The sequence below is a fragment of the Streptomyces sp. GbtcB6 genome, from assembly GCF_019091475.1.
GTDB lineage: Bacteria > Actinomycetota > Actinomycetes > Streptomycetales > Streptomycetaceae > Streptomyces > Streptomyces hyaluromycini.
This window is the reverse complement of the sequence record NZ_JAGXJL010000002.1, coordinates 229356-460041: the sequence shown is the minus strand read 5'-3', so window position 1 is coordinate 460041 and position 230686 is coordinate 229356. Positions and strand designations below refer to the sequence as shown.

General features: G+C 71.8%; 189 protein-coding genes and 6 pseudogenes (2 of these 195 only partly in view). 97 read left to right on the top strand and 98 right to left on the bottom strand.

Translation table 11 applies throughout. The annotated features are described in order from the left end of the window. Together KVT45_RS04895 and KVT45_RS04890 are read right to left on the bottom strand one after the other, a co-directional pair. Positions 1-239, bottom strand: partial view of a metal-dependent hydrolase gene (locus KVT45_RS04895; protein ID WP_217545213.1) — the beginning only. The gene continues 472 nt to the left of window position 1, outside the view; 239 of the gene's 711 nt are visible here — the first part of the coding sequence; it begins with the start codon at positions 237-239; its stop codon lies beyond the left edge, outside the window. Positions 240-382: 143 nt separating this feature from the next. Further along, positions 383-1315: a threonine/serine dehydratase gene (locus KVT45_RS04890; protein ID WP_217545212.1), complete on the bottom strand. Its 933-nt coding sequence runs from the start codon at positions 1313-1315 to the stop codon at positions 383-385. Positions 1316-1414: 99 nt separating this feature from the next. Between KVT45_RS04890 and KVT45_RS04885 the strand changes: the two genes are divergently transcribed. Further along, positions 1415-1813, top strand: a complete 399-nt coding sequence (locus KVT45_RS04885; RefSeq protein WP_217545211.1) for a RidA family protein — start codon at positions 1415-1417, stop codon at positions 1811-1813. A gap of 214 nt (positions 1814-2027) precedes the next feature. Further along, positions 2028-2774: an IclR family transcriptional regulator gene (locus tag KVT45_RS04880; protein ID WP_254646290.1), complete on the top strand. Its 747-nt coding sequence runs from the start codon at positions 2028-2030 to the stop codon at positions 2772-2774. A 122-nt stretch (positions 2775-2896) separates the two neighbouring features. Here KVT45_RS04880 and KVT45_RS04875 read toward each other — a convergent pair whose 3' ends face one another. Beyond that, positions 2897-3796 carry a hypothetical protein gene (locus KVT45_RS04875; protein WP_254646289.1) on the bottom strand — a complete coding sequence of 300 codons (900 nt, stop codon included), beginning with the start codon at positions 3794-3796 and terminating at the stop codon, positions 2897-2899. Between the two features lie 693 nt (positions 3797-4489). Here KVT45_RS04875 and KVT45_RS57610 point away from each other — a divergent pair. Together KVT45_RS57610 and KVT45_RS04870 are read left to right on the top strand one after the other, a co-directional pair. Then, positions 4490-4621: a hypothetical protein gene (locus tag KVT45_RS57610; RefSeq protein ID WP_302832473.1), complete on the top strand. Its 132-nt coding sequence runs from the start codon at positions 4490-4492 to the stop codon at positions 4619-4621. A gap of 75 nt (positions 4622-4696) precedes the next feature. Next, positions 4697-5218 (top strand): hypothetical protein, encoded by a 522-nt coding sequence (locus tag KVT45_RS04870; RefSeq protein ID WP_217545209.1) that lies wholly within the window; start codon positions 4697-4699, stop codon positions 5216-5218. A gap of 599 nt (positions 5219-5817) precedes the next feature. Here the strand turns inward: KVT45_RS04870 and KVT45_RS04865 are convergent. Next, a pseudogene (locus tag KVT45_RS04865) lies at positions 5818-5967 on the bottom strand (IS5/IS1182 family transposase); the annotation flags it as partial. Between the two features lie 61 nt (positions 5968-6028). Continuing rightward, on the bottom strand, positions 6029-6613 hold the full coding sequence (locus tag KVT45_RS04860) for a DinB family protein (RefSeq protein WP_217545207.1): 585 nt from the start codon (positions 6611-6613) through the stop codon (positions 6029-6031). A gap of 357 nt (positions 6614-6970) precedes the next feature. Here KVT45_RS04860 and KVT45_RS04855 point away from each other — a divergent pair, with 357 nt between their 5' ends. Continuing rightward, positions 6971-7423, top strand: coding sequence for a peptidoglycan-binding protein (locus KVT45_RS04855; protein ID WP_217545206.1), 453 nt, complete (start codon positions 6971-6973; stop codon positions 7421-7423). A gap of 136 nt (positions 7424-7559) precedes the next feature. Then, positions 7560-8368, top strand: a pseudogene (locus tag KVT45_RS04850) (IS5 family transposase). Between the two features lie 167 nt (positions 8369-8535). On the opposite strand, the gene KVT45_RS04845 reads toward KVT45_RS04850, so the two are convergent. The 3 genes and pseudogenes from KVT45_RS04845 to KVT45_RS04835 all read right to left on the bottom strand — a co-directional run bounded on the left by KVT45_RS04845 (position 8536) and on the right by KVT45_RS04835 (position 10857). After that, positions 8536-9417: a pentapeptide repeat-containing protein gene (locus KVT45_RS04845; protein WP_217545205.1), complete on the bottom strand. Its 882-nt coding sequence runs from the start codon at positions 9415-9417 to the stop codon at positions 8536-8538. A 76-nt stretch (positions 9418-9493) separates the two neighbouring features. Beyond that, positions 9494-9736, bottom strand: a pseudogene (locus tag KVT45_RS04840) (transposase); the annotation flags it as partial. Positions 9737-9999: 263 nt separating this feature from the next. Continuing rightward, a complete protein-coding gene (locus KVT45_RS04835) occupies positions 10000-10857 on the bottom strand; it encodes an inositol monophosphatase family protein (protein WP_217545204.1) in 858 nt (285 codons plus the stop codon). A 75-nt stretch (positions 10858-10932) separates the two neighbouring features. On the opposite strand from KVT45_RS04835, the gene KVT45_RS04830 reads away from it, so the two are divergent. After that, positions 10933-11700 carry a transposase gene (locus KVT45_RS04830; RefSeq protein ID WP_217545203.1) on the top strand — a complete coding sequence of 256 codons (768 nt, stop codon included), beginning with the start codon at positions 10933-10935 and terminating at the stop codon, positions 11698-11700. Positions 11701-12041: 341 nt separating this feature from the next. Further along, a complete protein-coding gene (locus KVT45_RS04825) occupies positions 12042-13517 on the top strand; it encodes an MFS transporter (protein ID WP_217545202.1) in 1476 nt (491 codons plus the stop codon). A gap of 183 nt (positions 13518-13700) precedes the next feature. Here the strand turns inward: KVT45_RS04825 and KVT45_RS04820 are convergent, their stop codons facing one another. Beyond that, entirely contained in the window at positions 13701-14627 is a 927-nt protein-coding gene (locus tag KVT45_RS04820) for a helix-turn-helix transcriptional regulator (RefSeq protein WP_217545201.1), read from the bottom strand. A 135-nt stretch (positions 14628-14762) separates the two neighbouring features. Here KVT45_RS04820 and KVT45_RS04815 point away from each other — a divergent pair, with 135 nt between their 5' ends. Further along, a complete protein-coding gene (locus tag KVT45_RS04815) occupies positions 14763-15458 on the top strand; it encodes an SDR family oxidoreductase (protein ID WP_217545200.1) in 696 nt (231 codons plus the stop codon). Positions 15459-16034: 576 nt separating this feature from the next. Beyond that, a pseudogene (locus KVT45_RS04810) lies at positions 16035-16599 on the top strand (IS5 family transposase); the annotation flags it as partial. Here KVT45_RS04810 and KVT45_RS04805 read toward each other — a convergent pair. Both KVT45_RS04805 and KVT45_RS04800 read right to left on the bottom strand, forming a co-directional pair. Next, positions 16558-17664 (bottom strand): hypothetical protein, encoded by a 1107-nt coding sequence (locus KVT45_RS04805; protein ID WP_217545199.1) that lies wholly within the window; start codon positions 17662-17664, stop codon positions 16558-16560. The pseudogene KVT45_RS04810 and the gene KVT45_RS04805 sit on opposite strands and share 42 nt — an antisense overlap. Before the next feature lie 234 nt (positions 17665-17898). Then, positions 17899-19068 (bottom strand): acyl-CoA dehydrogenase family protein, encoded by a 1170-nt coding sequence (locus tag KVT45_RS04800; protein WP_217545198.1) that lies wholly within the window; start codon positions 19066-19068, stop codon positions 17899-17901. 1704 nt (positions 19069-20772) lie between these two features. On the opposite strand from KVT45_RS04800, the gene KVT45_RS04795 reads away from it, so the two are divergent. From KVT45_RS04795 to KVT45_RS57605, 5 genes are all read left to right on the top strand, one after another. Next, positions 20773-21006 carry a hypothetical protein gene (locus KVT45_RS04795; RefSeq protein ID WP_217545197.1) on the top strand — a complete coding sequence of 78 codons (234 nt, stop codon included), beginning with the start codon at positions 20773-20775 and terminating at the stop codon, positions 21004-21006. A 434-nt stretch (positions 21007-21440) separates the two neighbouring features. Next, positions 21441-22640: a type III PLP-dependent enzyme gene (locus tag KVT45_RS04790; protein WP_308310650.1), complete on the top strand. Its 1200-nt coding sequence runs from the start codon at positions 21441-21443 to the stop codon at positions 22638-22640. Continuing rightward, entirely contained in the window at positions 22637-23194 is a 558-nt protein-coding gene (locus KVT45_RS04785; protein ID WP_217545196.1) for a GNAT family N-acetyltransferase, read from the top strand. Before KVT45_RS04790 ends, KVT45_RS04785 begins: the two co-directional genes overlap by 4 nt. 5 nt (positions 23195-23199) lie before the next feature. After that, positions 23200-23361, top strand: coding sequence for a hypothetical protein (locus tag KVT45_RS04780; RefSeq protein ID WP_217545195.1), 162 nt, complete (start codon positions 23200-23202; stop codon positions 23359-23361). A gap of 13 nt (positions 23362-23374) precedes the next feature. Further along, positions 23375-23509 (top strand): hypothetical protein, encoded by a 135-nt coding sequence (locus KVT45_RS57605; protein ID WP_302832472.1) that lies wholly within the window; start codon positions 23375-23377, stop codon positions 23507-23509. Positions 23510-23754: 245 nt separating this feature from the next. Here KVT45_RS57605 and KVT45_RS04775 read toward each other — a convergent pair whose 3' ends face one another. After that, the gene (locus KVT45_RS04775; RefSeq protein ID WP_217545194.1) at positions 23755-25095 is read right to left on the bottom strand and encodes a glutamine synthetase family protein; all 1341 of its coding nucleotides are present in this window, start codon (positions 25093-25095) and stop codon (positions 23755-23757) included. Between the two features lie 580 nt (positions 25096-25675). Between KVT45_RS04775 and KVT45_RS04770 the strand changes: the two genes are divergently transcribed. The 7 genes from KVT45_RS04770 to KVT45_RS04740 all read left to right on the top strand — a co-directional run bounded on the left by KVT45_RS04770 (position 25676) and on the right by KVT45_RS04740 (position 55053). Then, the gene (locus KVT45_RS04770) at positions 25676-25987 is read left to right on the top strand and encodes a DUF5132 domain-containing protein (protein WP_217545193.1); all 312 of its coding nucleotides are present in this window, start codon (positions 25676-25678) and stop codon (positions 25985-25987) included. A 210-nt stretch (positions 25988-26197) separates the two neighbouring features. Beyond that, a complete protein-coding gene (locus KVT45_RS04765; RefSeq protein WP_217545192.1) occupies positions 26198-28495 on the top strand; it encodes an ABC transporter ATP-binding protein/permease in 2298 nt (765 codons plus the stop codon). Between the two features lie 107 nt (positions 28496-28602). Then, entirely contained in the window at positions 28603-52581 is a 23979-nt protein-coding gene (locus tag KVT45_RS04760; RefSeq protein ID WP_217545191.1) for a non-ribosomal peptide synthase/polyketide synthase, read from the top strand. A gap of 3 nt (positions 52582-52584) precedes the next feature. Continuing rightward, positions 52585-52800 (top strand): MbtH family protein, encoded by a 216-nt coding sequence (locus KVT45_RS04755; RefSeq protein ID WP_217545190.1) that lies wholly within the window; start codon positions 52585-52587, stop codon positions 52798-52800. 11 nt (positions 52801-52811) lie between these two features. Beyond that, entirely contained in the window at positions 52812-54059 is a 1248-nt protein-coding gene (locus tag KVT45_RS04750) for a cytochrome P450 (RefSeq protein WP_217545189.1), read from the top strand. Between the two features lie 30 nt (positions 54060-54089). Continuing rightward, the gene (locus tag KVT45_RS04745) at positions 54090-54833 is read left to right on the top strand and encodes an SRPBCC family protein (RefSeq protein ID WP_217545188.1); all 744 of its coding nucleotides are present in this window, start codon (positions 54090-54092) and stop codon (positions 54831-54833) included. A gap of 31 nt (positions 54834-54864) precedes the next feature. Continuing rightward, positions 54865-55053, top strand: a complete 189-nt coding sequence (locus tag KVT45_RS04740) for a hypothetical protein (protein ID WP_308310646.1) — start codon at positions 54865-54867, stop codon at positions 55051-55053. An 89-nt stretch (positions 55054-55142) separates the two neighbouring features. Here the strand turns inward: KVT45_RS04740 and KVT45_RS04735 are convergent, their stop codons facing one another. The 5 genes from KVT45_RS04735 to KVT45_RS04715 all read right to left on the bottom strand — a co-directional run bounded on the left by KVT45_RS04735 (position 55143) and on the right by KVT45_RS04715 (position 62140). Further along, positions 55143-56501, bottom strand: coding sequence for an FAD-binding oxidoreductase (locus KVT45_RS04735; protein WP_217545187.1), 1359 nt, complete (start codon positions 56499-56501; stop codon positions 55143-55145). Then, positions 56498-57562, bottom strand: a complete 1065-nt coding sequence (locus KVT45_RS04730) for an ABC transporter ATP-binding protein (RefSeq protein ID WP_308310645.1) — start codon at positions 57560-57562, stop codon at positions 56498-56500. Before KVT45_RS04730 ends, KVT45_RS04735 begins: the two co-directional genes overlap by 4 nt. Continuing rightward, positions 57559-59418, bottom strand: coding sequence for a dipeptide/oligopeptide/nickel ABC transporter permease/ATP-binding protein (locus tag KVT45_RS04725; protein ID WP_217545316.1), 1860 nt, complete (start codon positions 59416-59418; stop codon positions 57559-57561). The genes KVT45_RS04730 and KVT45_RS04725 overlap by 4 nt, the downstream gene beginning before the upstream one ends. An 88-nt stretch (positions 59419-59506) precedes the next feature. Further along, positions 59507-60493: an ABC transporter permease gene (locus KVT45_RS04720; protein ID WP_217545186.1), complete on the bottom strand. Its 987-nt coding sequence runs from the start codon at positions 60491-60493 to the stop codon at positions 59507-59509. Between the two features lie 48 nt (positions 60494-60541). Continuing rightward, positions 60542-62140, bottom strand: coding sequence for an ABC transporter substrate-binding protein (locus tag KVT45_RS04715; RefSeq protein ID WP_217545185.1), 1599 nt, complete (start codon positions 62138-62140; stop codon positions 60542-60544). A gap of 159 nt (positions 62141-62299) precedes the next feature. Here KVT45_RS04715 and KVT45_RS04710 point away from each other — a divergent pair, with 159 nt between their 5' ends. The 5 genes from KVT45_RS04710 (at position 62300) to KVT45_RS56115 (ending at position 67203) form a co-directional block, all read left to right on the top strand. Continuing rightward, a complete protein-coding gene (locus KVT45_RS04710) occupies positions 62300-64060 on the top strand; it encodes a DUF885 family protein (RefSeq protein WP_217545184.1) in 1761 nt (586 codons plus the stop codon). A 129-nt stretch (positions 64061-64189) separates the two neighbouring features. Further along, positions 64190-64567 (top strand): DUF5132 domain-containing protein, encoded by a 378-nt coding sequence (locus KVT45_RS04705; RefSeq protein ID WP_217545183.1) that lies wholly within the window; start codon positions 64190-64192, stop codon positions 64565-64567. A gap of 245 nt (positions 64568-64812) precedes the next feature. Further along, complete coding sequence (locus tag KVT45_RS04700; protein ID WP_308310644.1) at positions 64813-65493, top strand: alpha/beta fold hydrolase; 681 nt, start codon at positions 64813-64815, stop codon at positions 65491-65493. 138 nt (positions 65494-65631) lie between these two features. Further along, positions 65632-66774 (top strand): alpha/beta hydrolase, encoded by a 1143-nt coding sequence (locus KVT45_RS04695; protein WP_217545181.1) that lies wholly within the window; start codon positions 65632-65634, stop codon positions 66772-66774. Positions 66775-66822: 48 nt separating this feature from the next. Further along, positions 66823-67203: a DUF5132 domain-containing protein gene (locus KVT45_RS56115; RefSeq protein ID WP_254646288.1), complete on the top strand. Its 381-nt coding sequence runs from the start codon at positions 66823-66825 to the stop codon at positions 67201-67203. A 698-nt stretch (positions 67204-67901) separates the two neighbouring features. Here KVT45_RS56115 and KVT45_RS04685 read toward each other — a convergent pair. From KVT45_RS04685 to KVT45_RS04655, 7 genes are all read right to left on the bottom strand, one after another. Then, the gene (locus KVT45_RS04685; protein ID WP_217545180.1) at positions 67902-68867 is read right to left on the bottom strand and encodes a pirin family protein; all 966 of its coding nucleotides are present in this window, start codon (positions 68865-68867) and stop codon (positions 67902-67904) included. Between the two features lie 41 nt (positions 68868-68908). Continuing rightward, positions 68909-70510 carry a serine/threonine-protein kinase gene (locus tag KVT45_RS04680; RefSeq protein WP_217545179.1) on the bottom strand — a complete coding sequence of 534 codons (1602 nt, stop codon included), beginning with the start codon at positions 70508-70510 and terminating at the stop codon, positions 68909-68911. A 222-nt stretch (positions 70511-70732) separates the two neighbouring features. Continuing rightward, on the bottom strand, positions 70733-72463 hold the full coding sequence (locus tag KVT45_RS04675) for an RICIN domain-containing protein (protein ID WP_217545178.1): 1731 nt from the start codon (positions 72461-72463) through the stop codon (positions 70733-70735). Between the two features lie 37 nt (positions 72464-72500). Continuing rightward, positions 72501-73310 (bottom strand): carbohydrate ABC transporter permease, encoded by an 810-nt coding sequence (locus KVT45_RS04670; RefSeq protein WP_217545177.1) that lies wholly within the window; start codon positions 73308-73310, stop codon positions 72501-72503. Beyond that, on the bottom strand, positions 73307-74266 hold the full coding sequence (locus KVT45_RS04665) for a carbohydrate ABC transporter permease (RefSeq protein WP_217545176.1): 960 nt from the start codon (positions 74264-74266) through the stop codon (positions 73307-73309). The genes KVT45_RS04670 and KVT45_RS04665 overlap by 4 nt, the downstream gene beginning before the upstream one ends. Positions 74267-74273: 7 nt before the next feature. Further along, positions 74274-75512, bottom strand: a complete 1239-nt coding sequence (locus tag KVT45_RS04660) for an extracellular solute-binding protein (protein WP_308310643.1) — start codon at positions 75510-75512, stop codon at positions 74274-74276. Positions 75513-75544: 32 nt separating this feature from the next. Next, a complete protein-coding gene (locus KVT45_RS04655) occupies positions 75545-77488 on the bottom strand; it encodes a glycoside hydrolase family 127 protein (RefSeq protein ID WP_217545175.1) in 1944 nt (647 codons plus the stop codon). 286 nt (positions 77489-77774) lie between these two features. Here KVT45_RS04655 and KVT45_RS04650 point away from each other — a divergent pair, with 286 nt between their 5' ends. After that, the gene (locus KVT45_RS04650; protein WP_217545174.1) at positions 77775-78797 is read left to right on the top strand and encodes a LacI family DNA-binding transcriptional regulator; all 1023 of its coding nucleotides are present in this window, start codon (positions 77775-77777) and stop codon (positions 78795-78797) included. A gap of 114 nt (positions 78798-78911) precedes the next feature. On the opposite strand, the gene KVT45_RS04645 is transcribed toward KVT45_RS04650, so the two are convergent. From KVT45_RS04645 to KVT45_RS04620, 6 genes are all read right to left on the bottom strand, one after another. Next, positions 78912-79619, bottom strand: a complete 708-nt coding sequence (locus KVT45_RS04645) for a GntR family transcriptional regulator (RefSeq protein ID WP_217545173.1) — start codon at positions 79617-79619, stop codon at positions 78912-78914. A gap of 30 nt (positions 79620-79649) precedes the next feature. After that, positions 79650-80651, bottom strand: coding sequence for a proline racemase family protein (locus KVT45_RS04640; protein WP_217545172.1), 1002 nt, complete (start codon positions 80649-80651; stop codon positions 79650-79652). A gap of 74 nt (positions 80652-80725) precedes the next feature. Continuing rightward, entirely contained in the window at positions 80726-81634 is a 909-nt protein-coding gene (locus KVT45_RS04635) for a dihydrodipicolinate synthase family protein (RefSeq protein WP_217545171.1), read from the bottom strand. Positions 81635-81690: 56 nt separating this feature from the next. Further along, positions 81691-83112 carry an NAD(P)/FAD-dependent oxidoreductase gene (locus tag KVT45_RS04630; RefSeq protein ID WP_217545170.1) on the bottom strand — a complete coding sequence of 474 codons (1422 nt, stop codon included), beginning with the start codon at positions 83110-83112 and terminating at the stop codon, positions 81691-81693. Then, positions 83105-83404: a (2Fe-2S)-binding protein gene (locus KVT45_RS04625; protein ID WP_217545169.1), complete on the bottom strand. Its 300-nt coding sequence runs from the start codon at positions 83402-83404 to the stop codon at positions 83105-83107. Before KVT45_RS04625 ends, KVT45_RS04630 begins: the two co-directional genes overlap by 8 nt. Then, entirely contained in the window at positions 83401-84552 is a 1152-nt protein-coding gene (locus KVT45_RS04620; RefSeq protein WP_217545168.1) for an FAD-binding oxidoreductase, read from the bottom strand. The genes KVT45_RS04625 and KVT45_RS04620 overlap by 4 nt, the downstream gene beginning before the upstream one ends. Before the next feature lie 311 nt (positions 84553-84863). Here KVT45_RS04620 and KVT45_RS04615 point away from each other — a divergent pair, with 311 nt between their 5' ends. Further along, on the top strand, positions 84864-85229 hold the full coding sequence (locus KVT45_RS04615; protein ID WP_217545167.1) for a cupin domain-containing protein: 366 nt from the start codon (positions 84864-84866) through the stop codon (positions 85227-85229). Between the two features lie 68 nt (positions 85230-85297). Here the strand turns inward: KVT45_RS04615 and KVT45_RS04610 are convergent, their stop codons facing one another. Then, on the bottom strand, positions 85298-86704 hold the full coding sequence (locus KVT45_RS04610; protein ID WP_217545166.1) for a VWA domain-containing protein: 1407 nt from the start codon (positions 86702-86704) through the stop codon (positions 85298-85300). After that, positions 86701-87558 carry a MoxR family ATPase gene (locus tag KVT45_RS04605; RefSeq protein WP_217545165.1) on the bottom strand — a complete coding sequence of 286 codons (858 nt, stop codon included), beginning with the start codon at positions 87556-87558 and terminating at the stop codon, positions 86701-86703. Before KVT45_RS04605 ends, KVT45_RS04610 begins: the two co-directional genes overlap by 4 nt. Positions 87559-87712: 154 nt before the next feature. Here KVT45_RS04605 and KVT45_RS04600 point away from each other — a divergent pair, with 154 nt between their 5' ends. Genes KVT45_RS04600 through KVT45_RS04580 form a run of 5 tightly spaced genes read left to right on the top strand, consistent with a single transcriptional unit; the run spans position 87713 to position 91290 of the window. Then, complete coding sequence (locus tag KVT45_RS04600) at positions 87713-88285, top strand: TetR/AcrR family transcriptional regulator (RefSeq protein ID WP_217545164.1); 573 nt, start codon at positions 87713-87715, stop codon at positions 88283-88285. Between the two features lie 59 nt (positions 88286-88344). Next, a complete protein-coding gene (locus KVT45_RS04595; protein ID WP_217545163.1) occupies positions 88345-89025 on the top strand; it encodes an ABC transporter permease in 681 nt (226 codons plus the stop codon). After that, entirely contained in the window at positions 89022-89693 is a 672-nt protein-coding gene (locus KVT45_RS04590) for an ABC transporter permease (protein WP_217545162.1), read from the top strand. Before KVT45_RS04595 ends, KVT45_RS04590 begins: the two co-directional genes overlap by 4 nt. After that, positions 89690-90628 carry an ABC transporter substrate-binding protein gene (locus KVT45_RS04585; protein ID WP_217545161.1) on the top strand — a complete coding sequence of 313 codons (939 nt, stop codon included), beginning with the start codon at positions 89690-89692 and terminating at the stop codon, positions 90626-90628. Before KVT45_RS04590 ends, KVT45_RS04585 begins: the two co-directional genes overlap by 4 nt. Before the next feature lie 56 nt (positions 90629-90684). Next, positions 90685-91290, top strand: a complete 606-nt coding sequence (locus tag KVT45_RS04580) for a hypothetical protein (RefSeq protein ID WP_217545160.1) — start codon at positions 90685-90687, stop codon at positions 91288-91290. Between the two features lie 20 nt (positions 91291-91310). On the opposite strand, the gene KVT45_RS04575 is transcribed toward KVT45_RS04580, so the two are convergent. The 7 genes from KVT45_RS04575 to KVT45_RS04545 form a co-directional block, all read right to left on the bottom strand. After that, positions 91311-92465: a betaine/proline/choline family ABC transporter ATP-binding protein gene (locus tag KVT45_RS04575; protein WP_217545159.1), complete on the bottom strand. Its 1155-nt coding sequence runs from the start codon at positions 92463-92465 to the stop codon at positions 91311-91313. 9 nt (positions 92466-92474) lie between these two features. Continuing rightward, positions 92475-93158: a lactate utilization protein C gene (locus KVT45_RS04570; RefSeq protein ID WP_217545158.1), complete on the bottom strand. Its 684-nt coding sequence runs from the start codon at positions 93156-93158 to the stop codon at positions 92475-92477. Further along, entirely contained in the window at positions 93155-94633 is a 1479-nt protein-coding gene (locus KVT45_RS04565; protein ID WP_217545157.1) for a LutB/LldF family L-lactate oxidation iron-sulfur protein, read from the bottom strand. Before KVT45_RS04565 ends, KVT45_RS04570 begins: the two co-directional genes overlap by 4 nt. Then, positions 94630-95385, bottom strand: a complete 756-nt coding sequence (locus KVT45_RS04560) for a (Fe-S)-binding protein (RefSeq protein ID WP_217545156.1) — start codon at positions 95383-95385, stop codon at positions 94630-94632. Before KVT45_RS04560 ends, KVT45_RS04565 begins: the two co-directional genes overlap by 4 nt. A 120-nt stretch (positions 95386-95505) precedes the next feature. Then, the gene (locus KVT45_RS04555) at positions 95506-96951 is read right to left on the bottom strand and encodes a rhamnulokinase family protein (RefSeq protein WP_217545155.1); all 1446 of its coding nucleotides are present in this window, start codon (positions 96949-96951) and stop codon (positions 95506-95508) included. Beyond that, positions 96948-98987: a bifunctional aldolase/short-chain dehydrogenase gene (locus KVT45_RS04550; RefSeq protein ID WP_217545154.1), complete on the bottom strand. Its 2040-nt coding sequence runs from the start codon at positions 98985-98987 to the stop codon at positions 96948-96950. Before KVT45_RS04550 ends, KVT45_RS04555 begins: the two co-directional genes overlap by 4 nt. A 547-nt stretch (positions 98988-99534) precedes the next feature. Next, a complete protein-coding gene (locus KVT45_RS04545; RefSeq protein ID WP_217545153.1) occupies positions 99535-100164 on the bottom strand; it encodes a TetR/AcrR family transcriptional regulator in 630 nt (209 codons plus the stop codon). 344 nt (positions 100165-100508) lie between these two features. Here KVT45_RS04545 and KVT45_RS04540 point away from each other — a divergent pair, with 344 nt between their 5' ends. Continuing rightward, positions 100509-102152, top strand: coding sequence for a GMC oxidoreductase (locus tag KVT45_RS04540; RefSeq protein ID WP_217545152.1), 1644 nt, complete (start codon positions 100509-100511; stop codon positions 102150-102152). A 137-nt stretch (positions 102153-102289) separates the two neighbouring features. Here KVT45_RS04540 and KVT45_RS04535 read toward each other — a convergent pair whose 3' ends face one another. Genes KVT45_RS04535 through KVT45_RS04520 form a run of 4 tightly spaced genes read right to left on the bottom strand, consistent with a single transcriptional unit; the run spans position 102290 to position 105555 of the window. Continuing rightward, positions 102290-103105: an SDR family oxidoreductase gene (locus tag KVT45_RS04535; RefSeq protein ID WP_217545313.1), complete on the bottom strand. Its 816-nt coding sequence runs from the start codon at positions 103103-103105 to the stop codon at positions 102290-102292. Between the two features lie 20 nt (positions 103106-103125). Further along, positions 103126-103965: an NAD(P)-dependent oxidoreductase gene (locus tag KVT45_RS04530; RefSeq protein ID WP_217545151.1), complete on the bottom strand. Its 840-nt coding sequence runs from the start codon at positions 103963-103965 to the stop codon at positions 103126-103128. Further along, on the bottom strand, positions 103962-104474 hold the full coding sequence (locus tag KVT45_RS04525; RefSeq protein ID WP_217545150.1) for a nuclear transport factor 2 family protein: 513 nt from the start codon (positions 104472-104474) through the stop codon (positions 103962-103964). The genes KVT45_RS04530 and KVT45_RS04525 overlap by 4 nt, the downstream gene beginning before the upstream one ends. A 22-nt stretch (positions 104475-104496) precedes the next feature. Continuing rightward, positions 104497-105555 carry a zinc-binding dehydrogenase gene (locus KVT45_RS04520; RefSeq protein WP_217545149.1) on the bottom strand — a complete coding sequence of 353 codons (1059 nt, stop codon included), beginning with the start codon at positions 105553-105555 and terminating at the stop codon, positions 104497-104499. A gap of 154 nt (positions 105556-105709) precedes the next feature. Between KVT45_RS04520 and KVT45_RS04515 the strand changes: the two genes are divergently transcribed. Continuing rightward, on the top strand, positions 105710-106321 hold the full coding sequence (locus KVT45_RS04515) for a TetR/AcrR family transcriptional regulator (protein ID WP_217545148.1): 612 nt from the start codon (positions 105710-105712) through the stop codon (positions 106319-106321). Between the two features lie 372 nt (positions 106322-106693). Here KVT45_RS04515 and rhaI read toward each other — a convergent pair whose 3' ends face one another. After that, positions 106694-107863 (bottom strand): L-rhamnose isomerase, encoded by a 1170-nt coding sequence (rhaI, locus tag KVT45_RS04510; RefSeq protein WP_217545147.1) that lies wholly within the window; start codon positions 107861-107863, stop codon positions 106694-106696. A 301-nt stretch (positions 107864-108164) separates the two neighbouring features. Here rhaI and KVT45_RS04505 point away from each other — a divergent pair, with 301 nt between their 5' ends. The 9 genes from KVT45_RS04505 to sigJ (KVT45_RS04465) all read left to right on the top strand — a co-directional run bounded on the left by KVT45_RS04505 (position 108165) and on the right by sigJ (KVT45_RS04465) (position 118139). Beyond that, a complete protein-coding gene (locus KVT45_RS04505; protein WP_217545146.1) occupies positions 108165-109682 on the top strand; it encodes a sugar ABC transporter ATP-binding protein in 1518 nt (505 codons plus the stop codon). Continuing rightward, complete coding sequence (locus KVT45_RS04500) at positions 109679-110719, top strand: ABC transporter permease (RefSeq protein ID WP_217545145.1); 1041 nt, start codon at positions 109679-109681, stop codon at positions 110717-110719. Before KVT45_RS04505 ends, KVT45_RS04500 begins: the two co-directional genes overlap by 4 nt. Beyond that, complete coding sequence (locus KVT45_RS04495; protein ID WP_217545144.1) at positions 110712-111689, top strand: ABC transporter permease; 978 nt, start codon at positions 110712-110714, stop codon at positions 111687-111689. Before KVT45_RS04500 ends, KVT45_RS04495 begins: the two co-directional genes overlap by 8 nt. 90 nt (positions 111690-111779) lie before the next feature. Beyond that, a complete protein-coding gene (gene rhaS / locus KVT45_RS04490) occupies positions 111780-112862 on the top strand; it encodes a rhamnose ABC transporter substrate-binding protein (RefSeq protein ID WP_217545143.1) in 1083 nt (360 codons plus the stop codon). A gap of 17 nt (positions 112863-112879) precedes the next feature. Next, entirely contained in the window at positions 112880-113200 is a 321-nt protein-coding gene (locus tag KVT45_RS04485) for an L-rhamnose mutarotase (RefSeq protein ID WP_217545142.1), read from the top strand. Between the two features lie 24 nt (positions 113201-113224). Next, positions 113225-114649 (top strand): BNR repeat-containing protein, encoded by a 1425-nt coding sequence (locus KVT45_RS04480; RefSeq protein ID WP_217545141.1) that lies wholly within the window; start codon positions 113225-113227, stop codon positions 114647-114649. Between the two features lie 100 nt (positions 114650-114749). After that, positions 114750-115775, top strand: coding sequence for a LacI family DNA-binding transcriptional regulator (locus KVT45_RS04475; RefSeq protein WP_217545140.1), 1026 nt, complete (start codon positions 114750-114752; stop codon positions 115773-115775). Between the two features lie 97 nt (positions 115776-115872). After that, positions 115873-117174, top strand: coding sequence for an alpha/beta fold hydrolase (locus KVT45_RS04470; RefSeq protein ID WP_217545139.1), 1302 nt, complete (start codon positions 115873-115875; stop codon positions 117172-117174). A gap of 68 nt (positions 117175-117242) precedes the next feature. Continuing rightward, complete coding sequence (gene sigJ / locus KVT45_RS04465) at positions 117243-118139, top strand: RNA polymerase sigma factor SigJ (RefSeq protein WP_217545312.1); 897 nt, start codon at positions 117243-117245, stop codon at positions 118137-118139. Positions 118140-118146: 7 nt separating this feature from the next. Here the strand turns inward: sigJ (KVT45_RS04465) and KVT45_RS04460 are convergent, their stop codons facing one another. Beyond that, on the bottom strand, positions 118147-118335 hold the full coding sequence (locus KVT45_RS04460) for a DUF5999 family protein (RefSeq protein ID WP_217545138.1): 189 nt from the start codon (positions 118333-118335) through the stop codon (positions 118147-118149). A 269-nt stretch (positions 118336-118604) separates the two neighbouring features. Here KVT45_RS04460 and KVT45_RS04455 point away from each other — a divergent pair, with 269 nt between their 5' ends. The 4 genes from KVT45_RS04455 (at position 118605) to KVT45_RS04440 (ending at position 121685) form a co-directional block, all read left to right on the top strand. Continuing rightward, positions 118605-119336 carry an NAD(P)-dependent oxidoreductase gene (locus KVT45_RS04455; protein ID WP_217545137.1) on the top strand — a complete coding sequence of 244 codons (732 nt, stop codon included), beginning with the start codon at positions 118605-118607 and terminating at the stop codon, positions 119334-119336. Further along, complete coding sequence (locus KVT45_RS04450) at positions 119329-119793, top strand: cupin domain-containing protein (RefSeq protein WP_217545136.1); 465 nt, start codon at positions 119329-119331, stop codon at positions 119791-119793. The genes KVT45_RS04455 and KVT45_RS04450 overlap by 8 nt, the downstream gene beginning before the upstream one ends. After that, complete coding sequence (gene sigJ / locus KVT45_RS04445) at positions 119790-120773, top strand: RNA polymerase sigma factor SigJ (protein WP_217545135.1); 984 nt, start codon at positions 119790-119792, stop codon at positions 120771-120773. Before KVT45_RS04450 ends, sigJ (KVT45_RS04445) begins: the two co-directional genes overlap by 4 nt. Before the next feature lie 75 nt (positions 120774-120848). After that, a complete protein-coding gene (locus KVT45_RS04440) occupies positions 120849-121685 on the top strand; it encodes a pentapeptide repeat-containing protein (RefSeq protein WP_217545134.1) in 837 nt (278 codons plus the stop codon). Here the strand turns inward: KVT45_RS04440 and KVT45_RS04435 are convergent. Further along, a complete protein-coding gene (locus KVT45_RS04435) occupies positions 121641-123182 on the bottom strand; it encodes a cytochrome P450 (protein ID WP_217545133.1) in 1542 nt (513 codons plus the stop codon). The genes KVT45_RS04440 and KVT45_RS04435 overlap by 45 nt on opposite strands. A gap of 108 nt (positions 123183-123290) precedes the next feature. Between KVT45_RS04435 and KVT45_RS04430 the strand changes: the two genes are divergently transcribed. Then, positions 123291-123896 carry a TetR/AcrR family transcriptional regulator gene (locus KVT45_RS04430; RefSeq protein ID WP_217545132.1) on the top strand — a complete coding sequence of 202 codons (606 nt, stop codon included), beginning with the start codon at positions 123291-123293 and terminating at the stop codon, positions 123894-123896. Between the two features lie 111 nt (positions 123897-124007). Then, positions 124008-124739 (top strand): DUF2470 domain-containing protein, encoded by a 732-nt coding sequence (locus tag KVT45_RS04425; protein WP_217545131.1) that lies wholly within the window; start codon positions 124008-124010, stop codon positions 124737-124739. Here KVT45_RS04425 and KVT45_RS04420 read toward each other — a convergent pair. From KVT45_RS04420 to KVT45_RS04410, 3 genes are all read right to left on the bottom strand, one after another. After that, on the bottom strand, positions 124707-125909 hold the full coding sequence (locus KVT45_RS04420; protein ID WP_217545130.1) for a lactonase family protein: 1203 nt from the start codon (positions 125907-125909) through the stop codon (positions 124707-124709). The genes KVT45_RS04425 and KVT45_RS04420 overlap by 33 nt on opposite strands. Before the next feature lie 106 nt (positions 125910-126015). Next, the gene (locus KVT45_RS04415) at positions 126016-127056 is read right to left on the bottom strand and encodes a hypothetical protein (protein WP_217545129.1); all 1041 of its coding nucleotides are present in this window, start codon (positions 127054-127056) and stop codon (positions 126016-126018) included. Then, complete coding sequence (locus tag KVT45_RS04410; protein WP_217545128.1) at positions 127053-128333, bottom strand: FUSC family protein; 1281 nt, start codon at positions 128331-128333, stop codon at positions 127053-127055. Before KVT45_RS04410 ends, KVT45_RS04415 begins: the two co-directional genes overlap by 4 nt. A 213-nt stretch (positions 128334-128546) precedes the next feature. Here KVT45_RS04410 and KVT45_RS04405 point away from each other — a divergent pair, with 213 nt between their 5' ends. The 3 genes from KVT45_RS04405 (at position 128547) to KVT45_RS04395 (ending at position 129935) form a co-directional block, all read left to right on the top strand. Continuing rightward, positions 128547-128759 carry a DUF3592 domain-containing protein gene (locus tag KVT45_RS04405; RefSeq protein WP_217545127.1) on the top strand — a complete coding sequence of 71 codons (213 nt, stop codon included), beginning with the start codon at positions 128547-128549 and terminating at the stop codon, positions 128757-128759. A gap of 6 nt (positions 128760-128765) precedes the next feature. Beyond that, the gene (locus tag KVT45_RS04400) at positions 128766-128945 is read left to right on the top strand and encodes a hypothetical protein (RefSeq protein ID WP_217545126.1); all 180 of its coding nucleotides are present in this window, start codon (positions 128766-128768) and stop codon (positions 128943-128945) included. An 81-nt stretch (positions 128946-129026) separates the two neighbouring features. Beyond that, positions 129027-129935, top strand: coding sequence for a DUF3626 domain-containing protein (locus KVT45_RS04395; protein ID WP_217545125.1), 909 nt, complete (start codon positions 129027-129029; stop codon positions 129933-129935). Here the strand turns inward: KVT45_RS04395 and KVT45_RS04390 are convergent. Next, positions 129881-130510: a PAS domain-containing protein gene (locus KVT45_RS04390; RefSeq protein WP_217545311.1), complete on the bottom strand. Its 630-nt coding sequence runs from the start codon at positions 130508-130510 to the stop codon at positions 129881-129883. The two genes, KVT45_RS04395 and KVT45_RS04390, sit on opposite strands and share 55 nt — an antisense overlap. Positions 130511-130705: 195 nt before the next feature. Between KVT45_RS04390 and KVT45_RS04385 the strand changes: the two genes are divergently transcribed. The 3 genes from KVT45_RS04385 (at position 130706) to KVT45_RS04375 (ending at position 135657) form a co-directional block, all read left to right on the top strand. Then, on the top strand, positions 130706-133858 hold the full coding sequence (locus KVT45_RS04385; protein ID WP_217545124.1) for a cytochrome P450: 3153 nt from the start codon (positions 130706-130708) through the stop codon (positions 133856-133858). Positions 133859-134079: 221 nt separating this feature from the next. Next, entirely contained in the window at positions 134080-135369 is a 1290-nt protein-coding gene (locus KVT45_RS04380; RefSeq protein WP_217545123.1) for an ROK family transcriptional regulator, read from the top strand. Between the two features lie 69 nt (positions 135370-135438). Further along, entirely contained in the window at positions 135439-135657 is a 219-nt protein-coding gene (locus KVT45_RS04375) for a hypothetical protein (protein WP_089103402.1), read from the top strand. Positions 135658-135726: 69 nt separating this feature from the next. On the opposite strand, the gene KVT45_RS04370 is transcribed toward KVT45_RS04375, so the two are convergent. Beyond that, positions 135727-136689: an SDR family NAD(P)-dependent oxidoreductase gene (locus KVT45_RS04370; protein WP_217545122.1), complete on the bottom strand. Its 963-nt coding sequence runs from the start codon at positions 136687-136689 to the stop codon at positions 135727-135729. Between the two features lie 477 nt (positions 136690-137166). Between KVT45_RS04370 and KVT45_RS04365 the strand changes: the two genes are divergently transcribed. Then, positions 137167-137424 carry a hypothetical protein gene (locus tag KVT45_RS04365; RefSeq protein ID WP_217545121.1) on the top strand — a complete coding sequence of 86 codons (258 nt, stop codon included), beginning with the start codon at positions 137167-137169 and terminating at the stop codon, positions 137422-137424. A 19-nt stretch (positions 137425-137443) separates the two neighbouring features. Here KVT45_RS04365 and KVT45_RS04360 read toward each other — a convergent pair whose 3' ends face one another. The 4 genes from KVT45_RS04360 to KVT45_RS04345 all read right to left on the bottom strand — a co-directional run bounded on the left by KVT45_RS04360 (position 137444) and on the right by KVT45_RS04345 (position 141476). Then, on the bottom strand, positions 137444-138685 hold the full coding sequence (locus tag KVT45_RS04360; RefSeq protein WP_217545120.1) for a glycoside hydrolase family 16 protein: 1242 nt from the start codon (positions 138683-138685) through the stop codon (positions 137444-137446). Between the two features lie 166 nt (positions 138686-138851). Then, entirely contained in the window at positions 138852-139634 is a 783-nt protein-coding gene (locus KVT45_RS56110; RefSeq protein WP_254646284.1) for a VanZ family protein, read from the bottom strand. Positions 139635-139814: 180 nt separating this feature from the next. After that, on the bottom strand, positions 139815-140447 hold the full coding sequence (locus KVT45_RS04350) for a DUF4230 domain-containing protein (protein ID WP_254646344.1): 633 nt from the start codon (positions 140445-140447) through the stop codon (positions 139815-139817). A gap of 216 nt (positions 140448-140663) precedes the next feature. Then, complete coding sequence (locus tag KVT45_RS04345) at positions 140664-141476, bottom strand: helix-turn-helix transcriptional regulator (RefSeq protein ID WP_217545118.1); 813 nt, start codon at positions 141474-141476, stop codon at positions 140664-140666. Between the two features lie 78 nt (positions 141477-141554). Here KVT45_RS04345 and KVT45_RS04340 point away from each other — a divergent pair, with 78 nt between their 5' ends. The 3 genes from KVT45_RS04340 (at position 141555) to tuf (ending at position 144543) form a co-directional block, all read left to right on the top strand. After that, on the top strand, positions 141555-142271 hold the full coding sequence (locus tag KVT45_RS04340; RefSeq protein ID WP_217545117.1) for an SDR family oxidoreductase: 717 nt from the start codon (positions 141555-141557) through the stop codon (positions 142269-142271). 59 nt (positions 142272-142330) lie between these two features. Beyond that, the gene (locus KVT45_RS04335; RefSeq protein WP_217545116.1) at positions 142331-143284 is read left to right on the top strand and encodes a ribose-phosphate pyrophosphokinase; all 954 of its coding nucleotides are present in this window, start codon (positions 142331-142333) and stop codon (positions 143282-143284) included. 65 nt (positions 143285-143349) lie between these two features. Beyond that, positions 143350-144543 (top strand): elongation factor Tu, encoded by a 1194-nt coding sequence (tuf, locus tag KVT45_RS04330; RefSeq protein WP_217545115.1) that lies wholly within the window; start codon positions 143350-143352, stop codon positions 144541-144543. A gap of 31 nt (positions 144544-144574) precedes the next feature. Here tuf and KVT45_RS04325 read toward each other — a convergent pair whose 3' ends face one another. Next, a complete protein-coding gene (locus tag KVT45_RS04325; RefSeq protein WP_308310642.1) occupies positions 144575-144967 on the bottom strand; it encodes an anti-sigma factor antagonist in 393 nt (130 codons plus the stop codon). A 174-nt stretch (positions 144968-145141) separates the two neighbouring features. Then, positions 145142-145570: a MarR family winged helix-turn-helix transcriptional regulator gene (locus KVT45_RS04320; RefSeq protein WP_217545113.1), complete on the bottom strand. Its 429-nt coding sequence runs from the start codon at positions 145568-145570 to the stop codon at positions 145142-145144. A gap of 144 nt (positions 145571-145714) precedes the next feature. Here KVT45_RS04320 and KVT45_RS04315 point away from each other — a divergent pair, with 144 nt between their 5' ends. Then, entirely contained in the window at positions 145715-147172 is a 1458-nt protein-coding gene (locus KVT45_RS04315; protein ID WP_217545112.1) for an aldehyde dehydrogenase, read from the top strand. Between the two features lie 25 nt (positions 147173-147197). Beyond that, positions 147198-148304, top strand: coding sequence for an NAD(P)-dependent alcohol dehydrogenase (locus KVT45_RS04310; RefSeq protein ID WP_217545111.1), 1107 nt, complete (start codon positions 147198-147200; stop codon positions 148302-148304). Between the two features lie 16 nt (positions 148305-148320). Here KVT45_RS04310 and KVT45_RS04305 read toward each other — a convergent pair whose 3' ends face one another. Beyond that, entirely contained in the window at positions 148321-149271 is a 951-nt protein-coding gene (locus KVT45_RS04305; RefSeq protein WP_217545110.1) for an NADP-dependent oxidoreductase, read from the bottom strand. Positions 149272-149425: 154 nt separating this feature from the next. Between KVT45_RS04305 and KVT45_RS04300 the strand changes: the two genes are divergently transcribed. Continuing rightward, positions 149426-150274: a hypothetical protein gene (locus tag KVT45_RS04300; protein ID WP_217545109.1), complete on the top strand. Its 849-nt coding sequence runs from the start codon at positions 149426-149428 to the stop codon at positions 150272-150274. Between the two features lie 4 nt (positions 150275-150278). Here the strand turns inward: KVT45_RS04300 and KVT45_RS04295 are convergent, their stop codons facing one another. Both KVT45_RS04295 and KVT45_RS04290 read right to left on the bottom strand, forming a co-directional pair. Next, on the bottom strand, positions 150279-150845 hold the full coding sequence (locus KVT45_RS04295) for a TetR family transcriptional regulator (RefSeq protein WP_217545108.1): 567 nt from the start codon (positions 150843-150845) through the stop codon (positions 150279-150281). Next, entirely contained in the window at positions 150842-151204 is a 363-nt protein-coding gene (locus KVT45_RS04290; RefSeq protein WP_217545107.1) for a DUF1304 domain-containing protein, read from the bottom strand. The genes KVT45_RS04295 and KVT45_RS04290 overlap by 4 nt, the downstream gene beginning before the upstream one ends. A gap of 349 nt (positions 151205-151553) precedes the next feature. On the opposite strand from KVT45_RS04290, the gene KVT45_RS04285 reads away from it, so the two are divergent. From KVT45_RS04285 to KVT45_RS04265, 5 genes are read left to right on the top strand one after another with little or no spacing between them, the layout of a single operon-like run. Then, the gene (locus tag KVT45_RS04285; RefSeq protein ID WP_217545106.1) at positions 151554-153374 is read left to right on the top strand and encodes an ATP-binding protein; all 1821 of its coding nucleotides are present in this window, start codon (positions 151554-151556) and stop codon (positions 153372-153374) included. Between the two features lie 5 nt (positions 153375-153379). Beyond that, the gene (locus tag KVT45_RS04280; RefSeq protein ID WP_217545105.1) at positions 153380-153790 is read left to right on the top strand and encodes a roadblock/LC7 domain-containing protein; all 411 of its coding nucleotides are present in this window, start codon (positions 153380-153382) and stop codon (positions 153788-153790) included. Then, the gene (locus KVT45_RS04275) at positions 153787-154158 is read left to right on the top strand and encodes a DUF742 domain-containing protein (protein WP_089103419.1); all 372 of its coding nucleotides are present in this window, start codon (positions 153787-153789) and stop codon (positions 154156-154158) included. The genes KVT45_RS04280 and KVT45_RS04275 overlap by 4 nt, the downstream gene beginning before the upstream one ends. After that, on the top strand, positions 154139-154744 hold the full coding sequence (locus KVT45_RS04270; RefSeq protein ID WP_217545104.1) for an ATP/GTP-binding protein: 606 nt from the start codon (positions 154139-154141) through the stop codon (positions 154742-154744). The genes KVT45_RS04275 and KVT45_RS04270 overlap by 20 nt, the downstream gene beginning before the upstream one ends. Continuing rightward, on the top strand, positions 154741-155988 hold the full coding sequence (locus KVT45_RS04265; protein WP_217545103.1) for a cytochrome P450: 1248 nt from the start codon (positions 154741-154743) through the stop codon (positions 155986-155988). The genes KVT45_RS04270 and KVT45_RS04265 overlap by 4 nt, the downstream gene beginning before the upstream one ends. 72 nt (positions 155989-156060) lie before the next feature. On the opposite strand, the gene KVT45_RS04260 is transcribed toward KVT45_RS04265, so the two are convergent. The 4 genes from KVT45_RS04260 to KVT45_RS04245 form a co-directional block, all read right to left on the bottom strand. Then, on the bottom strand, positions 156061-157791 hold the full coding sequence (locus KVT45_RS04260; RefSeq protein WP_308310641.1) for a hypothetical protein: 1731 nt from the start codon (positions 157789-157791) through the stop codon (positions 156061-156063). A 367-nt stretch (positions 157792-158158) separates the two neighbouring features. Then, on the bottom strand, positions 158159-158386 hold the full coding sequence (locus KVT45_RS04255; protein WP_217545102.1) for a hypothetical protein: 228 nt from the start codon (positions 158384-158386) through the stop codon (positions 158159-158161). Between the two features lie 178 nt (positions 158387-158564). Beyond that, the gene (locus tag KVT45_RS04250; RefSeq protein WP_217545101.1) at positions 158565-160199 is read right to left on the bottom strand and encodes an amidohydrolase; all 1635 of its coding nucleotides are present in this window, start codon (positions 160197-160199) and stop codon (positions 158565-158567) included. A gap of 11 nt (positions 160200-160210) precedes the next feature. Then, entirely contained in the window at positions 160211-161704 is a 1494-nt protein-coding gene (locus tag KVT45_RS04245) for an APC family permease (RefSeq protein WP_217545100.1), read from the bottom strand. A 131-nt stretch (positions 161705-161835) separates the two neighbouring features. On the opposite strand from KVT45_RS04245, the gene KVT45_RS04240 reads away from it, so the two are divergent. Next, positions 161836-162555 carry a TetR/AcrR family transcriptional regulator gene (locus tag KVT45_RS04240; RefSeq protein ID WP_217545099.1) on the top strand — a complete coding sequence of 240 codons (720 nt, stop codon included), beginning with the start codon at positions 161836-161838 and terminating at the stop codon, positions 162553-162555. Positions 162556-162722: 167 nt separating this feature from the next. On the opposite strand, the gene KVT45_RS04235 is transcribed toward KVT45_RS04240, so the two are convergent. From KVT45_RS04235 to KVT45_RS04220, 4 genes are all read right to left on the bottom strand, one after another. Then, positions 162723-163064, bottom strand: coding sequence for a DUF4235 domain-containing protein (locus KVT45_RS04235; protein WP_217545098.1), 342 nt, complete (start codon positions 163062-163064; stop codon positions 162723-162725). Positions 163065-163080: 16 nt separating this feature from the next. Continuing rightward, positions 163081-164097 (bottom strand): glutathione S-transferase family protein, encoded by a 1017-nt coding sequence (locus KVT45_RS04230; protein ID WP_217545097.1) that lies wholly within the window; start codon positions 164095-164097, stop codon positions 163081-163083. A 311-nt stretch (positions 164098-164408) separates the two neighbouring features. Further along, complete coding sequence (locus tag KVT45_RS04225) at positions 164409-164849, bottom strand: nitroreductase family deazaflavin-dependent oxidoreductase (protein ID WP_217545096.1); 441 nt, start codon at positions 164847-164849, stop codon at positions 164409-164411. Between the two features lie 130 nt (positions 164850-164979). Further along, positions 164980-165612, bottom strand: coding sequence for a LysE family transporter (locus KVT45_RS04220; protein ID WP_217545095.1), 633 nt, complete (start codon positions 165610-165612; stop codon positions 164980-164982). 293 nt (positions 165613-165905) lie between these two features. Here KVT45_RS04220 and KVT45_RS04215 point away from each other — a divergent pair, with 293 nt between their 5' ends. After that, positions 165906-167147 (top strand): cytochrome P450, encoded by a 1242-nt coding sequence (locus KVT45_RS04215; RefSeq protein WP_217545094.1) that lies wholly within the window; start codon positions 165906-165908, stop codon positions 167145-167147. Between the two features lie 12 nt (positions 167148-167159). After that, positions 167160-167360, top strand: coding sequence for a ferredoxin (locus KVT45_RS04210; RefSeq protein WP_217545093.1), 201 nt, complete (start codon positions 167160-167162; stop codon positions 167358-167360). On the opposite strand, the pseudogene KVT45_RS04205 reads toward KVT45_RS04210, so the two are convergent. Then, a pseudogene (locus KVT45_RS04205) lies at positions 167341-167992 on the bottom strand (RNA polymerase subunit sigma-70); the annotation flags it as partial. The gene KVT45_RS04210 and the pseudogene KVT45_RS04205 sit on opposite strands and share 20 nt — an antisense overlap. A gap of 57 nt (positions 167993-168049) precedes the next feature. On the opposite strand from KVT45_RS04205, the gene KVT45_RS04200 reads away from it, so the two are divergent. Then, positions 168050-168298, top strand: coding sequence for a hypothetical protein (locus tag KVT45_RS04200; RefSeq protein WP_217545092.1), 249 nt, complete (start codon positions 168050-168052; stop codon positions 168296-168298). A gap of 2 nt (positions 168299-168300) precedes the next feature. On the opposite strand, the gene KVT45_RS04195 is transcribed toward KVT45_RS04200, so the two are convergent. Next, positions 168301-168852 carry a TetR/AcrR family transcriptional regulator gene (locus KVT45_RS04195; RefSeq protein ID WP_217545091.1) on the bottom strand — a complete coding sequence of 184 codons (552 nt, stop codon included), beginning with the start codon at positions 168850-168852 and terminating at the stop codon, positions 168301-168303. Positions 168853-168940: 88 nt separating this feature from the next. On the opposite strand from KVT45_RS04195, the gene KVT45_RS04190 reads away from it, so the two are divergent. The 3 genes from KVT45_RS04190 (at position 168941) to KVT45_RS04180 (ending at position 171017) form a co-directional block, all read left to right on the top strand. Then, positions 168941-169399, top strand: a complete 459-nt coding sequence (locus KVT45_RS04190; RefSeq protein WP_217545090.1) for a nuclear transport factor 2 family protein — start codon at positions 168941-168943, stop codon at positions 169397-169399. A 20-nt stretch (positions 169400-169419) separates the two neighbouring features. Further along, positions 169420-169953 carry a flavoprotein gene (locus KVT45_RS04185; protein ID WP_217545089.1) on the top strand — a complete coding sequence of 178 codons (534 nt, stop codon included), beginning with the start codon at positions 169420-169422 and terminating at the stop codon, positions 169951-169953. Positions 169954-170048: 95 nt separating this feature from the next. Next, positions 170049-171017: an aldo/keto reductase gene (locus KVT45_RS04180; protein ID WP_217545088.1), complete on the top strand. Its 969-nt coding sequence runs from the start codon at positions 170049-170051 to the stop codon at positions 171015-171017. Positions 171018-171113: 96 nt separating this feature from the next. Here the strand turns inward: KVT45_RS04180 and KVT45_RS04175 are convergent, their stop codons facing one another. Continuing rightward, a complete protein-coding gene (locus tag KVT45_RS04175; RefSeq protein ID WP_217545087.1) occupies positions 171114-171896 on the bottom strand; it encodes a phytanoyl-CoA dioxygenase family protein in 783 nt (260 codons plus the stop codon). Positions 171897-171965: 69 nt separating this feature from the next. On the opposite strand from KVT45_RS04175, the gene KVT45_RS04170 reads away from it, so the two are divergent. Then, a complete protein-coding gene (locus KVT45_RS04170) occupies positions 171966-172862 on the top strand; it encodes a helix-turn-helix domain-containing protein (protein WP_217545086.1) in 897 nt (298 codons plus the stop codon). 455 nt (positions 172863-173317) lie between these two features. After that, a complete protein-coding gene (locus KVT45_RS04165) occupies positions 173318-175147 on the top strand; it encodes an RICIN domain-containing protein (protein ID WP_308310640.1) in 1830 nt (609 codons plus the stop codon). Between the two features lie 12 nt (positions 175148-175159). Here KVT45_RS04165 and KVT45_RS04160 read toward each other — a convergent pair whose 3' ends face one another. The 5 genes from KVT45_RS04160 to KVT45_RS04140 all read right to left on the bottom strand — a co-directional run bounded on the left by KVT45_RS04160 (position 175160) and on the right by KVT45_RS04140 (position 180653). Continuing rightward, positions 175160-175648, bottom strand: coding sequence for a universal stress protein (locus tag KVT45_RS04160; RefSeq protein WP_217545085.1), 489 nt, complete (start codon positions 175646-175648; stop codon positions 175160-175162). A 16-nt stretch (positions 175649-175664) separates the two neighbouring features. Further along, on the bottom strand, positions 175665-176924 hold the full coding sequence (locus KVT45_RS04155) for an arsenic transporter (RefSeq protein WP_217545307.1): 1260 nt from the start codon (positions 176922-176924) through the stop codon (positions 175665-175667). A 58-nt stretch (positions 176925-176982) separates the two neighbouring features. After that, complete coding sequence (locus KVT45_RS04150; protein WP_217545084.1) at positions 176983-178227, bottom strand: hypothetical protein; 1245 nt, start codon at positions 178225-178227, stop codon at positions 176983-176985. A 191-nt stretch (positions 178228-178418) separates the two neighbouring features. Continuing rightward, on the bottom strand, positions 178419-179129 hold the full coding sequence (locus KVT45_RS04145) for a DUF4232 domain-containing protein (RefSeq protein ID WP_217545083.1): 711 nt from the start codon (positions 179127-179129) through the stop codon (positions 178419-178421). Between the two features lie 126 nt (positions 179130-179255). Further along, positions 179256-180653 carry a serine/threonine-protein kinase gene (locus KVT45_RS04140; protein WP_217545082.1) on the bottom strand — a complete coding sequence of 466 codons (1398 nt, stop codon included), beginning with the start codon at positions 180651-180653 and terminating at the stop codon, positions 179256-179258. 46 nt (positions 180654-180699) lie between these two features. On the opposite strand from KVT45_RS04140, the gene KVT45_RS04135 reads away from it, so the two are divergent. From KVT45_RS04135 to helR, 3 genes are all read left to right on the top strand, one after another. After that, entirely contained in the window at positions 180700-181248 is a 549-nt protein-coding gene (locus KVT45_RS04135) for an RNA polymerase sigma factor (protein WP_217545081.1), read from the top strand. 168 nt (positions 181249-181416) lie between these two features. Further along, positions 181417-182619 carry a glycosyltransferase gene (locus tag KVT45_RS04130; RefSeq protein ID WP_217545080.1) on the top strand — a complete coding sequence of 401 codons (1203 nt, stop codon included), beginning with the start codon at positions 181417-181419 and terminating at the stop codon, positions 182617-182619. A gap of 234 nt (positions 182620-182853) precedes the next feature. Continuing rightward, positions 182854-185052 (top strand): RNA polymerase recycling motor ATPase HelR, encoded by a 2199-nt coding sequence (helR, locus tag KVT45_RS04125; RefSeq protein WP_217545079.1) that lies wholly within the window; start codon positions 182854-182856, stop codon positions 185050-185052. Here helR and KVT45_RS04120 read toward each other — a convergent pair. Further along, positions 185049-187433, bottom strand: coding sequence for a SpoIIE family protein phosphatase (locus KVT45_RS04120; protein ID WP_217545078.1), 2385 nt, complete (start codon positions 187431-187433; stop codon positions 185049-185051). The genes helR and KVT45_RS04120 overlap by 4 nt on opposite strands. Before the next feature lie 272 nt (positions 187434-187705). Here KVT45_RS04120 and KVT45_RS04115 point away from each other — a divergent pair, with 272 nt between their 5' ends. From KVT45_RS04115 to KVT45_RS04100, 4 genes are all read left to right on the top strand, one after another. Continuing rightward, a complete protein-coding gene (locus KVT45_RS04115; RefSeq protein ID WP_217545077.1) occupies positions 187706-190807 on the top strand; it encodes a glycoside hydrolase family 2 TIM barrel-domain containing protein in 3102 nt (1033 codons plus the stop codon). Between the two features lie 103 nt (positions 190808-190910). Then, complete coding sequence (locus KVT45_RS04110) at positions 190911-191150, top strand: hypothetical protein (protein ID WP_089103774.1); 240 nt, start codon at positions 190911-190913, stop codon at positions 191148-191150. A gap of 3 nt (positions 191151-191153) precedes the next feature. After that, positions 191154-191531, top strand: a complete 378-nt coding sequence (locus tag KVT45_RS04105) for a toxin Doc (RefSeq protein WP_217545076.1) — start codon at positions 191154-191156, stop codon at positions 191529-191531. Between the two features lie 468 nt (positions 191532-191999). Next, positions 192000-193631, top strand: coding sequence for an RICIN domain-containing protein (locus KVT45_RS04100; protein ID WP_217545075.1), 1632 nt, complete (start codon positions 192000-192002; stop codon positions 193629-193631). Between the two features lie 104 nt (positions 193632-193735). Here KVT45_RS04100 and KVT45_RS04095 read toward each other — a convergent pair whose 3' ends face one another. After that, entirely contained in the window at positions 193736-194266 is a 531-nt protein-coding gene (locus KVT45_RS04095) for a hypothetical protein (RefSeq protein WP_217545074.1), read from the bottom strand. Positions 194267-194588: 322 nt separating this feature from the next. Here KVT45_RS04095 and KVT45_RS04090 point away from each other — a divergent pair, with 322 nt between their 5' ends. After that, positions 194589-195011, top strand: coding sequence for a subtilase-type protease inhibitor (locus tag KVT45_RS04090; protein WP_217545073.1), 423 nt, complete (start codon positions 194589-194591; stop codon positions 195009-195011). 134 nt (positions 195012-195145) lie between these two features. Here KVT45_RS04090 and KVT45_RS04085 read toward each other — a convergent pair whose 3' ends face one another. After that, positions 195146-195529, bottom strand: coding sequence for an STAS domain-containing protein (locus KVT45_RS04085; protein ID WP_217545072.1), 384 nt, complete (start codon positions 195527-195529; stop codon positions 195146-195148). 257 nt (positions 195530-195786) lie between these two features. Continuing rightward, positions 195787-197289, bottom strand: coding sequence for an MFS transporter (locus KVT45_RS04080; RefSeq protein WP_217545071.1), 1503 nt, complete (start codon positions 197287-197289; stop codon positions 195787-195789). A gap of 156 nt (positions 197290-197445) precedes the next feature. On the opposite strand from KVT45_RS04080, the gene KVT45_RS04075 reads away from it, so the two are divergent. The 3 genes from KVT45_RS04075 to KVT45_RS04065 all read left to right on the top strand — a co-directional run bounded on the left by KVT45_RS04075 (position 197446) and on the right by KVT45_RS04065 (position 199287). Beyond that, the gene (locus KVT45_RS04075) at positions 197446-198273 is read left to right on the top strand and encodes an alpha/beta hydrolase (protein ID WP_217545070.1); all 828 of its coding nucleotides are present in this window, start codon (positions 197446-197448) and stop codon (positions 198271-198273) included. Positions 198274-198409: 136 nt separating this feature from the next. Continuing rightward, positions 198410-198751: a helix-turn-helix transcriptional regulator gene (locus tag KVT45_RS04070; protein WP_217545069.1), complete on the top strand. Its 342-nt coding sequence runs from the start codon at positions 198410-198412 to the stop codon at positions 198749-198751. 5 nt (positions 198752-198756) lie between these two features. Next, positions 198757-199287: an SRPBCC family protein gene (locus tag KVT45_RS04065; RefSeq protein WP_217545068.1), complete on the top strand. Its 531-nt coding sequence runs from the start codon at positions 198757-198759 to the stop codon at positions 199285-199287. Positions 199288-199291: 4 nt separating this feature from the next. Here KVT45_RS04065 and KVT45_RS04060 read toward each other — a convergent pair whose 3' ends face one another. The 5 genes and pseudogenes from KVT45_RS04060 to KVT45_RS04040 form a co-directional block, all read right to left on the bottom strand. Further along, positions 199292-202108 carry an NHLP bacteriocin export ABC transporter permease/ATPase subunit gene (locus KVT45_RS04060; RefSeq protein ID WP_217545067.1) on the bottom strand — a complete coding sequence of 939 codons (2817 nt, stop codon included), beginning with the start codon at positions 202106-202108 and terminating at the stop codon, positions 199292-199294. 1 nt (position 202109) lies between these two features. Further along, the gene (locus KVT45_RS04055) at positions 202110-204332 is read right to left on the bottom strand and encodes an NHLP family bacteriocin export ABC transporter peptidase/permease/ATPase subunit (RefSeq protein WP_217545066.1); all 2223 of its coding nucleotides are present in this window, start codon (positions 204330-204332) and stop codon (positions 202110-202112) included. Further along, complete coding sequence (locus KVT45_RS04050; protein WP_217545065.1) at positions 204329-205135, bottom strand: HlyD family efflux transporter periplasmic adaptor subunit; 807 nt, start codon at positions 205133-205135, stop codon at positions 204329-204331. The genes KVT45_RS04055 and KVT45_RS04050 overlap by 4 nt, the downstream gene beginning before the upstream one ends. Positions 205136-205244: 109 nt before the next feature. Then, a complete protein-coding gene (locus KVT45_RS04045; RefSeq protein WP_089103454.1) occupies positions 205245-205460 on the bottom strand; it encodes a type A2 lantipeptide in 216 nt (71 codons plus the stop codon). Between the two features lie 502 nt (positions 205461-205962). Then, positions 205963-206368 (bottom strand): annotated as a pseudogene (locus KVT45_RS04040) (PaaI family thioesterase); the annotation flags it as partial. Positions 206369-206575: 207 nt separating this feature from the next. Here KVT45_RS04040 and KVT45_RS04035 point away from each other — a divergent pair. Then, complete coding sequence (locus KVT45_RS04035; RefSeq protein ID WP_217545064.1) at positions 206576-207973, top strand: S1 family peptidase; 1398 nt, start codon at positions 206576-206578, stop codon at positions 207971-207973. Between the two features lie 102 nt (positions 207974-208075). Here KVT45_RS04035 and KVT45_RS04030 read toward each other — a convergent pair whose 3' ends face one another. Then, positions 208076-210226, bottom strand: coding sequence for a PP2C family protein-serine/threonine phosphatase (locus tag KVT45_RS04030; protein WP_217545306.1), 2151 nt, complete (start codon positions 210224-210226; stop codon positions 208076-208078). Positions 210227-210599: 373 nt separating this feature from the next. Here KVT45_RS04030 and KVT45_RS04025 point away from each other — a divergent pair, with 373 nt between their 5' ends. The 6 genes from KVT45_RS04025 to KVT45_RS04000 all read left to right on the top strand — a co-directional run bounded on the left by KVT45_RS04025 (position 210600) and on the right by KVT45_RS04000 (position 217481). After that, positions 210600-213044 carry a SpoIIE family protein phosphatase gene (locus KVT45_RS04025; RefSeq protein ID WP_308310639.1) on the top strand — a complete coding sequence of 815 codons (2445 nt, stop codon included), beginning with the start codon at positions 210600-210602 and terminating at the stop codon, positions 213042-213044. A 60-nt stretch (positions 213045-213104) separates the two neighbouring features. Beyond that, positions 213105-213380 carry a hypothetical protein gene (locus KVT45_RS04020; RefSeq protein WP_217545062.1) on the top strand — a complete coding sequence of 92 codons (276 nt, stop codon included), beginning with the start codon at positions 213105-213107 and terminating at the stop codon, positions 213378-213380. Positions 213381-213519: 139 nt separating this feature from the next. Further along, positions 213520-214587: a glucose-1-phosphate thymidylyltransferase gene (locus KVT45_RS04015; protein WP_217545061.1), complete on the top strand. Its 1068-nt coding sequence runs from the start codon at positions 213520-213522 to the stop codon at positions 214585-214587. After that, a complete protein-coding gene (gene rfbB, locus KVT45_RS04010) occupies positions 214584-215582 on the top strand; it encodes a dTDP-glucose 4,6-dehydratase (RefSeq protein WP_217545060.1) in 999 nt (332 codons plus the stop codon). Before KVT45_RS04015 ends, rfbB begins: the two co-directional genes overlap by 4 nt. Further along, the gene (rfbD, locus tag KVT45_RS04005; RefSeq protein WP_217545059.1) at positions 215582-216463 is read left to right on the top strand and encodes a dTDP-4-dehydrorhamnose reductase; all 882 of its coding nucleotides are present in this window, start codon (positions 215582-215584) and stop codon (positions 216461-216463) included. The genes rfbB and rfbD overlap by 1 nt, the downstream gene beginning before the upstream one ends. 196 nt (positions 216464-216659) lie before the next feature. Continuing rightward, a complete protein-coding gene (locus KVT45_RS04000) occupies positions 216660-217481 on the top strand; it encodes a class I SAM-dependent methyltransferase (RefSeq protein ID WP_217545058.1) in 822 nt (273 codons plus the stop codon). A 51-nt stretch (positions 217482-217532) separates the two neighbouring features. Here the strand turns inward: KVT45_RS04000 and rfbC are convergent, their stop codons facing one another. The 5 genes from rfbC to KVT45_RS03975 all read right to left on the bottom strand — a co-directional run bounded on the left by rfbC (position 217533) and on the right by KVT45_RS03975 (position 222802). Beyond that, on the bottom strand, positions 217533-218126 hold the full coding sequence (rfbC, locus tag KVT45_RS03995; RefSeq protein WP_217545057.1) for a dTDP-4-dehydrorhamnose 3,5-epimerase: 594 nt from the start codon (positions 218124-218126) through the stop codon (positions 217533-217535). A 5-nt stretch (positions 218127-218131) separates the two neighbouring features. Continuing rightward, a complete protein-coding gene (locus KVT45_RS03990) occupies positions 218132-220153 on the bottom strand; it encodes a glycosyltransferase family A protein (RefSeq protein WP_217545056.1) in 2022 nt (673 codons plus the stop codon). Positions 220154-220362: 209 nt separating this feature from the next. Beyond that, the gene (locus KVT45_RS03985) at positions 220363-220947 is read right to left on the bottom strand and encodes a hydrolase (RefSeq protein ID WP_217545055.1); all 585 of its coding nucleotides are present in this window, start codon (positions 220945-220947) and stop codon (positions 220363-220365) included. A gap of 8 nt (positions 220948-220955) precedes the next feature. Then, positions 220956-222368 (bottom strand): MFS transporter, encoded by a 1413-nt coding sequence (locus tag KVT45_RS03980; protein ID WP_308310638.1) that lies wholly within the window; start codon positions 222366-222368, stop codon positions 220956-220958. Further along, positions 222365-222802, bottom strand: coding sequence for a MarR family winged helix-turn-helix transcriptional regulator (locus tag KVT45_RS03975; RefSeq protein ID WP_217545054.1), 438 nt, complete (start codon positions 222800-222802; stop codon positions 222365-222367). Before KVT45_RS03975 ends, KVT45_RS03980 begins: the two co-directional genes overlap by 4 nt. 96 nt (positions 222803-222898) lie before the next feature. Between KVT45_RS03975 and KVT45_RS03970 the strand changes: the two genes are divergently transcribed. Continuing rightward, a complete protein-coding gene (locus KVT45_RS03970; RefSeq protein ID WP_217545053.1) occupies positions 222899-223411 on the top strand; it encodes a metallophosphoesterase in 513 nt (170 codons plus the stop codon). 31 nt (positions 223412-223442) lie between these two features. Here the strand turns inward: KVT45_RS03970 and KVT45_RS03965 are convergent, their stop codons facing one another. The 7 genes from KVT45_RS03965 to KVT45_RS03935 all read right to left on the bottom strand — a co-directional run. Continuing rightward, positions 223443-224840: a hypothetical protein gene (locus tag KVT45_RS03965; RefSeq protein WP_254646332.1), complete on the bottom strand. Its 1398-nt coding sequence runs from the start codon at positions 224838-224840 to the stop codon at positions 223443-223445. Positions 224841-225021: 181 nt separating this feature from the next. Then, positions 225022-225660 (bottom strand): SRPBCC family protein, encoded by a 639-nt coding sequence (locus KVT45_RS03960; protein WP_217545051.1) that lies wholly within the window; start codon positions 225658-225660, stop codon positions 225022-225024. Between the two features lie 19 nt (positions 225661-225679). Beyond that, positions 225680-226786, bottom strand: a complete 1107-nt coding sequence (locus KVT45_RS03955) for an XdhC/CoxI family protein (RefSeq protein ID WP_217545050.1) — start codon at positions 226784-226786, stop codon at positions 225680-225682. Next, on the bottom strand, positions 226779-227951 hold the full coding sequence (locus KVT45_RS03950; RefSeq protein WP_217545049.1) for a VWA domain-containing protein: 1173 nt from the start codon (positions 227949-227951) through the stop codon (positions 226779-226781). Before KVT45_RS03950 ends, KVT45_RS03955 begins: the two co-directional genes overlap by 8 nt. Before the next feature lie 6 nt (positions 227952-227957). After that, positions 227958-228833, bottom strand: coding sequence for a MoxR family ATPase (locus KVT45_RS03945; protein WP_254646282.1), 876 nt, complete (start codon positions 228831-228833; stop codon positions 227958-227960). A 15-nt stretch (positions 228834-228848) separates the two neighbouring features. Then, positions 228849-229703 carry a xanthine dehydrogenase family protein subunit M gene (locus KVT45_RS03940; RefSeq protein WP_217545048.1) on the bottom strand — a complete coding sequence of 285 codons (855 nt, stop codon included), beginning with the start codon at positions 229701-229703 and terminating at the stop codon, positions 228849-228851. Then, positions 229700-230686, bottom strand: the final stretch of a protein-coding gene (locus KVT45_RS03935; RefSeq protein WP_217545047.1) for a xanthine dehydrogenase family protein molybdopterin-binding subunit. Its footprint extends 1386 nt past the window's final position; the window shows 987 of its 2373 coding nt (coding positions 1387-2373); its start codon lies beyond the right edge, outside the window; the stop codon is at positions 229700-229702. The genes KVT45_RS03940 and KVT45_RS03935 overlap by 4 nt, the downstream gene beginning before the upstream one ends.

Below are 230686 nucleotides of genomic sequence, written 5' to 3'. Positions count from 1 at the left end.
TCCGCGGAGCTCAGGGTGATCAGGCCGAGGTCGTGATCGCGTACGGGGAGGACCTCGTGCTCGTCGAGCCAGCCGCGGTCGGCCGGCTGGCCGCCGCCCTGCGGATGAAAGAGTGAACGCTCGACGGCCACCCAACCGGTACCGTCTCGCTCGCCTGAGGCGATGATCTTCGTCTTCACCGTCTCAGCGTAGGTGTCGGTGAGGTACTCGCTCACCTGGATACCAGAATAATGAACCATTCGTTCAGTATAGCGAATCAGGTATGCCAAATCCGGTGTGCCAAATCCGGTGTGGCGAATGCGGTGTGGCGATTGCGGTGTGCCGAATTCGGTGTCGCCCAGGAGCGATGCCTGTGGAGCGCGACCGCGGGCCGGGCGGCGGATCAGCGCCCCAGGGTCTCCAGCGGGGTGTTGGCACCGCACACGATCACCGCGATGTTCTGGCCTTCGGGCCGGTAGGCGCCCGAGGTCAGGGCGGCGTAGGCGGTTGCCGCGCCGTGCTCGGCGGCGATGCGGTAATCGCTCCACAGTGCTTCGCGGGCGGCGATGATGTCGTGGTCGTCGACCAGCAAGTTCTCCAGGTGCGGTGCGTCCTGGGCGATCTCGAAAGCGGTCTCGGCGATGACGCGTGCGCCCAGGGAGTCGGCGGCGACGCCGGAGACGGGAACGTCCACCCGGGCGCCGGCGCGCAGGGCGGCGTCGAGGGTGGGGATGTTCCTCGGCTCGACGGCGACGACGCGGGCCCGCCCGGCGGCCGAGGCGAGGGTGCCGGCCAGCATGCCACCGCCGCCGACGGCGAGGAGGATCGTGTCGATGGCGGGTTCGTCGCTCAGGATCTCCTCGGCGATCGTCCCGGCACCCGCGGAGATCTCCAGCCCGTCGTGGGCGTGGCAGAACAGGGCTCCGGACTGCTCGGCGAACGCGACGGCGGCCTCGTACGCCTCGGCGTACTCGCGGCCCACGAGGTGGACCTTCGCTCCGTAGGACTCGATCCGGGAGACCTTGACCGCCGGCGCGGTCTCGGGCACGAAGACGGAGGCCGGCACGCCCACGGCGGCTGCGGCATACGCGGTTGACAGGCCCGCGTTGCCGCCCGAGGCGGCGACGACGCCGATCGCGGGGTCGAGGTCGCCGCGATCCCGTGCGGCCAGTACCCGGTTGAAGGACCCGCGAGGCTTGAAGCAGCCGGTGTGCTGCAGGAACTCGCACTTCAGCCACAGCGGGCGGTCCGGTGTGCCGACCTGGACCAGCGGGGTGCGGCGCACGCGCCCGCGGATCCGGTTCCCGGCGGTCAGGACGTCGTCCCTGGTGATCATCTTTCGCTCCTCGCGTCGATGCGTTCAATTTACTGTACGATACGTTCGACAGAATATGTTACGTTGCGTTGCCGAACCACCGCCCACGCAAGGAGCGTCATGCCGAAGCAGGCCATCGCCGTCCCGGTCCTCTCGGAAGCCCTCAAGTTCGCCCCGCTGGAACTCGTCACCCGCGCCGGCGACTACGTCTACATCTCCGGACTCCCGCCCTACTCGCCCGAAACGGGCGAACTGGTCTCCGGTGATGTGCCCACCCAGGTGAAGACCTCCCTGGCCGCCCTGGACGCCTGCCTGGCAGCGGCGGGGGCCACGAAGGACGACATCGTCAACGTGCGCATCTACAGCACCAACTCGGGCTGGTTCGCCGCGATCAACGAGGTGTACCGCGAGTACTTCGGCGCGGACGGCCCGTTCCCGTCGCGGACGTTCGTACCGGTGGCCTCGTGGTTCACCAACTTCGACATCGAGATCGACTGCGTCGTCTACCTCGGCGACTAGGCTCCCCGCCGCCCAGGGGGCATCGGCGGGCCGCGGGGCCGGGAGGAGTGCCGGCCCCGCGACCGCCCGCTTCACTGAGGAGATCACGGTTCTCACCTCTGCGCCTCGGCGCGGGCGACGGTGCCCGCCCGGACGTAATCTGCCGAGCCACTCGGTGAGAACTCAACGGAACAGTCCCGGAGAACGGAACAGTCCCGAGGAACGGAACAGACCCATGTCCCTTGAGCCGGCCACCTCCGTGGTGCGCCGGGTGTCGGACCTGCTGGCGGCGTTCGGACCGGGCGACACCTACCTGGGCGTCAACGAGCTGACCCGCCGCACCGGGCTTCCCAAGGCCACGGTGTCCCGGCTGGTCAAAGAGATGGCCGACGCCGGACTGCTGGAGCGGTACAAGGCCAAGGTGGGCCTGGGACTCAGGCTGTTCGAACTGGGCGAACGCGTCTCCCGGCGCCGCTCGGTGCGCACGGTCGCCCTGCCCTACCTCGCCGATCTGCAGGAGGCGACCCGGCAGACCGTGCACCTCGCCGTTCTGGACGGCACCGAGGTCGTCTACCTGGAGATCCTGCCCGGCCCCGGTGCCCCATGGCTGCCGTCCGAGGTCGGCCGCCGACTGCCGGCACACGCCACCGGCGTCGGCAAGGCGCTCCTGGCCGCGTCCGAGCCCGCCGTCATCGACGCCCTCATCACATCCGGACTGCCCCGGGTGGGACCGCGCACCATCACCCTCCCCGGGCCGCTGGTACGTCAGCTCCGACGCATCGCCTCCAGCGGCATCGCCTACGAACACGAGGAGTCGGCCCCCGGCGTGGCCTGTGTCGCCGCCGTCATCCGGGCCGGAGACGGCCCGCCCGTCGCCGCCGTCTCGGCATCCGGCTGGATCGGCAAGGTCGACATCCGCCGCGTCGGGCCCGCCGTCCGCACCACCGCGCTGCGCATCTCCCGCGGCCTGCCCACCCGCTGATCCGCCCGGACAGCCTTTGGCAGGTCACGGAAAAGGGCGCCCGGCCGGGAGAAAACCCGCCGGGCGCCCTTCCGTGATCACTGTTCCGGTGTTCCGGACCACCGGGCGAGGTGCCTACCGCCTCATCGCGACGTCAGCCCGGCGATCCGCCACAAACCGTCGCCGCCGCTACCGGTGGTGTACGCGTCCCCGGACGCCGCCAGTGAGAAGCTGAAGGCGTTGATCCCGACGATATTGGTGACGTGGGACTGCACCCCGGTGGCGGCGTTCACACGCTTCACCTCGTCGCCGACCTGGAAGTAGACCAGGCCGTCGCCGCCGACCGAGATCGACGTGGGTTCGTAGGCCTCGCTTGCCAGGACTCGGGTCGCGCCGGTGGTCACGTTCGTCTGGAGGATGCGGCCCTGGCCCATGTCCGCGGTGTAGGCGAGGCCCGCCTTGTCGAAGGCGAGGCCGTAGGAGAAGCCGAGCCCTGTGGCCACCACGCGGGCGGTCCCGCCGTCCGGGACGGCGACGATCTCCCCGTTGCCGTCGGTGACATAGGTGGTGGTGCCGAATCGCGCCACGCCGAAGAGCGAGGGCAGGCCGGCGGCCAGGGTGCGGTGGCTGCCGGTGGCGAGGGAGACCTGTTGAAGCGCGCCGTCGAAGTTGGTGATGTACGCGTTGCCGCCGTCGACGGCCACTCCGCGGAGGTTGCCCAGACCGGTCGTGACCGTGCTGAGCGCTCCACTGGCCAGGTCGAGCTTGAGCAGGTCGCCGCCCGAGTACGCCAGGTACGCCGAGCCGGCGTTGTCGGGGGCGATGGCGACCGGGGAGCCGGCCGCCGGCGCGATCCGCACGCAATCCGCGGACGGGCACTTGACGTCACCCGTCGCGGCAACTGCCGGAGAAGCGAGGGCCGTTGTCGCACCCGACGCCAGCAACGCGCCGAGGGCCAGCGCCACGCCCAGGGCGCGCCCGCGTGTGGTGAACGAGCGGGCGGGACGGTCGAGCGGGAGTCGCGTCGCGGTCCTAGATCTCATCATTGAGTCCATCCGTTCCTGTCCGTCGACGATGGGTTGGCCCACGGGATCGCCGCGGGCACTGCACTGGCTACGTACGGGGGTACGGAGAGGTTCACGGGAATGGCCGTCGCACCGGAGCTTGATCGGCCGGCTCGTCCGACTCGGCGGCCTCGCCGGGGTCAACCAGGCGGCATCAGGAAAGACGCTGGCGCTGATGTTTCCCGACAGCCGGCCAACCACGAACACGACTTCACCCACAGGATGCGCGTCGTAGTGCCGGCCCCGCGGATTCCAGCAGACGACCGTCCAATCGTCCGGCTTTCTGTCAGTGAGCCAACACGCGCGGCTGTCCCGGAAGTTGCGTTCCTGGTCCAGCAGCCGCTTCGCCGGGCCGACCAGGAGGACTCGCCCGCCAAAGGGCGTGAGTCGCGGGCAACTGAGAGGTGGACCTGTCCCTGAGAGCGAAACGGGCAGGGCCCGGGGCTCGATCCCCAGCGGGAGGAGCGACGACGTGTCCGGCGTCGGGAAAGCTACGGCTGAAGACCGCCCTGATCATGGAGCGTGGTACTGGAAGCTCTACGGCGACGGGCTGCACATCACCATCGGCTCCTACAATCACGACGAGTGGGGCGACTACAACTTCCACGGCTCGTGGTACAGCAACAACGCCAAGGACCACGGCCGCGGATGGTTCAAGTGCTACGGCGGAACATGCTGGGTGGACCCTGGGGGCACTCCGGGGACACCCTCACCTTGATCGCCGGCGGAGAGGCCGTCCTCGGCGACGAGCTGGTGCTGCGGGAGGCCGGAGGGGTCTTCGGCGGAGGCGGCCACCGCAGCTGAGCCGACCGTACCCACCGTGCCGGCCGGGGCTTCGCGCCCTGGTCGGCGCTCTCGAAAGACGCTGGGAGAGCCGACATGCCGGACCACTACGACCTCGCGTTCGCACGCTGGCTGACCCGCCTGCGCGACGACATCGACGTGGACTTCGACCCCTTCGACCGGGATCCCGCGATCGGCGAGTGGCTGTACTCCCTCTTCCGGGACAACGGAGAGATGACCACCGACCACCTCGCCCCCCACGTGACGGCGCGCCGTACCTTCCTGGCGGAGTCCTCCGTCGCCGTGCTGATCCGCGACATCCGCGCCGCCGGGCATCCGGCACCCGACATCGTCATCGACGTCATGGACCCCGACTCCCAGTTCCGTCTGGGCAAGGTCGCGGTGGAGGGCACCCACATCCAGTCGGTCGACGCGCAGGGCGTCCTCGCCGAGGCCGCCGACGGCGTCCAGACCTACGTGGCCTACCCGGGCTGGACGGTATGGCCCACCTGCCCGGCCCACGGACTGGGCGTCCATCCCTCCAACACGGCTGGGGTGGCGGAATGGGTCTGCTCGGCCGGGCACGTTGTGCGGCCTATTTGCCCGGACCTGAGGTGACCCTGCGGCTTCGGGCCAGCCGACGGCCTGCCGCTGACCGCCTGTGCTGTGCGGAGGCCTGACTGAGTGGCGTGCGTCGTGAAGTCGCCGGTCGCGTGACGGGTGTGCGTGGGCTTCGTGGTGCTCGTGCTGGTTGCGGCGGATGATTCCCGTCGAGATCTTCGGTCTGCGCCGCTCAGTGGGCCGCCGCCGACCACCAGAACAGCGACGCCGAGGGATGCCGGTTGGTTCGGAAGTCTGGCAGGTCGTTACGGAAGAAGCGGATCGGGAAATGAATTTACCCGCCTGGTGCATCCATTTTTGAACCCGGAATCCGACTGATGGCCGTTGAGGCTTGTCCTGGCTGACTTCAACAAGAATCCTGCCTCTTTGAAGAAGAGATGGAGCCGTGGTTGGGCTGCCGAGTTTCTGATGGCTGAGGACGGAGCGGGATTGAGGCTTACGGCGTTCCCCGCCTGCGAGAAATAGCTGCGGGGAGAGCACATCGGCGTGTGCATGGCCCGCAAAGAGGTTGAGTCCAGCGAACGTTTCGGCCGTCGCGGATAAGAGGGTGTCTCACGTGGCAAGTTTCCCGAGCTTCTTGTAGCAGGTCAGGGCGATCGGCGCCGCCGTGGTCCCCGGCGGGACCGGACGGCGGGTATGCCGCGGATGAGCGGCTTGAGGGCGAGGCTGTCGTGCATGTTCGCGCCGGACACGGCGACGGCGAGCGGGATGCCCTGGGCATCGGACAGCACGTGCAGCTTGCTGCCCTAGATCAGCACCCACGACCGGCAGCATGCCGCACGAACGTCAAGTCACGTGAGACAACCTCTAAGCCTTGATCGGTGCGGCTGACCTGGCGGCCTGCTCGATCTTCGCGCAGTAGGCTGCACGGGCTTCCTCGTCGATCTGCATCTCGTTTTCGGCGCGCACCCCGGTCCGGCCGTCGAGGCCCTCGCGCAGGATATCGGCGTGCCCGGCATGCCGGATGGACTCGCCGAGGACATGGACCAAGATGGCGAACAGGTTCGTGTTGGGATAAGGCTCCGGCCACCACGGCACGTGGCCGGGGGCGTCGAGGGGAAGCTCGTTGATCGTAGCGTCCGAGTGTTCCCACGTGCGCCGGTAGAACCCGATGATCTGATCGCGGGTCTCGTCCTCGGCCGCCCACAGATCGCTGCCGTTGTAGTCCTGCCACCGGGGCAGCGGTTCCGGGGAAGGGCGGTCGAAGACCTCGCCGAAGTACCTGGCCTCGACGGTGGCCACGTGTTTGACCAGGCCGAGGAGGTTGGTCCCGGTCGCTGTCAAAGGTCGGCGGGCGTCGTATTCGGACAAGCCGTCGAGTTTCCAGAGCAGCGCCTTGCGGTCCCGCCGCAGTCTCCCGTGCAGGTTGTCTTTCGCGAATTCATCGATCATGCGACATGAGCCTGCCATGGGCTGCTCGCGGTCTCAAGATCCCGTACGTGGTCCGCAACGACTGGCAGCGCAAAGGCCCGGCCAGGGCCGCCGCCTCACCATGTAGGGCACGGTCTATCTGCTGGACGTCCTCTTCTCGGGGTGGCTGCTGCGCGAGTGGCGGACGGAATTCATGGGCTCTATTTCGGAATCCCCTGCCGAGCATGCCCCGAATATGGCCTGAAATATGTCATACGAGAAATTGGGTCGCATTTTCGCAAGATTTGGGCGCACGCTCCTGGCACGCTTGGGGCGGCGCAGACGGCCTGTGTGAGCGGCTGCGCCAAAGCCTTCACAGTCGATCGGAAAGAGGAAGCAATGCGATCTTCTCTGGCCAGGGTCCTCGTTGCGACGAGTGCCATCGTCGGCATTGCCGCTGGAGGTCTTGCGGGTGCGAGTGCAAGCGAGGCGGCCCCCCAGCAGGCCACCAAACCTGCGGTCAGCAGCCGGCAGGTTTCCCCTCACGCAGTGAACAACCTCGGCCTGGACACATCCCGGGCCAAGAATTGGCAGAGTTGCCTGAATGCTTGGGGCTTCAGCGCCGGGACCGAGGACGGACAGCTGGGCACCAACAGTTGGATGGCGGCACAGAGGATGCTCAACGCCTGGGGCTACAATGCCGGTACCGTCGACGGGATTGTCGGGACCAACACGATCACGGCGCTACAGAAGTTTTTGAACGCCGTCGGCGAAAACGCCGGCACTCCCGACGGGATCGCCGGACCGCAGACCAGGGCCGCGTTCTGGAATTACAACGCCACGGGCTGCTGAGCCGACCCTCCATGCCGCGCCGGGCTGGTCGAGCGGCGAGTTGGCTGCTCGACCAGCCTGAACGCCATAGCAAGATCGTGTTGCGAGCTCTTTAGACGCCATTTCAGTTGGCGTGATCTTGCGGCAGTCTGAGGTGATGACTGCTGCGCTTGTCGGACGGATGGCGCCGGAAGATCTGTGGGAGCTGTTCCAGCGGGTGGTTCCGCCGGCGCCGGAACGCCCGTAGGGCGGAGGAGCCCGTCGGAGAGGGAACCGTGAGGTGCTGGCCGCGATCATCTTCGTGGCTACCTCGGGATGCACCTGGAACCAGCTGCCACCGGGCTTCGGGCTGTCGGGAGTGACTGCCTTCCGCCGGTTCACCGAATGGACCGAGGCCAGGGTGTGGGCCAAGCTTCACTGCCTGGTTTTGGACGAACTCGGTTCCCGGGGCGAGCTGGACTGGTCACGATGTGCGATCGACTCCGTCAGCGTCCGGGCCCTAAAAGGGGGCAGCTGACGGGACCGAATCCGACCGACCGTGGCAAAGCCGGATCGAAAATCCACCTCATCGTTGACCGCTGCGGCATACCCCTCTCGATCGGCATCTCCGCCGCGAACCTCCACGACAGCCAGGCCCTCGTCCCGCTGGTCCGCGGCATCCCACCCATCCGCTCACATCGCGGCCCCCGACGCCGACGGCCCGGAAAGCTGCATGGAGACAAGGGCTACGACTATCAGCACCTACGGCGGTGGCTGTCCTCCCGCGGCATTCGGCACCGCATCGCCCGCAAGGGCATCGAATCCTCCCAACGGCTGGGCCGGCACCGCTGGGTCGTGGAACGAACCGTGTCCTGGTTATCCAGCTGCCGACGCCTCCACCGCCGCTACGAGCGCAAGCCGGAACACTTCCTCGCCTTCACTGCCATCGCCGCGACACTCATATGTCACCGCAAACTCACCGACTGAAATGAGGTCAAGGTCCATCCCAGCACTGATCCAAGCGGACACCGCTGTGTGATGCAAGTCACAATGTGCTTGGTCGGCGTCGATTGCCGACCGCGCTGTCTTGGTGCTGGGATGCAGATGCGAAAGGGCGGGGTCGTGACCAAGGGAAACGCTTGCCCTGTGCACGCTTAGCATTTGTAACCGTGTTTCTGTAGGCGAGTCCCAAACGGCAGGCGAGTTTTCGAGTCCACCTTGACATCAAAGAGGGCCACGCCGTCGAGGCTGGCCGAATCCAAATTTGCGCCCCGTAGGTCCGCCCCGAGCATCCGTGACCCACTGAGGTCGGATGATGTCAAGTCTGCACCCTGCAGGTTCACGCAAGCAAGATCGGCATTTTTGATGGAGGATCCAGTAATTTGATCCTCCGAGAGGTTCGCCTCCGACAAATTGGCCCCATCCAGGGAGGAGAGATTAATGACAGATCCATGCATGTCAGCGCCAAGCAGCCAGGCGTCAGTCATGCACGAACGACTTAAGTCCACTCCGATAAGCTTTGCATCACGCAGGTCGGCATTCACGAGGCTGACCCGCCCGATATCGATCTTTCCCTCAGATGCGTTGTAACGGCGGCCCAGGACCGATAGGGCGGCCTGCACGTCAAAGGCTAGGGGAGTCTTTTCGGTGAATTGAGAGCGAGGTGTTGGGCACGTCGCTGGTGCTGGAGCGGCGTGATCTCGCACGTAAGCCGACAAGACTTGGATGATTGTCGACTGGTCGGGTGGAGAGTCACGCATGAGGCGTTCTAGTGCGTATATTGCGCCTAGGCGAGCATCCGCATCAGAGGAGCCGAGTTGACTGGTAGCGGCAGCGTACCGATCGGTTATCTGTTTTTGCTCGGAAAGGGAAGTTTGTCTAATTGCTTGCCGCACTGATATGCCGGTGAAAATCACGGCAAAAATCGCAGTCATTGCAGTGACTGCGGCTGGCCAATCGCGCCTGGATGGCTTTTCTTTATCGCCTCCCGTGCTGTGTTTTATGCGTTTTCGGTGTCGATCGGTTAGGGTACCCATGTAATCCAGTACACCTGAAACCAGAAACAATTGCTCAGGTTCTACGGCTGAACGGGTGAATCGATCTTCGTAGCCGCTTGGCCTCGGTCCATTCGGTGAACCGGCGGAAGGCAGTCACTCCCGACAGCCCGAAGCCCGGTGGCAGCTGGTTCCAGGTACATCCCGAGGTAGCCACGAAGATGATCGCGGCCAGCACCTCACGGTTCCCTCTCCGACGGGCTCCTCCGCCCTGCGGGCGTTCCGACGCCGGCGGAACCACCCGCTGGAAGAGCTCCCACAGATCTTCCGGCGCCATCCGTCCGACAAACGCAGCAGTCATCACCTCAGACTGTCGCAAGATCACGTCAACTGAAATGGCGTCTTTTAGTAGACGACAGCCGACTACCTCGTGCTTCCGCGACGGGACAGCCTTACCAAAACACTGATTCTCAGAATTCTGGTTCTGCTCCCAGATCTGCAAGCGGACGAGGTTGACCAGGGGCTTCAGCGCGCACACCACCATGCCCGAACACCGAAATCACCTAAAGACTTGTCCCGTAACCGCTGTGCAGGGTGAGGCAACGTATCCGAGGGCGGGATCGCTCAGTTGGCGGTCACGGCGATGTCCAGGAGTTGTTGGTGGAGTCCGGGGCGGGCGAACAGCGCGGCTCCGGTGTCGGTCCGGTACTGACCGGTGAGGTCGCTGAAGGTGCCGCCGGCTTCTTGGACGATGGGAATCAGAGGGGCGATGTCCCAGGGGCCGGCTCCCAGGAGGAGGAAAGCGTCCAGCTGACCGGTCGCGACCAGGAGCGCGCCGTGGCAGGTACTGGATCCGGCGGACGGTTTGCGAGGCGCTGACACGGTGGGATCCGCTGCAGTCCAGTCGAGCAGCGGTCGGACCTGCGAGACGCCCCGGGCCAGTCTCGCGGCCACGACGCGTTCCTGGTGGTTCAGTCTGGGCGGAGGCGGCCAGATGCCGATGGCTGCGTTCTGGGCACTACCGCCTTCGGTGAGGGCCAACCGGTAGGCCGGTGCGGCTGAGTTGGAGGGACATGGCCCTGTCCAGGAGCCCGAGTCCGGCCTGGCCCACCACCGGCGGCCCAGGGCTGGGGCGGAGGCCATGCCCAGGGTGATGCGGCCGTCCTCCTCGACAGCGATCAGTGTGCTCCACTCCGGTTCGCCGGCGAGAAAGCTCGCGGTGCCGTCGATGGCGTCGATGATCCAGCGCCGTCTGCCGTGCCCATGGGCGCCGAACTCCTCACCGATGAAGGCGTCGTCGGGATACTTCTGGCGGATCAAGGAGCGGAGAACGATTTCGATCTCCCGGTCGGCGTCGGTGACCGGGCTCCCGTCGCTCTTGATGCGGGATTCGATGGTGCCGGTCGAGAAGTAGCGTCGGGCGATGGCATCCGCCTGGTCGGCGAGGCGGTGCGCCAGTTCCAGGTCTGCCGGGTCCGTCACGAGGCTGCCCTTCCCACGGTGGTCCGCTGCTGAGGCTCCGGAGGGAGCGTGCAGGCGCGGTGAGATTATCAAGGCGTGGCTGCTGTGATCACGGCGTCGGAGCCGTCTTGGATTTCCCCGTACACCGGACTGATCCCACGCTGCTTTGCCAAGTTGGTGACCGCACTACGTCGCGCGGGCGCGGACGGGGGCCGGACGGGCCGACCGTGGAGCCTGCCGCTGGACGACCGCGTCCTGCTGGTCACGGCCTACTGGCGTACGAACTTGACATTGCGCCGGCGCGCCCCGCTGTTCGGTATCTCAAAGTCCGCTGCGGACCGCATAGTCGACCACCTTGGTCCGCTGCTGGCGCTTCAGCCCCGCAAGCGGTTCCGCAAGGACACCGTGCTCATCGTGGACGGAACTCTGGTGCCCACCCGCGACCACACGGTGGCCGAGCAGTCCAAGAACTATCGGTACTCCACCAACCATCAAGTCGTCGTCGACGCCGACACCCGCATGGTCGTGATGGTCGGCCGGCCGCTGCCGGGCAACCGCAACGACTGCAAGGCATGGGCGGAATCCGGCGCGAAGGCCGCCGTCGGCCAGACGACCACGATCGCCGACGGCGGCTATCCCGGCACCGGGCTGGTGATGCCACACCGCCGACGCAAAAACGAGGAACTCCCCGCTTGGAAAGAGGAGCACAACCGCTCTCACAAACAAGTCCGGGCCCGTGTCGAGCACGTCTTCGCCCGGATGAAGACCTGGAAGATCCTCCGCGACTGCCGCCTCAAGGGCGACGGGGTACACCACGCCATGCTCGGCATCGCACGCCTGCACAACCTCGCCCTCATGGGATAGAGGTGGAGCTCATCGCCGCTGTCCGCCCGCATCGACCTCAAGATCAGTCACGGGACAATGCTTAGGCCGGTCGGCAGTTGCCCCTCAGCGATGCCTCATCACTCCGACCGGAACGGTGAGGCCAGAGCAGGCTGCGGTACGGGGGCATCGACGGCACCTGGGGGCGTGTGTTCACGGCGCTGCTCGCCCAGGCGGGGGAAGGCGGCAATGCGCCATGTGGCCCCGGCCTGTCGGCCCTGTCGGTCCTGTCGATCCGGTGCTTCCGCTCCGCGCCGGTCACTGCGACTCCTAGGATGAAGCGTTGCTGGCTGCCCGTGCGGCGGGTGCCGACCATGGGGGCCATGACCTCGTCCCCCCGTCCTGCAGCCGTCGTCCGGACCGTGGGCGATTCCGCCCAGTCGGCCGCCGGCCTGACCAGGGCCGGCCTCGCCGTGCTGATCACCGCGGTCTTCCTGCCCCAGGTCGACTTCTTCATCGTCAATGTCGCGCTTCCCACGATCCGGTCGTCGCTGGGTGCGAGTGCCGGCGCGCTCGAACTCGTCGTCGCCGGCTACGGGGCGGCCTATGCCGCGACACTGGTCCTCGGCGGGCGGCTCGGCGACATGATCGGCCGTCGGCGGATGCTGCTGACAGGGATGTCCGGCTTCGTGCTCACCTCGCTGGTCTGCGGAACGGCTCCCGGGATCGGCGTCCTGGTCGCGGCGCGGATCCTGCAGGGTGCCGCGGCGGGCCTGGTCGTCCCCCAGGTGATCGCGACGCTCCACGCGACGCTGAGCGGGGAACGGCGGCACCGGGCCCTCGGGCTGTACAGCTCGGCCGCGGGCGCGGCGATCGTGGTCGGCCAGCTCGTCGGTGGCCTGCTGGTGACCGCCGACGTCGCGGGCACCGGATGGCGGCCGATCTTCCTGGTCAACGTGCCGATCGGTGCGGTGGCCCTGATCGCGGCCCGGCGCCTCGTCCCGGCATCCCGCTCACCGCACCCGCTCGGGCTCGACCTGGTGGGGACGCTGCTGTTCGCCGGGACCCTGGTGGCCCTGCTGGTGCCGCTCGCGGAGGGACCGACGATCGGCTGGCCCCCGTGGAGCTGGGGCGCTTTGGCGCTGGCGCCGGTGCTCGCGGCGGCGACGGTCGTCGTCGAACGCCGCGCCGAGGCGGCCGGGCGGGTGCCGCTGCTGCCTCCCTCGCTGCTGCGGCTGCGGTCGATGAGGCGCGGCTTCGCGATGCACCTCCCCTTCATGCTCAGCTACGGCGCCTTCATGTTCGTGTTCGCCCTCACCGTCCAGACGGGCCTGCACAGCGGGGTGCTCGGCGGGGGTCTGGCGGTCCTCCCGCTGGCGGTCGCCTACTTCGCGGGGTCACTCGCCGCGCCGCGCGCCATCGCCCGGTTCGACGCCCGTCGCGTCGTCGCCGTCGCCGCGGTGGCCGTCGCTCTCGGCCTCCTGGTGCTCGTCCTGGTCACCGTGACCACGTGGCCGCACACCGACTACTGGGCGTTCGCACCGGGACTCGTGCTGGCGGGGGCCGGCCAGGCGCTCGTCTTCGCCTGCCTCTTCCGGCTGATCCTGCTCGACGTCCCCGAGCACCTGGTGGGGGTGGGGGGCGGTGTGGTCACCACGGTGCAACAGTCCGGTCTGGCACTCGGGGTGGCGACGCTGGGCACGTTGTTCGTCGGGCTCGAGAAGACCGGCGTCGGCACTGCCTTCGTGGTGTCGCTCGCGGTCCAGGCCGCGATCATGCTCGCGATCGCGGCCGGTTCGCTCACCCTGCCCCACCTGCATGCGCGACCGGGGGAGACCGGGGTCGCGGTCGACGTGTGACCGCCCGCGGACCGCAGGAGCGGCGTGGCCCAGAAGGGGTTGATCCGCCGCCGCGGTTACTCGTCGGGCACGCGCCGCTGACCAGGGGCGAACGGTGAGACGGTGGCCGATGCCGCACTGGCCGGTCTGTTGCGCAGCCGGGGGACTGACCCGACGACCGGGCCGGCTGAGCGCGGGGCTGGCTCAGCCGGCGTCGGCGACCAGCCTGGTCAGCCGCTCGACGGTGTCGGGGTCCGCGGGGAGCAGCACCTGCAGCCGGGTCGTCGAGCCGGGCGCGACCCAGGTGTTGGAGACAGTAAAGGTCATCCGACCGGTCGCCGGGTTGTCGATCTGGCGCGGCACACCGGCGTCGACACCGCGGACGGAGTGCCGGTCCCACAGTTCGGCGAACTCCGACGACTCCGCGCGCAGCCGCGAAACCAGCGCCTTCCATCGGCCGTCGTCGACGTGCTCGGCCATTGCGACGCGCAGGTTCGCGACCTGGCGAGCCGCGGCCTGCTCCCAGTCGACGAGGCGCTCGCGCCAGCGCGGCTCGGTGAAGGTGAGCCAGACGCAGTTGCGCTCTGCGATCGGCACCTCGTCGAGGTCGGTGATCAGCAGGCGCATCGCGCTGTTGTAGGCGAGCAGGTCGAACTTGCCGTTCTGGACGCATGCGGGGTAGGGGTCGAGCTTGTCCAGCACGGCGTGCAACTCGGCGCTCACGGCGTTGCACTCCGTGACCACGGCGTCGTCCGCGGCACCGGCGAGCCGGTAGAGGTGGTGGCGCTCGTCGTGGTCCAGGCGCAGCGTGCGGGCGAGCGCGTTGAGTACCTGCGGCGAGGGGCGTACGTCGCGGGCCTGCTCCAGGGCCGTGTACCAGGTGACGCTCATCCCGGCGTGCTGAGCGACCTCCTCCCTGCGCAGACCGGGGGTGCGCCGCCGAGTGATCGCCACGATACCGAGCTCGCTCGGCGACATGCGCTCGCGCCGGCTGCGCAGGAAGACGGCGAGCTCCCGGCGCCGGGCAGACGCGCCGTCGGAGTCGCCGCGGCGCTCGAGACCGATGGCATGACCGGAACCGGGCGACGGGTCGACCGGCTCCTCGGGCCGCGGCACGGTGTACACAACCATCAGGATCCTCCGGGGACCGGCCAGCCCCCCACTCGTCCGGAAGCTAGCATCAGGAGTGACTTGATACCACTCTTGGGACCCGAAACGATACGGCCATCGGCCTTGTGCACCCTGCCCTGAAGGAGCCTGCCTACCGTGTCCGCCGTCACGTCCCCCTCGCCGCATCCCGCCGACGCACGCCACCTGCTCGTGATCGGTGCCGGCCCCGGCATCGGCGCCGCCACCGCCCGTCGCTTCGCCCGCGACGGCTTCCGGGTGACCCTCGCCGCCCGGCATCGGGACAAGCTCGAGGAGCTCGCCGCCGACCTGCGCCCGACCGGGGCCGAGGTGGCCGTCGTGCGCGTCGACGCGGCCGACCCCGGGCAGCTGCGCGAGGCGTTGAGCTCGCTCTACGCGGCCCCGAACCCGCCCGGCGTAGTGCTGTACAACGTTGCCCAGCTGACGCCCGACGACCTTCTGTCGGCCGCGCCCGAGGACCTGCTGGGCGCCTACACCGTCGACGTCGTCGGCGGGGTGGTGGCCGCCCAGATCGCGGTGCCGGCCATGCGAGCCGCCGGCGGCGGCACGTTGCTGTTCACCGGTGGCGGTCTGGCCGACCGGCCGCACCCGAGCCTCGCCACGTTGTCCCTGGGCAAGCTGGCGCTGCGCGGGGTCGCGAACCTGCTGGGCACCCAGCTGGCCGACGACGGCATTCGGGTCCTCACCCTCACGGTCAACGGGATGGTCGAGCCGGGCACCCCGTTCGACCCCGAGCACATCGCCGAGCGGTACCGGCGGGCGATCGACGACGCCAAGCCGGGTTTCGCCGACGAGCACTTCAACGGGGCCTGAGCCGGCGCCATCCGGACGAGAGCAGCAGCACGCGTTGGACAGCTCGACGGCAAGGGCGCCTTCATCGCCGTGGTCTCCACATCACCTGCCGGTGCCGCCCGGGTTCCCGGCACGGCGAAGGCACGTGCGCTGAGTTGGTGGTGTCGAGGAAGCCGGCCGAGGCGCGTACCCCGCGGGCCGGGTGAAGGCTCTCTGAGCCTGCCCCGGCCGCCGTCGGCGGCGGATCACTCCTGGTCAGGGATGCCTTTGCTCGATTTACCGGCATCTCCTGCCGGGATCGATCGGCAAGGCGGCGCAGGTCCTGGACATGGCACTCGCGGCCTGACGAGACGGGTGGTTCCTGGCTGCGCAGGCGGCCGGGAATCCAACCTGGAGCAACTCAACCGAGCTTCTGCTGGTGAGCCCAGGCGTGTACGTCTGCGGTCTTGAACTGCAGCTTCGCGCTACGGCCGTTCCCGAACTTGTATGGGACAAGTCCCAGTTGAGGTGCGTCTCGGTACACCCAGGTGAGTGACATGTTCGGATACTCGGCGGTCTGCTTGGCGTTCATGAACCGGGTGGCCATGCAGGATACGCGTCCAGCGCCGGCGAAAACTGAGGCTGAAGACCGCCCTGCTGGGACGCTCCAGAGGTGGGCAGACCAGCAAGGTGCGCCTGGCCGCCGACCGCAAGTGCCGCCCGCCGGCATTCGTGCTGACCGCGGGGCAGGTCGCGGACAGTCCGCAGTTCATCCCCGTGCTGGGGAAGATACGGGTCCGCGGACCCGTCGGTCGCCCTCGAAGCCAGCCGGACGCGGTCGCTGGCGACAAGGCCTACTTATCCCACAGAAACCGGGCCCACCTGCGTAGACGCGGCATCAAGGCCGTGATCCCGGAGAAGAGACACCAGGCCGCCAACCGGGAGAAGAAGGGCTCCGCGGGCGGTCGGCCCGTCAGCCACGCCGCTGACCTCTACAAGGAACGGAACGCTGTCGAGCGCCTCATCAACAAGCTGAAGGCCTGGCGAGGCATCGCCCCCAGATACGACAAGACCCCGGGACAGCTACCTCGCCGGCCTCCGACCACGACCGGGTATGCGCCCCGATGACGGGCCTCATGCCTCAGCCGTCGAATCGAAACCAGCGGAACCCATGGTCAAGTAGCGGTGTCAAGGTGGCGCGGTGGAGCGCGGCGAAGGCCACGACGGCCTCGTTCTCATCGCCGCTGACCGTGGTGAGCAGTCCGGGAGCGACAAAGAACTTCTCGGCGGTGTAGGTCGGCAGGAACGGGCTCAGGGGTACGGGGCGCAGCATGCTCCGCAACGGGGCGAGACGCGCCGTCGGCATGCAGTACGTCCATGCGTGGTAGGAGGCGGCATTCATGGCCTCGTAGAGGGTGTACTGCAGGAGGAAGCGGCTCAGCGGCTCCTCTTCAAGGACCGTCCCCGGGTCCTCGAAGAAGGGGTCTTCGGTGAGCCGTACACGGGGATCGGCTTCGCCCGGTTCTTGCGGTGGCCAAGGGATGGACCAGTCCCGAACGCCCTCGCCGTCCACGGCGAAGACCATCCGGCCGCCGCGCGGCCCGGAAGTTCGCCGGGGCTGTTTCAGCACCGGGTTGCGGAACCTGTGGACAGCAGGACGGAGGCGGGCCAGGCGGTGGAAGGCGGCCAACGCCTCCGGCAGGTCCTCCGGTTCGCCCGCCGTACTCTCTTCCTCTGCCGGCTCGGTCGCCTCGGCGGGAAACCAGCCGAGGATGAACGACTCCAGGGCCCGGATCGGATCCGTCTCCACATGGTCGACCCAGTCCGTCCCCGGCACTGGCCCGGGTGCCGGGACCGGCCGGACCGCGTCCAGCAGTCGGCGGGTCAAAGGCTTGTCGAGCTCCAGGTCGGCGTGGTCGAAACCGGCGGGTGCGGACGGCCTTCCTCTGCAGAGCGCGGTGCCGAGGGGAAGGCAGCCCTGGTCGAGGCGGACGAAGACGTGGATCGGTAGCGGCCCTCGGAATTCGAACCGTGGGTGGAGCTCCGGAATCCGGTCTCCGCGCAGGAGCACCTTGGTGGAGTCCTGGACGCCGCTGACCCCATGGTCGTCCCCCGGGGCGACGATGACGACGGTTGCGTTCGCCCCTGCCCCGATGAGAGCCGGTCCCATCTCGTACCGGCGGATCCGCTCTCCGGCGACCGACAATGCTGCCGCCTCGGTGATCAGGGGCGGAAGCGTCTGCGACATGTGGTCACCCTATCCAGGCCATACAGACAGGGGGTTTGATCGTGTCTCGATACGCACCCTGGACCCCACGATCCGCGATCTCGTCCACTAACTCCAGGCCGTCAGCGACCAAGTCGCCCTCACGCCGGCATCGGCCTGACCGGCCCGTCGCACGTCATCCGGTCCGCACGCCGATCGGATGCTGCCGCCCGCCCTCCCGGACATCGGTCTTCCGATCAGCTTCAGAGCCAAGACTCAAGGGGCCAGGGTGAGGTCGCCATGGTTGGACTTGGCGAGCGACCGCCCGATGACCATGCGCTGAATCTGGTTCGTGCCTTCGAAGATCTGAGTCAACTTGGCCTCACGCATGTACCGTTCGACCGGGAACTCGCGCGTGTAGCCGACCCCGCCGAGGACCTGCACCGCATCAGTGGTGACACGCATCGCGTTGTCGGTCGCGACGAGCTTCGCGACCGACGCCTCACGGCTGAACGGCAGTCCCGCGTCCTTCAACCGGGCGGCATGGAGGGTCGCAGCACGCGCTGAAAAGACCGCGGCCTCCATGTCGGCGAGCAGAAACGCGACTCCCTGGTGGTCGATGATGCGTGATCCGAACGTCTCCCGATCGCGTGCGTAGGCGATCGCGTGGTCGAGAGCGCCCTGGGCGAGACCGACCGCGACGGCCGCGATACCGAGACGGCCGGAATCCAGGCTCGCGAGAGCGATACGCAGGCCGCCGCCCTCAGCACCGATACGCCGCTCGACCGGGACACGGACGTCCCGGAGGACCATGGTCGCCGTCGTGGACCCAGTCAGGCCCATCTTCCGTTCGGGCACATCAGCGGTGAGGCCCTCGGTGTCAGCGGGGATCATGAAGCACGAGATACCCGTGCGGTCTTCCGAGGTGCGGGCCATGACCTTGTAGTAGTCCGCGTGGCCGCCGTGGGTCGTCCAGGCTTTCGCACCGTTCAGGACGTAGTGATCGCCGTCCAGACGGGCCCGGGTCCGCAGCGCGGCCGGGTCCGAGCCGGCGTGCGGCTCCGAGAGGCAGTAGGCACCCAGCAGCTCGCCACCGAGCATCGCGGGCAGCAACTCCTGCTTCTGCTCCTCGGTGCCAATCGTCGCCAGGCCGAAGCACGACAGCACGTGCACGGAGACACCTACGCCGACTGAAGCCCACACGGACGCGATCTCTTCGACAACCTGCAGGTACACCTCGTAGGACAGGCCGCTGCCGCCGTACGCCTCGGAGTACGGCAGACCGAGCAGGCCGACGCGTCCGAGGAGCCTGAAGACGTCACGAGGGAATGCCTCGTTCGCCTCATCGGCATCCACTCGCGACGCGAGTTCATCAGCCGCCAATTTCCGGACCAGCCTGATGAGGTCAAGGGACTCATCGTTCGGTAACAGGCGACGCGCGCTCATGGCACCTTCCAGCTGTCGGGGCGAAACATCGTTCGGAGACATCTGTCGGCCAAGGCACCGCAAGGCGCTCTTCATGGACAGACATCGAAACGCTTGGGGAAGGCCGGCCGCCGCGTGGGTCTCGGTGGTGGCGCGGGTGGTGACCCTCAACCCGGACGGGATCATGTTCACACCGGTGGCGTCACAGGTGAGTACCAGCAGCTCGGCGGCGTCGATACGAGTTGCCGGGTACGTGCAGGTTCGGCGCCGACGAGCCCTACGCGACCCGAGAGATGTCCACGCGCCCGACGGTGGTGGCCGGCTGCCGCACGTGCCCGCGCTCCGAGCGCGTGCGCACCCGCCCGTCCGCGCCGGTCACATCCCGGCGGCGCGGTGGCGGCGCGGATATCGAGCTGGTCCTGCAGCACCATCACCAGCACCGCGACTGCGACGTAGTCCTCTCATACGTCCTGGGTACAGGGCATCAACACTAGGTCGGACAGACGCGCGAGTATCTCCTCCATCCGGATACGGCTCGCGGTGAAGGTATCGGCGGGGCTCGGACACATAAAATGCCACCAGGTCTTCTTTCTTGCGCGTCGGGCAGATCAACCGGCCATCGAGGAGAAGACCATCCTCTTGCCGCACGTTCACCCTCTCGCCGCGACCGTGCCACGCGTCACGGTGAACAACCCGCCCGGAGTCTGCACCGTCGGCTTCGCCGCAACGTCCTTCTCCAAACGATGCCGGATCGCTTCCATCCGGCGGGGCGCCACCTCCGGACCAAGCCCCTCCACCACCTGCCGGCAACACACTGGACCGGCATACCGGGCTGGTACCGCAAGCAGATGTTCCAGAGCCTCGGTGTCCGGCGGATGTCCACCCCGGTGCGGGGTCGGGGACCATGGCAGTGGAGCCGGTAGGGGATACCGGCACCGGCTCGATTCGCGGCAGTTCACCGACGACTTCGCACACCGTTGAGATACGGGCCGGTTCCTGCTCACACATCACCGGCCGGACCATGATCCGTTCAGCCTCGGCCCCGAGCCGTTCCGCTTCGCTGTGACAGGCGGCCTCCCGCTCCCGAAGCAGCCGCAGCACCTCATCACAGCTCATCCGACCCACCTCTCGCGCCAGCTGATCAACCTGCTTACCGCAACGAGACGGGCATCACGCCGGACACGGGCGACCCCGCTAACCTCACCCAACGGGGAAACGCACCCTAGGTGAAGAACGCCCCGGGTTGGCCCGAGACTGACGAGCTGGATGCGGTCTGGCTGGCCAAGGTGCCCAAGGTACGGAGTGGTGTCGTGGCGTGTGCACGGCCGGTGCGCGCGGCGGCTCGCTGACGCGCACGTCGAAGGAGTGCCGGCCGGGGGGCGGACTCGTGGTGCGCGGTTGAAGTGGCTCAATCCGCCGTGTCCGGCGACGGCGTTCGCCGAGCGGGTCGAGGGACCGACCAACCCGCAGCATCCGGTGGAACATGATCGTCAAGGTCGTGGATGCTCACACCGACGCCGTTCGGGTGGTTCTGTATGCCGAGCGGTGGCTCAAGGCGCGCTGCAACTGCCCGGGCGGCACCTTGCAGGAGTGTGATCGGGGGACTCCTCAAGGGTCCGCTGTCTCGCCCGTGCCAGCAAACATGTTCGTGCACTGCGCGTTCGATAGCTGGTCGGATCGGGGGCGTTCCCCACCGCTCAGTTCGAGCGCTGTACCGATGACGCGGTGGTGCACCGCGTCAGTGAGCGGCAGGCCGGACAAGGGCCGGCCGCGCTGGGAGACAGGGGGGATGAGGTCCGGCTGCGGCAGTGTCCCGACAGGGCCGAGATCGTGTGCTGCCAGGACGACGGGGACGACGGGGACGACGGGGACGACGGGGACGACGGGGACGACGGGGACGACGGGCGGCGCGGCCCATTGCCCCAGACCGGCAAGGACGCCCAGACGAAAGATCGGTGAGTCTGTTCGCAGGCGGAGGCTGCATCGCCAGATCGGCCTCTCCTTCGCGGGATTCGCACGCCGGATGAAACCCGTTCGTGGCGGGCTGGCAAGATCTCACGATCGTCGGCTTTTGCGCCGGTCGGTGCGAAGGTGGCGGGCGGCCCGCGCAGGGTGCGCAGCAGGTGCAGGTGCAGGCCCCGGAAGTGCATAGAGTGCGGCGTGGAGGGAGTCCAGGTCAGGCGTCACAGCCGACCTTTGGACTCCCTCGCTTCATCTCATGCGGGCCAGCAAGCCCTTGGCATCATTCATCCAGTCGGACCGGGAGTTCACACGTGAGGCCTCAGACCACCGACGTGCGCCAGATCGCCGAACCGCGTCGGACGGCCGACCATGGCAGAATCGGCCACCGCGCCCCGACCGCGCCGGCCACCGTGCAGGCATCCATCGCGCCCATCCCCGACCAGCACGACCGCCCCGCCCTGCGCGCCGCGCTCGCCGCTGCCATCGAGGACACCATCATCTACGACCTCGACGGCATCGGCCGCCAGTACGCCGCCCTGTGCGCCGAACTGCCCGGCGTCGCCGTCCGGTTCGCGATGAAGGCCTGCCCGGTGGACGAGGTGCTCGGCCACCTCGCCCGGCTCGGCGCCGGCTTCGACGCGGCGAGCCCGCAGGAGATCGCCCAGGCGCTGCGCACCGGGGTGGCCCCCGGGCTGATCCACTACGGCAACACCGTCAAGTCCGACCGCAACATCGCCGAGGCCTACCGGCTGGGTGTGCGTGACTTCGCCACCGACTGCCTGGAGGACGTCGGCGCGATCGCCGAACACGCCCCCGGCTCCCAGGTGTTCTGCCGGCTCGCGACCACCGGCGAGGGCGCGCTGTGGGGTCTCAGCCGCAAGTTCGGCTGCTCGCCCGAGGACGCCCCGCGGGTGCTCGGCGCCGCCCGGAGCGCCGGGCTGGTGCCCTCCGGCCTGTCGGTGCACGTCGGCTCCCAGCAGATGACCGCCGAGGCCTGGGTCGCGGCGATCGACTCGCTGGCGGCGGTCCTGGAGGCGCTCAGCCGGCGCGGCATCACCCCGGACCGGATCAACCTCGGCGGCGGACTGCCCGCCCTCGGCGTCCTCGACCGGCGCGGCCGGCCGCTGGAACCGCCGCTGGACAAGATGTTCGTGGTGATCCGCGAGGGCATGGAACGGCTGCGTGCCGTCAGCGCCGCCCCGTTGGACTTCCTGCTGGAGCCCGGTCGCCACCTGGTCGCCGACCACGGCGCGATCCGCGCCCACGTCGCCCGGCTCTCTTCCCGCCATCGGCTCGACGGCACCCGCGAGGACTGGCTCTACCTGAGCTGCGGCAAGTTCAACGGCCTCTACGAGATGGACCAGTTGCAGTACCGCCTGGAGTTCCCCACCCATTCCGGCGGGCAGTTCGTCGACGCCATGGTGGCCGGCCCGACCTGCGACAGCGACGACGCGTACGCCCAGGAGGACGGCCTGGTGCGGGTCCCGCGCGCGATCACCTCCGGCGACCCGGTGTGGGTCCACTCCTGCGGCGCTTACGCCGCCGCCTACGCCACCCGGGGGTTCAACGGCTTCGCGCCGCTGCCGTACACCTGCGTCGGAGGCCCGGCTCTGGACGGAGGAGGAGCATGACCGACACCCGGATCCGGCGGTTTCGGGAGGAGGACTGGGATGAGGTGGTCGAGTTGGAGGAACGCGCCTACGCCGCGAGCGGTCTGTCCGAGGGGCGGGAGGCGCTGCGCTCCCGGCACCGCGCCTCGCCCTCGACCTGCTTCGTGCTGGAGCACGCGGGCGGCTTCGGAGGCTACCTGCTCGCATTGCCGTACCCGCTGTTCCGCTGCCCGGACCTGAGCCTGGCCGAGGACGGCGCGGTACGGGAGAGCAACCGGGGGAGCAACCTGCACACCCACGACCTGGTGATCGCCGAGCGGGCGCGGGGCCGGGGCCTGGCCCGCCGGATGCAGCGGCATCTGGAGGAGACCGGGCGGGCGGCCCGCTACCGGACCCTCTCGCTGGTCGCCGTGCGCGGCTCCGAGGTGCTGTGGTCCCGGCTGGGCTACCGCGCCCGGCCCGAGATCGGGCTGCCCGCGAGCTACGGTTCCGAGGCGGTCTACATGGCGAAGCCGCTGGAACCCGCTGCCACCGGTTTGGCTCTCGGATCCTCTCCCAGAGCCGAAGTGGGCTGATGCAGATGTCCTCCGTACCCGACGAGCTCCACCGCTCTCAACTGGCCATCAAGGCACCGCTCTTCGTCCTCGGATTCCAGTACGCCACCTGGGACTCCGGACACTCGCTGCAAAGTCGCGAACGCGTTCGTCCTGCCCGGACAGGCCAGCCGCAGCAGCACAGCTGATCAAAATGCCGGGGTGATCGCCAGTCTCGGCAGCAGTACCGCCGACGCCACCGCGACCATCCCCGGCGCCCTCGCCACCATCGGCACCCCCCGAGGCCACGGCCGCCCTCGCCGAGGACCTGCTCGACCACCGCTGCTGGGACGGTGAGACTTCGTACCTCGAAGGAGCTGTCTCCCCTCGCGGTGGGGCCGGCACCGCTACCCACGCCGACAGTCCCGCCGAGCGCACGAGTTGTCGAGCACTGACAAGTGGGCCTCGCCTTTCGCCACGGGCGACACCGTGCCTGCGACCGCTTCGGCCACAGGCACGGGCGCGGCCAAGGATCTGCTCCGCACCTTCTGGGGCCGCATCCTGCTGAGCTCCGTGAGCCGGAGGAGCAGAGCCGATGCTCGTCAGTAGCGCCAGCGGACGGCCTCGATGACGTCCGCATCCGTGTGCATCCCGAACAGCTCCGCCTCCGCCCGCCGGACGGCCAGCACGGCCTCGTACAACTCGGGACCGAGCGCCTGCCGCAGCAGTGCGGACTTCTCGTACGCGTCGATCGCCTCCGGCAGGCTCGCCGGGAGGCGCTCGGCGGCGCCGAGGGCGGCGGGATCGCTCGGGGTCTCGGGCGGGAGGGGCAGGCCGGCGTCCAGGCCGGCGAGTCCGGCGGCCAGCACGCCGCCGATCTCCAGGTACGGGTTGGCGGCGGCGTCGAAGCACTTGAGCTCGGCGTTGGCCTGCCCGGCGGCGGGGCCGGTGATCAGGCGCAGCGCCGCCTCACGGTTCTCCAGACCCCAGCAGCGGTAGGCCCCTGCAAAGCGGGAGGGGACCAGCCGCAGGTAGGAGGCGACGCTGGGCGCGCCGAGGGCGAGCAGGGCGGGCAGCTCGGCCAGTACACCCGCGAAGAACTGCTCGGCGTCGGGGTGCAGCCCGTGGCGGCCGAGGCCGCCGTGCCCGAGGTTCTGGCCCTGTCGCCAGAGGCTGAGGTGCAGGTGGGCGCCGTTGCCGACCGAGCCTTCGGTGAAGACGGGTGCGTACGAGACCCGCAGGCCGTGCCGGGCGGAGACGGCCCGGATGGTGTGGCGCACCAGCATCGTGGTGTCGGCCGCCTCGACCGGCCCCTCGGCGGCGACCGAGACCTCGAACTGCCCGGCGGCGTACTCGGGGTGGAGCTGGAGCACGGCCAACCCCTGGGCGGTGAGGGCGCGCAGCACCTCCCGCAGGTAGTCGGAGTGCTCGACGAAGCGGGTCATCCCGTACCCGGGCCCGACCGTCGCGGGGGCCCCGGCGGCGTCGGCCACCACCCACTCGACCTCGATCCCGGCTCGCACCGAAAGCCCGCGCCGCTCGACGGCCTCGGTGACCTGGCTGGCGAATCGGCGCTGGCAGCCGGGGTGCGGGGTGCCGTCCTGGGTGTAGCGGTCGGCCGGGGCCCAGGCCCAGCCGGGCTGGGCGGCGAGCGGGGTGAGCCGGTCGAGGTCGGGGACGAGCCGCAGGTCGCCCACCGGGCCGGTACTCGAAGGCGCAACGGTGAAGGAGTCGTCCACCAGGGAGACGTCGAAGCAGGGTACGGCGCCGACGCCGTACTCGGCGGCGTGTTCGAGCTGGGCGAGCGGGACGGACTTCACCCGGGTGAGTCCGGCGTTGTCGACCCAGCCGAACACCACCCCGTCGATTCCGTCGGCGGCGAGCTGGGCTTCGGCCGCCCGGGCCTGGGCGGCCCGCTCAGCTCGGGGGTGCGTGGTGGCCATGCCGGCCATGCTGGTGTTCGCAGCAGCCGGTTCGCCAGTGGTCGGCGGGGAGTTCACTCGTCCGTGAACGGTCGGAACTGAGCGGTGGCGGTGAGGCAGCCGCCGATCAGGTGAGGCCGGAGCTGGATCTTGCGTAGCTCGCGGCGGAGTGTGCGGTCGAGGTGGTCGGGTGCGGCGGAGGCAGTGTGAGTCTTTGCTCCGCACACGAGTGACCGGACGGCGGCCTCCTCCCACCGCGATGGCAGTCACCATGCAGCCGGTCACCAGTAATAGGTAAATTAGAAAAGCACTTTGCTTGGTGGGTGCACCTACTGCAATCCGTAGCGGTCCGAACATGGATAGCACTCGCATGAGTGAAACCCGCCGAGACCGTTTGGCCTGGACGGTCATGACTGGGCTACCGTGATCGATGAGCGGACGGTTTACCCCATCGAGAAGGAATTCAACCGGGCGGGGAGTCCGGCACTGGATATCGAGAATTCCGGAAATGGGTGCTTCCGCCTTCCCCGCCGTGCGTGCTCCGGGGTGCGCAATGCCCTGGGTCCCCCGTCATACATCTGCGTAGAGAAGTTGGAGCATCATGCCGCCCGTCGTTCCGCCGTTTCTGATCGGTCTCATCGTCGCGCCACTGGCCAAGCGTGTCCTCAAGCCGCTGGTGCGCGGTGTCGTCACGACGTCCGTCGGCCTTGTCATGGAGGTGAAGAAAGCGGCCCAGGAGGCCGGAGAGAACATCCACGACCTCGCGGTCGAGGTGGCTGCCGAGATGGTGGCGGCGCAGATCGCCTCCGGTGACGACCACCGGCCCGCCGCGGGTACAGCCTCGAACGGCGAGAAGGACGAGGCCAGGAGTCCGAAGATCCGGGCGACCGCCAGCGCCGCGAAGGCGCAGTGACGCCCTGATGCCCGGCCCGCTCCGCCGCCTGGGCGCGTCTTCCTGCCGACCTCGGAAGACGGGCCCCGCGGCGGTCGGCCGTGGGCCTTTCGGCCGCGCTTCTGCCCCCTTTCGGAATTTCCACCCCGTCGCAGTGATCCGCCGTGCGCCGAAATTCGCCGCGCCCGTTGACGGATTACCCGTGACCTCCGCAAACAGGTGATCGTACGCATGTCATCGCTACTGGGTGCCGCGGCCGGATTCCGCTCCGCGGAATTGGACGTGAGCCCGCGCTCGGTCACTCCGGGCCGCCAGCGCTGGGACGTCAAGCTGGTGCTCGGACGGCCACGGACGGCCGAGATCCTCGCCGCCGCGCTGCGCCGCATTCCCGGGATCACCGAGGCCCGGGCCAACCCGGTCACCGGCGGGGTGCTCGTCCGGCACGATGCACGGCTGCGCGCCACGGACATCGGCCGGATCGTCCGCAGAGCCGTCGCCCTGGTCGCGGAGGATCCGACCGGAGCGGGACGCCCGGCACCGGCCCGCCCCGTCGCCGCAGCGGCCCCGAGGGCGGACCGCGGCCTGGTCGTGCGACCGGTGCTCGCCGTCGGCGGCGGGGTCGCGGCCGGGATCGCGCTGATCAAGGGGTCGGCGCTGAGCAGGCAACTGGTGGCAGTGGGCGGGGTGGCCGCGGTGACCGCGGCCGTTCTCCAGAAGGCCTGGCGCGGAACGGTCGACGCATCCCAGGAAACGGCCGGGCCCGGCGTCGAACGCCACCCCCTGGTGGAGATCGTCGGACCGCACCGACGCCGTCTCTACGGGGCCGTCGCCCTGTCCGTCGCCTGCCAGGCCTCGGAGATGGCGCTCGGTACCTTCCTCGGCTGGACCGGACTGGTCCTCATCAAGGGGCAGGCAGCTCCGCTGCTCCGCCTCGGCCTGACCACCGCGTCCGCCCAACTCCTCGGCCTGGCGGGGCTGATGACCGCCGCCTGTGCCGCCGTGGCGGGTCTCTCGTACGCCTCGAACGTCCAGTGGCGCCGGCTCGGCCAGGACATCGAGCACGACTGGCGCAACCGGACGTACGCCCATGTGCAGCACCTCGAACTACGGCACCTGGAAGGCGAGCGGACCACCCGGATCGCCGGCGCGCTCACCGACGACGTCCGTCAGCTGGGCACCTTCTTCGCCACCTCGGCCAACGACCTGCTGCAACTCGGCACCAGTCTGGCCCTCCTGGTGCCGCTGTTCCTGTTGCTGGCGCCACAGATCGCCTGGATCGCGTTCCTGCCCATCCCGGTCATCGCCTGGCTGTCGTTCCACTACCAGGACAAAGTCGCGGCCGACTACGCAGTCTCCGGTGAGCACCGGGCCAGGCTGCACAGCCAGTTGGTGAACACGCTGGAGGCCGGTGCCACCGTCAAGAGCTTCTGCACCGAGGACTACGAGGCCGAGCGCATCGACCGGCTGAGCGGGGAGGTCCAGGACAGCAGCCGGCGGACCGACCGGAGCACGATCCGCCACGCCGAGATCGTCCGGGTCTGCACGACCAGCTCGATGGCCGGAACCCTGCTGATCGGCGGCCGGGCGGTGCTCGACGGCAGCCTGCCGTTCGAGGTGTTCAGCCCGCTGATCGGGCTGCCCCAGATGGTCATGCTGCGGATGAACCGGCTCGGCGGCATCGTCGACCAGTACCAGCGCACGATCACCGCCTACGACCGGGTCCAGCGGCTGCGCGCCCTCCCCGTCGAGACCGACGGCACCGGCGGACCGCTCGACGCCGAGAAGACGCGCGGGGAGATCGTCCTCGACAAGGTGACCTTCGCCTACCCCGATCGGCCACCGGCGCTGGAGGACCTCTCGCTGACCATCCCCGCCGGGCAGGTCACCGCCCTCGTCGGCGCCACCGGCTCCGGCAAGACCACGATCGCCAAGCTGCTGATGCGATTCCGGAACGCGGACATCGGCAGCGTGCTGCTCGACGGGCGGGACGTGCGCGAGCTGTCGCGGCACGACCTGCGCCACGCGATCGGGTTCGTCGCCCAGGACCCCTTCCTCTTCGACGGCACCGTCGCCGACAACATCCGCTACGGCAGCTTCGGAGCCTCGGACGAGGCCGTGACCGAGGCGGCCATGAAGGCCGAGGCACACACCTTCGTCGCGACGCTGCCGGACGGCTACGACACGGTGATCGGCGAACGCGGTGCCGCGCTCTCCGGCGGCCAGCGACAGCGGATCGCGCTGGCACGCGCGATCCTCAAGGACGCGCCGGTCGTGATCCTCGACGAAGCCACGTCCGCCGTGGACAACGAGACCGAGGCCGCCATCCAGCGCGCGCTCCGCGTCTTCGCGGCCGACCGGACGGTGCTGGTCATCGCCCACCGGCTCTCCACGGTCCGCCACGCCGACCGGATCTACGTCATGGACAAGGGCGGCGTCGTCGCCGAGCAGGGCACCCACGACGAACTCCTCGCCCAGCACGGACTCTACGCATCCCTATGGCAACTCCAGGCCGGCGAACCCGCCGCCTGACCGCAGCAGCCGCCCCCCCCGGCCGACCGACCGTGTGACGACACCACGGTCGGCGCGGTCCTGCGTGCCCCGCCACCACGCCTGCCCACACCTTCGGAGGTCCCCCCATGTCCCGTCGCGATGGTGACGCCCTTCCCCTGACAGCGGCCCAGCGCGAGATCTGGCTCGCCGAGCAGCGCTCCCGGACGCCGATTCCCGGCTACCGCGTCGGCGAGTGCCTGGAGATCCACGGGCCGGTGGACCGAGAGCTGTTCGAGACCGCGCTGCGCCGGGTGGTCGACGAGGTCGACGCCCTGCACGTGACCTTCGTCGACGACGGCGAGGGCCCGCGCCAGGTCCTGCGGGAGAGCTGGGACTGGGCTCCGGCCCACCTCGACCTCAGCGGTGAGACCGACCCCCGGGCGGCGGCCGTGGCATGGATGGAGCGGGATCTGCTGCGTCCGCTGGACCTCGCCCGTGACCCGCTGTTCGGCCACGCGCTGATCAAGGCCTCGCCGACGGAGTACCTCTGGTACCTGAACTACCACCACGTGGTGCTGGACGCGATCAGCAGCTCCATGCTCCGGCAGCGGGTCGGCGATGTGTACTCGGCACTGGCCGAGGGCGGCGCTGTGCCGCCCTGCCCGTTCGGCTCGCTGCGGGACCTGGTCGACAGCGACGCCGCCTACCGCGCCTCCACGGACTTCGCCGCCGACCGCGCCTACTGGACCGAGCGCTTCGCCGACCTGCCCGCCCCGACCCGGCTCACCGACACCTCCGCGACCGACCCGCACCGCGCCCTGCGGCTGGCCGAGGAGCGGGAACTGCGCCGCCCGGACGCCCTGCGGGCAGCGGCGGGACGGTCCGGCGTCCGGTGGTCCCGGCTGGTGGTCGCGGCGACGGCGCTCTATGCCCACCGGCTGACCGGAAACCAGGACGTGGTGCTCGCCCTGCCCGTCACCGCCCGTCGGGGCGCCGACCGCGACCTGACGGCGGTGCCGGGCACGACGTCCAACGTGGTGCCGCTGCGGCTGACGGTCCGGCCGGACACGCCGTGGCGCGAACTCGTCGCCCAGGCGGCGCGGGAGGTCGAGACGGCCGTCGCGCACGAGCGCTACCGCAGCGAGGACCTGCTGCGGGACCTCGGCGCCCCCGGCAGCATCGGGACGGCGTTCCCGCTGATCGTCAACATCATGGCCTTCAACTCCAGGCCGAGCTTCGCCGGACACCCGGCCTCCGTGCACCACTTCGTGTCCGGGTCGACCACAGACCTCGCCGTCTGGGTCTTCGACTACCGGGACGGCAACCCGCCGCTGCTCCGGCTGCACGGCTCGCCGGAGGCGTACGGTCCCGACGACCTCGCCGGCCACCAGCAGCGGCTGCTCGCGCTGCTGGACACCCTCGCGGACTGCGACCAGGACGAGCCGGTGGGCCGGATCGAACTGCTCACCGCCGAGGAGCGCCGCGAGCTGGCGGAGCTCGGCTCCGGACCGGTGGCGCAGGCCCCGGCCACGAGCCTGCCGGAGCTGTTCCGGGAGCACGTCCGGGCGACTCCGGACCTGGTCGCGCTGGTGTGCGGCGACGTCTCGCTGACGTACGCGGAACTGAACGCGCGGGCCAACCGGCTGGCGCACGCCCTGATCGCGCGGGGAGCGGGCCCGGAGCGGCTGGTGGCGGTGGCCCTGCCGCGATCGGCGGAGCTGGTGGTGGCGATCCTCGCGGTGCTGAAGACCGGGGCGGCGTACGTACCGGTCGACCCCGAGTACCCGGCCGCCCGGATCGCGTACCTGCTCGACGACGCCCGGCCGGCCCTGCTGGTCACGGACTCCCGCAGCGAGGGGCGGCTGCCCGAGGCCGGGCCCGTCGACCGGCTGGTGCTCGACAACCCGGAGACGGCCGCCCTGGTGACCGACTGCCCGGCGGCCGACCCGATGGTGGCCGTCGACCCGGGCCTCCCGGCGTACGTCATCTACACCTCCGGTTCCACCGGCAGGCCCAAGGGCGTGCTGCCGACCCACGGCGGCCTGCTCGACCTGCTCACCGACCTCCGGCAGGTGCACTTCGCGCCGCTACTGAAGGAGCGGCAGCGGCTGCGGGTGGCGCTGACCACCTCGGTGTCCTTCGACGCCTCCTGGAACCAGCTGTCCGCCCTGTTCGGAGGCCACGAGCTGCACGTCCTGGAGCACGCGACCTTCACCGACCCCGACGCCCTCGTCGACTACGCGGCGCGCTGCGGACTGGACTACCTCGAAGCCACCCCATCCTACCTCCAAGTGCTCGTCTCCCACGGGTTGTTGAGCGACCCGCAGCGCCGCCCGGCACTGGTCGGGGCAGGCGGCGAGGCCGTCCCGGAGCGGCTGTGGGAGCAGCTGCGGGCGGCGGAGGACGTGTCCTGCCTCAACCTCTACGGACCGTCCGAATGCACCGTCAACTCGGTGGTCGCGCCGCTGGAGTCGAGCCCGCGCCCGGTGATCGGCCGGCCGGTCACCAACACCCGGCTGTACGTGCTCGACGGTGCCCTGCGGCCGTTGCCGACCGGTGCGGCGGGTGAGCTGTACATCGCGGGCGCGGGACTGGCCCGGGGCTACCTGAACCGGCCGGGGCTGACCGCCGGGCGGTTCGTCGCGGACCCGTTCGGTCCGAACGGGTCGCGGATGTACCGCACCGGGGACCTGGTGCGCTGGGACGCGGCCGGGAACCTGGAGTTCCTCGGCCGCACCGACGACCAGGTCAAGATCCGCGGCTTCCGGGTCGAGCTCGGCGAGATCGAGGCCGTTCTCGCCGAGCACCCACAGGTCGCCCGGGCCGCCGTGACGGTGCGCACCGAGGAGGAATCCCGGCTGGTCGCCTACGCGGTGCCCGAGCCCGGCGCCACCGTGACCGGCACCGCCCTGCGCGACCACCTGCGGGACCGGCTGCCCCGGCAGCTCGTGCCGGCCGCGTACGTGCTGCTGGACGCGCTGCCGACGACCCCGAACGGCAAGCTCGACCGGCGGGCCCTCCCGGCGCCCGAGCGACAGTCCGCCGCGCCCGGCCGCGCACCGCGCACCGCGACCGAGCACCTGCTCGTCGGGTTGTTCGCCGAGGTGCTCGGGGTGGCCGAGCCCGGCCTCGACGACAGCTTCTTCGACCTCGGCGGACACTCCCTGCTGGCCACCCGGCTGGTCGCCAAGGCCCGCTCGATCCTCGGCGTGGAGCTGCGGCTCGGCGACCTCTTCGACGCGCCGACGCCGGCGGAACTGGCGGCGGCCGTGGACGTCGCGGGCCGGGCGCGTCCGGCGCTGGGGCGGCGCGAGCGGCCGGAGACCGTCCCGCTGTCCTTCGCGCAGCGCCGGTTGTGGTTCCTGCACCGCATGGAGGGCCCGAGCGCCACCTACAACATCCCGCTGACCCTACGGCTGTCCGGGGGCCTGGACCGGCGGGCCCTGGAAGCCGCCCTGGCGGACGTCGCCGAGCGGCACGAGAGCCTGCGCACCGTCTTCCCGACGGTCGACGACGAGCCCTGCCAGCGGGTGCTGGACCCGGAGGAGGCCCGGCCGCGGCTGCGGGTGACCGAGCTCGGCGAACGAGAACTGCCGGAGCAGCTGGCGCAGGCGGCCCGGTACGGCTTCGACCTCGCCGAGGAACCGCCGCTGCACGCCGAACTCTTCCAGCTGGCGGACGAGGAGCACGTACTGCTGCTGGTGGTGCACCACATCGCCGGCGACGGCTGGTCGATGGGGCCGCTCTCGCGAGACCTCACGGCCGCCTACGCGGCCCGCGCCGAGGGCGCGAAGCCGGAGTGGTCACCGCTGCCGGTCCAGTACGCCGACTACGCCCTCTGGCAGCGGGAGCTGCTCGGCGACGGCTCGGACCAGGACAGCCTGCTGAACAGCCAACTTGCCTACTGGCGCGCACAGTTGGCTGACCTTCCGGAGCAGGTGGAGCTGCCGTTCGACCGGCCCCGGCCGGCCGCGATGTCCTACCGGGGCGCCCACCTGTCGGTGCGGATCGACGCCGAGCTGCACCAGGGCCTGCGGACGCTCGCCCGGGACGGCGCGGCGAGCCTCTTCATGGTGCTCCAGGCCGGGCTGGCCGCCCTGCTGGGCAAGCTCGGCGCGGGCACCGACGTACCCGTAGGCACGCCGATCGCCGGACGTACCGACGAGGCCGCGGACGACCTGGTCGGCTTCTTCGTCAACACCCTGGTGCTGCGCACCGACCTCTCCGGCGACCCGTCCTTCACCGAACTGCTGGGCAGGGTACGGGCCGACGCGCTGTCCGCGTACGCGCACCAGGACGTGCCTTTCGAGCACCTGGTGGAGGCGCTGAACCCGGCCCGGTCGCTGGCGCACCACCCGCTGTTCCAGACCATGCTCGCGTTGCAGAACGCGCCCCTCGGCACGTTCGACCTGCCCCGGCTGCGGGTGGCGACCGGCCTGGTCCACACCGGGACGGCCAAGTGCGACCTGACCTTCATCCTGGCCGAACAGCCAGGTGAGGACGGCCTGTCGGGCGTGGTGGAGTACAGCACCGACCTGTTCGACGAGGCCACCGTGACCGGGATCGTCGAGCGGTGGCTGCGGCTGCTGCGCGCCGTCGTCGCCGACCCCGGCCGGCGGATCGGCCAGGTGGACGTGCTGTCCGCCGACGAGCTCCGCGCGCTGCTCCCGGCGCGTACCGACCGGAGCGAGGGGCCGTCGGAGAGCAGCCTGACCGCGCTGTTCGAGCGGCAGGCACGGGCGACCCCGGCCGCCGTCGCCCTCACGGACGGCGAAGTAACCCTGACATACGGCGAGTTGAATGCCTGCGCGAACCGGCTCGCGCACGCCCTGATCGAGCGTGGGGTGGGCCCGGAGCAGCGCGTGGCGCTGGCGCTGCCGCGTTCGGCGGAGCAGGTCGTGGCGGTGCTCGCCGTGCTGAAGGCGGGCGGCGCCTACCTGCCGGTGGACCCGCAGTACCCGGCCGCCCGGATCGCCTACCTGCTCCAGGACGCCCGGCCCGCGCTCCTCGTGACCACGAGCCGGACCGGCGACCTGCCGGGCGCCGACCCGGTGGACCGGCTGCTGCTGGACACCGCCGACCTGGACGGGCTGCCGGACACGGACCCGGAGGCCCCCCTCGACCCCGGCCACGCCGCCTACGTCATCTACACCTCCGGCTCCACCGGCAACCCCAAGGGTGTGGTGGTCACGCACCGGAACGTGGTGCGGCTGTTCGGCACCACCGAGAAGCTGTTCGGCTTCTCCGCCGACGACGTCTGGACGCTCTTCCACTCCTACGCCTTCGACTTCTCGGTGTGGGAGCTGTGGGGGCCGCTGCTGCACGGCGGCCGTCTGGTGGTCGTGGACCACGAGACCAGCCGCTCGCCCGGCCGCTTCCTGGAGCTCCTCGCCCGCGAACGGGTGACCGTGCTCAACCAGACGCCGTCCGCGTTCTTCCAGCTGATGCAGGCGGACGCCGAGCACCCGCGCGAACTCGCCCTGCGGACCGTCGTGTTCGGCGGCGAGGCGCTGGAGCACGCCCGGCTGGCGAACTGGTACGAGCGGCACCCGGCCGACGCGCCGCGGCTGGTCAACATGTACGGCATCACCGAGACCACGGTGCACGTCACGTACGCGGCGCTCGACCGGGCCGGAACCGCCGCCGGCGACATCGGTGCGGCCATCCCGGACCTGCGGACGTATGTGCTGGACGCCCACCTGCGGCCGGTGGCCCCGGGCGTACCCGGTGAGCTGTACGTCGCGGGCGCCGGCCTGGCGCGCGGCTACCTGAACCGGCCCGGCCTGACCGCCGGGCGCTTCGTGGCCGACCCGTTCGGACCGCCGGGATCGCGGATGTACCGCAGCGGCGACGTGGTGCGCCGCGCGGCGGACGGAGGCCTGCGCTACGTCGGCCGGGCCGACCAGCAGGTGAAGGTGCGCGGCTTCCGGATCGAACTCGGCGAGATCGAGGCGGCGCTGGCCGCGCACCCCGGCGTCGCCCAGGTCGCCGTCCTGGCCCGGCAGGAGCGGGCCGACGACACCCGGCTGGTCGCATACCTGGTGCCGGCCGCGGATACCGCGGCGAGTTCGGCCGAACTGCGCGCGCACCTGCGGGAGCGGCTGCCGGAGTACATGGTGCCGTCGGCGTTCGTCGTGCTGGACGCGCTGCCGCTGACCGCCAACGGCAAGCTGGACCACCGGGCCCTGCCCGCCCCCGACCTCGCCCCGGCGGCCACCGCCCGCGCGCCGCGCACCCCGCAGGAGCAGGTCCTCTGCGAGCTGTTCGCCGAGGTCCTGGGCGTGGCGTCGGCCGGTGTAGAGGACGGCTTCTTCGACCTGGGCGGGCACTCGCTGCTGGCCACCCGCCTGGCCGCCCGGATCCGCGCGACGCTCGGCGTGGAAATGCCGCTGCGCACCCTGTTCGAGGCGCCGACCCCGGCCGGCCTGGCCGCCGCCCTGGTGGCGGCCGGACCGGCGCAGACGGCCCTGGCACGGCGCGAACGCACCGAGGCGATCCCGCTGTCGTTCGCGCAACGGCGGCTGTGGTTCCTGCACCAGCTGGAGGGCGCCGGCGCGAACTACCACATCTCGCTGGCCTGGCGGCTGTCCGGGGATCTGGACCGGCGGGCCCTGGAGGCCGCCGTGGCGGACGTGGTGGCCCGGCACGAGAGCCTGCGCACGGTCTTCCCGGCGGTCGACGGCGTGCCGTACCAGCAGGTGCTGGATGTCGAGGCAGCCCGCCCGCGGCTGCTCGTCAGCCGGACCACCGAGTCCGAGCTGCCGAACGCCATGGCGGAAGCGAAGGCCCGTCGGTTCGACCTGGCGGTCGATGTGCCACTGCGTGCCGGGCTGTTCGAGCTGGCGGCGGACGAGCACGTGTTCCAGGTGGTGCTCCACCACATCGCGGGCGACGGCTGGTCGTTGAGCCCGCTCGCACAGGGCCTGACCACCGCCTACGCGGCGCGCTGCCGCGGCGCGGAGCCGCAGTGGGAGGAACTGCCGGTCCAGTACGCCGACTACACCCTGTGGCAGCACGAGCTGCTCGGCGACGCGGCCGACGGGGACAGCCTGTTCGCCCGCCAGGCGGCCTACTGGACCCGGCAGCTGGCCGATCTGCCCGAGCAGCTCCAGCTGCCCGGTGACCGGCCCCGCCCGGCGGTCGCCTCGCACCGGGGCGGTTCCGTGCGTGCCGGGCTGGACGCCGAGCTGCACCGCGGGCTGCGCGAGCTCGCCCGCGTCCACGGCACCAGTCTGTTCATGGTGCTTCAGGCCGGTCTTGCGGTGCTGCTGAGCAAGCTCGGCGCGGGCGACGACATCCCGGTCGGCAGCCCGGTCGCGGGCCGGACCGACCAGGCGCAGGACGAGCTGGTCGGCTACTTCGTCAACACCCTGGTGTTCCGTACCGACACCTCGGGCGATCCGACGTTCGCCGAACTGCTGGGCCGGGTCCGGGAGACCGCGCTGGCCGGGTACGCGCACCAGGACCTGCCGTTCGAGTACCTGGTCGAGGCCCTCAACCCGGTCCGGTCGCTGGCGCACCACCCGCTGTTCCAGGTCATGCTGGTCCTGCAGAACGCACCCCGCGCCGACTTCGCGCCGCCCGGGCTGCGCGTCGGCGACATGCCGTCGACGTCGACCACCGCCAAGCTCGACCTGATCTTCACCATGTCCGAGCGGCACGCGCAGGACGGCTCCCCGGAGGGGATCGAAGGGTCCGTCGAGTACACCGGCGACCTGTACGACCCGGCCACCGTCGAGACGATGATCGAGCGGTGGGAGCGGCTGCTCCGCGCCGTGGTCGCCGACCCGCAGCGGAGGCTCAGCCGGTTCGGCCTGCTCACCGCCGAGGAGCACGGTGGGTTGACGGCGCTGGGTACCGGCCCGGCGGCCCAGGCCTGCACCGAGAGCCTGCCGGAGCTCTTCCGGGCTCAGGTGCGCGCGACTCCGGACGCCGTCGCGCTGGTGGGGCCGGAAGCATCGCTGACCTACGCGGAGTTGGACGCGCGGGCGAGCCGGCTGGCGCATGCGCTGATCGCGCGGGGCGCGGGGCCGGAGCGGCTGGTGGCAGTGGCGCTGCCGAGGTCGGCCGAGCTGGTGGTGGCCATCCTCGCGGTGCTGAAGACCGGCGCCGCGTACGTTCCGGTCGATCCGGAGTACCCGGCCGCACGGATCGAATACATGCTCGACGATGCTCGGCCGGTCCTGGCGGTGACCGACTCCCGAACCCGGGGTCGGCTGCCGGACGGTCCGGCCGGGTGGCTGGTGGTCGACGACTCGGAGACGGCCGTGCTGGTGGCGGGCTGCCCGGCGACGGACCCCGCGGTGGCCATCGATCCGGGCCACCCCGTCTACGTCATCTACACCTCCGGTTCCACCGGCAAGCCCAAGGGCGTGGTGGCGACGCACGGCGGCCTGTCCAACCTGTTCGCCAACCAGCGTCCGCTGATCTTCCGGACGGGGGAGCGGGTGCGGGTGGGGCTGACCACGTCCGTGTCGTTCGACGCCTCCTGCGACCAGATGTTCGCCCTGTACGCCGGCCACGAGCTGCACGTCCTGGACGAGGCGACCTGGACCGACCCGGACGCCTACCTCGAGTATGCGGCGCGGGCCGGGCTGGACACGCTCGGCGGCACCCCGTCCTACCTGCAAGTCCTTGTCGATCACGGGCTGTTGGACAACCCGCGGTGGCGTCCGTCGTGGGTCGGGCTGGGCGGGGAGACCGTTCCGGAGCGACTGTGGGAACGGTTGCGGGCGGCCGACGGGGTGTTCGCCCTGAACTACTACGGGCCGGCCGAGTGCACGGTGGACTCGACCTTCGCACCGCTGGAGTCGAGCCCGCGCCAAGTGATCGGCCGGCCGCTCGGGGGTGTCCGGTTGCACGTGCTCGACGCCGCGTTGCAGCCGGTGCCCGAGGGTGTGCCGGGTGAGCTGTACATCGCCGGTGCCGGGCTGGCGCGCGGTTACCTGAACCGGCCGGGCCTGACCGCGGGACGGTTCGTTGCGGACCCGTTCGGTCCCAGCGGTTCGCGGATGTACCGCACCGGTGACCTGGTGCGGTGGGGATCGGCCGAGAACCTGGAGTTCCTCGGCCGCACCGACGACCAGGTCAAGATCCGGGGCTTCCGGATCGAACTCGGCGAGATCGAGGCGGCGTTGGCGGAACACCCGCAGGTCGCGCAGGCCGCCGTGATCGTCCGGCAGGACCAGGCAGGGGACACCCGCCTGGTCGCCTACCCGGTGCCCGCCACCGGGGCGGAACTCCGACCGGAGGACCTGCGGGCGCACCTGCGCGGGCGGCTGCCCGACTACATGGTGCCGGCCGCGTTCGTCTCCCTCGACGTCCTGCCGCTGAACGCCAGCGGCAAGCTGGACCGGCGCGCCCTGCCCGAGCCCGAGTACGCGGCGTCGCGGGTCGGCCGGGCCCCGCACACTCCTCAGGAACAGGTCCTGGCCGAGCTGTTCGCCGAGGTATTGGGTCTGCCTCAGGTCGGTGTCGACGACGACTTCTTCGACCTCGGCGGGCACTCCCTGCTGGCCACCCGGTTGGTGGCCCGGGTCCGTGCGGCCCTGGGCGTGGAACTGGCGCTGCGCACCCTGTTCCAGACCCCGACGGTGGCCGGGCTGGCCTCCGGGCTCGGCGGCGCGGACCGGGCCCGGCTCGCCCTGGGGCGGGCGGAGCGGCCCGAGCTGGTGCCGCTGTCGTCCGCGCAGCGGAGGCTGTGGTTCCTGCGCCAGCTGGAGGGTGCCGACTCGGTCTACAACATGCCGCTCGCGTGGCGGCTCTCTGGACCACTGGACCTGGCGGCCCTGGAGGCGGCGCTGGGCGACGTCGTCGACCGGCACGAAACCCTGCGCACGGTCTTCCCGGCCGCGGACGGCGTGCCCTACCAGCAGGTGCTGGCCACCGGAGAGGCGCGTCCGAGGCTGTCGGTCACCAGGGCCGACGAGACGGACCTGCCGGAACTGCTGGCGGGGGCCGCAGCGCGCGGATTCGACCTCGCGGCCGAACCGCCGCTGCGCGCCGAGGTGTTCGAGGTCTCGGCGGACGAGCACGTGCTGCTCCTGGTGATGCACCACATCGCCGGTGACGGCTGGTCGCTGGGCCCGCTGGCCGCCGACCTGGCCACCGCGTACGGGGCACGCCGCCAGGGTGAGGAGCCGCAGTGGGCGCCACCGCCCGTGCAGTACGCCGACTACACCCTGTGGCAGCAGGAGCTGCTCGGTGACCCGGCCGACCAGGACAGCCTGTTCGCCCGCCAGCAGGCCTACTGGACCGAGCAGTTGGCAGACCTGCCGGAGCAGATCCGGCTTCCCGCCGACCGCCCTCGCCCCGCGACCCCCTCCTACTCCGGCGGCCACCTCGCGATCGAACTGGACGCCGAACTGCACGCCGGGCTGGTCCGGCTGGGCCGGGAGCACGGCGCCAGCGTGTACATGGTGTTGCAGGCCGCCCTGGCATCGCTGCTGGACAAGCTCGGCGCGGGAACGGACATCCCGGTCGGCAGCCTGATCGCGGGCCGGACCGACGAGGCCCTGGACGACCTCGTCGGATTCTTCGTCAACACCCTGGTGCTGCGGACCGACACCTCGGGCGACCCGACCTTCGCCGATCTCCTTGGCCGGGTCCGCGAGGGCGCGCTGGCCGCGTACGCACACCAGGACCTGCCGTTCGAGCACGTCGTCGAGGCCCTCAACCCGTCCCGGTCGCTCGCCCGTCAGCCGCTGTTCCAGGTGCTGCTCGCGCTGCAGAACGTGCCCCGCACCGAGTTCGCGCTGGACGGTCTGGCCGCCGGGATCGTCCTGGTGCGGACGCCGACGGCGATGTTCGACCTCGGCTTCCACCTGCTGGAGCGCGGCGGCACCGGCGGGCCGGCCGAGGGCATCATCGGGCGGGTCGAGTACAGCACCGACCTCTTCGACCCCGCCACGGTGGAGGCACTGGTCGCCCGGTGGCTGCGCCTGCTGGCGTCGGTGGTCGCCGAGCCGGACCGGCCGTTGAGCCGGATCGACGTCCTCACCGCCGAGGAACGGCACGAGCTGCTGGTCGCGCGCAACGACACCGCCTGCCCGGCTCCCGATGCCGGCCTGCCCGCTCTGTTCGAGGCGCAGGTCCGGGCGACCCCAGAGGCTCCGGCGGTGGTGTTCGAGGACACCGTGCTGACCTACCGGGAGCTGAACCGCAGCGCCAACCGCCTGGCGCACGCGCTGATCGCGCGCGGGGTGGGGCCGGAACAGGTCGTCGCCCTCCGACTGCCGCGCTCGGCCGAGCTGGTGGTCGCCATCCTCGCGGTGCTCAAGACGGGCGCGGCGTACCTGCCGGTCGACCCGGACTACCCGGCGGCCCGTATCGCGTACATGCTGGAGGACGCGCGGCCGGCCGTGGTGCTCGACGACCTCGCGGCCGTCACACCGGACGGGGACCTGCCGGAGCACGATCCGGCCGTCGCCGTGGACGCCCGGCATCCGGCCTACGTCATCTACACCTCTGGCTCCACCGGTCGGCCCAAGGCCGTGGTGATGCCCGCCGCCGGGCTGCTGAACCTGCTGGCGTGGCATCACCGGTCCGTCGGCGGCGAACCCGGCACGCGTACCGCGCAGTTCACCGCGATCAGCTTCGACGTCTCGGTGCAGGAGACGCTCTCCGCGCTGCTGTACGGCAAGACCCTCGTGGTGCCGACCGAGGAGCAGCGCCGCAGCGCCGAGCTGTTCGCCCGCTGGCTGGACCGGCACGGGGTCGAGGAGCTGTTCGCGCCCAACCTGGTGGTCGAGGCGCTGGCCGAGGCCGCCGAAGAGGCCGGGTTGGAACTGCCGAGCCTGCGGCTGGTCGCCCAGGCCGGTGAGGCGATGCGCCTCGGCGGTGCCGTGCGCCGATTCCAGGCCCGGCGGCCGGGCCGGGAGCTGCACAACCACTACGGCCCCGCCGAGACCCACGTGATCACCGCCTACCAACTGCCGGCCGACCCCGCCGACTGCCCGCTGCCGGTACCGATCGGCCGGCCGATCGCCAACTGCCAGGCATACGTGCTGGATTCGGCGCTGCGACCGGTCGCCCCCGGCGTGTTGGGCGAGCTGTACCTCGCCGGGGCGGGACTCGCCCGCGGCTACCTGAACCGGCCCGGGCTCACCGCCACGCGGTTCGTCGCCAACCCGTACGGTCCGGCCGGCGCGCTGATGTACCGCACCGGTGACCTGGTCCGCTGGCGCGCCTGGGGGCACCCCCGGCCGGAGGCTGGGGGAGGCGAGCTGGAGTTCGCGGGCCGGGTGGACCACCAGGTGAAGATCCGCGGGTTCCGGGTCGAGCCGGGCGAGATCGAGGCCGAGCTGGCCGCGTACCCGGGTGTCGCCCAGGTCGCGGTGCTCGCCCGGGAGGACCGACTCGTCGCGTACGTCGTCCCCGTGGCCCAGGCCGGGGCGACCGCGGCGGCGCTGGCGGCGTACCTGCGCGACCGGGTGCCGGACCACCTGGTGCCGTCGGCGTTCGTGCTGCTGGACGTGCTGCCGTTGACGCCGAACGGGAAGCTGGACCGGGCGGCGCTGCCCGCGCCCGAGCCGGTGGTCACGGCGACGGGCCGGGCGCCGCGTACGCCGCAGGAGCAGATCCTGTGCGAGTTGTTCGCCGAGGTGCTGGGCGTGCCGCGGGTCGGGGTCGACGACGGCTTCTTCGACCTGGGCGGGCACTCCCTGCTCGCCACCCGGCTGGTCTCGCGGGTCCGCGCGACCCTCGGGGTCGAGCTGGAACTGCGCAGCCTGTTCCGGGCGCCGACACCCGCCGGGCTCGCGGCCGGGCTGCACGACGCCGGCACCGCGCGGCAGGCCCTGGTTCCCCGGCCCCGCCGCGAACCGATGCCGCTGTCGTTCGCCCAGCGCCGGCTCTGGTTCCTCCAGCAGTTCGGGGCGCCGAGCGCCACCTACCACATGCCGCTCGCCCTGCGGCTGTCCGGCGACCTCGACCGGGCCGCGCTGAGCGCCGCGCTCGCGGACGTGGTGGCCCGGCACGAGACCCTGCGCACGGTCTTCCCGCACACCGCCGGAGTCCCGTACCAGCGGGTGCTGGACACCACCGAGGTCGCCGTCCCGCTGACCGTACGCGCGGCCGCCGGTGAGGCGGAGCTGCCCGCCCTGCTGCGCGAGGCGGCGGTACGGGCATTCGACCTGACCTCGGAAGTACCGCTGCGGGCTGAGCTGTTCGCGCTCGCGCCGGACGAGCACGTGCTGCTGCTGGTCATGCACCACATCGTCGGGGACGGCTGGTCCATGGGCCCGCTGGCCCGTGACCTGGCCACTGCCTACACCGCCCGGCAGGGTGGCGGGGCCCCGGCATGGCCGCCGCTGCCGGTGACGTACGGCGACTACACCCTGTGGCAGCACGAGATCCTCGGCGACGAGCGCGACGCGGACAGCGTGTTCGCCCGCCAGGTCACCTACTGGACCGAGGCCCTGACCGGGCTGCCGGAGCAGCTGCAGCTGCCTGCCGACCGGCCGCGCCCGGCCACCATGTCGTACGGCGGCGACCTGCTGGAACTCCGGATCGACGCCGAACTGCACGCGGCACTGGTGGAGTTGGCCCGAAGGTCGGGTGCCACCCTGTTCATGGTGCTGCAGGCCGCGCTCGCCGCGCTGTACACGCGGCTGGGCGCGGGCACGGACATCGCGATCGGGAGTCCGATCGCGGGGCGTACCGACGAGGCGCTGGACGATCTGGTCGGGTTCTTCATCAACACGCTGGTGCTGCGCACCGACACCAGCGGTGACCCGAGTTTCGCCGGGCTGCTGGAGCGGGTGCGGGAGACGGCGCTGTCGGCGTACGCGCACCAGGACGTGCCGTTCGAGCACCTGGTGGAGGCGCTGAACCCGTCCCGCTCGCTGTCCCACCACCCGCTCTACCAGACCGGGCTGGTCGTGCAGAACGCGCCGGGCGGTGACTTCGAACTGCCGGGCCTCCGGGTCTCCGGGGTGACCGTGCTCACCGGGACCGCGCGGCTCGACCTCACCTTCGGGTTCGCCGAGGAGCACGGGCCCGACGGCGCGCCGGCCGGGCTCAGCGGCGCGGTCGAGTACAGCACCGACCTGTTCGACCGCTCGACGGTCGAGGCCCTGGTCGCCCGGTGGGCCAGGCTGCTGGCCGCGGTCGCCGCCACGCCCGACCAGCCGATCGGCGGGATCGACCTGCTCTCCGCCGAGGAGCGCCGCGAGCTGCTGCCCGCCGTCGAGGGCGGGGCGGCCGGGGTGAGCCTGCCGGAGCTGTTCGCGGCGCAGGTGACGGCGACGCCGGACGCGGTCGCGCTCGTCTGCGGTGGTGCAGAGCTGACATACCGTCAACTCAATGCGGGGGCGAACCAGTTCGCGCACGCGCTGATCGCCCGGGGCGTCGGTCCGGAGCAGGCCGTGGCAGTGGCTTTGCCGCGGTCGGCGGAGTCGGTGGTGGCAGTCCTGGGTGTGCTGAAGGCCGGGGCCGCGTACCTGCCGGTGGATCCGGCGTACCCGGCGGCACGGATCGCGTTCATGCTGGACGACGCCCGGCCCACGGTGGTGATCGACGACCCGGCGACAGTGACCGAAGGAGACTGGCCGGACACCGACCCGCAGACCGCGCTCGACCCCCGGCACCCGGCCTACGTGATCTACACGTCGGGTTCGACCGGCCGGCCCAAGGGCGTCATGGTGAGCCACACCGGCGTGTCGGGCCTGGTGGCGGCGCAGGTCGACCGGCTCGGCGTGGCGCCGGGCAGCCGCGTTCTCCAGTTCGCCTCGCCCAGCTTCGACGCGTCCTTCTGGGACCTGTGCGGTGCCGTGCTCACCGGCGCCGCCCTCGTCCTGGCCCCGTCCGAGGCCCCGCTGGAGGCCCTGACGGACCGCCGGCTCGACGTCACCCACGTGACGCTTCCGCCCTCGGCGCTGGCCGCGCTGGAGAGCGCCGACCTCACGGCCACCACCCTGGTGGTGGCGGGTGAGGCCTGCACGCCGGAGCTGGTGGCCCGGTGGGCGCCGGGCCGGCGGATGATCAACGCGTACGGTCCGACGGAGACGACGGTGTGCGCGACCATGAGCGCCCCGCTGTCCCCTGGGCCCGGTGTACCGCCGATCGGCCGATCGGTCGCGGGCTTCCGGGTGTACGTCCTCGACGAGCGGTTGCGCATCGTGCCGCCGGGGGTGGCGGGGGAGTTGTACGTCGCCGGCTCCGGTCTGGCGCGCGGGTACCTGAACCGGCCCGCGCTGACGGCCGGGCGGTTCGTCGCCTGCCCGTTCGGCCCGGCGGGTGCGCGGATGTACCGCACCGGGGACGTGGTGCGCCGCCGGATCGACGGTGAGCTGGAGTACGTCGGCCGCGCCGACGACCAGGTGAAGGTGCGCGGCTTCCGCATCGAACTCGGCGAGGTCGAGGCGGCGCTGGCCGAGCACCCCGCGGTCGCCCGGGCCGCCGTCCTCGCCCAGGACGACCGGCTCGTCGGCTACGTGGCGGCGCGTCCCGACACGGTCGTACGTCCGGCTGAGCTGACGGCGTATCTGCGCGACCGTCTGCCCGACTATCTGGTGCCGTCGGCGTTCGTGCTGCTGGACGTGCTGCCGTTGACGCCGAACGGGAAGCTGGACCGGGCGGCGTTGCCCGCGCCGGAGCAGGTGGTCACGGCGACGGGCCGGGCGCCGCGTACGCCGCAGGAGCAGATCCTGTGCGAGTTGTTCGCCGAGGTGCTGGGCGTGCCGCGGGTCGGGGTCGACGACGGCTTCTTCGACCTGGGCGGGCACTCCCTGCTCGCGACCCGGCTGGCCGCGCGGGTGCGCTCGGTGCTCGGTGTGGAGCTGGGGCTGCGCGCGCTGTTCCTGGCGCCCACCGTGGCGGGCCTGGCCGAGGCGCTGGCCGGGGCCGGTCACGCCCGCCCGGCGCTGACCACGCGCGAGCGGCCGGAGGCGGTGCCGCTGTCCTTCGCCCAGCGCCGACTCTGGTTCCTGCACCGCATGGACGGCACCGCCGCGACCTACCACATCCCGCTGGCGCTTCGGCTGACCGGGACGCTCGACCATGCGGCGCTGGACGAGGCGCTCGCCGACGTGGTGGCCCGGCACGAGAGCCTGCGGACGGTCTTCCCGGAGGTCGACGGCGTACCCTGCCAGCTTGTCCTGGACCCGGCCGAGGCCCGGCCCCGGGCGCGGCTGACCGAGGTGTCGGAGGCCGAACTGTCCGAGCGGCTCGCCGAGTTCGCCCGACAGCCCTTCGACCTTGAGGCCGAAGCCCCCCTGCGGGCGGAGCTGTTCGCGCTCGCGCCGGACGAGCACGTGCTACTGCTGGTGATGCACCACATCGCCGGCGACGGCTGGTCCACCGGCCCGCTGGCACGTGACTTGGCCGAGGCGTACGCCGCCCGGTGCGAGGGCCGTGCGCCGCACTGGTCGGCCCTGTCGGTGCAGTACGCGGACTACACGCTGTGGCAGCGCGACCTGCTCGGCGACGCCGCCGACCCGGAGAGCCGGTTCGCCGAACAACTCGACTACTGGAAGGGTCAGTTGTCCGATCTGCCGGAGCTGCTCCAGCTGCCCGTCGACCGGCCGAGGCCGGCCGTCGCCGGCTGGCGCGGGGACCACGTCGGCCTGGAGCTGAGCCCCGAACTGCACGCGGCACTGGTGGAGTTGGCCCGAAGGTCGGGCGCGAGCCTGTTCATGGTGCTGCAGGCGGCGTTGGCGGCGCTGTACACGCGGCTCGGTGCGGGCACGGACATCGCGATCGGGAGTCCGATCGCGGGGCGTACCGACGAGGCGCTGGACGATCTGGTCGGGTTCTTCGTGAACACGCTGGTGCTGCGCACCGACACGAGCGGTGATCCGACGTTCGCCGAACTGCTGGAGCGGGTGCGGGAGACGGCGCTGTCGGCGTACGCGCACCAGGACGTGCCGTTCGAGCACCTGGTGGAGGCGCTGAACCCGTCCCGCTCGCTGTCCCACCACCCGCTGTTCCAGACCATCCTGGCCGTGCAGAACGCTCCGATGGGCCGGTTCTCCCTGCCCGGCCTGGACGTCGACACCTACGCGGTGGCCACCGGAACCGCCAAGTTCGACCTCGGTGTGAGCCTCGTCGAACAGTTGGGTCCGGACGGCAGCCCGGCGGGGATCGTCGGCGCGGTGGAGTACGCCACCGACCTGTTCGACCGCTCGACGGTCGCAGCGCTCGCCAGGCGCTGGACGCGCCTGTTGGAGGCGGTCACCGCCGACCCGGACCGGTCGATCGGACGGATCGAGCTCCTTGACCCCGACGAGCTACACCGTTTGCTGGAGCAGGGCAACGCGACCGCCCGGGAAGTGGCGGCCGTACCGGTGCCGCAGGCGTTCGCGGCGCAGGTGGCGGCGACACCGGACGCGGTCGCGCTGGTGTGTGGCGAGGCCGAGTTGACGTATCGGCAGCTGAACGCCCGGGCGAACCGGTTCGCGCATGCACTGATCGCCCGGGGCGTCGGCCCGGAGCAGACCGTGGCCGTGGCCCTGCCGCGCTCGGTGGAGTCCGTGGTGGCCGTCCTGGGCGTGCTGAAGGCCGGGGCCGCCTACCTGCCGGTGGATCCGGCGTACCCGCAGGCGCGGATCGCGTACATGCTGGCGGACGCCCGGCCGGCCCTGATGGTCGACGACCCGGCGCTGGTGACCGAGGTGTCCGCATGGCCGGAGACCGACCCCGTGGTCGCGCTCGACGTCCGGCATCCGGCCTACGTGATCTACACCTCGGGCTCGACCGGCCGCCCCAAGGGCGTCGTGGTCGGCCACGGCGGCGTCGCGAGCCTGGTCGCCGGACAGATCGAGCGCTTCGCGATCGAACCCGACAGCCGGGTGCTCCAGTTCGCCTCGCCCAGCTTCGACGCCTCGGTGTCGGAGATCTACACCGCCCTGCTGCGCGGCGCGGCCCTGGTGCTGCCCCCGACGGCGGACCCGGTCGCCGCGCTGACCGACCGGGACCTCGCGGTCACCCACGTGACCGTGCCCCCGTCCGTCCTCGCCGCCGTGCCGGAGGGCTCGGTGCAGGTGTCGACACTGGTGGTGGCGGGTGAGGCGTGCCCGCCGGAACTGGTGGACCGCTGGGCGCCGGGCCGGCGGATGATCAACGCGTACGGTCCGACGGAGACGACGGTGTGCGCGACCATGAGCGACCCGCTGTCCCCGGGAGCGGGCGTGCCGCCGATCGGCCGTCCGATCACGGGCGCCCGGGTGTACGTGCTGGACGAGCGGCTGCGGCCGGTGCCGACGGGCGTGGCGGGGGAGCTGTACGTCGCGGGCGCGGGACTGGCGCGCGGCTACCTGAACCGGCCGGGTCTGACGGCCGGACGGTTCGTCGCCTGCCCGTTCGGGGCCGGTGAGCGCATGTACCGCACCGGAGACCTGGTGCGCTGGCGCCACGACGGCGAGCTGGAGTACGTCGGCCGTGCCGACGACCAGGTGAAGGTGCGCGGCTTCCGGGTCGAGCCGGGCGAGGTCGAGGCGGCGCTGGCCGAGCACCCCGCCGTCGCCCGGGCCGCCGTCCTCGCCCAGGACGACCGGCTCGTCGGCTACGTCGTCCCGCACCAGGACGAGGCCCGGGACAGTGGCCTGGAAGCGGACCACGTGGGCGAGTGGCAGGACGTCTACGACGCCCTGCCCATCACCCCCGAGGAAACCGGCTTCGGCCAGAACTTCGTCGGCTGGAACAGCAGTTACGACGCCAGCCCGATCCCTGTCGAGCAGATGCGGGAGTGGCGGGACGCCACCGTGGCCCGCGTCCTGGCCCTGCGCCCCCGCCGGGCGCTGGAGGTCGGCGTCGGCACCGGACTGCTGCTCTCGCAGATCGCACCGCACTGCGAGACCTACTGGGCGACGGACTTCTCCGCCACGGCGGTCGACGCGCTGACCGCGCAGGTCGCCCGGCAGGACGACCTGGCCGAGCGCGTCGTGCTGCAGACCCGCCCGGCGCACGACACCGACGGTCTGCCGGCCGGGTGGTTCGACACCATCGTGATCAACTCGGTTGTGCAGTACTTCCCGTCCGCCGACTACCTCGCCGACGTGATCGGGAAGCTGATGGGGCTGCTCGCCCCCGGCGGCACGCTCTTCGTCGGCGACGTCCGCAACCTGCGGCTGCTGCGCCCGCTGGCCACCGCGGTCCAGCTGCACCGCACCGGTGCCGACGGCGACCTCGCGGCGGTGCGCCGCGCGGTGGAGCAGGCCGTCAGGGTGGAGAAGGAACTCCTGATCGACCCGGACTTCTTCACCGTCCTGCGGGAGAACGGCACGGACATCGGCGCGGTGGCCGTGGAGGTCAAACGCGGCCGCCACCACAACGAACTGACCCGCTACCGCTACGACGTGACCTTGCACAAGGCCCCGGTTGTTCCGGCGGCCCCGGGCCGGACGGTCGACCTGGAGTGGGGACGCCGGCTCGCGGGACCGGCCGAGCTGCGCGAACTCCTCGCCCAGCCGCCCGCTGACGTGCTGCGGATCACCGGAGTGCCGAACCGCCGGGTGCTGCGCGAGGCCGCCCTTTCCCGGGCGGTGCAGAACGGCGACGGCTCGCTCGCCGAGCTGCTGGAGCGGCTGCACGCACCGGAGGCGAGCGAACTCCTTGACCCGGACGCGAGCGGACTCCCCGACCCGGAGGACTTCCGGGCCATCGGGCTGGAGTTCGATCGCTGGGTGGGCGTCACCTGGTCGGCCACCGTGGCCGACGCCTTGGACGTCGTCTTCGCCGACCCGCGGGCGCATCACGCCTCCCCGGTCGAGCCGTACCGGTCGGCCCGGACCGCCGGCACGCCGCTGTCGTCACTGACCAACCGCCCGACCGGCAGCCGGGGCACCGGCGCCCTCATCGGCGAACTCCGCGAATGGCTGCGCGGGCGACTGCCCGACTACCTGATCCCGTCAGCTTTCGTGGCGCTGGAGACGTTGCCGCTGACGGCCAGCGGCAAGCTCGACCGCCGCGCGCTGCCCGCGCCCGACCTCGGCCCGGCCGGAGCCGGGCGGGCGCCGCGCACCCCGCAGGAACAGCTCCTCGCCGAGCTGTTCGCCGAGGTGCTCGGCCTGGCCCAGGTCGGCGTCGAGGACAGCTTCTTCGACCTGGGCGGACACTCACTGCTGGCGACCCGCCTGGCCTCCCGCGTCCGGGCGACCCTCGGCGCGGAGCTCGAAGTCCGGACGCTGTTCGAGACGCCGACCGTGGCCGGACTGGCGGCCCGCCTCGACGGCTCCGGCACGGCGCGGCCCACGCTGACCGCCCAGCCGCGACCCGACCGCGTGGAGCTGTCCTTCGCCCAGCGCCGCCTGTGGTTCCTGCACCGGATGGACGGGCCGAGCGCCACCTACAACATGCCGCTCGCGCTGAGCCTGACCGGCGAACTCGACCGCCCGGCCCTGCACGCCGCGCTCGCGGACGTGATCGCCCGGCACGAGAGCCTGCGGACGGTCTTCCGCGAGACGGACGGCGTGCCGTACCAGGTCGTGTTGAGCGCTGCACAGGCGCACCCGGAGCTGCCGGTGGTCGAGCTCGACGAGAGCCGGCTGGCCGAGCGGCTGGCGCGGACGGCACGGCGAGGCTTCGACCTGGCGGCGGAGCCGCCGGTCCGGGCGGAGCTGTACGCGCTCGCGCCCGACCGGCACGTGCTGCTGGTCGTGGTCCACCACATCGCCGCCGACGGCTGGTCGATGGGGCCGCTCTCCGGCGACCTCGCGGCCGCCTACACGGCGCGCTGCCGTGGCGAGGAGCCGCAGTGGGCCCCGCTGCCGGTGCAGTACGCCGACTACACCTGCTGGCAACGCGACCTGCTCGGCGACACCGCCGACCCGGACAGCCTGTTCGCCCGGCAACTGGCCTACTGGAAGGATGAGTTGGCTGGCATTCCGCAGCAGGTGCAGCTGCCCGCCGACCGGCCCCGGCCGCCGGTGGCCTCCCAGCGGGGCAGCCGGGTCGTGGTCCGGCTGGACCCCGAACTGCACCAGGCACTGCGAGACCTGGCCGCCGCACGCGGCGCCAGCATGTTCATGGTGCTCCAGGCAGGCCTCGCCGCGCTGCTCACCCGGCTCGGTGCCGGTACGGACATCCCCGTAGGCAGCCCGATCGCCGGCCGTACCGACCAGGCGCTGGACGACCTCGTCGGCTTCTTCGTCAACACGCTGGTGCTGCGCACCGACACGAGCGGCGACCCCGGCTTCGCCGAACTGCTCGACCGGGTGCGGCAGAAGGCGCTCGCCGCCTACGACCACCAGGACGTGCCGTTCGAGTACCTGGTGGAGGTGGTCAACCCGGCCCGGTCGCTGTCGCACCACCCGCTGTTCCAGATCATGCTGGCCCTGCAGAACGCGCCGGTGGGCGAGTTCACGCTGCCGGGCCTGTCGACCGGCCACCTGGAGGCGTCGACCGGGACCTCGCGGGTCGACCTGACGTTCAGCCTGGCCGAGCAGTTCAACCCGGACGGCGGCCCCGGCGGCCTGGTCGGCGCGGTGGAGTACGCCACCGACCTGTTCGAACCGGCCACCGTGGAGCTGCTGTTCGAGCGCTGGGCGCGGCTGCTGCGCGCGGCGGTCACCGACCCCGGCCGGCCGATCAGCCGGATCGACATCATGTCGGGCGAGGAACGCCGCCGACTGCTGTCCGAGTCCACCGGCGCCGTGGTCGAGCTGCCCGAGGCCGCGCTGCCGGAGCTGTTCGCGCGCCAGGTGCGCGCCACCCCGGACGCGGTGGCCGTCGTGGCGGGCGCCACCGAGCTGACCTACCGGGAACTCGACCAGCGGTCCAACCGCCTCGCGCGGGCACTGATCCGCCAGGGCGTACGACCGGAGACACCGGTCGCGGTGCTGCTGGACCGCTCGGCGGACCTCGTCGTGGCGCTTCTGGCGATCATCAAGGCGGGCGGCGCCTATGCGCCCCTCGACTCGCGCTTCCCGCAGTCCCGGATCGACCTGATCCTCCAGGAGGCCGGGGCCGCGCTGGTGCTCAACGAGGCCGTGCTGACCGCGTTGATCGATGGCGAGCCCGACTCGTCCGGCATCGAAGTACGCTGCGACCAGCGGCAGTTGGCGTACGTGATGTACACCTCCGGATCGACCGGCCGGCCGAAGGGCGTGGCCGTCACCCACCGCGATGTGGTGGGCCTCGCGCTCACCCCCGAGTACCACGGCGGCGGACACGAGCGGGTGCTGATGCACTCCCCGACCGCCTTCGACCTCTCGACCTACGAGCTGTGGGTGCCGCTCCTCAACGGTGGCCGGGTGGTGGTCGCACCGCCCGAGCGGCTCGACCTCGACCTGCTGCAGCACACGATCAGCACGCAAGGGGTGACCGGACTGTGGCTGACGGCCGGCCTGTTCCGCCTGGTCGCCGAGGAGCGGCCGGCCCTGCTCGCGGGGGTGCGCGAGGTGTGGACCGGCGGTGACGTGGTCTCCCCGGCCGCCGTCGCCCGAGTGCTGGAAGTCTGCCCCGGCATCGAGGTGGTCAACGGCTACGGGCCCACCGAGGCCACGACCCTGGCCACCTGCCACCCGGTGCACAGCCTCCCCGAGAACGCCGCGACCGTGCCGATCGGCGGGCCGATGGCGAACATGCGTGCCTACGTTCTCGACGAACGTCTGCGGCCGGTGCCCACGGGCCTGGTCGGCGAGCTGTACCTCGCGGGGACGGGCGTGGCCCGCGGCTACCTCGGCCGACCCGGCCTGACGGCGGAGCGCTTCACCGCCGACCCGTACGGGCCGCCCGGTAGCCGGATGTACCGCACCGGCGACCTGGCGTGGTGGCCGGCCGAGGGCACCCTGGAGTTCGCCGGACGGACCGACCACCAGGTCAAGCTCCGCGGCCTCAGGATCGAGCCCGGCGAGATCGAGGCGATCCTCGCGAACTGCCCGGGCGTCGCCCAGGCGGCCGTCGTCGCCCGCGAGGACCGGCCCGGCGACAAGCGCCTTGTGGCCTACCTGGTGCCCGCCCCCGAGGGCGTGCCCGAGGCGGGCGAGCTCTCCGGGCGACTCCGCCGTGAACTGCCCGACTACATGGTGCCGTCGGCGTTCGTCACCCTGGACACGCTGCCGTTGACCGCCAACGGCAAGCTGGACCGGGCCGCCCTGCCCGCCCCCGAGTACGGGGCGCAGGGCACCGGACGCGGCCCCCGGACACCGCGGGAGCAGCTGCTGTGCGGCCTCTTCGCCGAGGTCCTCGGCCGGGAACAGGTGCACATCGACGACAACTTCTTCGACCTGGGCGGGCACTCGCTGCTGGCCGCCCGCCTGGCCTCCCGCGTCCGCGAGACCCTCGGCCTGGAGCTGGGCCTGCGCATGCTGTTCGAGGCACCGACCGTGGCCGGCCTCACCGAGCGCCTGGTCATGGACAACCCCGACGACGCCTTGGACGTGGTGCTGCCGCTGCGTTCGACCGGGACCAGTACGCCGCTGTTCTGCATCCACCCCGGCGGCGGCATCAGCTGGTCGTACAGCGGACTCCTGAACCACATCGGTCCCCAGCACCCGGTCTACGCGATCCAGGCACGCGGACTCGGCCGCCCCGAACCCCTGCCGACGTCCTTCGAGGAGATGGCGGCCGACTACGCCGACCAGATCCGCAAGATCCAGCCCGAGGGCCCGTACCTGCTGCTCGGCTGGTCCGCCGGCGGGCTGATCGCCCACGCGATCGCCTGCGAGCTGCAGGCGCGCGGCGAGCGGACCGCGCTCCTTGCCATCCTCGACGCCTACCCGGTGAAGGACGTGCAGTTCGAGGAGATGCCCGTGCCCACCGAGCGGGACGTGCTCGTCGGTGTGCTCGACGTCGACCCGGACGAGCTGGGCGACCGGGAGCTGACCTACAGCGAGGTCGCCGAGGTCCTGAACCGGCGGGGCAGCGCGCTGCAGGGCCTGACGGAGCAGCAGATCGAGGTCATCGTCCACATCATGATCAACAACGCGCAGCTGGCGGTCGACTTCGTCCCCGCCGGGTTCGACGGCGACCTGCTGCTGTTCAACTCGACGATCGACCGCGACGGGGACGACGCCGGGCCCGCGACCTGGCGCCCCTACATCGCGGGCCGGATCGAATCACACGAGATCACCACCCGGCACAACCGGATGACCGAAGCCGGCTCGCTGGCCCAGATCGGACCGATCCTGGCCGCCCGCCTGGCCGAGGCCACCCGTGACACCACCCTTTCCCACCAGGAGGACTGACCCATGACCAATCCGTTCGAGGACGAGAACGGCACCTTCCTCGTGCTCACCAACGACGAGAACCAGCACTCGCTGTGGCCGCAGTTCGCGGACGTCCCCGACGGCTGGAGCGTCGCCCACGGACCCGACACCCACGCCGCCTGCCTGGAGTACGTCGAGCGGACCTGGACCGACATGCGGCCCAAGAGCCTTGCCGACGCCATGAACGCCCAGCTGTAGCGCGGCTCGCGGTGAACCTGACCGAAACCACCGACGAGGCCCGCGACAGCGCGGGCCTCGCCCGGTCCGACGACCTCGCCGCGGCCCTGCTCACGCCCGAGGCCCGCCGGGACCCGTACCCGTTCTACGCCCGCATGCGCCGCGAGGACCCGGTCCACCGCAGCGCCCAGGGCATCTGGTACCTCACCCGGTACGCCGACGTCGAGGCGGCCCTGAGCGACCTGCGGCTGTCCAACGACCGGGACCGGATGACCCGCGCCTACAGTGCGCTCGGCGGCGACCTCAAGGCCTTCAGCCGGCTCACCGACCGGCTCGGCCGGGTGATGAGCAACACCGACCCGCCGGACCACGCCCGGCTGCGCAAGCTGGCCAACCGGGCTTTCACCGCCCGGCGCGTCGAAGCCCTGCGCGACGGCATCCAGCGGATCGTCGACCGGCTCATCGACGAGGCGGTCGCGGCCGGGCCGACCATGGACCTGATCGAGGCGGTCGCCTCCCCGCTGCCGATGTCCGTCGTCTGCGAGCTCTTCGGCATCCCGCCCGAGGACCTCCCGCAGGTCAAGACCTGGTTCCAGCGCTTCGGCCGGCTGACCGAGGACATCGACAAGTCCGAGGCGGCGATCGAGCAGTACGAGGAGTACCTCGCCCGGCTCGTCCGCCGCCGCCGGGCCGACCCCGGCGACGACCTCATCAGCGCCCTGGTCGCCACCCAGGCGCAGGACGACCGGCTCACCGACTCCGAGCTGCTGTCCACCTGCTTCGTGCTGATCACCGCCGGCGACGAGACCACCACCCACCTGGTCGGCAACGGCATGCTCGCCCTGCTGCGCCACCCCGGCCAACTGGCCCGGCTGCGCGCCGACCCGGCGCTCGTCCGCACCGCCGTCGAGGAACTCGCCCGCTACGACACCCCGACCCAGGCGATCGTCCGGGTCGCCGCCGAGGACGTCGAGATCGGCGGGCGGACGCTGCGCGAGGGCGAGCTGGCCTACCTGTTCCTCGCCGCGACCAACCGTGACCCCGAGCGCTTCGAGGACCCCGACCGGCTCGACCTGACCCGCCCCGGCAACCGGCACCTCAGCTTCGGCAACGGCCCGCACTTCTGCCTCGGCGGCCCGCTGGCCAAGCTCCAGGCGGAGGTGGCCGTCGGCACGCTGGTCCGCCGGCTCCCGCACCTGCGGCCTGCCGACGACGCGGTCCTCGACTGGCGGCCCAACCCGCTGCAACGGCGGCTTACCGCGCTTCCGCTCACCTACTGACCCATGAACGACGACGAAGGAGAAGTGACCATGGCCCGAGAGCTCGAGGTCCGCCGGGAACAGGACCTGCCCGCCACGCCCGAACAGGTCTGGGACGCGGTCGCCACCGGCGCCGGCAACCTCGGCTGGCTGTACCCGATGGAGGTCGAGCCGCGCGTCGGCGGAAAGGCCACGCGCGGCGACAGCACCGTCGTGGCGTGGGAGCCGCCGCACCACTTCGCGGTTCGGGCTACCCAGGACGGCGGGTTCTCCAACACGCTCACCTACCGCATCGAGCCGGCCGACGGCGGCGCGAGCCACCTGCGGATGGGAATCCACTGGGTGCACACGGGCGTCGTGGACGACTCCTGGAACTGGGACACCAAGGCGGACGCGGCCGAGAAGCACGTCGACTTCTACCAGCACTCCCTCCCCGAGTACCTGAGGCACTTCGCCGGCCACCCCGCCGTCTACGTCAAGGCCGCCCGTACCGAGGGCACCGAAGATCCCGCCGACTTCGCCGCCCTGCGCCGGCGCCTCGGCCTCGACGACGACGCGGCCGTCGGCGACCGGTTGTCGCTCGACCTCCCGGGTACGGACGGCGGTCCGACGGAGGTGGTCGTGGACTGGTTGAGCCCCGACTTCGTCGGCCTGCGTGGCCCGGACGCGCTGTACCGGTTCTTCAACGGCAGTTCCTGGAACTGGCCGATCTGGCTGGGCCACCACCTGTTCGCCGAGGACACGGACGAAGAGCAGGCCACCAAGGCCTGGAACGCCTGGCTCAACGGCGCCTGACCCATCGCACGACACAACCGAAGGACCTCTGGTGGAAACACTGCTCTACGCCGCCGAACTCGTCCGGGAAGACGGCACCTACAAACTCGTTGTGCAGGACGTGGTGCGGGACACGGTCCAGGTCACCCCGGTTCCCGAATCCGCGGTGGCCAGGCTCCCGGCCTTCCTGTCGGTGCTGAGTTCCAAGCTCGGCTCGGCGACGGCACGCGGCCGCTGGTAGACCGCTTCTGGATTGATGAGGCCGGTGTCGTCCCGCACATCAACTGCCGGACGGCACCGGCTTCTTGCACGGGCGCTGACGGCCGGACGTCAGCCCATGACGGTTCGAGAGGCGGCACCCTCGGCCAGGGGCCGTCTGCGGGAGAAGGCACCCAGGTCGACGACGACGCCGGTGTGTTCCCCCGTGTACCGCAGCGGATCGCGGTCATGGTCGTGACCGGCCTCGACACGGTCGACCAGGGTGGCGAGGAACCGGCCCGCCAGGGGAGCGTTCTTGAACTGGTTGCCGCTCGTGCCCATGGCGACGTAGAAGCCGGCCAGATCGGTGCGGTCGTAGATGGGGGACCAGTCGTCGGCGGCGTCGTAGACACCGGCGACGCCGGTCGGCCGGTTCGGGACGCCGAGGAGCGGGAATCGGCGTGCGGCCCTGGTCACCTGGGTCTCGAACCGGGCGGGCGTCGGGTGCGGGTTGCACTCGTCGGGATCGTCCAGCCACTCCCTGGGGTCGCAGGCGGGCAGCGTACTGCCGATGAGGAGGCGTCCGCCGGAGGGGCGCAGATAGGTCCCGAGGTCGACATCGGCCACGATCGGGCCGAGCGTGGTCCCGGCGCCGCCCGGGCCCGACGAGTCGGCGTCGCCCTGGCCGACCGGTGCGGCCACCTGGTGGACTTCCTGGCGCAGTGGGCGCACTCCGACGGTGAACTCGGCCCCGACCCCGGCCAGCCGGTTGAACGCTCCCGACCAGGGCCCGGCGGCGTTGACCACCACCGGTGCGGTGATCGCGGTGCCGTCGGCGAGCCGGATGCCGGCCACCCGGTCCTCGCGACGCAGGACACCGACGACCGGGCGGTGGAAGAGGAAGCGCGCTCCGAGGCGAGCCGCCGCATCCGCGAGGTTCTGTGCCGCGAGCTGTGGATCGTCGACGAAGCCCGCGTCGGGTGTGAACAGCGCGCCGAGTTCACCTTCGGGGCCGGAGAAGAAGGCATCGTCGAGCAGGGACCTGGGAGGCCCGTAGCGTCCCGCGTCGATACCGGGGATCCGGCTGCGCAGCGTCGCGGCGTCCCAGCGCTCGTACGGCACACCGGCACGCTCGAACAGCGCGACGACCTTCGACGTCCCGGAGCCCGGTGCGTCGAGGAGTACCGCTCCGGTCCGCCGGAACGCCGCCAGACCAGGGCCGCGCACGGTGCCCAGGTGCTCCGCCCATCGTGTCCAGCAGTGCCGGGATTCCCAGGCGGTGGCGACACCGTCCCAGGTCGAGTAGTTGAAACGGATGATCGCGCTCGACGCACTGGTGGATCCGTGGCCGACGCCGCCGGACTTGTCGACGACCACGACACGCCGACCGGTGCGCGCCAGTTCCAGTGCCACCGCGGCACCGATCACACCGGCCCCCACGACGACCGCGTCCGCGCCGGACGGAGGCGTGTCAGCTTCCCAGGCCGTCATGACGGCCGGTCCTCGGGGGTGGTCCGCGGAGTCCGGTCGCCGTTGTCGTCGAGGGGAACGCGACGGGCCTGCGGCGGGCGCTCGTCGGCGCGGTACGGGAAGTGGCAGGCGGCGCGATGAGGCTGACCGGCCGCGTCCCGTTGCGGGTCCCGTGTGGCGCAGACGTCCCGTCCGGGATGCCGGTCCGGCCCGACGGGGCAGCGCGGATGGAAGCGGCATCCGGTCGGCGGCGACGCGGGGTCGGGCACCTCACCGGCAAGAAGGGCTTCCCCGGCCGGGCGTCTCCCGGCGTGCAGACTCGGCACGGCGGACAGCAGCGTTCGGGTGTAGGGATGCCGTGGGCCGCTCAGCAGGCTCTCGGCGGAGGCGATCTCCACGATCCGACCGAGGTACATCACGGCGACGACGTCCGACACATGGCGGACGGCGGCCAGGTCGTGGCTGATGAACAGCATGGCGAAGCCCATGCGCCGCTGCAGATCCCGGAGCATGGTGAGCAGCGCCGCCCGGACCGACACGTCGAGAGCCGAGGTGACCTCGTCGGCGATGAGCACCGCCGGGTCGACGGCGAGCGCGCGGGCGACGGCGACGCGTTGGCGCTGGCCGCCCGAGAGCTGCTGCGGCAGCCGGTCGGCGCAGCCGGTGTCGAGACCGACGAGTTCCAGCAGCCCGCCGACGCGCTGTTCGCGGCTGCGGCGGTCCAGCCGGACGAAGGCCCCGGCCGCTTCGGCGAGCGACTGACGGACCGTCATACGGGGGTCCAGTGACGTGTCCGGGTCCTGGAACACCAGTTGGACCTGTTGGCCCCGCCGACGCCGCTCCGCCGCCCGGCGGCCCCGGTACTCCCGTCCGCCGACCGTGATCCGCCCGGCGCACGGACTGTCCAGCCCGACGACCGCACGTGCCAGAGTGGACTTTCCCGAACCGGACTCGCCGACCAGGCCGACCGTCGTGCCCCGGGGAACCTCCAGTGACACCCCGTCCACCGCCGTGACCGGCCCGAACGGCCCGTGGTGGCGGACGGTGACGTCGCACAGCGCCAGCCCTGCCTCTTCCCTCACTGCTCCGCCTCTTCGGTCTCACGCTGTCCGCGGAACTGTGCCGGGGGCAGCGGCTGCCAGCAGGCGACCTCGTGCTCCGGGTCGAGCGGGGACAGCACGGGGCTCTCCACGGCACACCGGTCCACTCGATGCGGGCAGCGGTCGTGGAACGGGCAGCCCGGAGCCGTACCGCACGGATCGGGCGGCCCTCCCTCGATGGTGTGCAGGGGGTGGTCGCGATCCGCGGCCAGGTCCGGGACCGAGGCGACGAGCATCCGCGTGTACGGATGCCGTGCGCCGGTCGCCAGCTCACGGGCGGGAAGGTTCTCCACGATCGTTCCCCCGTACATGACCAGAACCCGGTCGCAGGCGTCGGCCACCAGGGCGATGTCGTGGCTGATGAAGAGAATCGCGGTGGCGTCGTCGCGCCGGACACGGCGGAGCAGGTCCATGATCTGCCGCTGCACGGTGACGTCCAGGGCTGTCGTCGGCTCGTCCGCGACGATGAGGTCGGGCCGCATCATCGAAGCGGCGGCGATCGCCACGCGCTGGCGCTGACCGCCGGACAGCTGGAAGGGCCGGGAGCGCAGCAACCGGCGCCCGCCGGGCAGCGCGACCCGCTGAAGCTGGACCAGGGCCTGCTCGACGGCCTCGGCACGAGAGGTGCGGTGGTGTGCGCGCACGGCCTCCGTCATCTGCGTTCCGATGCGGAGCGACGGGTTGAAGGCCGAGGCCGGGTTCTGGAAGATCATCGCCATTCCCGTCGCCAACTGCCTGCGTCGTGCTGTCCGTGACAACAACTCGGCGTCCGCGCCGAGGAACCGGTGGGTGCCCCAGGTCGCGCAGGCGCCGTCCGGCAACAGGTCGGCGATGGCGAGCGCCGTCAGCGACTTGCCGGAGCCGGACTCGCCGACCAGGCCGACCATCTCACCGCGCCGCAGGGCGAGGGTGACACCGCGGACGGGCCGGACCAGCCCCTCCGCCGTGGGAAGGACGACCCGCAGATCCTTCAGCTCCAGCACGTGGTCCGCGACTGCAGGAAGGCCGGTGCGTGCCGGGTGTGGCGCGGGTTCTGCCGGCTGCCGTGGGCGGGTGCGGCGCGCGGCGGCTCCGGCCAGCATCTCGCCGAGCAGCTGGAAGGCCACGGCGGCGTACACGATGGCGATGCCGGGGGCCACGGCGGGCAGCGGTTCGGTGTAGATGCGGTCCAGGCCCTGGCTGAGCAGGAGCCCCCAGTCGTACGAGGGGAGCTGCACCCCCAGTCCGAGGAAGCTCAGTCCCGACAGGGCCACGAGTGCCGAGCCCGCGGCGACCGTGGTGTTCAGCATCAGCGGTTCGGCGATGTGGGGCAGGACATGCCGCAGCAGGAGCCGGTGGCGGCGCAGGCCCAGCACGCGCGCCGCCGCCATGAAGTCGGTTCCGGCCACTTTGGCGGCGAGGGTCTGGGTGATTCGCGCGAAGCCCGGCGCACAGGCGACGGCGAGTGCGCACACCGCCCCGCCCGCGCCCGCGCCGAAGAGGGCTGCGAAGAACATCGCGACGAGGAGCGCGGGGAAGGCCAGCAGGAGGTTGATCAGGGCTCCCAGCAGGCGGCGGGCGCGTCCGCCGACGACGGCGGTGAGCGCCCCCAGTGTGATCCCGGCCGTGGCGCCGAGGAGCGTGGCCGCGACGGCCAGCAGCAGGGAGAGCCAGGTCGCCGAGAGCAGCCGGGCGAACAGGTCGCGCCCGAGGTGGTCCGTGCCGAGCAAATGGCTTGCAGTGGGCGCCCGCAGCACCGCCGACGGGTCCGGACGTTCGGCGGCCTGCCCCCACAGCACCGCCCCCGCGACGGCCAGCACGACGAGCGACCCGAGCATCACCAAGGTGATCACGCCCATCGGTGTGGACCAGCCCGAGCGGGTCGCACGAGACCTGCCGGCGGTGGCACGCGGCGTGAGCGGGGAAGGGGAGGACAACGCCATCGGATCACGTCTCCCGGATGACGGATCGGGGGTCGAGCAGCGCGAGGGCCAGATCGACCAGGAAGTTCACCACGAGGACGGCCGAGCCCAGCACCAGGACCGACGCCTCGACGACCGCGTAGTCCTGTGCGACCACGGACTGTGCCATCGCCGAACCGATGCCCGGCCAGGCGAACACCTTCTCGACCAGTACCGTTCCCGCGATCAGGGCCGGCAGCAGGTTCCCGGCGACCGTCAGCGACGCGGTCAGCGTGTTCGGGGCCACGTGGCGCAGGTAGAGCGGGACGGCGGACAGCCGTTTCGCCCGGGCGGCACGAACATAGTCCGTGGCGAGGACCTTGAGCGTCTCCACCCGCACGATCCGCAGCAGGACCGCGGTCGGAGCGAGCGCCAGCGCGAGGACGGGCAGCACATAGGACCGGGGACCGAGGTCGCCGGCGGCGGGAAGAATGCGCAGGGCGACCGCCAGCCCCGCGGTGAGACCCGCCGCGAGGACGAAGTCCGGCACGCCTGCCAGGACCGAGGTGGTGGCGGTGAACGCCAGTTCCGTCCGTGGGCGTCGCCCTCCGCGTGTCCACACCGCGGCGAGCAGCCCGCCTGGGAGGGCGACGACGAGTACGCAGGCGAAGGCCAGGACGGCGAGCAGCAGGGTGGCCGGCAGTCGTGCCCTGACCAGGTCGGCCACCGGCTCGCCGGTCACCAGGGAGACCCCTAGGTCGCCGTGGGCCAGCCGTGGGAGATGCTGCCAGTACTGTTCCGGCAGGCTCCGGTCCAGACCGAGTTCGTGCCGCTTCGCCGCCACCAGGTCCGGCGGGGCGTCCACACCCAGCGCGGCCCGGACCGGGTCCCCGGGGACCAGCCGGATCATCGCGAAGGAAGCGGTGACGACAATGAAGAGCGAGACGACCAGCCGTGCCGCGCGCCGGCAGCAGAACACCGCCCACGGGTGGTGGCGGGCCGGGGCACCGAGCCGCGCGGACACGGTCGTCATGGGAGACCTCCTGGACTGGCGGGCGGCCGCGCGGCGCGTCCGCCACGGCTATCTGTGCAGGCGGATGCTGGTCGGTACGATCCGGCCGCCGGGTGCGACGGCGAAGGTCGTCCGGTAGCCGTACACCGTGCTCGTGCCGTCGGCGATGGGCAGTGCGTCGGCCGAGCGGAGAAGCGCCGCGGCGGCCCTGTTCCAGTCCGCGCAGCTGGCCGAGCCCGGCGAATGCAGGGCCCGGGCGACGAATCGGTCGTAGGCGGGGTTGGTGACGTGCGCGAAGTTCAGTCCTCCTGACGACGGCGGGCCGGAGAAGTACGGGACGAGCTGCGCGGGCAGCGGCGGCCCCGGGGAGCTGCCGACCACGACGTCGAAGTCGCCGCTTCCGTACATGGCCTGGACCACCGCGTTGCGGCTCTCGCCGACGAGGTCGACGTCCACGCCCAGCGCCTGCCACGTCACGGCCATCAGTTCGGCGACCGACGGAAGGGTGGAGCCGAAGTCGGCGCTGCTGAGCAGCCGCAGACGCAGCGGCCGACCCTGCTTGACCAGCCTGCCCCGCACGTTCTTCGTCCAGCCCGCGGCGCGCAGGGCCCGCACGACGCTGCTGTGCGAGGGCAGGTTCCCCGCGGCCACGTCGGAGTAGCAGAGGGAGTTCGGGGCGGTGAGAGCGCGCGCGGGCGTACCGGCTCCACCGATCGCCACATTGGCGAGGCCCTTGCGGTCCAGGGCCCCCACCAGCGCCCGGCGCAGCACCGGATCGCTCAAGGGCCGGTCGGATCGCTCGTTGAAGAAGGTCAGCCCCACCACGGTCGGCACCTGGGCGGTCGCCAGACCGTGGCCGGTCAGCCGCGCGCGGTCCGGGCCGGTCACCATGGCGATGTTCACTCCGCCCGTGAGCAGCAAGTTCGCCACGGTGGACTCCTGCGGAACCACCGTCACCACAATCCGCTCCGGCTGCCCCGGAGTTGCGTTGCCCGCTCCGCGCGGCCCCCACGCGTAACCCCTGCGCCGTGTGAAGAGGTAGGGACCCCCCGAGGCGTAGCCGCTCAGCACGTACGGTCCGGTGCCCTCCGACCTCCTGTCCAGCGCGCCGGGATCCGCCAGCCCGGCGGGGCAGACGACGGGCAGCAGACCGATCGTCCGCACGATGAAGCTGTACGGCGATGCCGTCCGCACCGACACCGTCCGCTCCGCGTCGTCGGCCGACACCGTGAACGGCACACCCGGCAGGGCGGTTTGGGCACCGATGAGCCGGTTGCGGGGATCGCCGGCATACCGCAGCGACCGGGCCACCCCGGACGCCGTCAGGGCCGTGCCGTCGGAGCAGGTCACCCCCTTGCGCAGGGTGAAACTCGCCGCAGTGGCCCCCGCCTGCCATCTCTCGGCCAGACCGGACACCACACGCCCGTCCCGCGCCACATCGACGAGTGAGTCGTAGGCATAGGGAGCCAGTGAAAGGCCGAACTGGGAGTACGGGTTGAAGCTCGGGGTCTCGGAGGCGGTGGCGATGGTGACGGTGCCGCCCACGACCACAGGAGTGCGCGTCGACGACACGTCGCCGCCGCAACCGGCCAGCGCGGCTGACAGGACGGCGCCGACCGCCGCCACCACCGACCGAGCCCTGGGAGACGACACGGTTCGGCGGTGCATGGCGCTCATCGTGCCATCGCGATCGACGGCGTCGGCCGGGCTTTCCCTGGCCGGACGCGAACATGCCGGACTATTTCCCCCGTCCGAGTGAGGCCGCCCGACGCGCGGTCCACGGTCCTGTAGCTGACGCTGCGTCACCTCAAGGCGCACACTGACGCCATGGTCATCAATCCAGGAGGCTCCCCGGACGACTCGACGGCGCACGAGATCGACCGACTCGCGACCTCGTACTGGGACTTCCTGCTCGCACGCGAGCCGTCGCTGCGCACGCGCCGCGGGCTGCCGGTCGAGTCGCTGCCGGGGGTGTCCGCCGCGGAGGCCGACGAGCGCGCCGGGTTCGCGGCAGGGGTGCTGAGCCGGCTGAGTGCGCTGCGACCGGCGGAGCTGTCCGGTCCCGCCGCCGATACGGCGGGCTTCCTCCGGGCACTGGCCGAACAGGAAGCGGAGGCGGGGCGTTTCCACTGGCTCACCCCCACCGCCACGCCGTACCAGCTCTTCCGTCTCCAGCAGTACGGTGACACCGTCTTCCGCCCGTTCCGCTTCGAGCACCGAGCCGACGCGGACCGGTACGTGACCCTCGTACGGGACCTGGCCCGCTGCGTCGCGACGATCGGCGACAAGGTCGCCGGGCAGGCGGAGCGGGGCTTTCACATCCCCGCTCCGGCCCTGACCGGCGTCCACACCACACTCACCCGTCTGCGCGAGTCGTCGGCACGGTACGTCCGGGCGGGCGCCGAGCGGCTCACCCGACTCGACGCGGCGAGCCGGGGGCACCTGAGCGACACGGTCGAGCGGCTCGTGGCCACCGAACTGGAGCCGGCGTTCGACCGCCTCGTCGCCCTCGTGGGCGACCCGGACTACCTCCGGCGGGCACCGCAGGCCGTCGGCTGGGCCCGCTGCCCGGAAGGCGAGGCGGCATACCGGTCCTTCGTCAGGACGTACACATCCGGCGACACACCACCCGAACGCCTCCACGAACTCGGCCGTGAGCACTGCCGCGAACTCGGCGAGCGGATGCGGGAGATGCGCGACACGCTCGGTTTCGCGGGGACGGAGGCGGAGTTCCACGAACGGCTCGCGACCGAGCCGCGCCTGTACGCCGCCACCCCGGAGGAGGTCGAAGCCCGCTACCGCGGACACCTCGACCGCCTCACGCCGCTGCTGCCGCGCTGGTTCGCGGTCCTGCCCCGCGCCCCCTACGACGTGGCCCGCCTCGACCCGGCGCTGGAGGGGTCGATGACGTTCGGCTACTACGAACCGCCGACCGCCACGCAACCGGCGGGACGCTACCGCTACAACGCCTCGGACCTGGCACATCGGTCACTGCTCGGCGCAGCCGCGCTCATCTACCACGAGCTGTCGCCCGGACATCACTTCCACCTCGCCCGCCAGGCCGAGAACACCGCGCTGCCCGACCTGCGACGCGAACTGGCGGCCTTCAGCGGGTTCGAGGAAGGCTGGGCGGAGTACGCGGCAGGGCTCGCCTGGGAGATGGGGCTGTACGACGACCCATGGGACGCGTACGGACGACTGGCCCATGAACGGTTCACCGCGCAGCGCCTCGTCGTCGACACCGGCCTCAACCTCGGGACGATGACACTGGAGGAGGCGCGCACCTTCATGCGGGCCCACGCGGCAGCCGAGTCCGAACGACAGATCACAACCGAGTTGTTGCGCTACGCGACCGATCTGCCGGGGCAGGCGCTGACGTACCGGGCGGGTCATGCGGAGTTCACGGCATTGCGGGCAGCGTGCGAACGCGGCGCCGGCGCCACGTTCGACGTGCGCGCCTTTCACGAGACCGTGCTGGCCGGCGGCACACTGCCGTTTCCCGCCCTGCGCCGACGGGTGGAGAGAGAACTGCACGGGGCAGACGGCCGACCAGGCTTCCAGGGAAGGCCGCTCTACTCGAACGAGTGAAGGCCATGGGGAATTCGTAGCCGTTTGCCCGGCCTCGGATACTCTCTGTGATGGAGGGTGCGGGTCCGCTGAAGCGGAGTGCGTCCATCTAATCATCATCTCCTCGACAGAAGAGAAGGATGTTGTGCCATGCCGCCTGTAGTACCTCCTTTCCTGATCGGTCTGATCGCCGCATCCCTGGTGAAGAGGCTGGGCAAGCCCTTGGTGCGAGGGGTCGTCAAAGCGTCGGTGGGCCTGGGACTTGAGGTCAAGAGGGCCGTCCACGAGGCCGGCGAGGGAATCCATGATCTCGCTGCCGAGGCGACCGCTGGGGTGCTCGCAGCCCAGACGACACCGGCAGCCGCACACGGCGTCGGCGCCCCGGAGGACGGCACCGCGGGCCGGGCCGCTGAGGCCGCCAAGCCGGCGCCCGCAGCGGCAGAGGCCCACGAGGGACGGACCGGCGATCAGGACAAGCCCGTCGGCAAGGCCCGTAGCGCAGGTACGGCCGCCGCCAAGGCGCGCTGAGTCCGCCCGCCGACTCTCCGTGTGACCGGTCGAGAATTTCGTGGGCCGGCCTCCAGCATGTGACCGCCGCGCCACCGGCGACATGGTGGGCTGTGCCCTATCGGCCATCACGACACCCTGATGGAGGCAGGTCAGATGTCTGCGACCGCAACCCACCTGCGCGGGATTCGTCGGCGATGACGGCGACCGACGCGAAGAAGTGGTTCCGTGTTCATCGTCGGGCGGCGGACCCGAGGCTCCGACTTGTGTGTTTCCCGCACGCCGGCGGCACGGCACAGTTGTTCCACGGCTGGCCCGCGCTGCTGCCGGCGGACGTCGAGGTGCTCGCCGTGCGGTACCCCGGCCGCCAGGACCGGCTCGCGGAAGCCTGCATCGAGGACATGGCCACCCTGGCCGACACGATCGAGGACGCACTGCGGCCCTGGCTCGACCGGCCGCTGGCGCTCTTCGGGCACAGCATGGGCGCCTGCGTCGCCTACGAGGTGGCCCTGCGGCTGGAGGCCCGCGGCATCATCCCCGAGCACCTGCTGGTCTCCGCACACGAAGCCCCCCGGTGGGCCGAACGCGTCGCGCTGCACGACGCCGACGACGAAACCCTGATCACCCACGTCCGGCATCTCGGAGACCTGCACTCGGAGGCCTACGACATCCCGGAGCTGCGTGACCTGCTGCTGCCCGCCCTCCGTTCGGACTACCGGCTGATCGAGGGCTACCACCCGCCGAATCCGGCTCCGGTCAAGGCGCCGATCACCGCGTACGTCGGCCAGGACGATCCGAGTTGCGTCCTCGACGGGGTCCTCGCCTGGTCCGGCCTCGCCGCCCCGGGCTCCTTCGAGCTGTGCCCGTTCCCCGGGGATCACTTCTACCTCGCAGCCCGGGAGGCCGAAGTGGTCGCGGACGTGGCAGCACGCCTTGCGCGCGTGTGAGGCGCCGGTCAGGCCTGACGCGGATGCCGGCACCGCGCATGGCGCCCGCGGGGTTCCCAGGGGACGATGGTCGTACCGGTCGCTGAGACGTGCGGTGTCCCCGGCAGCGGCCGCGAAGGCCGGGACGGAGAAGGGACCATGCGACCGGGAACACGTGCCGCCGACGCGATACTCCGGCTGCTCAGCCGGGACTGGGCCGGGCTGGGCATCGCTCTGCTGCCGGCGGCCGCGGGTGCGCGGTGCGTCACCAAGGGGACCGGCCGGCGGATTCTCGGCGGTGCGCTGTGGGCCGTGGCCCTCGCACTCGGTCTCGGGTCGTTCCGCCATCTGGTGCATGTGGGCCGGATACGGGTGAGGTATCCGCCGCCCGGACGAATGGTCGACGTGGGCAGCTACCGCATGCATGTCCTGGCCGAGGGAGACGCCGGACACAGGCCCACTGTGGTCTGGATGCCGGGCGGCCATGCCGGCGGGTACGCCATGTACCGGTTGCACGCGCTGGCGCGGGAACAGATGCGTTCGGTCCTGGTGGACCGTCCGGGGTCCGGCTGGAGCGACCCGGGCCCGTTCCCGCGGACGACGGCGGAAGAAGCCGTCGAACTGCTCACGGCGCTGGAGCGGGCCGGTGAAAAGGGGCCCTACGTCTTCGTGGGGCATTCGTTCGGGGGGCTGCTCATGGCCAACGCCGCCAGGCGCCGCCCCGACCTGGTGGCCGGTCTTGTGCTGCTCGATCCCACCCCGCCCGATGCCGTCGCCTTCGGCCCGGCGCTTCCGGCCCTGCGACGTGCCCCGAGGGACCAGACCGCCCTCGCGCTGCGTCACCTCTTCGGTCTCCACCCTCTCGCGGGCAAGAAGGAGACACACACCTCCGATGACCCGACGCAGGTTCTCACCATGATCGAGCTCAGGACCAAGTCGAGCTGTGCCGCGGCATCGATCCTGCGAGAGCTGTCGCCGGACGGCATCACCAGAGACGGCTGGCAGACGGCCGTACACGACGGCGAGCTCGGCTCGCTGCCCCTTCTCCTCGTGGCGCCACGCGATCTGACGGGCGGTGGCGAGATCTTCGACGCGGTCGACGATCCGGAGGAGAGCGCCCGGGTACGGCACTTCTTCCTCACCGTGAGAGAGCGGTTCCTCGCGGCCTCCAGCAGGGGGCGGAGGGTTTACACCCCAGAGGGCACCGGCCACGATTTCCCGGATCGCGTACCCGACTTCGTTGTGCAGGTGGTGGGCTCGCTGCTGGATCGGTGCGGTCCGGGGGCGCCGAAGCCGTTCTGATCCCGGCGCGCAGCCACGGTCCATGCCGGCGAGCTTCCGCCCGACCGAATGAACAGCGTCGGCGTCTACGGGCGCATCGGCCGAGGTCCGACTATCGTGCTTTTGGTGGGGGCGAAATTCCTGCCCAGCCTTGTCGGCCAACCGGTGTTGGCTCGTGTGGCGTCGGCAGTCGTGCTGTGTACACGAGAAGAGGGTTCACACATGCTCCCTGCAGTTGCTCCCTTCGCCGTCGGCGTGATTACGGCCCCTCTGGCCAAAAGAGTGGCGAAACCGCTGGTGCGAGGCGTCATCAAGACATCGGTCGGCCTGGCCCTTGAAGTCAAGCGTGCAGTCATCGAGGCCGGGGAGGAGATCCAGGGCCTCACCGCCCAAGCGGCTGCCGAGAAACTGGCGAGTTCGGCTCGCACAGGTGGTGTGGAGTCGGCGTGAGGTGACGGCGCACGGTGTTGTTTCGGCCGAGGGGCACAGCTTCGTAGCGGACCGCGAGCTATGCCGGTTCTTTGGCCGGCTCCGTGGTTCCTGCAGTGTCAAGTGTTGTTCCACGGAGAGACTGTCGCGGCTGTCCCCGAGAGAACCAGCCCGCGGCGGGACTACCGGGTGAAATCCTGCTCTGGCTCGCCGACAGCGGATACGCCTGCGCCCGCCTCCTTCGAGGATCTCGCCGACCTGCCCCGCCTGGTCTCGGTCACCAGCGAGGTCGACCAGGCGGGCTTCCCTGGCATTCGGTGTTGGCCCGCGGCCAGTTCTGGACGGGGCCCTCCCCGCGGATGCGGGGAGCATGTCCTGGACACCCCGGGGGTTCTCTCGGCAGGCACGCGGACTCTTTTCGCGGACGCCTACCCCCCGCCGCGGGGATGGCCCCTTGTACTTTGCGTACGCCGACGCCAGGGCTTGCCAAGCCCTGCGTTTGCAGAGACCCCATAACCGGGCCTGCGGTCAGAAGGCGCAAGTGGAGTCGTCCCGAAGAACTGACTACCCGTCGGTAAAGTCGGCATCGGGTCAGCATCAGTCCGAGCAAAGCCGACCAGGGTGATTTGCTCTCGCGGTCTGAGTGAACCGGGCGGGGTGTTTTTCACCGCGCCCGGCGACACGGGTACCGCTTTGGAAAGTGCTTTGAAAGTCTCAGCTCAGCGCACTCGGCCCCGTGGTTTCAGCGGCACTGGCGGTAGTTCAGGGGCAGGGAGAGGCGCCCCGTCGTAACCCTTCACTTCCCCAAATCGCGACCCGCTCATCCAGTCCTCGCGAGCCTGCTTGATGTCGTCCTGGGTACGCCCGACGAAGTTCCACCACATGATCAGCTCCTCCTCGAACGGCTCGCCGCCAAGGAGCATGATCGACGCGTCCGACTCCGCGCGCAGGGGGAGCTCGGTGCGGCCGCAGCCCAGGTAGAGCATCGAGCCCGGGAGTACCGGAACGCCGTCGACGTGCACCTCGCCGGACATCGCCAGGACGCCGTACTCGAAGTCGGGCTCCAGGGGCAGACGCAGGTCGGAGCCGTGGGCGAGGGCCAGGTCAGCGCCGACGATGGGGGTGAACGTCGTACCGGGGGACGTCGCTCCGTCGACGGAGCCGAGGATGATCGTGGCGGTCAGCCCGGGGGCCGTGACCGTCGGCAGATCGGCGTGGTGTTCGAACCTCGGGTCCGTGTGGCGGTGGGAGTCCGGGAGGGCCACCCACAGCTGCGCGCCGTGCAGGTACCGGGCGTGCGACTTGGGGCTCTCCTCGGAGTGGCTGATCGCCCGGCCCGAGGTCATCAGCCCCAGCTCGCGCGGGCGGATCGTCTGGAGGCTGCCGGTCGAGTCGCGGTGCAGCACCTCGCCCTGGTGCAGCCAGCTGACTGTCTGCAGCCCCATGTGCGGATGCGGCGGGACCTGCATCCCGGGCTCGTCGGCGATGTCGTCGGGCCCGTAGTGGTCGACGAACGCCCAGGCACCGATCATGCGACGGCCGAGGTTCGGCAGCAGCCGCCGCACCTCGGTCGACTCGCCGAGTTGCACGTGGCGGGGGCTCAACAGCTCGCGGACGGGTTCGGCGACGACGAATCCGCGGCCGCCGCACACGCTCGGAACGGGCGCGCGGTCAAGGTTGCTCATGCCGGACAACTTAGCGGCCGAAGGTCCCCATTGCCGAGCGGTCAGCCGGTCGTACGGAATCCGTCCCTCAGGTTGTCGAAGACCGGCCGGTAGGTGTCCCACTTCGCGTCCGGCGCGGAGAGGTAGATGTCGTACTCGCGGCCGCCCTCCGTGCCGTAGCCCAGGTCGATGGCGCGGAAGACGCGGGCCCGGCCCCGGAAGGTGAACTCCCAGATCGCGGCCGGCTGCCCGCGGAAGGCGGTCCGCTGCATCCGCAGCCTGCGGTAGGTCGGGTAGTTGACCTTGGTGTTCGCCTCGATGTCGGCCAAATGGGTGACGGGGTTCGCGCCGGCCGGTTCCACCATGCCGATGGTGACGCCGGCCAGGCCGGTCGGGTCCTTGTAGGTGACCTCGTCGGTGGCGCGGGTGCCGGCGGTCCAACCGTCGGGGACGGGGAAGGAGACGCCGAGGGCCTTGTCGGTGACGAGGTGGTAGCCCTGGGGGAGGGGAGAGGGAGAGGGGGGCGAGCTCGCCGTCGTCGTCCTTGGCGTCGTCGCCGGGTGCTTGTCGGCGGGTGTGCGCGGGAGCACGAGGGCCGCCGTGACCGCGGCGGCCGCCGCGAGGGTGACCGCCACGGCCACCAGGACGAGCCGGCCACGCCGGGCGCGCCGCCGCCGGCTACCTGCACCGGCGGCCCCGCGCACCGGCCCGGCGTGTACCGGTTCGGCGTAAACCGGCTCGGCACGGACCGGGCCGGTCGGCTGCGGCTCGGTGGTCACCGGTCCGGTCGTCCGCGCCCCGGCCGGCACCTGCTCCGTCGGCTGTCGCCGCGTCGCCTCCGCGCTCGCTCCCGACCAGGTCGCCAGCAGCGCGCGTTCCGTCTGCTCGGCCGAGGGACGGTCCGCCGGGTCCTTGGCGAGCAGCAGCTGGACGAGCGGCTCCAGCGGGCCAGCCTGCTTCATCGGCTCGACGGGGTCGGTGACGATGGCGTACGCCGTCTCCATCGCGGTGCCGCGCCGGAACGGCGGCCGGCCCTCCACCGTCTGGTACAGCGTGGCCCCCAGCGACCACAGGTCCGAGGCCGGTCCCGGGGTCAGGCCGCGCAGCCGCTCCGGGGCCATGTAGGCGATCGAGCCGACCATCTGGCCGGTCTGGGTGAGCGTCGACGAGCCGGCGGTCAGCGCGATGCCGAAGTCGGTGAGCACGATCCGGTCGCCCGGGCCGAGCAGCACGTTGCCGGGCTTGACGTCCCGGTGCAGGACGCCGGCGGCGTGCGCGGCGCGCAGCGCGCCGATCATGCCGAGGCCGATCCGGGCGGCCTCCTCGGGCGGGAGCGTCCGGCCGCCGTCGAGGAGGTCGGCGAGGGTGGGTGCGGCGACGTACTCCATGACGACGCAGGGGCGGCCGTCGTCGTCCACCACGTCGTGCACGACGACCACGTTGGGGTGGACGACCCGGGCGGCGCTGCGGGCCTCGCGGCGGGTGCGTTCGTAGAGGGTGGCCAGTTCGTCGTCGGACAGGTGCGGGCGGGGATGCAGCTGCTTGAGCGCGACCTGTCGCCCCAGCACCTCGTCCTCGGCCCGCCATACGGTGCCCATGCCGCCGCGTCCGATCCGTTCGGTCAGCCGGTACCGCCCGGCGACCAGCCGCCCCTCGTCCGACACCGCCCGTCCTCCGCCAGCTCTGTCCGCGTTCGATGAGTCCCGTCACGATAACCGCGCGTTGCTGGTCACCTGTTCGGATCTGTCGACTGCCGGAGCTGTACTCCTGGGAAGGTGGGGTCGACCGGGTCTTTTCGGCTGTGAATCAATCGGAGAGGGCTGTGCGGGGCAACGATTGCCGATCGTCGCCGCGCACGGGTGTGCTCGGGCTCACTACGGCATACGTCAGCGTGCCGTCAGTCTCCACAGGTGGTCGGCGGTGCCGTTGTCGTCCCACTGGAGGACCTGGGCGCCGGAGGAGGTGCTCATGTTGGTCACCCCGAGCAGCAGCCCGCTGTTGTAGTTGGCGATCTTGTAGTAGCCGTCGCCGGACGGGATCAGCTGCCAGAGGTGGTCGGCGGTGCCGTTGTCACCCCAGATCAGGGCGGTGCCGCCGTCGCCGGTGCCCGCGTTGGTGATGCCGAGGAGCAGTCCGCTCGCCTGCTGCTGGATCTTGTAGAGGCCGTTGCCCGCGGCCACCAGCGTCCAGTTCTGGTCGGTGCCCGTGGTGGAGGCAGCCTGGACGACGGCGGTGCCCTGGGTGGTGCCCGCGCCGCTGGTGTCCAGGGCGAGGCCGCTGTTCTTGTTGGTGATCTGGTAGCGACCGGCCAGCGAGGTGGCGGTGCCGCTCGGGGTGATGGTCAGGTGGTAGCCGTCGGAGGCGTTCATCGTCACCGGTATGGTGATCGAGCCGCCGCTGACCGGGTAGTCGGTGTCCGAGATGGTGACCGGCCCGGAGACGGCGGTCGTACGGCCCTTGGACGGCGTGTACTCCAGCTTGACGTGCACGGTGCTGCCGAAGGCGGACAGTGACGACAGTCCGTTGACGGTGACGGCACACGAGCCGGTGCAGCCGCCGGTGACCACGCTGATCTGGTTGCCCGCGCCGTTGCGGGAGGCGAAGCCGTCGATGCCGGTCTGCGCCGGAGGCGTGGTGACCAGCATGTTCCCCGACATGTCGCCGTACCACTTGTAGAGCCAGTACGCCCCGTTGGGCGAGCCGTCGGTGTCGGTGAGGGTGTCGCCGAGGGTGCCGTAGTGGTTCCAGAAGGCCAGTTCGGCGTCGTGGACCCCGGCTCGCTCGAACTTGGCGACATAGCTCGCGAGCGGTCCGGGGACGCCGACCTCGCTTGTGGTGCCGTACTCCTCGATGGCGATCGGCCGGGCGCTGATGCCGAGGCTGGTCTCCAGGGCGCGGTAGGCGGCGACATGGGCGGCGATGTTCTGCGAGCCCTGCAGCTCGTGCCAGGAGACGATGTCGGGCACGGTGCCGCTCGCTTTGGCGTCGGTGAGGAACGTGCTCATCCAGCTCTGGTTCCACGCCGAGTAACTCGGGCCCTGGATCGGGGTGCCGGCGTCCTTCGCGCGGACCTCCTGGTACGTCGTCGCCCACCCGGAGTCGAAGCTGCCGGCCGCCGAGGTGTCCCAGGTCCAGTCGGGTTCGTTCCACAACTCGTACGCGGAGATGCTGGTGGTGCCGGAGGACTTCACCGAGGCGACCTGCTTGTCCACGGCGGACCGCCAGTCGCTCCAGCTCACCCATTTATAGGGAAAGTCGGGATACCAGTCCGGCATGCGTACGACGACCTTGGCGCCGGCCCTGGCGGCCTCGGGTGCGACGACGAGGGCGTCACCGCCGGGGCTGGGCTCGCCGTTGGGCAGCTGGCTGCCGCCGGGAGCCATCTGTACGAAGGTGTTCGGCTTCAGCGGCTCGACGAGGCTGTCCGCCGGGACGCTCGCCGTGTCCAGGCCGTACAGGCTGCCCGATGCCGCATGGGTGACCGGGCGCAAGGTCTGGTTCGCGCTCACCACGAGGGTGGTCGAGGAGGTGGGCGTTGCCTGGGCGGGGGCGGCGGTGCCGAGGGCGGCGGCGACCGCCACGGCACCGAGGGTGAGTCTGAGGGTGATGCGGCTCATGGCATGGATCTCCTCAGCGAGTAGGGGAGTTCGTGGTTCAGTCCTTCACCGCGCCCGCGGTCACGCCCGCGGCCACGTAGCGCTGGGCGAGGACCAGGAGGACGGCCGCGGGGACCGACGCGACGACGGCGGTGGCCATGATCGCGTTCCACTCCTGGTTGTTGTTGCCGATGTACTTGTAGATGCCGAGCGTGATCGGCTTCCAACTGCCGCCGCCGTCCAGGGTGTTGGCGAAGACGAAGTCGGACCAGGCCCACAGGAAGCCGAACAGCGAGACGGTGACGATCGCGTTGCGGCTCAGCGGGAGGACGACCGAGCGGAAGGTGCGCCAGGTTCCGGCGCCGTCGATCCGGGCGGCCGAGAGGAGTTCACCGGGGATGCCCGACATGAACGCGGTGAAGATCATGACGCCGAAGGGCACGGCGATGGTGGAGTCCGCGACGATCAGTCCCCACCAGGAGTTGAGCAGACCCAGGTCCAGGAAGATGCCGTAGAAGCCCATCGCCATGACGATCCCGGGGATCATCTGTGCGATGAGGAGGGCCAGTTCGAGTGCACCGCCGCCGCGTGGCCGCAACCTCGCCAGTGCGTAGCCGGCCGGGGCGGCGATCAGCAGAGTGAGGGCGACCGTGCCGATCCCGATCAGCAAGCTGGTGCCCAGGTAGGGGAGTTGGTCGTCGAGAACCGCTCGGTAGCCCTCGAAGGTCGGGTGCAGCGGGAGCAGGTCCGGCGGGTCCTTGCGCATGTCCTGCTGCGGGGTGAGGGACACGTTGAGCATCCAGTACACCGGGAACAGCATCAGCGCGGTGAGGCAGAGGCCGATCAAGGTGTAGCCGCGCGACTTCATGCTTCCTGCCTCCTCTGGACGCGGATGTAGAGGAGGCCGAAGACCAGGGCGATGAGGATCAGGATGTTGCCGACGGCGGCACCGGGACCGAACCTGGGCAGCAGCGTGCCGAAGCCCAGCTGGTACGACCAGGTGGCCAGGGTGGAGGAGGCGTCGCCCGGCCCGCCCTTGGTCATGATCCAGATCAGGTCGAACACCTTGAGCGTGTAGACGAGCCCCAGCAGCAGGGTGATCGCCGACACCGGGCGCAGCAGCGGGAAGGTGATCCGGCGGAACTGCTGCCAGCCGCCCGCCCCGTCCAGGGCCGCCGCCTCGTACAGCTCACCCGGGATGTTCTGCAGGCCGCTGTACAGGATGACCAGGTTGAAGGGGATGCCGATCCAGATGTTGGCGATGATCACCGACGCGAGCGCCCAGTCCGGTGCGGTCAGCCAGCCGACGGGTGCCACGCCGAAGAAGTGCAGGAAGTAGTTCACCACTCCCGACTCGCTGTTGAACATCCACGACCAGGTCGACGCCGACACGATCAGCGGCAGCAGCCAGGGGATCAGGAACAGCGCCCGCAGCACGCTCGACAGCCGGAAGTGCCGGTTGAAGAAGACCGCGAGAGCGAGCCCGATCACGTACTGGAAGGCGATCGACACGAAGGTGAAGACCATGGTGTGCCGCATCGCCGGTCCGAACGTCGGATCGTCCAGCACCGTGCGGAAGTTGTCCCAGCCGGAGAACGGCGCGTCGCCCGCCACGAAGGAGCGCACGGTGTAGTCGCGCAGGCTCAGATCGAGGTTGCGGTAGAGCGGATAGACGTAGAAGGCGGCGAGGTAGGCGATCAGAGGGGTCAGGAAGGCGAGCGCGGTCAGCTGCCGCCTGCGGCGCAGGGAGCGGGCGCCGGTGCCGCTCGCCCGCGCCGCGGCGGCCGGTGCTCGCCGCGGTCGGTCGACCCGGGCGACGGTCATGCCGGACCTAGCCCTTCTGCGCGCTGGACTGGGCGGCCGCCAGGGCGTCCTGCGGGCTCTTGCCACCGGAGAGCGCCGACTGGACGGCCGTCCACAGGGGCTGCGAGATGGTCGGGTACTTGGTGCCGAGACCGCCGCTGGTCCGGCCCCGCGCCGCCGCGACCGCCGCCACCCACGGCTTCAACTCCGCGTTCTTCGCGACCTGTTCGGTCTGCACCGCGGCGGTCGGCGCCACGTACATCAGCGTGGTGTCGGTGGCCAGCAGGTTGGACTGGCTGGTCAGACAGCCGACGATCTTCTTGCTGACGTCGTAGCGCGAGGTGTCCTGCTGCACGGGCACGGTGACGAACTCGCCGCCCGTCGGCACCGGCGCCGAACCGCCGTTCTGTGCGGGGATGTTGATGACGCCGTAGCCGAATCCGGCCTTGTCGGCGTTGCCGAGCTGCCAGGTGCCGTTCTCCCCGAACGCGTAGTCCCCGGTCGCGAACTCCTGCCAGCTGGTGGTCTGGGTGTTCTGCAGCACGTCCTTCGGCGCGTACCCCGCGTCCACCCACTGCTTCCACAGCGACAGCGCGGCAACTCCCTTGGCCGAGTCGAGCTTTGTCAGGTCGCCGCCCGCGCCCCAGAACCACGGCAGGAACTGGAAGCTGCCCTCCTCGGTGTTGATCGCCGAGAAGGTGATCCCCTTCTTCCCGGCCGCCTTGACCTTCTTCAGCGCGGCCGTGAGCGACGCCCAGTCCTTGACGGAGACCGGGTCGACGCCGGCCGCGGAGAGGACCTTCTTGTTGTAGTAGAGCGCGAGGGTGTTGGCGCCGATCGGGACACCGTAGGAGGCGCCGTCGATCGTGCCGGCTCCGATGATGTTCTGCTGGATCGACGAGGTGTCGAGGCCGAGGTCGCCGGTCTTGTTGAGGATCCCCGCCGCCACCAGCGTGGAGACCACCGGGTTGTCGACCAGCATCACGTCCGGTGCGTTTCCCTGCTGCGCGGCCAGCAGCGCCTTGTTGCCCAGGTCGGTGGTGTCGTACGAGGTCCGCTTGAGCTTCACCCCGGCCGCGCTGCCGCACGCGGTGACCTGCCTGCCCCAGTCCGAGGAGGCGTCGAACTGCGGGTACGGGTCCCAGAAGGTGTACGTCCCGCCGGCCGAGGACGACGATCCCGAGGAGCCGGAACCGCCACCGCAGGCGGTGAGCGGGAGAAGAGCGGCCGTGGCGACGGCCATGAGGGTACGGCGGGTGGGTATCACGGGGTGACCTCGTTGTCGTAGGACGGGGTGTCTCAGGAGGTGGGGAGCCAGACGCGCATGCTGCCGTCCTCGCGGTTGGCCCAGACGTGGTACGGGATCGCGGTCAACTCGACGGGCTCGCCGTCGGGTTCCGGAGAAACGCCGTGGGCGGGGGCGTACGGCCACCAGCCCCGGTCGGGGAGGCGGCGCCGCCGGCCCGCGGCCACCACGGTGGTGACACCGTCGAGCAGGTCCGGGCGGTGCTTCACGGCGAGCGGACGGGACGGGTCGAGGACGATGTCGTCAAGGCCGCCGCCCGGATGGTCGACCTGCTCCAGGCAGTGCACGAGCGGCCCGCGCTCGATCGCCACACAGCCGCGTACGGCGTCCACGCGTGGGTCGGCGGCGGTGAGCCGGGGTTCCATGGAGAGTTCCAGGACCACCCGGTCGCCCGGCGTCCAGGTACGCGACAGCCGCAGCCAGCCGTCGTCCACCGCGGGGTCGTACGTCTCCTCCCCGCACCGCACCCGGAACTCCCGGCACCACTGCGGGATGCGCAGCGACAGCGTCCAGGGGTCGTCGGACGGGGTCTCCTCGACGGTGAACGCGATCGTGCCGTGCCAGGGATAGTCCGTCTCGGCGCGCACCCGGACCCGCTCGGTCGTGTACGTCCCGGTGACGAACTGGTGGATCTGCAGGCCCTGTTCGTCGCTCGACGCCAGGTAGTGCTCCAGACTCGCCAGCAGCCGCATCACGTTGGGCGGGCAGCAGGCGCAGCGGAACCAGCGGGTGCGACGGGCCGACTGGTCGCCACCGGTGTCGGTGTGGCCGTCGCGGACCTGCAGCGGGTTGACGTACAGCCAGCGCTCGCCGTCCAGCGAGACCCCGGCCAGGAAGCCGTTGTAGAGGGTGCGTTCGATCAGGTCGGAGTAGCGCGCCTCGCCGGTGAGCAGGGCCATGCGCCAGCTCCACTGGACGGAGGCGATCGCGGCGCAGGTCTCGCAGTAGGCACGCTCGTTGGGGAGTTCGTAGGGGTCGCCGAAGTCCTCCTGGTCGTGGTGCGCGCCGAGACCGCCGGTGAGATGGGTCTTGGTGGTCGTCATGGCGTGCCACAACCGCTCGCAGGCTGCCCGGAGTTCGGCATCCCCGGATTCCGCCGCCAGGTCCGCGGCGGCCGCCAGCAGGTACAACTGTCGTACGGCGTGCCCCTCGACGTCCGTCGCCTCGCGCACCGGGACCCGGTCCTGGCAGTAGGCCGCGCCGCCGAGCAGGCCGTGGCCGTGCCGGTCGACGAAGTAGCCCGCCAGGTCGAGAAACCGGCGCTCGCCGGTCTCCCGGTACAGCTCCACCAGGGCCGTCTCCACCTCCGGGTGGCCGTCGATGCCGTCGACGGGCCTGCCGCTGCCGGGGAGACCGAACACCGAGTCGATGTGGTCGGCGAACTTTCTTGCCACGTCGAGGAGTTCGGTGCGACCGGTGGCCCGGTGATGGGCCACGGCGGCCTGGATCAGATGGCCGGCGCAGTACAGCTCGTGCCCCCAGCGCAGGTCCTGGTACCGCTCACCGCCCTTGACCAGCTGGAACCAGGTGTTGAGATAGCCGTCGGGCTGCTGGGCCGCGGCCACCAGGTCGATGATCCGTGCCACGTCCGCGGCCAGTGCTTCGTCGGTGCCCTGGGCGAGATGCCAGGACGCCGCCTCCAGCCACTTGTAGACGTCCGTGTCGACGAACGGGTACGCGCCCTGGAACGCGCCGTCGGCCGCTGGGTCCGACAGCGCCTCCGGCGCGGAGGCCGCCAGCCGCAGGTTGTGCAGGTTCCCGGCGGACTCCAGCAGGTCCGGGCCCTGCGGCAGGGAGACACGGGCGTTGGTCGCGCGCCGGTCGTACCAGAAGCCGCCGTCGACGGTGCCGGCCGCCGGGCGCAGCGCGGTACGGGCGTCGGGGGTGAGACGGACCGGGCCGGCGGGGGAGGGCAGGGCGGAGCGGGTGCGGGGCATGGCTCTCCGAGGTGGGGGAGGGACGGGGTGCCTGGACGCTCGCTTCGAAATATCGAACGTCGTTTGGAATGTCGAGCACGGGGCGGTGGGGAACTGTTTTGAGCAACCGTTTTCTCGCCGAGAAGTACAGGGCAGCCAAGGAAAGGGGTCAAGACGCCCGGCGCAGTTTTTTCAAGTTGCCCGGAGGGACTGGCACTCCGGGTGGGCGGCTGCGACGATGTGGGGCGGCTCTGCCGTCGGGAGGCCCGCGGCGGCACCGAGGACCCGTACAGGAAAAGGTTTGCCCGTGACCTCTGCTCCAGGCTCTCCGCCCGCCAGCCGGGCCAGGCTCGCCGATGTCGCCGCGCTCGCCGGCGTCAGCGTCGGTACGGCGTCCAAGGCGCTGAACGGCGCAGGCCGGATGCGCCCGGAGACCCGGCAGCGGGTGCTGGACGCGGTGGAGGCGCTCGGCTTCCGGCCCAACCAGCATGCGCAGAGCCTGCACAGCGGCCGCAGCTGGACGGTCGGCCTGATGACGACGGACGGCATCGGCCGCTTCAGCACCCCGGTCCTGCTCGGTGCCGAGGACGCGCTGGGCGCCGGGAAGATCTCCGTCCTGCTCTGCGACACCCGCGGCGACGCCATCCGCGAGCAGCACCATCTGCGCACCCTCACCGACCGCCGGGTCGACGGCATCATCGTCGCCGGCCGCCGCACCGACCCCCGCCCGCCGCTGACCGGCATCGACCCGGCGATCCCGGTCGTCTACGCCCTCTCCCCGTCGACCGACCCCGCCGACACCTCCGTCGTCACCGACGACCGCGGCGGCGCCCGCCTCGCCGTCGAGCACCTGCTCGCCACCGGTCGTACCCGCATCGCCCATGTCACCGGACCCGAGCACCACCAGGCCGCCCGCGACCGCGCCCGGCACGCCGTCGAGCACCTGGCCGAGGCGGACCTCCGACTCGCCGCCGGACGCGTGCACTTCGGGGAGTGGAGCGAGGCCTGGGGGCGGCGCGCCGCCGACGCGGTGCTGCGGACGGCACCCGACACGGACGCCGTCTTCTGCGGCAACGACCAGATCGCCCGAGGGGTCGCGGACGCGCTGCGCGAGCGCGGCAAGGACGTGCCGGGGGACATCGCCGTGGTCGGCTACGACAACTGGGACACGATGGCCCTCGCCTGCCGGCCGCCGCTCACCACCGTCGACATGAACCTGGCCGAGATCGGGCGGATCGCCGCGCTCCGGCTCCTCCAGGCCATCGACGCGGAGCCGGAGCCCGGGGTGCACACGGTGCCGTGCCGCCTGGTGGTGCGCGAGTCGACCTGACGGCGGACGTACGCCGATTCCTCACCCGCGACGCCGAAGTGGCCGTCTCCGGCACCGACATCCACGATCACGGCGCCGAACTCGCCCACCCCGGGACGTGGTCGGCAGGAACTCTCAGCCGTGCTCGGGCCGCCGGGCCGCCCACAGGCCGCGGACATGGCCCAGGTGGCGGGTCATGATCTCGCGCACGGCCCGCTCGTCGCGGGCCAGCAGAGCGTCGAGGAGCTCCAGGTGCTCCTCGGCGGAGGCCTTCAGACGTCCCGCCGCCACCAGCGCCGTCAGCCCGTACAACCGCGAACGGCGCCGCAAGTCCCGTACCACCTCGACGAGATGGTCGTTGCCCGCCAGCGCCAGCAGCCCCAGATGGAAGGCCAGGTCGGCCTCGACGTACGCGATGAGGTCGCCCTTCACGGCCGAGGTGACGATCTCCAGGGCCACCGGGCGCAGCGCCTCCAGGTCATCCGGGTCGGCGGTCGCCGCGAGGGCGACGGTCGTCGGAATCTCGATCAGGGACCGGACCTGCGTGTACTCGTCGAGCTGCTTCTCGGAGACGGCGGTGACCCGGAACCCCTTGTTCGGAACGATCTCGACCATGCCCTCCTTCACCAGTTCCAGCATGGCCTCGCGCACCGGGGTCGCGGAGACGCCCAGGCGAGGGGCGAGCCCCGGCGCCGAGTACACCTCGCCAGGGCGCAGCTCACCGGCGATCAGCGCGGCACGCAGGACGTCCACGACCCGCTCCCGGAAGTTCGGTTTCCGGCCGCCGAGCGACGGAATGGCGGGCTTGGCGGCGGTGGGCGTGCTGCTGGGCCGGTCGGCCATGGTGGAACTCCTGGAGGGTCGTCGAGGGAATCAGAGTACGAATCCGGCCGGGAACGGGTCGGTCGGGTCCAGCAGATACTGGCCGGTGCCGGTGATCCAGGCACGGCCGGTGAAGCTGGGCAGGACGGCGGGGAGACCCGCCACCTCGGTGGTGCCGAGGAGCCGGCCGGTGAACCGGGTGCCGATGAACGACTCGTTCACGAACTCGGTGTCCAGGGGGAGTTCGCCGCGGGCGTGCAGTTGGGCCATCCGCGCGCTGGTACCGGTACCGCAGGGGGAGCGGTCGAACCAGCCGGGGTGGATGGCCATCGCGTGCCGGGAACGGCGGGCCGTGGCGCCGGGTGCGACCAGGTGGACGTGGTGACAGCCGCGGATGGACGGATCCTCGGGGTGGACCGGCTCCGCCTCCGCGTTGATCGCCTCCATGAGGGACAGGCCCGCCCGGAGGATGTCGTCCTTTCGGGTGCGGTCGAAGGGGAGGTCGAACTCGTCCAGGGGGAGGATGGCGTAGAAGTTGCCGCCGTATGCCATGTCATATGTCACTGACCGTCCGTCAGCGAGCTCGATCTTCCGGTCCAGCGCGACGGAGAACGACGGCACGTTCCGCAGCGTGACGTTCCTCGCCGCGCCGTCCTCCACCGCCACCTCGGCGACGACCAGGCCGGCCGGGGTGTCGAGCCGGATCGTGGTGACCGGCTCGACGACCTCCACCATCCCGGTCTCCACGAGCACGGTCGCCACGCCGATCGTGCCGTGCCCGCACATCGGCAGATAGCCGGAGACCTCGATGTAGACCACGCCCCAGTCGCAGTCGGGCCGGGTCGGCGGCTGCAGGATCGCCCCGCTCATCGCGGAGTGCCCGCGCGGCTCGTTCATCAGCAACTGCTTGATGTGATCGCGGTGTTCACGGAAGTACAGCCGCCGCTCGTTCATGGTCGCGCCGGGGATGGTCCCGATCCCGCCGGTGATCACCCGGGTGGGCATGCCCTCGGTGTGCGAGTCGACGGCGTGCAGGACGAGTTTGCTGCGCATGACGCTCCTGGGGGTCGGGGGTCGGGGGTCGGGGGTCGGGGGTCGGAGGTCCGGGGCCGGTCGACGGTCGACGGTCACGCCAGTCCGGCCGCGACGGCCTTCTCGGTGGCCGCGCGGACCACGGCCTCCTGCTCGGGCAGCAGCGGCACGCGCGGCGGGCGGCAGGCGCCGCCGTGGCGGCCGACGATGTCCATGGACAGCTTGATGGCCTGGACGAACTCGACCCTGGAGTCCCAGCGCAGCAACGGATGCAACTGCTCGTACAGCCGCTTGGCGGTGTCCAGGTCCCCGCCCACCGCAGCGCGGTACAACTCGACCGTCGCGGCCGGCAGCGCGTTGGGGTATCCGGCCACCCAGCCCTTGGCGCCCGCCACCGCCAGCTCCAGCAGCACGTCGTCGGCACCGATCAACAGGTCCAGTTCCGGCGCCAGTTCGGCCAGCTGGTAGGCGCGCCGGACATCGCCCGAGAACTCCTTGACGGCCTGGACGTACCCCTCGCCGTGCAGCTTGGCGAGGAGTTCCGGGACCAGGTCGACCTTGGTGTCGATGGGGTTGTTGTACGCCACGACGGGCACCCCCGCCCTGGCGACCTCCGCGTAGTGCGCCAGGACCGAACGCTCGTCGGCGCGGTAGGCGTTGGGCGGCAGCAGCATCACGGCCGCGCAGCCGGCGTCCCGGGCCTGCTCGGCCCAGCGGCGGGCCTCGGCCGAGCCGTAGGCGGCGACCCCGGGCATGACCCGCGCCCCGCCGACCGCGGCCACGGCGGTCTCGACGACCTTGGCGCGCTCCTCGGGCGTGAGCACCTGGTACTCACCGAGCGAGCCGTTCGGTACGACGCCGTCGCAGCCGTTCCCGACCAGCCAGGCGCAGTGCTCGGCGTACTTGTCGTAGTCGACGGAGAGGTCGTCGCCGAGCGGGAGGGCGGTGGCTACGAGGACGCCTCGCCAGGGGTGGGGGTGGGGGTGGGGGTGAGGGGTGGACATCAGGGCTCCTCCGGGTGGTCGGGGTGGGCGGCGTGGTCCGGGTGGTATGTGACATATCACTGTTCGTCGTCGGCGGCGCTGCCCGCCTGCGCGAGCACCCCCAGCGGCACCGGCCGGGCGAACGGCCTGCGATCCGCCGTCTGCGGGCAACCGGCGAGCCCCGCGACCGCGGGCCCGCACATCCGCCCCTGGCACCAGCCCATCCCGGCCCGCGTGAGCAGTTTGACGGTCCGTACATCTGCGGCGCCCAGTTCGGTCACGGCCCGCCGGACGGCCCCGCCGGTGACCTCCTCGCAGCGGCAGACGACCGTGTCGTCCGTGACCTGCTCGGCCCAGTGCGCGGGCGGCGCGTAGGCGTCGTCCATCGCCGCGGCGAACCGCCGCAGACCCGCACGGGCCCGGTCGGCCCCTGCCCAGCCGCGCGGGTCCGGCTCCCGGCCCGACAGCCGCGCGGCAGCCGACCAGCCCGCGATGCGGCCCTCGGCGAGGGCGAGGACCGCGCCGCCGACGCCGGTCGCCTCGCCTGCGGCCCACACCCCCGGCACGTCGGTGCGCTGCTCGTCGTCCACGTGCACCGCGACCCCGTCGATCCGGCAGCCCAGGCCGTCGGCGAGGTCGGTGTGCGGGAGCATGCCGTGTCCGACGGCCAGGGTGTCGCAGCCGATGCGCCGCCGGGTGTCCGGCCGTACCCGGCCCGCGGTGTCGAGCGCGGCGACGGTGACGGCTTCGAGCCGCTGGTCGCCGTGCGCCTCGACCACGGTGTGGTGGACCTGGGTGCGCACCCCGTGTCGCAGCAACCGGGCCGCGTAGCCGGCGCCTTCGGCGAGCTTGGCCGGCTGGGCGGCCAGCGCCGGTGAGCGCCGTACGAAGGCCCGCGGGTCGGCGGAGTCCACCAGGGCCGCCACCCGGGCGCCCGCCGCCGCGAGCCCGGTCGCGACCGGCAGCAGCAGCGGTCCGGTGCCGGCGACGACCGCCGTTCGGCCCGGCAGCACCAGTCCGCCCTTCAGCATGGCCTGCGCGCCGCCCGCCGTGACGACACCGGGGAGCGTCCAGCCGGGGAACGGCAGCACCTTCTCGTAGCCGCCGGTCGCGAGCAGTACCGCGTCCGCGCGCACCTCGACGGGCCGCTCCTGCTCGGGGCCGAGCAGCGCGTGCACGGTGAAACCGGACCGGCGCCGCGTCACGCACCACACGTGATGGTCCCGCAGATGCACGACCAGGCCTGCCGTGATGTGCCGGTCGAGGCCGTCGCGCAGCCGCTCCCAGTCGCGCCACCGGTGGTGCAGTGCCTGCGGGCGGCGGGCGCCGAGCCCGGCGGCGGGCTGCCGGTAGAACTGACCGCCGGCCTCCGGCGCCGCGTCGACCAGGGTGACGCGCAGCCCGTGCCGGGCGGCGGCCAGGGTGGCGGCGAGACCGGCCGGGCCCGCGCCGATCACGGCGAGTCGGGGTGACGACTCCGGCCGGGTCGCGTCAGTCATCGTGCCCCGTGCCCCGCTGCGTACGGATCGCATCGCCCGGATGCACGGGCACCACACAAGCCCGTTGGTTGGGGCGGCCGTTGACGGTGACCAGGCAGTCGAAGCAGATGCCGATCCCACAGAAGACCCCGCGCGGACGGCCCTCGCCGCGGGTGGTCCGCCAGGACGTGACACCGGACGCCCAGAGCGTGGCCGCGACCGTCTGGCCGGGCAGCGCCACGAGCTCGCGGCCGTCGAAGGTGACGGTGAAGGCGGGGCCCGGCCGGGCCCGCGCCAGCTTCAGGGGGTTCACACGGCCTCCTCGCCGAAACGCTCGGGACGGAACGGGGTCAGGTCCAGCTCGGGGTTCTTGCCGCTCAGCACCTGGGCGATCAACTGCCCGGTACCGGTGGCGAGTCCGATGCCCGCGCCCTCGTGCCCGCAGGCGTGGAGGAGGCCCGGCGCACGGGGGTCGGGGCCGATCGCGGGGAGGTGGTCGGGCAGATACGGTCGGAAACCCAGGTAGGTGCGCATCGCCCGGACCCCGGACAGGAACGGGAACAGCCGGGTCGCGCCCGCCGCCAGCGCCCGTACGGCCGGCAGGGAGAACGACCGGTCGAAGCCGACGCGTTCCCGGCTCGCGCCGATCAGGACCGGCCCGGCCGCCGTGCCCTCGACGACCGGCGAGGTCTGCAGGGCCGCCGAGTCGCTGGCCACGTCGGCCACATAGTCGGCGGCGTACACCTTGTGCCGTACCCGGCGCGGCAACGGCTCGGTGACCAGGACGAAGCCGCGCCGGGGGAGGACGGGCAGGTGCACACCGGCGAGGGCGGCCACCTCGCCGCCCCAGGTCCCGGCCGCGTTCACCACGGCCGGGGCGTGGATGTCGCCCTGGTCGGTACGGACACCGCGGACGGCACCGCCGGCGCCGTACAGCACCTCCGTCACCGTACGGCCGGTCGACAGACGGGCGCCCGAGGTCCGTAGGAGATGCGCGGCGGCCAGCGTCGGCATCACCTGGGCGTCCTGGGGATAGCGGACTCCGCCCGCCAGGCCGGGTGCCAAGTGCGGTTCCAGCTCGTGGAGTTGATCAGCGGCGACGTTCTCCGCCGTCACCCCGGCGGCCCGTTGCCCGGCCGCGAACCTCTCCAGGGCGGCCAGCCCTTCGGGATCGGCGGCGACGACCACCCCGCCCTTGGGCTCGTACTCGATCCGGTCACCCAGCTCCCCGGCCAGGCGGGTCCACAACCGGCCGGACAGCAGGGCGAGTTCCAGCTCGGGTCCCGGCTCCTTGTCGGATACGAGCAGGTTGCCCTCGCCCGCCCCGGTCGTGCCGCCGGCCACCGGGCCGCGATCCACCACGACGACGTCCAGACCCGCCCGGGACGCGTACAGGGCGCAGGCGGCGCCTGCCATGCCCGCCCCGATCACTACGACGTCGCAGGTCAGTCGCATGCTCACGGCAGTAATATGTCACATTGCACAAAGCAGGGGAAGACCGCCGGCGCCGGCTGCCCGCCGGTCCGCCACGGCGGTACGAATTCCCCCGCCTGTCACGGGCGTTGTATCCGCCCTCGCCGGCGGCCTGCTCGTCCTCGCCTGCGCCTGCGCGGTGTTCGCCGTGCGCCGCCGCGCCGAACAGGCGTCCGCGGCCGGCGGTGAGCCGGTGCCCGTCACCGCCCCCGCGGAGCTGATCGACGTCCCGAATGGCGCTCCCGAGTTGACAGGAAGACGATGGAGTGGTGGACGGGAGTTCGAAGGGAGGAACCGTCATGCTGGAGATCAAGACGGTCGACAAGCCGGACGAGCGGCGCGACTTCCCCCGCGGTCACCTGGAGGCCGTGCACATGACCGGCCTCGACTTCGCCATCGCCACCTTCGAGCCGGGCTGGCGCTGGTCGGAGTCGGTGGCGCCGATCGCGGGCACCGAGAGCTGCATGGTCCATCACAACGGCTATGTGGTGCAGGGCAGGATGCACCTCGTCATGGACGACGGCGGCGAGGGCGAGATCGGCCCCGGCGACGTCTTCGTCCTTCCGGCGGGGCACGATGCCTGGGTCGTGGGGGACGAGCAGTGCATCGTGTACGACTTCGCCGGCGGCATGGCGACGGGCTACGCGAAGGCCAAAGAGGGCTGAGGAAGGGCTGGGGTGCCCAGCGGATGCCATCACCTTCTGTAGGTGACGGCATCCGGTGTGTCACACCGTCACACCGGCAGCAGCCGCGCGATCAGCCCGCCGAGCTGGCGGGCGGTGCGGCACTCGTGCATCTCCACCAGTTCCGCGTAGTCCGGCGCGGCCGAGTCGCCGGTGCCCCACAGGGAGAGCGGCTCGGGGTTCAGCCAGTACACGCGCCGCGCCTGTCCGGCGATCCGGCGGACGGCGGCGAGGTTCGGGTCGAGGTTGTTGGTGCGGGCGTCGCCGAGCACGAACACCGTGGTGCGCGGGCCCACCGCGGCGCCGTACCGCTCCGCGAACTCGCCGAGCGCGACGCCGTAGTCGCTGCTGCCGTGCCAGCCGGTGAGCGTCGCCTCGGCGCGGATCCGGGCGCCGAGCCCCTCCGGATCGGCCCGGCCGTGCTCCAGGAGGCCGGTCACCTCGTCGATCCGGTTGACGAACGCGAACACCCGGATCTTGCTGAACTGGTCGTGGAGCGCCTGTACCAGCAGCATCGTGAAATCGGAGAACCCCGACACCGAGCCGGAGACATCGCACAGCAGCACCAGCTCGGGGCGGACCGGCCGGCGCCTGCGCAGTACCGGCCGCATCGGCACCCCGCCCGTCGAGAGCGAGCCGCGCAGGGTGCGCCGCAGGTCGATGGTGCCCCGCGCGGCCCGGCGGCGGCGCGCGGCCAGCCGGGTGGCCAGCTTCCGCGCCAGCGGCTGTACGGTCCTGCGCAACTCGGTCAGCTGTTCCCGCCCGGCGGACAGGAAGTCCACCCGGTCGGCGCTCGGCGCCACCGCCCGCCGGGCGATCTGGTCCCGTCCGCGCCGCTCGGCCACCCGCCGCCGGGCCTCCGCCGCGACCATGCCCCGGAAGGCCTCGATCCGCCGCCGGATCTCGTCGTCGAGCAGCCGGTCCGCGAACCCCGTGCCGCCGCCCCGCGCCCGGACGTCCGCCCGCACCCGCGCGAGCAGCGTCTGCGGCCGCAGCCGGTCCAGGGTCTGGTACGACGACCAGCCGTCCGAGCCCGGCGAACTCCCGTATCCGCCCAGGCCGTCCACGGCCTCGGCCGCCAACTGCCGCAGCAGCGCGGTGTCGTCGTCCGCCAGCGCGGCCGCGAGCCGCTCCCGCAGCTCCTCCCGGTCGCCGGGCCCGCCGCCGGACGCACCGCCGGGCCCGCCCACCCCGCGCGGGAAGTAGAGGTCGAAGACCTGGTCGAACACGGTCCGTTGGCCGGCGACGTGCAGCAGGGTCGCGGCCAGCCCCTCGCGCAGCAGCTCCCGGTCCGCCAGACCCAGCGCCGCCACCGCCCGGCCCGCGTCCACGGTCTCCCCGGTGCCGACCCGCACCCCGTGCGCCCGCAGCGCGCCGACCAGACCCGTCAGCCGGTCGGCGAGGTCGGCCGGGGCATCGGCAGGAGCGTCGGTCGGTACGTGGGCCGGTGTGCTCACAGCGCGTCCAGGTCCAGCTTGGCGGCCGCCTTCTGGATGTCGTCCTGGTGCTTGAGGATCACGCCCAGGGAATCCCCTACGACCTGCTCGTCCAGCGTGTCGGCGCCCAGGGCCAGCAGGGTGCGCGCCCAGTCGATGGTCTCCGCCACCGAGGGGACCTTGCGCAGGTCCATCGCCCGCAGCGCCCCGACCACCCGGACGACGGACTCGGTGAGCGCCTGGGTGAGCTCCGGCACCTTCAGCCGTACGATCCGGCGCTCCAGCTCCTCGTCCGGGAAGCCGATGTGCAGGAACAGGCAGCGGCGGCGCAGCGCCTCGGAGAGCTCACGGCTGGCATTCGAGGTGAGGACGACGAAGGGGCGGCGGGTCGCGGTGACCGTGCCCAGCTCGGGGACCGTCACCTGGAAGTCGCTGAGCACCTCCAGGAGCAGGCCCTCCACCTCGACGTCGGCCTTGTCGGTCTCGTCGATCAGCAGCACCTTGGGGTCGTCGCCCCGGATCGCGGTGAGCAGCGGGCGGGGGAGCAGGAACTCCTCGCTGAAGATGTCGGTGCGGGCCTCGTCCCAGGTCTCGTCCCGGCCGGCGCTGATCCGCAGCAGCTGCTTGGCGTGGTTCCACTCGTACAGCGCCCGGGACTCGTCCACGCCCTCGTAGCACTGCAGCCGCACCAGCCGGGCCCCGGCCACCGCGGCCACGGCCTTGGCCAGCTCGGTCTTGCCGACTCCGGCGGGGCCCTCGACGAGGAGCGGTTTGCCGAGCCGGTCGGCCAGGAAGACGGTGGTGGCGACGGCGGGGGAGGCGAGGTAGCCGGTCTCCGCGAGGCGGGCGGAGACGTCGTCGACGGAAGTGAACAACGGGGCCTCCGGCTGATCAGGGTCGTGGAACGCGCGCAGGCAGAACGCACGCGGGAACAGGTCCGGGTTCCTATCTAAGCGCTTGTTCACCTCCCCTGCCACCCTGTATACCGATCGGTTTCCTCACATCACCGTGCGCGGTAACCTCGGCCCTATGGCCACCACAGACAAGGCGTCCCCCCGTGACCGCCTGCTCGACGCCGCCGCCGAGCTCTTCTACCGCGACGGCGTCTCCATCGGCGTCGAGGCGCTGTGCAGGTCGGCCGGGGTCTCGAAGCGCTCGATGTACCAGCTCTTCGACAGCAAGGACGAGGTGCTGGCCGCCAGCCTGGAGCGGCGCAGGCCCTGGTACGAGGCCCAGCTCAGGTCCCCGGACACCGAGACGGCCACCCCTCGCGAACGGATCGGGTACGTGTTCCGGCGGGTGGAGGAGAACGCGGCCGCTCCCGGCTACTGCGGCTGCCCGTACCTCGCCGTCCTGGTCGAACTGAAGGACAGCGAGCATCCCGCGAGCGCGGTGGCCCGAGCCGCCAAGGAACTGCTGCAGGGCTACTTCGAGGAGCAGGCCGAACAGGGCGGTGCGGCGGATCCGGCCCTGCTCGCCCGGCAGCTCATGCTGATCTTCGACGGGGCGAGCGCCCGGGCCGGCGCTCGCATCGAGCACCTCGACGACGGACTGGTCACCCGGACGGTGACCACACTGCTGGACGCGGCCGGCGTGAAGTAGCCGCCCGGACGGATCACCACAACGCGCCGGGCCGGTCGCCCGCCCGATGCAATGGAGGCGTGACCGCGCCCCCGGACGACTGCCTCGCGCGCAACGAGTGGATCTGCGGCGCCTATCTGACCAGCCGCCGCCAGATCCTCCTCGACGCCGTCGGCCAGCACCTCCGGCTCACCGCGGTCTCGGTGCTCATCGGACTCGTCATCGCCGTTCCGCTGGCCGTACTCGCCCGCCGCTGGCGCTGGTCGGCCGCTCCCGTCCTCGGTGTCACGACCATCCTCTACACCATCCCGTCCCTGGCGATGTTCTCCCTGCTGCTGCCCCTGTACGGGCTCTCGGCCACCCTCGTCGTCGCCGGCCTGGTGCTCTACTCACTGACCCTGCTCGTCCGCAACATCCTCGCGGGCCTGCGCGCCGTCCCCGAGGAGACCCGGCAGGCCGCCCGCGGCCTGGGCTACGGCCCGATCCGCCTCCTGCTCACCGTCGAACTGCCCCTCGCCCTGCCCGCCGCGATGGCCGGCCTGCGCATCGCCACCGTCTCCGCGGTCTCCCTGGTCACCGTCGGCGCGATCGTCGGCTTCGGCGGACTCGGCAACCTGATCTACGCCGGCATGAACACCTACTTCAAGGCCCAGGTGCTCACCGCCTCCGTGCTCTGCGTACTGATCGCCGTCGTCGCCGACCTGCTGCTGCTAGCGGTGCAGCGGCTGCTCACCCCGTGGACGCGGGCGGCCCGCGCGTGAAGACGCTCACCGACGCCTGGGCCTGGCTCACCGACTCCGCGCACTGGGCCGGCGACGACGGCATCGGGCACCGGCTCCTCCAGCACCTCGTCCTCACCGTCGTCTGCCTGGTCATCAGCTGCCTGATCGCGCTCCCGGTCGCGCTGGTCCTCGGCCACCTCGGCAAGGGCGGTGCGCTCGCCGTGAACATCTCCAACGTCGGCCGGGCCGTCCCCACCTTCGCCGTCCTGGTGCTGCTCCTCCTCACCCCGATCGGCAGATGGGGCGAGGGCCCCACCGTGGTCGCCCTGGTGCTGTTCGCCGTACCGCCCCTGCTCACCAACGCCTACGTCGGCATGCGCGAGGTCGACCGCAGCATCGTGCAGGCCGCGCGGGGGATGGGGATGACCGGGCGACAGCTGCTGTTTCACGTTGAACTGCCCCTTTCGCTCCCCATGATCCTCACCGGGGTACGGATCGCCGCCGTCCAGCTCGTCGCCACCGCCACCATCGCCGCGCTCGCCGGCGGCGGCGGACTCGGCCGGATCATCACCGCGGGATTCAACCTGGCGAGTACGCCCATGGTGGTCGCCGGAGCGATGCTGGTCGCCGGGTTCGCCCTGATCGTCGAGGGCGTCTTCGAACTCGCCGAACGGCTCGCCCCGGTCTGGCTGCGGGGCTCACGATGAGACTTCGCACGGCGGCCGGCGCCGTACTCCTCACCCTCACCGCCTGCACCACCGGTCCCTCCCTGGAGAACCGCGGCGCGGTCACCGCACCCCCGGGCGACAGCAAGCACCTGACCATCGGCTCCGCCGGCTTCACCGAGAGCGACCTGCTCGCCCAGATGTACGCCCAGCTCCTCGACCAGGCCGGGTACAAGACCTCCCTGATCACCGTCGCCAACCGCGAACTCTACGAACCCGCCCTGGAGTCCGGGCAGATCGACATCGTCCCCGAATACGCGGCCACCTTCGCCGACTGGCTCAACGCCAAGACCAACGGCCCCGACGCGCCACCCGTGGGCTCGCCCGACCTCGCCACCACGATGAAGGCACTGCGCCGCCTCGCCACACCCCGTGGCCTCACCGTCCTCGACCCGGGGCGGGCGGTGGATCAGAACGCCTTCGCGGTCACCGCCGCCTACGCCCGGCAGCACCACCTCAGGACGCTCGGCGACCTCGGTGCCTCGGGGCTGAAGGTGCGGCTCGCGGCGGGCGACGAATGCGTCCAACGGCCGTACTGCGAACCCGGGCTGAAGAAGGTCTACGGCATCGACATCACCGGCGTCGACCCCAAGGGCGTCGGCACCACCCAGGCCAAACGGGCCGTGCAGAACGGGCAGGACCAGATGGTGCTCACCACGACCACCGACGCGACGCTCGACCAGTTCGGGCTGGTCCTCCTCGCCGACGACAGGCATCTGCAGAACGCCGACTACGTCGTCCCGGTCGTCAACCGCGCCCGGGCCGGCAGCGAGCGGGTCACCAAGGCACTCGGCAAGCTCAACGAGGTCCTGACGACCGCCGACCTGGCCTCGATGAACCAGCAGGTCGACAGCTGGCGGCGGCTGGCCCAGGACGTGGCCCGGACCTGTCTGCGGGACAAGGGCCTGCTGAAGTGACGGCCGGTGACGTCACGGCCGGGCCCGTTGTCAGTGGCGGGCGATACGTTCGGGGCATGGGGATCTATCTGGTGAGTGTCGGTGCACAGGAGTGGCTCGAAGGGGACGAGGGCGACGAGGACGAGGGCGGCAAGGGCACCCTCGCCGCGGCCCTCGACGAGGAGCTGCGACGGCGCGGGCTGGCGCCGTACGAGTCGGTGCCCGAGGCGGCCGCCTTCGTCCGCGGCTCGGGGCTGTCGTTCGAGGAGAAACTGGTGCCGCCCATGGACGGGTTCGGCGCCCTGTGCCGGGAACACCTGTCGCCGCAGGAAGGGGATTTCCTGCTCGGCTGGTCGGTGCTGGTGCCCTTCTCGCTCGACGAGGAGATCCGGCTGCCCCTCCCATCCGCCTACACCGACGAGACGGTGGTAGCCGGCGCACCCGAGGTGCTCGCCCTCGCACAGCGGCTGGCGGCGGCGATCGGGCTTCCTGTCCACCGGATACCGGAGGCCTGCGACAACCTCGACCTGACGATGTGGTTCCTGGACGGCCCGGCCAAGGACGTGGCTGCTGCCCACCCGGGCCCTTGGGGCGAGGACCTGGACGCCGCCTTCTACGTCGCCCTGTACCTGCGGGCCGCCCAGCACTCGCTGCGCCGCGGCTGCCCGATGACGTACTGCTGACGAGCACCGGACCCCGTCGGTCAGGCGTCGGAGACCGAGTCGAACGGCACCTGCCCTCGCGAGACGCCACGCGCGTCCGCGTCCACCGAGCGGCGCAGCGCCTCGTGCAGCTTGGCCGGGGTCAGCACGCCCAGGAAACGCGAACCGTCCAGCACCGCGACCCACCCGGCGTCGTACTGGAGCATCACCCCGAACGCCTGCTTCAGCGGGGCGCCCACCGGTACCCACGCGGTCATCCGGTGAGCGAGTTCGCCGATCGTGCCGCCCGCCGCCAGCTCGTCCCGGCCCACCCAGCCGTGCAGGTCGCCGTGCGTGTCGAGGACCACCGCCCAGCGGGCGCCCTCCGCCCGCAGCCGCTCCCCGGCGCTCTCGGCGGACTCGTCCAGGCGGGCGACCGGCGGCTGCTCCAGGTCGTCCGGTTCGACATCGGTCACCGACAGCCGCTTCAGCCCGCGGTCCGCGCCCACGAACCCGGCCACGTACGGTGTGGCCGGCCTGCCCAGCACTGCCCCCGGCGTGTCGAACTGCTCGATCCGCCCCTGCCCGTACACCGCGATCCGGTCGCCGAGCCGCACCGCCTCCTCGATGTCATGGGTGACCAGCAGCACGGTCTTGCGCACGGCGGCCTGCATCCGGAGGAACTCGTCCTGCAACTGCTCCCGCACCACCGGGTCGACCGCGCCGAACGGCTCGTCCATCAGCAGCACCGGGGGATCGGCGGCGAGCGCCCGGGCCACGCCGACGCGCTGCCGCTGGCCGCCGGAGAGCTGGTCCGGGTAGCGCGGCCCGTACGTCTTCGGATCCAGGCCGACGAGGTCAAGGAGTTCGGCGGCCCGAGCCCGGGCCGCGGCCCGTCTCCAGCCGAGCAGGGCCGGGACGGTCGCGGTGTTGTCGAGGATCGTGCGGTGCGGGAACAGGCCAACCTGCTGGATGACATAGCCGATCCGGCGCCGCAGCCGCACCGGGTCGACGCCCGCGACGTCCTCGCCGTCGACGAGGATCCGGCCCGAGGTCGGTTCGATGAGCCGGTTCACCATCATCATCGTCGTGGTCTTGCCACAGCCGGAAGGGCCGACGAGCGTGACGAGTTCGCCCTCGGCCACCTCGAAGGAGAGGCCGTCCACCGCGGTCGTCCCGTCCGCGTACCGCTTGGTGACCTGCTCGAACCGGATCATTCCCTCACGTTAACCGCGAGTGTTACGGACCGCCTGCCCGTCGACCTCGGCGCCCAACCGGTCGCCGCTGACGAGCACCACCTCCAGAGTGCGCGGACCGTGCACCCCCTCGACCCGGTCCAGCTCGATGTCGCTGGTGGCCGACGGACCGGAGATCCAGGTCAACGGCCGGGCCGGGTCGAGTCGTTCGAGGGCCTGGGGCACGGAGGACACGACCTGCTCCGGGACCCGTACGACACAGATGTGGTGATCTGGGATCAGGGTGATCCGGCGGCGGCCCTGGTCCGGGCCGCCGTCCAGCACGATCGTCCCGGTCTCGGCGATCGCCACCGCACAGGCGGTGACCACGCTGCCGACCCGGTCGAGTTCGTACGGGGTGGTCTCGGCGCTGTCCGTGACCTGCTCGGCCTCGGTCGCCGTGAGCCACTCCGGGGGGAGCCCGGTGGGCACGGCCACTGTCCGCGAACCGTGCTCGGCGACCAACCGCCCGATCGTGGCGGCCAGTTCGTCCTTCGTGCACCGGTGCACGAGCGCCCGGTAGTCCGCCAGGTTCTCGGCGAGCAGATCCACCGTCTCCGCGACGCTCCGCGCGCCGTGCTCGCGCAGATACGCCCGCTCGACGGGCGCGTCCTCGTCCCGCACCTCGGCCAGCGCCCGCCGCACCCGGCCGAGGATCCGCTCCCTGCTGCTCACTTCGCTCCGTCCGTTCCGCCGCCGGTCCGCTGCCACCAGTCCCGGAACGGCTCCGCCGGTACGGCGGGCAGGTCCCGGGTCCCGCTCCACGCCCTGCCGGGGCCCGGCAGCGTACGGGGATGCAGCCGGCGGCTGCGGGAGGCGAGCCGCTGGCCGGTGCGCAGGGCCACAGGGTGGGAGAACGCCCAGCGGGCCGCCCGCATCGCAGCCCGCTCGGCCGCGTGCCCCTTGGCCGGCTTGAGCAGCACCTTGTTGCCGTTCCGGACCGCCTCGCCGCCCTCCACGACCCGCTCGCGCAGGTGCACCAGTACCTCGGGGATGTCGATGGCGACCGGGCAGACCTCGTAGCAGGCCCCGCACAGCGACGAGGCGTACGGCAGGGAGGCGTCGATCTCGCTCGCGATGCCCCTCAGCTGGGGGCTGAGGATGGCGCCGATCGGGCCCGGGTAGACCGAGCCGTAGGCGTGGCCGCCCGCCCGCTCGTAGACCGGGCAGACGTTGAGGCAGGCCGAGCAGCGGATGCAGCGCAGGGCCTGGCGGCCGACCTCGTCGGCGAGGGTGTCGGTGCGGCCGTTGTCCAGGAGCACCAGGTGGAAGGTCTGCGGGCCGTCGCCGTCGGTGGTGCCGGTCCATGTCGAGGTGTACGGGTTCATGCGCTCGGCGGTGGAGGAGCGGGGGAGGGTCTGCAGGAAGACCTCCAGGTCCTGCCAGGTGGGCACGATCTTCTCGATGCCGACGACCGAGATCAGCGTCTCGGGGAGGGTGAGGCACATCCGCCCGTTGCCCTCGGATTCGACGACGACCAGGGTGCCGGTCTCGGCGACCATGAAGTTGGCGCCGGAGATGCCGACCTTCGCGCGCAGGAACTTCTCGCGGAGGTGGAGCCGGGCCGCCTCGGCGAGCTCGGCCGGGGTGTCGGTGAGGCCCTCGGGTGCGGGGCGCCCCCACTCACCCATCTCCTTGCGGAAGATGTCCCTGATCTCGCCCCGGTTTCGGTGGATGGCGGGGACGAGGATGTGCGAGGGCCGGTCGTGGCCCAACTGCACGATCAGCTCGGCGAGATCGGTCTCGTAGGCGCGGATGCCCTCGGCCTCCAGCGCCTCGTTGAGCCCGATCTCCTGCGTGGCCATCGACTTGACCTTCACGACCTCCGACTCACCGGTCTCCTTGACCAGTCCGGTGACGATCCGGTTCGCCTCGTCGGCGTCGGCGGCCCAGTGGACCGTACCGCCCGCCGCCGTCACGGCCTCCTCCAACTGGACCAGATAACGGTCGAGATGACGGAGCGTGTGGTCCTTGATCTGCTTGCCCGCCTCGCGCAGCGCGGCCCAGTCGGACACCTCGGCGACCGCCTTGGCCCGCTTGGCGCGGATGGTGTGTGTGGCGTGGCGCAGATTCCCGCGCAGGGTGGGGTTGTTGACGGCCTCGTGCGCGGCCTTCGGGAAGGCCGGCATCCCCAGATAGGTCCCGCTCATACGGTCGGCTCCTCCTCCGTGCTCGCCAGGATCTCCGCGATGTGCACCGGCCGCATCCCGCTGCCGAGCCGGGTCATGGTGCCGCCGATGTGCATCAGGCAGGAGTTGTCGGCCGCGCACAGTACTTCCGCGCCGGTCGACTCGGCGTTGCGCACCTTGTCGGTGCCCATCGCAGCCGAGACGTCGGCATTCTTCAGCGCGAACGTGCCGCCGAACCCGCAGCACTCCTCGGCGCCCGGCAGCTCCACCAGCTCCAGGCCCTTGACGGCCTGGAGGAGGCGGCGGGGGCGATCGGCGAGGCCCAGGCTCCGCAGCCCGTGGCAGGTCGGGTGGTATGTGACATAGTGCGGATAATATGCCCCGACGTCTGTCACCCCCAGGACGTCCACCAGGAACTCCGTCAGCTCGTACGTCTTCGGCACCACCGGCGCCAGCGCCGCGGCCAGCCCGCTCCCGCGCCCTTCGGCCCGCGCCCGTTCACCCATCCGCGGATACAGCTCCCGCACCATCGCCCCACAGGACCCGGACGGGGTCACGATCGCCTCGTACTCGCCGAAGACATCGGAGAAATGCCGGGCCAGTGGTTCCGCCTCATGGCGGTAGCCGGTGTTGTAGTGGGCCTGCCCGCAGCAGGTCTGCGCCATCGGGAAATCGACCTCGACGCCCAGCCTGGTCAGGAGTTTCACCACGGCGCGGCCGGTGTCCGGATAGAGCGTGTCGTTGACGCAGGTCAGGAAGAGGGCGACACGCATCGCGGCTCCTAGAGGTCGATCATCGGATGAGTGCAGCGTAATAGGCCGGTGCGATCAGCGGGAGACCCGGTCACGGTGTGGCGAGTCCGGAGCCGGAACCCGGTGACCGGTGAGGCCCGGTCACCGGGCGGTCAGCCGCGCCTCGGCCGCCGCCCAGCGGGCGGTGCCGCCGCGCGGCGCGTACCGGGTCAGTGGCTGGGTGCCGACGAGCAACCGCCGCATGCCGGCGAGATCGCCGACGAGACCGTGCGTACGGGCCTGGACCAGCACGTTCCCGAGGGCCGCCGCCTCCGTGGGCCCCGCCACCACCGGCAGCCCGCAGGCGTCGGCGGTGAGCTGGCAGAGCAGCGCGTTGCGGGTGCCGCCGCCCACCACGTACACCGTGTCCACCGGATGGTCCGCGAGCCGCTGCGCCTCCGTGACCGCCCGCCGGTGGGCGAGCGCAAGGGAGTCGAGAATGCACCGGGTGATCTCACCGGGCGTCCGCGGCACCGGCTGCCCCGAGGCCCGGCAGGCCTCGGCGATCCGTTCCGGCATCCGGCCGGGGGCCAGGAACGCCGCGTCCCCCGCGTCCACCACCGACCGCAGCGCCGGCACGCCGGCCGCCTCCCGCAGCAGCCCGCCCAACTCCGGCTCACCCCAGGCCCGTACGCACTCCTGGAGCAGCCACAGCCCCATGATGTTGCGCAGATAGCGGACCGTGCCGTCGAGCCCCAGTTCGTTGGTGAAGTTGGCGGCCCGGCTCTCCTCGGTCAGCACCGGGGCGGTGAGTTCGAGCCCGGCCAGCGACCAGGTGCCGGTGCAGATGTAGGCGAACCGTTCACCGTCGGCCGGTACGGCGGCCACCGCGGACGCGGTGTCGTGCGAGCCGACGGCGGTCACCGGCACCGGCCCGGTCAGCCCCGTCTCCTCCAGCACCTCGGACCGCAGCACCCCGGCGGGATCCCCGGGCCGCCGCAGCGGCGCGAACAGCCCGAGGTCGATCCCCAGCCGGTCCGCGACCTCGTACGACCAGTCGCGCGTCCGGGGATCGATCAGCTGGGTGGTGGAGGCGTTGGTCAGCTCGGTGCCCTGCTCGCCGGTCAGCCAGTACGAGAGCAGGTCGGGAATGAGCAACAGGCGCTCGGCGTGCGCGAATTGAGCGCTCGACCGGGCGGCCGCCAACTGGTACAGGGTGTTGAAGGGCGCGTACTGGAGGCCGGTGCGGGCGTACAGCTCCGCCGCGGGCAGGGCCGCCCACACCTTCTCGGCGATCCCCTCGGTCCGGGCGTCCCGGTAGTGCACCGGGTTGCCGAGCAGCGCCCCGTCGGCATCGAGCAGCCCGTAGTCCACGGCCCAGCTGTCGATGCCGACGGAAGCCACCTGCCCGGCGGCCCGCAGCCCCTCCAACACCCCCGCGTACAGGGCGAGTACGTCCCACCGCAGCCCTTCCGGCACCCGCACCGGCCGGTTCGCGAACCGGTGTGCCTCGGTCAGCTCCAGCGAGTCCGGGCCCACCCGGCCGACCATGACCCGCCCGCTGGACGCGCCCAGGTCGACCGCCGCATACGACCTCGGCGAGCTCATCGCAGGAACGCGGCCGCCACACCCGCGTCGACAGGCACGTGCAGCCCGGTGGTGTGGGAGAGTTCGCCACCCGTCAGCGCGAACACGGCGTTCGCCACATGCTCGGGCAGCACCTCGCGTTTGAGGATGGTCCGCTGCGCGTAGAACTCGCCCAGCTTCGCCTCCTCCACCCCGTACACGGCGGCCCGCTGCGCCCCCCACCCGCCGGCGAAGATCCCGGATCCGCGTACCACACCATCCGGGTTCACCCCGTTGACCCGGATCCCGTGCTCGCCCAACTCAGCGGCAAGCAGCCGCACTTGGTGGGCCTGGTCCGCCTTGGTGGCCGAGTAGGCGATGTTGTTGGGCCCGGCGAACACGGCGTTCTTGGAGGCGATGTAGACGATGTCACCGCCGATCCCCTGCGCGATCATCACCCGGGCCGCCTCCCGCGACACCAGGAAGGAGCCGCGGGCCATGATGTCGTGCTGGAGGTCCCAGTCCCTCGCCGAAGTCTCCAGCAGGGGCTTGGAGATGGAGATCCCGGCGTTGTTGACGACGAGGTCGACCCCGCCGAAGGCCAGTGCGGCGGCCCGGAAGGCGGCGGCGATCTGCTCCTCGTCCGTCACGTCGACGGTGACCGCGACGGCCCTGTCGGCCCCGCCCAGCTCCTCCGCGACCCCGGCCGCGCTCTCCGCGTTGAGGTCGGCGACCACGACACAGGCCCCTTCGGCCACCAGCCGGTGCGCGATCGCCTTCCCGATCCCGCTCCCGGCCCCGGTCACCAGCGCGACCCGGGTGGCCAGGGCCTTCGGCCTCGGCATCCGCCGGAGCTTGGCCTCCTCCAGCGCCCAGTACTCGATCCGGAACTTCTCCGACTCCTCGATCGGCGCGTACGTCGACACGGCTTCGGCCCCGTGCATCACATTGACGGCGTTCACATAGAACTCACTCGCGACGCGGGCGGTCTGCTTGTCCTTGCCGAAGCTGAACATGCCGACGCCGGGCACGAGCACGACCGCCGGGTCGGCGCCGCGCATGGCGGGGGAGTCGGGCAGGGCGTGCCGCTGGTAGTAGGCGGCGTACTCCTCCCGGTATGCGGCGTGCAGCTCGCGCAGCCGCGCGACCGCCTCGTCCAGCGGGGCAGTGGGCGGAAGGTCGAGCACGAGGGGCCGTACCTTCGTCCGCAGGAAGTGATCCGGGCAGGAGGTGCCCAGCGCGGCGAGCCGCGGATGCTCGGCCCGCGCCAGGAAGTCGAGGACGACCTCGGAGTCGGTGAAGTGGCCGACCTGCGCCCTGTCCTGGGAGGCGATCGCCCGGACGTACGGCGCGAGGGCGGCGGCCCGCTCCCGGCGCTCGGCCTCGGGCAGCGCGCCGTACCCCTCGACGACGGGCCCGAAGGGCTCCGCACTGCCGTGCTCGGCGAGGAACGCCTCGGCGGTGCGGATGATGTGCAGCGAGTTCCGCTCGCACTCCTCGGAGCTGTCGCCCCACGCGGTGATCCCGTGCCCGCCGAGAATGCACCCGATCGCCCGCGGGTTGGCGGCCTTGACGGCGGCGATGTCCAGGCCGAGCTGGAACCCGGGCCGGCGCCACGGCACCCACACCACGGTGTCCCCGAAACACTCGGCGGTGAGCTTCTCCCCGTCGGCGGCACAGGCGAGCGCGATACCGGAGTCCGGGTGCAGATGGTCCACGTGCGGGGCGTCGACGAGCCCGTGCATGGCGGTGTCGATGGAGGGCGCGGCGCCGCCCTTGCCGTGCAGGCAGTAGTCGAAGGCGCCGACCATCTCGTCCTCGCGGTCGACGCCCGGATAGACACCGGCGAGCGCCCGGAGCCGGTCGAGCCGCAGCACGGCGAGGCCGCCCGCGGTGAGCGTCCCGAGGTCCCCGCCGGACCCCTTCACCCACATCAGCTCGACATCACCACCGGTGACGGGGTCGGTGGCGGTGCCTTTGGCGGAGGTGTTGCCGCCGGCGTAGTTCGTGTTGCGGGGATCGGCACCGAGTCGATGGGAGCGGTCGAGGAGGGCGGCGGCTTCGGAGTGGACGGTCATGGGACTTCCTAGCGGTTTCGATGAACGGTATGACAACACGCCGCGAAACGGACGCGGAGCAGTATCGACATGCGGCTCGGCCCGTCGCGTCCATGATGTCGACGCCCTTCAGCCAGGTCCGGCATGACCACCTCTGAACACTGCTTGAATCGTTTCAGGGAAGCTATCCACAGCGCTCCGGCGGCGTCAAGACGTCTGCGTGCCCGCCTTCGGGTCAGTTCGTGAAAGGTGGATCTCCCGCCTCGGAAACCTTGCCGTGAGGTGCGGTCGGCCTTGCGATGTCATGAAACGTTTCATCGGCGTTTTCGAGGCTTCGGAGCGGTCGGATGCCCGACCGTGTGCGCCGCCGAGGTCCGGCCGGCCTCCATGCCGTCTTCCGGCGCGTCGGCCCCCGTTCGCCGGGATGGGATGGTGTCCCGCCCGCCCTCGCCGATGGACTTTCGTCCGTGTCCGGCAAGTTCACGATGAACGCTGCCCGTCGGCGAGGGGTGACATCTGCCCACCGGGCAGGCCGCCAACCCGACTGCCCCCGCCGCCGTCCCGCCGACTACCGCCCGGGGGGTGCACCCGTTGCCGGGAAGCGGTTCGTCCGCTTCGGTTTCTGCCCGGCAGTCACGGAAGGCTCGGCATCGAGGAGTTCGGTCATCACGTGCAGCGCGTGCGCGAGGGTTTCGCCGAGCGGGCGACCGTCCGGCTGGTCGGGCTGCAGGGCCCAGTCCTCGACCGCGATACGCAGCGCGGCATTCAGCATGCCCGCCTCCAGGCGGACCGCGAGGTCGTGCTCGGAGCGGTCGCTGCCGTCGGCGATGGCGCGAGCGAACACGGTTTCGGCGTCGAAGTGCGTCTCCAGCCAGACGGCGCGCAGCCCTGGCTCGTCGCGGCTCAACCGTACGAGGTCGCGCAGGGCTTCCAGATGCCGGGTGCCGATCACGCCGGGGTCCTGGGCGCTGGGCATCGCCTGGGTGAGGGAGCTGCCGCCCCTCCAGTAGTCCCGCAGGCGTTCGGTCACGAGGTCCAAACCCGCCGTGAGCAGGGGGCGTGCGCACTCCTCCTTCGAGCGGAAGTACCGCCACAGGGTGCGTGTGGAGATTCCGGCAGCCGCGGCGATGTCCTCCGCGGTGGTCACCGCCACGCCCTGGGTGACGAAAAGCCGGACCGCCTCGTCGGCGATCTCCATGCGCGTTGCCTCACGGCGCCTTTCCGTCAACGGCGGTCGCCCCGTGCGGCCGTCGGCTTGCCCGTCCACGCACCCCTCCTCGCCATGGATGGGCTGATCCTAATTCATGGCGCGCCGCGACTTTATGGCACGGTGCGACAGGTGGTGCTACGGTGGCGTCATCTCACTCGACATGAGCATGTCAATCTGACTCGCGGTCGGCTCCGCGGAACAGGCCGTCATCGCCTGGTTTCCGGGTCCGGGTCGGCTGAGTGCGCGCACCTCGGTCAGCAATGAGCCATTCCCGCCACAGTTCGGCCCCCGCGAGCCCGCGGCCACCAGGGGCCCCTCCCGACGGGAGTCTCATGTCCGACAACTCTTTCCCCCGCCCCGCTTCCGGCCTGAGCCGCCGTCAGGTGCTCGGTGCGGCCGCCCTCGGCGCAGCCGCGCTCGGTGGGACCGTGGCCGGCGCCGGCAAGGCCTCGGCCACGGCCGACGCGGCCTCGGCGGCGCCCGCCTCCGCCTCCGCCTCCGTGACGGAACGGCGGGAGCGGGCCGTGGTCGTCGGTACCGGTTTCGGTGGTGGCGTGACCGCACTGCGGCTGGCCCAGGCCGGGGTGTCCACCCTGGTCCTGGAGCGCGGCCGACGCTGGGTCACCGGCCCGAACGCCACCACCTTCTGTCGCTTCGCCACCATGGACAACCGCTCCGCCTGGCTGACCGACCACGCCATCGTCGGCGGCGTCGACAAGACGTGGACGCCCTACACCGGCGTCCTCGAAGCCGTCACCGGCAACGGCATGACGGCCATGTGCGGAGCCGCGGTAGGCGGCGGCTCGATCGTGTACCACGGCATGACCCTGCAGCCGGCCAAGGCCGACTTCGCCACCTCGATCCCGGTGGCCGCCGACCTCTACGACGATCTGAACCTGTGGGCGTATCCCACCGTCGCCCGGATGCTGGGCATCTCCACCATCCCCTACGACATCCTGGCCTCCGACCCGTACACGTCCTCCCGCCTCTTCGAGGACGTCGCCCCCGCCGCGGGTCTGACGCCGTTCAAGGTGCCGCTGCCGATCGACTGGAGCTATGTCCGGGGCGAGCTGACCGGCCAGTACGAGGCGACGTACACCACCAGTGACATCGCCTTCGGCGTCAACAACGGCGGCAAGCACTCCATCGACGTCACCTACCTCGCCCAGGCGGAGTCCACCGGTCTGGTCGAGGTCGCGCCTCTGCACGTCGTACGCGATCTCGCGATGGACGCGAACAAGCGCTGGGTGCTGTCCGTGGACCGCATCGACACCGGCGGCGCCGTCCAGGAGCAGATCCGCATCACCGCAGACGCCGTCTTCCTCAACGCCGGTTCGCCCGGCACCACCCGTCTCCTGGTCAAGTCCCGCGCCAAGGGCCTGGTCCCGGACCTGCCCGACGCGATAGGCACCCGGTGGGGCAACAACGGCGACCGGATCTGGGCCTGGATCAACCCCACCGGTGACGCCGGGACCCGGCAGGGCGGCCCGGCCTGTGTCGGCGGCAGCGACCCCACGAGTTCCATTCCGCTCACCGTCGTCCACGCCGGCTCCCCGATCCAGCAGGCCGGCGTCACGGCGTTGACCGTGGTCGGCTTCGGGATCGTCGACGGCGCGGGCACCTGGGCCTACGACGCCGACACCGACGACGCCCTGCTCACCTGGCCCACCGACGCGGACGCGGCGCTCCAGGAGCTGATCGCGGCCCGTATGCAGGCCATCGCCGCGGCGGGCGGCGGCATGATGATCGACACCAACGCGGGCGCCCCCTCCACCTGGCACTCCCTCGGCGGCGTCCCGATAGGCGAGGCCGTCGACCTGACCGGCCGTGTCCTCGGACACAAGGGCCTCTACGTCCTGGACGGCGCCCGCATCCCCGGCTCCACCGGGGCCTGCAACCCGTCCATGACCATCGCCGCCCTCGCCGAACACAGCATGCGGACCGTCGTCCGCCAGGACGTCGGGCGCGTCTTCTGAGAGGACGGCGGCCTCGCCGGTGCGGCGGCGGGCCATCAGGTCGGTCATGGCTTCGGAGCGGGCCGGGAGGGGCTCGTAGCCGCAGGCCGGGCGCCCCGCGTCCGTGGCGGGATCTGCCGGACGGGCCCTGGATCCGCTCACCGCCCGACGCCGCTCCCCTCCCCGCTCGCGGCCGCGCCCCGGCTCATGGCGAGCACGGCGTCGCGGCGGCTCAGGGCGCCGAACGGCGAACCGCCGGTCGGGTCCGGGCTGCCGTGGATCCAGGTGGGGCCGTCGGCGAGGTGGGCGAGCGCCTCCTCCGCCACGTCGTAGGGGTCGGCGAGCTCACCGCCGTACGACTCGCCGTCCGCTTCGCGCATCCGGCGGTGGGACGGGGTGTCGGTCCTGCCGAGCACGAGCCCCAGGACGTCCACACCGCTGCCCCGCCACTCCGCCCACAGGCTCTCCGCGAGGACGAGGTCGAACGCCTTGGAGGCACCGTAGGCGGCGAGCCTGGCGCCGCCCGCCCAGGCCGCACCCGAGGTCACCAGCACCATGCCTCCTCGGCCCCGCGCCACCATCGGGGCGCCGAAGCGGTGGGCCGCCTCCAGCACGGCGGTGCAGTTTCGGTGGACCAGTTCCAGGTGGGTGTCGAGGTCCTTGTCGAGGAAGGCGGCGCTGCTGGTGTCGGCACCGGCGTTGTAGACGAGGAGTCCGACCTCCAGGTCCGCGGTGGCACGTTCGAGTTCCGCCAGGGCGCCCGCGGCACTGAGGTCGAGCGCGACCGTGCGGACCTCGACACCGTGCCGGGCCCGGAGGGCGTCCGCCGCCTCCTCCAGTACGGGGACCCGCCGGGCCACCAGTACGACGTTGATGCCCCGGGCGGCCATTCCGTGCGCGAACGCGACACCGACCCCGTCGGAGCCGCCGGCGACGATGCCCCAGGGGCCGTATGCGCCGGCTGCGTCGGTCACATTGGTCAACGTCGTCTCCCTCAAGGTTTCTCCGGCACGGCGGCCGGCTTCAGTACCTGCTTCTCGACCGCGTCCGACGCCAGGACCGTCCCGATGATCCCGAGGTCCGCCCCCGCGCCCCGCGCGACCTCCCGCACCACGGCGACGTCCTTCGACATCAGGCCCGCCAGCCGCTCCGCCACCGCCGCCACCGAACCACCCCGGGCGACGACGTCCAGGGCGCGGCTCGCCCCGCTGCCGTGCCGCACCGCGTCGAGGACCAAGCGCTCCTCGATCCCCAGCGAGCCGGCCAGGCGCACCGCGTCGATCACGAGGCCCACCTGCGCGACGAACAGCGCGTTGTTCACCAGCTTGACCCGCTGGCCGTTGCCGGCCGGCCCGACCCACAGGACCGGCGAGGCGTACGTCGCCAGCAGCGGACGTACGTCGTCCAGGACGCTCTCGTCACCGCCGATCCACAGGGTGAGCCGGCCCGCGGCGATGTCGTGCGGGCCGCCCGAGAGCGCGGCGTCGAGCACCCTGATCCCGCGCTCCGCTCCCGTCTCGACGAGCAGTCGGGCGGTCGCCGGATCGGAGGTGGTGTGCTGGACGAGCGTCGCCCCCGGCCTCATGGCCGCGAGGGCACCCTCCGGTCCGAGGCACACCGACCGCACCTGCTCGTCCGTCAGCACGACGACGAACACCACGTCCGCGTCCCGGACGGTCTCCGCCACCGTCCCGGCCCAGGTCAGCCCGTCGGCCGTGGTGGCCTCCCGGGCCTGCGGGCGTCGTGCCAGGACGGTCACGTCGTGCCCCGCGGCCGTCAGCCGGCCGGCCATCGGTCGGCCCATGCGGCCCGCGCCGACGAATCCGATCCTCATCGCGTGCGGCCGGACTCGGGCGGCGGTGCCAGCATCTCGCGGGGTCCGGGGGAGCCGTCGAGGTTGGCGTTGATCCGCTCGGCGATGCGCCAGCCGCGCGCGGTGCGCACCCAGCGCCAGGTGTTCGCGGAGACCTGGAAGACCCAGAAGCGGCCGGCGTCGGCGTCCCAGCGCAGATGCAGCGCATGGCTGCGGCCGGTGGCCTCGTCGCCGTCGACGACGATGTGCGGCACGGTCAGGACGTGACCGCAGCCGTTGCCGATCACGCTCTGGTGGCCGGCGCCGTGGACCATGCCGACGATGTCGTCCCGGCCTTCCATCCGCAGGTGCGGAACGGCGTGGAAGACCCCGTCGTCGGTCCAGAGCCCGGCGGCGGCCTCCCCCGAGCCGCTGTCGACGTCGGGCCCGTACTGGGCGACGAGCTGCATGATGTCGACCTGGTCCTGAAGGTCGCGCACCTGTGCCGCCAGCCGCTCGACGGTGGCGCGTAATGCGTCGATCTCACTCATGTGGGCCCTCTCTGAAGTCGGGTCAGGGCACGACGACGATGCGGGCCGGGCCGTTCGCGTCGCGTGCGGCGTCGAGTGCGGCGGGCACCTCGTCGAGCCCGACGGTCCCGCCGAGCAGCGGACCGACGTCGAGGACGCCCGAGCAGACCGCCTCGAACGCCCCGTCCCAGTCAGCCATCGACGGGCCGCCGCCGAACTGGACGTTGAGGCCCTTCCGCTTGGCGGTCAGGGTGTGCAGGCGCTCGCCCTCCGGCGGGCCGCCCACGGAGAAGATCCGGGTGCCCCGCTCGCACCCCTTGATGATCGAGTCGAGGACGCCGGGGACACCGACGCACTCGAAGACGACGCAGCCCGGCAGCCCGTTCACCGCCGTCATCAGGTCCCGCGCCGACCCGGCCGTCCCCTGGGCCACGTCACGCCAGGCCCGGTACGGCGAGATCCCGGCGGGATCGACGACCACGTCGGCTCCCATGGCCCGGGCGGTCTCGCGGCGCGCGGCCACGAAGTCGACCGCCACGACCGGCCCCACCCCCAGGTGCCGGAGCCGTGCGATCACCGACAGGCCGATCGCGCCGCAGCCGACGACCAGCGGTACCTCCCCGGACGTGACCCGGGCGCGTGACGCGGTCGACCAGCCCACGGAGATCGCGTCGGCGACGCACACCACCTCGCTGGGCAGGTCGGAGACCACGACCCGGGTGATGGCCTCGGTCAGCAGCAGGTACTCGCCGAACCCGCCGGGGGAGTCCGGGTTCTGCCCGATGATCCGGCGCCCCGCCGCGGTGGACAGCACCGGCAGCGAGCTCACCCGGGTGCCGACGGGGATACGGCGTTCGGTGCCGGGGCCGTAGCCGACCACCTCGGCGCAGTACTCGTGGCCCATGACGATGTCGACGTCCTGGTCGTACGTCGACATCCCGCTGTCGTCGTCGGCGCCCGCCTCCGGATGGTCCATGAAGTGCAGGTCCGACGCACAGATCCCGCAGGCGAGCGACCGGACCAGGAGCTGTCCCGGTCCGGGAACCGGGTCGTCGACGATCCGCGTCTGGACCGTCCCGCCTCGCAGTACAGCAGCCCGCATCGGCTTCTCCACTTCGCGAACCGAACCCAGGGCACGTCCCCGTCCGGGGCCCGTCTGCCAGGGGACTCTAGCGAGGAGAGGGGAGTTATAGAAGACCGTCTCCTGAAATTACGGGAGGGGGCCGAGAGCGCACCAGGTCACTACGATGGCCCGCATGACCGAGTCTCGCCGTCGTCCGGGCCGTCCACGGGACACCAGCATCGACGAAAGGGCTCTCGCGGCGACGCGCGAACTGCTCGTCGGGCGGGGCTTCGAGGCGACGACGATCCAGGCCGTCGCGGAACACTCGGGTGTGCACGCGTCAGCCATCTACCGCCGCTGGCCGTCCCGGATCGAGCTGATCGAGGAAGCCACGTTCCCCGGGCTCAGTCCGCTGGGCGTCCAGCCGACGGGAGACCTCCGCGCTGACGTCCGCCGGTTCATCCGCGCCTATCTGGCCGCCTTCAACGCGCCGGCGGCACGTGCGGCCGCGGCCGGCCTCCTCGCGTACCACCAGGCGTCGCGGCGCCCCCGGCCGCCGGAGCTGGATCTGCGGGTGTCGGCCCGGCCGCAGTTCGAGGACATCCTGCGCGCCGCACCGCCCGGAAGCATCGACCCCGCCGTGGACCCGGACGACGTCTTCGACATGCTTCTCGGTGCCGTGCTGGCCCGCACGCTCCTGCTCAACGTCACCACGCGGCAGCGTCCCGTGGAGCGCACCGTCGAGATGGTGCTCCGGCTGCTGCGCCCCCTCGGCACCGGAGAGGCCACCGTGCCGGACGCGTGACGGGCTGCCCGACGGGGGCATCGACCCGGTCGGGACTGCCTCCTTCGCCCCGGTGGCGACCAACTCCCTTTCGGCGGCAAGCCGTTCGAGGCCGGCCCGGGCCGCCGCAGCTTCCGGCGGCCGTACTCCGCACCGGTCTGGCCGCCGGCCGTGATGCGGCGTCCTTTGCCGCCCCGGAGTGACCGAGCGCCCGGCAGGAGGTGCTCAGGCCGGGACGTCTGCCCGGAGCCCTTCTTACTGGTGGCCGTCGGCGACCAGGGCGCCCCCGAAAGGGGCCCGGGGCGGTATCGATATGGCGTGGGCGCGTCCGGCAGCGCCCGGCCCGCAATCCGCGACGAGGCGAGTCGCGACGAGCCGAATAGCGGCGGTTGCCTACGCGCCCCATCCGGCCTGCTGTCCGCCGACGCGCTCGGCGACGATCTTCTCGGCCCAGCCGGACCGGGCGTAGGCGGCGACGGGGTCGGGGTCCAGCCCCATTTCGTCCCGCACTTCGCGCAGCAACGGTCGTACGTCCGTGTTGTAGGCGTCCATGACCACCGCGTTGGCCCCCAGCACATCCCCGGCAACCTGGGCCTGCGCCAACGCCCCCCGGTCCACCAGCAACGCCTTCGCCGTGGCCTCCTGCACGTTCATCACCGACCGGATGATCGCCGGGATCTTCGCCTCGATGTTGTGGCACTGGTCGAGCATGAAGGCCACCTCGGCGGTGAGCCCGCCCCCGCGCACCACCTCGTACATGATCCGGAACAGCTGGAACGGGTCCGCGGCCCCCACCATGAGGTCGTCGTCCGCGTAGAACCGCGAGTTGAAGTCGAAGCCGCCGAGCTTCCCCTCCCGCAGCAGCGTGGCGACGATGAACTCGATGTTGGTGCCCGGCGCATGGTGGCCGGTGTCGACCACGACCTGCGCCTTCGGTCCCAGCTTCAGACAGTGGGCGTAGGCCGTCCCCCAGTCCGGCACGTCGGTCGTGTAGAAGGACGGCTCGAAGAGCTTGTACTCCAGCAGCATCCGCTGCCCCTCGCCCAGCCGTGCGTACACCTCGGCCAGCCCCTCGGCGAGTCGGTCCTGCCGCGCCCGGATGTCGTCCTGACCGGGGTAGTTGGTGCCGTCGGCGAACCACAGCTTGAGGTCCGCGGACCCGGTCGCGTCCATGATGTCGACGCACTCCAGCAGATGATCGACGGCCTTCCGGCGCACCGTCGCGTCCGGGTGGCAGATGCTGCCCAGCCGGTAGTCGTCGTCCTGGAAGGTGTTGGAGTTGATCGCCCCCAGCCGCAGCCCCCGTTCCTCGGCGTGCTTGGCCAGGTCTGTGTATCCGTCGGAGCCGTCCACCTTGTCCCAGGGGATGTGCAGCGCGACCGTCGGCGCGACCCCGGTCACGGCGTGCACCTGCGCGGCGTCGTCCAGCTTCTCCTTCGGCGAGCGCGGCACGCCCTGTTGGGCGAACACCTTGAAACGGGTCCCCGAGTTTCCGTACGCCCACGACGGCGTTTCGACGGCCTGGGTCTTCAGCGCGGCCTTCACCGCGGCGAGGTCGGTCACTTCGGGGCTCCTGGGGGATCGGAACGGGATCCGAACGGGGATCGGAACGGGGATCGGAATGACTGCGTGATGAAACGATTCAGAACCGCAAAGTATGAGCCCCTCGCGGGGGTGTCAAGCATTCCGACCAACCCCGTTTTCCGTGACTCCGCCGTGACCTTAGGCTATCGAAATTTTTTCGATACGGACCCATTGACGTGACATGCCAGTGGTGCCTACGGTCCCGGCAATCCAGTTGAAACCTTTCACGACGCGGTGAGTTCGGCCAGTGCGGTCTCGCCGGTGTCGTCGAGGAGCCCCCATGACCCACCCGTCCGACTCGGGACCGGCCCCGGTGCTGGCGCTGAAGGACGTCTCCAAGTCCTTCGGTGCCGTACGCGCCCTGCGGGACGTCTCCCTGGAGCTGTTCCCCGGCGAGGTGCACGCCCTCGCCGGGGAGAACGGCGCGGGCAAGTCGACGCTGATCAAGACCCTTGCCGGAGTGCACCGGCCGGACGCCGGCCAGGTGCTGCTCGACGGCGAGCCCGTCGTCTTCCACGGCCCCGGCGACGCCCGCGACGCCGGAATCGCCGTGATCTACCAGGAACCCACGCTCTTCCCCGACCTGTCGATCGCCGAGAACATCTTCATGGGCCGGCAGCCCCGGCGCGCCCTCGGGCGGATCGACCACAAGGCCACCCGCGCGGCCACCACCGCCCTGATGAAGCGGCTCGGTGTCGCCCTCGACCCCGACCGCCCCGCCCGCGGCCTGTCCATCGCCGACCAGCAGATCGTCGAGATCGCCAAGGCGCTCTCCTTCGACGCCCGGGTCCTGATCATGGACGAGCCGACGGCGGCCCTGACCGGCAGCGAGGTCGCCCGCCTCTTCGGCGTCGTCCGCACCCTGCGCGACCAGGGCGCGGCGGTGCTTTTCATCTCGCACCGCCTGGAGGAGATCTTCCAGATCTGCCGGCGGGTCACCACCCTCCGGGACGGCGCCTGGATCGCCAGCGAGCTCATCGACGGCATGACCGAGGACGATCTCGTACGCCGGATGGTCGGCCGCGACCTGGACGAGCTGTACCCGAAGCAGGATGTACAGGCCGGTGAAGTCGCCCTCGCCGTACGGCGGTTGACCCGCGAGGGGGTCTTCACGGACGTCTCCTTCGAGGTGCGGTCCGGCGAGATCGTCGGCCTCGCCGGACTGGTCGGCGCCGGCCGGACCGAGGTCGCCCGCGCCGTGTTCGGCGTCGACCGCTGGGACGCCGGCGAAGTCGAGGTCAGGGGACGGAAACTGACCAGCGGCGCACCCTCCGTCGCGATGTCCGCGGGCCTCGCCCTCGTCCCCGAGGACCGGCGCGCCCAGGGCCTCGTGATGGGCATGTCCATCGAGCGGAACATCGGGCTGACCGGACTGCGTACGACCGTCAGGGCGGGCCTCGTCGACCGGGGCGCCGAACGCAGCCGGTCCCTCGACTGGGCGGTCCGGCTCCAGGTGAAGTACGCCCGGATCGCCGACGCCGTCTCCACCCTCTCCGGCGGCAACCAGCAGAAGGTCGTCCTCGCCAAATGGCTCGCGACCGGACCGAAGGTGCTGATCGTCGACGAGCCGACCCGTGGCATCGACGTCGGTACGAAGGCCGAAGTCCACCGACTCCTCGGTGAGTTGGCCGCCGACGGGGTCGCCGTCCTGATGATCTCCTCCGACCTGCCCGAGATCCTCGGCATGGCCGACCGCGTGCTGGTGATGCACGAGGGCCGGATCACCGCCGAGATCCCGCGCTCCGAAGCCAGCGAGGAAACCGTGATGGCCGCAGCCACGGGGAGGGCCGCCGCATGACGGTGACCACCTCCGAACAGACCCCCGTCGCCGAGACGCCCGGGTCCGCCGGGACCCGGCTCGTCGACCGCGTCTTCAAGATGCGCGAACTCGCCATCCTGGTCGTCTTCCTGGTGATGATCGCCGTCACCCAGGCCGGCAACAGCGAGTTCCTGTCCGAGCAGGGCATCAAGGACCTGCTGCTCAACGCCACCATCCTGGTGCTGGTCGCCACCGGCCAGTCCCTGGTGGTGATCACCCGCAACGTCGACCTGTCCGTCGGCTCCACCCTCGGCATCACCGCCTTCGCCGCCGGCGACTACCTGCACGGCGGCGGCGACCCGGTCGTCGCGATCCTGCTCGCCGTGCTGCTCGGCATCGGCTGCGGGCTGCTCAACGGGCTGCTCGTCAGCCTCGGTCAGGTCCCGGCGCTGGTCGTCACCCTCGGCACGCTGTACATCATCCGGGGCGTCGACTCCATCTGGGTCGGCTCCCGGCAGATCACGGCCGGCGACCTGCCCGGATCCTTCGTCGACTTCGGCTCCGGCGGTCTGTCGGCCGTCCCCTGGCTGGCCCTGATCGCCCTCGCGGTCCTGGTCGCCACCGCCTACTACCTCAAGCACTTCGGCAGCGGGCGGGAGTTGTACGCACTCGGCTCCAACCCCGAGGCCGCGCGGCTGGCCGGCATCCCGGTCCGCAAGCGGATCCTCACCGCCTACACCTTCTGCGGCGCCCTCGCCGGGCTCGCCGGAGCCATGTACCTGGCCCGGTTCGGGAACGTCGACTCCAGCACCGGCAACGGCTACGAACTCACCGTCGTGAGCGCCGTGGTGGTCGGTGGGGTGGTCTTCACCGGCGGCTCCGGGAGCGTGTACGGCGCCGCGCTGGGCGCGCTGCTGCTCACCTCCGTCAACAGTGTGCTGCCGGCCCTCGGGGTCAGCTCCGTGTGGGTCCTCGCCATCAACGGCTGCCTGCTGCTGCTCGCCATCGCCGTCGACCGGATCGTCGCGTCGCGGGTGGCCTCCGCCCTGAAGAAGAGGAGCGCCCGCCATGCCTGACTCCCTGACCCGCGCGGTCCGCTGGGACACGGTCGTCGGTGTCCTGCTGATCGTCCTCCTGCTGCTGTCGTTCGGCTTCGTCGACGGCTTCGGGAACTCCCTCAACCTGTCCTTCCTGATCGGCAACACGCTTCCCATCGCGCTGATCGCCCTGCCGATGACACTGCTGGTCGTCGCCGGCGAGATCGACCTCTCGGTCGCGTCGACCGCCGGGCTTTCGGGCGCGGTCATGGGCAAGCTCTGGAACGAGGGCATGGCCATCGAGACGATCATCCCGTTGTGCCTGCTGCTGGGGGTGGTCTGCGGGCTGGTCAACGGACTGCTGGTGACCCGGCTGGGACTGCCCTCGCTCGCCGTCACCATCGGCACGCTCGCGGCCTACCGGGGCATCGCGCAGATCGTTCTCGGCTCCGACGCGGTGACCGACTTCCCCACGCAGTACCAGGACTTCGCGGCGGGGCGGCTCGGCGACACGTTCCTGCCGCGGGCCTTCCTGCCGTTCCTGGTGCTGCTGGTGATCGCCGTGGTGGTGCTGCACGCCACGCCGTTCGGGCGGTCGCTGTTCGCCGTGGGGGCGAGCGAGGAGGCGGCGCGGTTCGCCGGGATCCGGGTGAAGCGGAACAAGCTGGTGCTGTTCGTGGCGACCGGGTTCATGGCTTCTCTGACGGGGGTCTTCTGGGCGCTGCACTACGCGAGTGCGCGGTACGACAACGCGACCGGGCTTGAACTGAGCGTGGTGGCCGCGGTGTTGCTCGGCGGCATCGACTTCGACGGTGGCCGGGGCACGCTGGGCGGTGCGATCGCCGGGGTGTTTCTCCTCGGGGCGCTGCAGAACGTGATGAGCCTGCTGAACGTGTCCGCGCAGTCCCAGATCGTCGTGACCGGTGTGTTGCTCGTCGTCTCGGTGCTTGGGCCGCGGGTTGCCCGGCAGATCTCGTTGGCTCGGCACAGGGGTGCGAAGGCCGTCTGATTGCTGCGGGCCGTATGTGGCTGGTCGCGCAGTTCCCCGCGCCCCCAAGAAAGGGCGCTTCCACAGCCGTTACTGAAAAAGGAACCCGTCATGCGTAAGTCGTCTCTCCGGCGTGCCTGTGTGGCCCTCGCCGCCGTGTCCTCCCTCGCCCTTGCCGCCACCGCCTGTGGCGGTACCACCAAGAACAACTCCGGCAGCGACGAGTCGTCGGCGGCCACCTCGACCGCGAAGGCCGACCCGAACGCGGCCCTCAAGAAGGGCCTCACCGTCGGGTTCCTGCCCAAGCAGGTCAACAACCCCTACTTCACCTCCGCCGACAAGGGCGGCGAGCAGGCGCTCACCGAGCTGGGCAGCAAGTACAAGGAGGTCGGACCCTCCAGCGCGACCGACACCTCCGGGCAGGTCTCCTACGTCAACACGCTCACCCAGCAGCAGGTCAACGCCATGGCCGTGTCCGCCCAGGACCCCGGCGCCCTGTGCACCGCGCTCAAGCAGGCCATGAGCAACGGCATCAAGGTCGTCACCTACGACTCCGACACCAACGCCGGCTGCCGCAACGCCTTCGTCTCGCAGGCCAGCGCCGAGGACCTCGGCCGGACCGAAGTGCAGCTGCTCGCCGAGCAGATCGGGTACAAGGGCGAGATCGCCGTCCTGAGCGCCGCGCAGACCGCGACCAACCAGAACACCTGGATCGGGTACATGAAGGAGGAGCTGAAGGACCCGAAGTACAAGAACGTCAAGCTGGTCAAGATCGCCTACGGCAACGACGACGCCCAGCAGTCCTTCCAGCAGACGCAGGGCCTGCTCCAGCAGTACCCGGACCTCAAGGGGATCATCTCCCCGACCACCGTCGGCATCAAGGCGGCCGCCCAGTACCTGTCCGGCTCCAAGTACAAGGGCAAGGTCAAGCTGACCGGCCTCGGCACGCCCAACGACATGCGCCAGTACGTCAAGAACGGCACCGTCGACGCCTTCGAGCTGTGGGACCCGGCCAAGCTCGGCGACCTCGCCGCCCGCACCGCCGTCGCCCTCGTCTCCGGGCAGATCACCGGCAAGGAGGGCGAGACCTTCAAGGCCGGCGACACCACGTACACCATCGGCAAGGACGGCGTGATCAACCTCGGCAAGCCGACCGTGTTCGACGCGAAGAACATCGGCCAGTTCAACTTCTAGAGCAGGAGCGGTACTTCATGCAGCGCGTCTGTTTCCTCCTCAAGGTCCGGCAGGACCGCCTCGCCGAGTACCGCGAACGCCACGCCGCCGTGTGGCCGGAGATGCGCGAGGCGCTCTCCGCCACCGGCTGGCACAACTACTCGCTCTTCCTGCGCGACGACGGCCTGCTGGTCGGCTACCTGGAGACCGAGGACTTCGAGGCCGCCCGCGCCGGCATGGAGGCCACCGAGGTCAACGCCCGCTGGCAGGCCGAGATGGGCCCCTTCTTCGAAGCCCTCGACGGCACCCGCCCCGACGAGGCGATGAAACCGCTCACCGAAGTGTTCCACCTCGCCTGACCCGTCCCCCCCCGGGAGCCGCTCGTGAAAAGACGTACCGTGCTGGGCGCCGCCCTCGTCGGAGCCGTGGCCACCCCCGCCCTCGCCGCCGGCACCGCCCGCGCGGCCGACCCAGGACCGTCGGTGAACAAGCAGCAGAGCACTCAACTCGACGCCCAGGCGATCTACTTCGTCTCCTACGACGGCCTGGTCAACAACAACTCCTTCCAGAAGAACGGCCTGTTCACCTACCAGGGCTACCAGTACGCCGGCTGGTACACCTCGACCGGCTCCGCGGTGCTCGGTCGCCGGGTGCTCGGCGGGTCGTCGTGGTCGACCGTCACCCTCGCCCACCAGCTCAAGTCCAGCGACTCGCACAACGTCATCTCCATGGGCGTGTCGAAGACCGACGGCCGGCTCCACATCAACATGGACTCGCACAGCGACGGCTTCTTCTACGTCAGGTCGGTCGCCGGGCTGCTGGACAACCCCGGTTCCACCGCCTGGACTTCGGCCGTCTTCGGTGCCGTACAGACCTCTCTCGACGGGGTGTCGCTCACCTCGCAGTTCACGTACCCGCAGTTCATCTCCACCCCCGAGGGGAAGCTCCAGCTCAGCTACCGGGTGGGGATCTCCGGGAACGGCCGTAACGCCCTTGCGGAGTACGACGGTTCGAGCTGGACCGCGCTGGGGGAGTGGAGCAGCTCCACCGGGACGTACACCAGCGCGCACGGTTCGTCGACCGCCCGCAACATGTACCTGCACGGCGTCGACTACGACGTCAACGGACGGCTGCACTCCTTCTTCACCTGGCGCGAGCAGAGCGCCGCCGTGATGTGCAACAGCGGCGGCATCACCAACCACGACACCGGCTACGTCTACTCCACGGACCGCGGCCGGACCTGGCGTAACGACGCCGGCGCCCTGGTCGCCACCACCGGCAGCCCGGACACCGTCGCCGTCACCGACTCCGGGCTGGTCGTCGACTCCCTCAACCCCGACCACTCCCTGATGAACCAGGAGAGCCAGTGGACCGACTCCACCGGCCTCCCGCACGCGATCATCAGCTATGTCCCCGGCCGCTTCGGCCAGTGCACCACCGACTACGTCGCCGACCGCACCGCGAACGGCCGCGCCTTCCACGTCCGCAAGAACTCCGCCGGCAGCTGGCAGAAGACCGAGATCCCGGTCGCCCTGAACTCCAGCCAGCGCACCAAGCTGGTCCTGGACAGGTACGACAACGCCTACGCCGTGTTCCCCTACGGCCGGATCGCCGGCGCGTCCAAGGCATCCGGGTACTCCGACTGGGCACTGCTCTACGACGGCAGCGACCTGAACGCCTTCGGCGAGGTCGTGATCGACGAGATGCGCGTCAAGGCTGACAACGTGCTGTCGTTCATGTACCAGGAGACATCGAGCGGTACGACACCCTCCGCGCTCCATGTCGTCGACTTCGCCCTGCCCGCCTGACCCGGACCGGTGTGCGAGTCATGTCGTAATGTGAAGCCCTTCCCGATGTGCCCTTCCGTGCTGTGAAGGCGCCGTCCACGTTTCCTGGAGGTCTCGCCCGATGGCCCAGTCGGTGGGTATCAAGGACGTCGCCCGTGCCGCCGGAGTCTCGGTGGGCACGGTCTCGAACGTCATCAACCGCCCGGACACCGTCGCCGGCGAGACCCGGGCGCGGGTGCAGTCGGCGATCGACCGGCTCGGCTACGTCCGCAGCGAGTCCGCACGCCAGCTGCGCGCGGGCCGCAGCCGGATCATGGGCCTGCTCGTCCTCGACATGGGCAACCCCTTCTTCGTGGACGTGGCCCGGGGCGCCGAGCGGGCGGCCCGGGAGGCCGGGCTCGGCGTGATGGTCTGCAACAGCGCGCAGAACGCCGGCGAGGAGGCCGACTACCTCGCACTCTTCGCCGAGCAGCGGGTGCGTGGCGTCCTGCTCACCCCGGCCGACGCCACCGGCCGCAACATCGAGACCTTCCGCCGGCACGGCATCCCCTTCGTCCTGGTCGACCGGGTCGCCGAGGGCACCACCGAGTGCTCGGTGAGCGTCGACGACGTGGCCGGCGGCGCCCTCGCCGTCCGCCATCTCGTCGACGCCGGGCACCGGTCCATCGCGTACGTCAGCGGCCCGCCCGGCCTCAACCAGGTCCGCGACCGCCGCACCGGCGCCCTGAACGCCCTCGCCGAGGCCGGGTTCGGCCCCGACGCGCTGCGCGAACTGCCCACCGAGCGTCTCGACGTCGCCGCCGGCCGGGACGCGGGCGCCCGCCTCCTCGGCCTCGCCGACCGGCCCACCGCCGTCTTCTGCGCCAACGACCTCCTTGCTCTCGGCGTCCTCCAGGCCATGTACGCGGCCGGGGTGGTCGTCCCGGACGACCTCGCCATCGTCGGCTACGACGACATCGAGTTCGCCGCCGCGGCCGCCGTACCGCTGACCTCGGTCCGCCAGCCCGCCGTCACCATGGGCGCCATGGCCGCCGACCTCCTCCTGGAGGAGACCGAGGACCGGGAGGGCCGGGCGCCGCACGAGCACCGCCGGGTGGTACTCCAGCCGGAACTGGTGGTGCGCCGCTCCAGCCTGGCCGCCCGCTGATCGGTTGTTCAGTAACGTTTTCATGATCTCGGGGGTACCCGGGCCCCGGACATGTGCTGAACTGGGTCGCGACCGTCCGTCCGTCCCGGGAGAACCGTTGAGCCTCAGCTACCGCCAGCCCGGCGTCGTCCTCACCGACCGCCACTTCACCGTCCCTCTGGATCACGCAGAACCGGACGGCGAGACCATCGAGCTGTATGCCCGGGAGGCGGTCGCGAGTGACAAGGCGGACCAGGAGCTGCCCTGGCTGCTGTATCTGCAGGGTGGTCCCGGTTTCGGAGCGAATCGTTTCGTCGGGCGGCAGGCCTGGCTCGACCGGGCCCTGGACGAGTACCGCGTCCTGCTCCTCGACCAGCGCGGCACCGGCCGCTCCACCCCGGTCAACCGGCAGACCCTCCCGCTGCGCGGCGGCCCGGCCGCCCAGGCCGACCACCTGGCCCGCTTCCGCGCCGACTCCATCGTCCGGGACTGCGAGGCGATCCGCCCGCAGGTCACCGGCGGCGACCCGTGGACGACCCTGGGCCAGAGCTTCGGCGGCTTCTGCACGGTGACGTACCTGTCGTTCTTCCCCGAGGGCCTCAAGACCTCCGTGATCACCGGCGGCCTGCCGTCCCTCGACGCGCACGCCGACGACGTCTACCGCGCCGCCTACCCGCGCATCGAGCGCAAGGTCGCCGCGCACTACGCCCGCTACCCGCAGGACGTCGAGCGGGTCCGCCGCATCGCCGAGCACCTCCTGGACCGCGAGACCCTGCTGCCGAACGGCTACCGGCTCACCGTCGAGGCCTTCCAGTCCCTCGGCCTGATGCTGGGCACGAGCGACGGCAGCCACCGCCTGCACTTCCTCCTGGAGGACGCCTTCGTCCGCACCCCGTCCGGCCCCGACCTCTCCGACGCCTTCCAGGAGCAGGTACAGAGCCTCCTCTCGTATGCGAGCAACCCGCTGTACGCCCTCGTCCACGAGCCGATCTACGGCCAGGACGCCCGCCCCACCGCCTGGGCGGCCGAGCGGGTCCGCGCCGAGTTCCCGCAGTTCGACGCGGCCAAGGCGCTCGCGGGCGACGCCCCGGTCCTGTTCACGGGCGAGACCGTGCACCCCTGGATGTTCGAGACCGACCCGTCCCTGCGGCCGCTGAAGGCGGCGGCCGACCTGCTCGCCGCCCGCACCGACTGGCAGCCGCTGTACGACCCGGCCCGCCTCGCCGCCAACGAGGTCCCGGTCGCCGCCGCCGTCTACCACGACGACATGTACGTCGACGCCGGGCACTCGCTGCGCACCGCAGGGGCCGTCCGGGGCCTGCGCACCTGGGTCACCGACGAGTTCGAGCACGACGGACTGCGCGCCGGCGCGCCGAGGGTCCTGGACCGGCTGCTGAAGCTCGCCCGCGACGAGGCGTGACGTCCGGTAAACCAGGTTGCGGGCGTGGCGGGCCCGCATAGTCTGCGGCCATGGACGAACGGGGGGACATGAACATGGACGCGGAACTGCTGGCCGGCCGTTTCCAGGAGCACCGCGGGCACCTGCGCGCGGTGGCCTACCGGATGCTCGGCTCGCTCGCCGAGGCCGAGGACGCCGTCCAGGAGGCCTGGTTCAGGCTCGGGCGTACCGACGCGGACGAGATCAGGAACCTCGGCGGCTGGCTGACCACGGTGGTCGGCCGGGTCTGCCTCGACATGCTGCGCTCCCGTACGGCGCGCCGCGAGCAGCCCATCGACGAGACGTTCGTCCCCGACCCGGTGATCCGGCCGCTGTCGAGCGTCGACCCCGAACAGGAGGTGCTGGAGGCGGACTCCGTCGGGCTCGCCCTCCTCATCGTCCTGGAGACGCTGGAGCCCGCCGAGCGGCTGGCGTTCGTCCTGCACGACATGTTCGCGGTGCCCTTCGACGACATCGCGCCCATCGTGGAACGCAGTCCGGCGGCCACCCGGCAGCTGGCCAGCCGGGCCCGCCGCCGGGTCCAGGGGGCCACGCCCACCGGCGACCCCGACCTCGGGCGGCAACGCAAGGTGCTGGAGGCCTTCCTGGCCGCCTCCCGGGGCGGCGACTTCGAGGCGCTGGTCGCCCTGCTCCACCCGGATGTGGTGCTGCGCGTCGACTCGGGTGCGCTGGTGCGCGGCGCGGCCGCCTCCAAGGTCGTACGCGGGGCGCGGACGGTGGCCGAACAGGCGCTCACCTTCCGGCAGTTCGCGGACTCGGCGTGGCTCGCGCTGGTCAACGGCACCGTCGGCATGGTCACCACGCCCGAGGGACGCCCGCTGTCGGTCATGGCGGTCACCGTCGCCGAAGGCCGGATCACCGAGATGTACATCCTCGCCGACCCCGAGCGGCTCGCCCGCCTGGAACTCACCGCCGGGGACGACTGACAGCCGGTCAGACGGCGGCCGGGGGCCGATGGGGGCTCACGGTCCGTCCGTCGGGGAGGAGTTCACCGGTGTCGTCGAAGACGATCGTGCCGTCGCACAGCAGGCTCCAGCCCTGTTCGGGATGAGCCGAGACGATCACGGCCGGGTGGTGGTCGGGGTGGTCGGCGCCGGGGCACGGGGGCTGATGCCTGCACATGGTCCGTCTCCTGTCCTGCGGGCTGCTGCCTCTGTGGTAGCCGAGCTTGTTTTCCGTTGGATGAGAGGGCCCCTACAAGGCCGGAAACTCATCGGTGGGTTTCCGATGGAGATCACGCGCGCCGACGGCGTGACCTTCTGATCGTGTGGTCCGCGTCTCACCCGAGAGCGGGGTGTCACATTCGGCGCCCTCGGACCCCTCCCATGACCGAAGCAGCTTGGACGACGCCACCGTGTGCACGCCCGAGCCCAGCAGGAGAGGGGAAGTACGTGAAACTCGTGATATTCGGGGCGAACGGGCCGACCGGGCGGGAGACCACCGCGCAGGCGATCGCCGAAGGGCACACGGTCACCGCCGTCACCCGCCGCCCCGAGGCGTTCCCGCTGAGCGACCCGCGACTGCGGGTGGCCGGCGCGGATGTGCTCGACCCGGCCGCCGTGGAACGCGTCGTGGTCGGGCAGGACGCGGTGATCTCGACGCTCGGGGTGCCGTACGGCCGAAACCCCGTCACCGTGTACTCCGAGGGCATCACCCACATCACGCGGGCCATGACGGAGCACGGCGTGCGACGCCTGGTCTGCGTGTCCTCGACCGTGCTCTTCGGTGTGCCGGCACCCGGCGAGACCTTCTTCTTCCGGAAGGTGCTCGAACCCGTCATCGCGCGCACGATGGGGCGCACCGTGTACGAGGACATGCGCCGCATGGAGGAGATCGTGCGCGACGGCGACCACCGGTGGACCGTGGTCCGTCCCGCCGGCCTCTTCGACGCGGCTGCCGTCAGCGACTACCAGGTGGGCACCTCGCGCCTGCCCGGCCGGTTCACCTCGCGAGCGGATCTGGGAAACGTGCTGCTGCGCGAGGCGGTCGGCGACCGTCACGTACGCGCCTTCGTCGACGTGCGCACCACGGAAGGCGTTCCGAGCCTCCTCGACGTCATCCGCAAAGAGGCGTTCGGAGGCAAGAAGCCCATGCCGGCCGAGAAGGACCGCGCTCATGTCTGAAGACCGTTTCATCCTGCTGGAACCGGGTGCCGCCAGGCCGGGACGGATCCCGTTGCCGCCCGCGTTCGCCGTCAAGGCGACGACCGAGGACACCGAGGGGCGCTTCTCGCTGCTGGAGGTGATCCTGGCCCAGGACATCCCACGGCATGTCCACCATCGCGCGGACGAGGGCATCTACGTGCTGGACGGCATCCTGGAGATCGAGTTCGACGACCGGAGGCACCGCGCGCCCAAGGGGACGTTCGCGCTGCTCCCGCACGGCGTCCCGCACGCCCTTCGCCGGGCCTCCGACCCGCCGCCCCGGGTCCTTCAGATCTCCTCGCCCGGCGGCTGGGAGCGGTACGTCGAGGACCTGATCGAAGCGGGACCCGCCGTCCTCACCGAGGGGCGCCTGGATCCCGCCAAGATCAATCCCATCGCGGCCGAACACCACATCAGCTACCAGGAACAGGGATGAGTACGTCACCCGGCACCGGAGACCGGCAGGACAGTCCCGCGCACACCGCGACGCGGCTCTTCACCGACCACCGCGAGCTGCTGTTCTCCGTCGTCTACAACATGCTCGGCAGCGTCGCCGACACGGAGGACGTGCTCCAGGAGACCTGGCTGTCCTGGTCCGGGAAGAACAGCCGGTCGCCGCTGGCGGAGATCGGCAACCCGCGTGCCTATCTCGTCCGGATCGCGGTGAACCACGCGCTCGCCCGGCAGACGGCCATCGCCTCCCGCCGTGAGACGTACGTCGGGCCCTGGCTGCCCGAACCCCTGATCACCGACGCCCCCGACGCCGCCACCGGCCTCGCCCCGGACACCGCCGACCGCACGGTCCGCAACGACTCCGTCTCCCTGGCGATGCTGGTGGTCCTGGAGACCCTCACCCCGCTGGAACGGGCGGTGTTCGTCCTGCACGAGGTGTTCGGTTATCCCCACACCGAGATCGCCGACATGCTCGACCGCAGCCCGGCCGCCGTCCGGCAGGTCGCCCACCGGGCCCGCGCCCATGTGCACGCCCGCCGTCCCCGCTACCGGGCCCGGCCCCGGGTCCGGCGGGAGGCGACCGAACGGTTCGTCGCGGCCGCCCTCGGCGGCGACCTGCAGGCGCTCCTGGAGATCCTCGCCCCGGACGTGACGGTCTGGATCGACGGCGGAGGGGCCCGGCAGGGGGCCGGGCTGCGCCCGGTCCAGGGCCGGGAGAAGGCCGCCCGCATGCTGGCCGGCTACGCCTCCCGGCGGGCCGGGGACCTGGACGTCCACTACCGCAGCGTCAACGGTGACGACGCCGCGGTGCTGTTCTCGGGCGACTCCCCGTACGCGGTGATGGTCATGGACCTCACCCCGGACGGCGACCAGGTCTCCGGCGTCTACGTCGTCACCAACCCGGCCAAGCTCACCCACGTACGGCCGGACGACGAGGACCCCGGCCAGGCCCCCGATCAGTAGCGGGCCGTGCTCTCCAGCAGCGGCGGGCTGGGAAATGCGGACGAGGAGGTCCTCGCCTGTCAGTAGGCTGACCGGGTGCCAGAACAGATATCCGAACGGGCTCGGCTGAGCGGCGACTGCGCCCGCTGCTTCGGGCTGTGCTGTGTAGCCCTGCCGTTCACCGCCTCGGCGGACTTCGCGGTCGACAAGCCCGCGGGAAAGCCCTGCGGCAACCTCGGCGGCGACCACCGCTGCGGCATCCACACCGAGCTGCGGCAGAAGGGGTTCGGCGGCTGCACGGTCTACGACTGCTTCGGCGCAGGGCAGAAGGTCTCGCAGGTCACCTTCGGCGGACAGGACTGGCGTGGCGGGTCCCAGGAGGACGCCAGCCGGATGTTCGACGCGTTCCCGGTCGTACGGCAGCTGCACGAACTGCTCTGGTATCTGACGGAGGCCCTGGGTCTGGCGGCCGCCCGCCCTGTGCACGCCGCGCTGCGCGCCGCGCTGCGGGAGACAGAGCAGCTGAGTCTCGGTACGCCCGAAGAACTGGCCGCCCTGGACGTGGCCGCCCATCGGCAGGAGGTCAATGTGCTGCTGCTGCGGACCAGCGAGCTGGCCCGGGCGGGGGTGCGCGGCAGGAAGAAGGACCGGCGGGGCGCCGACCTGATGGGCGCCCGCCTCAGGGGCGCCGACCTGCGCGGGGCGAGTCTGCGCGGCGCCTACCTCATCGCCGCCGACCTCACCGGGGCCGATCTGCGGGACGCGGACCTGATCGGCGCCGACCTGCGGAACGCCGACCTCCGTGACGCGGACCTCACGGGCGCCTTCTTCCTGACCCAGCCCCAGCTCGACGCGGCCCGGGGCAACGCGGGGACGCGTCTGCCGGTGTCAGTCACCCGCCCCGTGCACTGGACAGCCGCCGCCGCTCTCTGACGTGGGCGCCTCCGGCACGGTCACCGGCGCCGGGGCGGGGGTGCGGCGCTCCAGCCGCAGCCGCAGCCCCTCCGGCATCAGGGTGAGCCGCTCGGTCACCCGCAGCTGGTAGTCCGGGTCGCCCCCGAGGCCGTAGCGGCGCAGCAGCAGGCCGAGGACCAGGGTGGCCTCGTGCAGGGCGAACTGGCGGCCGATACAGGCGCGCGCGCCGGTGCCGAACGGCTTGAAGGTGTGCGGGGCCCGGCCGCGGGCCGCCTTCGCGTCGAATCGGTCCGGGTCGAAGCTCCCGGCGTCCGGGCCCCACACCTCGGGGTCCCGGTGCAGCATCGGCGTCAGGACCAGCGCCCAGGCGCCCCGGCGCATCGGGTGCCGCCCGGCCAGCACGGTGTCCTGGCGCGCCTCGCGGGCGAAGGCGGGGGCCGTCGGCCACAGCCGTAGCGACTCGTCGAGGACCCGGCGGACATAACGGAGTTTGGCGACCTGGTCGTAGCCCGGCGCGGGCGTGTCGCCCCAGACGCGGTCCACCTCGGCGGCCGCCCTGGCCGCGATCTCGGGGTGCAGGGCGAGGTAGTACAGGGCGAAGGAGAGCGCGCCCGAGGTGGTCTCGTGGCCGGCCACCAGGAAGGTGATCACCTGCCGTCGTACGTTCTCGGCGGAAAGGCGCTCACCGGTCTCCGGGTGGGACGTCTCCAGCATCCGGTCGAGCAGGTCGCCCTCCCCGCGCCCGGTCCGGCGCCGCTCGGCGACCAGGTCGTCGACCGTGCGGTTGAGGTGGTCGATGTCGGCCGCGTTGCGCCGGGAGGCCTGCCGCAGCATCAGCGGGGCCAGCGGCGCGGGCACGCTGTTGAGGCGCTGCGCGTAGGTGAGCGTGCCGATCATCGAGGTCACGAAGGGGTGCGGCCGGTCCCGCTCGAACGAGCCGAAGTCGTGCCCGAACCCGGTACGGGCGATCGTCTCCAGGGTCAGCTTGGTCATGTCGCCGGGCACGTCCACCCAGCGGCCGGCCGCCAGCTCACGGTCCCAGTGGTCGGTCAGCCGTCCGGCCACCGCCAGCATCATCGCGTGGTAGCCCTCCATGGCCTCCCGGCTGAAGCCCGGGGCGAGGACGTCGTGTGCCAGCTGCCAGTTCGGCTCGTGGTTGTACGCCGTGAACAGGCCGTCCCCGGCGACCGGACGGAGATTGGCCACCCCGAGCCCCACGTGCTTGGCGAACCGCGACTCGTCGGCCATGTCGGCGGCCAGTTCGGCACCCCACACGAACACGAACTCGTTGCCGAACGCCCTGCGCCGGAAGATCGGGCCCAGCTGCTCCGCGATGCGCATCGAGTCCTGGAGCGGGGTGCGCCGGTCGACGCCCAGGACGTCGCCGAGAAGCGGCAGCCGGCGCGGCGGGTGCGGGATGCGGTGCAGTTCCGGCCAGCCGTGCTCGGCGCCCCGGAACCCCTTCGGCAGCGGGCCGTCCGGCCCCGTCCCCGGCTGCGTGACCGTCTCCGCCATGACGCGATCTCCCTCGATGCTGCGGCAGGTTGAGCTAGTTGTACGTGAGTTCAATAGGCGGTTTCAGTCTCGTCCCGTTGTTGAACCCACGTCAAGTAAAGTGCGGACATGGTCCCGAACCAGGGTGAGCGCAGCCGCCGCAGACTCAGCACCGCGGCCCGCCGTGAGCAGCTCCTCTCGGTCGGGGCCAGGCTCTTCTCGGACAGTCCCTACGACGACGTGTGGATCGAGCAGGTCGCCGAGATCGCGGGTGTCTCCCGAGGTCTGCTGTACCACTATTTTCCGACGAAACGTGATTTCTTCGCGGCGGTCGTGGAGCGGGAGAGCGAGCGGATGCTCCGGATGACGGCGGCCGAGCCGGGTGTGCCCGCCCGTGAGCAGCTCACCGCGAGCCTCGACATCTACCTCGACTACGTCCAGACCCACGCGCACGGCTTCCGCGCCTTCCATCGCGCGGAGGCCTCCGGTGACCAGGCCGTACGCCGCGTCTATCGGCAGGCCCAGGCCGCCCAGGAGCGCCAGATCCTCGCCGCCCTCGCGGGCGACCCCGAGTTCGGCCCCGCCCTCGAACGGCGCCCCGACACCCGGCTGGCGGTGCGCGGCTGGCTCGCCTTCACCACCCATGTCTGCCTGGAGTGGCTGCGCACCGAGGAACTGACGCGGGAACAGGTGCGGGACCTGTGCGCGCGGGCGCTGCTGGGCGTCATCTCCTGACCGCCCCTGTTCCGCCCTTGCCTTGTTCTTCACATGCCTGACGTGCTCCGCGCTTGGCGTACCCTCCGATCTTCGATAGCTTAGGTGAGGCTTACCTAAGGAGGTTTCGGGATGGGTGACGAACAGGCAGCCTGGGCGGCCGGACCCGGTGCGGCGGAGCAGGCCCGGTCCCTGCTGGCCGTCGCGTGGTCGTGCATGGTGACCGCGGACGGCGGACGCGAGGAGTACGTCGGCGCGCACGCCGTCGCCGACGACGGCCGGGTGCTGCTGCACGTGCCCGAGGACAGCGCACTGCTCACGGCCGCGATCTGCGCCCCGCGCGGCGAGCCGTCCGCGGTGCTGGAGTTCGCCGATGTCGCACCCGTCCCGGTGCGGGCCCGGATCCGGGCCCGGCTCTGGATGGCCGGCTGGTTCGCCGCCGACGACGACCACCTCGTCTTCCGACCCACCCGCGTGGTGCTGCGCCGGCCCTCCGGTGCGGTGGTCGTCGGCCTCGACGAGTTCGCCGCCGCCCGCCCGGACCCGCTGGCCGGTGCCGAGGCCACACTGCTGACCCACCTCGCCGACGCCCACCCGGACGCCGTCGAGCGGCTCACCCGGCTCGTCGAGCCCGAGAGCCTGCACGCCGCGACCCGTGTCCAGCCCCTCGCCGTGGACCGGCACGGACTGACCCTGCGCATCGAACGCACCCGCGCCCACGGGGACGTACGGCTCGCCTTCCACGCGCCCGCCGACGACGTCGCCCAGCTCACCGAGCGCATGCACGTGCTGCTGGCCCAGGCGAGCGCGGCCGCCTCCTGCCCGCGGACGCTACAGCGGCAGCGCGCAGACGGCGACCGGTGACGCGAACGGCTCGCCGGCGAGCCGGAGTTCACCGCTGTCCGGGTCGACGGTGAAGACGCTCACGGTGCCGGAGCGCTGGTTGGCCGCGAACAGCAGCCGGCCGTCGGGGGAGAAGGCGATCTGGCGGGGGAAGTCCCCGTGCACCGGCACCGTGTCCAGCAGCCGCAGCCGGGCCCCGTCGGCCTCGATCGCGTACCGCGCGAGCGTGTTGTCGCCCCGGTTGGCCAGATAGGCGTAGGCGCCGTCCGCGGTGACCAGGAGCTGGGCCGGGTAATTGGTGGTGCCGGCGGCGCTGCCGGTGGACTGCGGCTCGCCGATCGTCAGCCGGCCGGTGGCCGGGTCGTACGCGCAGACCGAGACCGTGTCGCCCACCTCGTCGGCCAGGTACGCGTACCGTCCGCCCGGATGGAAGGTCAGATGGCGGGGGCCCGCCCCCGGCTTCGTGTGCGCCTGGGCGACCTCGGTGAGTGTGCCCTGCGTGGGATCGAGGCGGTAGCTGTAGACCGTGTCGGTGCCCAGGTCCACGGCGAGGACGTGGCCGCCGTCCGGGCCGGTGATGAACTGGTGGGCGTGCGGGCCCTGCTGGCCGGGTCCGGGCGCCGGGCTGGAGTGCGTGACCAGGGCCGTGCGCTCGCCGAGGGCGCCGGTGGCGTCGATCGGGTGCACGGCCACGCTGCCCGAGGTGTAGTTGGCGCTCAGCAGCCAGCGGCCGGTGGGATGGACCGAGAGGTGACACGGGCCCGCCCCGCCCGTGCTCCGGCTGCCCAGGATCCTCCGGTCCGCCAGGCGTACGGCGGTCACGCTCCCGTCCGTGCGCTCGTTCACCGCGTACAGCGTGCGCCCGTCCGGATGGACGGCCAGGTACGACGGGTCGGCGACCCCTGTGAGCGTGCCGGCGCCGGTGATCAGGCCGGTCGCCGGGTCGTAGGTGGCGAGGCCGATGCCGGTGCCGCCGCCGTCCACGGAGGTGTAGGTGCCGAGGTAGAGCGGGCGGGGAGCCGAGGGCGTCTTCGCGGGGGTGGCAGCCGCAGGGCGCGCCGCCCGGTGCGGCCGCTCCGCGGGCGGTGCCGCCGGGGCCGGGACCGCGACCACCGCGGCCGCGCCGGCCAACGCACCGACGAACCGGCGCCTGCTCCAGCCGCCGCGCGTCCCATCCGTACCACTGCCCATGCCACGCACCTCAGGTCGTGAGTCACCCCGGACCTGACACACCTTGACTTGGACCGAGGGGGCGGCGCAAGTGAAGCAACATCCGTTGCATCCAGTGCAATGGGCGTCACCAGTCGCCATCCTCCACCGGTTCGCCCGCCGCGTCCTTCAGGGGGACCACCTGCCCCGGGGACGGCTGCTGCCAGGGCTCCAGGTCGTCGCCGAGCCAGTCGCCGACCGGCTTGACCGCCTCCAGGGTGTCCGTGGGGGCGAGATCCCGGGCGTCCTGGTCGTAGTAGTCGTACCAGGGCAGCCCCGCGCGGGTGTACGCCGCCCGGTCCACCGGCGACGGCGGGGGCGCCTCGCCCGTGACGCGGTGCCACTGCGGGGGCGTGACCAGGTGCACGAAGACGCGTCCGGCCGGGGTCTGCGTCCAGTCCCGCGACGGCCGGTCGTCCTCGTACACCTCCTGGCGCATCGAGCCGCCGACGCCGAGGCCCATCCCGGCCGACCTGGCGGCCGGGGCGGGAGCGGGGAGGGCGGACATCATCGGCAGGGCCGCACCGAGACCGCCGGCCGGTCCGGGCCCGCGGGTGCGCTCCCGCCGCAGCTGCTCCTGGCGCAGCCGCTCCAGGCGCCGCCACTCGGCGAGCGGCCCGTCCGCGAGCGTGAAGGACTGGAGCTGCACCCCGCCCCACACCTCCTCGCCGGTGACCTGCCCCTCCACGGTCGCGCCCAGCCCGAGCGGCACCGCCACGAACTGGCGGACCGTGCCCTTCCCGGAGTTGATGCCGTCCAGCCACGGCTGCCGGGGCAGGACCAGGTAGTTCTGCGGCTTCCGGGACAGCCGGTCGCGCCACGGCTCGCCGGACACCGCGCACACCTTGCCGACGCCGACCTGGAGGGCGGCCGGTTCCGTCGTGCCCGCGAAGCTCAGCCACATCGCCTCGCGCAGGTACACCGGCAGCATCACCCCGCCCCACGCCCGCCACTCGGCCGGAACCGTGTCCGGGTAGTCGCTCACCCGCCGGACCGGGAACTCGCCGAGCCCCGGCGGCAGCGGATGCGTGCCCGTCTCCGGCAGCCGCAGCGTGCGCACGAACCGCACCGCCACCCCGCCCGGCAGCCGCAGTGTGTTCCCGTCGATCCGTACCGCCGTGTCCGTCATCGGCGTGCCCCCTTCTGCGTCCCGGAGGGAGAACGCACCGCACCGCCGGCCCGGTTCCGCCGCAGCCGCTCCGGTACGCCCACCCGCTCCCGCAGCCAGGTCAGCCACGGCCGCTTGGCGCGCTGCTCGCCGGAGACCCGGTCCAGCTCCTCCAGCAGACGGCGGGTGCGGTGCTCGGTGTCCAGCTCGTCGAGGAGCCGGTTGACCTCGGTCAGGACGGCGCCGAGCAGCTGCCAGTTCCGGTCGTCGCGGTGGACCTCCTCCTGGAGCAGGCCGGCGAGCTTGTCGCGGGTGCCGGACGCGGTGTTCAGCTCGGCGGCGAGCCGGGCCTCGGCCGACTCGGCGTTCTCGCTGATGCTGGTGGTCACCAGCACCGCGAAGCTGACCACGGCGTCGGCGATCTGGGACAGCAGCTGCTCGACGGCGGCGCCCGCGTCCGGTGCGAACAGCGGTTCGGGTTCGCGGGCCTTGGCCAGGTCGGTGAAGGTCCGGGCCAGCACGCGCAGCACGACCGTGCAGATCTCCAGCGTGTCCAGGCCGGTGCGCAGCACCACCCGGTGCAGCAGGCCCTCCCTGACCCGTGGATTGAGCCGCAGGCTGTCCTCCGCCTGCCGCAGCGCCGCGTCCACCTCCACGATGGCGTGGTCCAGGCGGCGGGCCTCGTGCAGCCGCGCGGCCGCCTGCTGCCAGGGCATGATCTCCGCCGCCTCCTCGCCCATCCGCAGCATCAGCTGGCGCAGCCGGCGGGCGAGTCCCTCGATCGACTCGCCGGCCTCGTCCACCCACACCGGAGGCGGGAGCAGGAGGTTGCAGCCCATGCCGACGACCGCGCCGATCAGGGTCTCCACGATCCGCGCCCAGGCGGTGCTGCTGATGGTGGTGACCCCGAGCACCAGCATGGCGCTGATCGCCACCTCGGGGATGTACTCGTCGACGCGTACCAGATGCCCCACCGCCAGTGAGGCCACGATCAGCAGGGCCAGGCTCCACCAGGTCAACCCCACCAGCTGGCTGAAGGCGATGGCGACCAGCACACCGGCCACCACCGAGTTGACCCGGCGGAAACCGTTGGTCAAGGTGGCGTACAGGGTCACCTGGACGACCAGCAGCGCGGTCAGCGGTGCGGTCAGCGGAGCCGGTTCCGGGCTCAGGTGCAGCGCGACGACGTAGGCGATCGTGGCCGCGGCGGCCGACCGCAGCGTCTGGACGACCACCGGGTCCCGATGCCGCCGCAGCAGTCGCGACAGTCCCTCGGCCCACTTCCGTACGTCTGGCATCTTCTGGCCTGTTCCCGCTCGCGTGATACGTCGAACGTATTTTCCACAGATCACTCGCGCGCGCTAGTGGCTGGTCGACCAGAGTGGATCACGGAGCCTCTCCCGAAGTGCCGTGGAGACCGCGGCACGGCACCGGAAATCGAACGCCTGGCCGATGCGTCTGCGGCAACGGGGGACAACTGGACGGTCGGGTGGGACAGAAGGGCTGGGGCGTTGGACTTCGGTGCGGTGCTGTGCACGACGGCGGGCCTGGTACTGCTGGGGATCGCGGTGCGCGAGGGCACGGTGGTACAGCGGTTGCGGCAGCACGGGGTGCGGACCTGGGGCGTCGTCGTGGACAACGTCCGCACCCGCGACAACCAGGGACCGAAGTGGATCCCCGTCATCGCCTTCACGGACCGCTCGGGCCACCGGGTGGAGTTCTAGCCCCGCATGCAGGGGGCCGGCCTGGGGCTGGAGACGGGACGGCAGGTGGAGATCGTCTATCTGGCGCAGAGCCCCCGGGTCGCCCGGGTCCGCATGTGGCGCCATGTGGTGGGGCCGCTGGTGTTCCTCGTGTTCGGCGGGACGGCCTTCCTGGGCATGGGGGTCGTCATCGCCCTGACGAGCTGACCCGCGAGGAAATCGCGGTGACCGGGCCGACGGTGATCGGCTAGGGTCGGCCGGCATCGGACGGGCCACAGGGGGAACCCGATGGATCTCGCGGACGCCGGGACGGCACGGAGCGCGGCGGCGCTGCGCCATGTGGCCGCGCTGTCCTCGGGGCCGCCCCTCGACCCCCTCCTGCGGATCACCGTGAACTTCCACCCCGACCGGATCTCGGCCGGTCTGCCGATCCTGGAGGCGCTCGCCCGGGACGGCGCCTACCACTCCCAGTTCGTCACCGGGACCAGCAACGGCGGGCTCACCGCGCACCCCGGCGGCGACCGCTGGCGCTGGGAGAGCCGGATCTTCGGCGGAACCTACGACGACGCCGGCCCGGCCGAGCGGCCGGTCTACGGCGCGCTGGACTTCCGGCGCCAAGTGGTCGGCGCGGCCCCCCGGTTCGGTTCCTCGCACCTCCGGCTGACCGGACCGGCCCTCCACCGGGCCACCTTCTGCTACCCCGACAGCGCGGCCGAGCCGACGGACTTCGGCGTGGCCGCCGGCACCCACCTGCTCGCCCTGGCTGAGGCCGACGAGCGGGACGCCCTCAACGACTACATCGAGACCCAGGTGCACGGCGGGATACGGCTCGACCGGGACGTCGAGGCCCTGGTGCTGGACGCCTGCTACCGGGGTACGCCCGTGGCGGTGGCCGCCCGCCGGCTGCCCTTCCCGGTCGAATGGCACCCCGGCTACCGGCTCACCGTTCCCGACCTGCGCCGGCATGCCGACTACCGGGGCCCGCAGTACGCCGAACTCGGCGCTCTGATCGCCGAGAAGGGCGTCGTCGACCCCCGGATCATCGGCGCGGCGGCACGCACCGGCCGGTACGGGATCCAGGACCTCAAGATGGTCTGGCACACGCTGGCCCGCTTCGGTGCCCCGGAGGGCGCGGGCACGGCCTACTCGGCCGGGGCGGGCGGCCAGACGCCCGGCTTGAGCACGCCCAAGGCGTAGGCGCGGGCGACCAGTTCGGTGCGGTTGGCCGCTTCCCAGCGGGCCGACAGACGGCGCAGATGGTAGGTGACACCGTCCCGGGTCAGGCCCAGGTCACGGGCGGCCCGCGCGGTGGTGGCGCCCCCGGCCAGCAGCGCCAGCACCCGCCCCTCGACCGGGGTGACCCGTGCGGGCTCCGCCTCCGGTGCCGCACGCTCGCCGTCCACCCGCAACATCACCAGCAGCGACGGCGTCTCGCCCACCGCCTCGCTCACCGGGTCCGCCGTCAGCTCCCCGTACCGCTCGGCCCCGTCGGGCGCCCGCCACCGTACCGACACCTGGTAACGCGAGCGGTGCCGCAGCCGCAGCGCCTCGGCGATCCGCTCCACCTGGGCCTCCTCCTGCGGCCGGAACAGGTCCAGCACATCCCGGCCGCGCAGCCGGCCCGGCGTCGTACCGCACTCGGCGGCCATCGCCGGGTTGGCCAGCGCCACCAGCCCGTACACGTCGCACACCGCGACCGGCACCGCCACCCGGTCGAACAGCATCAGGGCGCGATTGCGCCACACCACGCCGTCGAGCCCGCCCGCCTCCATGCCCACCACCGCTCCTCGTCTCTCCCCCTCATCCAAGGCGACCGTCCAGGTCAGAGGCAACTTCACCGGCACCGCGCAAGAGCCGGCGGGCACTTTCCACTGCACGTTCATGTAGTGCGGCGGCGCCGGTCCGCGTCCCCCGAGGACCACGCTGGATCACAGGACTTCCGTACCGCGAAAGGCAGTTGTCGCGCCATGCCCCCCACCGCGCTGCACCCCGTCACCGCACCCACCCCGCACGGCGTCCCCGTCGTCGACATCACCGCCACCGGCCCCGGCCGCACCCCCATCCAGCAGGTCATGGACCTGATGCGGGAGCACGGGCCGGTCCTCGTACGACGGCTGCACGGGCGGGACACCCTGTTCGTCGCCGACGCCGACCTGGTCGCCGACCTCGCCGACGAGCAGCGGTTCGCCAAGCACGTCGGACCCGCCCTGGAGAACGTCCGCGCCTTCGCCGCCGACGGGCTGTTCACCGCCTACAACGACGAGCCCAACTGGGCCAAGGCGCACGACATCCTCATGCCCGCCTTCGCCCTCGGCTCGATGCGCACCTACCACCCGGTGATGGTCGAGGTCGCCCGCCGGCTCATCGAGTCCTGGGACCGGGCCGCCCGCGACGGCCGCCCGGTCGACGTGCCGGACGACATGACCCGGATGACCCTCGACACCATCGGCCTGGCCGGCTTCGGCTACGACTTCGGCTCCTTCGAGCGCGCCGAACCCCACCCCTTCGTCGAGTCCATGGTCCGCTGTCTGGAGTGGAGCATGACCCGCCTGGCCCGCCGGCCCGGCACCGACCACTCGGCGGCCGACGCGGCCTTCCGGGACGACGCCGACCACCTCGCCCGGGTCGTCGACGACGTCATCGCCTCCCGCACCGGCACCGACCAGAGCGCGGCCGAGGACCTGCTCGGCCTGATGCTCTCCGCCCGGCACCCCGAGGACGGCACCACCCTGGACCGCGCCAACATCCGCAACCAGGTCATCACCTTCCTCATCGCGGGCCACGAGACCACCTCCGGCGCGATGTCCTTCGCCCTGTACTACCTGGCCAAGCACCCGACCGCACTCCAACTGGTGCAGCGCGAGGCCGACGCCCTGTGGGGCGACACGCCCGACCCTGAGCCGACCTACGACGAGGTCGGCCGCCTGGCCTACACCCGGCAGGTGCTCAACGAGGCGCTGCGGCTGTGGCCGACCGCCGCCGCGTTCGGGCGGCACGCCCTGGACGACACCCTGCTCGGCGGCCGGATCCCGCTGAAGGCCGGACAGGCCGTCACCGTGCTCGCCCCGATGCTGCACCGCCAGCCCGTCTGGGGCGACAACCCCGAACTCTTCGACCCCTCCCGGTTCACCCCGGAGGCGGAGGCGGCCCGCCCGGTGCACGCCTTCAAGCCCTTCGGCACCGGCGAACGCGCCTGCATCGGGCGGCAGTTCGCCCTCCACGAGGCGACCATGCTGCTGGCCATGCTGGTGCACCGCTACCGGCCGCACGACCACGCGGACTACGCGCTCACCGTCAAGGAGACCCTCACCCTCAAGCCCGAGGGGTTCACCCTGACCCTCACCCCGCGCACCTCCGCCGACCGCGTCCACCAGCCCCTGCCGGGGGCGCCGGCGACGGTCGAGCACGCCCCGCACACCACGGCCGCGCTCCCGGCCCGGGTCCGCTCCGGCACCGGCGCCCTCCTCCTGCACGGCAGCAACTACGGCACCTGCCGGGGCTTCGCCGCCGGGCTCGCCGACGAGGCGGGCGAGATCGGCTGCGCCACGGAGGTCGCGGCCCTGGACGCCTACGCCGGCGGTCTGCCCACCGACCGGCCCGTCGTCATCACCGCCGCCTCCTACAACGGCCGCCCCACCGACGACGCCACCGCCTTCGCGGCCTGGCTCGACAGCGCCCCCGACCTCACCGGAGTCACCTACGCCGTCCTCGGCGTCGGCGACCGCAACTGGGCCGCCACCTACCAGCACTTCCCGACCCGCTGCGACGCCCGCCTCGCCGAACTCGGCGCCACCCGCCTCATCGACCGGGCCGCAGCCGACGCCTCCGGCGACCTCACCGGCACGGTCCGCGAGTTCACCGCACGGCTGCGCACCGCCCTGCTCGAGCACTACGGCGACCCCGACGCCGCCCCGGCCGGATCCGGGCCCACCGCCGGGTACGAGGTCCGCACCCTGACCGGCGGCCCCCTCGACGCCCTCGCCGAGCGCCATGGACTCGTCCCCATGACGGTCACCGAGGCATACGACCTCACCGCCCCCGGCCACCCCCGCACCAAGCGCTTCCTGCGCGTGGCCCTGCCGGACGGCGTCACCTACCGCACCGCCGACCACCTCGCCGTGCTCCCCGCCAACGACCCCGCACTCGTCACCCGGGTGATCACCGCCCTCGGTGTCGACCCCGACACCGTCCTCGACATCCGCGCCACCCGCCCGCGCCGGGACGGCCTCGCCGTCGACCGCCCGCTGACGGCACGGCAACTCCTCACCCACCACGTCGAGTTGCAGGAGCGCCCGAGCGCCCACCAGCTCTCCCTTCTCGCCGACGCCAACCCCTGCCCGCCGGAGAAGGCCGCCCTCGCGTCCCTGAGCGACGACCCGCGCACCCTCGTCGAGATCATCGAGGACCACCCCGCGCTGCGCGGCGCCCTCGACTGGCCGCGCCTCCTGGACCTGCTGACCCCGCTGAAGCCCCGGCACTACTCGATCTCCTCGTCCCCGGCCGCCGACCCCCGCCACGCCGACCTGATGATCTCCCTGCTGGAGGCCCCCGCCCGCTCCGGCAAGGGCACCTATCGGGGCACCGGCTCCGGCCACCTGGCCGTCGTGCGTCCCGGCGCCACGATCCACGCCCGCGTCCAGCCCTGCCGGGAGGCCTTCCGCATCGACGCCGGCGCACCGGCCGTCATGATCGCCGCGGGCACCGGCCTGGCCCCCTTCCGGGGCGCCGTCGCCGACCGCACCGCGGCCCTCGCGGCAGGTGCCGAACTCCCGCCCGCCCTCTGCTACTTCGGCTGCGACGCCGCCGACGCCGACTACCTGCACGCCGAGGAACTCCACGCCGCGCAGACCGTCGGCGCCGTCTCCCTGCGCCCGGCCTTCAGCACCGCGGGCACCTTCGTCCAGCACCGCATCGCCGCAGAGGCCGACGAGGTGTGGGCTCTGCTGGCGGCGGGCGCGAGGGTGTACGTCTGCGGCGACGGCAGCCGGATGGCACCGGGGGTGCGGGAGGCGTTCCGCACGATGTTCCGGGACCGCGTGCCCGAGGGAAATCCCGACGAATGGCTGAACTCCCTGGTGGCGGAGGGCCGTTTTGTGGAGGATGTATACGCGGCGTCCTGATCGACGCCCCGAGCCGGAGCGCCCCGCCAGGGGCGCGGGGAACTGCGCGAGCAACCACAACGAACCCTCCGCCCGCGTGCGATCTCCACTTCCATGGTGCGACCCGGCATTAACCCCTCCTTAGCTCACAGCGTGAACTAAGGGTTGGGAAAATATCGCTTCCGGCCCCCCGAAGGAGTATGTTGCAGGTCGGGCAGGGTTCGTGAAGGGAGCGGAGCCACATGGCGGGGCGGAACGGGCGCACGGTACGCGACCTCAGGAGGGCCAACCGCACGGCCGTACTGCAGCGACTCTACTTCGACGGCCCCCTCAGCCGCTTCGAGCTGGGCCCGGCGACGGGCCTGAGCTCGGGCTCGGTGAGCAACGTGGTCGCGGACCTGGTCGCCGACGGCCTGGTCGAGGAGGCCGGCAGCGTCGACTCCGACGGCGGCCGCCCCCGCACCCTGCTGCGCGTCGCCCCGCAGAGCGGACACATGATCGGTGTGGACGTCGGCGAGACCCGGGTCCGGGTCGAGCTGTTCGACCTGAACCTGACCGAACTGGCCCGCGTCGAGCGTCCGTTGGCGCAGCAGGGCTACGACGTCGAGGTGATCGTCGGCCACATCCGGGACGGTATCGACGAGGTCCTCGCCACCGAGGGAGCCTCGCCCGAACTGCTCCTCGGTGTCGGCGTCGGTGTCCCCGGCATCATCGAGCACACCGACGACCGGGGCGCCCTCGTGCACGGCCAGACCATCGGCTGGGACGCCGTCCCGCTGGAGGAACTGCTCCGCTCCGGCTGCCGGCTCCCGGATTCCGTGCGGTACTTCATCGACAACGGCGCCAAGACCCTGGGCCAGGCCGAGATGTGGTTCGGCGCCGGGCGCGGCGCGGACAACGCGGTCGTGGTGCTGTTCGGCTCCGGCGTCGGCGCCTGCCTGGTCACCGCCGAGGTGGAGCACGGCCGGGCCGTCGAATGGGGCCATCTGACCGTACGGGTGCGGGGCCGCCGCTGCCGCTGCGGCGCGCTCGGCTGCCTGGAGGCGTACGCCGGTGCCGAGTCGCTGCTCGCCCGCTGGCGCGAGGAGGGCGGCCGTCCGGCCGAGGGCCTCGACGAGGAGAGCGCGCTCACCGCGATGCTCGCCGCCGCCTACCCGCCGGAGGGCACCGAGCCCGACCCGGTCGCGCTCGCCGTTCTTGAGGAGACCGCCGAGTACCTGGGCGCCGGCCTCTCCGACCTGATCAACCTCTTCCAGCCCGAGCGGATCCTGATCGGCGGCTGGGCCGGGCTCCAGCTCGGCGCCCGCTTCCTGCCCGCTGTACGCCGGTACGCGACCACGTACGCGCTGCGCCACCCCGCCGAGCAGGTCACCATCGACCTCGGCCGGCTGGGCCCGGACGCGGTCACCGTCGGCGCCGCGATCCTGCCCCTCGCCGACTTCTTCAGCCGCGGCGGCCGTCGCGCGGAACCGGCGACCGAGGACCGGCTCCCCGCGTGGCGCACGGCCCTGGAGGAGCGCAGCCCGCGCTGACCCGCGCGTTTCGCCGCGTGCGGCCGAGGTACTCGCCTGACGCTCGGAACGACGCGAGGGGAGTATGCCGTGGGTGAGAAGCAGGGCGGCAAGCCGGTCCCCCGGGACCTGCCGGACCAGCAGGCGGGGTCCGGCCGGGACCCGTGGGAGGCGGCGGAGATCCGACGGCCGCAGGACCGCGACGACGACCTCCCCGACCCCGACGAGGCCGGCACGGGCCCCCGGGGTGCACCGCGCTCGGGGGCGGTGCACCCCGAGGATCCGGTGCCCGAGGAGCCGTCCGCCTGAGTGCGGAGAGCCGGCCCTGGCAGCCGCGGACCGCGGCTGCCAGGGCCGGTACGCGGCACACCGGGTGGCTCAGGCGAACGCGTTGACGCCCGTCAGCTCCGCCGAGAGGTCCCACAGCCGGGCGGCCTGCTCCGGGTCGACCGCCCAGGACTTCACACCGGTCGGCTCGCCCTCCACGGCGGGCTCGGCGATGTCGCAGTCCTCCAGGTACACCCCGCCCATGCCGTCCAGCTGCGCGGACGTGGCCGCCCAGGTCTGGGTGGCGGCACCCTGCTCGGGCGTCTTCAGGCCCGCGACCTCCAGCAGGTTCCCCTGCTCGTCCACCCAGCCGCGCTCGATCTTCTCCTCGAGGGGGATGTGCCGCTGGAGCGGGGTCATGATGCCGCCGGGGTGCAGTGCGAAGGCCCATACGCCGGAGTCCCGGCCGAGCCGGTCGAGGTGCACGGCGAACAGCACGTTCGCCGTCTTGGCCTGGCCGTACGCCTCCCACTTGTCGTAGCCGTGCCGCCACTGGACGTCGTCCCAGCGCATCCCGGAGAAGTGGTGGGCGCGCGAGGAGACCGACACGACCCGGGCGCCGCCGGGCTCGACGGCCGACCAGAGCCGGTTGACCAGGGCGAAGTGCCCGAGGTGGTTGGTGGCGAACTGGGCCTCCCAGCCGGGCCCGACCCGGGTCTCGGGGCAGGCCATGATCCCCGCGCTGTCGATCATGAAGTCGACGGTCCGGCCGGAGGCCAGGAACCGCTCGGCGAAGCCGCGCACGCTCTCCAGGTCGCCGAGGTCCAGCTCGTCCACCTCGACCCCGTCGAGGCCTGCCAGCGCCTCGCGGGCGGCCTCGACGCGCCGTGCGGGGGCCACGACGCGGGCGCCCGCCCGGGTGAGGGCCCTGGTGGTCTCCAGGCCCAGCCCGGAGTAGCCGCCGGTGACGATCGCGAGCCTGCCGTCGAGGTCGAGGCCCGCCAGGACCTCGTCGGCCGTGCTGTCCGCACCGAAACCGGAACCGATCTTGTGCTGAGGTGTCGTAGTGCTCATGACTCGAACGCTACGAATTGGAGTGCTCTCGAAGTCAAGCGGACGTCCCCGACCGTCCCGAACGGCCCCGAACAGCGGAAAGCCCCGGCCGCGACGGGGGATTCGCGGCCGGGGCGGCCAGGTGGTGGGCACGGATGGCGGTCGCCTCTCGGCGAAAGGCTCCACAGGGCTTCAGCCGAACGATCGTCCCTGTGGGCAAAAGGTGAGGCCCGGGGACACTGTCCCATCCGCACCCACGGCTGGTTCAACGGACAACCACCCCTGGGTGTTCCGGGCCCGTGGGTGATGCGGGTCACCCGGCGGACGGCGGGATGTGCCGGCCGTCCGCCGGGTGACCAAGAGCGGTCGCGGGTTTGCCCGCCGCTTCCTCAAGCATGTGCAAATGTCCGGGCAAATATCCGGTCGGCGGCTCCTGGGCCGCCCGGCAGGGTGACTCGGACCGGTCACTTCCGGCCGGGGAGATCTACCCTCGATTGCATGACCGAGATAGCGAGCCCGTTCATCTCCCAGCCACGGATCCTGGTGCTCGGGGTCTTGACCGGCAAGCCCGGCACCCCGCCCTTCCGCATCGTGGAGATCGACGGTGAGGTGGTCGGCCAGGCGCGCACCGTCACGGATGTGCTGGAGGTCGCCGCGGCCTACGGCATCAAGGTCCACGACCTGGACGACCCGGACGTGGTCTGCTGGGTGGGCGGGGACAAGTTCACCTGGACGCCCCGCCCACTGCGCCGCTAGCCGGCGGCACGCCTCGTGCTCAGCCGACCGTCCACTTCTGGTTGGCGCCGCCGCTGCAGGTCCAGATCTGCAGCCGGGTGCCGTTGGCAGAGTTGTTGCCGGTGACGTCCAGGCACTTGTTCGCCTGTGGGTTCACGATGTCGTTCGCCGACGAGACGGCCCACTTCTGGGCGGCGGTGCCGTTGCAGTCGTAGAGCTGGACCGTCGTGCCGTCCGCCGTGCCGCCGCTGGTGACGTCCAGGCACTTGCCCAGCGCGCGGATGGTGCCGTCGCTGCCGACGGTCCACTGCTGGGCGGCGGTGCCGTTGCAGTCGTAGAGGTCGACGGGCGTGCCGTTGGCGGTGTTCGCCCCGGCCACGTCCACGCACTTGCCGGCCAGGCCCTTGATCGCGACCCCGGCCGCGGTGTCGCTGGTCGTCACCGACACCGAGTCCACGACCAGCTGCGCCGGGAAGGCGGTCGAGCTGTCCGGGTCGCCCGGCCAGTAGCCGCCCACGGCCAGGTTCAGGATCAGGAAGAACGGCTTGTTGAAGGCCCAGGTGTTGCTGCCCACGTCGGCGGGGGTGCGCGTCTGGTAGACGACGCCGTCGACCGACCACTTGATCGAGTTGGGCGCCCAGTCGACGGCGAACGTGTGGAAGGCGTCCGCGAAGGCCTGCCCGTTCGACAGCGAGTAGGCGGCGCCTATCCCGTTGGAGCCGGAGTAGCCGGGGCCGTGGATGGTGCCGTGGATCGTGGAGGGCTCGTAGCCGACGTTCTCCATGACGTCGATCTCACCGGAGTTCGGCCAGCCGACCGACCCGATGTCGGTGCCGAGCATCCAGAACGCCGGCCACATGCCCTGCCCGCGCGGGATCTTCATCCGGGCCTCGACATGTCCGTACTGCGCGCTGAACTTCCCGGAGGTGTTCAGCCGGGCCGAGGTGTACTGGCAGGTGCCGTACCAGCACTGGTAGTTGGCGGGGTTCTCCTTCTTGGCCGTGATGACCAGGTGACCCTGGCCGTCGAGGGCCGCGTTGTTGGTGCCGGAGGTGTAGTACTCCCGCTCGTGGTTGTTGACGTTGTCGCCGGTCTCCAGCGTCCACTTCGAGGAGTTGACCGCCGAACCGGCGGCCCCGTCGAAGGTGTCGGAGAAGGTCACCGCGGCCGCGCCGGCGTCGGCGGCCTCGGCCCGGTGCGCGGGACCGACCGCGACGGAGCCGACCAGCGCGGCGGACAGGACGGCGAAGAGACATCTGCGGAGCAGTCGTGGGGAGGCCATGGCGCTCCCTTCCGTATGGCGGCCGGGCGCGGGGAGGCGTCCGGCCGGGGTGGGGGGTAAGGGCGATGCCTCTTGATTTAAGGAGTGAGATAAGAGACGCGTCAATACTTTGGTACGGACCAGTACTGGACGATCTGATGGCTGGTTCCGGATGATCGGCCGACCGTCACGCCTTGCGCTTGCGGGCGTGCACCGCCCGGCCCAGCCGCCGGCCCAGCAGCAGCCAACCGACCAGCGCCCCCGTGGTGTTGAGGATGACGTCGTCCACGTCGAACGCCCGGCCGGTGACCAGGGCGCCCTGCGCCATCTCCACCAGCAGCATCACGATCGCGGTGAGCAGCAGCACCCGCAGGACGCCCCGGGCGCCGGGCGCGAGGACCGGCACGAGGATCCCGAACGGGACGCCGAGCAGAACGTTCCCGCCGATCTGCTTGACGGCGTCACGGAACGCGGGCTGGTCCAGATAGATCCTGAGGGTGGCGCCGGGATGCAGATTGGTGTGGGCGATCGACACCGACGCGGGGGACGGATCGAGCGTCAGCCGGGCCAGTACGACGGCGAACGCCACCATGGCGACGAAGGCGCACGTCATGGCCAGCAGCCGCAGCGGGAGGGGCAGCGGACGGCGCTCGACACCGCCGGCCTTGGCGGAGGGCTTGGTGGAGGGTTTGGTGGAGGCTTTGGTCGCGGCCTTGCCGGTGGTGCCCTTCTTGGTGGTGCTCTTCTTGGCGGTGCCTGCGGGCTTGGCGGGGCTCGCGGGCTTCGTGGCGCCGTCCTTCTTCGCGGTGGCCCCGGGTGCGGTGGGGCGGACCTTTGCGGTGGGGCGGACCTTGATCATGCGTGCGGCCTTGGTGAACAGCCCGGCGCTCCGGCCGGTGCCCTCGTCCTTCTTCGTCCCCTCGGTCGGGTCGCCCTTGGCGGTGCGCGGGCGCGAGGCGGCGCTGGCCATGAGGTCCTCCACTCGTCAAATTAGCGGCGTGGTAACGCTGTTACCCGCCGAGCGCCGGGAGATGCCGACCTCCTCGCCGACGTTCGCGCTCGGCACGTCGGGCGCCGAGAAGGCAGCGGACCCCGGTCGCCGTCCACCGGGAGGCGACCGGGGTCCTGCCGGGCTGTCCCCCGGCGTCGATCAGACCGTCCCGTAGGACACGTGCACCTCCGTGAAGCCGAGGGAGTGCAGCAGACCCTCCAGCATGCCGGTGGTGTTGGTCTCGGCGCGGGTGGTCAGCCCGCTGTCCTTGGCCGCGTCCGAGATGTGCTTCACCGCCAGCTTCTGTACCGCCTGCTCGCTGTTCGGGTTGTCCGAGAACAGGTCGCCGAGCCGGTCGAGCAGACCGCGCTGCTTGGAGACGGCGTACGAGTGGTCGGCGTCCAGGGTGGCCTTGCCCAGTTGCGCGTGCGGCAGCCGGATGGTGGCCTCGGTCCGGTCGGCGTTGACCGTCACGTCCTTCTGGGCGATCTTGCCGAGGTCGACATAGGAGTCGACGGTGCCCGCGCCGACGTACAGGGTGCGGGTGCCGCGGATCGCGCTGGGCAGGTACTTGGCGTCCTTCTCCAGGTCCACGACGACCTGGAAGTTGCCGGAGGCCGCGTCGTAACGGCTCATGTCCTGGATGGACTTGAGCAGCGCCGGGCCGGTGTTGTCGCGGGTCTCCGTGCCGAACAGGTCCTTGATCCCCGGCAGCACCGCCAGTTTGATCCCGGCGAACAGCACCACGAGCACCAGCACCAACCCGGTGACCAGTTTCGCCCAGCCGGACATGCGCCGGGGCCGGGCCGTGACGGGAGCCTCCTGCGTGGAGCTCGCCTTGCTCTCCTTGGTGGAACTCGCCATGTGACGGTCCTCCTTTCCAACGACACGAATGCCCGCCAAAAGCCTTGTCAGACCGTGTTGTCGGCTGATTGAGACAGCTGAGGCAGGACTGATACATGCGATGCCCAAGCGCGATCTTCACGGCTTCCCGTCCCGGAGGACGGGTCAGGCCCGGGCGGCCAGCTCCGCGATCCGGCGCGCCGACACCGAACCCGGATCCGCGGTGACGAGAACGACCTCCTGGTCGTCCTCCGGCACCAGCAGAACGTCGCAGTTCAGCCGCAGGCGCCCCAGCTCCGGATGGTCCAGGACCTTGGTGCGATGTCCCGGGGCGTGCACCGGATGAGTGGCCCAGATCCGCCGGAACTCCGCGCTCTCCGCACGCAACTCATCCAGCAGGGCAGCGAGTTGCGCGTCGTGCGGATAGCGCGCGGCGGCCCGCCGGAGCCTGGCCGCCACGATGTGCGCGAACTCCTCGGCACTGGAGCTCTCGTACGTCCGCCCCTGGCCCAGGAAGCGCCGCCGCGCCAGGTTGGTCGTGCCGTGTCCCAGGTCGCCGCCGAGCAGCAGCTGGGCGAGGGGGTTCCAGGCCACCAGGCCGTAGGCCGCGTCGGTGACGATCGCCGCGGTGTCGGGCAGCCGCTCCAGCATCCGCGCGACATGCGGGCGCACCTGCCGGACCGCCGCGGTGCCGGGCGGCGGTGCGGCCGAGCCGGCCAGGCGGAAGAGGTGGCTGCGCTCGGCGGGGGTCAGCCGCAGCGCCCCGGCCAGGGCGTCCAGGACGCGCGGGGAGGGGCGGGGGCCGCGGGCCTGCTCAAGGCGGACGTAGTAGTCGACGGACATGTGGGCCAGCTCGGCGACCTCCTCGCGGCGCAGCCCGGGCGTGCGGCGGTCGGTGCCCGGCGGCAGCCCCACCGCCTGCGGGCGCAGCCCAGCCCGGCGCTCGCGCAGGAAGCGGGCCAGTTCCTGCCTCGCCATGCCGTCGTCGCCTCCTCGGTCAGCCTGGTACAGGTGGTCCCTGGCAGGGCGGACGCGGCCGGGGGGACCGTGGCTGTCATGAACGATCGCACAGCACTCGTCACCGGTGCCAACAAGGGCATCGGCTTCCATGTCGCCAGGCTGCTCGCCGAGCAGGGTTTCCAGGTCCACGTCGGTTCCCGGGCGGCCGAGCGCGGCGAGCAGGCCGTGGCGCAGATCGGCGGCAGCGCGCGGCTCCTGGTGCTGGACGTCACGGATGCCGGCAGCATCGAGCGGGCCGCCGCCCGCGTCGGCCGCCTCGACGTCCTGGTCAACAACGCGGGCGTCCAGCCGGTGACCGGTACCCCTTCCGAAACCGGCGTCGAGGGCTTCCGGCAGACGTACGAGACCAATGTCTTCGGCGTCGCCGCGGTCACCAACGCCTTCCTGCCCGCCCTGCGCCGCTCCGCCCACCCGCGCATCGTGAACGTCTCCAGCGGCACCGCGTCCCTCACCTGGAGTACCGGGCCCAATCCGCAGTTCACCGAGGGCGTCCCCAGGTCCGCCGCCTACCGCACCTCCAAGGCCGCGCTGAACGCGCTGACCGTCCTGTACGCCCAGGAGCTGGCCGAGGACGGGATCAAGGTGAACGCCCTGGCCCCCGGGCGGCGGGCCACCGACCTGGTGCCCGGTGCCGCCGTCGGGGGCGGCGATCCGGCCGAGGGCGCGCGGGGTGCCGTACGGCTGGCGCTGCTGCCCGACGACGGCCCCACCGGCGGGTTCTTCTCCTGGGACGGCACACCCGTGCCGTGGTGAGAGCGGCGCGGTCCGTAGCATGAGCCCGTAGCCCGTATTGATCATGCGAGGAGCGGATCGTGCGAGACATCGCCGTCTTCAGCGGCAGTGCCCACCCCGAGCTGGCCGAGGAGGTCTGCGCGCACCTCGGGGTGCCGCTCAGCCCGATCCGGGTCAGCCGGTTCGCCAACGACTGTCTGGAGGTGCAGCTGCAGGCCAACTGCCGGGAGCGGGACGTCTTCCTGGTCCAGCCCCTGGTCCGGCCGGTGCAGGAGCACCTGGTGGAGCTGCTGCTGATGTGCGACGCGGCCCGCGGCGCCTCCGCGGGCCGGATCACCGTCGTCATGCCCCACTACTCGTACGCCCGCTCCGACAAGAAGGACGCCCCGCGCATCTCGCTCGGCGGCCGCCTCGTCGCCGATCTGCTGGTGGCCGCCGGAGCGAGCCGGGTCCTCGCCATGACCCTGCACGCCCCGCAGGTGCACGGCTTCTTCTCGGTGCCGGTCGACCATCTGCACGCGCTGCGCGAGCTGGCGGCCCACTTCCGGCGGTACGACCTGTCGCGCACCACCGTCGTCTCTCCCGACCTCGGCAACGCCAAGGAGGCCGCCGCCTTCGCCCGGCTGATCGGCGCCCAGGTGGCGGCCGGCGCCAAGCAGCGGTATCCGGACGACCGGGTCACCATCAGCTCGGTGATCGGCGATGTGGCCGACCGGGACGTCATCGTGCTCGACGACGAGATCGCCAAGGGCAGCACGGTCATCGAACTGCTGGAGCGGCTGAGGGAGTTGGGGCCGCGTTCGATCCGGATCGCCTGCACGCACGGGCTGTTCGCGGCCGGGGCGCTCAAGCGGCTGAGCGAGCAGCCCGACGTGCTGGAGATCGTCTGCACCAACACGGTGCCGGTGCCCGCCGAGGAACACACCGACAAGCTGCGGATCCTGTCCATCGCCCCGGCGCTGGCGGAGGCCGTACGCCGTATTCACAACGGTGAGTCCGTGAGCGCCCTGTTCGACGAGCCGCGCAACCTCTAGACAGGAAGGAGCAGTTGTAGCGCTGAACCGCGCTCGGCGGCACCGACGCGATCAGGAGGCCCCCAGTGGCGAAGGCCAGGTTCGAGCGGACGAAACCCCATGTGAACATCGGCACCATCGGGCACATCGACCACGGCAAGACAACACTCACCGCGGCCATCACCAAGGTGCTGCACGACAAGTTCCCCCAGCTCAACCCCTTCACCCCGTTCGACCAGATCGACAAGGCGCCCGAGGAGCGGCAGCGCGGCATCACCATCTCCATCGCGCACGTCGAGTACCAGACCGAGCGCCGGCACTACGCGCACGTCGACTGTCCCGGCCATGCCGACTACATCAAGAACATGATCACCGGGGCCGCCCAGATGGACGGGGCGATCCTGGTGGTCGCCGCCACCGACGGGCCGATGCCGCAGACCAAGGAACACGTGCTGCTGGCCCGTCAGGTGGGCGTGCCGTACATCGTCGTCGCGCTCAACAAGACCGACATGGTCGACGACGAGGAGATCCTGGAACTGGTGGAGCTGGAGGTGCGCGAGCTGCTCACCGAGTACGAGTTCCCCGGCGACGACGTCCCGGTGGTCAAGGTCTCCGCGCTCAGGGCCCTGGAGGGTGACCCCCAGTGGACCGCGGCCCTGCTCGAACTCCTCGACGCCGTCGACGAGTTCGTGCCCGAGCCGGCACGGGACGTGGACCGGCCGTTCCTGATGCCGATCGAGGACGTCTTCACCATCACCGGCCGGGGGACCGTCGTCACCGGCCGGATCGAGCGCGGGGTGCTGCGGGTCAACAGCGAGGTCGAGATCATCGGCATCCACCCGCAGAAGACGAGGACCACGGTCACCGGCGTCGAGATGTTCCGCAAGCTGCTCGACGAGGGCCGGGCCGGGGAGAACGTGGGCCTGCTGCTGCGCGGGGTCAAACGGGACGACGTGGAGCGCGGCCAGGTCGTCATCAAACCCGGAACGGTCACCCCGCACACGGAGTTCGAGGCCCGCGCCTACATCCTCTCCAAGGACGAGGGCGGCCGGCACACCCCGTTCTTCGATAACTACCGCCCCCAGTTCTACTTCCGCACCACCGACGTGACCGGGGTCGTCACCCTGCCCCCGGGCACCGAGATGGTGATGCCGGGCGACAACACCACCGTGCACGTCCAGCTGATCCAGCCGATCGCGATGGAGGAGGGCCTGAAGTTCGCGATCCGCGAGGGCGGGCGGACCGTCGGCGCCGGTCAGGTGACGAGGATCATCACCTAGCGGATTCCCGGACAACCGCACCGGCAGGGCGTCACAGGGTGCCGGACGTGGCCTCGGGCTGGCCCAGGGCCGCGTCCAGCGTCGCCCTGGGCGGCAGCAGCCGCGACAGTCCGGTCACCTTCAGCACGCGCAGGGTCAGCGGGTGCGCACAGACCAGCTGGAGCTGTCCGCCGCGCTCCAGCACCCTGCTGCGCGCCCGGTAGAGCAGCCGCAGTCCCGAGCAGTCGAAGAACTCGACGTGCAACAGGTCGATCACCACCCGGACGTTCTCCTGGCCGGTCACCCGGTCCAGGTAGGGCGCGATCTCCGTTGCCGCCGCGATGTCGATCTCGCCCCGCAGCTCCAGCACCGTGTGGCCGCGGTCCTGGTGGATGCGCAGGTGCCGGGAGAGCGGCGGGGGATCCTGCCGGGGTTCCTGGCGCACGACGACATCACCTCCCACCCCTGCCGGTTCAATTCCGTTCCCCGCCTTGCAAGTTACCCTCGATGGAGGGAATTTGAGCATGTTCGATTGACATATGTCTGCTGCTTCGGCTCGCCATTTTCTGTGGCGTGCGCGACAGTCGGGGAACGGGCACGTGAGAGCCCTGGCGCTCGGCTAGGACAGCGCGTGCCACGCCTTGCTCAGCGCCTGGCGGAACTGCTCCTCCTGATGCGCGGTCAGCTCGCGGACCATCCGCTCCTCCAGCTCCCGCACCGGCCCGGCGACCCCGGCGAGCAGCTCGCGCGCGGTGTCGGTCAGCAGGATCAGCAGCTCCCGCCGGTTGCGCGGATTGCGCTCCCGCCGGATGAGCCCGCGTGTCTCCAGGGACCGTACGAGGTCGGCCATCGACTGGGCGGTGACGAACGAGTCCCGGGCCAGCTGGGCCGCCGACAGGCCGTCGTGGCGCTCCAGGACGGTCAGGGCCGTGTACTGCAGCGCGGTGATCCCGGCGGGCTTCACCAGCTCGTCGAGATGGGAGCGGACCACCAGCTCCACCTGCTTGACCATGTACAGCAGCGAGGGGCCTGTCTTTGTACCGACCATGCGTTCACCCTAGACCATTGACAGGATTCCTGTCTGTAATCAGACTGCGGACCAGATGCTCGACCAACAGGAATCCTGTTTGTTGAAAACTTGGCGACCAAGGCGCTCGGCGCCGACCGCGCCATCGACGCTGGGGAGTGGGCAATGACGACCACCTTCGAGAACGGACCGGGGCAGCTGTTCATCGGCGGCCAGTGGCGGGAGGCCGCCGACGGGGCCCGGACGGAGGTGACCGATCCGGCCACCGGCCAGGTGATCACCACCGTCGCGGAGGCCGGGGCCGCCGACGTCGACGCCGCCGTGCGCGCCGCCCGCGAGACCTTCGACGCGGGTGACTGGTCGGGACTCAGCGGCCGGGAGCGCGGCCGCGTGCTGCACCGCGTCGCCGAGCTGATCCGGGAGAACGCCGAGGAGATAGCCGCCCTGGAGAGCCTGGACGTCGGCAAGCCCATCACCCTCGCCGGAGCCGTCGACGTCACCAACGCGGCCAACGACTACGAGCACTTCGCGGCCCTCGCCCACTCCCTGGACGGCGCCGTCCGCGACATCCCGCTCAACGCCCTCGCCTACACCCGGCGCGAACCGATCGGCGTGGTCGCCGCCATCACGCCGTTCAACTTCCCGCTCATCCTGGCCGGTTCGAAGATCGGCCCGGCCCTCGCCGCCGGCAACACGGTCGTCCACAAGCCCGCCGACGAGACCCCGCTCAGCGCCCTCCGCATGGCCCGTCTGTTCCGGGAGGCGGGCGTCCCCGACGGCGTCGTCAACGTCGTCACCGGCGCCGGACCGGTCGCGGGCGAGGCCCTGCTGCGCCACCCCGGCGTCGACAAGGTCGCCTTCACCGGCTCCACGGCCATCGGCCGGCACGTCGCGAGCACGGCCGGGGAGGCGCTCAAGCCGGTCACCGTGGAGCTCGGCGGCAACGCGGCCCACCTCGTCTTCGAGGACGCCGACCTGGAGAAGGCCGTCGGCGCGGTCATCAAGGCCTTCGTCTTCAACACCGGCCAGTTCTGCATGGGCGGCCCCCGGCTCCTGGTCGCCCGCCCGGTCCATGCCACCCTGCTCGGCATCCTCGCCGAGGCCGTGCCCGGCGTCCCGGTCGGCGACCCGCGCGACCCGGCCACCGTGGTGGGCCCGATGGCGGGGGAGAAGCACCTGCGCAAGGTCGAGGAGTACGTCGAACTCGCCCGCAAGGAGGGCGGCCGCATCGTCTGCGGCGGCGAACGCCTCGACCTGAACGGCGGCTTCTACTACCAGCCGACCGTCGTCGCCGACCTGCCGAACGACTCCCGGGTGGTCCAGGACGAGATCTTCGGCCCGGTCCTCACCGTGCAGCCCTTCGACTCCGAGGACGAGGCCGTCGCCCTCGCCAACTCCACGCCGTACGGCCTCGCCGCCGGCATTCAGACCGGCAGCCTGGCCCGCGCCCACCGGGTCGCCGCCCGTCTCCAGGCCGGCATCGTCTGGGTCAACGACTGGGCGATGCTCGACCCCGCCGTCCCCTTCGGCGGCGTCAAGGCCTCCGGCTTCGGCCGCGAGTACGGCCCCGAGTCCCTCACCGCGTACACCAAGGTCAAGTCCGTCGTCGTCTCGCTCGACTGAGCCCCCCAGACCAGGAGTTCGTACGATGTCCCTCACCACCCGAGCCGCCGTGGTCGAGTCCGGCGGCGCGTCCTTCACCCTCAGCGACGTCGAACTGGACGCGCCGGGGCCCTACGAGGCGCTCGTCCGCATGGTCGCCACCGGTCTGTGCCACACCGACCTCAGCGTGGCCAGTGGCGGACTTCCCTTCCCGCTGCCCGGAGTCCTGGGCCACGAGGGCGCCGGCGTCGTCGAGGCCGTCGGCTCCGCCGTCACCGGCGTGGCCCCCGGCGACCACGTCGTGCTGTCCTTCACCTCCTGCGGCGCCTGCCGCAACTGCCACGGCGGCCACCCCGCCTACTGCACCACCTGGCTGCCGCTCAACCTGATCGGCGGCCGGCGCGCCGACGGCACCGCCACCCTCAGCCGGGACGGCGAACCGCTCGGCGGTCACTTCTTCGGCCAGTCCTCCTTCGCCGAGCGGGCGTTGGTGGACGAGCGCAGCCTGGTCAGGGTCGACCCGGACGTGCCGCTGGAGTCGATCGCCCCGCTCGGCTGCGGGGTGCAGACCGGGGTCGGCGCCGTGTGGAACGTCCTGGAGCCGGCCACCGGCAGCACCATCGTCGTCCTCGGCGCCGGAGCGGTCGGCCTGTCGGCCGTCATGGCCGCCGCGCTCACCCCCGCCACCACGATCGTCGCCGTCGACCGGGTGGCCGAACGCCTGGAACTGGCACGGGAGGTGGGTGCCACCCACACCGTCGACGCGACCCGGGAGGACGTGCCCGAGGCCCTCCGGCGCATCTCGGACGGAGCCGGCGCCGACGGCATCGTGGAGACGACGGGCAGCGTCGCCGTGCTCCGCCAGGGCGTCGACGCGCTCGCCGCCCGCGGCATCCTGGTCGTCGTCGGCGCCCCGCCCTTCGGTACCGAAGTCCCCCTGGACGTCAACGGGTTGCTGGCCGGGAAGCGGATCGTCGGCCTGACCCTCGGCGACAGCGAGACCCAGGCCTTCATACCGGCCCTGGTCCGGCTGGTCCGCGAGGGGCGGCTGCCGCTGCACCGGCTGATCAGCACCTACCCGTTCGCCGAGATCGACCGGGCCGTGCAGGACATGAGCACGGGCAAGGCGATCAAGCCCGTGCTCACCTTCTGAGTCCGTCCCGCGGACGTCAGTCCACCACCAGGACCAGCTTGCCCGTGGTCCGGCCGGTGCCGCCCAGCTCGTGCGCCTTGGCGGCATCGGCCAGCGGGAAGGTCCCCGCGACCGTGGCCCGAAGCTTCCCCTCCTCGACCAGTCCGGCGATCGCCCGCATCCCGGCTCGGTCGGCGTCCACCAGCATCCGCACCGCCCGCACGCCCAGCCGCTCGGCCTCCTCGTACAGCTCGGGCGAGCCCAGCGGCAGGATCGACACCTCGATCCCGCCCGGCCGCAGCACCCGCAGCGAGGCCACCGAGGTGTCGCCGCCGATCGTGTCGAGCACGACGTCGACGTCGCGCACCGCCTCCGTGACGTCCACGGACCGGTAGTCCACCGGCTCGTCCACGCCGATCTCCCGCAGGAAGTCGTGCTTGCCGGCGCTCGCCGTGCCGATCACGTACGCGCCACGCGCCTTGGCGATCTGCACCGCCACGTGTCCGACCCCGCCGGCCGCCGCGTGGATCAGCACCCGCTGCCCCGGCTGTACGTCGGCGTTCTCCACCAGTGCCTGCCAGGCCGTCAGCGACACCAGCGGCAGCGCGCCCGCCTGGACGTGGTCGATCCCGGCCGGCTTCGGCACCAGGGCACGGGCGGGAAGGGGCACGTACTCGGCGTGCGTGCCGTGCCCGAACGGGTAGGGCACCATGCCGAAGACCTCGTCCCCGGGCCGGAAGGCGGCGACGCCGATCCCGGTCTCCTCGACCGTTCCGGAGACGTCCCAGCCCAGGACGAAGGGCGGCTTGCCCAGAAATCCGCCGGTCTCCCGGTGCCTCCAGTCGGTCGGGTTGAGGCCGGCGGCCCGCACCCGGACCAGCACCTCGTTGGGGCGCGGCTTCGGCCGCTCCACCTCGATCACCTTCAGCACCTCGGGGCCGCCGAGGGCGTCCTGGCTGATCGCACGCATCGTGTTCACATCGTTCATGGTCACCCAGCCTGCCGGGACGCGCCCGACCGGAAAATGGCACGATGGCCAACCTTCGATGGAATCGTGCCAGCCCTTCCTCCTGGCGAGGGTGAACGTTCCGGCCCGCTCCGCCGTCCAAGGACGGCAACGGTGACGAGCGGCGGGGGCGGGCATGCGCAGAGGGCTGGCGGCGGCGACGGTACTGGTGGCGGCCGCGGCGGTGGCCTGCGACGGCGCGAGCGGGCCGGACCTGGTGGTCGAGGGGACGCCGCCCGCGACGCCGTACCGCGGATCGCTGGACATCCCCACCCGGGAGGTCGACGCGAGCACCCCGCAGGCCATGCGCACCGCCTCCGGCGCGGCCGGCCGCGCGCTGGAGTGCGACGGGGAGATCTACTGGGGGACCGGGCCCGACGGCTGGAGCGAGGGCGACGGCGGCGACTCGCCCGAGGCGGGCCTGCGGCTCTTCTTCGACATGTTCGAACCGGAGGTGCCGCGCAGCGGCTACCGCGTGGAGCGCCGGGAGGCGGACCGGGTGCTCTACTCCTACGACGTCGGCGGGCGCACGAAAGTGGCCGTCGTGGTCGCCAGGGACCAGAAGGGCAGGCCCGGCTGGGGGCCGGAGACCAACGCCACCTGCGATCCCTCCGAACTCCCGGCGAGTGTGACGACGGGAGCGGGATGGCCCGAGATCTGGACCGAGGCACACGGCCGCCGGGTACCGGTCTCGAAGATCACCAGCTCCTCCGGCCCCGAGCACTGCGGCTGGCAGTCGGCACACTTCCTGACGCTCGGCGGCACGACCTACGTCCGCGACCCGCACGGCGTTTTCGCCGAGGGCTCCGAACTCGCCGGACGCTACGACGGTGACACCACGATGCCCGCCGACGCGCACGACACCGGATACCGCTTCCGCGACTGGCGGCTGTGGCTGACGGACGACGGCGACACGGCGTACGTCCGCACCTCGCACGGCGTGGAGGCCTGGCCCAGGGAGCGGCGCGGCTTCGCCTGTGCCTGACCGCTCAGCGGCTCATGTGCAGGGCGACCAGCAACTGCCATACCTGGTCCGCCACTTCGTCCGGACCGGCGTCGAGCAGGCCGTGCAGCCAGTCGGCCAGCACCCCGGCGAAGGTGGCGGCCACCGCCGAGGCCACCAGCGGGGCGTCCGCCGCGCCCACCAGCTCCCGCTCGGCCAGGCTGCGCGCCCGCAGGTCCCGGTGCAGCACCCGGCCCAGCGGACCCCCGCCGCCCGGCGCGAGCAACTCCCGGTACAGGGCCGCGTGCGGAACCAGCCCGGCGAAGAACTCCCGCAGCGCGGGCGGCGCGTGCACCGGATCCGGCCGGCCGCGCCAGGCGTGCAGCGCGTCCACGGCGTCCCGGACGACGTCCGCGCAGGCGTCGACCGCCAGCGCCTCCAGGCCGTCGTAGTGGACGTAGAAGGTGGCCCGGCCCACCCCGGCCCGGCGCGCCACCGCGGCCACCCCGGCCTCGGCGAGCGGCCGTTCGGCGCACTCCTCCAGGAGGGCCGCCCGCAGCCGGGCCCGGGTGCGGGCGGCCCGCGGATCCTCGGCGGCCGGGCGGCCGGTCATCGGGCGGCGAGGGCGGCGGCCAGGGCGAGCGCGCCGGGCAGCGCCTGCGCGAACAGGATGCGCCGGTTGGCCGTGACCGCGCCGTACACCCCGGCCACCACCACGCACGACAGGAAGAACACCTGGGCCCGGAAGCCCGTCGGGTCGGCCGCGACCAGCCCCCACACCAGGCCGGCCGCCAGGAAGCCGTTGTAGAGGCCCTGGTTGGCGGCGAGCTGTGCGGTCCGCCGGGCCAGGTCCGCGTCGAAGCCGTGGAAGCGCATCCCGGGGCTCTTCTGCCACAGGAACATCTCCATCACCAGGATGTACGCGTGCAGCGCGGCCACCAGCCCGACCAGCACGTTCGCCAGTATTTCCATGATCGACAGACCCTCCCCATCTCATGAACAGGTGTCTACTATAGCTGGACAGGTGTCCAGGAGGTGACGGGGTCGCGCTGGGCCGAGTCATAGGGGTGTATGTCGGGAAGTCGCGGTCGAGAATGGGTATTTGTTGATTTGCCGCCAACTGGCGGAGCGTGACGGAACCCTCACTTCCTCTGCTCGTCGAGGTTGATCCTTTGGGGTTCAAACCCGATAAGCTCCCTTCCGTCACAGCGAGTTGACGCACCCCACGCTGGGTCCGTCCCGCCGTGTGCACTCATGAGTGCGGCCTACGCACACTGCCCCTGTTCACTGCTGTTCGATTGTGTTGCTTTTAAGGATGCAGATGGAACTCGCCACTCCGCCGCCGGCGGCGCGGGCCCCTGTCGCCTGGTACAGCTGGTGGCTGATGCCGCTGGCCTTAGGGGGAGGGACGGTCGCCGCCACGTTCATGAGCTCCGAGCGAATAACCGCGGCCGTCGCAGGCGCCGCGGCCACCGTCGCGAGCTCCGTGTGCGTACGGCTCCTGATCCGCTCGCAGCGTCAACTACGCGGCGCCGAAGGGTCGTTCCGCAGCTCGCAGGCCGAGCACTCCCAGCAGTGGCAGCAGCATGTCTCGGGCCTGGAGCGCAAGTTCTCCGCCGAGCGCGCCACGCTGGAGAGCCAGCTCAACGAGCAGTCGGCCACATTCGACGCTCAGCTCACTGAGCAGGCGTCCGCCTTCGAGGGCCGGCTCGCCGACCGGACCGCCCACTACGACACCCAACTGGCCGAGCGGGCACGGGCGTACGAGGAGCGGCTCGCCGACCAGCTGAAGTCCTCCGAGGCACAGCTCGCCGACCAGGCAGAGGTCTGGCAGGAGCAGCTCACGCACCAGCGGGCCGCGATCTCCCGGCTCGCCGACGAGCAGCTGCCCGACGCGCTGAAGCGGCTGCGCGACGGCGACGCCATCGACGACCTGCTGCCCGTCACCGAGCAGTGCGCCAAGGTCGACAAGGACGTCCGGGCCGACCTGCGCCGCATCCTGCGCACTTCGCTGATCAGTGTGGAGGAGGAGTTCAACCGCTCCACCTCCGCCGAGCAGGCCGTGATCAGCATCGGCAACCGCATCCACGTCCTGACCAGCAAGCTGCGCGGCCGGCTGCACGAGATGCAGGGCGAGCACGGCCGGCTGCCCGCCGTGGCCCGCGGTCTCATGGAGCTCGACCAGGAGCTCGGCCCCGCCGACTCGCTCGCCGGCAGCATCGGCGTGCTGGGCGGCTCGGACCGCCCCGGCCGTCAGTGGCAGGAGCCTCAGCGCCTGCTCAGCGTGGTACGCGGCGGTATCGGCCGGATCAAGGACTTCCACCGCGTCGAGGTCCGGCATCTGCCCGAACTCGGCGTCGACGGCGGTCTGGTGGACCACCTCACGCTGATCTTCGCCCACCTGCTGGACAACGCGGCCCGCTACTCGCCGCCCACCGAGCCGGTCGTCGTCTCCGGCAAGGAGGTACCCAACGGCGTCGGCATCGAGATCCAGGACTCCGGCAAGGGCCTGAGCGAGGAGAAGAAGCGCGAGGCCGAGCACTCGCTGACCGGCACCGCGGCCGGACCCGGCATCGGCGGCATCTCCGAGGACGCCAACATCGGCCTGCGGGTCGTCGGCATCCTCGCCCGCCGCTACGGCATCCGGGTCACCTTCGCGGACTCGCCCTGGCTCGGTACCTCGGTGGTCGTCGTGGTCCCGCACAAGTTCTTCAGCCCGCTGCCCGCGGCCCCCGCCGCTCCGGCTCCCGTGACGGCCGCCCCCGCCGTCGCGTCCCCGGTGCAGGCGCAGGGCTCGGTCGCCGTCGAAACCGTCACTCAGCCGGAGTCCGGCGAGGCCCCGGACACCACCCCGGGCGGACTGCCCCGGCGGCGCAGCCGGCGCCGCGAGGAGGAGCAGCCCGAGGAGCGCACCGCCCGCACGCAGGGCACCGCGTTCCCCGCGGCCCCGCCCGACGAGTCCTTCGCGGGCCTGGCCGCCTTCGCCACCGCGGGCCGCGTGCCCGTCGCGGACGAAGCGGCGGACAGCGAGGCCGAGTTGACCGGAGACGAAGACGACGCGGCACCCGCGACCCCGGCCGGCGCCGATGACGCCGCCGCCGGACGCGAGTCCGCCGAGCACCGCACTGAAGAGAGCGACTAGTCCACATGACGCAACAGGGAACCGACGTGAGCTGGGCGCTCCGTGATCTGGTGGAGAGCATCCCGGAGATCCGTTTCGCCCTCGTGGCCTCCAGCGACGGCAAGGCCATCACCTCCTTTGGCGCCGAAGACCCCGACGACGTGGACCGCTTCGCGGCCGTGGTGGCGGGGCTGCAGGCCCTGGCCCAGCCGGTCGCCGGGCAGTTCCCCAAGTACGCGGGGCAGCTGCGGCTGGCGATGATCGAGGTCGACGGCGGTCACCTCTTCGTCGTGCGGGCCGGTGTGGAGACGTATCTCGGGGTCCTCGCCCGCGAAGGACTCGACCAGGGGCTGCTCGGTCATCAGATGAGGGACCTGTCACGGCGGATGGGCGAGCTGCTCGGCACCTCTCCGCGCCTGGAGGAGCACTCTGGATGAGTGCTCCCCGCCGGCCATCGGATCCGTCCGGTCTCGAGCGTTATTACGTCCTCACCGGGGGACGCAGTGGACCGGGCGGGTCGGCGTCGAGCCTCGACGTTGCCACCCTCGTCGTCTCCCGCACCGCCCCCGTCCCGGGGATGCAGCACGAGTACGAGGAGATAGTCCGGCGCTGCCGTGATCCGCTGTCGGTGGCCGAACTCACCGCCCATCTCGGATTGCCCTTCAACATTCTCGCGGTGCTGTTGGCGGATCTGCTGGACGCAGGCCGTATTGAAGCCCGTGATCCCATTCCGGCGCACCACGCCGGACGCGGGCCTGACCTCGCGCTCCTCCAGGAGGTACTCAGTGGACTTGAAAGGCTTTGACCATCCCGGCGACCCCGGTGCCGGGGGGACCCGCTCGGTCAAGGTGATGATCGCCGGGGGGTTCGGCACCGGGAAGACCACCATGGTCCGTTCCGTCAGCGACATCAAGCCGCTCACCACCGAGGAGACCCTCACCCAGGCCACCGTCGGCGTCGACAACCTCATCGGCGTCGCGGACAAGGCCGAGACCACGGTCAGCCTCGACTTCGGCAAGATCAGCATCAACGAGGGCCTGATGCTGTACCTGTTCGGCACCCCCGGACAGGAGCGGTTCTGGTTCCTGTGGAACGGCCTGTTCAAGGGCGCGCTCGGTGCGATCGTCCTGGTGGACACGCGGCGGCTGGCCTCCAGCTTCCGGGCGATCGAGGAGATGGAGCGGCAGAACGTGCCCTTCGTCATCGCCCTGAACGTCTTCCCGGACTGCAAGGAACACCCCATCGAGGAGATCCGGGACGCCCTCGACATCTCCCCGCACACCCCGATCGTGGCCTGTGACGCCCGTGACCGGGCCTCCAGCCGTGACGTACTGATCGCCCTGATACGTCATTTGAAGGAACGCTCCGCCGTCGCACTGGAGCCCCGATGAACGACCAGAGCCTCGACAGTCCCGACGCCCCCCGCGGCTGCCCGGTCGCGCACGGTTCGCCCGACCTGGCCCGGCTGTACGGGCCCGAGGCGGCGACCGACCCGCACGGCATCTACGAGCGGCTGCGCAAGGAGCACGGCTCCGTCGCGCCGGTGCTGCTGGAGGGCGACATCAACGCCTGGCTGGTGCTGGGCTACCGGGACAGCCGGCGGGTGCTCGACAATCCCAGCCAGTTCCCCCGGGACGCGCGGACCTGGCGGGACTACCGGGAGGGGCGGATCGAGGAGACCTCCGCCCTGATCCCGATGCTCGCCTGGCGTCCCGACTGCGTGTCCCAGGACGGCGAGCCGCACCGCAGGCTGCGCGGCGCCGTCAACGACGTGCTGCAGGCCGCCGTCGGCCGTGGTATCCGGCGCCACGCCACGCACTTCGCCAACAAGCAGATCGACCGGTTCGCGGCCGTCGGCCGCGCCGATCTGGTGGCGGACTACGCCGACTTTGTGCCGATGCTCGTGATGAGCCGCGTTCTCGGGCTCGCCGAGGTGGAGGGGCGCCGGCTGGTCGAGTCCTGCGCCGAACTGCTCAAGGGCGGCGAGGACGCCGTGATGCACGACGGCAGGATCAGGGAGATCTTCGGCGAACTCGTCGAGCGCAGGCGGACCGAACCCGGCTCCGACCTCGCCAGCGACCTCCTGGACCATCACGCGGCTCTCGACCACGACGAGATCGTCGATCACCTGCGCATGGTGATGATCGCCGCGGCTGTCACGACCAACCTGCTGGCCCGGGTGCTGCGGCTGGTCCTGACCGACGCCTCCCGGCTCTCCGGGCTGACCAGCGGGCAGCTGAACATCTCGGCGGTGATGGAGGAGGCCATGTGGAACTCCCCGCCGCTGACCGTCCTGCCGGGACGCTTCGCCGCCAGCGACGTCGAACTGGGCGGGCATCTCATCGGGGCGGGCGACCTGCTCGTGCTCGGTCTCGCCCCGGGCAACCTCGACCCCGAGGTCCGGCCCGACCCGGGTGTCTCGGTGGAGGGCAACCAGGCGCACCTGGCGTTCGGCGCGGGCCCTCACGAGTGCCCCGGGCAGAGTATGGGTCAGTCCATGATCGAGATCGCGGTGGACGTCCTCCTGCACCGGCTGCCGGGCCTGCGGCTGGCCACGCCGGCGGACGAGCTCACCTCGACGGCCTCCACCTGGGAGTCCCGGCTGGACAGACTGCCGGTCGAGTTCCCGGTCTGAGCACGCTGCTGCCCGGCCGGAGGACCGGCCGGGCAGCAGCGTCGTCGGTGGTTCCGGAACAGGATCGAGGCGTCAGCCGTCGAGCCAGTCGCCGGTGACGGTCGTGGGCTGGTATCCCGTGGCGTTCCAGATGAAATGCGGGTGGGCGCAGCCGAACATGTAGGAGAGCAGTGCGGTGTCCTCCCTCCCGGTCTGAGGGTCGTACAGGGTGTAGAACTTCTCGGATCCGACTGCGCCGGCGTCCTGTTGGACCTGCCGAGCGCGGTCCGGGGACGGTGCGTCCATGGATGCCTCCACGGCGGCGACGTAGGTGCGTCGCAGGATCTCCCATGTGCTGTCGGTGTTGCCCTGCCAGGGGCCGTGCAGTGCTTCGAAGGCATGGAGCTCGGCGTCGAAGAGGGCCCATGTCCGGGGGAATTGGGCTCGGCAGAGTGCGGACAGCTCGGCGGTCCGGGAGCTCAGTGCCGGTGCGGTGGGGCGCGGGCCGATGGTGAGGGTGGTGCCGTGGGTGAGGATGCCGGTGCACGGGTTGGGCTGCAGGTCGCACAGCGGGCAGTCCTCGGCCGGGGGAAGGCCCTCGGTGATGCCGTCGAACCACAGGGCGTGGCGGCCCGTGAGTCCCATCCAGACGATGGTGCTGCTCATCAACCAGGTGTTCCACATCGGTTCATGCGCCTCGGGCATGCAGCCGTACTTGATGAGGGCGATCGTGCAGGCGGCGTAGAGGGCCTTGGTGTGGGTGGGTAGGTCGGCGAGCCAGAAGTTGCTGATCTCGCCGGTGAGGGAGTCGACTCGTACGTCGGCCATGTCGTCGATGACGCGGCACAGCAGCAGGGAGGCGAGGTGTTCTTCCTGCCAGAGTTCCGTATCGGGTGAGACGTGCCAGAACAGGCAGTCCAGCATCTGCAGGGCTGAATAGGTGCTCTGGCTGAGCGGGTTGGTCTGGGGGAGCGTGACGCTGCCCGCGTGGTGCTGTTGGAGCCAGTGCTCGTCGACGGATCGCTTGTGGGCTGCGTAGAGTCCGCAGACCAGGGCCCGTGCGCTGTTGATGCTGAAACTCTCGGCCAAGCGGCCTTCGACGAGTTGGGTGACGTGCGTGGTGTCGATGGTGTCGATCACGCGCTTGTACTCGTGGAAGACGAGGATGTCGTCCTCGAAGCGGTGGCGGAGGCCAAGGTCTCGTTCAAGGTCGTTCAACTGCCGGACCCAGATCCATCCAGCGGTCAGGACGCTGTCGAGTTCCCGGCGGTAGGGCCAGGCCTTGACGGTGAGGGGACGACCGGCGCTCTGCCGCCAGCTGTAGTCGCCCAGCGTGCGCGCAGGGGGCGTGGGCAGCCGACGGCACAGCGGGCAGGCGCAGGCGGTTGCCCGCTCCTCCTCACGCGGCGGGGCGAGCGCCCGGCTCCGCCAGGCCCCTTCCAGCATCGTGCAGGTCAGTCGGCAGATCTCGGCATCGGTGCCGACTTCCGGGAAGGCCGCTTCGATCATGCGCAGGCTGGTGTCGAGTCGTTTCAACCTGGCGTAGCCCTCCTCGTCGGGCGGGAGGAACGGGCGTGGCGCCAGTTGGAGGGCTCCCTCCACATGAAGCGTGGTGCCGGTGTGGGGGGAGCCGAGTGCGTCCAGCCGCTGCTGAGCGGCGTTCTGGGACCTTCGGTACTGCTCCGTGGTCCCGTTGACGCGTTTCACGAAGAGGCCGGCCAGCGTGTTCCCCGCCTCCGAGGGCTGGAGCTGGGCGCTTGGCTGCGCCGGGAGCAGGCTGTCGGCGGACGCCTTCTGAACAGCACCTACGCCTTGAGATGTCACACCGGTCTCCTTCGAGCTGTGGTCCTGGCAACGGAATCGACCGACCGTGGTCGTTGGCCGGTCGGGTCCGGGAAACTTCTGGTTCTTCCGCGACGGCCTCGCCGAACAGCCGGACTCACGCGACCGGCTCCGCCTTCTGCTGCGAACGATCGCGAGGGGGGTACGACTGCCGCGTCGACGGCCGAGGAAGTGGAACGGGCCGCAGACCTGCCCTTCGAGGGCGAACAGCCCCGTGCCCGCTCGGTTCTCGAACGCGGCGAGCCGCTCGTCCACGGCGGATTCGTCCTCGACACCGCCGGCCTTGCGTGAACGGCCCGCCCTTGTCGAAGCGCGCTCCTGCTACAAGGCGAGTACCTGCATCGCCGCCTCAGCCGTGTCGGCCAGGAAGCACTCGCGGCCCGCCAGGCGTGGCGCGGCCACCGCCTCCGAGGGCCGCGGCCGCTCCAGGAAGGCCGGTGAGGTGCTCCTCGAACCCGGCTTTGCTGTGCACCGGGCCCATGTCCCGGATCCAGCGCGGATGCCGGGCGCGCGCGAACTCCGGATGCTCACTGACGGGGGTCTCGAAGGGCAGGTCGAAGGTGACGTCCTGAGGCATGTGTTTCCTTTCGGGCGACAGTGCGCAGAGCCCCCCGTCTCTGCGAAACGGGTGGCCTGTCGGCCACCCGTGCACTCGAACTGGCCTTCGTGGCTCGAAAGTTGAGCCGTGAGGCGCTACGAGGCTGCCCAGAGCGTAAATGATCTACGCGTGACCTGACCGTGACGTGTGTTACTGCTCATGCCTCCGGAGCTGAGTACACTCGCGCGCCCCCCACGTATGTGTGCGCGACGCGTGTGTCCGCGATGCGCTCGGGGGGTCCGGTGAACGGATCGCGGTCCAGGACCACCAGATCCGCGAGCGTCCCGACCGCCACCCGCCCGGTGTCGTCGAGGTGGTTCACGTAGGCCGAACCGGCCGTGTACGCCGTGATCGCCGCGCCGATCCCCAGCCGTTCCCCGGGCAGGAACACCGGCGCGTCGCCGCCCGGTTCGACCCGGTTCACCGCGACATGGATGCCCTGGAGCGGGTCGGGGCTGCTCACCGGCCAGTCGCTGCCGCCCGCGAGCCGCGCCCCGGCCCGCAGCAGCGACCCGAACGGGTACTGCCACCCGGCCCGTTCCGAGCCCAGGAAGGGGATGGTCAGCTCGTCCATCTGCGGCTCGTGCGCGGCCCACAGCGCCTGGATGTTGGCGGTGGCGCCGAGTCGCGCGAAACGCGGTACGTCGTCGGGGTGTACGACCTGGAGATGCGCCAGGTGGGGTCGCGTGTCGCTCATCCCGTTGGCCGCTCGCGCCGCCTCGACCGCGTCCAGCGCGTCGCGTACGGCCCGGTCTCCCAGCGCATGGAAATGGCACTGGAAGCCGAGTGCGTCCAACTCGGCCACGTACATGGGAAGTTGCTTCGGATCGATGAAGCTCTTGCCCCGATTGCCCGTCGCGCAGCCGCACTTGTCCAGGTAGGGATCGAGCAGTGCGGCCGTGCCGTTCTCGGCCACCCCGTCGAGCATCAGCTTCACCGTGCCCGCCCGGAACCGGCCATGGCTCAACGCGGTCCGCTTCTCGACGAGTTCGGGGATCTGCTCGGCCCCGCGCTCCCGGTCCCACCACAGCGCGCCCACCACCCGCGCGGTCAGCGAACCGTCCCGGGCCGCCGTCAGATACGCCTGCGACGGGTCGTCCATGCCGAGGAACTCCCCGACCAGCGCGTCCTGCCAGGCCGTGATGCCGAGCGCGTGCAGATGCCGCTGGGCGTGCAGCAGCGCCGCGAGCCGGTCCGCCGGGGTGGCCGGCGGCGCGAGCCGGCCGACCAGCTGCATCGCGCCCTCCTGGAGCGTGCCGCTCGGCACGCCGGACGCGTCCCGCTCGATCCGCCCGTCGGCCGGGTCGGGCGTGTCGCGGCCGATACCGGCCAGCTCCAGGGCCCGGCTGTTGACCCACGCCCCGTGATGGTCCCGGTTGGGCAGGTACACCGGCCGGTCCGGTACGACGGCGTCCAGCAGCTCCTTCGTCGGCGTGCCGCCCGCGAACGCCTCCATGGACCAGCCGCCGCCCAGGATCCACGCCCGCTCCGGATGCGCCTTTGCGTAGGCGCGTACGGCGGCCACGGTCTCCTCGGCGGTCCGCAGCCCGGTCAGATCGCACTGGGTCAGTTCGAGGCCGGCCGGGACCGGATGGATGTGCGCGTCCTGGAACCCGGGCAGCAGCAGCCGCCCGGCCAGGTCGACCACCTCGGTGCGCGGTCCGGCGAGCTCCCGCAGTTCCCCGGCGGGACCGACGGCGGTGATGCGCTCACCGGTGACGGCGACGGCGGTGGCCACGGGGCCCTCGGGGGTGAGGACGGGGCCACCGGTGAAGAGCAGATCTGCGTGCATGTTTCCTGTTCCTAGTTGGGGGTCGAGAGCAGCTGGGGCGCGTCGGCATCCGTGCCCTCGCCGGTGCGGAAGTACGGCGAGCGGCGCACGTACTTCGCCCACCCGGCCGCGACGAACCCGGACACGATCATCACCAGCGGGGTGGTCAGCAGGAACCAGCCGTTGTCCGCGCTGACCTCGAAGTGGTCGGCGGAGGTGTAGAAGGACCAGCCGAGATAGCCGCCGAGGCCCAGCAGGGCGAGGGCGCTCAGCGCCGGCAGGACCACGGCCCGTACGCCCTGCCGCCAGTCCTCCCGGAGCAGGGTGCGGAAGCGCGCGGCGGCGGCGAGCGCGGTGAGCGCGTACGACAGGGCGACGACGATGCCGACGGCGTTCACCGTCGCCATGATCATGTCGGCGAGCCGCGGGATCACCAGGGCGAGCGCGGCGACCGCCACGGCCAGCGCGCCGATCAGCAGCGTGCCGGCCGCCGGGGTCCCGTACCGGGCACTGACCCTGGACCACACCGGCCCGAGGGTACGGTCCCGGCTCATCGCGAACATGCCCCGGGCCGTCGGGATCACCCCGGCCTGGAGCGAGGCCACCGCCGAGAACATCAGCGCCACCAGCGGCAGCGCGGCCCACGGCTGCGAGGCCAGCCGGTCGCCGAAGAACGCCAGCCCCTCGGCCCCGTGCCCGGCCAGCTCCTTCTCGGACAGCACCCGCTGGAACGCCACCGAGCCCAGCAGGAACAGCCCCAGCATGGTCACCAGGGTGATCAGCCCGGCCCGGGAGGCGTCCCGGGGGTCGCGGACCTCCTCGTTGACGCTGAACGCGGCCTCGAAACCCCAGTAGCAGAACACCGAAAGGAGCAGCCCCTGGGCGAGTGCGGTGGCCGACGGGATCGCGAACGGGTCGAACCAGCTCAGCCTGAAGGGGTGCGGTCCGCTGACGATGCCGTAGCCGCAGAACCCGAGCAGGACCACGTACTCGAAGACCAGCAGCCCCGTCTGGAGGCGGGCGGCGGTGCGGATGCCGGTCACGGCGGTCAGGGTGACGGCGACCAGGACGACGATGCCGACGGCCGTGGTCTGTGCCGTGGAGCCGGGGTCGAGGGCGAGCGAGCCGATCCGGTGCACTCCGGCCTCGCCCGCCAGCTGCAGCATCGCGGATCCCGTGACCGCCGTGGTGTACGCGAGGAACGCCACCGTCGCCACGATGTTCACCCAGCCGACCATGAAGCCGAGCCACGGATTGAGCGAACGGCCCACCCACACATAGCCGTTGCCCGCGTTCGGCTCCACGCGGTTCAGCCGGGAGTAGGCCCCCGCGATGCCGAGGACCGGCAGGAACGCCAGCAGCATGACGGCCGGCAGATGCAGCCCGACCACCCCGGCCGTCACCCCCAGACCGATGCCGATGCTGGTGGTGGCGGCCGTACTGGACGCGGCGACCGCGATGCCGTCGAGGACGCCGAGGGATCTGCGCAACTCAGGGGGGTCTGCTGTGTAGGGCTGGTCGGTCATGGCCGGCACACTCCGCTCGCACCTGGGGGCCGGACTGGTCGGCCCCGGTGACGGGACATGAAACTGCCGGCGCCCTTCACAGGTCAACGGTGTTGTCATAAGGTGCCCGGCACACCGTAAGGGAGGGACCCATGAGCGAACGTGTCGTCCCGGCCGCCGCCCGGCAGCGCCGGCGCCCCACCAGACAGGGCGTGGTCCTCTCCGAGGAGCTGATCGTCGAGACCGCGATGCGGCTGATCGAGGAGCACGGCGCCGACGCCCTGTCCGTGCGCCGCCTCGGCCGCGCCCTGGGTGCCGACCCCAGCTCCCTGTACCGCTACTTCCGGCACACCGACGACCTGATGCTCGCCATCGCCGACGAGCTGATCGGCCGTACCCTGCGGGTCTGGCGGCCCACCGGCGACTGGCGCGCCGACCTGCGCGACCTCGGCCTGCGCATGCACGCCGGATCCCTCGCCCACCCCCGGGCGGCGGTGCTCAGCGCCCACCGGGTGACCGGGCGGACGTACGAGATCCAGGCCGTCGAGACCATCCTCGGGGTGCTGCGGAACGCCGGTTTCCCGGATCCGGAGGCGGTCCGCGTCTACCACGCCTTCGTCGACCAGGCCCTGGCGTACGGCGCCCTCGACTCCGCCAACACCGCCCTGCCCCAGGCCGCCCGGGACGCCGAGGCGGACGTGTGGCGGGCGACCTACGCCCGGCTGCCCGCCACCAGCCATCCGAACATCGCGGCCACCGCCCGCCATCTCGTGGCCTCGATGCGGGGCAGCTCCTACCCGGCCGCCCTCGACCTGCTGCTGACGGCGGCCGAGGCGCGGCTCGCGCAGATCCGCGAGGCCGCGGGCGCCTGACGGCCGCGCGGACCCGCCCCCTCCCGCACCACAACGGCACCGGGCGCCGGCGCAGGCGCGACGGGAGACGGCCGGAGGGCGGCCGACTGAATCCGGTGCCCGGGGACAGGCGTACCGGGAGGACCCGCCCGAGGAGCGTGGTTACGCCGACCCGGCCGGGCACTCCCTCACGCCGCGTCTGACCCCGCCCCCGGAGGGCTGACCCGGTCCCGGCCGCCCTTGCCGGCCGTCGGCCACACCCCGGTCGAGCGCTCTATGGCCGTCGCGCCGGTGCGGTCCACGGCGCTGCGCACCACCGCGAAGACCGCGCCCTGGACCGCCGCGGCCAGCAGCACCTCGCCCCAGCCGCGGTCCCGGTCCAGGGCGTCCGGCGCGTCCTCCTCGCCGCGCAGCGCCTGCCAGGTCCGGCGGAAGGCCAGTGCGCCCAGCGCCCCGCCGGCCCAGGTCAGCACGAAGCCGACGGGTGCGTAGACGAGCGGGAGTTTCAGCTTCTTCCTGCGCTTGGCCATGCCTGCCTCCGCGTTCTCAGGGCCGTCCCGCGACCGCAACCTCCTCGCCCGCCGGCACCGGGCCGGGCGGCGTCCCGTCCCCGAAGGGCCGGCCGCCGAGCTCCTCCCGGTGATGGGGCGTCAGCCACCCGGCGAGATCCGGGCCGAGAGGCACGATACGGGTCGGGTTGATCCCGGTGTGGACCTGGTAGTAGTGCCGCTTGATGTGGTCGAAGTCGACGGTGTCACCGAATCCCGGTGTCTGGTAGAGGTCCCTGGCGTACGCCCACAGCACCGGGTTCTCCGCGAGCTTCCAGCGGTTGCACTTGAAGTGGCCGTGGTAGACGGCGTCGAACCGCACCAGCGTGGTGAACAGCCGGATGTCGGCCTCGGTGAGGGTGTCCCCGACCAGGTAGCGCTGCCCGGCCAGCCGCTCGGCGAGCAGCTCCAGCCGCCGGAACACCCCGGCGCAGGCCTCCTCGTACTTGTGCTGCTCGTGCGCGAACCCGGCCCGGTAGACCCCGTTGTTGACGTCCTCGTACACCTCCGCCAGCACCGCGTCGATCTCGTCCCGGTGCCGCGCCGGGTAGAGGTCCGGCGCGCCGTCCCGGTGCAGTGCCGTCCACTCGGTGGCCAGGTCCAGGGTCAGTCGCTGGTAGTCGTTGGTGACCAGCCGCCCGCTCGGCACGTCCACGACGGCGGGCACGCTCACGCCGCCTGGGTAGTAGGTCTCCCGGCGGTCGTAGGCCTCGCTCAGGTACCGGATGCCGAGCACCGGGTCACGGCCGCCGGGGTCGAGGGTGAAGCGCCAGCTGCGGTCGTCCTGGACCGGGTCGGTGACGGCGAGCGACAGGGCGTCCTCCAGGCCGAGCAGCCGCCGGGAGATCACCGCCCGGCTCGCCCACGGGCAGGCTCGGCTGACCACCAACCGGTAGCGTCCGGCGGCCACCGGCCAGCCGTCCCGTCCGTCCGCGGTGATCCGGTCCGTGAAATGGCTGGGGGACCGGCTGAATGCCTTGTGTCCCAGCGCGCTGTTGCCTTCGCCGCCGCTCATACGTCCTCCTTGCCCGGGGGCCGCCCGCGGTCGACCGGGGGCCCTGCGGGAATGCGTTCCCGCATTTCGGCCTCTCGCACGGAGTGATCAGCCCGTCGGCGCGGTCGGCGTTCGTGGCGCTCGCCGCCGGCCTGCCGATCACCCAGGAGGCAGCAGGAGGGCACATGAAAGCCCCGCCGCGACGGGGGAACGCGGCGGGGCCTGCTATTCGGCTGCCCGGCCCGAAGCCGGTTCATGCCTTCCGGAAACAGATTTTTCTAAATTCCGACGGTCCCCGGCCGGAATGGATGCCCGGAATCGTCAGTTCCCCGTTACTGCGCCTCCAGCACGAACACCGGGATCTCCCGGTTGGTCTTCTTCTGGTAGTCGGCGTACGGCGGATACGCCGCGACGGCCCGCTCCCACCACTCGGCCTTCTCCGCGCCGGTGATCTCCCGGGCGGTCATGTCCTGCCTGACCGGCCCGTCCTGGAGCTCGACGAGCGGGTGCGACTTGACGTTGAAGTACCAGACCGGATGCTTGGGCGCACCGCCCTGGGAGGCGACCACGGCGTACTTCCCGTCGTGCTCGACCCGCATCAGCGGCGTCTTGCGGATCTTCCCGCTCTTCACCCCCAGGGTGGTGAGCAGGATGACGGGCATCCCGGTGTCCATCAGGGTGGTGCCCTCCTTCCCGCCCGAGCTCTCGTACAACTCGACCTGCTCGCGCACCCAGGCGGCCGGGCTGGGCTCGTACTCGCCCTCAAGAGGCATGAGGTCCGTCCCCTCGTCGCTTCCATGACTGACGCCATGATTCAACACCGGGAGTGCCCCGGATCATCCATACGACACCGGTCCCGTGACGGGATCACGCCCCCGCCCCGAGCCCCGGGCGCACGGGCGGTCAGCCCGGCGACAGCGCCATCCGGGCCGCCAGCCCCAGCATCACGCAGCTCGACAGCAGCGCCGTGACCAGGCGGCCCCGGTGGCCGGTCAGGCCCCGGCCGAGGAGCGCGCCACCGCCAGCCAGCAGCAGCTGCCAGCTCGCCGAGGCGGCGAAGGCCGCGAGGACGAAGACGCCCTGCTCCAGCGGCCGCACCGGCTCGGCGGACCGTGTGCCGACCACCAGGGCCGCGAAGTAGATCACCGTCGTCGGGTTGAGCAGTGTGATCCCGAGGAGGCCGAGATACGCCCGCCCGGGGCCGGGTACCGGCCGTTCCTCACGGGTCGCGAGCCGCCGCTCCCGGAACTGGCGCAGCGCGACCGCCGCACCGCGCACGGCGAGCCCCACCAGCACCAGCGCCGAGACCAGCCGCAGCGGCCCGAGCACCGGCAGCAGCGCCGCCGCCAGTGCGGCGCCGCCGACGGTCGCGAGCAGGGCGTACAGGCCGTCGGCGCTCGCGACGCCGAGCGCGGCGCAGGCGCCGGTCCGCAGTGACGTGCGAGCCGTGAGGGACACTAGATATGTGCCGACCGCACCGACCGGGACGGCGATCCCGTACCCGGCAAGCAGGCCGGCGAGCAGCGCGGCCGTCACGCGCGTGCGGGCTCGGGCCTCCAAGGACGCCCGGGCTGCTGCTGGACCCGCACCCGACGGACGGTCGCGGTGGTCAGCGGCACAACGGCGTCAGGAGTGTTCATGCGCAGATCCTGGGGTCCGCGTCGCCGCACCGGCAAGCGAATTTCGGCGCGGAATCGTCCCCCGACCGCGTGTGGTTCGGTCAGATCACCCGATTCACCGATCTGGCTGAACTTGCGGTCGTCCCATGGGTGCCCCGGGCATCTAATGAAGATCGGCACGACGTACGAAATTCGTCTGCGAGGTCTTCCATGAACGAACTGACGGACGTGACGGAACCCACCGATCCTGCCCACCCGGCCGACCCTGTGGCCTGGCCGCAGGACCGCACGTGCCCCTACCACCCGCCGACCGGCTACGACCCGCTGCGGGACGGAAGCCCGCTGGCCCGCATCCGTCTCTACGACGGCCGCACCGCCTGGGCGGTCACCGGCCACGGCGCGGCCCGCGCGCTGCTCTCCGACCCCCGGCTCTCCAGCGACCGCCGGCGCGAGGACTTCCCGATGCCGAACGCCCGGTTCGCGGTGGCCCGGGAGCGCCGCCGGCTCGCCCTGCTCGGCCTCGACGACCCCGAGCACCAGACCCAGCGCCGCATGCTGATCCCGGACTTCACCCTCAAACGGGCGACCGGGATGCGGCCGGCCATCCAGCGGATCGTCGACGAGCTGCTCGACAAGATGATCGCCGGGGGACCGCCCGCCGACCTGGTGAGCTCCTTCGCGCTGCCCGTGCCGTCCATGGTCATCTGCGACCTGCTCGGTGTGCCCTACGCCGACCACGAGTTCTTCGAGGCGCAGTCCCGGCGGCTGCTGCGCGGTCCGGAGCCCGCCGACTCCCTGGACGCGCGCGAGAAGCTGGAGGCCTATCTGGGCGACCTGGCCGACCGGAAGAGCCGGGACGCGGTCCCCGGCGACGGTGTCCTCGACGAGCTCGTCCACCAGCGGCTGCGCGACGGCGCCCTGGACCGCGACGAGGTCGTCGCGCTCGCCCTCATCCTGCTGGTCGCCGGGCACGAGACCACCGCCAACATGATCTCGCTGGGCACCTTCACCCTGCTCCAGCAGCCCGAGCGGCTCGCCGAACTGCGCGCCGATCCCGCGCTGGTACCGGCCGCCGTCGAGGAACTGATGCGGATGCTGTCCATCGCCGACGGGCTGCTGCGCGTCGCCCTGGAGGACATCGAGGTGGACGGCACCACCATCCGCAAGGGCGACGGGGTGCTCTTCGCGACCTCCGTCATCAACCGCGACGAGTCCGTGTACGACGACCCCGACACCCTCGACTGGCACCGCCCGGCCCGCCACCACGTGGCCTTCGGCTTCGGCATCCACCAGTGCCTGGGCCAGAACCTGGCCCGCACCGAGCTGGAGATCGCCCTGCGCACCCTGTGGGAGCGGCTCCCGGACCTTCGGCTCGCCGCACCGCCGGAGGAGATTCCCTTCAAACCCGGCGACACGATCCAGGGGATGCTGGAACTCCCCGTGACCTGGTAAGAGGCTTTTGCCATGCACATCGAGATCGACCAGGACGTCTGTATCGGCGCCGGCCAGTGCGCCCTGACCGCCCCGAACGTCTTCACCCAGGACGACGACGGCTTCAGCACCCTGCTCCCCGGCATGGACGACGGCGGCGGCGACCCGCTGGTCCGGGAGGCGGCCCGGGCCTGCCCGGTGCACGCCATCACCATCAAGGAACCGACGGGCTAGCGGCCGCCGGTACACCGAGCACCGCCAGTTCCAGCCCGCGCAGCCGCGCCGGGTCGGCGACCACCTCGTAGGCCGCCACCCGGCCGCCCTCGACGGTGACCCGCAGGACGTACCCCAGCCGTCCCCGCGGGGCGACGACGCGACCGACCCGGCCGTCGACCAGGGCCGGTACGGCGAACCGGGCGTGCTCGCGCAGCAGCACCGTGCCCTCCGCGACCGCCCGCGCGCCCCGCAGCTCCGCCGCCACCCCCGGCGGCAGGGCCGCGGGGTCGGCACGCCGGACCACGTCCGGGGCGAGCAGGCCGAGCAGCGCGCCCAGGTCACCGCCCCGGGCGGCGGCGAGGAACGCCTCGACGACCCGGCGGTGCCCGTCCTGCTCGGCGGCCGGCAGGGCGGGCGTACTCCGCACCTTGTGCCGGGCCCGGCCGGCGAGCTTCTTCGCGGCCGGCAGCGAACGGTCGGTGATCGCCGCGATCCGCTCGAACGGCACCCCGAACAGGTCGTACAGCACGAACGCCACCCGCTCCGCCGGGCATGGGGGTTCCCCCGGTTCGAGCGAAGCCGAGAACTAGGGGAGTCTCCAGCACCACCAGCAGGGCGACCCCCACCGACTCGGCCGGCACGGCCTCCTCCTCGGGGGCGCCTTCGCCCACCCGGACACGGGGGAGAGCCTGCTGTCCGGTACCCGGGTGGTGGCCGTCCCGGCGCGCGGCGGCGCCTACGGCCCGGACACCGGCCGGGCGGCCCTGGACTTCCAGACCCCGTACCTGAAGGCCTGGTGGGACCGGCTCGGTGTCCGGCCCGGGCATCTCCACCCGGTTGCCGCCGAGCTGACCCGCGTCGACGTGCTGGTCCACTTGGCCGGCCGGGAGGAGGCGGCCGCCGCCTCCCTCGCCGCGGCCCGCGCCGCGCTCTCGCGGCTCGCCGCCGTCGGCTGACCTCACCCGGCGTGCAGCAGCATCCGGGCCGCCGCGCGCGCCTCGGCAGCGGGCTCCGTGCTCCCGGTGACGCCCGCGGTGACCATCGCCCCCTCGGCGAGCAGGAACAGGGGCCCGGTGAGCGCCGCGTCCAGCCCGGCGTCGGCCACCAGCCCGGCCAGGTAGTCCCGGAACGCCCGCTTGTGGCCGCGCACCTGGGCCACCACCCGCGGGGAGGTGGCGCCGAGCTCGCCGTACGCGTTGATCCAGGCGCACCCCCGGAAGTCCGCCTCCCCGAACCACCCCTCCAGCCAGTCGAAGACCGCGAGCAGCCGCTCCCGGGGGTCCTCGTGCCGCCCGACATGCGCGGCGAGCCGCTGCCGCCAGCGCACGTCCCGCCGCTCCAGATAGGCCGTCACGAGCTCCTCCTTCGCGGGAAAGAGCTGGTAGAGCCGCTTGAGGGAGACGCCGGAGGCGCCGCGTATGTCGTCCATGCCGACGGACTGCACCCCGCGCCCGTAGAACAGCCGCTCGGCGGCGTCCAGAGCCTGCTCACGCGCGACCGCGCTGTCCATGGGCCACTCCTTGACGAGAGAACGTGCGTTCTCCTACGGTAGCAGCGACCGGGAGAACGCACGTTCTCCCTTCGATGAGGAGGAGACCATGGCCGACCGTCCGCCCCTGCCGCCCTTCACCCGGGAGACCGCAGTCCAGAAGGTCCAGGCCGCCGAGGACGCCTGGAACACCCGCGATCCCGAACGGGTGGCGCTGGCCTACTCCGAGGACTCGGTCTGGCGCAACCGCGGCACCTTCGTCACCGGCCGCGCCGCGATCGTCGAGCTCCTCACCGCCAAGTGGGCCCGGGAACTCGACTACGCGCTCCGCAAGGACCTGTGGGCCTTCGACGGCGACCGCATCGCGGTCCGCTTCCAGTACGAGTGCCGCGACGCGGACGGCCAGTGGTGGCGGTCGTACGGCAACGAGCTGTGGGAGTTCGACGGGCACGGACTCATGACCCGGCGCGAGGCCAGCATCAACGACGTCCGGATCGAGGAGCACGAGCGCCGGATCCACGGTCCGCGCCCGGAGGCCGAGCGGGGCCTGTCCTTCCCGCTCCGGTAGCACCCGCATAGGGTTCCTGAATGACCGATGAGCCCCGCAAGCCCTTCCTCTACCTCGTGGTCTGTGCCGCCGGTATCGCCGCCGGCGTCGGCAAGCTCATCACCGCGGCGCAGGAGCGCGGCTGGGAGGTCGGGGTCATCGCCACGCCCGTCGCCGTGAACGGCTTCTTCGACACCGCCGAGGCCGAGGCGCGCACCGGTCGCCCCATCCGGTCGGCCTGGCGCAGGCCCTCCGACCCGCGCCCCTTCCCCGCGCCGGACGCCGTCGTCGTCGCCCCCGCCACCTTCAACACCGTCAACAAATGGGCCGCCGGGCTCGCCGACACCCTCGCCGTCGGCACCCTGTGCGAGGCCCTGGGACTCGGCGTCCCGATCGCCGTCCTGCCCTGCGTCGCCGGCGCGCTGGCCGCCCACCCCGCCTACCAGGAGAGCCTGACCCGGCTGCGCGCGCTCGGCGTCCGCTTCGGCGACCCCTACGCCGGTGAGGCCGAAACGGACGGCGGGCGCCCCGAGTTCGCCTGGGAACGGGCGCTGGACCTGCTGGAGCGGCGCTGACGGCGTCCGATAACCGCCGCCACGACAGGAGACCGGACCGCCGCTCGACGTACGCTCGCCTCTGTACGACGTGATCTCGACGGTGGGAGACAACGATGGAGTACGTGAAGCTCGGCCGCACCGGTCTGGACGTGTCCCGGATCTGCCTCGGCTGCATGACCTACGGCCTGCCCGACCGCGGCACCCACGAGTGGACCCTGGACGAGGAGGCGTCCCGGCCGCTGATCCGGCAGGCGCTGGAGGCCGGCATCAACTTCTTCGACACCGCCAACGTCTACTCCGACGGAACCAGCGAGGAGATCGTCGGCAAGGCGCTGCGCGACTTCGCCCGGCGCGACGAGATCGTCCTCGCCACCAAGGTGCACGGCCGGATGCGCCCCGGCCCCAACGGCGGCGGGCTGTCCCGCAAGGCGATCCTCACCGAGATCGACCACAGCCTCAGCCGCCTCGGCACCGACTACGTCGACCTCTACCAGATCCACCGCTACGATCACGCCACTCCGATCGAGGAGACGATGGAGGCGCTGCACGACGTCGTCAAGGCGGGCAAGGCCCGCTACATCGGGGCGAGTTCGATGTACGCCTGGGAGTTCTCCAAGGCCCAGTACACGGCCGAGCGGAACGGCTGGACCAAGTTCGTCTCCATGCAGAACCACTACAACCTCCTCTACCGCGAGGAGGAGCGCGAGATGCTGCCGCTCTGCGCCGACCAGGGCGTGGGCGTCCTGCCGTGGAGCCCGCTGGCCCGGGGCCGCCTCACCCGCGACTGGGGCACGGTCACCGAGCGCAGCTCCACGGACAACTTCGGCAACCGCCTCTACCAGGACGGCGACCGCGCGATCGTCGAGGCGGTCACCCGCATCGCCGACGACCGAGGCGTCCCGCGCGCCCGGGTGGCCCTGTCCTGGCTCCTCCACCAGAGCACGGTGACGGCCCCGATCATCGGAGCATCGAAGCCGAACCACATCGAAGACGCGGTGGCGGCAGTGGAGTTGGCCCTCAGCGACAAGGAGCTGGAGGAGCTGGAGGAGCCCTACGGCCCCCATCCGATCTCCGGCCACTGAAACGCGCCCCGTCTTTGGCTTTTAGGGGCGCGGGGCTGTGTCAATGTGCGGCTCCGCCGCGTGGGCGCGACAAGCCCCCACCCACCCGCAGCCGAATCACAACCGCTCCGTCCCACAAGGACCGGCTCCCTCGCTCTCCAGCAGAGAAACCCTGTCCCCACTCATGCTCAACGTCCGGTAATACGCCCCGATCCGCTCCGCGGACCGCCCCACGTAGTGCCCGATGAACGACCGCCGGAACCGCCCGCCGGAGCGATTCGGTTGTGACCCGTGCACCAGACTCCCGTTGAAGAACAGCACATCCCCCGGCTCCATATCGACCGGCACCGCCGCGAGCCCCTCCGGCGGTGCCACGTACTCCCGCGCGAACGACAGCCCCGCATCCGACTCCTCCGGGCAGAACAGGTCCATCCGATGCGTCCCGGGCACCACCTCCAGGCCGCCGTTCTCCCGGTCGATCGCCTCACAGGCGACCCACGCCGCGACACACGTACCCGGCTCGACCCGCAGATAGAAGTTGTCCTGATGCAGCGCCTGCCCCCGGGCCCCCGGCGGCTTGAAGTAGAACATGCTCTGCGCGGCCAGCACCTCCTCCCCGAACAGCGCCTCCAGGATCACCCGAAGCCGCGCGTCCAGCAGGAACCGCAGCGCGAGCGCGCTGATCTCGTGGGGCTGCATCACCCGGGGATAGCGGTGCAGCGGATCCGCCGTCGGCTTCGGCTCGAAGTGCCCCGGCACGACACGCCCCGCCGCGTGCAGCGCCGCGAACTCCGCGCACAGCCGGTCGATCTCGTCGTACCCGAACAACCCCCGTACGACGGTGAACCCGTCCTCCTCGAACTGCCGCAGGATGGTGCCGTCGATGCCCGTGGCTGTCATGTCCGCCCTCCTCGGTCCGGTGCCCTGGACCTGTCAGGCTAGGCCGACGCACCCGCGGAGAGGATGCTCATGAGCGCTGCGGAGCTGCCCGGCACCGCTGCCCCGGCCCCGCCGCCGGGCACGGTCGTCACCGGCCGCTACGACCAGGGCCCCGGCTACCGGGTCAACCGCCCCGAGGGGTCGGGCAGCTGGCTGCTCACCTGGACGACGGACGGCCGTGGCCTGCTCCGGCAGGGGGCCGTGCAGACCCAGGCGCGCCCCGGTGACCTCGTCGTCCTCGCCCCCGGTGTCCCGCACAGCTACGCCGTCGGGCCCGGCGCGTCCCGCTGGCGGTTCTGGTGGGCCCACTGCGAGGTCCGCCCGCACTGGACCCCGTGGCTGAGTCCTCGCGCCCTCGCCGACGGCGTGTACGCCGTCGGCTGCCCGGACGGCACCCGCACCCGGATCGAGGCGGCCTTCCAGCGCGTGCTCGCCGACTCCCGCTGGACCGGTACCGGCGCGCCGCCCGCCCCGGCACCCGGCGACGATCCCGTCGCCGTCGCGCACGGCAGCGCGGCGCGCGAACTCGCCCTGTGCGCGCTGGAGGAGGTCGTCCTGCTCGCGACCGCCGGCGCACACCGGGCGGCGGCCGGCCGGGACGCCGGGGACGGGCGGGTGCGCCGCGCCCAGGAGCTGATCGCCGCCGACCCGGGCGCCCCGCACACGGTCCGCTCGCTCGCCGCGCGTGTCGCGCTGTCGCCGTCCCGGTTCGCCCACCTGTTCACCGGGCAGACCGGCGTGCCGCCGATGCGCGCGCTGCGCGAGGCGCGGCTGCGACACGCCGCACGGCTGCTGGAGAGCACCGACCTGACCGTCGAGCGGGTCGCCGCCGCGTCCGGATTTCCCAGCCCGTTCCACTTCAACCGGGTTTTCCGAGAAAGATACGGTGTCCCGCCCGGCGCCTACCGCTCCGGTGAACGTCTCTAATATCCGGGGCTATTGGTTCACGGCCGCCGACGACCGGGCGGCTTGTGCAGGTCGGGCCGTGGTTCAATGGTTTCTGTGGATACCGGGGCGGCCGACCCTGAATCCTCGTGTCAATTGCGATGTCGATACGGCGACAATGCGCGGACTCCCTCATTGACGATTCGTCAAATTACCGCAGCCACCGGGCGGTGCGCAAAACCCCGGTATCCCTTGTTCCGCCCTGCTGGCCTGTGCAAAGGTGTGCCGTGTCGGCATGCGGACAATTACTTTCACCGCCGCATGCGCGAGGCCGCTCCCGTACGCCCCCCACGCTTCAAAAGAGCTGCCGACGGCGGACGTTCGCGTGCCGAACCCCCAACAAACCCATCCGACCTCGGTGTCGGCCGGGTCGCATACCGGTCGCATACCAGACGGTATGGGCCGAATCCCGCGTTGCGTCTGGAAGGAATGCCGCCGTGAATGACGCAGGCCTGGGGAATTCCCCTACCCCCGCCCGGCCGTTCGACGTCACCGACGAGCAGCTCAGCGCCGAGCTCAAGCAGTGGACGGGCACCGCACCCGCCCTGCACCCCGTCGGAGAACTTCTCGACCGGCACTGGGAGGCGGCCTTCGCCTACGCCCGTCTGTGCACCGACGGGACGCGCGGTGCGGGAATGCTCACCACCGCCGCATTCACCAGACTCTTCGGTGAATCCCTCCGCCAGGCCGGCCCCACCGCCGCCTGGCGCCCCCAGCTCCTTGTCACCGTCCGCCGTATCGCCGCCGAATGGGACAACGACGGCCGTGGCGAACTGCTCCACCCCCAGCTGCGCGTCGGCAAGGGCGAGCGGGCCGCCTCCCGGCTGCTTCCGCCCGCGAACCGGCGGCTGCTCTCCCGCGCCTTCCAGCGGCTGACCCCGTCCTCGCGGACCGTGCTGTGGCACACCGAGGTGGAGTCGGAGCCCCTGGCGGCTCCCGCCGCACTGCTGGGCCTGGACGAGCAGGACGCGCGTGTCGAACTGCGCCGGGCCCGCGAGCGGATGCGCGAGGAGTGCCTCCAGGTGCACCGCGAACTCGCCCACGAGGACGAGTGCCAGCGCTACGTCCGGATGATCGACGTGACCTTCCGGCGCGGCGGGGTCGACGTCGACCGGGACCTCCAGCAGCACCTGAACGGCTGCAAGCACTGCCGGTACACCGCCGACCAGCTCCAGCAGTTCAACGGCGGACTCGGCATCGCCCTCGCCGAGGCCGTGCTCGGCTGGGGTGCCCGCGCCTACATGGAGTCCCGGGCCGGCCTGACCGAGCAGCCCGCCGAGCCCGCGGCCATGCCCGCCGGGGGCTTCGCGGGCGGCGAGGCGTTCGTGCCGCCGGCCGCCCCGGGCAAGGACCTGATCGTGCACCCCGCCGCCTCCCGCCGCGCCAAGCAGCGGGCCGCCCGCCGGGTGCGGCGCCGCAACCTCACCGTGGCCGTGGGCACCGTGAGCGGTCTGGTCGTGCTGCCGCTGGTGCTGTGGTCGGTGCTCGGCTCCGGCGACGACTCCACCTCGGCCAGCGCCAAGCCGTCCGCCACGCCGGCCGGCACCGCCACCTCGGGCCCGTCCTGGATCGGCACCAGCCGGACCACACAGGGCACCCTGCGCGGCCGGCTGCACAACATCGCCTCCGGCCTGTGCATCGGCGTGGTCGGCAAGAAGGCCGTCAAGGGCGCCGAGACCGAGCTCGCCGAGTGCTCCTCGGTCGCCAGCCAGCAGTGGACGTACGAGGGCGACGGACTGCTGCGCAACGCCGCCGCACCCGACCTCTGCCTCGACTCGCACCTCGGCTACTCCGTCCAGCTCGCCCCGTGCACGGCCTCGGCCGGCACCAAGACCAAGAGCGTCCACTACGACTTCACCCTCCAGGGCGCGCTGGTGCCCCGCTGGGACCAGGACCTGGCGCTGGCCCCGGCCGCCACCGACGGCGGCGGTGCCCTGGTGGTCAAGACCCGGGCGAACGTCAGCGCACAGCGCTGGGTGATGGACACCTCCCAGCCGGACCTCCAGATGCAGATCGTCAACTGGGACGCCGACACCACGCCGACCCCGACCGCGTCCGCCACCCCGGTCACCAAGGCCGCGAAGCCCACGCCGACGCCCACCCCGTCGGCTTCGAAGACGACGGCGCAGCCGACGCCGTCGAGCACCCCCAGCTACAACCCGTGCGTCGAGTACCCGGGCTACTGCTACGGCTCCGGGGACGGCCAGTACGGCGGCGGCGGGGGTGGCGGCGGCGGCTACGGCGGCGGGGGCCATCACGGTCACTGAGCCCGAGCGGGCTCAGGGGTGCGGCGGCGGGGGCGGCATCGTCCTCAGGTCAGGCGCCCCCTCCGGCCACACCAGCAGCACCGGGCAGGGCGCGTGGTCCACGACGAACCGCGCCGCCTTGCCCAGACTGTGCGGCCCGAGCCGGGACCGGTCGCCGTCCCGGGCCAGCACCAGCAGGCCGGCGTCGCCGGCGGCGGCCACCACCTCCCGCTCGACCCGGCCGACCCGCTCCAGCCGGGTGCACGGCCGCCCCAGCCGGGCCGCGGCCGCGGCCAGCAGTTCCGCCGCCGACGTCCCGCCGAGCTCCACCAGCCGCCGCTCCGGGTCCGGTTCCGAGCCGGCCCGGCCCAGCAGCCCCGCGAAGGCGCCGTGCGCGAGCCCGGCCACCCCCGGCTCGTCCACATGCAGCAGCACCACCTCGGACGCGTCCCGCGCGTAGTCGCGCGCCGCGTCCACACAGGCGGGCCAGGTCCCCTCGACCAGCCAGACGATCACCCGCATGCCCATGGCCTCCCGTCTAGGTCCCGACCACCTGGAGCGCCCCCCACAGTGCCACCACCGCCCCGCACAGCGCGGCGGGCACGGCGAGCAGCCCCAGCCGGGTGAACTCCCCGAGGTCCACCCCGTGGTCGTGCTGGTGCACGATCCTGCGCCACAGCAGCGTCGCGAGCGACCCGGCGTAGGTGAGGTTCGGTCCGATGTTCACCCCGAGCAGCACCGCCAGCACCGCGCCCGGCCCGGCCGGCGCGGCCAGCGGCAGCAGCACCAGCACCGCCGGCAGGTTGTTGACGATGTTCGCCAGGACGGCGGCGAGCACGGCGATGCCGAGCAGCGCCGGGAGGCCGGTCCCGCCCGGCAGTACATGGCCGAGGGCGTCGGCGAGCCCGTTGTCGACGACCGCCCGCACCACGATGCCGAGCGCCAGCACGAACGCCAGGAACGCGGGCGCGGCCGCCTTCACCACCGTCACCGGGGTCGCCCGCCGCCGCAGCAGCGCCCGTCCGGCCAGCACCAGCGCACCCGCGCACGCCGCCCACGCCGGGTCGATCCCGACCGCCGAGGTGAGCACGAACCCGGCGAGCGTGCAGGCCACCGTCACCAGCGCGAACACCGGCAGCCGGGGCGGCTCGCCGGGGTCCGCGGAGCCCGGGGCCGCCGAGGACAGGTCACGGGCGAAGAACCGCCGGAACACCAGGTACTCGGCGCCGATCGCCACCAGCCAGGGCAGCACCATCAGCGCCGCGAACCGGGTGAAGCTCAGCCCGCTCGCCGCGAACGCCAGCAGGTTCGTCAGATTGGACACCGGCAGCAGCAGTGAGGCCGTGTTGGACAGGTGCGTACAGGCGTAGACGTGCGGCTTCGCCCGCACCCCGGACCGGGCCGCCGTCGCGAACACCACCGGCGTCAGCAGCACCACCGTCGCGTCCAGGCTGAGCACGGCTGTGATCACCGACGCCAGCGCGAACACCGCGGTCAGCAGCCGCACCGGCCGCCCGCCCGACCACCGGGCCATCCATGCCCCGCAGGCCTGGAACAGGCCCTCCACGTCACAGAAGTGGGCCAGCACCAGGACGGCGGCGAGGAAACCGACGACCGGCCCCAGCTGCTCGGCCTCCGCCCGCGCGTGGTCGAGGGAGATCGCTCCGGTGGCGACGACGATCCCCGCCGCCGGTACGGCGAGCACCGCCTCCGGCAGGCCGCGCGGCCGGATCACGGCCCAGGCGAGAACGGCGGCGAGCAGCACGACGGACAGGGTTTCGGCGAGCGGGGTGTTCAGGGCGTGTTCCTCGGGGGGTGATCAAGTGCGGCCCGCCCATGAAAGCAGACGGACCCGGTTACGAGGACGGGGTACCCGCCGCGCCCAGGAACTCTCCCCAGCCGCCCACCGGCTCCTGCCCCGGGTTCAGTGTGCGCAGCTTGCGCAGCACCGCCGGGTCCTGCGCCTCCAGCCACGCCACCAGCTGCTTGAAGGACACGAAGCGCACGTCGTCGTGCTCGGCCATCTTGCCGATCGCCTCCTCGACGGCGTCCATGTAGATGCCGCCGTTCCAGCGCTCGAAGTGGTTGCCGATGAAGAACGGCGCCCGGTTGGTGCTGTACGCCCGCTCGAAGCCCGCCAGGTAACTGTCACGGGCCTGGGTGCGCCAGGCGTCGTACTGGGTCTTGTCGCCCAGCGGGTTACCGGCGGACTGGTTGTACATCATGTTGTAGTCCATCGACAGGACCTGGAAGGAGTGCCCGGGGAACGGTATGGACTGCAGCGGGAAGTCCCAGATGCGGTTGCCCTGCACCTTGCCCGGCCAGATCTGCAGGCCGCCGGGGGAGCTGGCGTCGTACTTCCAGCCCAGCGCGGCGGCCGTGGGCAGCAGGTTGGTCTGGCCCTCCAGGCACGGGGTGCGGCCGCCGATCAGCTCCTTGCGGTAGTCGAAGGGCAGCGGCTCCAGGTCGGTGAAGCCGGTGTTGGTCTTCCACTTGGTGACGAAGTCCATGGCCTGGTCGATCTCGCTGCGCCACTCGGCGGGGGACCAGTTGCGCACCCCGTCGGAGCCGCAGAAGTGCCCGTTGAAGTGGGTGCCGACCTCGTGGCCCTCCAGCCAGGCCGCGCGCACCTGCTGGAGCGTGGCGTGGATGTGCCGGTCGGAGAGGTAGCCGATCGCGGAGGCGCCCACCGCGTGCTGCGGCGGCCGGTAGAGGTCCTTCTTGGACTCGGGCAGGGTGTAGATGCCGGAGAGGAAGAACGTCATCTTCGCGCCGTGGTCCGCGGCCACCTTGCGGAAGCGGGAGAACAGCTGGTTGCTGAGCTCGCCCGCGCCGTCCCAGGAGAACACCACGAACTGCGGCGGCTTGCTGCCGGCGGCCATCCGCGTCGCCTTCGGCTGGTGCGGCTGCGCGCCGGTGTCGGCGGTGGAGCCGTCGCCGATGAGCTTCAGCGGCTTGGCCGGCGCACCGCCGTCCTTGCCGCCGTCGGCCGAACTGCTGCCGCCCAGCGTCCAGTTGCCGTTCGAGCATGCGGAGAGAGCACCCAGGGCCCCCGCCGTCGCGCCCGCCGTCAGCACCCGCCTGCGAGAGATGCCGCTCATGTCCGTCCCCGATTCCGTCGTCCCGGCCCCTGGCGGAGCCCCGTTGCTGTGTGGTCGACGGGTTCGATGGGCGGTCCGGTGAAAAAGATCGGAGCCGGCTGTGTGTGTTGCACGTCTGTGACAGTCGTGGCCCGGACATGACGAACCCCGCTGCCCGGGGGAGTGGGCAGCGGGGTCCGGTCAGGGGGTGGTCAGGCGCCGGTACCGGCGCTGAACACGTTCAGGCGCACCGAGGAGGCGTTCCCGGACACCGGGACGGCGCCGTTCTTCCAGGTGACCTTCAGCGAGTCCTTCTCGTCCGGCGGGGTGACCAGCAGCGCGGCCGGCGTCGCCGTCTTGGCGCCGCTGATCTCCGGGCTGGAGAAGGTCAGCCCGGCCCAGGCGCTCTGGCCCGGCTTGAGCGTGACCGTCGCGGCGGTGCTGCCGGACTCACGTTGCGGGTCGGGGCCGAGCTGGGTGCCGGCGGCGTTCACGAAGGCGGCGCCCGGGAAGCCGCGCACGGTGCAGGTGCGGCCCGACTTGTTGGTGAGCACGATCGGGAAGTTCTCCTGACCGGCCCCCGGGTCGTTGCCGCCCACCGAGGCGGTCAGCTCCGAGGTGTGGCAGCGGGTGCCGGCCGCGGCGGCGGTGCCGGTCGTGGTGCCACCGGTCGACGAACCGCCGCCCGTGGCCGAGGCGCCGGTCTGCGACGCCGGCGAGGACCCGGTGCCGGACGGGACGGCGGAGGTGCCCGAGGTGTCCGCACTCGACGCGTTTCCGGTCGCGGGCGCGGCCGTGCCCGACACCGACTCCGGGGACTTGCCCTGACCGCCGTTGCCGCAGGCGGTCAGAAGGCCCAGGGCGGCGACCGTGCTCGCGAGCAGGGCCGCCCCGCGCCGCAAGGGCTGGGACGTGTGCGCCATGTGGATCAGCACTCCTGGATGTCGTGGCACGCGTACGAGGCGTACCTGAGGCGCTCCGTGCGCCGTCACTCCCATCCGATGCGAGAAACGGCGGAAAAGTTCGGGGGCACGCCGAGATTCATCGGGTCAGGTGACCCGGAGGGACCGGAGTACGCCGTCCGTGGTGGCCTTGTCGACGGCGCCCTTCTGCCGTACCTGCACATACACCTGGGGCTGGCTGTCGCCGCCGGCCGGCTTGAGGGCCGCCTCCTGGATCGAGCCGCCCGCGCCGGAGCAGCCGCTCCAGCTGCGGACCCGGCCCTTCCACTCGGTGCCGGTGAAGGCGCGGCTGCCGTCGTAGTGGCAGCCGGAGTGGGTCAGGGCGTTCACCTTGGCGGTGACGTCCCCATGCTCGCTCACCCCGATGAACACGCCGTTCACCGCGGCCGTCAGGTCCTGCCACTCCGACACGTCGTCGGCGACCTCCAGACCCGGCTCGTGCCCGGAGGCCAGCCCCAGGGCCTGCGGGTTCCAACCGGAGTCGCGCAGCTCGCCGGCCCATCCGGACGGCACCTCGGCCACCACCCGCCCGGTGGCGTCGGAGACCTTCGTCTCCGCGCTCGTCGTCCCGTCCCGATGCGTCAGCGTGACCGCGAGGGCCGTGCCGCCGGCCGCCAGGACCGCGGCGAGGGTGAGCGTGACCACGTTGAGCCGCCGGCGGACGCCGTCGAGCCGCCGCGGCCGCCGGGCCGCCGCGGTCGCCGCCAGCCGGTCCAGCTCGTCCGCGAAGGCCTGCGCCGTCGGCCAGCGCCGCTGCCGGTCCGGCTCCAGGGCCCGCATCAGCGCCCGCTGCACGTCGTCCCCGAGGTCCGGCCGCAGCCGCTCCGGCCGGACGACCTGCCCGGGCGCCGCCGGCACCGTGCCGGTGACCAGTTCGTAGCCCACCGCACCCAGCGCGTAGACATCGGCGCGGGCGTCGATGCCCTCGCCGGGCTGGGCCTGCTCCGGCGGCTGGTACCCCGCCGAACCGGCGGCCAGGGTCAGCCCCGACGCCTGCGCCAGGCTCTTGGCCAGCCCCAGGTCGGCCAGCAGCACCCGCCGGGTGCCGTCCTGTGCCGTACGCAGCAGCACGTTCGTCGGCTTGATGTCCCGGTGCACGATCCCCGCCCCGTGCAGGTCCGCCGCGCCGCGCGCCGCCAGCGCGGTCAGCCGCAGCGCGTCGGGGATCGGGAGCGGGCCGCCGCCGAGCAGGTCGGCGAGGGTGCCCGCGTCGGCGTACTCCATCACGAAGTACGGCCGCCCGTCCGGGAGTTCGCCGATGTCGTAGACCTGCACCACGCGCTTCGAGTCAGCCCGCCGCAGCAGCCGCGCCTCGGACAGGAAGCGGTCGTGGATGTCGAGGCGGTGGGACCAGTTGTCGGCGAGCACCTTCACCGCGACCGGGGCGTCCAGCTGGTCGTCGTAAGCGAGCCAGACCGTCCCGAAGGCACCGGTGCCCAGGCGCTGTTCGAGGCGATAGCGGCCGATCCGCTCCAGGGGTTGCATACGACTATCATGCCTGTCCTGAGATCGACTTAGAGGGGGACCTCCCGTGCCGGACGCCGCGCTGACCGAAGACCTCGCCCGGCGGGCCGCCGCAGGCGACCAGGTGGCCCTGAACCAGCTGCTGTCCGCGGTCTGGCCCGACGTCGTACGACGCTGCGGGCGGTTTCTGCCGTGCCGGGAGGACGCCGAGGAGGCGGCCCAGGACGTCCTGCTCCAGATCTCCCGGAAGATCTCCACCTTCGAGGGCCGCAGCCGCTTCAGCACCTGGCTGTACACGGTCGTCGCCAACTGCGCCCGGCAGAAGTACCGGGACCTGAAGAGGCGGGCGGCGGAGCAGCCGGCGGTCATCGAACCGACCGAGCACGTCGACCCGCGTACGACGAGTGTGATCGCCGGGTCCAGGATCGATCTGCTGGAGGCGCTGGACCGGCTGGAGCGGGAGCACCCGCAGCTGGTCGCGCCGCTCGTCTACCGGGACATCTGCCAGCTGGACTACGCCGAGGTCGCCGAGCGGGTGGGGATCCCGCTGGGCACGCTGAAGTCCCGGCTGCACGAGGCACGCAAGCAGGTCCGGCCCTGGCTGAGCGCGCCGTGACAGCAGAAAGGGCCGCACATCGGCGGCCCCGAAGAAACACAGGGCGAGGAGTTCTTCTCCTTGCCCTTCTTAACGTATAGCGCACTGGGGGGCTTGCGGCAAGGCCCCCCTCGTCCCGCAGAATCGCAGGCCGAAGCCAGGAACTGCGGTATTTGGGGGATGCGCGACATGCGTGTGCTTTTGATGGGATATGGGTCGCGCGGCGATGTCGAACCGCTGGCGGGACTCGCCGTGGCGCTGCGGCAGCTCGGCGCACAGGTGCGGGTCTGTGCCCCGCCGGACGAGGAGTTCGCGGAGCTGCTGGCCCGCGCGGGCGTGCCGCACGTGCCGTTCGGGCCGTCGGTGCGTGCGCTGGTGACCCGGCCGAAGCCGGCGCCGGAGGACGCGTTCAAGCTCGCGCCCGAGCTGGTCGCCGCACACTTCGACACGGTCGCCCCGGCGGCCGAGGGATGCGACGCGCTGGTGGCGAGCGGCCTGATGCCGGCCGGCGCCCGGTCGGTGGCCGAGAAGCTCGGCATCCGCTACGTGCTGGCATGCTTCCAGCCGTTCGGGCTGCCGTCCTCGCGCTTCCCGCCGCTGGGCCGGCCGGGCCGCCCGGCTCCTGCCGACGCCGACCTGCGGACGCTGTGGAAGGTGGACGCCGAGCGGGTGAACGCCCTGTACGGGGAGGCGCTCAACACCCACCGGGCCGCGCTCGGCCTGCCCCCGGTGGACAACGTCCGGGACCACGTCCTCACCGACCGGCCGTGGCTGGCGGCCGACCCGGGCCTGGCCCCGTGGCGGGACCGGACGGATCTCGACCTCGTCCAGACCGGCGCGTGGATCCTGCCGGACGAACGCCCGCTGCCGGACGAACTGGCGGCCTTCCTGGAGGCCGGCGAACCACCGGTGTACGTCGGCTTCGGCAGCATGGCCATGCGCGGCGCGCCGGACACCGCCCGGGTGGCCGTCGAGTCGGTGCGCGCCCAGGGCCGCCGTGTGCTGGTCGGGCACGGCTGGGCGGACCTCGCCCCGGTCGACGACCGGGACGACTGCTTCGCCGCCGGCGAGGTCAACCACCAGGCGCTGTTCCGCCGGGTCGCCGCCGTCGTCCACCACGGCGGCGCGGGCACCACGACGACGGCCGCCGCGGCCGGAGTGCCCCAGGTGGTCGTGCCCCAGATCGCGGACCAGCCGCACTGGGCCGCCCGGGTGGCCGAGCTGGGCATCGGCGCGGTCCACGACGGACCGGTTCCGTCCGTCGAGTCCCTGTCGGCCGCGCTTGCGACCGCCCTCACCCGCGAGACCCGTGCCCGCGCGGCCGTCGTGGCCGCCGCGGTGCGCACCGACGGAGCGAGCGTGGCCGCCCGGCTGCTCCTCGACGGCGCCTGAGCAGCACACACGGCCACCGTGGCGCCGCCGTAAGGGGCGCGGGGCTGTGTCGATTCGCGGCTCCGCCGCGTGGGCGCGACCGGCCACGACGGCCCCGCGGTCCCGCACGCACCGCAACCCGCTACCAACCCCGGACGACGGTCACCGTCCCCGCCCCCTCATGTTCGTCCCGTCCCTCCGGACGCCCTGCCGTACGTGCCCGCGGCCGCACGGCCTCCCCACGGAGCTGATGCATTGAACCCCCTGACCACCAGCGCCTTCCACCTGCCCGAAAGCCTCTCCGCCAAGGCCGACCCCGCCCTGATCGCCGCCGACGAGCGGCACCTGGCCGCCGTCGCCGAGTGCCTCGCCCAGTCGATCGCCGAGTTGTCCGACCGCCTCGGCGCCGAGCTCAGGGCGCCGGGCGGCACCGGCCGGGCGGCGATGGACCGGGACATCGAGGTGCACCGGCTGACCGGACGGCTGCGCACCCTGCGCCGCTTCGGCCTGGACCTCTGCCTGGGACGCATGGTCGGCGCCGACGACCCCGAGCCCGTGTACATCGGCCGGCTCGGCCTCACCGACAGCGCGGGCCGCCGGCTGCTGATCGACTGGCGGTCACCCGCGGCCGAGCCGTTCTTCGCGGCGACCCACGCCGACTCGATGGGGCTGCGCAGCCGCCGCCGGTACCGCTGGACGGACGGCCGGATCGGCGACTACTGGGACGAGGTGTTCACCGCCGACGGGCTCGAAGGGCACGCCGCGCTGGACGACCAGTCGGCGTTCATCGCCAGCCTGGGCGCCGACCGGTCGGAGCGGATGCGTGACGTGCTCGCCACCATCCAGGCCGACCAGGACGCGATCATCCGCGCGGGCTCCCGCGGCGCCCTTGTCGTCGACGGCGGCCCGGGCACCGGCAAGACGGTCGTCGCCCTGCACCGCACGGCCCACCTCCTGTACTCCGACCCGCGGCTCGGCCACCGCCGGGGCGGGGTGCTGTTCGTCGGCCCGCACCGGCCCTACCTGAACTACGTCTCCGACGTCCTCCCGAGCCTCGGTGAGGAGGGCGTGCAGACCTGTGTCCTGCGGGACCTCGTCGACGAGGGAGCCGCCGCGGCGGCCGAGGCCGACCCGGAGGCGGCCCGCCTCAAGTCGTCCGCGGACATGGTCCGGGCGATCGAGACGGCCGTCCGCTTCTACGAGGAACCGCCCGCCGCGGGGATGACGGTCACGACCGACTGGGCCGACCTCCGGCTGAGCGCCGACGACTGGGCCGACGCGTTCCGGGCGCCGGCTCCCGGTACCCCGCACAACGAGGCACGCGACCAGATCTGGGCGGAACTGGCCGCCATCCTGCTGGACAAGTACGACGGCGACGACGTCACGCCAGAGGAGTTCCGCAGGTCGCTGCAGCGGGACCGGGACCTGGTCGACACCCTCGACCGCGCCTGGCCGCTGCTGGCGGCGACCGACCTGGTCGGGGACCTCTGGTCGGTCCCCGCCTACCTGCGGCTCTGCGCCCCCTGGCTCGGCCGCGACGACGTGCGCAGGCTCCAGCGCGCCGATGCCCAGGCCTGGACGGTGTCCGACCTGCCGCTCCTGGACGCGGCCCGGCAGCGGCTCGGCGACCCGGAGGCGGACCGGCGCTTGCGGCGGCAGGAGGCCGTTCTCGTCGCCCAGCGCGAGCGCATGGCGCAGGTCGTCGACAACCTGATCGGGGCCGCCCGGGACTCCGGCGCCGACGGCGACGACGGCGAGGGCCTGGTGATCATGCTTCGCGGCGAGGACGCCAAGGTCAGCCTGGTCGACGAGTCCGAACTGACCGTCCTCGCCCCCGACCTGCTGGCCGGCCCGTTCGCGCACATCGTCGTCGACGAGGCCCAGGAACTCACCGACGCCGAATGGCAGATGCTGCTGCTGCGCTGCCCGTCCCGGAGCTTCACCATCGTCGGGGACCGCGCCCAGGCACGGCACGGGTTCCCGGAGACCTGGCGGGAACGCCTGGCACGGGTCGGGTTCGACCGCATCGACCTGGCCTCGCTCAGCATCAACTACCGCACCCCGGAAGAGATCATGGCCGAGGCCGAGCCGGTCATCCGGGCCGTGCTCCCGGACGCCAACGTGCCGACCTCGATCCGCGGCAGCGGCCTGCCCGTGGTCCACGGATCCGTGTCGGAGCTGGACGAGATCCTCGGCACCTGGCTCGCCGCCCACGCCGAGGGCGTCGCCTGCGTCATCGGAGCCCCCCGTTTCACCCCGACGTCCCGGGTCGCCTCGCTCACCCCCGAGCTGTCGAAGGGGCTCGAATTCGACCTGGTCGTCCTCGTCGACCCGGAGGACTTCGGCACCGGCGTCGCGGGCGGCGTCGACCACTATGTCGCGATGACCCGCGCGACCCGGCAGCTGGTGGTCCTGACCAGCGACCGGCAGCGACCGGAACCGGACAGGCCCTAGGCGATGTCGTCCTCGAACAGGTTCAGCTCGGCCCAGATCGTCTTGCCCTCCGCGGTGTGTCTGGTGCCCCAGCGCTGGGTCAGCTGGGCCACCAGCAGCAGGCCGCGGCCGCCCTCGTCCCAGGTCTTGGCCCGGCGCAGGTGCGGGGCCGTGTGGCTGGTGTCGGAGACCTCGCAGATCAGGGTCGTCGTGTCGTGGATCAGACGGAGCCGGATCGGGTGGGCGCCGTAGCGGATGGCGTTGGTGACCAGCTCGCTGACCACCAGCTCCGCCGTGAAGGCGGCCATGCTCAGGTCCCACACGTCGAGCTGTTCCACGGCCTGTTTGCGGATCGGCGCGACCAGGGCGGGGTCGGCGGGGATGTCCCAGGACGCCACCCGGGACGGCGGCAGGCCCTGGGTGCGGGCCAGCAGCAGGGCCACGTCGTCGGCCGCGCCGCCCGGCGGCAGCAGGGAGTGCAGGATCCGGTCGCAGGTCTCGTCCAGGGAGTCGCTGTACGCCGCCAGCGCCTCGTGCAGGAGCCGGCGGCCGGTGTCCGGGTCCCGTTGCCGGGAGGTGATCAGCCCGTCCGTGAACATGGCGAGGACCGTGCCCTCGTCCAGCGTCACCTCGGCCGACTCGAACGGCAGCCCGCCCAGGCCCAGCGGGGGACCGGCGGGCAGGTCCAGCCGGTGGGGGCGGCGGCCGGGGCGCAGCAGGACGGGCTGCGGGTGCCCGGCGCGGGCCAGCGTGCAGCGCCGGGACACCGGGTCGTAGACGGCGTACAGGCAGGTCGCGCCGACCTCGCCGGGGCTGCCCTCGCCGCCCTGCTCCGCCGAGAGCCGGAGCACCAGGTCGTCGAGGTGGGTGAGCAGCTCGTCGGGGGCCAGGTCGATGTCGGCCAGGGTGCGTACGGCGGTCCGCAGCCGGCCCATGGTCGCCGAGGCCTGCACACCGTGGCCGACGACGTCCCCGACGACCATGGCGACCCGCAGCCCGGACAGCGGGATCACGTCGAACCAGTCGCCGCCCACCCCGGCCCGCGCCGCCGGCAGATAGCGGGAGGCGGCCTGCAGGGCGGCGGTGCGCGGCAGTGTCCGGGGCAGCAGGCTGCGCTGCAGGGCCAGGGCGGTCTCGCGCTCGCGCGAGTACCGGCGGGCGTTGTCGATGCAGACGGCGGCCCGGGCCGTGATCTCCTCGGCGAGCAGCACGTCGTCCGGGCCGAACGGGTCGGGCCGCCGGTGCCGCCTGAACACGGCGACCCCGAGGGTGGTGCCGCGGGCCTGGATCGGCACCGACATCGAGGAGTGCACGCCGAACTCGCGCACCCGCTCCCCACGGGCCTTGTTCCAGGACAGCCACTGGTCCAGCGCCCCGGACGCCACCGAGGCCACGATCGTGTGCCCCGCGGTCAGCGAGTCGGCCTGCGGCGAGGAGGCCGGGTAGACCTCGGTCTGCCCGGGCTTGAGGACCGCCTCGGGGACGCCTGGCAGTACGGACTGGTGCGCGGTGCGGCGCAGGGTGACCGGCGCGGTCAGCCGGGCCGGGAGGTCGCCGCCGTGCTCCGGCGGGTCCAGCAGGTCGACGGTGACGAAGTCCGCGAGCGCGGGGACGCAGACGTCCGCCAGCTCCTGAGCCGTACAGATGACGTCGAGAGTGCTGCCGATGCGCACGCTCGCCGCGTTGACCAGCTGGAGCCGCTCCCTGGCCAGATAGTTCTCGGTGAAGTCGTGGGCGGCCAGGCTCACGCCCCGCACGCGTCCGGCGGCGTCGGTGACCGGTGCCATCCGGGCCAGCCAGGCGTGCGCCCGGTCCTCGCCGCCGGTACGCATGTACGTCTGCACATCCAGCGGCCGGCCGGAGGCCAGCACCCGGAGCATGTTCCGCTCCAGGTCGGCGCTCTCCGGCTTGCCGCCGATCTCGGTGACTCTCAGCCCCCGGATCCGCTCCTCGGGCAGCCCGATGACCTCGGCCATCGCGTCGTTCACCCGGCGCAGCCTGAGCTGATCGTCGTAGACCGCGATGGCGCACGGCGACTGCGTCAGCACGGCGGTCGTCAGCGGATCGTCCGGGGTGCGCGGGCCGCCGCCGTCCAGTGGGGAGACCACCAGCCAGTGACCGGGTTGTTCGTCCTGTGCCGTGCTGTGGTGCGCGAGCAGCCAGACCTGGATCGTACGGCCGTCCCGGTGGCGGAGTTCGACGGTGCCGTCCCAGCGGGTGCCGTCGGGGGTGCGCGGTGTGACGTCCCCGGCGAGCAGAAGTGCCGCGGACCGGCCCACGACCTCTTCGGCCGGGTGGCCGAGGAGCCGTCGCGCGCCCTCGTTCCACTCGGTCAGTGTGCCGTCCTCGCCGATGACAGCCCGGGCCGTCGCCGCATCGTCGAACGGATAGACCCGGCTCATCTCGCCACTCCCAAGCGCACACTCACAGTCAACAGGTGCACCACTCGTGTTAAGGGTAGTGCTTCGGACGCTCTCGTGACCGGCAAGCGACGGCGGTCGGTCGGTCGGGATCGAGGCCTGTCCGGAGTGCCGAACGCGGACCGGCCGACGGGACGAAAGGGGTGGGAGAAGGCCTCCGGACCCTTGACGGGCACAAGTGTCACCCCGTCAGAATCTGTTTGTTCACGATCAGTTGTGAGTAGTTCTGGCCCCTGATGAGGGAGAGCCGCACCATGACGGTCACTCGCAGATCGGTTCTGGCAGCCGCCACGGCAGCCCCTGCGGCCGGCGCCCTGCTGGGCGCGCCGGGCGCCTGGGCGGCCCCGGAGGCGGATACGTCCTCGCAGGTCACCGGCCGCCGCACGGTCGCCCTGCGGGACGGCTGGCGGTTCGCGCTGGTCAACCCGGGCGGGATCACCGACCCGACCGGCGCCTACGCGGACGCCGCCGACCCCGGGTACGACGACTCGGCCTGGCGGCAGGTCGCCGTACCGCACGACTGGAGCATCGAACAGACCCCTACGACCGAGAACGGCACCACCAGCGGCACCGGCTTCTTCCCGGGCGGTCTCGGCTGGTACCGGCTCGCCTTCACCCTGCCGCCCGGCTACGCCGGCAAGCGGATCTCGGTGGAGTTCGACGGCGTCTACATGGACTCGTACGTCTACTGCAACGGCACCGAGGCCGGCCGCCACCCCTACGGGTACACCGGCTTCGCCTTCGACCTCACCGACCTGCTGCACACCGACGGCAGCACCGCGAACGTCCTCGCGGTCGAGGTGCGGAACCAACTGCCCAGCAGCCGCTGGTACTCGGGCAGCGGCATCTACCGCGAGGCCCGGCTGGTGGTGACCGACCCCGTGCACGTGGCGCGTTGGGGGACGTATGTCACCACCCCGGACATCACCGCCGAGCGGTCCGTGGTGCGGGTGCGCACGGCCGTCGTCGACGAGTCCGGCGCGGGCGCGGACGTGACGGTCCTGTCCCGGATCGCCGACCCGGACGGCCGCACGGTCGCCCGTACCTCCTCCACGGTCACCGTCACCGGCTCCGGCGGGACCACCGCGACCCATGAACTGACCGTCGGGAACCCGAGGTTGTGGGACTTCGAGGCCCCGCACCGCTACACCCTGCACACCGAACTCCGGGTCGGCGGCGCCACCACCGACACCTTCCGCACGGTCTTCGGGATCCGCAGCTACCGCTTCGACCCCGACGAGGGCTTCTCCCTCAACGGCGTGCCCGCCAAGATCAGGGGCGTCGACCTCCACCACGACCAGGGCGCCCTCGGCGCGGCGATCAGCGCCGACGCGGTGCGCAGACAGATGACCGTCATGAAGTCGATGGGCGTCAACGCCTTCCGCACCTCGCACAACCCGCCCTCGCCGCAGATGACCGAGGTCTGCGAGGAACTCGGCATCGTGATGATGGTGGAGGCCTTCGACTGCTGGAAGACCGGCAAGACCAGGTACGACTACGGCCGGTTCTTCGACGAGTGGTGCGAGAGCGACGCCACCGAGATGGTCCTCGCCGCCCGCAACTCGCCCGCGGTCGTGCTGTGGTCGATCGGCAACGAGATCCCCGACTCCACCTCCACGGCCGGCCTCGCCATGGCCGACCGGATCATCGCCGCCATCAGGGCCGCCGACGCCACCCGCCCCCTGGTGATCGGCTCCGACAAGTACCGCGGCGTGCCGAAGCAGGGTTCCGCCGCCGACCTGATGCTCGCCAAGCTCGACGGACTCGGCCTCAACTACAACACCGCCAAGTCCGTGGACGCGCTGCACGCCGCCTACCCGCACCTGTTCCTCTTCGAGTCCGAGTCCTCCTCGGAGACCTCGACCCGCGGCACCTACCAGGAGCCGGAACACCTCAACACCGGGGAGAACCACACCCCCGGCCGCCGGGCCACCTCGTCCTACGACAACAACCTGTCCTCCTGGACGATGAGCGGCGAGTACGGCCACAAGAAGGACCGGGACCGGAAGTGGTTCGCGGGCCAGTTCCTGTGGTCGGGCATCGACTACATCGGCGAGCCGACGCCGTACGACGTGTTCCCGGTGAAGTCGTCCTTCTTCGGCGCGGTCGACACAGCAGGCTTCCCGAAGGACATGTACCACCTCTTCCGCAGCCAGTGGGTGAGCGAGCCGATGGTGCATCTGCTGCCGATGAGCTGGAACCACGAGGAGGGGGCCACGGTCGAGGTGTGGGCGTACGCCAACGTGCCCGCCGTCGAGCTGTTCCTGAACGGAGAGTCCCTGGGGACGCGGGAGTTCGACAGCAAGACCACGACCGACGGCCGCACCTACCTGGAGACCACCGAGGCCACCGGCGACGACAAGACCTTCACCTCCGGTCCCTACCCCGGCAGTTACACCAGCCCCAACGGCAGCGCGGGCAGACTGCACCTGACCTGGAAAGTGCCCTACCGGCCGGGCGAGCTGAAGGCAGTGGCCCGGCGCGACGGCAGGGTGGTCGCGACCGACGTCCTGCGCACCGCCGGCGCCCCGCACGCCGTGCGCCTCACCGCCGACCGCAAGTCCCTCTCCGCAGACGGGCGTTCGCTGGTCTTCGTCACCGCGGAGATCGTCGACGCGCACGGCGTGGTGGTGCCCGGCGCCGAGCACCTGATCTCCTTCGCCGTGACCGGCGGCTCGCTCGCCGGGCTCGACAACGGCCGTGAGGAGAGCGCCGAGCGCTACCAGGCGAGCACCCGAACCGCCTTTCACGGCAAGGCACTTGCCATTGTCCGCGCCGGTACGGAACCGGGCGCCCTCAAGGTGGCCGCGCGGGTGGACGGGCTGCGCGGGGACACCGTCACCGTGCACACCACCCCCGCCCGCTCCGTGGCGAGCACCCCCGCCCCCGACCTCCGCCCGGACTACCCGGCCCCGCCGGAACACCCCCACGCGGACGCCAGTTTCTCCGGCCGTCCGGACACCCTCCCGGCCGCCATGCTCGACGGCGACCCGGCCACCGGCTGGTCCAACGCCTTCGCCAAGTCGGCCACCGCCCTGCTGCCCGCGTTCGGCGGCGCCCGGACCGCGGACTGGGTGTCGGTCGACCACGGGCGCGCCCGCACCTTCGACCGGGTGGACGTCTCCTTCACCGTGGACGCGACCCACGCCCTGCCCGCGTCGGTCGAGGTGGCCGTCTGGGACGGCACGGCCTACCGGGCGGTGCGGGACACGGCAGTGGACTGGGCCACCGCCTCGGACACCCCGACCGTCATCACCTTCACCCCGGCACGCGGCTCCCGGATCCGGCTCACCCTGACCAGCGCCCACCCGGGGGAGACCCCGGGCGCGGTACGGATCAGCCGCCTCGACACCTGAGACCGCGGGCGGCGCCTCGGTGCATCCCTGGCGGGTACCTAGGGGAGACGGACTTGACCTGCGGGTATTTACGGTGGAGTACCCGCGCGGTACGGTGAAGGGCATGCCAGCTCTCAACGTGGAGTTCAGCGACCGCGAACTTGAGGACCTCAGGCAGATAGCCAAGGAGCGCGGTACGTCCATGAAGGCCCTCGTCCGTGACGCGGCGGCCGCCGACATCGCCCGGCACCGGGCCCTGCAGGAAGGGGCGGAGGAGTTCCGCCGTTTCTTCGCAGCCCATGCCGCCGAGTTCGCCGCCGCGTTCCCCGACGACGAGCCGCCCGCGAAGGGCGAGGCCGCCTGACCCATGCCGCCGGTCATCCACATCGACGTGCCCTGGCTGCTCCAGCGCCATGAGGAAGTCATGCCGGAGCAGCCCACCATCAACGACTTCTCCGCGCTGGTCGCCGCGGTCGCCCGGCACCGGGTCGATCCGCCCCGGCTCGGCGTGGACTCCGACCCGGCCTGGCGGGCCGCCGCCCTGCTGCACACCCTCGCCCTGCTCAAGCCGCTGCCCTCGGCCAACGCGCGGTTCGCCTGTGCGACCGCCGTGGCCTACATGTACGTCAGCGGTGTCGGCATCGACCCGCCCTACGGCACCCTCGTCGACCTCGCCCGCGACCTGATGAGCGGCAAGGCCGACGTCTACACCGCGGCGGACCGGCTCCGTTCCTGGCAGCTCTGACACCTGCCCGGACTTGCAGGGGAGAGGGCTGTCCCGGCTCCCCGGGGCCGCCGGCCGAGGGCGGGAGGAACGGGGCCGGCGGCCTGTTTCGCGCGGAAGAGCCGCCGTTTCGCGCGAGGCCTCGCGAGGAGGGCCGGTCATCAGTGGACCACCCGTGCGGACGGGCCGGGAGCGTGTGCGCGGGACCGCCGCGTGCGCACGGTTCACACGGGGCGCGCGGAAAGGTGAATGCGGCCATGAAGGGGCAATAGCCACCAGCGACTTTCTGACTTTCTGTCAATGCTGTCGATGTTGTACGGGTGCCTTGTTGCTTGTGTGAGACTTGTGCGAGGGTGAATGCCCGCGCGGGGGTAATGGCACGGTCCAATTCGACAGTTGAGGAACGCGACCTGCACCGCGCCGGCGAATTCCCGCTCCCTGCAGGCGCACCGAAGAGGTACGCACCACCGCACCAAAGGAATCCGCTCCGTGCACACCCCCCACCCGCCTCGCCCTCCCTATCCGCCGCCGGGCGGTGGTGCGGGGGAGTCCGACGAGTCCCTCGCCGCCCCGCTGCGAGCCGGATCCGACATCGAGGCCTCCCGCTCCGCCGCGCTGCTCATGGCGCGGCACTGGCGGCCCGTTCAGGATTACGCGGTCATCTGCCTGGCCGCCTCGGGGCCCGTCGCGCACATGGTCGCGGCCGCCGCCTTCCATCAGGTCCTCGACCGGGTGGCCCTCGGCGAGACGGCCGACGCGATCCGGCCCCGCCTGCTGGTCTCGGTCCGCGACACGGTCGCCAACTGGTCCGCGGAGGACCGAATAGCGGAGGTTCTTCCCGACCTCGGGAAACCGGCCGGCGGCCGCGGTATGCGTGCCACGAAGTCCATGACACCGGAAAACCGCACCCTCGCGGAGCGTTCATTCCTGGGCCTTCCGGCGCTCGCCCAGAGCCTGCTCTGGCATGCCGAGGTGGAGGCGGAACCGATAACCGTACCGGCCGGTCTGTTGGGCATGGACACGACAACTGCATCGGCGGCTCTCGAAGACGCCCGGGAGAAATTCCGCGAGGGCTGTGTCCGCGCGCACCGGGATCTCGCGCCGTCCCAGGAGTGCCGCTACTACAACCGCCTCCTTGACGTGCCGATCCGCCGCGGCGGCGGGCTGCTGCCGGATGTCCAGGAGCACCTGGCGCAGTGCCCGTACTGCCGGGCCGCCGCCGAGCAACTCGGCCATGTCGAGGGCGGACTGGGCGTGCTGCTGGTCGAGGCGGTGCTCGGCTGGGGAGCCCGCCGCTACCTCGACACCCGCCCGGGACGCAAGAGCGGTGCGGATGTCCCCCTGACCCGCGCCGCCGCCCGGCGCGCCGGAGGAGGCGGGCGCCGGCGCGCGGCCGCCCGGACCCGGCTCCTCGCCCGCATCCCCGTGCAGGTGCGCCGCCCGCCCGGCTCCTGGTCGTCGAAGACGCTGCTGACCAGCGTCGGCGTGGCCGGTGCGGGACTGCTCGCCTCCGTCCTCGCCGTCAGCACGCTGTCCGGCGGCGGAGACGGCAGCGACGCCGTCGCCACCGCCGGCCTCGTACCCGGCGACTCCGAGCCCGATGCGACGCCCACCTCCGGGACGGCCGGGCTGCCCGCCGCCGACCACACGACCCGGCTGCGCAACGCCGCCGCCCAGCTCTGCCTGGACATCAACGGCGAGCCGAAGGCCGGGACGACCGTCGTGCTCGCGGCGTGTTCCTCGGCCTCGACCCAGCAGTGGACCTACGAGAGCGACGGCGAGCTGCGCAGTGCGGCCGGCACGGATCTGTGCCTGGACTCGCACGCGGACGCCGGTGTGGTCATCGTCGGCACCTGTGCCGAGGAGGGCGCCGGGCGCGGCGGGGACGTGCGCTACGACCTCACCGTCCAGGGCGAGCTGCTGCCGCGCTGGGACGAGACCCTTGCCCTCGCCACGGGCGGTGTCGACCCCGGCTCCGACATCGTGGTCAAGGTCCGCGACCACACCAGTGGCCAGCACTGGCTGACCGACACCCCGACGCCGTCCCAGAGCCGCGGCTCGCTCTCCATCGCCGGGACCGGGGGCCCGTCGGCGCAGCCGGCGGAACTGGCCGGCCACTGAGCGCTCCGCTGGAAGCGCCGCGTCGGGTCGTCTGGTACCCGCGGCGCCGTCGTGGCTGGTCGCGCAGTTCCCCGCGCCCCTGCGGGGCGCTGCTGCGGCCGGGCTCAGCCCTGGTCGGTGTCCGGGCCCTGGGCCCGGACGCGTTCCACGTGCTCCAGGGAATCCCGTAGTTCGGTCAGCCAGTCGTCGGTGTGCCGCTGGACCAGCCGCACGCACCAGGCCAGCGCCTCGCTGCGGCTGCGCGCCACCCCGCCGGCGATCAGAGTGTCCAGCACCTGGCGCTCGGGCTGGCGCAGCCGGGTCATCACCGGCGCGGCCACATGCGTGAACAGTGCCCGCTGCCCGGCGCACTCCACGCCCCAGGAGACCTTGTGCCGGAACCGGTGCTCGGCCTCGCGGGCCACGGCCATCCGGCTCTCCCGGGTGCGCTCCCGGAACTCCTGGATCCGGCCCTGTACGGCCGCCTCCCGCTCGGCGTCCGACGCGTCGTCCGCCAGCTTGGGGCCGGGGATGCGCCCGATGACGGTGACCTCCTCGCGGTCGGCCGTCACCTCGACCAGTTCCTCGAAGAGGTCGTCGGGCAGACGGCCGGCGAACCAGCCGCGGAGCTTGTCTCGTTGCTCTTGAGTAATCATGTAATGACGATTACTCCGTTGCAGCACGAAGGCAAGGGCTTGCGGGAAGTCCGCCGACAGCGGAAGCGGAATGTTTCAGGACGATTAACGAGGCGGTGAGATCCGGCCATCCGGCCGCCTCGGGCGATCAAGAACCGCTCCGTTGCGCGGTCGACGCCTTCGAATTCCGTGACTTCACGCCACTGATTCAATACGCAAGGTTACTGAAACCTGTGGGTTCGATGTGTGTTTCGGCGGCGGACTCGGCAGAGTGGCGCCCGCCGCCCCGGCACCCACCGGGCCGAGGGCGGCACCCGTCGAATCGAGCGGAAGGATGCACACAATGCGAACCACCGCGCGCTGGGCAGCGACCCTCGGCCTTACGGCCGCCGCCGTCTGCGGACCCCTGACGGGGGCCGCCGTCGCCGCCCCGAGCTCGCTCTACGCCCCCTCGGCCCTGGTGCTCACCACCGGCCACGGCACAGAGGCGGCCACCGCCACGCCCGAGCGCGCCGTCACCCTGAACTGCGCTCCGGGCGCGTCCGGCACCCACCCGGCCGCCGCCGAGGCCTGCGCCGAACTGCGCGGCGCCGGCGGTGATCTGGACGCCCTGGCGCCCAGAAGCGATGTGTGGTGTACCAAGCTCTACGATCCCGTCGTGGTCACGGTCGAGGGCGTCTGGCAGGGCAAACGCGTCTCCTACGAGCACACCTTCGGCAACCAGTGCATGAGGGACGCCTACGGGACGAGCGTCTTCGCCTTCTGAGCCCGGGATCGCACGGTCCTCGTGACTGCCGGACAGGTCCGTAACTGGGGAGTGCGGCCCCTGGAGCGGGGAACCTGCGATCTCGCAGCGGGGGTCGGACGGGTGGTGTGGGGCTGCCCGTCCGACCCCCGGTATCACCGCCGCTCCCCGGCGTTCCCGTCCCGGGGAATGCCGGGGAGCGGCGGGAAACGCCCCAGCAGCCCCGAGGCCCGTAACAGCCGCGGAATCCGGGGCCCTTCGCACATCAGCCGCAGCCGCCCGCCCCGCTCCCTGGCGCGCGCCTCGGCCCGGCACAGCACCCGCAGCCCCGAGCAGTCGAGAAAGTCCAGCCGCCGCAGATCGACGAGCACATCGGGCTCGGGTCCGGCGGTCACCGCGAGCAGATGCTCGGCGAGCAGCTCCTCGGTGGCGATGTCGACCTCACCGAAGACCTCGACGACGAGGTACGACCCGCTGCGGTGGGTGCGCGCACAGGAGTTGGCGGCGGGCAGCCCGGGATCCACGGCTTCCGGCGTCATCTCTGCTCCACGAGGCACAGGGCGCGTACGGGGCCTGGTAGTTACCCGGTCAGAGCGCCTGGCATCCCTGATGGCGGTGGCGCAAGATCAGGTTCACTCGACCAAGTGAATTTGAATGAAGTGGCTTGACTTGACGCGCCCCCATGGGGGCGCGAGGAACTGCGCGACCAGCCACAACGCACCCGCAGACAACAACGGCGAGGGGCCACCGTCTCCCTGCTGACGGCGGCCCCTCGGTCCCTGCGGCTCTGCGGCAGTTACATGTGAACGACCGGCGCCGCGTCGGCGTCCTGCTGCGGCACCCCCTTGCGGAACAACAGGAAGGCGATGACCGCGCCGGCCGCGTACATCCCGGCCGACCACCAGAACGCGGTCGTGTAGCTCTCGATCGTGGCCTGTGCCTGCACCAGCTTGCTGGTCGCGTCCTTCCCGGCCAGGTAGTCCGTCGCCGCGCTCGCCGCGAGTGTGTTGAGCAGCGCCGTACCGATCGAACCGCCCACCTGCTGCATGGCGTTGACCGTCGCCGACGCGACACCCGCCTCGTCGGCCGTCACCCCGCCCGTGCCCATTTGCATGGCGGCCGGCATGACCAGGCCGAGGCCGAGGCCGGTGATGATCAGCTGCGGCAGCACCGCGCTGAGGTAGCTGGAGCCGACGCCGATCCCGGTCAGCCAGGCCATGCCGGCCGCGGAGACCGCGAAGCCCAGCGGGATGACCACCTTCGGTCCGAGCCGCGGCACCAGGACCTGGGTACCGATCTGTGCCGTCACCATCAGCCCGCCGATCATCGGCAGGAACGCCACTCCGGTCTTCGTCGGGCTGAAGCCGAGGTTCAGCTGCAGGTAGTAGGTGAGGAAGAGGAACACGCCGAACATGCCGCCCGCGGAGATCAGCACGGCGAGGAACGAGGCCGCGCGGTTGCGGTCCAGCAGGATGCCCAGCGGCAGCAGCGGGTACTTGGCCTTGGTCTGCCACCAGGCGAAGGCCGCCAGCAGCCCCACGCCGGCGATCAGGAAGCCCCAGGTCAGCGGCGAACCCCAGTCGTGCGTCTCGGCGTTGGAGAAGCCGTAGACCAGCGAGAACAGACCGGCCGCGACCAGGACCGTGCCCGGCACGTCCAGCTTGGCGTTCCCGGCGTCACGGTGGTTGTGCAGCAGTGCCATACCGCCCGCGAAGGCGACGACGGCGATCGCGACGTTCACGTACAGGGTCGAGCGCCAGTCGAACGTGTCGGTGAGGACACCGCCGAGCAGCAGGCCCACCGCACCGCCGGCGCCGGCGATGGCGCCGTAGACGCTGAACGCCCGGGCCCGCTCACGGGCGTCGGTGAACGTGGTGTTGAGCAGCGAGAGCGCGGTGGGGGCGAGCAGCGCGCCGAAGGCACCCTGCAGGGCGCGTGCCGTGACCAGCATCCCGAAGCCGTTCGCGGCACCGCCCAGCGCCGACACGGCGGCGAAGCCGACGACTCCTATGAGGAAGGCGGTCTTGCGGCCGAACAGGTCGGCGATCCGGCCGCCGAGCAGCAGCAGGGAGGCGAAGCTGAGGGCGTACGCGGTGACGATCCACTGCCGGTTGCCGTCGGAGAACCCGAGGTCGGCCTGGGCGGACGGGAGGGCGATGTTCACGATCGTGGCGTCGAGCACCACCATCAGCTGGGCGACGGCGATGACCGCGAGGATCCACCACCGCTTCGAGGAGGCGGCCGGCGGTGCCTCCTCGGTACCGACGACGACGTCGTCCGTCAGAGTCTTCTCGGACATGGGGGAACCACTCCAGGGAAAGTCGTTCGGGATTTACAGAGAAGCCGCTTCACCGCGACGACGCCTACGTAGCCGCGAACGAAACGGTTTCGTACACATCGAGACTAGAGCACTTTCAGCGAAACGGCAACGTTTCGCTGGGAAGGGAGACTCGCCATGGCCGACGGGATGCTCGCGGTGGCCGGCGCGCGGCTCTACTACGCGGTACGGGGCGCCGGCCCGGCCCTGCTGATGGTCGGCGGCGCGGGTGGCGACGCGGGCTACTACACGGCGATCGCCGAGGACCTCGCGGACGCCTTCACCGTGATCACCTACGACCGGCGCGGCAACTCCCGCAGCACCGGCCGGGACGGCACCGCGACCACCCTCGCCGAACAGGCCGCGGACGCCCGTGCGGTCGTCGAGGGCCTCGCCGGCGGACGCGCCCTGGTGTTCGGCAGCAGCGCGGGCGCGATCGTCGGGCTCACCCTGGCCGTCCGCCACCCCGAGGTGCTGACCGGGCTGATCGCCCATGAGCCGCCCGCCGTGAACGTCCTGCCCGACGGCGACCCGGCCCGCGGCTTCTTCCCGGAGCTGGCCGCGGTCCACGCCGAGGGCGGGGCGTCGGCCGCGGGCCGCCGCTTCGCCCACGGGGTCCGGGGTGAGGGTACCTATCGCTGGCCGGACGACCTGTGGAAGCGGTTCCTCGGCAACCAGGACCACCTCTTCACCGCCGAGTGGCCCGCCCTGGCCTCCTTCCTCCCCGACGAGGAGGCACTGCGCTCGGCGCCGTTCCCGATCGTGCTGGGAGCGGGCAGCGAGGACCGCGGTACGTACTACGCCCGCCCCTCGATCGAGATCGCTCGTCGAATCGGCGCGCAGTGGGCGGAGTTCCCGGGGATCCACATGGAGTACCTGCGTGATCCGACGAGGTTCGCGGCGGCGGTGCGGGTGCTGGCAACACTGCTGCACTGGCAGGGGGAGGCCAGTGTGCCGACCTCTTGAGGGGCGCGGGGCTGTGTAGATGTGCGGCTCCGCCGCGTGGGCGCGACCAGCCCCCACCGGCCCGCGGTGTCTGTGCGGACCTTTAGCCCACCAAGTATTCCTTGACAGGCATATAACCGTGCAGGCATATTGAACCATGTCCGCCGATACCCTCTGGACCGCCCTGGCCGACCCCCACCGCCGCGCCATAGTCGGCCTCCTCCTCACCCGCCCACGCCCCGTCGGCGAGATCGTGGACGCATGCGGCCTCAGCCAGCCGAGCACTTCCAAGCACCTCAGGGTGCTGAGGGAGGCGGGACTGGTCCGGGTACGGCAGGACGCGCAGCGCCGCGTCTACGCCCTCGACCCGGCACCCATCGCCGAGCTGGACGCCTGGCTGGCCCCCTACCGCCGGCTGTGGAACAGCAGCCTGGACGCCCTGGGCCGCCGCCTGGACGAGACGACGGACGACCCGGAAGCCCCCTCCTCGAAGGACTGATCCCGATGCCCGCCGAACTCACCGGCACCTACGTCACCCTCGACGACGGCCGCCCTGCCGTCCGCTTCAGCCGCGTCTACGGCCACCCGATCGACCGCGTCTGGCACTTCGTCACCGACCCCGACGAACTCGCGGAGTGGTTCCCCTCCCGCGCCGAGTTCGACCTGCGCCCCGGCGGCGCCGTCAAGTTCACCGGCGACCCGAACATGCCCGAGTCGCAGGGCACCGTGCTCGCCGTCGACCCGCCCCGGAACCTGGCCTTCGACTGGGGCGGCGACGAGATCCGCTTCGATCTGGCTCCGGAAGGCGAGGACCGCACCCGCTTCACCCTGACCCATGTCCTGGGCGAGGAGAACACCGCCGCCCGCAACAGCGCCGGCTGGGAGGTCTGCCTCTCCGCCCTCGACGCGAAGGCCCGCGGAGAGCGTCTCCAGGGCCCGCACGCCGGCGTCACCGCGTCCTGGAAGGAGTACTACCAGGGCTACCTCGACGCCGGCCTGCCCGCCGGCGCCCCCGTCCCCGGTGCGGACGGCTGACCCGTCACGTCAGTTGCCGCCGCACCAGCTCGTGCAGCCGCCCGCCGGTGTCGGCGAGCAGCTGGGCAGGCGGGCCCTGCTGGGCGACCTTGCCGTCCTCCATCACGATCACGCGGTCGGCGTCCATGACCGTCGACAGCCGGTGGGCGATCACGATCCGGGTGGCGTTGAGCTTGCGGGTGCTCTCGATGACCGTGCGCTGGGTGTCGTTGTCCAGGGCACTGGTCGCCTCGTCGAAGAAGAGGATGCGGGGGCGCCGGATCAGCGCCTGGGCGATCATCAGCCGCTGCCGCTGGCCGCCCGAGATCGCGCCGCTCCCGGCGACGATCGTGTGCAGCCCCATCGGCATCCGCTTGATGTCCTCCGCGAGCCCCGCCATCTCGGCCGCCGCCATCGCCTCCTCGGGGGTGTACGGCTCGGTGCCGCAGATGACGTCCAGGATCGAGCCGGTGAACGGCTGCGCGTGCTGGAGCACCACCCCGCACTGGCGGCGGACCGCCGACTGGTCGAGGGCGCCCAGGTCCTGGCCGTCGTACAGCACGCTCCCCGAGACCGGCCTGTCGAAGCCGATCAGCAGGCGCAGCAGGGTCGACTTGCCGCAGCCGCTGGGGCCGACGACCGCCACGAACTCGCCCGGGCGGATGTCGAAGGAGACGTCGTCCAGGACCAGGGGACCGTCGTCGGTGTACCGGAAGGAGAGACGCCGGGCCTCGACCGCGCCGGACAGCGGGCCGGGGCGGGTGCTGGCGGTGCGCACCTCGGGGGCGGCCTCCAGGACCGGCCTGATCTCCTCGAAGAGGGGGAGCGCGGCCACCGCCGACACGAAGGAACCGGTCAGCGAGGTGACCGAGGTGAGCAGCATCGTCACCGAGGTGTTGAAGGTGAGGAAGGCCGCCGCGTCCATGGCGCCCCTCGCCGGGCCCGCCAGCAGCATGAACATCAGGAGGGTGCAGACCGGGAGGTAGACCGAGCCCAGCACGCTGGTGAGGTTCTTGATCCGGCCCACCTTCTGCTGGAGCTCGCGGCTGCGCGCGAACTCGCCCGCCCAGGCCGCGTACGCGTAGTTCTCGGCCGCCGCCACCCGCAGCTTGGGCAGGCCCCGCAGGGTCTGGAAGGCCTGGTTGTTCAGCTTGTTGCCGAGCACCACGAGGCGGCGCTGCCAGCGCACCTGCCACAGCCCGAGCCCCAGGAACAGGGCGGCGATGACGACGAGCATGCCCATGGCCGCCAGCGCCATCGGCACGCTGTACCAGAACAGCAGGCCGAGGTTCATCGCCCCGACGGTCACCGACTGGACGACCACCGGGCCGACCCCCGCCAGCAGCCGGCGGATCGCGCTGACGCCCATCGCCGCGCTGGCCAGCTCACCGGTCGAGCGCTGGGTGAAGAACTTCGTCGGCAGCCTCAGCAGCCGGTCCCAGACGGCCGGTTGGAGGGTCGCCTCGATACGGCCTTCGAGGCGGAGGATCGTGAGGTTTTCCAGGAGCGTGAACGCGGCCGACACCACCGCGCTGATCAGCACCGCCAGGCAGACCTGCACGATCAGGTCCGTCTGGGCCTTCGGCACGTAGTCGCCCAGCACCTTGCCGGTCGCGATCGGCACCAGCGAGCCGATCGCGACGGTCACCAGCCCGGCCAGCAGCAGACTGCCGAGGTCGCCGCGCGTGCCGCGCATGCTGAACCGGAGCAGGCCGAGCGGACTCAGCGCCTTGTCGGGCAGCGGCCGGTAGAACATCACCGCGCGCGGCTCGAACTCCGCCGCGTTCGCCTTCTCGATCGGTGTCTCGCGGCCGGTCGCCGGATGGACGGCCACATAGCCGCCGCGCCGCCACAGCAGCGCGACGGGGGCGCCGGACAGGGCGCGGTGTCCGACCAGCGGGCCGACGTTGTCGCGCCACCAGTGGCCGTCGAGCCGTACCGCCCGGGTACGGACCCGGGAGGCCAGTGCCACCCGCTCGACCGGGTCGATGCGGTCGCTCTCGGTACCGCTCTGCGCGGGTTCCGCGAGGGTGATGCCCGCGGCCTCGGCGACCAGTCTGCAGGCCGCGTAGGAGGCGTCGGCGTCGGCGGTCGTGGTGTGCCTGGCCCCCTTGCCGATCGAGGCGAGCAGGGTCCGGTCGGCCTGGGCGCGGACCGCCTCACCGGCCTTGATACCGGCCGCCGTACGGGTCTCGTGGGTGCGCTCCAGCTGCTCGATCCACCGGTCCAGGGTGGTCAGCAGCCGGTACTGCTGGTCGACCATGCTCTGCCACAGCGCCGGGTCCATCAGCAGGTCGGCGGCCGCCTCCGCGCCGTACAGCGAGCCGTACTGCACACTGCCCGGCGGCACCTGCATCCAGAAGACGTCGTCGTCGGTGGGGGCCGCGGCGCGCTCACTGGCGGTCATCGGGGCCTGGAAGAGGATCGACAGGCCGCGGCCGACGCCGAGGGCGAGGGCGTACTCCAGGGGGCTGGTGGCCGGCGGGACGTACTGGGGGTTGCCGTACTCGTCGTAGGACCAGGTCTGGGTGTGGGAGGGCTGGTACAGCTCGCGCAGGCCGATGCGGTGCACGACGCAGTCGCGCAACGGGCGGGCCACCAGGGTGTGCTGCGGTCCCGCGACCGGGCCGAGCAGGAGGGAGCCCGCCTCCAGGCGGCCCAGGTGGTGCCAGTGGCCCTGCTGTTCGGCGTCCACCGCGAACAGGTCCAGGGCGCCGGACGCCACCAGCCACAGCGTCTGCGGGCCTTCCAGGTCCAGGCGGTTGAAGCCGGTGCAGTCGATCCGGGCGCCCAGTGAGCCGAACGCGCCGAGTACGAGGTCGCCTTGGTCCACGGTCGTCATCTCATCGCTCCCTGACCAGCGCGGCGTACGCCCCGCCGTGTGCCACCAGCTCGTCGTGCCGCCCGCGCTCCACGATCGTCCCGTGCTGGAGCACGACGATCTCGTCGCTGTCGCGCACCGTGCTCAGCCGGTGCGCGATGACGACGCAGGCGCAGCCGCGGCGGCGCAGGTTGTCCATGACGGTCAGCTCGGTCTCGGCGTCCAGGGCGCTGGTCACCTCGTCGAGGACCAGGATGCTCGGCCGGCGCACCAGTGCCCGCGCGATCTCGAGGCGTTGGCGCTGGCCGCCGGAGAAGTTGCGGCCGTCCTGCTCGACCCTGCTGTGGATGCCGCCGGGCCGGCGCGTCACCACGTCGTACAGGGCCGCGTCCCGCAGCGCCTCCACCACGGCCTCGTCCGGGATGGACGGGTCCCACAGCGCCACGTTGTCGCGCACCGACCCTTCGAAGAGGAAGACGTCCTGGTCGACGAAGGAGACGGAGGCGGCGAGGGCGCCGCGCGGGATGTCCTCCAGGCGCTGTCCGTCGATGCGGATCACGCCCTCCCAGGGGGAGTAGAGACCCGAGATCAGCCGGGAGACCGTGGACTTTCCGCTGCCCGAGCCGCCCACCAGGGCCACCTGGCGGCCGGGGCCGACGGTGAGGTCGAAGCCGGTGAGCAGCGGCTTGTCCAGCGGGCTGTAGCCGAAGGTGATGTTCTCCAGCTCGACATGGCCCTGGAGCCGCCGGGTGGAGTCACCGGCGCCGGGGCGGGCGTAGACCGGGTCCGCCTGGAAGTTCTCCACGTCCTTGAGACGGGCCACGTCGGCCGCGAAGTCCTGGATGCGGCCCGCGACGCCGTTGAGCCGGGTCAGCGGGGCGGTGAAGCGGGTCACCAGGGACTGGAAGGCGACCAGGAGACCGACCGAGATGCCGCCCTCGACCGCCCGCATGCCGCCGATCCACAGGATCAGCGCGCTGTTGACGGTGGCCAGCGTCGGGGCCACCACACCGAGCCAGGCGCTCGGCACCCCGAGCCGCTGCTGCTCCTCCAGCGTGCTCGCGTGCTGTCCGGCCCACCGTCGGAAGTAGCCGTCCTCGCCGCCGGTCGCCTTCATCGTCTCGATCAGCTGGAGACCGGTGTAGGAGGTGTTGGTGAGCCGGGCCGTGTCCGCGCGCAGCTTCGCGGTCCGGGTCGCGCGCAGCCGTACGACGAGCCGCATCGCCACGATGTTCAGCAGGGCCACGCCGATGCCGAGGAAGGTGAGCTGCGCGTCGTAGGTGTAGAGGAGCACCGCGTACAGGACGACGACCACCGCGTCCACACCGGCCGCGGCGAGGTCGCGGGCCAGGGTCTCGGCGACCTGGTCGTTGGACTGGAGGCGCTGGACCAGGTCGGCGGGGCTGCGCTGGGCGAAGAAGGTCACCGGCAGGCGCAGCAGATGGCGCAGGAAGCGGGCGCTGGAGAGAGTGGAGGAGACGATCCGGCCGTGCAGCAGGTTCGCCTGTTGCAGCCAGGTCAGCACCAGGGTGAGCAGGACGCAGGTGCCCATCGCGGCGAACAGCACGGTGAGCAGCGAGGTCTGGCCGCCGATGAGGAACAGGTCGATGTACTGGCGGCTGAGCGCGGGCACCGCCGCGCCCACGACCACAAGCAGCAGGCTGGCCAGGACGGCGGCGGGCATGGTGCCGGCGGTGCCGCGCAGCCGGGCCGGCATCGCGCCAAGGACGCCCGGCCGTCGCCCGCCCCTTTCGAAGCCGTCGCCCGGCTCCACCACCAGCACGACACCGGTGAAGCTGCCGTCGAACTCCTCCATCGGCACGAACCGGCGGCCCTTGGCCGGGTCGTTGATGTAGACGCCCCGGCGGCCGAAGCGGCGGCCCATGCCGTCGTAGACGACGTAGTGGTTGAACTCCCAGAACAGGATCGCCGGCCCCTGGACGTCGGCGAGGGCGGCCAGGTCCATCTGCATGCCCTTGGCGGTGAGGCCGTAACTGCGGGCCGCCTTCAGCAGGTTGCTGGCGCGCGAGCCGTCGCGGGAGACACCGCAGGCGATACGCAGCTCCTCCAGCGGGACATGCCGGCCGTAGTGGCCGAGGACCATGGAGAGGGAGGCGGCGCCGCACTCGACGGCCTCCATCTGGAGCACGGTGGGCGTACGGACCGTCCGGCCGCGGCCCTTGGGGACCGGTCGCTTGGGCGGAGCGGCGCGCCGGCGGCCGCGGGTCTCCTGGGCGGTGGTCACGGGAGCAGCCAATCGACGGGACGCTGGTCGGCCAGGCGGATCGAACCCGAGGCCAGGGTCATGGAGTCGAGCTCGAACGGCGGCCCGTCGGCCGAGGACCACTTGTAGCCGCTCTTCGTCTTCCTCGACGTGTCGAGCCGGACCAGGACGGCCACCGGGCGGCCCTTCCTGGTGAACTGCTCGCCCAGCTGGCTGTCGCCGAGGAACGCGGCGATCGACTGGGCCGACTGGGCGGCGCGGTCCACCGACTTCACATGGCCGCGCAGCACGCCGTACTCCTGCGTCGACACCGACGACACGGTCAGGTCGACCGGGGCGTTCGCCGGGATGGCGGAGGCGTTCTCGGCGGGGACGTACACCGTCGCGTACAGCGGGTCCGAGGTGTGGGCGACCTTCTCCACGGCGGCGACGTTCGCGCCGGTCTGGATGATCTGCCCGATGGTCGCGGCGAGCGCGCTGATCCGGCCCGCGGCGACCGTGCGGACGACCGAGTCGCCCTGGCTGGTGCGGACCTTGAGCACGGGGGCGTCCGCCGGCAGCCGTTCGCCCTGCTCGGCGAGGACCGCCGTGACCTGCCCGGCGACCGGGCTCTGCAGGATGTAACTGCCCTGCCCGTGGGTGAGGATGGCCTGCGCGCTCACCGTGGAGGCGACCGAACCGGTCACCGCCCACACCGAGGCCGCCGCCATCACGACGACCGAGACGGACAGCGCGAGCCAGCCCTGCGGACGGGCGAAACGCACCGGAAGATCGAGCTCCTCCGGTGACTGGAGCTTGGCGAGGGCCTGTTGGCGGAACTGCACGGAACTTCCCTCACCTAGGGGAGAGGCTCTGGTGAACAGGGTGTTTCAGAACACCCGAGAGTCCCGGGGCCGGGATCCGGCTCCGGGACTCAGCGGCAACGAGGTGCGATCAGAGACCGGCGACCAGGTTGGTGACCGGCTGGGTGTTGAGGCCGGTGACACCCTCGACGGTGCCGACGACCGTGTTGACCAGGCCGGAAACCGGGGCAACGCTGTCCACCAGGCCGGTGACGGTGCCGAGGGCGTTCAGGGACAGGCCGCCGGAGACGTTGTCGAGCTCGGCGTCGGAGATCTCGACGGTCTCAACCTGGGGGGTGGAGTTCATGATGGAACTTCCCTTCATATGGATATTCACAAGGGGGAGAGCGGCCCCCCGACGCCCTTCAGGGACGAGCAACGGCCCTTGGGGGGACAAGCGGACGGCCGTGACCGCGGGCGCCGGGCGCCCGTTTCCGGGAGTCCTTGGCGGCCCCCGCGGTGCGATGGATCAAAGCACGCCCACGGTCCGCCCTTCCAATCAACCAGGCGCCTCACCTGGGAACTTGGGCCACAGAAGGGCTCATCCGTGCAGGCGCGCGCACCGCTTGTCGGCGACTCCTTCACAAGCCGCACGACTTCGCCCCCGCCGCACGGCTTGCCCGCCCGGTGGCGAATCCGGCACTCCGGGCCAAGGGCACGGCAAGGGGCGCGCGGTTGTGCAGATCCGTCGCTCCCCGTGACTTGCTTGGGTATGGGATGTGCAGATTCCCTGAAGCAAGGATTCCGGTCCGTGATCGCAACGGACCGTCAATGACCGATTGCTGACAGTGTTGGTCGGGTCGGCTCGGAAGTGCGTAGACCGTGCTCGCCCGCGCCGCGAGCGCGCCCGACTTCTGATCGCTCATCGTGATGTCGGCGAACGCCATCCGGCGGCCCGGTCCGGTCGGCGCCGCTTCGATCAGGACATCCGAACCGGTCACCGCGCGCTGGAACGAGGCCGACCGCTGCCCCGTCGTCATCGGCGCGAAGCTGCCCGGGGCGCCGGAACAGCGATCGCCGTCGCCGTGTCGGCCGCCGCCGTCAACACCTGTCCCGACAGCCCGCCGTCATCCCCGGACAGCCGGTCCGACCAGGGCGGACGCAGAGTCGCCCGGTCCTCGCCCGGCGTCTCGACGGCCGGCCCGAGGCCGGGCACCCAGGGGGGGCGAAGCCGACGGAGAGGATCTTGTCGGCTTCGGCGGTGCTCATCGTCATATGGGGGATTGCTCCCTGGCCGGTGGCCCGGCACCCGGACCTGGTCCACCACGGGCGCGCCATGGCCGATTCATCACCGGGTCAAGGAAGTTGGGAACCGGAATTGAACGCACCACGTGACCCGCCCGTACCTATGGCCATCCAGGCGCCGCTCACGAACGACTGCCCCGCAACGGCAGGCACTCCGTCCCTTGGAGGTCGAGAAGTTTGAGTCACAAGCGAATTCCGAAGCGCAAGGCCGCTATCGCGGTGGGCGGTGTCGCCGCGCTCGGAGCTGCGGCGTTCCTGCTGCCGATGGCCAACGCGTCTCAGGACAACGCCTCCGGCGCCACCGCAGCCCCCAAGACCCTGAAGGCAACGGGCGCCTCGGACCTCGCCGCGCAGCTCCAGCAGCTGCTCGGCCAGGCCTTCGCCGGGTCTTACTACGACAGCGCCAAGCAGCAGCTCGTCGTCAACGTCGTCAACGGCGACAACAACGTGATCGTCCAGGCGGAGCAGGCCGGCGCGGTCGTCCGCCAGGTGCAGAACAGCACCTCCGAACTGGCGGCCGTCGCCCAGACCCTGAAGACCAAGGCGACCATCCCGGGCACCGCCTGGGCCGTCGACCCCAAGACCAACAAGGTCGTGGTCAGCGCCGACAGCACCGTCACCGGCACCAAGTGGGACACGCTGGAGTCGACGGTCCAGGGCCTCGGCTCGAACATGGCGACCCTCAAGAAGTCGTCGGGCACCTTCAAGACCCTCGTCTCCGGCGGCGACGCGATCTTCTCCCAGGTGCAGGACGGCACCGTCCGCTGCTCCCTCGGCTTCAACGTCACCGCCTCGGACGGCACCCCCGCCTTCCTGACGGCCGGTCACTGCGGTGTCGCCGCCAAGGACTGGTCCGACTCCGAGACCGGCCAGCCGATCGCCACCGTGGACCAGGCCCAGTTCCCCGGCAACGGCGACTTCTCGCTCGTCAAGTACAACGACCCCGCCACCCAGACGACCAGTGACGTCAACATAGGCAACGGCCAGACCGTCGCCATCAACCAGGCCGTCGACGCCACCGTCGGCGAGACCGTGTTCCGGATGGGCTCCACCACCGGCCTGCACGACGGCCAGGTCACCGGCCTCGACGCCACCGTCAACTTCCAGAGCGAGACCGACCCCAACGGTGTCGACACCGTCACCGGTCTCATCCAGACCAACGTCTGCGCCGAGGCCGGCGACAGCGGCGGCTCGCTGTTCACCCAGGACGGCGGCGCGGTCGGCATGACCTCCGGCGGCAGCGGCGACTGCACCGCCGGCGGCGAGACCTTCTTCCAGCCGGTGACCGCCGCCCTGCAGGCGACGGGTGCGACCCTCGGTGACGCGGGCGCGGGCGCCGGTGACGCCGGTGCCTCGGCCGACCCGTCCGCCACCGCCGGTGACCAGGCCGGCGGCGACCAGATCGGCGGCACCGCCGATCCGTCCGCGACGGCCGTCGACCCGTCCGCGACGGCCGGCGACCAGAGCGGCACCGGCGACGAGACCGGTACCGGCGACGCCACCGGCACGGGCGACGCCACCGGGACCGGCGACCAGTCCGGGACCGGCGCGGACGGCACCTCGTCGTCCAACTGACCCATCGCGCGGCCTGCTAGCGGTTCCCGGCCGACGGTGGACGGTCCGGCCCTCCGGCGGGAGGGCCGGACCGAATCGTTTCCGGCGAGGGCCGGGCGGGGCTCAGTGGTCGGCCTCCGCCCGCAGCAACAGCACCGCGACGTCGTCGACACGCTCCTGCGCCGCCGCACTGTGCCGCACGAGCGTGTCGGCGAGCTTGTCCAGAGGCTGGTCGCCGCTCTCCGAGAGCAGTTCCCCCAGGTCGACCAGGGCGTCCTCGATGTCCACACCGGGGGACTCGACCAGCCCGTCGGTGTAGAGGGCGAGCACCGAGCCCGGCGCGAGCGACACCTCGGTCGTCGGGTACGTGGCCTCCGCGTCGATGCCCAGCAGTGGGCCTCCGGCCAGGTCGAGCACCCGTACCCGCCCGTCCGGACGTCTCAGCAGCGGCGGTGGATGCCCCGCCCGGGCCATCACCGCGCGCCCCCGCTCCGGATCCAGTCGCAGGTACAGACAGCTCGCGAACAGATCGGCGCCGGAGTCGATCAGCAGCCGGTTGGTGCTGCGCATCACCTCGGCCGGCGTCTGCCCGACACTCGTGAACGCCCGTACGCCGGTACGGATCTGGCCCATCAGCCCGGCCGCCGTCACGTTGTGCCCCTGCACGTCCCCGATCACCGCCGCCGCCAGCGGCCGGGTGGGCACCAGGTCGTAGAAGTCACCGCCGATCTCCATGCCGTGCATGGCCGGCAGATAACGGGCGGCCGCCTCGATGCCCGGCGGCGGAGCCAGCGAGTGCGGCAGCAGAGCCGCCTGGAGACCGTGCGCCAGCTGGTTCTTCGCGTCGTAGAGCAGGGCCCGCTCCAGCGCCTGCGCGATCAGCCCGCCGAGGCTGGTGAGCACGGCACGCTCGTCGGCGGGGAAGGCGTGCGGCTCGGCGTAGGCGAGGACACAGGTGCCCACCGGCCGACCCGACGCGATCAGCGGCAGATACGCCCAGGCCGCGAACCCGTCCGGGGTCTCGTTGCGGTCCGGATACAGCCGCTCCAGCTGCTGCCGCGACTCGAAGAACGCCGGTACACCGGTGTTGAGGACATGGGTGCCGGGCGTCCGCTCGGCCAGCGGAAGGCCGTCGAAGCGCTCCACGATCCGCGGGTCCTCGTACCCGCGCTGCCCCAGCACGTGCAGCCGCCCGCTCCGTGACCCGAGGACCACCAGGGCCTGGCTGCCGACGGCCGGGGCGACCTCGTCCGCCACCAGCTGCACCACGTCCTGCACCCCGACGGCCTCCGTCAGCGCCCCGGTCAGGCTCAGCACCTGGGAGATGGTGACCAGCCGGGGGGACGGCGCCGCATCCGCGCGGGGCGCCGCGCCCACCATCTCGGCGACCGCCCGCGCCCGGCTGATCCGGGTGGTCAGCCCGGTCGTGCTCGGATACATCCGGAACGACAGCCAGTCGCCCGGCGGCCTCAGCGCCACGAACGACGTCACATGCTGGCTGATCAGCGCCGCCCGGTAACGGTCCTCGTACATCGGGTCGTTCAGCCACGGCACCGAGACCCACGGCTGGGTGCCGAGCAGATCGTCGGCGTGCACGCCGAGCAGCTCGGCCGCCGCCGCGTTGGCGAAGGCGACCCGCCCGTGCAGATCGAGCGAGGCCAGCCCGTACGGCAGCCGCCCCACCATCCGCGCCGCCTCCACCGTGCCCAGTGTGCCCGCCATGCCCGACGGGGCCGCCAGCAGATCCGGCTCGGTGCGCGGCACCCGGTTCTCCCGGGCGGCCCGCTCCAGCCGCACCGCCAGCCGCTCGCACGCCGCCGTCAGCGACTCCCGCTCCCGGTCGGACAGCACCGTCGGATGGGCACCGGGCCAGGTCACGTACGCCGCCCCGTACACCGTGTCCGCCGTCGCCACGGGCAGCGCGGCCAGCGCGAACGCGTACGGCAGCACCACCGCGATGCGCGGGTACCGGCGCGCCATGTCCTCCTCGCCGCCCACCCACACCAGCCGCCGCTCGCGCACCGCCTCCGCGACCGGGATCGGCGAGCTCAGCCCGACCCGCTCCCAGGGCGCCACGAACGTCCGGGGCAGACCCGCCGTCACCGCCATCTCCAGCACCGGCTCGTCGGCCGCCAGCAGATAGACCCCGCCGGAGTGCGCCTGGACCTCCGCCATCATCGAGGCCAGCGCCAGCGACAACAGCGGCAGGCCGGAGCTGGGGTCGGCGGCCGCCGGCACGTCGCCCGGCCCCGCTCCCGCCGGAGGCGCCCCCATCCCGTCGGACACGCCCGACCACCTCCTCGTCCGGCCGCGCGTCGCGTCCTAGGGATCAAGGCTCCCTCCTGGCGGCGACCGTCGCACGGCGAGAGCGGCGGCGACGCACGCACCGAGCCACCTCCGGGTACCCCGTTCGCCCCGGCACATTCGGGGGAGCCGCCGTTCGCGACGGCGCGTCGCACGGCGTCCCCGAGGCACCGGCGGTTCCGGACGGGGTCCGGTCGCGGACAGTTCACGTCCGTCACGAGAGCGCCGTGCGGGGCGCACGGGACAGGACATGTTCGGTGCGTTTCGGGCGCACTCGCCCCCCGCCCTCCACGGAACGGTCACAGGGGCTGCGCAGACGCCTCATAAGCGCTGTAATGGCGGCGTGGTCAGTGAGGGCGCTGCGGTACGCGGAACGAGAACCGATCGCGCCGAAATCGCCCTCGAAACGCTCACTGGCGATCCCGGCGCACCCGATCGGCTCCGCCGCGTTCTCGAACAGGCACTGGTGTTCGCCGGCGCGGCCTTCGCCGGGGTGTACACGCCCGGCGACGACGGCACCGTGCTGCGCCTCGCCGAGTCGGCGGGCCTGCCCCGCACCCTGTACGGGCTGCGCGACGCCTACCCGACTGTCGGGCGGTCCCCGGCGGCCGAGGCGTACGGCAGCGGGCGGCCCGTCTGGCTCGGCCCCGACGAGCTGGCCGACTGCCCGGAGGCGCGGCGGACCCCGTCCCAGGAGTTCTGGCTCGCCGCCCTGCCGGTGTCCGGCGGCGCCGGACTCCTCGTCGCCGTCAGCGAGCGGGACGACGGATTCGGCCCCGAGGACCGTGCCTGCCTGGCCCTGGTCGCCGACGCGATCGCCCTGCCCGCCCCGCTCCCCTCGGCCACGGACACCGGCGAACTGTCCGCCTACGCCTTCAGCCTCGCCATGGACACCGGCCGGATCGCCGTCGGCGACGGCATCCTCGACCTCTTCCGGATGGGCCGGGACGAGTTCGACGGCAAGGTCGAGACGCTGCTGGGCCGTACCGTGCCCGAGGACCTGCCCGCCCTGATGTCCGTCGTCGAGGCCGACCACATGTCCATCGGCGACCGCGAGCTGGAGTTCCGGATCCTGCAGCCCTCCGGCCCGCCCAAGTGGCTGCGGCTGCGCGGCCGGCTGGTGCCCGGCGGCGAGGGGCGTTCGGCCCGGCTGGCCGGCACCGTCGCCGACGCCTCCACGTTCCGCTCGGACGTCACCGACGTGGCCCGCGTCCAGCAGCTGGCCGCCGCCCTGGCCACCGCCGGCACCGTCAAGGACGTCAGCCAGGCCGTCGTCACCGCCCTGCGCGCGCCGCTCAAGGCGGACCGGATCGCCCTGGCCGAACTGGAGAACGAGCGTCTGGTCGTCATCGTCCTCGACCCGCCCGAAGCCGAGTCCTGGCCCGAACTCTGGCGCAGCGAGTGGCGCACCGAATGGCCCGACGCGCCCGTGCGCGCCATGCCCACCCTCGCCACCGCCCTGCGCGAGGGCCGGGCCCAGATCTGGCCGGCGGCGGCCGCCCTGGAACCCGCGCTCGCCGAGGTCGGCCCCGGCGGCCTGGCCATCCTTCCGCTGCCCGCCGGCGGCCGGATGGCCGGCGCCTGCCTGATCGGCTGGGACAGCCCGCACGACTTCGGCCCCGACGAACGCGCCCTGCTCACCGCCTCCGCCGGTCTCGCCGGCGAGGCCCTGATGCGCGCCCACTCCTTCGACGCCGAGCACGAACTCGTCGGGATGCTCCAGCGCACCCTGCTGCCGCGCCGGCTGCCCGGCCTGCCCGGCGGCGAAGCCGTCGCCCGCTACCTGCCCACCACCGTGGGCCTGGAGGTCGGCGGCGACTGGTACGACGTGATCCCGCTGTCCGACAACCACGTCGCCCTCGTCATCGGCGATGTCCAGGGCCACAACGCCAGCGCCGCCGCCCTCATGGGCCAGATGCGCACCGCCCTGCGCGCCTACGCCGCCGAGGGCCACACCCCCGACGTCGTCGTCTCGCACGCGAACCGGCTCCTCCTGGACATGGAGAGCGACCTCTTCGCCACCTGCTGCTACGTCGACGTCGACATGGAGGACGGCACCGCCTGGTGCGTGCGCGCCGGACACCTGCCGCCCGTCCTGCGCCACCCGGACGGCACCACGCGGATCACCGAGACCGAGGGCGGCCCCCCGCTCGGCGTGCTCGGGCAGACCGAGTTCCCGATGACCCAGCTCAGCCTGAGCCCCGGCACCATGCTCGCGCTCACCACCGACGGCATGGTCGAGTCACCCGACACCGACATCGACGACGGCATGGAGCGCTTCGCCCGCGACCTCGCCGGCGCCGACCCCGCCCAGCTGGGACTGGCCGCCGACGCCCTGCTCGGCAACGCGCACCGCGCCGACGACGTCGCCCTGCTGCTGATGCGCTACGACGGCATGGCCGTCCGCCCGCTGCGCGAGAGCTGGACGGTCTGGCGGGTCCCGGAGGCCGCCCGGCACGCCCGCCGCTTCAGCCGCCGTGTGCTGCGCTCCTGGGGCATGACCGACGAGGCGATGGACGCCGCCCTGCTGGTGGTCTCCGAACTCGTCACCAACGCCCTCATCCACACCGACGGACCGGTCCGGCTCGACCTGACCCTGGTCGACCACCGGCTGCGGATCGCCGTGGCCGACGCCTCGCCGCGCAGCCCGGTGAAACCCACCAACATCGGCTGGGAGGCCACCGGCGGGCGCGGCATCCTCCTGGTGGAGGCCATGTCGGCGGCCTGGGGGACCGTGCCGGCCAGCGGCGGCAAGCAGGTGTGGGCGGATCTCGTCCTGGAGGACTGAACCCCGCCGGCCCCCGCTCTCGACAGGCGGCGCGGGCCGACCCTCCTTAGTGTCCTTGACGTGGCACATACCTTCGAAGAACTCGTGGCGAAGCACCGCGCGGCCGACGCGGCCCACGACAAGGTCCTGGAACTGCGGGACACCTACGGGCCACCGGCCCGGCAGCAGTCGGGCGGCGCCCAGTCGGAGACCTACGAGACCGCCCTGCGCGCCTGGCGCGACCTGGCCCGCGACGAACTGACCGCGGTGAACGAGTTCGCCCGTGACGAGGGCCGGCCAAGGGCCGAGGTGGAGGCGGAGGTGGAACGCGCGGCGGCCTGGCCGGAGGACTCCTGAACCACGGGACGAACCGGGCTGGACGCCGTTACCGGGTACCTCGTGGTCACATGGCATCCGCGCCAGGGCCATACTGTCGTAACCCATCAGGAAAACAGAAGAACGTCTCAATCAGATGTTCACCTATAAGGTGTAGCGAATGAAGGCTTTGGTGCTATCCGGCGGTGCCGGAACCCGGCTGCGGCCGATCACCCACACATCGGCGAAACAGCTCGTACCGGTGGCGAACAAACCCGTGCTGTTCTACGGGCTCGAATCCCTTGCCGCCGCGGGCGTCACCGAGGTCGGGATGATCGTCGGCGACACCGCCGCCGAGATCGAGGAGGCGGTCGGCGACGGGTCGAAGTTCGGCCTGCGCGTCACCTACATCCCCCAGGAGCACCCGCTGGGCCTGGCCCACGCGGTGCTGATCGCGCACGAGTTCCTCGGCGACGACGACTTCGTCATGTACCTCGGCGACAACTTCATCGTCGGCGGCATCAGCGGACTGGTCGACGAGTTCCGCGAGACCCGCCCCGACGCCCAGATCCTCCTCACCCACGTGCCCAACCCGCGGGCCTTCGGTGTCGCCGAGCTCGACGCGGACGGCCAGGTGATCGGCCTGGAGGAGAAGCCGCAGGAGCCCAAGAGCGACCTCGCCCTGGTCGGCGTCTACCTCTTCACGCCCGCCATCCACGACGCCGTACGCGCCATCAAGCCGTCCTGGCGCGGCGAGCTGGAGATCACCCACGCCATCCAGCACCTCATCGACCAGCGCGCCGACGTGCGCTCCACGGTGATCAAGGGCTACTGGAAGGACACCGGCAACGTCGTCGACATGCTGGAGGTCAACCGGACCGTCCTGGAGGGCCAGGAGCCGCGCATCGACGGCGAGGTCGACGAGGCCAGCCAGATCGTCGGCCGCGTGGTCGTCGAGGCCGGTGCGCGCGTCACGAACTCCCGGATCGTCGGCCCGGCCGTGATCGGCGCCGGCACCGTCGTCAGCGACTCGTACGTGGGCCCCTTCACGTCCGTCGCCGAGAACTGCCGGATCACCGAGAGTGAGCTGGAGTTCTCCATAGTGCTGCGGGACTCCTCCATCGACGGGGTGGGCAGGATCGAGTCCTCGCTGATCGGCCGGCATGTCGAGGTGACCCCGGCAACCGGCACCCCCAGTGCCCACCGCCTCGTTCTCGGAGACCACAGCAAGGTGCAGATCCGTTCATGAATCTCCTCGTCACCGGCGCCGCCGGCTTCATAGGCTCCACGTATGTCCGCGGCCTGCTCGCCGCCGACGCGCCCGACGCGCCGCACATCACCGTGCTGGACAAGCTCACCTACGCGGGCACCCTGACGAACCTGCCCGAGTCGCATCCCCGGCTGACCTTCGTCCAGGGGGACATCTGCGACGCCGAGCTGGTCGACAAGCTCATGGCGGAGGCCGACCAGGTCGTGCACTTCGCGGCCGAGTCGCACGTCGACCGCTCCATCGACGGCGCCGGCGCGTTCGTCCGCACCAACGTGGTCGGCACCCAGACCCTCCTCGACGCGGCCCTGCGGCACGGCGTCGGCCCGTTCGTGCACGTCTCCACCGACGAGGTCTACGGCTCCATCGAGACCGGCTCCTGGCCCGAGAGCCACCCGCTCCAGCCGAACTCGCCGTACTCCGCCTCCAAGGCCTCCTCGGACCTGCTCGCGCTGGCCTTCCACCGCACCCACGGCCTGGACGTCCGCGTCACCCGCTGCTCCAACAACTACGGGCCGCACCAGTTCCCCGAGAAGGTCATCCCGCTCTTCGTGAGCAACCTCCTCGACGGCAAGAACGTGCCCCTCTACGGCGACGGCAGCAACGTCCGCGACTGGCTGCACGTCGAGGACCACTGCCAGGGCATCGACCTGGTCCGCACCGGCGGCCGGGCCGGCGAGGTCTACAACATCGGCGGCGGCACCGAGCTCAGCAACAAGGAGCTCACCGGGCTGCTCCTGGAGGCCTGCGGCGCCGACTGGGACCGCGTCGACCGCGTCGCCGACCGCAAGGGCCACGACCAGCGCTACTCCGTCGACTGGAGCAAGATCCACGACGAGCTGGGCTACACCCCCAAGCACGACTTCACCTCCGGCCTCGCCGACACCGTCGCCTGGTACCGCGACAACCGGGACTGGTGGGAGCCGCTCAAGGAGCGCGCCGCCCTGGAGTCCCGCAAGGAGCAGGAGAAGCACTGATGAAGTGGCTCGTCGCCGGAGCGGGCGGCATGCTCGGCCACGACGTGACCGAGGAACTCGCCCGCCGGGGTGAGGAGGTCGTGGCCCTCGGCCGCGCCGACCTCGACATCACCAGTGCCGACTCGGTGGCGTCGGCGCTCGCCGGGCACCGGCCCGACCTGGTGGTGAACTGCGCCGCGTACACGGCCGTCGACGACGCCGAGACCGACGAGGAGCGGGCCCTGCTGATCAACGGCGAGGGACCGCGCCTGCTGGCCCGCGCCGCCGCCCGGCACGGCGCCCGCCTCGTACACGTCTCGACCGACTACGTCTTCGACGGCGAGGCCCGCACCAGCCCGTACCCCGAGGACCACCCCACCGCCCCGCGCACCGCCTACGGGCGCACCAAGCTCGCGGGCGAGCGGGCCGTCCTGGAGGAACTCCCGGGCGCGAGCGCGGTGGTCCGCACGGCCTGGCTGTACGGCACGCACGGTAAGAACTTCGTGCGAACGATGATCGAGCTGGAGTCCCGCAGGGACACCCTCGACGTCGTCGACGACCAGCGCGGACAGCCCACCTGGAGCGCCGACCTGGCCGCCCGGATCGCCGACCTCGGCCCCCGCCTCGGCCGGGACGGGCGCGCGCACGGCGTCTTCCACGGCACCAACTCCGGTGCGGCCACCTGGTGCGAGCTGGCCCGGGAGGTGTTCCGCCTGCTCGGCGCCGACCCCGAGCGGGTACGCCCCACCACCAGCGAGGCGTTCGTCCGCCCGGCACCCCGCCCCGCCTACAGCGCCCTCGGGCACGACCGGTGGGCCGAGGCCGGTCTGGAACCGCTGCGGGACTGGCGGCAGGCCCTCGCGGAGGGGCTGCCGCTCATCCGCAAGGAGATGTCCGCATAAGGCACTTCGCACCAACGCGCCGCAGGGCGGCCGACGGCTCACCGAGCGTGTCGGCCGCCCTGCGGCGTATGGAAATACCGGAGCCCGCCGGTCTTTTTCACGGGCCGTCGTGTTCGCCCCTTGTGGACTGCCCCACGTCACTACGATGATGCTTTGAATGTCTTGTGGGCCGGGTAGGGAAAGGATTTGTCCCGCGATGTCGATGCGAGCCACCGTGAAGTCCGTGCTGGGTGAGAAGAATGTGCGGAACCTGCGACGACTGAAGCGGAGGCTGTCCGCCCGGTCGGCCCAGCCGGCCAAGCCTGCAAAGCCGACGGGGCTCGACGCGATCTCCGGCGATCTCAACAAACTCGCTCAGCACTTCAAGACCGACAAGTGGGGAATACACCGCTACACCCAGCACTACCAGCGCCACCTCGGACACCTGAGGAACGAGTCCTTCAACCTGCTGGAAATCGGCATTGGCGGCTACAACAGGGCAGGTCAGGGCGGTGCTTCCCTGCGGATGTGGAAGCAGTTCTTCCCGAAGGCGCAGATTTTCGGAATGGACATCCAGGACAAGTCATTTGTCGACGAGGACCGCATCACGACGTTCATCGGTGACCAGTCCGACCCGTCGTCGCTGAACTCGATCGTCGACAAGATCGGTGAGCTGGACGTCATCATCGACGACGGAAGCCACCGCAGTCCGCATGTGCTTACGACCTTCGCCACGCTCTTCCCGCGTCTCAAGGACGGTGGCATCTACATCGTCGAGGACACGCAGTCGTCGTACTGGCCCGAATGGCAGGGCAGCGAGGACCTCGACGCCGCGCACACCAGTATGGGGATGCTGAAGCGACTGACGGACGGGCTGAATTACGAAGAATTCGTGACCGAGAACTACCAGCCGACGTACACGGACCTCAATGTGGTCGGCGTGCACTTCTACCACAACCTGGTGATCATCGAAAAAGGCCGGAATGCCGAGGGCAGCAACAAGCGGAGCGCGCTGAAGCAGCGCTACGCGAAGTCCTGACACCGCACAGCCCACCGGGGAGCCGGGCCACGGCCCGGCTCCCCGGCGCGGTCAGCCGCGCAACTGCTCGTAGTAGGCCACGCAGTCCGCGTACGACGGCAGCAGCCCGGACGCCATGGCCTCGGCCAGCGACGGCGCCTCGGCGTCCTTCTCCGACAGCACCGGCTCCAGGCCCTCGGGCCACTCGATGCCCAGCTCGGGGTCGAGCGGGTCGATGCCGTGCTCGCGGCCCGGCGCGTACCCGGCCGAGCACAGGTACACCACGGTGGCGTCGTCGGTCAGCGCCATGAACGAGTGGCCGAGGCCCTCCGCGAGGAACACGGCGTGCTGGTTCGCGTCGTCCAGCCGGACCGCCTCCCAGCGGCCGAAGGTGGGGGAGCCCACCCGGATGTCCACGATCACGTCCAGCACGGCCCCGCGCACGCACTTGACGTACTTGGACTGGCTCGGCGGCACATCGGCGAAGTGGATGCCACGCAGCACGCCCCGCCGGGAGACCGAGCAGTTGGCCTGCGCGAGGTCGAGGTCGTAGCCGAGGGCCTCACGGAACTCCCCGGCCCTGAACCACTCGTGGAAGCTGCCCCGGTCGTCGGGGAAGAGCTTGGGCTCCTGGACCCAGGCGCCTTCGATGCTCAGCGGTCGCACGGTTCTTACTTGCCTTCCTGTCGTGCGGGCTTCCTGCCCCTGCCCAGGGCCCTGACCAGCGCGCGGCGCACCGGCAGCGGGAGCTTGCGGGCCAGTCGGCGGGCGACGCCAGGCCGGGCCTTCGGCCGGGGCGCGGCGGCGGCCTTGGCCTTCTTCGGAGCCGGCTTGGCGATCTTCAGGCCCTCGGGGGAGTTGCGGACGACGAGCGGCAGCGTGAAGAAGCGCGGCTCGGCGGCGTCCGCGACCAGGCACAGGGCGATCCGCCAGCCGCCCTGCTGCAGCGACCGCACCGGCAGCGGGGCGTCCAGCACGGCTCCGCCGCCCTCGGCGGGCGACAGCGTGGCCGGCACCTCCAGCACCTCGGCGGGGGGGTTCGGGCCGGGCCGGCGGCCCCCCGCCCTGTCGTCGCCGGCGGGGGGGGGGGGGGGCGCCGCGCGGCGCCCGGGCCCGGCGGCGGTGAAGTCCTCGGGCCGGAACTCGCCGAAGCCCAGCCGCTTGCCCGCCTGGTCGATGTCCAGGGCGAAGTTGTTCTTGACCGTCCAGTACGGCAGCACCCGGTGGCCGCCGACGACACCGGGGACGGGCAGCGCGGGGAGCGGGTCCTTGGACACCGGGAACAGCCGGTGCTCGCGCGTCCAGCCGCCGATCGTCAGGCGCACGAACGCGTCCCACAGCCCGGGCGGCAGCGGGGTACCGCTGGCCGCGGTGGCCGGGCCCACGGTGGCGGTGGCCTTCACGACCAGGCGGACGCGGTCCGGCTCGCCCTCCACGGGCAGCGTCTCGCGGGTGATCTCGACCGGCTGGAAGAACTGGGCGTGCGTCTCGCGCTCGCGCATCATCAGGTCGACCCTGGCCCTCGCGAAGCGGGCGGCGGTGCCGCGCTCCAGCCGGGCGATCGCGTCCGCGGCCGTGGCGGCCGGGCCCTCGGGCTCGGCGCCCGAGGTGTCGGCCGGGTAGGTCTTGGGCGCACCGTCGACGGCGTACTCGGCGCTGAACTCGATCTTCAGGGCGTCGCCGTCCCAGGTGACGCCCTGCGCGGCCGTCGAGGGGGCGATGGCCGCCTCCCACTCGGCGACGGCGAGCACGTCCTCGTAGCGGCCGGCGCCGGCCAGCTCGGTGACCACTCGGTGGGCCGGCTCCAGCAGGGCGAACACGGAGGGGCCCATGCGCTCGGCGATCACCTTGTGGATCTCGTCGAAGAGCTCCCTGCGGTAGTCGTCCGGCAGCTTCAGGAACCGGTTGCCGCGCAGCCGCTCGCCCATCTCGCTGCGCAGCCAGCGGCGGAACATGAGGTCGCGCCGGTGGCCGGGCTCGGTGTAGCGCTCGACGACGTCGAGGGCCTCACGGAGGTTCGCGAAGTAGCCGACCGGGTCGAAGCGCTGGAAGCCGGCGTTGGAGGCGTCGTCGCGCTTGAGGTGGTAGTAGCAGACGTAGTCGCTGAGCACGGAGATGTTCGACGCGCGCAGGTACGCCTCGGCGACGAAGACGTGGTCCTCCAGCCGCCTGCGGCCCTCGGGGAAGCGCAGCCCGATGCGGTCCAGGAAGGACCGGCGCAGCATCTTGTGCGGGGTCAGGCTGTCCATCAGCGGGGCGTTCTCGACGGTGGCCCGCGGGTGGTTGCGGCGGAACAGCTCCACCGGCACCGGGCGGCCCTTGCCGGCCATCTTGCCGATGATCAGGTCGGCCTCGTTCTCGACGCCGTAGTTGTACATCCGCTCCAGGGCCTCGTCGCCCAGGAAGTCGTCGTTGTCGACGAACATCACGAACTCGCCCTTGGAGGCGGCGATGCCCACGTTGCGGGGCTTGCCGGACCAGCCGGAGGGCTCCTGGTGGATGACGTGCACGTGCGGGTGCTCGGCGGCGACGGCGTCGAGCCGGGCCGGTGTCTCGTCGCTGGACCCGTCGTCCACGAAGATCACTTCGTACTCGTCGCTCGGCAGCGACTGCCGCAGCACCGAGGCGATGCAGTCCTCGATATAGGGCCCCGGGTTGTACACAGGGACGACAACACTGACTTTGACCGGCATCCGGCTTCCTAGCCCCCTGGGATAAGCCGCCCATTTGCCTGGACGGCATCTACATGTGGGCGAATGCTAACCCGGCCCTGTCCTCGGGCGGATCCCGCCTTCGGGTAAGACCGGGTTGTGAAGCGTTATCCGTGCGTCAAAAGGCCTGCTCAGCGGCGGTCTCGGCCGTGGCCCGAGCCGTGGTGCCGGTCGTGGTCAGGGTTGCGGTCTCAGCCATGGGTCTTGGCGAGGAGCTCCAGGACCTCCGCCGTGCTGCCGGACTCGCCGAGCCGCGGGAAGATCCGCTCGACGCTGCCCCGGTGCGCCTCGGCGTCGGCGTCGGCCATGGCGTCCGTGGCCAGCGTCACGTGGTAGCCGTGCGCGTAGGCGTCGCGGGCGGTGGACTCCACGCCGATGCTGGTGGCGATGCCGGTCAGCACGATCTGGGTGACGCCCCGGCGGCGCAGCTGGACGTCCAGGCCGGTGCCGTGGAAGGCGCTCCAGTTGTGCTTGGTGACGTGGATGTCGCCGTCGCGGCCGGCGAGCTCGTCGACGACGACGTCCCAGCCCTCCGGGAAGGCGAGGCCGCGCGCCTGGCGCTCGGTGCGGCCCGGGACGGCGTCGGCGAAGTCGGCGGCGAAGGAGACCCGGACCAGGACCACGGGCAGGTCCCGGGCGCGGAAGGCGTCGGCGAGCTCCACCGTGCGGGCCACCACCTCGGGGCCGGTGTGCGGCTGGGTGGGCATGCCCACGATGCCCTGCTGGAGGTCGATGACGACAAGGGCGGTGCGCGGGTCGAGCGTGCTCAGAGACATGGGGTGGATCAGGCCTTTCGGGGGGCTTGACGGGGTTGGGGGGTGAGCCGGGCCAGCGAGCGGTCCGGCAGGGTGATCGCCAGCAGCAGTGCCGAGCCGGCGAGCATGAACAGGGCCAGGCCGTGCAGCCCGCCCGTGTCGGCGCGGTGCGGGTAGAACGCCGCGGTGGCGGCGGAGGCACCCAGCGCGCCGAGGTACATGAAGGTGCGCAGCAGTCCGGCGGCGGAACCGATCCGCTCCGGGTCGGCCTGCCGGTACAGCGCGGTCTGCGCGGCGAGTCCGAGCAGCCCCTGCGGTACGCCGAGCAGCGCGCCGACCGCCAGCAGCAGCCAGACCGGGCTGCCGGCGCCGACCAGCAGCAGGGCCGCGCAGCCCGCGATCTGCAGTACGGAGCCGATCACCAGCTTGGAGCGGACGGCCTCCCGGCGTCCGGTGAGCGTGGCGGTGACGAGCGCGGCGACCGACAGCGGCAGCAGCGCGAGCCCGGCGGTGGAGGCGCCGAGTCCGCGGCCCTGCTCCAGCCACTGCGTGTAGCCGTACAGGAAGGCGTACGAGGTGGTGTACGCGAGGAACTGGCGCACATACGTGACGATGAGCGGGCCGTTGCCGCCGAGGACCCGCAGGTCGACGAACGGGTCGGGCACCCGCAGCTCCCGGGCGGCGAAGACGGCGGCCGCGACCGCGGTCAGCGCCGGCAGGTACCAGCGGTCCGGCCGCGGGCTCATCAGGAACAGCATCAGCGAGACCAGCAGGACGGCGAACAGGGCCATGCCGGCCAGGTCCATGCGCTGCCGGTGCCGGGAGGTCGCGGTCCTCGGCAGCCACCTCACGCCGAGGACCAGGCAGGCGGCGGAGAGCGGCACGTTGACGGTGAACACCAGGTGCCAGCCGCCGGCGCCGATCAGAATCCCGCCCAGGGTCGGGCCGATCACGGACACGGTCTGGGCGGACACGGCGAGCGCGGTCAGCACCCCGGCCGGGCTGTCCTGCCCGGTGCGCTCGGCCTCGCTGCGGGTCAGCCGCATCGCCGCCGGATAGGCCGCCGAGGTGCCGAAGCCGAGCAGCACCCGCGCCGCGATCAGCACGCCCAGCGAGGGCGCCAGCGCACCCATCAGCCCGGCGACGCCCACCAGGCCCGTACCGGCGAGGTAGAGCCGGCGCGGCCCGTACATGTCCACGAGCCGGCCGATCACCGGCTGCCCCACGGCGGTCGCCAGGTACAGCGCGGTCACCAGCCACACCGTCTCGGCGGGCGGGGCCCCGAAGGCGATGCCGATCGGCACCAGGGCCACCGCGATCATCGAGGAGTTGATCGGGTTGAGTACGGAACCCAGGACCATCGGCGCGATCAGCCGCCGGTCGAATCCGGCGGGGGCCGGGCGGGTGTCCTCGCGGGTGCCTGCGGTGAGCCTCGGTATCACGGGCGGGACAGCCGTTCCAGCAGCTCGATCGCGGTGAGCAGGGCCCGCCGCTCGTCCTCGGTGTACCGGTCCTGGAAGGCGCGGGCCAGCCACTCGTCGCGCGCCTGCCGGTTGCCCTCGACACGGGCCTGGCCGGCCTCGGTCAGGGTGACCAGCTGGCGACGGCCGTCGGTCGGGTCGGGGCTGCGGCGGATCAGCCCCTGCTGGTCGAGCGCGGCCAGCGTGGCCGCCATCGACTGCGGGCGCACCCCTTCGGCGGAGGCCAGCGCACTGGCCGTGGCCGCGCCGTGCTTCGACACCAGGGTGAGGGCCGACTCCTGGGACGGGGTGAGGTCCGCGTCCTGGGCGACCTCGCGGATACGGCGGCGCATCCTGCTGAACATCACGCGCAGGTCGCGTGCCGCGCGGGTCGCGGAATCGGAGATCTCTGCCATGCGCCCACCGTAGAACCGTCAGCCGGAACTGTCCAGTCGGGACTGTTAAGTCTGGACTGAAGACCTCGACGGGGGCCCTTGGCCTACGCTGGCCGGGTGCGCCTGCTCCTGACCTCCGACACGCACCTCCCGCTGCGCGCCAGGCGGCTCCCCGACCAGCTCCTCGCCGAGCTCCCGCGCGCGGACGTCGTGCTGCACGCCGGCGACTGGGTCGACGAGGCCACCCTCGACCTGCTCGAGAGCCGAAGCCGCCGCCTCATCGGGGTGTACGGCAACAACGACGGCCCCGGCCTGCGCGCCCGGCTCCCCGAGGTCGCCCATGCCGACCTGGGCGGCCTGCGCTTCGGGGTGATCCACGAGACCGGCCCCGCTCAGGGCCGCGAGGCCCGCTGCGCCGCCCGCTTCCCGGACCTGGACGTCCTGGTCTTCGGGCACAGCCACATCCCGTGGGACAGCACGGCCCCGGGCGGCCTGCGGCTGCTCAACCCCGGCTCTCCGACCGACCGCCGCCGCCAGCCCCACTGCACCTACCTCACCGCGACCGTCGCCGACGGCGCCCTCACCGAGGTGACACTCCACCGGCTGCCGCCGCGCCGGCCGGCGCCGTGACAGGACGCACGGATGATCTCCGGGAGACCCGTCAGGGTGCGATCCCGACCCCGTCGATCCCGCTCCACCGCTTCTCCTGCGCCGCCGTCATGGCGGGCCAGTGCAGCCCGCCCGGCCGTGGCCGGACCCGGGAGGCGTAGGAGGCGGGGCGGAACTCCGGGTCGTAGAAGCAGCCCGTGGCATAGGTCCGGTCGAACGCGGCGCACGAGTCCGCGATCGTGCCGGGCGTCGGCTTCCGGCCCGTGCGCACCCAACCGTCCAGTGCCGCGATCGAGTCGGCGTACTCCGCGTCGCTCAGCGCACTGTGCTCGGACTCGTGGGTGAACGTCTGCACGAGGTAGCGGTCCCGGTGCGCGCCGCGCAGGGTGGCCCGGTAGGCCGCCTCGTGCTCCACGAACGCCGTCGGATCGTCGATCGCGTGCATTGTGAGCACCGGGATCGACACCTTGCCGGTGAGATCACTGTCGTAGGACAGGTCGCGTACCGCCGTCGGGTCGGCGCCGAACCGCTCGACCCCGGCGTTGAGCGCCTCGTCGTCGTGCGACCCGGAGTACCGAACGCCCTGGTTCGAGAACGGGTTACGGTCGCCGAGCCGGTCGTGCACGATGTCCCGGAACGTGAAGACCGCGAACCGCAGATGCGACTCCAGGGTGCGCTCGGGGACACCGGTGACGGCGAGGATGTCGTCGAGGTTGCGCTGCTGGAGGGCGGTGCGCTCCTGCGGGGCCGAGGCGTAGCCCGTGCACTCCTGGAGCCGGGCGCGCAGTCCGGCCGTCGTCAGCGTCGAGTCCGCGCGCAGGCCCTGCCACAGCGGGTACTGGGGTTCGGTCGGCCGGGGCATGTTGCGGCAGTAGTACTGGTAGACGACGCGGAGGTCGACGCGGTAGTCGTACCCGCGGGACCCGCCGCCGAGGACACCGCTGGTGAGCAGCGCCCCGTCGTACGGTCCGCCCCGGCGGCCGTACACCTCGACGACCTTGGCGGCGACGTCCCCGCCCCAGGACTGGCCGTGCACATACGTCCGCCGCGGCTTCCCGAAGTTCGCGACGAACAGCCGGCGCACGTTCTCGGTGTCCTCGGCGGCCATGCGGGTGCCGTAACCGCCCCTGCGGTACGACGAACCCGCCCAGGCGTACCCCTCCTTCACCATCACCGACCAGCGGGCCAGGTCGTCGACGCTGCGCGCCGGGTCCGAGCCGGTGCCGAGGTCGGGGCCGCCGTGGGCGTGCACGACCAGGGAGCCGTTCCAGTGCTCGGGGACGGCGATGGCGTAGTAGGCGCCGTGCGCGTCCTGGCCGGTGTAACAGGTGGCTTTGCCGTCGAGTTCCGCCGGGCAGGAGACGGCGGCCGGCGGTGGTGGTGTCTCCGCCTGTGCGGGAGGGGCTCCGGCGAAGGCGGCGGTGAGGGCCGCCGCCAGCGAGGCGAGCAGTCCGGTACGCCGGTGGCGGCTGGTCCGGCGGACGCGTACGGGGGTTCTCGACCTGTCCAAGGCGCGGCTCCCTGTCCTCGGCGGCGCTCCTTCGCGCCGTCCGCGGCGATGCTAGGGAGCGGGCCGGGACCGGAACCATGGCTAGGGCGTTGTGTTCATAGTGTTCGGCGGACGGAACACGTCATCGGTGCCGGGCGCGATGCCGCCGGCGCAGCCGTGCCGCCGCCACCGTGAGCACGGCGAGCACGGCGGCCACCGCGGCGGCCCGCTTGGCCACCGGCACCCCGGCCGTACGCAGCAGGTCGAGCGGCTGTGCCGGTACGGCGTCCCCGAAGTCCTCGCCCGGCGGCTCCGGTTCGCCGCCGGAGGCGGGCGGCCGCTCGGCCAGCCGGGCCGCCAGACAGTCCGCGAACTGCCCCACCAGCCGGTCGCCGACCTCCGACAGGACCCCGCGCCCGAACTGCGCGGGGCGGCCGGTCACCGTGAGGTCGGTGCGGACCGACACCGCCGTACCGCCGTCGCGTTCGGCGAGCGTCGCGGTGACCGTCGCCCGGGCCGTGCCCTGCCCGCGGGTCTCCCGGCCGCTCGCCACCAGCACCATCCGGTGCGCCGACCCGTCCTGCTCCTCGAAGACCGCCGTGCCCCGGTAGGTCACCGTGACCGGGCCGACCCTGACCTTCACCGAGCCCCTCACCGTCCTGCCGTCGTAGTCCTCGACCACCGCGCCCGGCAGGCACGGCGCGACCCGTTCGATGTCGAGGAGCGCGTGCCAGGCGTCGTCGACCGGGACGGGGACGGTGAACTCGTGGCGCAGTTCCATGACTCACTCCTCCTGGCGGTCAGCGGACGGCGGGTGCGTGGATGGCGCCGGTGGTCGTGGCCAGGGGCGCACCGCTGCCGCCCCAGCGCAGGGCCACGATCTCGGCGGCGACGGACACGGCGACCTCCTCGGGGGTACGGGCGCCGAGGTCGAGGCCCAGCGGCGAGCGCAGCCGGGACAGTTCGGCCTCGGTGAGACCGGCCCCGGCCAGCCGCGCGCGCCGCTCCTCGTGGGTCCTGCGGCTGCCCATCGCCCCGATGTAGGCGGCAGGCCGGCGCAGCGCCTCCTCCAGCAGCGGCACGTCGAACTTCGGATCGTGGGTGAGGACGCAGATCACCGTGCGCTCGTCGGTGTCCGTGCCGCTCAGGTAGCGGTGCGGCCAGTCGACGACGACCTCGACGGCGGCCGGGAAGCGTTTGGGCGTGGCGAAGACCGGGCGGGCGTCGCAGACGGTGACCCGGTAGCCGAGGAAGTCTCCGATGCGGGCCACCGCGGCCGCGTAGTCGATGGCGCCGAACACCAGCATCCGGGGCGGTGGCGCGAACGACTGGAGAAACACGGTGACCGTGTCCTCGCGGCGCTCGCCGTGCGGGCCGTAGTGCCTCAGCACCGAGGCGCCGAGCGCGAGTTCACCGCGCGCGTCCGCGGTGACGGCGACGTCCAGGCCGCCCGCGCCGAGGCTGCCGGCCGCCCGGTCCGGCCAGACGGCGAGCGTGGCCCCCTGCGATGCGGGTCCGTCCACCACCGTGGCCATGGTCACCGGCTCGCCCGCGGCGACCGAACCGGCGACCGCGCCGAACGCCGGGTCGGAGCCGGCGGTCACCGGCCGGACCAGCAGGGTGATCTCGCCTCCGCAGGTCAGCCCGACCGCGAACGCGTCCTCGTCGCTGTAGCCGAAGGTCTGCAACGACGGCTCGCCGGTCGCGACGACCTCCTGCGCCAGTTCGAAGACGGCCCCCTCGACACAGCCGCCGGACACGCTGCCCACCACCTCGTCGTCCGGCCCCACGGCCATGGCCGCACCGGGTCCGCGCGGCGCGCTGCGGCTGACCGCGACCACCGTGGCGAGACCGAACGGGACCCCGGCCGCGTGCCAGCCGGCCAGCGTCGGCAGAATCTCACGCACCATCCGCTCCCTTCCCCGGCGCGACACCGGCCCGCGCCCCGCGGACCACCGCCGCGAGCCGCTCAAGGGCCGCCAGGCTGTGCCCCGCCACGAAGGCGTCGACGCTGGGCAGCGCCGCCGCCATCCCGGCCGCCAGCGGCGCGTAACCGGGCCGCGCCTTGCGCGGGTTCGCCCACACCACCTGGTGCGCCAGGCCGTGCAGCCGGCGCATCTGCTGCCCGAGCAGCTCCGGATCGCCGCGCTCCCAGCCGTCCGAGAGCAGGACCACGATCGCGCCCCGCGCCATGCCGCGCTGCCCCCACCGGTTCAGGAACTCGCGCAGCAGCTCGCCGAGGCGGGTGCCGCCGCGCCAGTCGGGCACGGCCGCCGCGACCTCCGCCATCGCCAGATCGGGGTCCCGGTGCGACAGTTCGCGGGTCACCCGGGTCAGCCGGGTGCCGACGGTGAACACCTCCGTGCGGCCCGCGCGCACCGCCGCGTGCGCGAACCGCAGCAGCGCGTCGGCGTACGGCCCCATCGAGCCGCTCACGTCGACGAGCAGCACCACCCGGCGCGGCCGCGCCACCCGCGCATGCCGCCGCAGCAGTGCCGGTTCCCCGCCGCGCCGCAGCAACTCCCGTACCGTGCGGCGCGGGTCGACCTCCCCGCGCCGGGCGGGCCGCCGCCGCGCCGAGCGCCGGGTCTGCCCCTCCAGCGTGAACGCGGCCAGCAGACGGCGCAGTTGGGCCCGCTCGGCGGGGTCCAGCTCGGTGACGTCACGGTGCCGCAGCACCTCGGCGGAGCTGGCGAGGGCGGCGGTGGGCGGGCCCGGCGGCTCGCTCTCGCCACGGGCACCGGGTGCCCCGGCCGCCTCCCGCACGACGAGCCGCAGCCGCGGCGGCGGAGCGGTGCGCACCGGCTGCCGGGCGGGTGCGCAGGCCGCTCCGAAGTACGCGGCGAACACCCGCTCGTACCGCTCCAGGTCGTCATGGCCGCCGCACAGCGTCGCCCGCCCCGCCCAGTACACGTCCGGGCGCATCCCCGGCCGCAGCGCGGCCACGGCGCGCAGGAACGCGTACCCGCGCTCGGCGCTCGCGTCCACCCCAGCCGCCCGCAACGCCCGTACGAAACCGAGCAGTACGGCATCCGCCGGCACCCCGGCCGTCCTCGGTGGCGACGCGCCCATGCCCGGTCACCCGCCCCGGGCCGCGAGGACCGCCGAGAGGTCGAGCCCCCGGGCCCGCTCGGTGTCCTCCCGGTACTTCAGCACCGAACCCAGCGTCGCCACGGCCAGTTCCGCGTCCACCTCGCTCGCCCCCAGCGCGTCCAGCGCCTCCGCCCAGTCCAGCGTCTCGGCCACCCCTGGCGGTTTGACCAGGTCCGTGCCGCGCAGCGCCTGCACCAGCGCGGTGACCTGCTCGGCCAGCCGGGCCGACACCTGCGGCAACCGGCTGCGCACGATGGCCAGTTCGCGGGCGAAGGACGGGTGGTCGAACCAGTGGTAGAGGCAGCGCCGCTTCAGCGCGTCGTGCACCTCGCGGGTCCGGTTCGAGGTCAGGACCACCACCGGCGGCACCTCGGCCCGCAGTGTGCCCAGCTCGGGGATGGTGACCGAGTACTCGGACAGCAGCTCAAGCAGGAACGCCTCGAACTCGTCGTCGGCCCGGTCGATCTCGTCGACCAGCAGGACCGACGGGTGCTGCTGGAGCGCCAGCAGCAGCGGCCGGGCGATCAGGAAGCGCCGGTCGTACAGCTCGCTCTCCAGCCGGTCCGCGTCCTGCACACCCGCCGCCTCGGCGGCTCTCAGGTGCAGCAGCTGACGGGGGAAGTCCCAGTCGTACAGGGCCTGGGAGGCGTCGATGCCCTCGTGGCACTGGAGCCGGATCAGCGGTGCGCCCAGCGCCTCGGCGAGGGCGGCGGCGAGCGCGGTCTTGCCCACGCCGGCGTCACCCTCGCAGAACAGCGGCCGGTGCAGTCTCAGGGCCAGGAAGCAGGTGACGGACAGCCCTTCGTCGACGAGGTACCCCGTCTCCGCCAGGCGGGCCCCCACCTGCTCAGGGTCGTCCATCGGGGGAATCGGCGCTCACCCCGTTCCGCCGGCGGCCAGCACGGCCCGCCTGGTCAGCACCCGTGCGAGGTGCTCCCGGTACTCGGGCGAGGCCGACAGGTCCTGGGAGGGCCGAGTGCCCTCGGCGGCGGCCTCGGCGGCCCGGGCCACGGCCTGCGGGCCGTCGGCACCGGACAGCGCCTGCTCGGCCGCGGTGGCCCGCAGCGGGGTGGAGCCCATGTTGGTGAGCCCGATGCGCGCCTCGGCGATGTGCCCGTCGGCGCGCCGCACCAGCGCGGCGACCCCGACGATCGCCCAGGCCTGCGCGACCCGCTGGAACTTCTCGTAGTGGAAGCCCCAGCCGTCGGTCTTCGGGATCCGCACCTCCACCAGCAGTTCGTCGGGGGCGAGCGCCGACTGCAGGTAGTCCACGAAGAACTCCCGGGCCGGGATCACGCGCCGGCCGCCCGGGCCCGCGACGACCAGTTCGGCGTCGAGGGCGAGCGCCACGGCGGGCAGGTCCCCGGCCGGGTCGGCGTGCGCGAGGGAGCCGCCGAGGGTGCCCCGGTGCCGTACGGCGGGGTCGGCCACGGTGGCCGTGGCCTCCGCCAGCAGCCCGGCGTGCCGCCGTACCAACGGGTCGCGGATGACGTCGTGGTGCGTGGTGAGCGCGCCGATGACGAGCGTGCCGCCGTCCTCGCGCACCCCGCGCAGCTCCGGGATCCGGCCGACGTCCACGACCAGCTCCGGGAAGGCGAGCCGCAGCCGCAGCAGCGGCAGCAGGCTCTGCCCGCCGGCCAGCACCTTCGCCTCCTCGCCGGCGTCGGCGAGCGTGCGCACCGCCTCGCCGACGCTCGTCGGGCGGGCGTACTCGAATGCCGGGGGAATCATGCCGACGCCTCCTTCACCGCTCGCCACACCCGCTCGGGGGTGCACGGCATCCGTACGTCCGTCACGCCCAGCGGACGCAGCGCGTCCACCACGGCGTTGACCACCGCGGGCGTCGACGCGATCGTCCCGGCCTCGCCGACCCCCTTCACCCCCATGGCGTTCGAGGCCGCCGGGGTCTCCGTCCGGTCGGTGACGAAGTCCGGCAGGTCGGCCGCCGACGGCACGAGATAGTCGGCCATGGTCCCGGAGACGAGGTTGCCCTCGTCGTCGTAGACGGCCTCCTCGTACAGCGCCTGCGCGATGCCCTGCGCGAGACCGCCGTGCACCTGGCCCTCGACGATCATCGGGTTGACGACATGGCCGACGTCGTCCACGCAGACGTACGACCTGATCCGGGTCCGCCCGGTCTCCGTGTCGACCTCGACCGCGCACAGGTGGGTGCCGTGCGGGTAGGAGAAGTTCTCCGGGTCGACCACCGTCTCGGCGTTGATGGACGGTTCCACGCCGTCGGGCAGGTCGTGGCCGGTGAACGTCTCGAAGGCGATCTCCTGGATGGTCTTCCGCGCCTCCGGCGAGCCCTTCACGGCGAACACGCCGTCCGTGAAATCCAGGTCCTGCTCGCTGGCCTCCAGCAGGTGCGCGGCGACCTTCCGCGCCTTCTCGACCACCTTCGTCGCCGCCCGGTGCACGGCCTCGCCGCCGACGGACAGCGACCGCGAGCCGTAGGTGTCCATGCCCTGCGGAGAGGACCGGGTGTCGCCGTGCACCACCTCGACGTCCTCGAACGGCACGCCGAGCACGTCGGCCGCGATCTGGCTCCAGCAGGTCTCGTGACCCTGCCCGTGCGGACTGGTGCCGGTCACCACCTCGACCTTGCCGGTGGGCAGCATGCGGATGCTCGCCGCCTCCCAGCCGCCGGCCGCGTACCTGAGGTCGCGCAGCACCCGGCTCGGCGCCAGCCCGCACATCTCGGTGTACGTCGA

What these genes read in the sequence shown, in the direction of transcription:
- KVT45_RS04890 (WP_217545212.1), bottom strand. Translation starts at nt 1,315, where the DNA reads ATGATCACCAGGGACGACGTCCTGACCGCCGGGAACCGGATCCGCGGG.
- KVT45_RS04885 (WP_217545211.1), top strand. Translation starts at nt 1,415, where the DNA reads ATGCCGAAGCAGGCCATCGCCGTCCCGGTCCTCTCGGAAGCCCTCAAG.
- KVT45_RS04880 (WP_254646290.1), top strand. Translation starts at nt 2,028, where the DNA reads ATGTCCCTTGAGCCGGCCACCTCCGTGGTGCGCCGGGTGTCGGACCTG.
- KVT45_RS04875 (WP_254646289.1), bottom strand. Translation starts at nt 3,796, where the DNA reads ATGAGATCTAGGACCGCGACGCGACTCCCGCTCGACCGTCCCGCCCGC.
- KVT45_RS57610 (WP_302832473.1), top strand. Translation starts at nt 4,490, where the DNA reads ATGCTGGGTGGACCCTGGGGGCACTCCGGGGACACCCTCACCTTGATC.
- KVT45_RS04870 (WP_217545209.1), top strand. Translation starts at nt 4,697, where the DNA reads ATGCCGGACCACTACGACCTCGCGTTCGCACGCTGGCTGACCCGCCTG.
- KVT45_RS04860 (WP_217545207.1), bottom strand. Translation starts at nt 6,613, where the DNA reads ATGATCGATGAATTCGCGAAAGACAACCTGCACGGGAGACTGCGGCGG.
- KVT45_RS04855 (WP_217545206.1), top strand. Translation starts at nt 6,971, where the DNA reads ATGCGATCTTCTCTGGCCAGGGTCCTCGTTGCGACGAGTGCCATCGTC.
- KVT45_RS04845 (WP_217545205.1), bottom strand. Translation starts at nt 9,417, where the DNA reads ATGGGTACCCTAACCGATCGACACCGAAAACGCATAAAACACAGCACG.
- KVT45_RS04825 (WP_217545202.1), top strand. Translation starts at nt 12,042, where the DNA reads ATGACCTCGTCCCCCCGTCCTGCAGCCGTCGTCCGGACCGTGGGCGAT.
- KVT45_RS04820 (WP_217545201.1), bottom strand. Translation starts at nt 14,627, where the DNA reads ATGGTTGTGTACACCGTGCCGCGGCCCGAGGAGCCGGTCGACCCGTCG.
- KVT45_RS04805 (WP_217545199.1), bottom strand. Translation starts at nt 17,664, where the DNA reads ATGTCGCAGACGCTTCCGCCCCTGATCACCGAGGCGGCAGCATTGTCG.
- KVT45_RS04800 (WP_217545198.1), bottom strand. Translation starts at nt 19,068, where the DNA reads ATGAGCGCGCGTCGCCTGTTACCGAACGATGAGTCCCTTGACCTCATC.
- KVT45_RS04785 (WP_217545196.1), top strand. Translation starts at nt 22,637, where the DNA reads ATGACCGACACCCGGATCCGGCGGTTTCGGGAGGAGGACTGGGATGAG.
- KVT45_RS04780 (WP_217545195.1), top strand. Translation starts at nt 23,200, where the DNA reads ATGTCCTCCGTACCCGACGAGCTCCACCGCTCTCAACTGGCCATCAAG.
- KVT45_RS04775 (WP_217545194.1), bottom strand. Translation starts at nt 25,095, where the DNA reads ATGGCCACCACGCACCCCCGAGCTGAGCGGGCCGCCCAGGCCCGGGCG.
- KVT45_RS04770 (WP_217545193.1), top strand. Translation starts at nt 25,676, where the DNA reads ATGCCGCCCGTCGTTCCGCCGTTTCTGATCGGTCTCATCGTCGCGCCA.
- KVT45_RS04765 (WP_217545192.1), top strand. Translation starts at nt 26,198, where the DNA reads ATGTCATCGCTACTGGGTGCCGCGGCCGGATTCCGCTCCGCGGAATTG.
- KVT45_RS04760 (WP_217545191.1), top strand. Translation starts at nt 28,603, where the DNA reads ATGTCCCGTCGCGATGGTGACGCCCTTCCCCTGACAGCGGCCCAGCGC.
- KVT45_RS04755 (WP_217545190.1), top strand. Translation starts at nt 52,585, where the DNA reads ATGACCAATCCGTTCGAGGACGAGAACGGCACCTTCCTCGTGCTCACC.
- KVT45_RS04745 (WP_217545188.1), top strand. Translation starts at nt 54,090, where the DNA reads ATGGCCCGAGAGCTCGAGGTCCGCCGGGAACAGGACCTGCCCGCCACG.
- KVT45_RS04735 (WP_217545187.1), bottom strand. Translation starts at nt 56,501, where the DNA reads ATGACGGCCTGGGAAGCTGACACGCCTCCGTCCGGCGCGGACGCGGTC.
- KVT45_RS04725 (WP_217545316.1), bottom strand. Translation starts at nt 59,418, where the DNA reads ATGGGCGTGATCACCTTGGTGATGCTCGGGTCGCTCGTCGTGCTGGCC.
- KVT45_RS04720 (WP_217545186.1), bottom strand. Translation starts at nt 60,493, where the DNA reads ATGACGACCGTGTCCGCGCGGCTCGGTGCCCCGGCCCGCCACCACCCG.
- KVT45_RS04715 (WP_217545185.1), bottom strand. Translation starts at nt 62,140, where the DNA reads ATGCACCGCCGAACCGTGTCGTCTCCCAGGGCTCGGTCGGTGGTGGCG.
- KVT45_RS04710 (WP_217545184.1), top strand. Translation starts at nt 62,300, where the DNA reads ATGGTCATCAATCCAGGAGGCTCCCCGGACGACTCGACGGCGCACGAG.
- KVT45_RS04705 (WP_217545183.1), top strand. Translation starts at nt 64,190, where the DNA reads ATGCCGCCTGTAGTACCTCCTTTCCTGATCGGTCTGATCGCCGCATCC.
- KVT45_RS04695 (WP_217545181.1), top strand. Translation starts at nt 65,632, where the DNA reads ATGCGACCGGGAACACGTGCCGCCGACGCGATACTCCGGCTGCTCAGC.
- KVT45_RS56115 (WP_254646288.1), top strand. Translation starts at nt 66,823, where the DNA reads ATGAACAGCGTCGGCGTCTACGGGCGCATCGGCCGAGGTCCGACTATC.
- KVT45_RS04685 (WP_217545180.1), bottom strand. Translation starts at nt 68,867, where the DNA reads ATGAGCAACCTTGACCGCGCGCCCGTTCCGAGCGTGTGCGGCGGCCGC.
- KVT45_RS04675 (WP_217545178.1), bottom strand. Translation starts at nt 72,463, where the DNA reads ATGAGCCGCATCACCCTCAGACTCACCCTCGGTGCCGTGGCGGTCGCC.
- KVT45_RS04670 (WP_217545177.1), bottom strand. Translation starts at nt 73,310, where the DNA reads ATGAAGTCGCGCGGCTACACCTTGATCGGCCTCTGCCTCACCGCGCTG.
- KVT45_RS04665 (WP_217545176.1), bottom strand. Translation starts at nt 74,266, where the DNA reads ATGACCGTCGCCCGGGTCGACCGACCGCGGCGAGCACCGGCCGCCGCG.
- KVT45_RS04655 (WP_217545175.1), bottom strand. Translation starts at nt 77,488, where the DNA reads ATGCCCCGCACCCGCTCCGCCCTGCCCTCCCCCGCCGGCCCGGTCCGT.
- KVT45_RS04645 (WP_217545173.1), bottom strand. Translation starts at nt 79,619, where the DNA reads ATGGCCGACCGGCCCAGCAGCACGCCCACCGCCGCCAAGCCCGCCATT.
- KVT45_RS04640 (WP_217545172.1), bottom strand. Translation starts at nt 80,651, where the DNA reads ATGCGCAGCAAACTCGTCCTGCACGCCGTCGACTCGCACACCGAGGGC.
- KVT45_RS04635 (WP_217545171.1), bottom strand. Translation starts at nt 81,634, where the DNA reads ATGTCCACCCCTCACCCCCACCCCCACCCCCACCCCTGGCGAGGCGTC.
- KVT45_RS04630 (WP_217545170.1), bottom strand. Translation starts at nt 83,112, where the DNA reads ATGACTGACGCGACCCGGCCGGAGTCGTCACCCCGACTCGCCGTGATC.
- KVT45_RS04615 (WP_217545167.1), top strand. Translation starts at nt 84,864, where the DNA reads ATGCTGGAGATCAAGACGGTCGACAAGCCGGACGAGCGGCGCGACTTC.
- KVT45_RS04600 (WP_217545164.1), top strand. Translation starts at nt 87,713, where the DNA reads ATGGCCACCACAGACAAGGCGTCCCCCCGTGACCGCCTGCTCGACGCC.
- KVT45_RS04585 (WP_217545161.1), top strand. Translation starts at nt 89,690, where the DNA reads ATGAGACTTCGCACGGCGGCCGGCGCCGTACTCCTCACCCTCACCGCC.
- KVT45_RS04580 (WP_217545160.1), top strand. Translation starts at nt 90,685, where the DNA reads ATGGGGATCTATCTGGTGAGTGTCGGTGCACAGGAGTGGCTCGAAGGG.
- KVT45_RS04575 (WP_217545159.1), bottom strand. Translation starts at nt 92,465, where the DNA reads ATGATCCGGTTCGAGCAGGTCACCAAGCGGTACGCGGACGGGACGACC.
- KVT45_RS04565 (WP_217545157.1), bottom strand. Translation starts at nt 94,633, where the DNA reads ATGAGCGGGACCTATCTGGGGATGCCGGCCTTCCCGAAGGCCGCGCAC.
- KVT45_RS04560 (WP_217545156.1), bottom strand. Translation starts at nt 95,385, where the DNA reads ATGCGTGTCGCCCTCTTCCTGACCTGCGTCAACGACACGCTCTATCCG.
- KVT45_RS04555 (WP_217545155.1), bottom strand. Translation starts at nt 96,951, where the DNA reads ATGAGCTCGCCGAGGTCGTATGCGGCGGTCGACCTGGGCGCGTCCAGC.
- KVT45_RS04550 (WP_217545154.1), bottom strand. Translation starts at nt 98,987, where the DNA reads ATGACCGTCCACTCCGAAGCCGCCGCCCTCCTCGACCGCTCCCATCGA.
- KVT45_RS04545 (WP_217545153.1), bottom strand. Translation starts at nt 100,164, where the DNA reads ATGGAGATCGCCGACGAGGCGGTCCGGCTTTTCGTCACCCAGGGCGTG.
- KVT45_RS04540 (WP_217545152.1), top strand. Translation starts at nt 100,509, where the DNA reads ATGTCCGACAACTCTTTCCCCCGCCCCGCTTCCGGCCTGAGCCGCCGT.
- KVT45_RS04530 (WP_217545151.1), bottom strand. Translation starts at nt 103,965, where the DNA reads ATGAGGATCGGATTCGTCGGCGCGGGCCGCATGGGCCGACCGATGGCC.
- KVT45_RS04525 (WP_217545150.1), bottom strand. Translation starts at nt 104,474, where the DNA reads ATGAGTGAGATCGACGCATTACGCGCCACCGTCGAGCGGCTGGCGGCA.
- KVT45_RS04520 (WP_217545149.1), bottom strand. Translation starts at nt 105,555, where the DNA reads ATGCGGGCTGCTGTACTGCGAGGCGGGACGGTCCAGACGCGGATCGTC.
- KVT45_RS04515 (WP_217545148.1), top strand. Translation starts at nt 105,710, where the DNA reads ATGACCGAGTCTCGCCGTCGTCCGGGCCGTCCACGGGACACCAGCATC.
- KVT45_RS04505 (WP_217545146.1), top strand. Translation starts at nt 108,165, where the DNA reads ATGACCCACCCGTCCGACTCGGGACCGGCCCCGGTGCTGGCGCTGAAG.
- KVT45_RS04500 (WP_217545145.1), top strand. Translation starts at nt 109,679, where the DNA reads ATGACGGTGACCACCTCCGAACAGACCCCCGTCGCCGAGACGCCCGGG.
- KVT45_RS04495 (WP_217545144.1), top strand. Translation starts at nt 110,712, where the DNA reads ATGCCTGACTCCCTGACCCGCGCGGTCCGCTGGGACACGGTCGTCGGT.
- rhaS (WP_217545143.1), top strand. Translation starts at nt 111,780, where the DNA reads ATGCGTAAGTCGTCTCTCCGGCGTGCCTGTGTGGCCCTCGCCGCCGTG.
- KVT45_RS04485 (WP_217545142.1), top strand. Translation starts at nt 112,880, where the DNA reads ATGCAGCGCGTCTGTTTCCTCCTCAAGGTCCGGCAGGACCGCCTCGCC.
- KVT45_RS04475 (WP_217545140.1), top strand. Translation starts at nt 114,750, where the DNA reads ATGGCCCAGTCGGTGGGTATCAAGGACGTCGCCCGTGCCGCCGGAGTC.
- sigJ (WP_217545312.1), top strand. Translation starts at nt 117,243, where the DNA reads ATGAACATGGACGCGGAACTGCTGGCCGGCCGTTTCCAGGAGCACCGC.
- KVT45_RS04460 (WP_217545138.1), bottom strand. Translation starts at nt 118,335, where the DNA reads ATGTGCAGGCATCAGCCCCCGTGCCCCGGCGCCGACCACCCCGACCAC.
- KVT45_RS04450 (WP_217545136.1), top strand. Translation starts at nt 119,329, where the DNA reads ATGTCTGAAGACCGTTTCATCCTGCTGGAACCGGGTGCCGCCAGGCCG.
- sigJ (WP_217545135.1), top strand. Translation starts at nt 119,790, where the DNA reads ATGAGTACGTCACCCGGCACCGGAGACCGGCAGGACAGTCCCGCGCAC.
- KVT45_RS04435 (WP_217545133.1), bottom strand. Translation starts at nt 123,182, where the DNA reads ATGGCGGAGACGGTCACGCAGCCGGGGACGGGGCCGGACGGCCCGCTG.
- KVT45_RS04430 (WP_217545132.1), top strand. Translation starts at nt 123,291, where the DNA reads ATGGTCCCGAACCAGGGTGAGCGCAGCCGCCGCAGACTCAGCACCGCG.
- KVT45_RS04425 (WP_217545131.1), top strand. Translation starts at nt 124,008, where the DNA reads ATGGGTGACGAACAGGCAGCCTGGGCGGCCGGACCCGGTGCGGCGGAG.
- KVT45_RS04420 (WP_217545130.1), bottom strand. Translation starts at nt 125,909, where the DNA reads ATGGGCAGTGGTACGGATGGGACGCGCGGCGGCTGGAGCAGGCGCCGG.
- KVT45_RS04415 (WP_217545129.1), bottom strand. Translation starts at nt 127,056, where the DNA reads ATGACGGACACGGCGGTACGGATCGACGGGAACACACTGCGGCTGCCG.
- KVT45_RS04410 (WP_217545128.1), bottom strand. Translation starts at nt 128,333, where the DNA reads ATGCCAGACGTACGGAAGTGGGCCGAGGGACTGTCGCGACTGCTGCGG.
- KVT45_RS04400 (WP_217545126.1), top strand. Translation starts at nt 128,766, where the DNA reads ATGCAGGGGGCCGGCCTGGGGCTGGAGACGGGACGGCAGGTGGAGATC.
- KVT45_RS04395 (WP_217545125.1), top strand. Translation starts at nt 129,027, where the DNA reads ATGGATCTCGCGGACGCCGGGACGGCACGGAGCGCGGCGGCGCTGCGC.
- KVT45_RS04390 (WP_217545311.1), bottom strand. Translation starts at nt 130,510, where the DNA reads ATGGAGGCGGGCGGGCTCGACGGCGTGGTGTGGCGCAATCGCGCCCTG.
- KVT45_RS04385 (WP_217545124.1), top strand. Translation starts at nt 130,706, where the DNA reads ATGCCCCCCACCGCGCTGCACCCCGTCACCGCACCCACCCCGCACGGC.
- KVT45_RS04380 (WP_217545123.1), top strand. Translation starts at nt 134,080, where the DNA reads ATGGCGGGGCGGAACGGGCGCACGGTACGCGACCTCAGGAGGGCCAAC.
- KVT45_RS04370 (WP_217545122.1), bottom strand. Translation starts at nt 136,689, where the DNA reads ATGAGCACTACGACACCTCAGCACAAGATCGGTTCCGGTTTCGGTGCG.
- KVT45_RS04365 (WP_217545121.1), top strand. Translation starts at nt 137,167, where the DNA reads ATGACCGAGATAGCGAGCCCGTTCATCTCCCAGCCACGGATCCTGGTG.
- KVT45_RS04360 (WP_217545120.1), bottom strand. Translation starts at nt 138,685, where the DNA reads ATGGCCTCCCCACGACTGCTCCGCAGATGTCTCTTCGCCGTCCTGTCC.
- KVT45_RS56110 (WP_254646284.1), bottom strand. Translation starts at nt 139,634, where the DNA reads ATGGCCAGCGCCGCCTCGCGCCCGCGCACCGCCAAGGGCGACCCGACC.
- KVT45_RS04350 (WP_254646344.1), bottom strand. Translation starts at nt 140,447, where the DNA reads ATGTCCGGCTGGGCGAAACTGGTCACCGGGTTGGTGCTGGTGCTCGTG.
- KVT45_RS04345 (WP_217545118.1), bottom strand. Translation starts at nt 141,476, where the DNA reads ATGGCGAGGCAGGAACTGGCCCGCTTCCTGCGCGAGCGCCGGGCTGGG.
- KVT45_RS04340 (WP_217545117.1), top strand. Translation starts at nt 141,555, where the DNA reads ATGAACGATCGCACAGCACTCGTCACCGGTGCCAACAAGGGCATCGGC.
- KVT45_RS04320 (WP_217545113.1), bottom strand. Translation starts at nt 145,570, where the DNA reads ATGGTCGGTACAAAGACAGGCCCCTCGCTGCTGTACATGGTCAAGCAG.
- KVT45_RS04315 (WP_217545112.1), top strand. Translation starts at nt 145,715, where the DNA reads ATGACGACCACCTTCGAGAACGGACCGGGGCAGCTGTTCATCGGCGGC.
- KVT45_RS04310 (WP_217545111.1), top strand. Translation starts at nt 147,198, where the DNA reads ATGTCCCTCACCACCCGAGCCGCCGTGGTCGAGTCCGGCGGCGCGTCC.
- KVT45_RS04305 (WP_217545110.1), bottom strand. Translation starts at nt 149,271, where the DNA reads ATGAACGATGTGAACACGATGCGTGCGATCAGCCAGGACGCCCTCGGC.
- KVT45_RS04300 (WP_217545109.1), top strand. Translation starts at nt 149,426, where the DNA reads ATGCGCAGAGGGCTGGCGGCGGCGACGGTACTGGTGGCGGCCGCGGCG.
- KVT45_RS04295 (WP_217545108.1), bottom strand. Translation starts at nt 150,845, where the DNA reads ATGACCGGCCGCCCGGCCGCCGAGGATCCGCGGGCCGCCCGCACCCGG.
- KVT45_RS04290 (WP_217545107.1), bottom strand. Translation starts at nt 151,204, where the DNA reads ATGGAAATACTGGCGAACGTGCTGGTCGGGCTGGTGGCCGCGCTGCAC.
- KVT45_RS04285 (WP_217545106.1), top strand. Translation starts at nt 151,554, where the DNA reads ATGGAACTCGCCACTCCGCCGCCGGCGGCGCGGGCCCCTGTCGCCTGG.
- KVT45_RS04280 (WP_217545105.1), top strand. Translation starts at nt 153,380, where the DNA reads ATGACGCAACAGGGAACCGACGTGAGCTGGGCGCTCCGTGATCTGGTG.
- KVT45_RS04275 (WP_089103419.1), top strand. Translation starts at nt 153,787, where the DNA reads ATGAGTGCTCCCCGCCGGCCATCGGATCCGTCCGGTCTCGAGCGTTAT.
- KVT45_RS04265 (WP_217545103.1), top strand. Translation starts at nt 154,741, where the DNA reads ATGAACGACCAGAGCCTCGACAGTCCCGACGCCCCCCGCGGCTGCCCG.
- KVT45_RS04255 (WP_217545102.1), bottom strand. Translation starts at nt 158,386, where the DNA reads ATGCCTCAGGACGTCACCTTCGACCTGCCCTTCGAGACCCCCGTCAGT.
- KVT45_RS04250 (WP_217545101.1), bottom strand. Translation starts at nt 160,199, where the DNA reads ATGCACGCAGATCTGCTCTTCACCGGTGGCCCCGTCCTCACCCCCGAG.
- KVT45_RS04245 (WP_217545100.1), bottom strand. Translation starts at nt 161,704, where the DNA reads ATGACCGACCAGCCCTACACAGCAGACCCCCCTGAGTTGCGCAGATCC.
- KVT45_RS04240 (WP_217545099.1), top strand. Translation starts at nt 161,836, where the DNA reads ATGAGCGAACGTGTCGTCCCGGCCGCCGCCCGGCAGCGCCGGCGCCCC.
- KVT45_RS04235 (WP_217545098.1), bottom strand. Translation starts at nt 163,064, where the DNA reads ATGGCCAAGCGCAGGAAGAAGCTGAAACTCCCGCTCGTCTACGCACCC.
- KVT45_RS04230 (WP_217545097.1), bottom strand. Translation starts at nt 164,097, where the DNA reads ATGAGCGGCGGCGAAGGCAACAGCGCGCTGGGACACAAGGCATTCAGC.
- KVT45_RS04225 (WP_217545096.1), bottom strand. Translation starts at nt 164,849, where the DNA reads ATGCCTCTTGAGGGCGAGTACGAGCCCAGCCCGGCCGCCTGGGTGCGC.
- KVT45_RS04215 (WP_217545094.1), top strand. Translation starts at nt 165,906, where the DNA reads ATGAACGAACTGACGGACGTGACGGAACCCACCGATCCTGCCCACCCG.
- KVT45_RS04210 (WP_217545093.1), top strand. Translation starts at nt 167,160, where the DNA reads ATGCACATCGAGATCGACCAGGACGTCTGTATCGGCGCCGGCCAGTGC.
- KVT45_RS04195 (WP_217545091.1), bottom strand. Translation starts at nt 168,852, where the DNA reads ATGGACAGCGCGGTCGCGCGTGAGCAGGCTCTGGACGCCGCCGAGCGG.
- KVT45_RS04190 (WP_217545090.1), top strand. Translation starts at nt 168,941, where the DNA reads ATGGCCGACCGTCCGCCCCTGCCGCCCTTCACCCGGGAGACCGCAGTC.
- KVT45_RS04185 (WP_217545089.1), top strand. Translation starts at nt 169,420, where the DNA reads ATGACCGATGAGCCCCGCAAGCCCTTCCTCTACCTCGTGGTCTGTGCC.
- KVT45_RS04180 (WP_217545088.1), top strand. Translation starts at nt 170,049, where the DNA reads ATGGAGTACGTGAAGCTCGGCCGCACCGGTCTGGACGTGTCCCGGATC.
- KVT45_RS04175 (WP_217545087.1), bottom strand. Translation starts at nt 171,896, where the DNA reads ATGACAGCCACGGGCATCGACGGCACCATCCTGCGGCAGTTCGAGGAG.
- KVT45_RS04170 (WP_217545086.1), top strand. Translation starts at nt 171,966, where the DNA reads ATGAGCGCTGCGGAGCTGCCCGGCACCGCTGCCCCGGCCCCGCCGCCG.
- KVT45_RS04160 (WP_217545085.1), bottom strand. Translation starts at nt 175,648, where the DNA reads ATGCGGGTGATCGTCTGGCTGGTCGAGGGGACCTGGCCCGCCTGTGTG.
- KVT45_RS04150 (WP_217545084.1), bottom strand. Translation starts at nt 178,227, where the DNA reads ATGAGCGGCATCTCTCGCAGGCGGGTGCTGACGGCGGGCGCGACGGCG.
- KVT45_RS04145 (WP_217545083.1), bottom strand. Translation starts at nt 179,129, where the DNA reads ATGGCGCACACGTCCCAGCCCTTGCGGCGCGGGGCGGCCCTGCTCGCG.
- KVT45_RS04140 (WP_217545082.1), bottom strand. Translation starts at nt 180,653, where the DNA reads ATGCAACCCCTGGAGCGGATCGGCCGCTATCGCCTCGAACAGCGCCTG.
- KVT45_RS04130 (WP_217545080.1), top strand. Translation starts at nt 181,417, where the DNA reads ATGCGTGTGCTTTTGATGGGATATGGGTCGCGCGGCGATGTCGAACCG.
- KVT45_RS04120 (WP_217545078.1), bottom strand. Translation starts at nt 187,433, where the DNA reads ATGAGCCGGGTCTATCCGTTCGACGATGCGGCGACGGCCCGGGCTGTC.
- KVT45_RS04115 (WP_217545077.1), top strand. Translation starts at nt 187,706, where the DNA reads ATGACGGTCACTCGCAGATCGGTTCTGGCAGCCGCCACGGCAGCCCCT.
- KVT45_RS04110 (WP_089103774.1), top strand. Translation starts at nt 190,911, where the DNA reads ATGCCAGCTCTCAACGTGGAGTTCAGCGACCGCGAACTTGAGGACCTC.
- KVT45_RS04105 (WP_217545076.1), top strand. Translation starts at nt 191,154, where the DNA reads ATGCCGCCGGTCATCCACATCGACGTGCCCTGGCTGCTCCAGCGCCAT.
- KVT45_RS04095 (WP_217545074.1), bottom strand. Translation starts at nt 194,266, where the DNA reads ATGATTACTCAAGAGCAACGAGACAAGCTCCGCGGCTGGTTCGCCGGC.
- KVT45_RS04090 (WP_217545073.1), top strand. Translation starts at nt 194,589, where the DNA reads ATGCGAACCACCGCGCGCTGGGCAGCGACCCTCGGCCTTACGGCCGCC.
- KVT45_RS04085 (WP_217545072.1), bottom strand. Translation starts at nt 195,529, where the DNA reads ATGACGCCGGAAGCCGTGGATCCCGGGCTGCCCGCCGCCAACTCCTGT.
- KVT45_RS04080 (WP_217545071.1), bottom strand. Translation starts at nt 197,289, where the DNA reads ATGTCCGAGAAGACTCTGACGGACGACGTCGTCGTCGGTACCGAGGAG.
- KVT45_RS04075 (WP_217545070.1), top strand. Translation starts at nt 197,446, where the DNA reads ATGGCCGACGGGATGCTCGCGGTGGCCGGCGCGCGGCTCTACTACGCG.
- KVT45_RS04070 (WP_217545069.1), top strand. Translation starts at nt 198,410, where the DNA reads ATGTCCGCCGATACCCTCTGGACCGCCCTGGCCGACCCCCACCGCCGC.
- KVT45_RS04065 (WP_217545068.1), top strand. Translation starts at nt 198,757, where the DNA reads ATGCCCGCCGAACTCACCGGCACCTACGTCACCCTCGACGACGGCCGC.
- KVT45_RS04060 (WP_217545067.1), bottom strand. Translation starts at nt 202,108, where the DNA reads ATGACGACCGTGGACCAAGGCGACCTCGTACTCGGCGCGTTCGGCTCA.
- KVT45_RS04045 (WP_089103454.1), bottom strand. Translation starts at nt 205,460, where the DNA reads ATGAACTCCACCCCCCAGGTTGAGACCGTCGAGATCTCCGACGCCGAG.
- KVT45_RS04030 (WP_217545306.1), bottom strand. Translation starts at nt 210,226, where the DNA reads ATGGGGGCGCCTCCGGCGGGAGCGGGGCCGGGCGACGTGCCGGCGGCC.
- KVT45_RS04015 (WP_217545061.1), top strand. Translation starts at nt 213,520, where the DNA reads ATGAAGGCTTTGGTGCTATCCGGCGGTGCCGGAACCCGGCTGCGGCCG.
- rfbB (WP_217545060.1), top strand. Translation starts at nt 214,584, where the DNA reads ATGAATCTCCTCGTCACCGGCGCCGCCGGCTTCATAGGCTCCACGTAT.
- rfbD (WP_217545059.1), top strand. Translation starts at nt 215,582, where the DNA reads ATGAAGTGGCTCGTCGCCGGAGCGGGCGGCATGCTCGGCCACGACGTG.
- KVT45_RS04000 (WP_217545058.1), top strand. Translation starts at nt 216,660, where the DNA reads ATGTCGATGCGAGCCACCGTGAAGTCCGTGCTGGGTGAGAAGAATGTG.
- KVT45_RS03990 (WP_217545056.1), bottom strand. Translation starts at nt 220,153, where the DNA reads ATGCCGGTCAAAGTCAGTGTTGTCGTCCCTGTGTACAACCCGGGGCCC.
- KVT45_RS03985 (WP_217545055.1), bottom strand. Translation starts at nt 220,947, where the DNA reads ATGTCTCTGAGCACGCTCGACCCGCGCACCGCCCTTGTCGTCATCGAC.
- KVT45_RS03975 (WP_217545054.1), bottom strand. Translation starts at nt 222,802, where the DNA reads ATGGCAGAGATCTCCGATTCCGCGACCCGCGCGGCACGCGACCTGCGC.
- KVT45_RS03960 (WP_217545051.1), bottom strand. Translation starts at nt 225,660, where the DNA reads ATGGAACTGCGCCACGAGTTCACCGTCCCCGTCCCGGTCGACGACGCC.
- KVT45_RS03950 (WP_217545049.1), bottom strand. Translation starts at nt 227,951, where the DNA reads ATGGGCGCGTCGCCACCGAGGACGGCCGGGGTGCCGGCGGATGCCGTA.
- KVT45_RS03945 (WP_254646282.1), bottom strand. Translation starts at nt 228,833, where the DNA reads ATGGACGACCCTGAGCAGGTGGGGGCCCGCCTGGCGGAGACGGGGTAC.
- KVT45_RS03940 (WP_217545048.1), bottom strand. Translation starts at nt 229,703, where the DNA reads ATGATTCCCCCGGCATTCGAGTACGCCCGCCCGACGAGCGTCGGCGAG.